Origin of the sequence: Pigmentibacter ruber (assembly GCF_009792895.1) — a bacterium.
Lineage (GTDB): Bacteria > Bdellovibrionota_B > Oligoflexia > Silvanigrellales > Silvanigrellaceae > Silvanigrella > Silvanigrella rubra.
In genome coordinates this window covers 57672-288357 of the sequence record NZ_WSSC01000003.1, presented here as the reverse complement: position 1 = coordinate 288357, position 230686 = coordinate 57672, and the positions used below count along the sequence as shown (strand labels likewise).

Genomic DNA, 230686 nt, shown 5'->3' with positions numbered 1-230686 from the left:
AGTAAAAGTTATTAACGAAAAAATTGAAGAAAAAGCTGATTTCTCATTATTAGTGAAACAATATTCTATGGCTGCCGATGTTGAAAAAACAGGTGGTTTATTACCTCCAAAACCTATCAACGAACTACCAGAGCTTGTAAGGTCTAAACTTTCAAATATCAATATTAATGATGTTATTGGCCCAATTGTGTTAGGTAATTCTGTATTTTACTTTCAATATTTAGGCGTAGAGTTAATAGCAGATAATGAGTTCCAAAAGAATTTTAATACTTGGAAAAATAAATTACAAGATATAAAGTTCAATGAAAGACTTAGTGAATATTTAAAAGCTGAAAGAACTAAACTAAAAGCAAATATAAGACCAATTAAATTTACAAGACTATAAATTTTCAAAACTATCTATAGCTATATTAGCATTTTTTATCTTTTCTTTGTAAAATTTTGTATTTTTTATTTTGCTAATTATTTTTGCAGCTTCTTTTAATTTACCTTGTTTTTTTAAGGCTAAAGAAATATTAAACTGAACTTTATGAATATCACTTTTTGTAAAGAAAAGGGCATTATTATAAAACTCTAAAGCTTTCTTAAAATCTTTCTTCTGTGCAAATGCTACTCCTCTATTATTAAAAAAACTAGCTATTGAATGAAATTCAATAGTACCTGCTACTTTTTCTAAAAATAGATTGGCATTTTCTAATTCTCCCAAGCCAGCATATGCTTGGGCATTTAACAAATTTGCATTTTTATTTTTTGGATCTACTTTTAGCACACTATTAACAATATCAATTGTGGATTTCCAATTTCCCTTTGCTAAATGCACTGAACCTAAATTTATTTTATGATTTAAATTTTTGGGACTTTTTTCAGAAATTTCTTGATATATTTTTAATGCATCATCAAATTCATTGCTTAGACATAATGCTTTAGCTTTGCAATTCAAAATGTTTGAAATTTGGAAATTATTAATATCCCCTTCATTCAAAGTAGCAATTGCTAAGTCCATTTCTTCAACACATTCAGCATATTTTTCAATAAGTATTAAATATTCACCATAGTAATGAATAGTTTCTATAGAGTTCATTACTATTTTTGAGAAATTTTTACTTTCTAGAAGCTCTTTACATATAGTAATATCTTTTGCTAAAACTGCTTGACAAAATTTCCCTAACTCTTCTTTAAACAACAAGTTTTTATTTTTTTCTTCATAACCTTTTTCAATTAAATTTATAATTTCTTGTGCATCAAAATCTTGATTAAAAATTTTTGCTACTGAAAACTCTCCTAATAAAAATTCAGTTTCTTTATCTAAATTATCGGAAATTACAATAATAGTTGATAATAAAGATGAAGGATGATTTTTAAGAATTGTCAAAGCTGTACATAATATTGATTCATTAGATTGGCTATTTAAAATAACAAAATGAATTTCATCTATTTTACTAGCATTTATTACCATTTGTGTTTCTTGAATATTTTCAGCAGTTATAAAATTATATTTGCTGGTTAAATTAGAAAAAAACATTGAAAAGTAGCTTCTATTTTCAGAGTTTCCATCTATTAAAAGAATGCTGAGTTTTTCTAATTCATTCATTAAACAGCACCAATATTTGTAGAATTTATAAATTGATTTACCTTATCATAATCAATTTTATTTTCAAAAATAAGTTCACCTTCATAGATAAACTTATCTTGATTTTTTTTTACTTGTAGAACTTTTATTTTAAATTCACAATTAACACCAATTGTATCATAAATTGATCTTGAATAAAATTTTAATACACTTTCAAAATTATACTTAATATCAGATAAAAACTCAACTTTCATTGGAAATATTTTAGTTATAACTATTTTACTATAAAAAGATGAGTTTTCTAAGAAACAAAAAATTTGACAATTTCTATATCTATTATCAGATTCATTGGAATATTCTCTTTTAAATAAAGTTATATTATCAATTGTTCTTATAAATTTCTCTTCCTCTATTGGTTTCGTCAAAAAATTTATTTCACTAAATTCACTTCGATTTACTAAATCTGTTTTTGCACTAACAATAATTTTTTTTAATTTTTTTAAATTTTTATTTGAATTTAAATACTTTATTATATCTAAGCCATTTATTTCTGGCATTGATAAGTCAACTATTATTAAATCTGGTTTAATAACTTTATTTTCTAACTCATAAAATAATTCAGTAGGATCTTTGAAGAGAATACATAAATATCCATTATTCTCAAGTATTTTTTTTAAATACAAAGAATATTCTTCATTATCATCTATTATATATATAAATTTATCAGTGTTCACTAATTATCCTTATGTTTTAACATTTTTTATTGCAAATGATCTTATTCTTTGCGCAACAAATTCCGGCATACTTACAAATACTGTTGTTACTTCATATATATTGTCTTTTTTTAATGTCGATTTCATAACTTTTATTTTGTAATCATCTTTTGGCATATTTGCTATCTTATGTAATTCACTGCATGTAAAAGAAAGAATAGATTGCTCTTTAAAATTAACAGGACTTTCAATAATAGCCCCTTCTTCTGATAAGCCAATTAAGGAAAATTCTATGACAGCTGGTAAGTTTAAAGTTTTACATTTGAAATTTACTGCTGCAAAAGCAAAAGTTATTATTGAAGACTTATCTATTCCTATCAAATTTCTAATTCTATTGATTAATATATCTCTGTCAAATGGCTTTGATATGTAATCATCAATTTTTAATTCAATAGCTTTATCAATTATTTTTTGTTCTTTATGTCCACTTATAACACAAACTTTAAACTTTTGTTTTACTTTATATTCAGGAATTAGTTTTAATATTTCTAACCCATTCATTTCTGGCATAGATAAATCTAAAAAGATGAGATCCTTTGAAAGATTTTCATTTTTTATAACATCTATCAATTCCTTACCTGTTGCACAACAAACAGAAGTTAAACCCATTTCTTCGACTATATCCTTAAGATAATCTCGAATATCTGGAACATCATCTGCTATAACAACCGTTTTAAAATCACTCATAAGTTTTACTCACTAATTAATTTATCAGCAAGATTTGAAAGTTCCTGCCAATCTAGCGGCTTTTTTAAAAAAGCGTAACATCCATTTTTTAAAGCTTCATCTTTTGATATCTCTGCAAAACCTGTCATTAAAATTATTTTTGGTTTTTTTTCTTTCAAACTATTAATGTTCTTTAGTAACTCTACTCCATCTCCATCCGGCATTCTTATATCCGAAATGACAAAATCAATTTCATTTTTTTTGACTATTTCAAATGCATCTTTCCCATTACTTGTTGTGAATATTTTTACATTTTTTTCCATTAATTCTTCTTTAATGACATCAATAATATCTTTACTATCATCAACTATTAATACCTGTTTCATGAATCACCTCAAGCTGATTCTTTTTTCTCTAAGTATTTAGGTAATTTAATGACAAATGTTGTTTCTTTTATATTTTTGTCTAAGTAAAATTCACCTTTATGTTTTTCAATAATTCCTCTACTAACTGATAAACCTAAACCAGTTCCTTCTCCAATTTTTTTGGTAGTAAAAAAAGGTTGCATTATTTTTTCTTTTACATCTTCTGGAATTGGTGGACCGCAATCTGATATACGGAAAAAAATATTATTATTGTCTTCAGTAACATCTAATTTAATCCATTTATTATTTAAATTTTTAATAGCATCAAAAGCATTATTTAGAAGATTAAGTAAAACTTGAGAAATTTGAATTCCACTACAATATAATGAATTACTTTGACAGTTTTTTGCGATTATTAATTCTACACCATTATTTTTAAATTTCTCATTACAAAGTATAGTTGCTTGATCAATTATTTTATCAATATCTTCAAAATCTAGATGATCTTCTTCAGATTCTCTTGAATATGTTAGTAATCCAAGTGTTATTTTTGATATATGTTTTACAATGTTTTCTATTGCTATAGCATTTTCTTCTACTATATTTAAATCTAGTTGATTTTTTTTAGCCATTCTAACTAATTTATAAGCTTTGCCACTTATTACCGTCAAGGGATTATTAATTTCATGGGCAACACCACCAGCCATTTCTCCTAAAGCGGCAAATTTGGCAGATTGTATTAATTGCATTTGGGTATTTTTTAAATCAATATTTGATTGAAGAACATTTTTTGTTTGCTCAAATAAACTTATCAAAAAAAGAAGAATTAATGAAATTAAGATTGAAAAAATTATACCAGATAATAAAAGCAGTGAAGCAAAACTGCTTTTAGTTAATTCTTCAAACGTTTCAGTAGATGTAAATTCAACTGTCCAAGTATGATTATTAATATCTTCAATAAAAACTCTATTAAATTCTGATTTAGGATTAAAATCGTCAGCCAAATTTGAGAATAATAAATTATTTTTTTCTTTGGAATTACCGTCATAAATTTTTAAATTAAAGTTTTCAAATTTTTCGCTAAAAATTCCTTGAATTAAGTCATTCATTCTAAATACTGCAGATACTAAACCATAAATTAATTCTTTTCTTTGTTCTTTTGTCTTAGGTATTTCATATGTTTTAAAAAGCGGTAGAAATACCAGAAATCCATTTTGTACATCTTTAGACGTTTCTTGAACTAAAGTTATTTTTCCTGTTGCATGCGCTTGACCTGTTTCAATTGCTTTCTGTATTGCTTCTCTTCTAATTGATTCAGAAAAAACATCAAATCCAAAAGCTCTTATGTTCCTATTTATAAATGGTTCTATGAATATTACTGGAAAGTATTCTTCTCTTTCTCCAGGTGGTCTAATATTATATTCGTTAAAACCAGAATTTCTTATTTCATTTATGTGTTTTTGTTTTTCTATTTTAGTTACATATTTATTTATTCCAATCCCTTGAATTCCTGGATAACTTTTACTTAAATCTAAATTATCAATATACCTATTCCACTGATCTCTTGTGACAATATTTTTATTTGTATAAATAAAACTTTTTGCTCCTATTAAAACTTGAGTGTATCCAAGCATTTGGCTAATTAATGCTAAATTTGCTTTTTCGGCAATTCCATCAAATTGGATTGAAGAATTTTTATAACTATTATTTTTTGCCTCATTCCAAGAATACAAAGTAATAAAAAGTAATATGATGAAAACAGAAAAAGGAATTAAAAGAAATTTTTTTTTAATATTCTTTAAATATTTAATAAATTCAAAAATCACTTTGAACCTCTATAAATATAGAATTAACTTACTTTTCTTTCAATATACATTTTTTCTAAATCAATAGGACTATTTTCTGCATGAATTTTAAGAATATTATCTTCATCAATTAAGGATTCTTTATGAGTATTAATATTATTTAAAATTTTGAGACTATGTATTTCTTTCTCAGCTTCAGACGAATTTAAATTTAGTGATTTAGCAATAGAAATAGCTTTGTTTAAATGTCTATAAGAAGTTTCATAAAGATTATGATCGTATTCACTTTCGATGATATACTTAATTGATTTTCCAAGTAATAAATGGTAGTCAAAATCATTATCTAGAAATAAATATTCTTTTAAAGTTAAAAGACTTAATGATTTTATAAATTCACCTTTTTCAAGATAACAATCTGCCATGGCTAGAATTGCATTGGTATTTTTGGGATTATCTCGTAAAATTTGTCCTAATATTCTCAAAGATTCATTCCAGTCTTTTTCATACATTGATATTAATACAGCTACCAAATATGGTTCTTGGGCAAAAGGAAATTTATCATGAATTAAATTATATGACTCACTCATTTTTTCAATTAAATTATTCTCAGAAAGTTTTCTTAGATAATTTCTCCAAGTAAAGTAACTTGATTTTTTATCTTGACAAACTTTTTCTATTATACTTATCCCTTTTTTAACATTTTCTTTATTTTTGGAGGATGATAATAATATTCCACAGGCTTCAAAAGCAAACCTATTTTCTACTCCCTTTGATTTTTTTAAATACTTAAAAATTTTTAAACTTATTTTATTACAAGAAGCAAACTGAAACGCTAGAAGAGCAAGTGACAAAAATACAGGATGATAATTACGCATTTTTAATAAATGTTTTCCAAGGGATACCAGAGCTCCATGATCAAAAGTTTCTTTTAATGCACAAATCCATATGTGATAAAAATCTGCTCTATCGTAAAATTTTGTCAAATGAAGAACCGCTCTAGATGAAAGGTTGATAATTTTTTCCCATTCTTCATGTGAAGCATAAATTTCAAGTAATTTAATAAGTGAAATACAAGACTTTGCTGAAGGATTAATTTCTCTCCAGAATGAATTCGATGCATTCTCTAAGAACTTTACATCAAATGATTGAATATCTTTTTGCATGTTAACTCCTAAAGCAAAGGTTTGCTCCTTTTTGAAATTCGGCTAATAAAAAAAATAATTTATTTTGAAAATGTTATATTATTTGGGGAAAATTTTTTCTAAGAAAAAAATGCAAGGGTAAGAATTAAAATTCTATTATATGTTGCGAAAACGGAAGAAATTCTTCTCTATTTTCAATTAATATAAAGGAGGCTCCTTTTAATGCCATAACTTTCATTAAATTACCCAAAATTTCAATATCAGGGGCGTGTAAACCTGTGCTAGGATGGGTTAAAATAAACCAAGCACCCTGCAAATTAGTCCTTTTTAAATGAAGTGTTAGATTTAAGCGTTGTACTTCACCTCCACTTAATGTTTCCATACCTTGGCCTAATCTTACGTAACCTAATCCAAATTGACATGCTTTATAGATTCTAGAAGAGATTAATTTGTTGTTTTCAAATATATTTAAAGCTTGTTCTAAACTTAAATTCATAATATCGGCCAAATTTAATCCCTTAAACCTTGGTAATAAACTTCTTGGATTTAGTTTTGCTCCTAAACAGTTTTCACATTCGATTCTTACTGGTTCAGAGTATCTTTGAGGTAATTCCTTAAAACCTTTACCTTCACAATATTCACATCTGCCTAATTTCGAATTCCAAGAAAAGTGACTTTCAGTTAAGCCCATTACTTGGCTGGATGGAATTTTAGCAAATAAATCTCTTATCGGCTTAATAACATCTAAAGCAGAAGCGACAGAGCGTTTAGAACTTCTGGTAATGCTTCCCGGCTTGACATAACTTACTATATTAACAAATATTTCCCCTTCATTTTTAACTTTGCAAAAAAGTTTGGATGAAATATTAGGAAAGTCATCTTCATCTAAATTTATTTCACCAAGCGAAAGCAAATATGGAATTAGACAAAGCTGGACAAAGGATGTCTTGCCTTTTCCTGATTTGCCACGTATGACATTTATAACACCTTGTTTAATAAGAATTTTTTCTTGTCTTAAATTTCTAACAGCTATTTCCGAAAAATGAATAGAAGAAGATTCACCAGAGGATTTAATTGATGAAGAATCAACATCATTATTTGAAATTCTCCCCTTGGATTTCCTTAGTAATAACTCCGTACCTTGCTCTTGAAGTTGAAATTTGGATAAATTTTTTCCATAATTATGTGTTAAATATGTATCATTTAACCCCTCAAGGGCAGTGGTTTTGGACACAACTTGTCCACCATGCACACCTGCGCCCGGGCCCATTAAAAAAATTTTCTCACAAAAAGACAAAAATACGGGGTGGTGCTCGACAGATATTATGCTTGCGCCATCTTTTACAAGTTCTTGCAGCACAGAAACTAGCTGCTTAACTTCATCAGCGGTTAAACCCTGACAAGGCTCATCTATAGCATAAAGAACACCTTTTAAACGATTTGAAATCATTGATGCTAATCGTAATCTTTGTAAATCTCCTGGAGATAATGAATTTCCTGAACGGTTTAGTACTAAATGATCTAACGCAAGTAATTGCATACTTTTTAAAAGTCTCTCAATTTCTAGATAAACTTTTAATTTAGCCTTATCATTTACTGCATTTTCTTTTAATTTAGTTGAAACAAATTTTAATAAATCAGAAAAACTTTTCATATGCAGTTGTGGGAATGTTGTTTCACAAACTCTCACTATGGGTATTGTAGGATCCAATCGACTACCATTACAAACTTTGCATGAAAATAAATCTGAAGGTAATCCAATTTTGTCTGAACCTTCTCCATCACAATTTTTGCATTTGCCTAGAGAGGAATGACTAAAGTAACGAGGATCTAATTTTGGTGCACTTTCACCACATTGTGGGCAACTTGATTTTGTATTAAATTTATATTGCTGACCTTGGTATTCTATTTTTAATATTCCTTTTCCGTGCTCCAAGGCCTGATAAATACTGCGTTCTATTCTAGATTTTTTTTCCAATGAAACATTAACATAATCAATAATAACATCAATAGTATTTAACTTTTTAGCGTCTATTTTAAACTTCTTTTGATCATCTTGTAAATCATAAATATCTCCATTAATTCTTAATTTAGAATATCCCAAATCTTTAAAGGACTCAATTTCTTTTGCAAAAGCTCCTTTTCTTTTTTCACAAATTGGAGCAATAAAATAAATTTTTTGGTTTAAAAAATCACTAAATATTTTATTTATTAATTCATTAAATGATATAGATTTTAAAGGAATATCACAATTATGACAAAATATATCCCCAAAAGCTGCAAAATAAACACGAAATAGATCAGAAACACCAATTATAGTTCCAACTGTTGATAATTTCCCTGCTACCCCTTGCCTCTGCGATAATCCAAGCGCTGGAGGAAGACCCTTTATTGAACTAAATTTAGCTCTAACTGATTTCTTCCAATTAACACCCCCAAGCATATAAACAGGTGCTTGAGTTGAGTCCACAAATCTTCTAAAAGCTTCAGCATAAATAGTGTCAAAAACTAAACTACTTTTACCTGAACCACTGACTCCAGTAAAAGCTATTAAAGCATTTTTAGGAATATCAACATCAATATTTTTAAGATTATGTTCTTGTGCTCCTCGAACTGAAATAAATGACACTACATATCCTTTCATCAGGAATTCTTGCGCAAGGGTTGACGAAATACACACCTATATAACACAATTAAAAGAAGAGATCACTTTCTTTAATTATTAGGTTATCTCCATTCTTAAAATTAAAATTTAAGGAAAAATAATGTCAGGAACTTTCACACTTCCATTAGAATCGGAACAGCTTATGCTTAGAATTCAAGACTTTAAAATTATAAATTCCGATCAAATACATTCAAACCATGAACCAGTTCTTATATTAATTGCTGGAGATGCTAGTGATAGAAAGTTTTTTCGACTTCTAGGCAAAGAAATTAGCGCAATTTGTATGCAATTTCCAAAATGGGAAGGTGGTTATGGAGGAGATCCTATTAGCTGGATTGGAATGCATAACGCACTATCAAAAATGGGTCTGCCTGTGCCAAAAGTTATTGAAATTGATGAAACAAATTCATGCATTTGGACAGAGGATCTTGGTGATATATTTCTAACTTCAATTTTAAGTGAAGAGAAATTAGACATTGATAATCCTAATTGTAATGAACCAATAAATTATTACAAAAAAGCATTAGATCTACTTATCAAGGCTCAATATCCAGATATTAAAATTGATCATCCTGCTATAAATAGATTTTTTGACTTCGAAAAATTATATTATGAATTAAACTTTTTTATCACACATTTTCTTAATGGTTTTTTAAATTTAAATATTTCAGAAGACAATCCAGATTACAATAATTTTTATCAAGATTTAAAATTATTATGCAAAAAACTAGATTCATGTGAAAGAGTACTTTGCCATAGAGACTACCACGTTAGAAATATAATGCTAAAAGATAATGAATTATTTTGGATCGATTTTCAAGATGCAAGAATGGGTCCACATTCATATGACGTTGTAAGTTTAGTCAGAGATAGTTATGTCAAAATAACTTGGAAAACTAGACAATATTTTTATGACTATTATATTGAAAATCTTAATAAAGTTAGAGAAAAAAACAATTTAAACCATATATCTGCTTTAAGTTTCAATCTTGAGTTACTTTTAATGGGTTTACAAAGAAATATCAAAGCAATTGGGAGTTTTGGATATTTAGCTACCAAAAAAAACAAGCCTAATTACTTAAAGTATATTCATCAAACGCTAAGCATATTATGCTCAAAAGAAGCTCAAATTCACGAAGAAACAGATATTAAAGCTATGCTGCCCAACTTATTTAAACTCCTTTATGATCTTCATGAAGGATCATTAAAAGAAAAATTAAATGATAAAATTATAAATTTCAAATAATAATAAATTGGAAAAGTATGTTTAATAATATTGATGTTGAAAAATATATACCAATAGTTCTTTGCGCAGGTTTTGGAACAAGACTAAAACCTTTAACAAATTATTTTCCAAAAGTATCTTGCCCCATAATTGACAAACCAGTAGCCTTCATGTCCATAGAACTTTTTTTGAAGGCAGGCTTTAAAGAAGTTCACTGCAACACTCATTACCTTTCTGAACAAGTCAAAGAAGAATTTATAAAATCGGCAGAATATCATGGATATAATTCAAACTTGATAAAATTTTGGCATGAAAATGAGCTACTTGATACGGGGGGTGGTATTGCAAGAATTTTTAAAGAAGTAACTAAAAATAGTAAATTAAAAAAAGATGTTATTGTTGTTTCTGGTGATATTGCTGCAAATGTTCCATTAGAAGAAATGATATTGGAATGGGAAAGAAAAAGAAACGACAGTTTAGCTTTAATGGCCACAAAAAAACTTAATTATGTCAGAAAAGATGCTACATGGTTAGATATAACAGGTAGTTATGTTTTAGGATTTGGTGAAAATTATGCTCATAAAAATAACTGTATTTCTTCAGTTTTTACAACCCATCAAATCATTTCAAGTGAAATATTAGAAAGCACGCCAATTGAAAAATCTTCTAGTATTAATTTAATTTACAGAAAGATTCTTGATAAGAATATGAAAATTTCGAATTTTAATTATCCTGAAAATAATTTTTGGTTTGATATTGGAACACCTCAGGACTATTTAAAATGTATAAATTTCTTTTCAAAAATAAGTGAAAATTCAAAATATTTAATTGAAAATAAAACCATAAATATTATACATTCATCAATAAATGAAAATTTAAAAGATAATTTAATAAAAATAACTGAAAAAAATTTGGAAGATAAAATTATTTTTAAATTTTTATGCTCAAAAAATAATGATTTATATACATTTAAAAACATAATCAATACTCCAGAAGAAAGTTATTTCTATTTTATTTTATAGGAAATGTAAGGACTAAATATGCGACTCATATTTATCTCAGGAGATGGTCATGGTGCCGGTAAAACTTATTTAGCAAAAAAAATAGCTAGTGGTATGCACCAAATTTTTTCTATTGCCAATATGATAAGACAAGAGCTTGAAAAAGAATTCCCAAAATATGATTGGTATAATAAAGAACCTCGATACAAGACATTCACCATGGTTCATGAAACTAATAAATCTGTCCACGAAATGTTGATTGAAAGAGGTACTGAAAGAAAGAAAAAAAATTCCACATATTGGGCAAAAGAACTTATAGATGTTCTAAATTACCATAAATCTCACAGTAACTTAGAGTTTGCAGTAATTGATGATATCCGATTTGTAGATGAATATGATTATATCAAAAGATTTTTCAGTGACGCTCATATTACGCATTTTCATGTCATTAACCCTCATGCCAAAGAAGAAATTCAATTTGAAAATGATAAATTGAGAGAATTAGCAGATTATTTAATAATATCTAAAAGAGTCTTAAACTTTAGAAATTTACTTCTGACAAAAAAAGATGAAAATGAATAACATTATAAATTTATAATTATTCTTTCTCTGAATCATAAATTTTTTCTAATGCATTTTTCACTTTTATAATTACTTTATCATCTGTATTTTTATTAAAAGCAATATAGCGATTTGGATCTATTCCTTTAATTTCAACTAATTTTTCCACATCATTTATTGACATATTGATTTGCTTTAATTGATAACTTAACGATAATTCATTAGCTGCAAATAAATCTGTTCTATTTCCAATAAATTTCTTAAAATTTAGTTCTTGTGAATTTGCTATGTCTAAATTTGTAAACCCTGATTCTTCGAGAATTTTATGTTTAATATCATCACGCACTACACCAATACTATATTTCTTTGCATCAGAATAATCTTTAATTTTGATATCTTTTCTAGATTTTAATTTAAATAAATACTGCCTCGCTTTAAAAACAACACAACAAAATTTGAAAATATTTTCTCTTTCTTTAGTCTTAGCTAATGCAAATAACATTGTCCCATCTTTTTTAGATGTATTTTGTAGGGCTCTTGCCCATGGTAATAATTCTATTTTATTTTTTATTTTTAATTTTTCTCTTAATTTATTAACACGTTCAATTAGTATACCTTTCATATTTCCATTTTCATCTAAATATGAAAGAGGAGGTAATACCTCTGTAACTATTTCAATATCTTCTACATTTAATGCTAGTATTTTAGAATTTGTGAAAAAAATCAGCAATAAAATAATTACTTTTTTCATTAATATTATTCCTGAATTTACTCATCTTCTCTTTCTTTAGCAGAATCATCAGGATGGACAAAATTTTCCGAATTTCCAGAATTTATTGCCTTAATCTCATCTTCGCTTAAATTATTTTTCTTATTTAATTCCTCTTGACTTTTATCCAAATTTTTATCGTTAATTTTATCTTTTGTGTTTTCTTTGTCTATTTCTTTTACTGACACAGTACTTTCTTTTTTATCACTAGAACCCGCTTGCTCACTCGTTTTCGGCTTTTGATCAGGTATTCCATAACCCTTAATATCGGCTGTCAAAGCTTTTGGTCTGAAATAAACCGCTACACCTTCTTTAATTCTATCAGGATTCACTATATGCGGATTTTCTTTCCAAAGAACACGCCAATCCTTTGCTTTTCCAAAAACAGCTCTAGAAATACTAGTTAATGTGTCTCCTCTTTTCACAATAATTTTAGCTTTTGGAGCACTTTCATACTTTTCAGCAAACATCTTTGATTCATTACTTAGTTGGTAATAAATAACATCTCCGGCATAAATTCTATTTGCATCTGTCAACTTATTTAATTCAGCTATTTTTTTCCAACTAGAAGCCTTACCATATATTTTCTTTGATATTTTTGCTAAATTGTCACCAGCTTGTACGTAGTATGGTAATAGAATATTTTGATTTGCTGGCGGTAAAAGGCCTTCAGCAAAATCAGGATTATCTTTGCTATCTAGTATATCTGGTTTGGCATCATTTACATTTTGATCATCAATTTGACCAGATCTTGTCATGCAACTAAAAACAGAAAGTGATAAAATAACTAAAGAAATTAGAAAAACTAATCTCTTACTTTTTTCACCCATTTTTTGCATAAATCTTATAATCATGGCAATTTTCTTTCTATAACCGTTGATCTCTTTTTCACGATCATTATCGGTCTTAAGAATTTGAAGTTAAATGATTTAGGCACGAATGACTGTGCCACACTTTTGACTAAATGTTAAAGATTATACGGTTTTTTTTGCATTCTATTAAAGAGGCTTCAATGAATTCTACATTTAAACATTTTTCTGTTCTTAAGAATGAAACAATTATAAACATCCTACCAACAGAATCACTTTTGCACTACTTTAAAAAAAATTCTTTAGAAACAATAAATTTTGTAGATGCTACTCTTGGAGGTGGAGGACACGCAGAAGAATTACTAAAAAAAATCATTAGTAACCCTGAACTTAAAAATTTCAAAAAAAACTTTATTTTTTTTGACCAAGATATCAATGCAATTGATCATGCCAGTAAAAAGTTAAAAAATTACAGTTTAGAGAATGAAAATTTGAATATATTTTATGAAAATTCAAACTTTCGCAAATTAAAAGAAATTCTCAATTCTAAATTTAAGGGTGAAAAAATTCATTCATTATATGCTGATTTTGGAGTTAGCTCGCCCCAATTAGACATTGGTCAGCGCGGATTCTCAATAATGCACTCAGGGCCTTTAGATATGCGTATGGATGTCAGCTCAGAATTAACAGCAAAAAAAATACTACAACTTTATTCAGAAGAAGAGCTTACTAAAATATTTTTTGATTATGGTGAGGAACCAAAAGCTAGGAAACTAGCAAAAGCTATCGTAACTGACAGAAAAAAAGATTTACTTCCTTTAGAAAACACGACTCAATTTGCTGACTATGTAAAGAGGGTACTGTCCTACCCAAATAGTCGCGTTCATCCTGCTACTCGGACATTTCAAGCTCTAAGGATAGAAGTTAATCAAGAACTAGAGTCAATTCAAAATCTTCTTGCAGATATTCCAAAAATTGTGAGTTCATATGCAAAAGTAGGTTTTATATCCTTTCATTCATTGGAAGATCGACTAGTCAAACATGCTATGCGAAATTGGCAAAAAGGAAAAAATGCTGATGAAAAAATGAATACTCAAAAAGAATTTCATCTCCCCTTGCATATGCAGCTTCTTATAGAAGAAAATAATAACAAAGGATTTGGTAAAGAAATTCCAAGAGGAGGTATAACGGCTTCAAATGAAGAATGTAATGAAAATTCTCGTTCTCGATCAGCAAGATTAAGATGTTTTGAATTTTCTAATATTAAAGAGGATTAGAAAATGTTAAAATTTTTAAAAGGGTTCGATGCCATTATTGCAATTATTTTTTTAACCATTATTGTTGGTATAATAGTTATTACAATGAGATCAAAAACTTATTCAGTAGGATACGAAATAGCAAGTCTGAAGGCGAAGGAAAAATTGCTAAGACAGCGGCAAGTTGAACTTCAATCTGAACTCGCTGCTACAGAAAAAAATGTTAGAGATAATTTGCTTTCGCAAAAAGATATAAATGGTAAATCTAAGTATATTTTACCTGATCCTAAGCGTGTTTTACGAGCCGAATAGTTTTTTTTGTTTTAGAAGGTAATAAAACATGACAATAAAAACATTATTAGGACTTTCTAAATTTTTACTTGGCTTTCAAAAATCAGATAATAAACGTATAGTTAACTATAAAGTAAGAGCATATGTAATGAGTCTCATTTATTGCTCTTTTTTAATTATTATTTTAACCAGATATGCGTGGATAACACTCTTTCCAACTCCATTAAGAAACAAACTAATCAGTACTGGTTCAAAACAATTTGAAACAAATCTCATGATAGCTCCACCAAGAGCTTCTATTACTGATAGAAATGGACGGATATTAGCAGTAAGTATTTCAAGACCTAGTATTTATTTACTAACAAAAAAAATGCCTAATGATGTTAAAATACTTGCTAAAGTTGCTGAACAAATCAATATTCCTCTTCAAGATTTACTGAAGTTTTCAACAGAAAAAAGAAATTTTATATGGTTAAAAAGGCAAATTAGTTTTAACGAATTTCACAAAATGGGGTCATTAAAAAAATGGCAAGATTTTATTGGTATTATTGATGAATCTAAAAGGTTTTATCCTGAAAAAGATTTAGCTGCACAGCTCATTGGTTTTGTTGGCTCTGAAGGAAATGGCTTAGAAGGAATTGAAAAAATTTATAATTCTAGGCTTAACTTAAAACCCTTAAAATCTGAAGTTATGAAAGATGCTCGAGGACGTTTAGTCATGTCAGTGCCAAATGATGCCTCTAAACCAGAACAAATTGCCCCAAACTTAAAATTATCAATAGATCTTTCCATTCAAGAATTCACACAAAATGCACTGAAAGAAGGAGTAGTCAAAGCTAAAGCTAAAGGAGGTAGTGCAATTGTTATGGATGTAAAGACTGGTGAGCTTTTATCTATCGCGAGCTATCCAAGCTATGACTTAAATAATCCACCAGAAAACGATCCATCTGCAAGAAGATTCAGACCAGTAATGGATGCCATTGAATTAGGATCCGTTGTAAAACCAATGTGGATAGCTAAAGCTTTAGATATGAAAGTGATTAATCAAGAAACTAAAGTTTATGCAGAAAATGGCCAAATGTCTCTTCCTGGTGGAATCATTCATGACACACATCCACATGGTTGGATTACTCCTGAAGAAGTTTTAAAAGTGAGTAGTAATATTGGAGCGTATAAAGTTGTTCAAAAAATAGGGCGTGAAACATTTTTTGATTCTTTAATGAAGATTGGCTTTGGGCGTGCTCCAGGAACCGGATTACCTGGTGAGTGGAGTGGTAGAATCAAAAATTTAAATTCTTGGAGAGAAATGAACTTTGCAAATATGGCTTTTGGGCAAGGTTTTGCAATTTCTCCATTACAGTTAGCACATGCATTATCAATTATTGTCGGAGATGGGACGGATCATGGAGTAAATCTTATTTCGCTTAGTCAAAGTAAAAATATGGATTTCACAGGCCCCCCTTTAAAGTATATCTCAAATGATACAAGTAAAAAAATAGCAAAGATGATGGAATCCGTTGTAGAAGAAGAAGGAGGAACCGGTTCTCCAGCACGCATTCCTGGTCTTTTAGTTGCAGGTAAAACAGGTACAGCTCAAATTTGGTCGCAAAAAGATCATTCTTATTCAGGAAGAACTGCTGTTTTTGAAGGAGTGATACCCTCTGATAATCCAAAATTAGCGATTGTTGTAGTAATCGACGAAGCAGGAGTAAGACCAGCTTATGGAGGCCCATTAGCTGGTCCTGTATTTGCTGAAATAGGAAAAAAAACTGTGCAATACTTAAATTCAAAGGGAATATTTAATGTTATTCCATATGAAAATGCATATTTAAGGAGTAAGTCCAGACCTACTAATGAAGCTCAACCAAAATTGCAAAAATCTGCTTTAGTGCCCATTCATTTGGAAAGAAATTCTCGTCAGGAACATTAAAATGCTAAATTCAATAAATTTAAAAATTCCGCAATGCTCTCCAGAAGATCTGAATAGAATAACAAATAAAAAAATAGTTAACTTAAAAGAATGTAAGCTCGAAATTGTTATAAATTCAAAAGAACTACATAAATACAAAAGAAATACAAATACATATATAGAAAACTCTTTTGTTTACTTTGCAAGAGTAGGAAATAAGTTCGATGGTAATTCTTTAATAGAAGAAATATTGAATTCAAATAACTATATAGCAAGCACCAAAAAAAATTTATTACTATTTGCTACAAAAAATAAAATGAGTGAAGAAACTATAAATAATATTTTATCGCATGAATATTTTTTATTAGTTGATAATATAGAGGAAAGTATTAATAAAATATTAGAAATTGTTTTCAAAATTGATTCTAATAAATTTAATACTATTGCTGTAACTGGAACAAATGGAAAAACTTCTACTGTTCAAATTTGTTCGCAAATTTACGAAAATATAACTCAGAAAGATTCATTAAGAATTGGTACATTAGGTTTGCAAATAAAAGATAAAGTTATAGAATCCTCACATGTAACAACACCTGATTATCCAACATTTCTTCAAATTCTAAACTACTGTAATTACTCTGATATTAATCAGATTATTATGGAAACAACCTCACATGGACTGAGTGAAAATAGAATAGGAAAGTGGTTGGTTGATATTGCAATATTTACTAATTTAACTCAAGATCATTTAGATTATCATGGAACTATGGAATCTTATAGAAATGCAAAATTAAAGCTTTTTAAATCACATTTAAAGCAAAATGGTTGTGCCATTTTTTGTTTAAATAATTCAGAATGGGATTTCTTTTGTGAGGCTGCAAAATCACCCAGTAGAACTGCAATTGGAATTGGAGAAGCAAATCAAGGCTTAGTTTTTTTTAATAAATATTCAAGTCAGTATAAAAATATATTTTTTATTGAAATAAAAGAATCTAAATCTAATTTACTTGGAAATTTTGCTTCTATTATTTTTAAAAATCCTCAAACAATAATAAAAGAATTTGAAGTCAAAACCCCTCTCATTGGCCAATTTCAGCTTTACAATATATTATGTTCAGTAGCTGCTATGATTTATCAAGAGTTTGAAATTAAAACTATTTGCGAATGCCTGTTTAATTTAAAAAATATACCAGGTAGATTAGAAGTAGTAAAAAATTCTGAAAAAGAAACTCACAAACAACCTACTGTCATAATAGATTATGCTCATTCTCCAGATGCTTTAGAAAAAGCTATTCAAGTTTGTTCACAAATCTTAAGAGCAGAAGGAAGGGGAAATCTTGTTACTGTTTTTGGATGCGGAGGAGATCGTGATAAAAGCAAAAGACCATTAATGGGCCATATAGCTGCAGAATTGTCTGATAGAGTTATTGTAACATCCGACAACCCTCGTAATGAAGATCCAGATAGTATTATTGATGAAATTTTTTCTGGAATAAATACTAATACAGAAAATTGTATTCGTGAGAAAGATCGCAGAAAAGCAATTGAGCTCGCGATTAACTCTAGCACAGAATTTGATATTGTTTTAGTTGCAGGCAAAGGACATGAGGATTATCAAATTATAGGTGACAAGAAGTTTCCATTCTCTGATCCTCAAATAGCATTATCAATTTTAAAAAAGGAGAAGTGTTAAGAAATGCTTTATTTACTAATAATCAAATTAATTATGATTAATCCTAAACTTTCAGGATTAAAAGCATTCTCTTATCTTTCAAGTAGAACTATTCTTGCTCTTATCACAAGTATAATAGTTTCAATGTTGCTATATCCCAAAGCAATACGTTTGCTACGATCCCTTAAAGCGGGTCAACCAATTCGTGAACTTGGACTAGAAGAACAAATGCAAAAAAAAGGAACTCCAACTATGGGAGGAGTTGTTATTATTTTTGCAACATTATTTAGTTCTTTTCTTTGGATGGATATAACAAATAGACATTTTACTACACTGCTTATTGTAACTATTGGTTATGGATTTATTGGATTTTTGGATGATTATCTTAAAATATCTAAAAAAAATACAGATGGTCTATCAAGTAAAAAGAAAATGCTTGGTTTATTATTTTTTGGGACCATTGCAGTTACTTGGCATTTGTGGTCATCTTTACAAATAACTAATCCTTCAGCTTATGTTTTAAATCCAACTTCTGTAAATATTCCATTTTTTAAAAATTTAGTTATAAATTTAGGAATTTTTTATGCTCCTTTTGCAATATTAGTAATAGTTGGATCAAGTAATGCTGTTAATTTAACTGATGGATTAGATGGACTTGCAATTGGACCTGTCATAACCTGTGCATTAACATTAACAATTTTAAGCTACGTAACAGGTAACATTGTCATATCAAAATATCTTCTTTATCATTCAATACCTGGTTCAGGAGAAATTAGTGTCTTTTTATCTGCTCTTATTGGAGCCTCTATTGGATTTCTTTGGTATAATACATTTCCTGCCCAAATCTTTATGGGAGATTCAGGTGCTTTAGCACTTGGCGGCATATTAGGGGCTGTAGCAATTATTACTGGTCATGAAATATTATTAGTTCTCATGGGAGGAATATTTGTTGCAGAAGCGCTTAGTGTTATTATACAAGTCGCATCTTTTAAAACAAGAGGTAAGAGAGTTTTTAGAATGGCACCAGTTCATCACCACTACCAAAAAAAGGGTTGGCCTGAACAAAAAATCACAGTAAGAATATGGATTATTAGTTTTATTCTTGCCTTGCTGAGTATTTTAACTCTTAAATTAAGGTAATTTAATGGCTTTAGAAGATTTACATAATTTAAATTTTTATATTGCTGGCGCTGGAATTAGCGGCATAGCAATAGCAAAATTATTAAAAAAAAACAACATAAATGTATTTTTAATTGAAGATAAAATAATATCAGAAAGCACTAAAAAACAACTTCAAGAATTAAATATTTCCTTCGAAGATTCTTTTCAAGATACAACCAAATTAATTAAAAATTGTCACATTTTAATTATTTCTCCCGGAATATTATTAAGCAATCCTTTAATTTTAGCGTGCAAATCCAATAATATTCCTGTAATCAGTGAAATCGAAGCTGCATCATGGTTTATATCAAAAGAATGTAATATTTTAGGTATCACTGGAACAAATGGAAAAAGTACGACAACAAATTATTTATCCCAACTTTTACAAAAAAAATTTAAACCTATAGCATGTGGAAATATTGGTTTATCTTTATCTGAAGCTATTTTAAACAACAGCAATACAGATACCTATGTTATAGAATTAAGTAGCTATCAACTTGAAACAACTCTAACATTAAATCCAATATGTAGTATTTTTTTAAATATTCAGAATGATCATTTACAAAGATACGAAACAATATACGAGTATTTAAAAGCTAAATGGAGACTAGTTTTATTAACAAGCGATAATGGATTTGTTATTATTGAGAAAACAGTTTTAAAATTAGCTCTTTTTTATGGTTTATCTTTACCTAAAGCTAAAATAATAGTTATAGATGAAGAAAAAAATCAAAATTTTGATAAAAACAAATTAAATATAAATTATTCAAGATTTTATTCATCCAAAATTCTTCCTATCTCTATATATAAAGAATTAAAAAATTTAGATATTTATTCTTTATTATTACCTGATCAATATTTTACAGTTTATTCAAAATATTGTGATAATAATTCTTCACAAATTGAATATTATTTTGAAAATCAAAAAATATCATGGTCCATTAAAAAAGCCTGTTTGCCAGGAAAACACAACATGTATAACATCCTTGCAGCTAGTTTATGCGCTTTTTTTCTAGGATTATCAGAAAATGATATAGTTAAACAATGGGAAGAGTCTTTAACCAATTATCAACATTTACCACATCGACTAGAAAAAATTAATGCAAATTTTAGCTTTTATAATGATGAAAATAATAATTCTAAAAATTTATTAATAATTAATGATTCAAAAGCAACAAATGTTGAAAGTACTTTAGTCGCTTTAAAATCTTTTAATAGCCCAATTAGACTTTTAATTGGTGGAGAACCTAAAGGCGATTCTTATCTTCCCTTGACTGAATTTTTAGGCAATAATGTAGTTAAAATATATCCTTTTGGACAAGCTGCATCTAAGATAGTTTCTGAATTAAAAGATTATAAAAAATATATAGCAAATACTTCTGATAAATTAATAATAGCCGCCAATTTAGCTTTGAAAGAAGCTTTAGATGAGGAAATAATACTATTATCTCCCGCTTGTAGTAGTTTTGATGAATTCAAAAATTTTGAGCAAAGAGGTAATTTTTTTAGGAATTGGGCGTTATCACATTTAAGAGGATGAGACTTTGAATAACATTAATGAAAATAAGTACACAGAAAAAGAATCTGATTCTAATAATTTAGAATCGCAAAAAATAAGTACTTGGATTACATATGGAGGTAATGTTTTATGGGTGCCTGTTATTGCATTAACTGGTTTTGGAATATTATTTGTTTATAGTTCTTCTTCAGTATACTCGTCTCAACATTTTGGAACAGAGTTTTATTATGCTAAAAGACAAGCTATATATTTAATCCCAGCAACAATAGCGGCAATTATTGGAGCTAAAGTTCCATTTGAAAAATATTATAAATACATCAGGCATTTATTTTTTACATTTGTGTTATTAACTTTTGCTACACATTTACCATTTATCGGTAAAACTGTAAGTGGTGCCTCGAGATGGATAGCTTTAGGACCATTACCAGCAATTCAGCCATCAGAATTTTTAAAAATATTTACAATTATGTTACTTACTTGGATTTTCACATCCTCTCCAGGAAATTATCTTAAAAACGAGCCAACAAGATTTTCAAATTTAATTGAACTTTTATTATTATTTATAGCACCTATTGCAATTATTTCCCAAAAAGATTTTGGTTCAACAGTTGTTGTAATTTCTGGAATTGTTGCTATTTTATTTATGAATGGTTTGCCTAAAAGATATTTTGCTGGAATTTTTGCTTTTATTGTTACAGGACTAACTACTGCAATTCTAATTGAACCATACAGAATTTCACGAATAATGACATTTCTAGATCCCTTTAAAGACCCCCTAGGATCTGGTTTTCAAGTTATTCAAAGTTTTGTGGCTGTAGCAAACGGCGGACTTTTTGGAAGAGGTATCGGTGAAAGCCAACAAAAACTTTTCTTTTTACCAGAAGCTCATACTGATTTTATTTTAGCAGTTATTACTGAAGAAATGGGATTTATTGGTATTTTAGTTTTAGCTATTCTCTATTCAGTTCTGTATTATGCAATTTTAAGACTTGTCATATATGGAAAAAATCATAGAGATAGATTACTTGCAACTGGTGCTTTTGCCATGTTGGTAACTACTACTGTAATTAATATGGGAGTAGTGGCTGGCGCACTCCCAAACAAAGGTCTACCACTTCCATTTATTTCTAATGGTGGAACAGCGCTAGTCGCAAATTTTTTTATAATTGGACTTTTATCACAAATTTCTAGAAGAATTTATACTGAAAATAATTAATTAATGAAAGAAAATGACATGTTTAATGCAATAAAAAGAGTTCATTTTGTCGGAATAGGAGGAAGCGGAATGTCTGGTATAGCAGAAGTTTTGCTAAATTCTAATTATGAAGTTTCTGGAAGTGATATTAAAAAATCACAAATTACTGAAAAATTAGAAAAGATGGGTGCAAAAATTTTTATTGGCCACAACTCAAGCAATGTCAAAAACGCTCAAGTGCTCGTTGTTAGTAGTGCAATAAATAAACATAATCCAGAAATTATAGAAGCACAAAATAGCAGGATACCAATAATACATAGAAGTGAAATGCTAAGTGAATTAATGCGGATGAAATATGGGATCATTGTAGCAGGTACCCATGGTAAAACAACAACTACTAGCATATTAGCTTCTGCTCTGCATGATATAGGACTAGATCCTACTGTTGTAATAGGTGGAAAAATAAATTCATTTGAAAGCAATGCAAAATTAGGAAAAGGTGACTTATTTGTTGCTGAAGCTGATGAAAGTGATGGTAGTTTTTTACGATTAACACCAACAATAGCTGTAATAACTAATGTTGATAGGGATCATTTAGATCATTATGAAAATCTTGAAGATATAGTTAAAGCATTTGAAAAATTTATTGATAAAGTTCCTTTTTATGGTGCTGTTTGTGCCTGCATTGATGACCCGATTGTTCAATTAATATTACCTAAAATAAGAAGAAAGCTTATCACTTACGGCTTAAGACAGGATGCTGATATTACAGTAACACAGAAAAAAACACTTGGTTTAAGTACAACTTTTACTCCAAAAATTTTTGGTAAAGAATATCCCACCGTTTCATTAAAGATGCCTGGATATTATAATTTAACAAATTCTTTAGCTACTTATGCAGTAGCAGCCGTTTTAGATTTAAATATAAATCAAATATCTGAATCTATTTCTAAGTTTGAAGGAGTTCAACATAGATTTACTGTCCTTGGTGAAAAAAACAATATTGTTATTGTTGATGATTATGCACACAATCCCAAAAAAATTGAAACAGTACTAAAAGGTACTAAAGAGAGTTTTCCGGATAAAGATATCATAGCTGTTTTTCAGCCACATCGGTACTCAAGAGTTAAAAATCAATTAGAAGAATTCGCAAATTGTTTTAAAGACGCTGATTTTTTAGTTGTTACTCCAATTTATGCTGCAGGCGAAAATGAAATCCCAGGAATTACAACTACTAGTCTATGCCATCAAATTAAGTTAAATAGCTTTAATAATTCTCCCAATTCAACATATATAGCAGAAAATTTAAATGACGCTGTTCACAAAGTTCAATCTATTTTAAAATATGTAGATCCTAGTAAAGGAGCAATTGTTCTTACTTTAGGTGCCGGAGATGTTAGACAGGTTGGTTACACTCTAATGGAGAAATTAAATCTTGAATGTGAATAACAAGAAGCAGAAAAAAGTTAATTTATTAGCCTCACAAAAAATTGACTTAAGAAGTCGCAAAGGAGTAAAAAAAAATAAAAAAATAAGTAATAATAGCAATTGGTATACTTTATTATTTTTGTTTGTAACGAAAATAATAAGAAATGTTATTCTATTTATTTATAAAGCAATAAAAAATAGACCTAAGTTAACTTATGTTTTATCAATTATATTTATAACTTTAATTTGCTTTAAAATAAGTTTATACTTTGTTGACATTTATAGTGAAAAAATTTTACCAACACAGGTACAAGTAGATACTGATAATAAATTAGTTACTTTCGAATTATATCGGCTGATTTATATTGAAATTGAAAAAGCAAAAATGCAGAAAGAAAAAAGATCTGTCTTTCTAAACCATATAAACGAAATTTTGAATTCTATTGATACTATTGATCAATATTGGATAAGACTAGGATTAGATGGAAAATTGCAGGTTAGTGCTATCATGCAAATTCCTATTATGCTAATTGAAGCAAAAAATAATGAGAGATATGTAATTAGCAATAATATGAAAATAATTGCAAAAAATCCAAATCCAAACCAATATAATTCATTAATTAAACTTGATGCCCCAGAGCTAAAGATAAATTGGAAACCTAAAAATCATATTGGAAAAAACAAAAAAATTCTTAACGAAGATTCATCAAATAAGCAATCAAATGTTAATACACCTGTGAATTTTACTTGGTTATTATCTCAAACTAAATTTATAAATTCAGAAATATTGAAATTAGGTACTGGATACACTCTTAGTAAAATATCTTGGGATTCAAATTTAGGTTTTACATTAAAAATTATTAGAAATAATCAACTATTAAATAACAAAAATCAAGAAAAAAGAAAAGATGAAGAAATATCTTCTCAATCAACAATACAACAAGATACCGACTATTTAGTGGCATTGATTGGAGAAAATAATTTAAAAGAAAAACTAGATCGACTTAGGACACTTTTAAAAGAATTAGGAAATAAAAAAATTTATCCTAATAAAATCGATCTTGACTTTACTGACAAAGCAAGCTTTAAGACTCAAGGCTTAAACTCAAAATCTTCTTTATAGGGATTTTTAATACTTGCTAATGACTTTTATTTTTTGTTTGTGTAAGTTTAAAGAGAGCGCGTTCACAAAATGCTATTTAAACATTTTGCATGCAAAGTTAAATTGACATGAAAACATCTCTTAATAAAAATATTTGTATTTCTCTTTCACTAGGCTCTACACATACTGGGCTCATTGCGGCTAGTTATGAAAGTAAATATGCATTCAATTCGCAAAATTCGGATGCTCTTATGCCTGGAGAAAGAGAGCTGCCTCGCATACAAATTTTGGGAGCTGCAAGATTAAATAACAATGGTGCTATAAAAAAAGGCGTAGTTTCAAGTATTGAAGCTTTAACATCTTCTATCCTTGAAGCAATTGATGAAGTTGAAAGACAATCAGGAATAGAAATTGATTCTGTCCGAGTTTGCATCGCAGGAAGCGCTGCACAGTTTGATAATCATATCGAAACTTGCCAAATTAAAGGCGATGAAATTAAAGCTGCAGATTTAGAAAGAGTTTCAGCTGCAGTGCGAAATCAAAAACCACCCATGGGCTATGAATTTATTCATATGATCCCAAGTTCTTATTCGGTTGATGGAAAACATGGAATTCAAAATCCAATTGGAATGCAAGGAACGCAACTCTCAATAATGCATCATCGAGTATTTTATCCACAAGCAGATTTACATAACATTGTTAGATCATGTAATAACGCAGGAATAAGAGTACAAAGTTTTGCTTTTGAGCCGTTAGCGGCAGCTGAAGGTGTGCTTACAAAAGATGAAAAAGAATTCGGCTGTATTTCTCTTTCAATTGGTGCACATTTAACACATGCCTGTGTGTATCTTGGAAATATTCCAGTGTATTCTAAAGAATATCCAATTGGTTCACATCATATCACAAAAGACTTATCTATAGGATTAAGAACCACGCAAGCAGAAGCGGAAAGAGTAAAAAAAGAATTAGGAAAAGCAATTGAATTTTCTGCTAAAGATAAAAATGAAAAAATTGAAATTTGTAGCATTGATGGCAACCATACACGTTATGTAACAAGAAAAGAAATCAATCAAATAATCGAACCTAGAGTTAGAGAAATTTTAAATACAATTTATTTTGATTTAAAAAGATCAAAGTTAATAACTAAAACTTCAAAAGGTATCGTTTTATCTGGAGGTGGAGCATTGCTAAGCGGCATGGCTTTAGCTACTGAAGAAGTTTTTTCGTTACACGCCAGAGTAGGTTTACCAGTTAATATTACAGGTGTCGTTGAAGGTTTAAAATCTCCTATTTGGGCATCTGGTGTTGGTACTTTATCACCTCTTTTTGCTTCAATTCATGGAGAACAAAATTCATTTCAAATTGAAGAGACAAAAAAAATAGGATCCTTTGCAACAAAAATATGGCATAAATTAAAGGAACCTTTTGCTTCAAGATAATATACAATAATTAAAATAAAAGAAAATGGAGGATTTTAAAAATGAGTGAAAGAGCGGAGAAGAATAATAAATACTCATCTAACGCTATCATAAAAGTTATCGGTGTTGGCGGTGGTGGAGGTAACGCTCTCAATACGATGATTGAATCTGGACTTAGTGGAGTAGAATTTATAGCTGCAAATACTGATGTACAGGCGCTTCAATCGAATCTTGCTCCGATTAAAATCCAATTAGGTAGAGAACTTACAAAAGGATTAGGTGCAGGTGCAAACCCTGAAGTAGGAAGAAATGCAGCTCTTGAAGACAAAGCCATTTTACAAGAAGTGCTAAGTGGAGCTGATATGGTCTTTGTTACTGGCGGTATGGGTGGAGGTACTGGTACTGGTGCTGCTCCAATTATTGCACAAGTAGCAAGAGAGTTAGGAGCCCTTACTGTCGGAGTTGTTACAAAACCTTTTTCTTTTGAAGGTAAAAGAAGAAAACAGCAATCAGAACATGGTATTCAATCTTTACGCCAATCAGTTGATACTTTGATCACAATACCTAATCAAAGACTACTCAGTATCGCACCTCCTGAGATGTCAATGTTGGAAGGATTTAAACTAGCAGATGAAGTTTTACTAAATGCTGTAAAAGGTATTTCAGACATCATAAATATTCCAGGTAGAGTAAATGTTGACTTTGCAGATGTGAAAACAATTATGTCTGAAATGGGTATGGCATTAATGGGAATTGGTACTGCGACTGGTCCAAACCGTGCAGCTGAGGCAGCAAGAGCAGCTATTAATTCTCCTCTTCTTGAAGATATTGATATAGAAGGAGCTACTGGTATTTTAATTAATATTACTGGTACTAGCTCAATGACATTGCATGAAATAAGTGAGGCTTCTACGCTTATTCAAGAAGCTGCACATGAAGAAGCAAATATTATCTTTGGTGCTGTTATTGATGAAAATATGGGCGATACTATCAGAGTTACTGTAATAGCGACAGGTTTTGATCAAGCAAGAGTTTCATTTCCTGAAAATGCTCATGGTTTTAATGCATTGCAAGCCAATAATCAACAACCATATCTTCAGCAAAATGTGCCTAATCAACAGCCATCACAACAAAACTTTGTGAATATGAATACGCAACGTACACAACAAGGTTTTGGCCAAAATATTCCTGCAGTTAATCCTTACGAAGTAAGAAATTCAGGGCAATTAAATTCTCAAGTTCATCAAAATCCTGCTTTTAATCAAATGAATAATGCACAGCAGCCAAGCCTATTCAATCGCAATCAATATGGAAGAGATATGTCTCAACAAAATCCATATTCTCAAAATATAAATCCTACACCTCAAGCGCCACGCATGAGCAACACTTCAACTAATGAAATTAATAATTCTTCACATTCAAATTTAAATTCAAATATATTTCGTTCGCCTGTAAACAATATTGATCAACGAAATTCAAATGTAAATTCGCATCATAGTAGCCCAACAATCCAAACTAAAACTCACGAAAGCCATGCTACTCAACCCCCAGCATGGTCAAATCAACAATCATCAAGAGTTGAAAATACCTCTAGTGATTTAGAAGAATTGACTAAATGGACTTTTGATATGGCTAACCAACAACATGTTTCAAAAGATCAGAAAGTAATGGGTGCATCTTCTGCAGTAAAAAATCACGATGAACAAAATTCTGAAGATGCTGCTGAAACAGCTCTAAAGCTGGCAAAAGAGTTATCTGATATTGAAATTGATGATACCGATTTCGAGACCCCAGCGTTCATGAGAAGAAAAGAAGATTCACATAAAGTTACTTGAAAACAATTCTAGAGATGAGTTTTCCTCTTTAGAATTGTTCATATTATTTTCTTGAAAATTATTTTTTTCATAAATCCCCAAAAACAATAACCAAGATAAAAACTTTGAATCTTCTTTATGTTTAAAATGAAAAACATGCTCTAAAGAAGAATTAATTAAAAACCCTTTCATTTTCTTCTTTTTCAAATCCTTTTTTTCATTTGGATTTACAAGATCAGCAATAACTTCATTATTGAATAGCAAATCTAAATCTTTTTTATTCTTAGCACTTTGCATTAAGCTTGAAATATACTCAATTTTATTTTCAATACTTTGAGTTAATTTGCTAGTTGAAACAAATATTGATGAAAATTCATATAAAAAAGAAGGTAATAGATTAAAAAAGCCAACTTTTTTAATAGAAAAAATATCATCATTACAAATGCTATTTAAAAAATTAATATGTGGAGAATGAGACAAAATCATAATTGGACTAGAACAATTTAAGGCTAAATTATAAAAGTCTGAAGTATTTCGAAAAAAATCGAAGTTTTTTTCTATCAAACCTAATAATTTTTTATTGTCATCAAAAAAAATTGGCTCATGAATATTTCTAGGGCACGACAAAATAAACTGAAATGGTTCATTTAAAATATCTTTTAATATTGTTAATTTTTCTTGAAAGTTTTTTTTATTAATTAAACACCAAATATTTAAATTAACAATAATATTTTTTTTGTGGTTTTTAGAAAGCCATTTATATAAAATACCCAGATCTTCGGATTCAGATCGAATAATTTCTTCTGGAAAAAGATCTATTAACGAAATAGTTTTCTCTGAGTGCGAAATTTGAATGTAAAATTCTTTTATTTCATGTTTTTCTTTCACAATCTTTGAACATTTAGAAATAAAATCTAGATCATTAAATCCCCAAAATAAAACACCAATCTTCATGATTGAATAATCCTATTTAAATTGTTTTTGATTCAATATTTGAGGCTATACTAATGGTCTTTTTGTTAATTTTACTTACCATACCCATATCACTAAGTAACCAGTCTAAAAGGGATACAGCTGATTCATTCCACTCAAAACTTTTACCATTAGCTTTATCAACAATGAATTGTCGAGTAGATTTAGCCTTATTAAGATCTTTATAAAATTCAGAATCATTTTTATCTTGTAATATTTTTTCAATCTGCTTAGCCCAAATTGCAGAGTATCCATTATCTAAACCACACCAAAAATTAGTAGGAAGAATACCCATATCAAAATGCTGATCGACTGCAGTTGATGTTCTATAAATTACAGGGGTTCCACTTAAAGCAGACTCTAAAGGTGGCAATCCAAATCCTTCAGCTACAGAAGGATGCACTAACAAGTTTGAAAATCTATAAATATCAGCAAGTTCAAAGTCGGAAAGAGTAGGCAATACAATTGTTCTCAAATTGTCAAAAAATTTTATCCTTCCAATTTCTTTCATAGGACATCTTTTTAAAAAACTTGAAATTTCTTTTGGATCTGAACCAATTCTTATGAACCAAATATTTAATGCACTATTTTCCGAAGCAACTTTTGAAACTGCCTGTAAGGCTACATCCCAGCATTTGTACTTTTGATTTCTTCCAACTCCAAGTATCCATTTGCCCTGAATTATTTTCTCAATAAAAGAATTAAATTTTTCTGGATCCTTTTCTAATGAAACATCCTCAAGAAACTTTTTCCTTAGGATTGTTAATTGATTTTTATCTGTAACTTTTGCTTGGCTTCCAAAATGAAGATCAACAGCATCGCCAATTACATACAAAGGAGAAGTTCTTTTTTTTACTAAACTTTGAAGAATTTTAGCAGAATGATTTGAAACAGTTGAAACATAAGGAAGACGAGATAATGCTCTTTTAACTAAAAAACGAAATTGTCTTTTGAATATAAATCCAACTCCCTTCACGGGCATAAAAGGGATACTGTCATGAACAACTTGAATTACTCTTGATGACATATTATTTCTTGAAATAAAAAGAGGTCTATCAAAATTAGCAGGAGCAAGCCAAATAACATGATTTGATGTCAATTTTTGAATTCTTTTCAGAGCAAACGTTGGCCAAAGCCAAATTGGTTTGTCATAAGATTTTTGAAGTGCACCAGGTCCACCACTCCAAAATGACACCGTATCAGGATACCTATGAATTAAGTCTATGATCCATTGTGAAGGCTCAGATTTAGATACTATTAGAATTTTTAGTCTTTTTTTATTTTTCTGAAGAGACACATTTCTTTTATTTAACTCTAGTGCTAAAGCTCTAGTTAATCCAATAACGAATCTTGATATCCCAGAAACAATTCCTGACTGAGCAGATCTTGAATCAATAGCAAGCCATACAATATCAGAATTTTCTTTAATATTAGCTTCGTCTTGCAAAGTCGACAAATTCGTCATCGTATGTTCACCGTAAAATTATCATAGAATAAAAAAGGAAGAGCTCAAAAAAACCCTTCCTCATAATTGTAGCATAATTTTGAATCTAAAATTATACTTAAATCTGCAAACACAATCAAAAAAATAACTTAAAAAGATAGTCAACAAATTTAATCACTTTTATTTTGTTTGCACTGATTTTCCTGAATGGAGTTCAACAGCCTCTATTCTAGCTAATGCACGAGCGCGTGCAGCTTCAGCTCTTTTCATATCGATTGAATCTGAAGCCTTAGCAGCTAAACGATTTTGCGCTCTTTCTAAAGCATTTTTTGCCCTATCGAGATCAATTGTAGATGCATCTTCACCTACATCAACTAATAAAGTAACAGAGGAACCTGATATTTCAGCAACTCCCCCAGATACCTTATAAAATCCTGCTACTTCATTCTGAGTATAAACAACAACACCTGTACCAACAGCAGAAACCATAGGTGCATGTCCAGGCAATACACCTATTGTTCCATGATCGATTGGAAAATAGATCTCGGTCACACCAGAAAGATCAAGGAGACGTTTATAAGGAGTCAAGATAACAACTCGCATATTGCCTTTTGCTTCAACCATAAATACACAATCCCCAGTCTTTTAATTAAACGGTGACGCCCATCTTTCTAGCCTTTTCTACCGCTTCTTCAATACTTCCAACCATATAAAATGCTGATTCTGGAAGATGATCCCATTTGCCTTCGCAAACTTCTTTAAAGCTGCGCACTGTATCTGCAACTTTTACATATCTTCCAGGGTTTCCAGTAAATACTTCTGCAACGTGGAAAGGTTGTGATAAAAAGCGTTCGATACGACGAGCTCTTGCAACAACTAATTTGTCTTCTTCAGATAGTTCGTCCATACCTAAAATTGCAATGATATCTTGTAATTCTTTGTATCTTTGCAAGATTTGTTGAACTTTACGTGCAGTATTATAATGTTCATCTCCAACAATTTGCGGATCCAAAATTCTACTAGTTGAATTTAAAGGATGAACAGCTGGATAAATTCCTTTTTCAGTTAAGGAACGATCTAGATTTGTCGTAGCATCTAAGTGTGCAAATGTAGTTGCAGGCGCTGGGTCAGTATAGTCGTCTGCTGGTACATATATAGCTTGTACAGAAGTAATTGACCCAGTGTTTGTAGAAGTAATTCTTTCCTGTAAATCACCCATTTCAGTAGCCAAGTTAGGCTGATAACCCACAGCAGAAGGAATACGTCCAAGTAGCGCAGAAATTTCCGCACCAGCTTGAGTAAAACGGAAAATATTATCTACGAAAAACAACACGTCCTGATTTTGTTCATCTCTGAAGTACTCAGCAACTGACAAACCAGAAAGAGCAACGCGCGCACGCGCTCCCGGTGGTTCATTCATTTGTCCGTAAACCAATGCAACTTTATCAAGAACTCCTGAGTCCTTCATTTCATGATAAAGGTCATTACCTTCACGCGTTCTTTCACCAACACCAGCAAAAACAGAGTATCCACCGTGTTGTTTTGCTATGTTATTAATTAACTCCATAATCAAAACAGTTTTACCAACTCCAGCACCACCAAATAAACCAATTTTTCCGCCTTTTTGGTAAGGAGCTAACAAGTCAACAACTTTAATACCAGTTTCTAGCATCTCTAGTTTTGTACTTTGGCGAGTAAAATCAGGTGCTTTACGATGAATTTGATATTCTTTTGAATACTCAACAGCACCCTTTCCATCAATTGGATCGCCAATAACATTTAAAATACGTCCTAATACGTTATTGCCAACAGGAACTGAAATTTGCTTACCTGTGTTACGAACTGCAACACCACGGCTTAAACCTTCAGTAGAATCCATTGCAATTGCTCTAACTGTATTTTCGCCTAAATGTTGAGCAACTTCTAATACAAGATTTTCTTTATCATTGTTTATAGATGTATTTGTTGTTCTTAAGGCATGATAAATTTCTGGTAAGTTACCGTGTTCAAATTGAACATCAACAACCGGTCCCATAACTTGAATAATTTTTCCTGATCCAGACATATAAACTCCAAAATTTTTAAAATTACAATGCCTCAGCACCGCTTATAATTTCAATAAGTTCTTTAGTAATTGCTGCTTGACGCGCTCTTTGATAAGTAATTTGTAACTTACGTTCCATTTCCTTAGCATTCCGAGTTGCGTTATCCATTGCAGTCATTCGAGCTCCATGTTCACTTGCTATAGCTTCGAGTAAAGTTTGGAACATTCTTGATGCCATATACCGAGGTATAACAAATGACAGAAGTTCATCCACTTCAGGCTCAAATATTGGTTCAGCTTGCATAGATGAAACGCCAATATGAAGAGGCAAAACAACATCAGCGGTGGGAGTTTGCGACATAGCAGATTGGAATTTATTATAAACAACCACAAATTTTCCAATTTTACCGTCTGAATAAAGCTTGCCAAATGCATCAGATAAACGTGTTGCATTTGCATTTGTAGGTTTATCGAAAGGCGCAGTGATAGAAACTAAACCGCTATTATCAATCAATACATCTGGATTTACACAATAATCATTTTCAGATGCGAAAAGTGCGTCCTCTTTGATTTTTAGTTGTAATTTCCTTCTTCTGTTCAATGCTTGAAATGCTTTTTTACCAATACAAGTTGTTACTACTTTATACCCTTCAGCTTCTAGCTCAGATATAGTTTTAATTGCCTGTTTTGTAACGTTAGCATTGTAGCCGCCACATAAACCTCTTTCAGAAGAAATAACTAAAACAGCAGCTATTTTTGAAGCCGACTCATTCATCAATGGATGAGTACAGCCGCCGCTTACGACACCTGCTAATTTAGATGTCAATTGTGCTAAGGAATGCGCATATGGTCTAGAGTTTACAACATTATGTTGAGCTCTTCCAAATTTAGCAGCAGACACCAACTTCATTGCTTTTGTAATTTGTTGAGTACCCTTAACACTTTTTATTTTACTGCGAAGATCCTTAAGACTTGCTGGCATTTGGTTCAAACCTCTTTGCAAAATCATCAAGAGCTTTTTTAATTTCAGCTTGTAGTTCACTACTCATTTTCTTACCAGTAGCTATTTCATCTAAAATATTTTTATGTGTAGCTTCAAAATAGTTCAGCATTTGGCGCTCAAAAGTACCAACATAACGAACTTCAATATTATCTAAATAACCATTAATAGCAGCAAATATAGTTAATACTTGTTTTTCCATAGGTAATGGTGAGTATTGAGCTTGTTTTAATAGTTCAGTTAAGCGTTGTCCACGATTTATTTGTTTACGTGTTGCTGCATCTAAATCAGAACCAAACTGCGCAAAGGCTGCAAGCTCTCTGTATTGAGCTAATTCAAGACGTAAGTTTCCAGCAACTTGTTTCATAGAGCCAGTTTGAGCAGCACCACCAACACGGGATACAGAAAGTCCGGCATTTACTGCTGGACGCATACCTGCATTGAAGAGATCTGCTTCAAGAAATATTTGTCCATCAGTAATTGAAATAACGTTTGTTGGGATATAAGCGGAAATATCATTCGCTTGTGTTTCAATAATTGGGAATGCAGTTAAACTTCCAGCTCCAAGATCATCACTTAATTTACAAGCTCTTTCCAATAAACGACTATGCAAATAGAAAACATCTCCAGGATACGCTTCACGCCCAGGTGGTCTTCTAAGTAGAAGAGACAATTCACGATATGCTTGTGCATGCTTAGTCAAATCATCATAAAAAATAACCGCATGCTCGCCACGATCTCTAAAATATTCTCCAATTGTACAACCAGTATATGGCGCCATAAATTGCAATGTAGCGGCTTCAGAAGCACCTGCAACAACTATAGTTGTATATTCTAATGCTCCTGCTCTACGAAGCTTTTCCACAACTTGAGCAATTGTCGAATATTTTTGTCCAATTGCAACATAAATACATTTTACACCACTACCTTTTTGGTTGATGATGGTATCAATAGCAATTGCTGTTTTTCCTGTTTGTCGATCCCCAATAATCAACTCACGTTGGCCACGACCAATTGGTATCATTGAGTCAATTGATTTAATCCCTGTTTGTAGAGGTTCGTGTACACTTTTACGAGCCATAATACCAGGCGCTTTAATTTCAACTGGAGAATGATCTTGAGTATTAAGTTCCCCTAAACCATCAATAGGTTCACCAAGTGCATTTACAACTCTTCCTAAAAGCTGAGGTCCAACTGGAATACTATTAACTTTCCCAGTTCTACGAACTTGCATTCCTTCCCGAATGGTTTCTGAACCAGAAAATACCGCTACTCCAACATTGTCCTCTTCTAAGTTAAGGACAATTCCTTTAACACCATTTTCAAATTGTATAAGTTCACTAATTAAAGCTTTTTCTAGACCATAAATGCGTGCCATTCCATCTGCAATCGATACAACCGTACCAGTCTCAGATACTTCCGCCTTTTGTCCAAAAGCTTGAATTTTTTGTTTTAATAACTGGCTTATTTCATCAACCCGGATATGCTCCATGAATATAACTCCTAACTCAAAGACTCTTTAAGATTCAAAAGACGAGAACGCAGACTTGCATCTACATTTGTATTTCCAACTTTAATAACAAAACCTGAACGCAAAGATTCATCAATCTTAGATTCAAGAATAATTTTTTTATTTAAAACAGATTCCAAAACAGCTGAAAATTCAGCTTGACCGCTTTCACTTAGTTTTGTGGCAGAAGAAATTGTAGCTCTTGCTACCCCTATGTGCTCATCAGCGCGTAACAGAAAATTTTTCAAAACTGGCTGGATTTCAGAAAATCTATGGTTTTCTAGCATTAACTTAAGAAATTCTTTTAATTCTAAAGGAATTTCTCTACCTGCAAGAATTTTTTCTAATACCGTATCTAATAATATTAATTTCTCTTCCAAAGAAAGAGTTGGATTAACAAAAAATCCTGTCATTTTTCTTGTAAAAATTGACGCTAAAACTCTTGTTATTTCAACAAATTCGTTAAACGAAGTACCTTTTTTAACTGCGTCTAACCCGCATTCAAAAAGAGCTGTCCCATACCTTCTGGCAAGAGGACCTGAAAATTTATTCATAAATTACAAACTCCACATAAGTAGAAATTAAAAAAAAATGAATTAATTGAGAGACCTAATGCCTTCAATTGTTTCCGACTTTAGCTTTGCATCTAAAGAATGTAATTGCTCAGCAGTTAATGATTTTTCAACTTCATTTAAAGCTAAACTAAACAACTCATGTTTAATTTCTTCTTTTGTCCTAGTAATCATTTCATTTGCAGCTCTTTGAGCATCTTTCAAAATTGATTCAGATAATTTTGTTGCGTCATTTAAAATCTTTTCACGCTCAATTTTAGCATCAAATAGACTTTGTTCTTTCAATTTAGATATTTCTTCTTCCAAAGATGCTATTTGTGCTTCATATTCTTTAACTTTTCTCTCAGCTAATAAACTAGCTTCTTTTGCTTCAGAAAGTTTAGCTCTAAGCTCAGTGCGATTTTTGTCCAACATGTTAGCAATAGGTTTTTTAGCAAAAAATATAATGGCAGCTAGATAAATTACAAATTGAAAATATGGCCAGAAAACACCATACCAAAAAGATGGAGTTGAGCCGTCACCTGGGGTAGCAAAAGCCTTATTTGAATTAAGAAGTTCATATCCAAGAATAAAGCTTAAACATGCAACCCCAATTTTTTTGTAAATAGTTGACACTAATTCTTTAACTTGATTTGGAAGATCACTTTTAGCTTTAGTTCTTTCTGCTTCTAACCTTGCTTTTACATCATCCAAATAAGCTTCTGCTTTAGTTTGATTTTCTGTTATTATTTCAGTAGCAATTTTTTGTGCAGCATTAATTTGTTCAGCTTTCAAGCGTTTAGCTTCTTCAGCACCTTTTTTAAGCTCTTCAAGGTACTGCATTTCTAACTTTCTTGCCCGATCATTTTCCAATCGAGAAGCTTCTGTTGCTCCGATTGTTCTCCGTCTGCGTTCGTTATGAAGTTTTACCGCAGGTTGTATTATGAGCCTTTGCGCTATATATACTCCCACTAAGAAAATACCTACTTGAATACCAAATCTTATGGCACCTTCTGTATCATGAAACGGATAAATATCTAGAGAGCCTGCCATTTACTCCACCTCAAGGCATGTTCAGCCATTTTAAGCTGAATTTTCAAAAGAAAATAAAAAATATCTAAAACAAAAACGGTGTTGTTTAGGTTCGGCAACCCAAGCAGCACCCGCTCGTTCCTGTATCTGGCCTTGTTATTACTGTGAACTTTGAGTTTCTGCAAGCCCTCGCTCACATAATTTGCAATAATATTTTTCAATTAAAGTGTTTTTTGCCTATATCCTTCAAAAAAATTAGATACCCCAAGTTTTTCTGCCAACTTAAGATGTTCTTGTAATGTAGTTCGAGATATTTGGAGCAATTGACTCGCTTTTGTAATAGTAAACCCCTTCTTTTTTACTGTATAAAAACTCAAAGCAGCTTTTATAAAGCCATGGGCATCATGACTTTGTAACAATGTATAAGAAAATAAATTTTCTGCACATTTTTCAAGCGAAATCTGACTATTGCTATATATTTCATCAAAATTTATAAGAATATGATCTAGATACTCTGTTGCGCTTGGGTAAGAACCTTTAAAACCGCCCAAATAAGCTGTTTGAACCACAGCATCTATAAAAAAATTTAATCCCAGATGTTTTGCTACTAACTTTAGCTTTCGAAAGATTTCACTATCAAATACATCTAAATAAATATCGAGACCAAAATGTTCTAGAATCTTCTCAATAGCACTTGCTGGTGAAGAAATAAGAAGTTCAGGAGACGAAACTTTATAAATAATAAATCCTAAACCATATTTTATTGTATCTGGATGAATTAATACTGTTGGAATGATAGTCGATTGTTTACTTATAACCGTTACATATTTTTCATCCAATTCCTGTGGATTCGTAATGATATTAAAGCATAGAAATTGATTCTTTTGTTCTAATTCAAGAAAATCAAGGACTATTTCTTGAATATCCTGTGACTCAACTTTAATATGTACATCAAATCCACTTTTAATTATTTCAAGAATATGGATTACATCTTCTTCAATTCTTTTTTTTACAAGTTCCTTAATAAGTTTAATTTTCGACTTTTGCATAAAATATCCTTTCAATATACGACAAGCCGAAAATTAAACTTATTTATATTGCTTAAAAAAGCATACTTATCAGAAATCAGATGATTAAAATATTTTTATAAATTCATAGACTTTAAACTTTCCTAAAAATAAATTTAACATACCCCATCAATAGGTTTATTATTCTATTACGTTAAAACTCAGATTAGGGTCTCTAAAAAAATGTTTCACGTGAAACATTCTGTTGATTTCAATAATGATAATATGTATTTATCTGCTACTATGCTAAATTAAGAATTGAATTTTACTTTTTAAATAGACTCTAAGGCAATTATGAAACTACTATTGATCAAAATATCTCTATGTATTTTAGTAACTAATATGCAGTCATATGCATTTGAAAATGAAAAAAAAGTAATTGAATTGGGACAAATTGTGAATATACCTCATCAGAAAATATGTGCAGGTATTTTAAATATCATCTACAATAAAGCTAATATTCCTTTTCATATCAATGTTCTTCCCGGTTGGAGATCAATTTTTGAAACCTTTAAAGGAAATCTTGATGGTGAAGTATGCAGATATACTAAATTTGCAGATGATCATGCACAGCTGATAAAAATTGTTCCTTCAATTTACTTTATATCACCTACAATTTTTTCTACAAAAGAATTAAATTTTAGAGAAATTACCAAAGATTCTTTTAAAAATTATAGAGTAGGAATAATTAAAGGTTTGCCTGGATTTGAAGACTACCTCAGTAAAGTAAAAACTCTTGAATCTGTTAACTCTATAGAACAGCTTATTCAAATGCTTTTACTTGACAGAATCGATTTATTTATTACATCACGCATTAATGCTAATATTGTAATGAAAAAAATGGGAAATACCACAAAAATAAAGTATTCATACTCTCCTGAGAACTTTCAAACTCCTTTATATCATTTTCTTTCTAATAAATTTCAATCACAGGTTAGTATATTGCAAAAAATACTTAGCGATATGGAGCAGTCAGGAGAATTAAAAGCATTACAGAGAAGACTCGAGTTAAATGAAATTAATCAAGTCAAAAAAGAATAGCGACATTTTTCAAATCTTGTTAAAATTATCGATTACGACTTAAAATAGATTCAATAGAAAATATTTAAAAATGTTTCACGTGAAACATTTTTATTTAATATAATGAATCTACTAAGAAAATAAGAAAAAACTCATTTTCTCTTGAAAAAAAAGTTTTCAGATTTAAGGTCTCTATTCACTGTAGGAGAATGAAATGCCTCTCAATAGCAATGACTTATTAAAACTAGATAAAAATAAACCTGTTACATTCAACCATAAATTCCATGGTACCTCAAAAAACTATTATCAAAATCAAGTAATTGAATATATACCTATAAACAATATAGAACCCTTAGAAGAACAACCAAGAACTTATTTTGATCCTGAAAGCTTAGATGAATTAGCACAAAGTATAAGAACTTATGGAATATTGCAGCCAGTTATCGTATCGTTAGATGAAAACGAAAAAATTAAAATTATTGCTGGTGAAAGACGCTGGAAAGCAGCGCAAATTGCAGGCTTAGATAAAATACCGTGTATTGTAAGAGACTTAAATGATCATTCTTCTTTAGAACTAGCGCTTATTGAAAATATTCAAAGAGAAGCCTTATCTGCGGTTGAAGAAGCACAAACATATAAAAAACTTTTAGACGAACACAATTATACACAAGAAACCTTAGCATCCAGAATAGGTAAAAATAGAGCGACAATATCAAATACTATAAGACTACTGTCTCTTCCTGATAAAATTTTAGATGATCTTAATTTAAAGATTATTACTGCAGGTCACGCAAGAGCGTTATGTGCTATTGACAACTCCAAGCTGCAACTAAAAGCTCACTCAATTATAGTCAAAAAAAAGTTGTCAGTTAGACAAGCTGAAGAATTAATTAAATCATTAAAGCTAGACAAACCTCATAAAACACTTACTGATTCTATTTCCCCAGATCTTCGTTATATTTGTGATCAATACAAAGGACATTTGGGGACAAAAGTTAAAATCACAGGTGATACCAACAAAGGAAAAATTGAAATAAGTTATTATACTTTAGATGATTTAGAAAGAATTTCTGAGCTTATTCTTGGGAGTATTATCCCTCCCCCAAAAAACAGTTAGCAAAAAAATTTAATATTTTATTATAATAAATTAGCAGCAATTGTAGCCAAAGCAGATCTTTCCCCTTTGACTAAAGTAACATGACCTGCTATAGCTTCTTGTTTCATTCTCTCTACAACATAAGTTAAACCATTACTTGCTGCGTCAACATAAGGATTATCAATTTGATAAGGATCGCCTGTTAGGATAATTTTTGTATTTTCTCCAGCACGAGTCAAAATAGTTTTAATTTCATGTGGAGTTAAATTTTGTGCTTCATCAACAATAAAGTATTGATTTGGTATGGAACGTCCACGAATATAAGTAAGTGGTTCTACCTCTAATATACCTTGATTAATTAATTCATGATAACTTTGAGAAAGTCTTTTTTGTCTTCCTTGAGAAACACCACCAAGTAAAAGTTCTAAATTATCAAATATTGGTTGCATCCAAGGATTTAGTTTTTCTTCTAAAGTACCAGGCAAATAGCCTACATCTCTACCTAAAGGGAAAATAGGTCTACTAACTAGTAATTTTTGGTATTTTGATTCATCAGTTGTTTTTTCTAATCCTGCTGCAATGGCTAGTAAAGTTTTACCAGTTCCTGCAGTACCAACTAAAGTAACAAGCTTAACATCATCGTCTAATAGTAAATCTAAAGCAAAACTTTGTTCTAAATTCCTTGGATAAATACCCCAAACAAAATCTTTTCCACCTAAATTTAAATTTTTTAAATTACCCGTAACATGATCATATTTTCCATAAACAAACTGCAATGGATCTTTTGCATCTCTTAAAATAACATACTGATTAGGCATGAGTTCATATTCTTCTAACGAAACTGAACCAGATGATAAATATTTTTTAAGTACTTCTGATTCAACTTCAAATTCTACTATTCCTGTGTAAAGCTCCTCTATGTTAACTTTATCAGCTTCAAAGTCTGAAACACTAACACCTAATGCATCAGCTTTAATCCGCAGGTTAGAGTCCTTAGTTATTAAAATTACTGGCATATTTGCTGCTTGTTTTTTTAATATCAATGCAACGCTTAGTATTAAATTATCAGGTTTTCTTTCAAAATGAGTAGGCAATAGAGCCATATCTGACTCTAAAACAACATAAACTTTACCACTATCTCTTTTGTCTCCAAATAAAGGTATACCATTGCTTAAAGATCCTCTCTCTCGAAGATCATCAAGAATTCTTGAAAAATGACGAGCATTCCTTCCCGTTTCACTCAAACCCTTTTTAAAAGTGTCTAGTTCCTCAATTACTGATATTGGAATGTACACATCATTATCTTCAAAAGAGAAAATGGCACTTGGATTAGATAGCAACACATTTGTGTCTATTACAAATTTCTTTTTCAACCCTTTACCCCTTTCGACAAATAATTCGATCCAAAGAGGGATCGCGCTCTTACAAGAAATCAATTCTTCCTCTATCATTCCATGAGAATGATTAGAGGTTAACAGAAAGAAGCATTTTTTTTTAGTTCAAAGTAGGAGAAAAAAGAAATGATACCATCTCACTCCAAAGACCTGCTTAATAGTGTTTCAGAAAGTGTTAAAAGAGAATTTAAAGAGCAAAAATATATTCTTTCATATGATGAATTTCTAGAGGTATTTATAAAAGAACCAAGAAAATTAATAAGAAATTCTGCGGAATATATGTTAGATATGTTCAAATATTTTGGTGTAAGTGATGTTAAATATGCTCATAATATTACTAAAAGACATTTTAAATTATTTGAAAGAATTCGTGGGAAAAATAAACCAGCAATTACAGGTCAAGAAGAAGCTCATGAAAGTATTTATAGAGTTTTAGAACAATTTGTGCGCCAAGGGAAAGTTGATAAACTTATTTTACTCCACGGTCCAAATGGTTCAAGTAAATCCTCTACCGCTGAAGCTATAGCTAACGCTTTAGAAGAATATTCTAAAACAGAGCATGGAGTTGTATATAAATTTAATTGGATTTTTCCTTCAGATAAAATTGGTTATGACGGTTTAGGTGATAATTTTAATAAACATATTGGATTTGGCGACGAGCCTCCAACAAAAAATGGAAATAAGACGTTTGCACATTTAGAAGATGACGAAATTATGTGCAAAATAGTGAGTGAAATGAAAGAAAATCCTATCTTTATTTTACCTAAAAAAGAACGCATTGAATTATTCAAAAAAATATCAATTAATAATATGTATCCTGAAGATACACCCATTTATCTTGAAGAAGGCGCGTTAGGGGCAAAGAGTAAAAAAATATTTGATTCTCTTCTTGTTGCCTACAAAGGAGATTTAGATAAAGTACTAAGACACGTGCAAGTCGAAAGATTTTTTTATAGCGGTCGTTATAGAGTAGGAATTGCGTCAGTCGAACCACAAATGGCTATTGATGCTCAAGATAGACAAATTACTATGGAAAGAAATATTCAAAATATTCCCCCTGCCCTTCAAAATATAAGAATATTTGAACCGCAAGGAGAATTGATTGATGCAAATAGAGGATTTATTGAATTCGCAGATCTTCTAAAACGACCTTTAGAAGCCTTTAAATATCTGTTAACAACTATTGAAAAAATGAGTATTAATCTCCCAAGCGGAATAGCTGATTTGGATCTAATTATGATGGCAAGTACAAATGAAAAACATCTAGATGCCTTTAAAAATTCACCTGATTGGCCTTCATTTAAAGGAAGATTTGAATTAGTGAGAGTTCCTTACTTACTTTCAGCTAAATTAGAGCAAAAAATATATGAAGAAGATATAAAAATTATTGAAAAAACAAAAAAAATTGGTCCTCACTCCTTATCATTACTTGCAAAATGGGCTGTCTTAACAAGGTTACGACAACCAGATCCTGATTATTATGATCCAGGAATTAGAAATATCATCGCTAGACTAGATCCTTATGATAAACAAGCATTATATGATGGAAATGAACCATCAAACACATTTACAGAAACAGAAAAAGGTCTATTGAAGAAAAATGTCGAAGAAATACTGAAAGAAAGCCAAAGTTCTGTTGCTTATGAAGGTAGATTTGGTGCAAGTCCTAGAGAAATGAAAATGTTACTTTATTTTGCAGCACAAAATGAAAGGCATGATTCCCTTTCAGCAATTGCACTTTTCGATGAAATTGAAAAATTGACTAGAGATAGAACGATTTATGATTATCTGCAATTTGAGCCGCGGGGAGGATATCATGACTATCGTGAATTTATTAAGCATATAAAAATACAATATAGTCAACAATTTCACAAAGAGTTTTTATCTGCTTTAAATTTTTATGACGAAGAACAGTACATAAATGCTCTTCAAAAATATATGCGTAACGTGACTGCATTTATTAAAAAAGAAAAAATACAGAATGATATAACTGGAAGAAATGAAGAAGCTAATGAGAATATAATGGAAGAAATGGAATCTCTTATGGGTGCTACAGGTAATAAAAGAGAGATAAGAGAAAGATTGGTTGCAAAACTTGCATCATGGAGAGTTGAAAGACCAAACGATGAATTAAATTTTTCAAAAGTTTTTGAAGCAGAATTAACTACAATTTCAAAAAGAATTTATGAAAGTAAAGAAGATGAAATTAAAAAAATTAAAAACTCGATGATGATGCACGGTAGTGAAGATTATAATAAATTGCCAAAAGAAGTTTATAATCTCTGTGAAAATACATTTAATAATTTAGAAAAATATTTCAACTATACAAGAAAAAACGCTTGGGAAAGCTTAATATTTCTAAATAATATAAAAAAACAGTAAAGAGCAATATATGTATAGAAAAATAAATTATATCTTCACAATATTAGCTTTAATTTTTCTTCAATATAAATCATTTTCATTTGATGAAATTAAAATTTATACTGAAGAAAAACCACCAAATAATTTTGAAGGGCCAAATAATAAAGTAACAGGAATATCTACCGAAATTGTTGAGGAAATATTTAAAAATGCTCATATTAATTATTCCATAGAAATTCTTCCTTGGGCTAGAGCTTTGGATACAGCTTCAAAAAATAAAGATATAGGTTTATATTCGCTAGCAAGAACTCCTGATAGAGAAAATTCTTTTTACTGGATTGGTCCTTTAATAAAAAATGATTGGAGTTTTTTTACTAGAAAAAATTCCAAAATAAAAATTCATAAATTAGATGATGCAAAAAAATACTTAGTAGGAGTTTATAAACAAAGTGCTCTTTCTAACTATCTATTAGAAAATGGTTTCAAAGCAGATAAAAATTTAGATTTTGTAAATGAAGAAAAGTATAATCCAACAAAATTAGAAAGAAATAGAATTGATATTTGGGCAACGGGGTTATTAGTAGGTTTGTTTCATGCAAAAGAACATAAAACAACATTCGTTCCTATATATACAATAAAAGAAGTTGGTTTATATTTAGCTTTTAACAAAAGTACAGATAAAAATTTAATATCTACATTGGAAAAATCTTTTGATAAAATAAAAAATAGCGAAAAGATTAAAAGTATTCAAAAAAAGTATGGATATAAAAAGTAAATTATAATTTCTAAATAAAATTATTTTTAAGATTGACATATTTTAGAAATGAAATGTAATATCTTTTTTAAAATAATAGGAGAAATTATGAAAATCAAAAAAAGTTTATTTTTTTTAAGTTCATTAGTTATTTTTTCTTGTTCTAATAAAGAAAGCAAACAGGATTTTGAAAAACAAAATATTCAATCTAAATCAATTTCTAAATCAAGTGATTGGGCTTTACCAAATTTAACTAATGAGGAAAAAGATAATTTAATATTTGCGGTGAAAACTGTTTTCAATGATTTTTACGTGAATAGATTGCAAAAAATAACGGACTATAAATACGATGCATTAAAAGAGGCAAATAAACTGAATAACCAAATGAGTTCAGAAGTTTTACTTTCAGAATCTATGAAAATATTTAGGAATATAAGAGATTTGCATACTGGATTTATTTATCCTATACCAGCACGTTGTAATAGTTCTTCTTTTCCATTAAGTACAAAGCTTATTTATGATGAATACGGTGAAAATGAAAAATTAATAATCACACAAAAATATGATAAAGCAACATTTGAAAATGAAACATTAAATAATAACTATAACAAATTAAATATAGGTGATGAAATATTATCTATCAAGAATATCGGACTAGAAGGAATATCATCTTCCAAAAAATATTCAACAAAATCCGCAATATTAGAAATTGGTGCTTTTTATCGTGGAGCAAATGAAGATGCTTTTAGAACTAGAGCTGTGCAGAATTTTTTTAATAGAAATGGCTCCTATATGCAGCCAGCAGAAGGAAATTTCACAATAGAGGTTAGAAGTAAAAAAGATAATCAAATTTATGAATTTACATTCCCTTGGATACAAACGAAAGCAAATACTCCTATTTGTAACAATCGGAATATAAATACTTTAAGTATTACAAATGCAACTAATTTAATTAAGTATTCAAAATCAGTAGATAGTAATGAAGTGATAAATAATAGAAATAATGGAAAAGAAAATGTTACAATTACACAAATTCAAAGAAATGGAAAAAACTTTGCGCTCATACATTTGAATTATTTCATACCTAGTGCTGAATATGACTTTTATAATTATCTTGAAGCAAGAGAAAAGATTAATGCGGAAGTAAATTTTATAAGAAAATATATTAGAGATAATAAAGATAATATAGAAGGAGTTATTTTTGATATCAGAGGAAATGGCGGTGGTTATGGCAGCTATCCTCAATTATTAGCAAATATGTTTACTACACAATTTGTTTCAAATATGTTGGTAAAGCCTCTAGTTTCAGAAACTAACAAAGAAACATTTTATAATTTAGAAATGTCAAGATATATTTCCAGAAAAAACACTATTGATCCTCTTACCAGTCCTATACTTGATACAGTATATTCAATGGAAAAATTAATTAATGGAAAATTTACAAAAGAATTAGTGATTAAAAGAGAATTACTTTTAAAAGAAGGCGATAGGTATGATGGTGATGAGAATGATTCACTTCCTTCATATTACAATAAAGAAACAACAGAAATTTTAAAACCAATTTTAACTACAAAACCTATTGCCGTCTTGACAAATAGCAATTGTTATTCTGCTTGTGATATATTTGCCGCACTTTTCAAGGATTTTAAAATAGCTAGAATTTATGGTGAAACAGCTCATACTGGCGGTGGTGGTGCAAACGTTATTGAATGGAATGACTTTTTAACTCCTGTTGTAATTGATGAACAAGGTCATTCAACAACTATGATTCCAAATGCAAAACCTCTACCAAAAGGTGCTGAAATTCGCTTCGCTTGGAATAAAATTAAACGATACAATAATAGTAAATATGAACAATATATTGAAGGTATTGGAATTCTAGCTGATTATGTTTATAAACCAACAGAAGAAGATGCTTTAAATAATGGATCAAGAATATTAAATAATATTATGGATGACATGCTGGATCCGAGTAATTCGAAAAAATTCTATTTAAATAGATAAAAAAATTATTTTTCTATCTAAATAAAAATACTAGACACTTCTTCCTTTATAGCCAGAAAAATCAGTGATGTGTCTTTTATATGAGTTAGAAAAAAATGGTGAACTTATTAGAAAATCTGCTGAAGCTTTATTACAGGCTAAGGGAACATTCCAAACAACAGCCACTCTAAGTAAAGCTCGAACATCTGGATCATGTGGCTGAGCTGCTAATGGATCCCAAAAGAAAAGTACCATATCTAATTTTCCTTCAGAAATATAAGCGCCAGCCTGCATATCTCCTCCTAAAGGTCCACTTTCAAAACATGTAACTTTAAACCCAGTTTCTCTTTCTAATAACTTTCCTGTTGTACCAGTTGCAAATAATTCATGATCAGCCAATTTATTACTATGTTCTACAGCCCAATCTAGTAATTCTTTTTTCTTATTATCATGAGCAATTAATACAATTCTTTTTTTTTCAGGTACAATAATTTCTTTATACTTAGTTTTATTCATACTTAACTTTCAATTATAAATAGTATTATTCTACAGTAACACTTTTAGCTAAATTTCTTGGTTGATCTACATCATTTCCTCTTCTAACAGCTATCCAATAAGCAAATAAATGCATTGGAACTGTAGTTAAAAAAGGTAACGCAATATGAGAGCATTTTGTTACAGGAATAAAATCATCAGAAATAGCTTGTAAAGAAGTATCACCTTCCGTTCCAATTGAAAGAATTTTTCCTCCTCTTGCCCTTATTTCTTCAATATTACTAATTGTTTTTTCATAATATTGATCTTTCGGAGCCAAACAAACTACGCTCATATTTTCATCAATTAAAGCAATAGGACCATGCTTTAACTCTCCTGCTGCATAGCCTTCTGCATGAATATATGAGAGTTCCTTTAATTTTAATGCACCTTCCAATGCTACCGGCCACTGCTGACCTCTACCAATAAATAAAAGATTATCCATATGCTGGTATTTTAAAGTAATTTCTTTAATTGGCTTTGATAGCGCAAGTGTTTTTTCTATTAAACTTGGGACTTTTGATAAATCTTCTAAGCAATTAGCGATATAGTTTTTATCTTTTTTGTTTTTCTCTTGCGCCATACCCAAGGCTAATAGAAGTAATGAAGATAATTGAGCTGATAAAGCTTTAGTACTTGCTACTCCAATCTCTGGGCCTGCGTAAATTAAACTTTCATCGTCACAGACATGAGCAATGCTGCTTCCAGGTGCGTTTACTATAGCAAGTGTTTTAGCCTTATTTTCTTTTGCAAATTTTATTGCTTGAAGAGTATCAATGGTTTCTCCACTCTGAGAAACTGCAATACATAGCGTATTTTCATTTACTGTAGATGATCTATAGCGATATTCACTTGCAAGATCAACTTCTACAGGAATTCGGGTAAATTCCTCAAAATAGTACTTTGCCAAACAACTCACATAAAAACTTGTTCCGCAAGCAATTATTTGAATTCTATCAATTTGTTTTAAATTTATTTTATGAATTCCATAAGCTTTTAAATCTACAGTACCTTGATTTCTATCTATGCGCCCATTAATTGTTTGAGCTACTGCTTGTGGCTGCTCGTGTATTTCTTTTAACATGAAATGATCATATCCATTTTTATCGAGCATATTGGATGACCAATTCACTGTTATAGGCTCTCTAGTTATTTCATTTCCAGAAAAATTCACAATTTTTATTGAATCTTTTTTCAAAAAAGCAATTTCATTATCTTCTAAAATAATTATTTCACGAGTATGATCTACTAATGCTGCAATTCCTGAAGCCATATAATTTTCATTTTCACCAATTCCTAATACAATTGGTGAACCATACTTAACTACATACAAAGTATCTGGTTCGTCAGTACATATTATTCCAAAAGCAAATGCTCCTCGAATTTGTTTTACTAATGAGAAAATTGCTTTTTTCATATTATCTTCGACAGAGTTACTATTATTCAATTTTTTCAATTCATAATTTAATAAATGAGCAGCTACTTCAGTATCTGTCTCACTTTGAAAGACATAATTTTTAGTTAATAAAAACTCTTTTAATTCTTTATAATTTTCAATAATTCCATTATGCAATAAAATAATATTATCTGATCTATGCGGATGAGCATTTTGTTCTGTAGGTTTTCCATGAGTTGCCCAACGTGTGTGACCTATTCCTAGATGTGCTGATTTTGGTAAATTGCTCAGTTTTTTTTGGAGATTTGTAAGTTTTCCTTCTGCTCTTTCAATATAAATTTTGTTAGCTTCAAGCATAGCAATGCCTGCAGAATCATAGCCTCGATATTCTAATCTTTTTAATCCATTATAAAAAAATTCGGGGGTGACTCCTGTTCCAATATAACCAATTACTCCACACATAGAAACCTCTTCATGATTTTCAAAGTTATTTTTCTTTAAATTTCTTTTCCATTTCAGCTAATTGCTCTTGAGAATTAATTCCTAAAAATTCTGTTTCATCTATTCCAATTAAATAGCCAACTTTTTTTCCTGATTGTTTTGCAATTACAGGTAAATCAGTTAGATAATATTCTTTTGCTGCATTATTATTTTTTAATAATGGAAAGTATTCTTTCATAGCCAAATAGTTTGCACATTGAAATCCAGAATTACATAATTTTATTTTCTTTTGTTCTTCTGTACAATCTTTTTCCTCACAAATTGCTAAAAAATTATTTTGCTCATCAGTGAGAATGCGACCATACCCTGTAGGATTATTAGTTTCAAATGCCAATACAGTAAAAATATTATTTTCATTTTTATGCGTTTTAATAAATTCTTTAAATGTTTCAGGTTTTACTGCAGGAGTATCACCATATGCGATTAAAATATTTATTTCGTTATTTTTATTATTATTTAAATAATAGTTTTCTACTTCTCTAATGCCACACTCAGCAGCATGACCTGTTCCTAAAGGGGTATTCTGATATGCAAAATTTATTTGGATATTACTTGGAAAATTATATTCTAAAATAATCTCTTCAACAATTTTTTGGGTTGGAGAAATAACAACTATAATTTTATTAATACCTGCATTCACTAATGACTCGATAGCCCAAATAACTAAAGATTTTCCTAATAATTTATGCGCTACTTTAGGTAGTGAAGAATTCATTCTTTTGCCCATACCAGCGGCTAAAACTACTCCTATTGTTTCTGCTTTAAATAATTCATTAGCAACCACAGAATATTTCTCCAAATAATAAAAGATCTTAGAAGATATAAAAAAAATACCTTCCTCATGATTAAAATTCAATATACTAAAATTTTATTATTTATTCCTACGAAGCTTAAAAAATGATTTTAACAGCAATGAGCTCTCTTCTGCATAAATTCCAGTTGTCACATCACAAGAATGATTTAATCTAGAATCATTTAAAAGATTAGTTAAACTCCCTACTGCACCTGCTTTAGGATCATGGGTTGCAAAAACAACTCTCGGAATTCGCGCCAAAATAATCGCTCCAGCACACATAAAACAGGGTTCTAACGTTACATATAATGTACAACTAGTTAATCGCCAACGTGCTAAATTTTGACAAGCATTTGAAATTGCTATTAATTCCGCATGAGCAGTCGCATTATTGTGAGTTTCTCTCAAATTATAAGCTTCTGCTATAATACTATTGTTGCTATGATCAACAACGATAGCACCTACAGGAACTTCTTGCTGCTGAAAAGCTTTCTGTGCGAGATCAAGACATTTTAGCATATAGAATGAATCAATATTTTTTTGTTCTGGATCGGATTGCTTATTAGACAAGAACACACCTATGAAAGAAGGTGGCGGAGCGAGAGGGATTCGAACCCTCGGAAGAGTCTCCCCTTCGCGCCCTTAGCAAGGGCGTGGTTTAAGCCAACTCACCCATCGCTCCCAAGGGATAACATATTGTAATAATGGCGCGCGGTAAGCGATTCGAACGCCTGACCGCCAGATTCGTAGTCTGGTGCTCTATCCAGCTGAGCTAACCGCGCTAATGTCTTAGCAAAATGAACTACGCAAGCGCAACTCATAATTCTCAGAGTGTTTGATGGTGTACAAAATCAAGTATCATTAGTCAACATACATTCTAACTTTTTTCTCTTCTAAAAAAAATTTTGGTGCTAGCTATTCTCTTTTTGCTACTTCTTATACAAAAAAATCGTAGAAAGATTTGATTCATTTGTGCTATGCCTTTTCAGATTCTTGCCCAAGTGGCTAAGTAATTCATTTCATCAAGAAACTTAAAAATCCGAAAGGAATCCCCGTGTTCTCTCACCGCGTGATTAAAAAAACAGGAAAAATGATTCCAGTTATCCTAAGTTTGAGTGTCATCTCCTCAATTTATGCTTCCGAAGAAACTGCAAAACCACCTAAAATATGTATGGTTCTTGATAAAGGTGGGAAGGACGATCATTCCTTTAATGAATCTGCTGTGAATGGCTTCAACAGGGCTCTCAAAGAATTAAAGATAAGTAAAGATAGTAAATTTGTTGAACCAAGAAATGATAGTCAAATAGTTCAATTTTTTAGAAATTTTACAACCCAAGCTAACTGCGATCTTATTATAGGTATTGGGTTTAATCCTTCCGAATTTATTCCAGATTTGGCCTCGAAAAATCCAAACAAAAAATTTCTGTCTATTGATGTTAACATTGACGACAAAAATAAAGCTAAAAATATCCGTTCAGTTACCTTCCAAGAACATGATGGTTCATTTTTAGTAGGTGCTATTGCAGCAATGAAATCTTCCACAGGAAAAATTGGTTTTATTGGCGGTATGGATATTCCACTTATTCATCGTTTTGAAACAGGCTATACAGCTGGTGCTAAATATATTAATCCAAATATTAAAATTACAACGTCGTATGTTGGCATCACTCCTGATGCATGGAATAACCCATCAAAAGCAAAAGAACTAGCTCATGCTCAATACAATGAAGGCATAGATGTCATTTATCAAGTTGCAGCTAATTCAGGTCTAGGTGTGTTTGATTCAGCTGAACAAATGAATAAAAAATCTAATAATAAAAGACAACATTATGCTATCGGTGTGGATTCAAATCAAAACTGGCTTAAACCAAATGTGGTCATTACTAGTATGGTAAAACGAGTAGATAATGCAGTTTATTCAACTATAAAAGACATCATAGAAAATAAATTTACTGCAACACATACTGCATTTAGTTTAAAAGATGGTGGAGTGGATTGGGCTTACGATGAACATAATAAAAAATTCTACACAAGCTCGCAAATTAAAGAAATAAATAGTATTAAAGAAAAAATAATTAGTGGAAAAATAAAGGTACCAGACTACTATGAATTGGAAAAAATAAAAAATTCTAAATAATTAAGGACTACGATAATGAAAAAATTTTTTGTTTCATGTGTTCTAACTTCTATAGTACCAGTAGCAATGGCTGAAACAAATCCCAAAATATGTATGATCCTTGATAAAGCTGGGAAAGATGACCAGTCTTTTAATCAGGAGGCTTACAATGGATTTCAAAAAGCGCTTAAAACCCTTCCAATCTCAAAAGACAGTAAAGTTATTGAAGCTAAAGAAGAATCACATTTGAAACAAATTATTAGAACATTTGTAAATAACAAATGTTCTATTATTTTTTCTGTTGGAATTAATAATGCTGACGCAATTAAAAATTTAGCTCCAAGCTTTCCTAAACAAAAGTTTGCAGTTATTGATACCAAAGTAACTCATGAAAATGTCCGCTCCATTGTTTTTCAAGATGAACAAGGAGCTTTTTTAATGGGCGCAATTGCTGCAATAAAAACAAAAACTGGAAAAATAGGAATAATTGGTGGGATGAATATTCCACTGATCCAAAAATTTGAAAAAGCTTATATTGCTGGTGCTAAAAAAATTAATCCTAAAATTGAAGTAATGACTGGTTATGTTGGTGTCTCTGTTGAAGCTTGGAATAATCCTACAAAAGCACAAGAATTAGCTCTAAATCAATACGCTCAAGGTGTAGATATCATATTTCATGCTGCTGGAGGTTCTGGCTTAGGTGTTTTTAATGCAGCTGAACAAGCAAGCATTAAAAAAACTAAAAAATACGCAATTGGGTGTGATTCAAATCAAAACTGGATTAAACCAGGAATTATATTAACAAGTTTAATTAAAGATATAGATAAATCTGTTATGGATACAATTCATAGTATTTTAGATAATAATTTTACAACTGGTGTCTATACATATAATTTAGAAAATAAAGGAATAAACTGGGCTTATGATAAATATAACGAAAGTTTATTTACTAAAGAAGAAATTCAAAAAATTAATCTCATAAAAAAAGAAATAATTGAATTAAAACAAGAAACAATAAATTAAAGGTTTGTAGCTAATATGATTAAAAGAAATATTAAATCCATTTTCTCTATTTTTTCTAAATCACTTTTCTTATTTAGTTGTATTAATTTAAATATTTTTGCATTGGAGTCTAAAGAATTACCAAAAATATGTCTAATATTAGATAAAGGTGGTAAGGATGATAAATCTTTTAACCAATTAGCTTATGAAGGCTTTTCAAGGGCTCAAAAAGAATTAAATGTATCCAAGGAAAGTAAATATGTTACTGTCCGTGATGATGCAAATTCTATAAATTTTATACGTTCTTTTTCTAGCGGAGAATGTGGGCTTATTATTGCAGTTGGTTTTAATAACGCAGAAAATGTAGGAAAAATTGCTAAAAAATATCCAAAACAAAAATATGTATTAGTAGACTCATCAATAGATGAACCAAATATTAGATCCATTTCTTTCCAAGAACATGAAGGTAGCTTTTTGGTAGGCGCAATAGCTGCTATGAAATCTAAAACCAACCAAATAGGATTTATTGGTGGTATGGAAATACCTCTCATCAAAAGATTTTATTATGGATTTGAAGCTGGTGCTAAATTTATTAATCCAAAAATTAAAGTTACAGAAACTTTTGTAGGTATAACGTCTTCAGCTTGGAATAATCCTACCAAAGCAAAAGAAATTGCATTAGCAATGTATAATAAAGGTGCGGATGTTATATTTGTTGCAGCAGGTGCATCTTCATTAGGTGCTTTTGATGCTGTTGAAGAAGCAAATAAAAAACTATCTAATAAGTTCATAATTGGTGTTGATTCAAATCAAAACCACTTAGCACCAGGGCTTGTTTTAACGAGTATGGAAAAGAAAGTAGATTCAAAAGTTTTTGAATCAATTAAAGACTATACTGAAAATAAATTATCTACTGGAGTGATTAGATACGGTTTTTCTGAAGGCGGTGTTGATTGGTCTTTTGATAATAACAATAGAAAACTTTTTAAAGATAATGAAATTAAAGAAATTAATAAAATTAAAAAAGAAATTATCGAAAAGAAAATAATTGTACCTGACTATTATAAAATAAATAAATAATTTATTACTTTTTTTTAATTTCACCTTCAATTTAGAATGCTTAAAATGGAACACTTTAAAGATAAAAAAATTGCTATAGAATTCAAAAATGTAACAAAATCTTTTGGTAAAGTAATTGCAAATAATAATATAAGTTTTTCAGTAGAAAAAGGAACTATTCAAGCCTTAATTGGTGAAAATGGTGCTGGAAAATCTACTGCAATGAAAATATTATTTGGCTTGTATAAAGAAGATGATGGTGAAATTTTAGTTAATGGTAAGCCTCAACATTGGCAATCACCCAAAGACGCTATTAAAAATGGAATAGGGATGGTTCATCAACACTTTATGCTTGCTGAAACTGCTACTGGTCTTGATAATATAATACTAGGTGACGAAGAACACACTCTTAAATTGCCATTTTTACCAACTTCGTTTAATATTATTGATAGAAAAAAAGCTCGACTAGAAATTGATGAAATTGCCAAAAAATATGGACTAACTGTACCTTTAAATACTAAAATTTCTAAACTAGCTGTAGGAATGCAACAAAGAATTGAAATTTTAAAATTATTGTATAGAAACGCAGAAATACTTATTCTTGACGAACCTACTGCTGTTTTAACTCCTTTGGAAGTTGACGAACTTTTTGAAAATTTAAAGAAACTAAAGAATGAAGGTAAAACAATAATAATTGTTACTCATAAACTTAGAGAAGTTTTAAATTTTACAGATAATATTGTAGTATTTCGAGCAGGAAGCGTTGTTGGATCATTAAAAACATCAGAAGCATCTGAAGAAAAAATAGCCTCATTAATGGTTGGCAGAAATGTTAATTTAAGACCAAATATTCCATTAGGAAAAAAAACTAGTAATAATGTATTAGATTTAAAAAATGTAACTTTAAGAAATTTTTCTAACAAAGACTCACAAAAAAATTTATTAAATAATATAAATCTATCAATTAACGGTGGTGAAATAGTTGGAATTGCTGGAGTTGAAGGCAATGGTCAATCAGAATTAATTGATATTATTTTTCATCCTCAAAAATTCTTTGGAAAAAAAATATCTCCACATCACCCTGCTTCAGGTAAAATAACTTTATTAAATAAAGATATTACACATAAAAAAAGTTCTGAAATGCAAGATCTTATTGTGGGTTTTATACCTGAAGATCGTCATAAGAATGGCCTACTTTTGAACATGACAGCTGAAGAAAATTATATTTTAGGAAGACATTGGGAAAAGAAATTTCGCTTTGGAATATTTCAAAAAATATCAGAAATTCAGAAGACGGTAAAAAGTGAAATGGAAAAATACGATGTACGCCCAAAAAATCCTAAGTTAAATGTTTCAGGATTTTCAGGCGGCAACCAACAAAAAATAATTATCGCCAGAGAATTTGGAAAAGAGCCGCAATTTATAGTAGCTGCAAATCCTACTAGAGGTGTTGACATTGGTGCAATAGAGTATATTCATAACCAATTAGTTGCTGAAAGAGATAAAGGTGTAGGTGTACTTCTTATTTCATCAGAATTAGATGAAATTTTGACTTTAGCCGACAGAGTCCTCGTTATGTATGGCGGAAGTATTGCTGCTGAATTCAAAAGAAATGAAACTGACGAACATATGATTGGACTTGCAATGTGTGGTGGATTATTAAATGGAGATATTAAGAGATGAATATTTTACGCCCCATTATTGCAACAATTATTGCTCTTATTATTGGGCTACTTGTAACTAGTATTGCTGGTGAAAATCCCTTAAATGTTTTTTATATTTTTGCTAAATCAGGTTTTGGTACAGCTTACGATTTTGGTATGACTTTAACTTATAGTATGCCACTTATTCTAACTGGTCTTTCTGTCGCAATGGCTTTTAAAGCTAAAATGTTTAATATTGGGGCTGAAGGTCAATTAACAATGGGTGCTTTAGCTGCAGCAACTGTAGGCGCTTTGTTTCCAAATATCCCACCTTTTTTTGCAATCATTTTTGCTGCTCTTGCTGCTGCTGTATTAGGTGGTTTTTGGGGTGGAATTGCTGGTTATTTAAAAGCAAAACGTGGAGCTCACGAAGTTATCACGACAATTATGTTAAATTTCATAGCTGCTGGAATTGCAAGTTATATAACTGTTTACATTTTAAAAGATGTAAATTCACAAAATCCTCAGACAATACCAATTTCTAAAAATTATGTATTAGAATCCTATTCATTTTTCGATGGTGCACCAGTATCATCAGCAATATTTCTTTCTATTTTTGTAGCAATTCTTCTCTGGTTATTTTTATATCGAACTCCTTATGGTTATGAAATAAGGAGTGTTGGTGAAAATGAGGCTGCTTCTTCAACAGCAGGAATAAGTATTTCTAAAACTCAAATGAAAACAATGTTTATTGCAGGTGCTTTAGCAGGACTTGTTGGAGTGGGAGAAATATTAGGCCGTTCAGAATGCTTTAAACTTGATTTTTCTCCAGGATATGGTTTCACAGGTATTGCAGTGGCCTTTCTAGCAAAAGGGAACCCTCTGGCAATTATATTTTCTGGATTATTATTTGGAGCTCTTCAAAAAGGTGCTAGTGATTTAGAAATCTTCACCCACAACGTTACATCTGACCTTGCATTAGTGCTGCAAGCATTAATCATTTTAGCTGTATCAGCTGATGGGCTCTGGGAAAAAATTAAATTTTCAAAAAAGGCAAATTGATATGGAATGGATTAACCTCTTATCTTCAATTAGTGGCGCGACCATTCGAATGTCTGCTCCTTTAATATTTGCAGCTTTAGGTGGATTATTTAGTGAGCGTAGTGGAATAATAAATATAGCTCTAGAAGGAAAAATGTTAGCTGGAGCTTTTACTGCTGCAGCAGTTACAGCTTTAACACATTCGCCTTTTTTAGGATTTTTATGTGGGGGATTAGCAGGGCTTGTCATGTCAGCAATTTATGGTCTTTTTGTAATTAATTTCAAATCAAATCAAATTGTTACAGGAACTGCAATTACAATTTTAGCTGCCGGAACAGTGCCCTTTGCTTCTCAAATTCTCTTTCAAAATACCGGTTCAACCCCAGAAATATCTATGCATAACAGATTTATTTACGAACCAATTATAGCTGTTTGGATTATAGTTGCCTTAGTTTGGCTTTGGTTCAAGTTTTCGCCATACGGTTTATGGCATAAATTTGCTGGAGAACATCCAGATGCTCTTCAAACATCAGGTATTGATGTTATTCGTACTAGATGGAGCGGGGTTTTATTATCTGGATTTTTAGCAGGACTAGGGGGCGCAACCTTATCAATTTGCCTTTCCAGTAGTTACACTAGAAATATGACCGCAGGGAGAGGTTATATGGCTTTAGCAGCATTAATTGTTGGCGGCTGGAGACCAATAGCAGCAACATTAGCTTGCCTAGCATTTGGTTTTTTTGATGCATTGGGAATCATGTTGCAAGGCGTGAAAATACCTAAGCCTGATTTCGATGTTGAATTTTTAAATCCAATTTGGAACTTTATTATCTCACCGCAATTTGTTCAAATAATTCCTTATTTATTAACTGTTATAATTGTTGCTGGATTTGTTGGCAAAAGTAAACCTCCTAAAGCTTTAGGACAACCTTATTTAAGAAATCGATAATTCGAAAATTAGTTTATCCTTGAAAAATTAAAAGTTATAATAATTTTTTAACTTATTTTCTTAGGATTTATTATGCGGATTGTTAAAGTATACACCAAAACAGGTGATAAAGGCACAACTGGATTAGCAGATGGGAGCAGAGTTCCAAAAGATGATCTTAGAATTGAATGTTACGGAACGATTGATGAATTAAATAGCATATTAGGAATATGTCGACAAAATCTAGAAGAAATGCCTAAAAAAGAAAAAACCATTTTAGACTCTTGGATTTATTCAATTCAAAATGATCTTTTTAATTTAGGAGCAGATTTGGCAACGCCGTTATCTTCTAGATGGAAAAATATGATAGTTTTAAATGAAGTGGATACAAGTCAATTAGAAAAAATGATTGATTATTGCCAAAATATTTTAGAACCACTCCAAGAATTCGTCTTACCTGGGGGAACCAATTTAAATTCTTATTTTCATTTGGCGAGAACGGTTTGTAGAAGAGCAGAACGCTTAATTGTTTCTTTCTCGATGGAAAAAGAAATTAATCCGAATATTCTTCCTTATATAAATAGATTGTCAGATTTGTTTTTTGTTTTATCTCGCTGGGTTCAAAAGTTAGCAAAAAGTAACGAAGTTACATGGGATAAAAATTCAGGAGTCAGAACAATTGAATTTTAATTAAAATCTAAAGTAATTCTAGAATTAACTTTTCATGTTCATATTCTTCATCAAGTTTTTTATTTACAATAAAATGCTTTATAAAATCTATTTCATTACAAAAATTAAAATTTAAACATTGTTGGTGCTCATATAAAAAAGAATGCATCTTGTTAACATTTATAGTATTTTCCAAGAAAAAAAATCCTGAATTATTCATATTATAACTTAATGGTAAGTTACTTAGACTAAAAAAAATGATATAAAAAATGTTTTTTATCATCTTTCATCCTTAATCAGAAAATTCAAATTAATTATCAGAAAAATAAAAAAACGTAATTGCATTTTAATAAAATATGTTTTTTTAGTCAAATTAAATATAAATTTTTAATTACATTAATTGGTTATCTTGTAGATTTTATTTTAGTTCCAAATGACGGAATATCTTATTGCACCAAAACTAAGCACACCTCGTTGTCCAGAGACTACAGGACCAACTCCTGCTGGAGTTCCTGTAAAAATTAAATCTCCAGCAACTAAAGGAAAAAATTTACTAATATATGATACACATTCTATAGGTGAGAGAAGCATATTTTTACCATATCCTTCTTGCTTCACTTTATCATCTAAAGAAAAAGTAAACTTTTCTTCTAAGTAATTAGGAAACTCTGAAATTCTTAACCACGGTCCTACTACAGCACTATCGGGAAAAACCTTACTAGTTGTCCAAGGATGACCATCCTTTTTTTGTTTTGCTTGCATATCTCGCAAAGTCATATCCAGTCCAACAGATACAGCCCCAATAGCTTTTTCTGCTTCTTTGAGGTCCATCTGATATCCACCTTTATCAAGCCGCAGAACAAGCTCTGCCTCAAAATGCAGGGAGCTAGATGATTGCGGAACGATCAAAGATAACTCTTCATGATCAACTGCAGCTCTTAAAATACTTTTCGGTTTTAGAAAAATGACGGGTTTTTCAGGTACCGCATCACCTAATTCTTTTGCATGTTCCAAGTAATTCTTGCCAACACAAACAATTTTATCCATAACTAAATCTCCAAGGGACAAGAAGCCCTTTTACAAAAAGCACATCAAATTTTTATGACCGTGTGCTATTTTGTAATGTAAAGAAAGCTTTTCACAATGTCCATATGCGCAAAAAAAGAGTTTTACCCTTTTTAAAAAAAGCATATAAATAGCTTGGTTTTGTGATGCCTGTTATAAAATTTGTTTTGGAGAATAAAAGTATGACATATAAAAGCAATAACAAGAATACCTATCGTCCAAAACCCCCTAAAGGACCTATTCGTCTAGCTTTCGGTATCATGAATGAAAAAAAAGATGATGCTAAACCAATATTAATAGAACAACCCAAATTTGAAAAACAAGATATTATAGGAACTTTAACATTAAAAAAAGTTAAAATTAATTTAGCACCACCTTTACAAGAAAAGCTTGTGGATAGAATTCACAAAAATTTAGCAAAGATAAATGAAGAAGGAAAATATATTAATTCAAACACCATTGTTGATTTAGATGAACAAGGACATCTACAAATTTCTTTTAATTATAATCAAAATACAATTGATAGAATAAAAGGTCTTGATAGAAATGAAAGACAATGGGATCCTGACAATAGAGTTTGGCGACTTTTTATCGGTACTTTTGATGATTTGTTTGATATTCTAGGTAAAGGATTTAAGTTAACAGATAATGCATATAATGCTATATTAGAATTCACTAAAACTAAGTATTATGCTAATATAGCACCCAGCAAATTAGGTAAGCTTATATTAAGAGAAAGTTGGTTTGAAGAATTTGATTTATCTGGTGAAGTAAATACGAGTCTTGGTAGCGAAGCTATGATTGGTTCAACAAGCTCAAAAAATATTTCACCTGAACAATTAGAAAATCTTCAAAAAATAAGACAACAAATTTCTTCGTTTCCTTTTAAAAGAAAACCTTATTCCCATCAAATTACAGGTATTGAATTTCTTATTCAAAACCCAGCATGCGCTTTATTAGATGAAATGGGTTGTGGAAAAAGCTTTCAAATAGCTTCCTCAGTAGCTATGATGCTGCAAAATAAATCTATAGACAGATGTTTAATAGTAGCTCCAAAATCTCTTGTGAAAACTTGGCAAGATGAAATAAAATTAGCAACCAGCATACCTTATACAGTAATTGAAGGTTCACCAGCTCAAAGAACAAAGTTAATCCAAAGCAGTAATCCTATATTTATTATACATTATGAAGGTATTAGACTTGAAAAAGATGCATTATCTGAATGGATACAAGCTGGCGAAGGAATGATAATTTTTGATGAAAGTCAAAGAATCAAAAACCTTTCCGCTCAAACAACTATTAGTGCAAAATTTATTAGAAATGGTGCAAAACGCTGTGTTATTGCCACAGGTACTCCTATTGCAAATAGACCAATAGATTTATTTGCGCAATATTATGTTATGGATAATGGTTTAACATTTGGTTCAAGTTTTCCTGCTTTTAAAAATACTTTTTGCTATATTGATATCCTTGAAGTAAATCAAGGGAGAAGAAAAATCAAAATTGAAAAATTTGTTGGTGTTAGAAATGGAGAAGAATTAAGAAAAAGAATTCAAGCTACAAGTCTAAGAAGATTAAAAAATGAAGTTCTAGATTTACCACCAATTATTTACAAAGATTATAACATTGAATTAAAAGCGGAACAAAAGACGATTTATGCAAAAATGCGTGATTCAGTTAGAAATGAAATTGAAAATATGAGTCCTGAAGAATATGCAATGCAAGCAAATAATATTGTAGTAAGGTTACTAAGACTTTCACAAATTGCATCTAATCCCATGTTAATAGACCCTAATTATACAGGCTCAAATGCAAAAATTGATGAACTAAATGAAATGCTGTCTGATATATTTTCTGATGATACAAAAAAAATTATTCTATGGAGTCACTTTGTTGGAAACGTTGATTTCTTAACAGAAACTTATAAAGAAACTTGGGGAGCAGTAGCACATACTGGCGATATGTCTGTTCATGAACGAGGAAGAAGTGTCGAAGAGTTCCAAAATAATCCAGATTGCAGATTATTTATCGCCACTCCCCAATCTGCCAAAGAAGGTCTTACTTTGTTACCAAAAGATGGGAAAATGAAAGCAGATACCATGATCTATATGGATTTAAATTTTGATGGAGGAAGCTATGTTCAGTCACAAGCGCGTTTCCACAGAATTGGTCAAAACTCTGAAAAATGTTTAGTAATTCATTTAATCGGTCAAGAAACTGTTGATGAATACATTAAAAAATCTCTAATAGATAAAATACAAACTGCAACTCAAATATTAGATAACTCAACAAATGCTCAATTAAATCAAATTAAAAATGAAAAATTTACTTTAAATAAAGAAGAAGTTCTTAAAATACTATAAATATGTTAACAAAATTTTTCTTAATTTTACACCTGATAAATCTATTTTTTCTCTATATTGAGTTCCTCTAGATTTATCATATGAATGATAACAATTTATCCATTTTGTTCCGCAAGTACTTACATAATTCTTTAAAATATTATTAGATAAAAAATTAACAGAAAAATCGCCATTTAAAAAATTAATAGGTTCAAATTTAAATTTTGAACCATTTGCCCGCCAATTAATTTGTAGAGGTCCAATATCAATGTTCGAATTTTTTGAAATACCATTCATTAAATACTTTTTTGCTTGATCGCCAGTTAAAGTTTTTTTCCCAGCAATATTTACAATTCGAATTTTAAATGCTGATTCAACATGTGCAATTTGCCATAAAATATCAGGATTTTGAGTTTTACAGGCAGCTTTAGCAAAATTTAACATTAGCAGCCTTTCATCTGCTGGAAGATTATTTGACGTTACTTTACCCGCCGCTGCTAGAAAAAGAACGTGGCAAGGTATTTCTCTTTTTTTTGCTACATAATGAAATGCTTGTCCTTCTGGAACAGAAGAAAAATATTCAGGAACAAATACCACGTGAAGCCTCAAAAACTAAGTTAACTAAATAGAGCTAAAAAAACACCGAACACATATAGCAAAATTTTTTATAAAAGTGGAGAAAATATTGCTTAAAATCAGCGCTAAAGTAAAATTTTTTTTCTTTTTCTTTGTAATAGTTCATTCAAGTTTTGGCTATCCAAGTAATAGTAACTCTCCTGTAATCATTCCAGCAATACCTAACTATCTATCCAGTCGTTCATTAGGAATGGGGGGGGCTAATGTAGGTGTTGCTGATGATGAAAATTCAATTTTTGATAATCCTGCTGGTTTAGGTACCATAAACTCTATGCAGAAAGGTGTTGTAAAAATAACTTCATTGCCAAATATTTCATATTCCACCAACTCATATACTTATGGTTTAACAAATCAAAATTACAATTACTACCAATATCCTTATAGTTTAATTGATAATTCAGTGAAAGATGGAACTAAAAATAACATCATTTTTACTAGAGCCAGTATTTTTCCAACTATTGTTATCGGCTATTTTCAATTTGGAATTTTAGCTGATTCCTATGAAAGCGGATATACTTCTTTTTTGTCTTCACCTCAAACTAGTGCATTTTCTAATGGGATGACTTATGACAGAACGTTTTCTGAATTTAGAAGGGATCAAGAAGGTCTCGTTACTGGCTTTAGTCTTCCTTTGGCTAAATCTTTTCTGTTTGGTGTGTCTTCCAGGGTTATGCAAAGAGAAACCAGAACAAACATCATTGAAGCCAATCAAAATGGATTAATTCCCCAAGCAAAAACACAAGCTGATAGAAATATCAACAGCACAAATGGGGCAGCTTTTGATCTAGGAATTATTATGCCTTTTAAATCCCAATTATCCCCTAAAATTGGGTTATCTGTTCTAGATGTGGGGGATACAACCTATCAAGCTAGTAATTCATCTTCTCATGATGAAATTGAAAAAATGAATATTAAGGCTGGTTTTAGTCTTAATCCTAGTTTTAGCAAATTTGTCGGTGCCATATTTTCGGTTGAAGAAGAAAGAATTAATGATCAAAGAGTAAATGACCGAGATAAAATACATGGCGGGTTTGAATTGAGTTTTGGAGCTCAATCAAGTGTAAACGCTCCATTTTCGGTTCGCTTGGGTTATGGAAATCAAAACTTTACTGCTGGATTTTCGATTTTCATCATTTTTGCCAGATTGGAGTTTGCTACTTATGCTGAAAATGTTTCTGTTAATGGTGATACTGTAAACGACAGAAGGTACATTGGTAGGCTTACTGTAGATTTAATTAAGTAAGTTATGTTTATGTCTCGGGAGGTTACACGTGGATGTTCAATTAAAAGACGGCATATACTATGTGTCTGGCGACATCACCGAAGCATGTAATCTTGGAGATTTTGGACTTCCTACTGGTGTAGTTAAATTTGATTTAGGTAATATTCGTACTATAAACAGCTGTGGAGTCCGTGAATGGATAGTTTGGATTAATAAATTAAAAATTTCACCTGTTTATTTTAATTGTCCTCAAGCAGTTGTAATGCAATTTAATATGGTTAAAGAATTTCTTTCAAATAATGCTAAAATAGAAAGTTTTCAAATACCTGCTTACTGTGAAAATTGCGGTGAACAAAAGGTATTTTTAATGCAAAATGGTAAAGATTTTAATCTAGGAAAAAAATTAGAATATGAGTTACCAAAATGCGATAAAGAAGGTTGCAGCATAGAATCTGATGTAGATTTTGAATCGTATTTTTACTTTATTGAAAATTCAAAATAAACAAGGGCTTATATGATAGACAGTGATAACATAAATCTAGATGCAATAGTTGATGTTGAAAGCGAGCTCTATCGAAGCGAGTTGGTAGCACTTTTTAGAAGTTGTGCAATCACTCCTATTATTGCAACCAAAAATGATACGGTTGTCGAAATTAAAAAATTAGCCGAAAGCGGCTGTAAACAAACTATGTACATAACTGATCATATAGACGAAAAAAAACTCAAAGAACAAGAACTGATTCCATCGATAAGAATTGAAAATTTACTTTTAGTTGATGAGGAAACTAAAGATAAAGTAATTGATAGTGATGGGTTAATGTTATTTGGACATGTTTTATCTTGCAATCAAGAGCATGTTCCACATCTGCAACTTATGAGTACTATTAGAAAAATAAGAGAAAAAAAATATTTTGGAGTGGATAAATGTGTATCTTATGGAGCCTACGTCCATAGATATGTTTTATCTCACTCAGATCAAAGACAATGGTTTAGAGATGCTCTCTTTGAATTTATCAAAGGCCTTTCTCAGGTGTTAGGCAGACCTACGGACGCCTACGCTCAGTTTGGTGTAGAGGTTCAAGAAGAGTTGCTTATGAATGCAATTTGGGATGCAAACCCTAAATTACAAGACGTAGATAGAAGAGTTCCAATAGCACTTCTTCCGCAAGAAACTGTCCAAATTGAATGGAGCTTCGATGGGACTTATCTTGCCATTGGAGTAAGAGATTCTTTTGGGACATTTAGCAAACAAACCGTTTATAAATATCTAAAATTCTTATTTGCAAGCGATAGAAAAGCAATGATTCGTTTACAACAAGAAGCTGCTGGTGCCGGTCTTGGGTTATTTATGGTATTAGAGCGATTAAGTTCTTTAATTATAACCGTTTCACCTAATAAAACCACAGAAGTGATTGCTATTCTAAATTTAACAACTAGCCCTAAAGCATTCACCAAAAAACAAAGATCTTTCCAATTTTTCAGCATTTAAAATTTTTTTTAAGATTTCTTATCAAACCAGTTGAACTCTTGAAAAAACTCAGCTACAGAAGAGTTTCAAGCGGATGTGGTGAAATTGGTAGACACGCTGGTCTTAGAAGCCAGTGCCCTAGGCGTGAGAGTTCGAGTCTCTCCGTCCGCACCATTTTAATAATTCATTAGATATGTACATTATGAACATTCAGCAAAAAATTGAATTGAAATTAAAAGAAAATATTCAAAGTATATCTATTAATGTAATAAATGAAAGCTATAAGCATAGTGTTCCAAAAGGTTCAGAAACTCATTTTAAAATTGAAATTGTATCTAACGAGTTTGAAAATAAATCTCTATTAAATCGTCACAGAATGATAAATGAGTTATTAAAAGAAGAGTTTACCTTAATTAAAGCTTGTTCTTTACACACTTTAACAGAAGCTGAATGGAAGAAAAAGAATAATAGGACAAATAATTCTCCAAATTGTGTTGGTCATTAAAAATCTAATATCTTTTCTTCAAATTTTATTCAAACCGCATTGGCGCGATTTCAAAATGTTCAATATGGTAATCTACAAAAGACTTCACTACAATTTTCTTGCTATATTTTACTTTTAATTCATCTAAAAATATTTTGTCTTCTTCTAGTAATCTATCAGCAACTTGAGCATGAGCTTTAACAACAAACCCTTCATTATTTGAGCGTGAAAACTCTCTTAATAATTCTCTTATAACTTCACAGGAAATAGTTGCAGGACTTTTAACATGACCATTTCCATCACAATATGGACAATCAACAGTCATTTTTTGTAACAAGCTTTCCTCAGTACGTTTTCTTGTCATCTGTACTAAACCCATTTCAGAGATTCTTAGTACTGTAGTTTTAGCTTTATCTTTTTTTAATTCTTCAATTAATGCCAAAAAAACCTTATCTCTATCATCACTTCTATCCATATCAATAAAATCAAGTATTATAATTCCACCAATATTTCTTAATCGCAATTGTTGAACTATTTCTTTTACTGCTTCAAGATTTGTTTTAACTATTGTGTCACCTAAAGATTTATTCCCTACATATCTTCCCGTATTTACATCAATAGCAGTTAAAGCTTCTGTTTGCTCGATGATTAAATACCCACCTGATTTTAACCAGACTTTTGAGCCAAGGGCTCTAGATACTTCTTGTTCTATACCAAAAGCGTCAAATATTTGGGTATCGCCTTGGTATAACTGAACTTGAGCTCCTAATTTTACACTAAATCTATTTAAAAATCTGACCAGATCTTCATATCTTTTTTTATCATCAATAACAATTCTATCTAAATCACGGGAAATTAAATCTCTAGTTGCACGAAAAACTAAATCAAGATCTTCATGAACTAAACAAGGCGATTTAGATTTTAAACTTTTAGTCTTTAAAGAATCCCAAAGCTTAACAAGAAAATCTATATCAGCAATTATTTTTTCATCTGGTACATTTTCACTTGCAGTTCTTACTATAATTCCTGCGCCTTCGGGTTTTATTTTTTGAACAATTGTCCGCAATCTTGTTCGCTCATCTTCACTTTGGATTCTCCTACTTACACCAATATGGTTAATACTAGGCATGAGTACAACATATCTACCAGGTAAACTTAGATAAGTTGTAACACGAGCGCCTTTTGTACTTATGGCATCTTTAGCAACTTGCACTAATATTTCCTGACCTTCTTTAACAAGATCAGAAATTTTATAATTTTTTGCTATAGTTTTTTGAAAGCTAGCTTCTGAGTTTTCGTCTTCTTCACTCTGTGAATGAAGACCTTTTCCCTCTTCATCAAAACCTTCTGGTAGCTCATAGGAGCCTTCAGGCTTAATATCTCCGCCATATAAAAACGCAGCCCTTTCAAGGCCAATATCAACAAAACAGCTTTGCATACCAGGTAAAACTCTTATGATTTTACCCTTATAAATTCCTCCTACAATTCCCCTATCTCGACTTCTTTCTATGTAATATTCCGATACTTGACCTCCTTCTATCAGCGCAACGCGCGTTTCGTAAGAGGTGCTATTTATAACTAGTTGCTTAGCGACCATAACTCATATTCTTTTTTCAAAAAGGTTCAAAATCCAAACACAAGTGGAATTACCTAGCGATTTCTCTTTTCACCTCCTTGTAGCAGAAGGGCATTCAAGATAATTTCACTTGTATCAGGAATACTCTTAAATAACTCTATCGTCTTTGTTCTGGTCAGGTTAAGACGAATACTTGGATGCGAGGTTGAGTCACTCCCCCTCTCCTTCAAACTAACCCACTGAACAAGAAATTGAAACATCTCATTTGGGTTTTGGAAAGAAATAGCTGCTTCAGAATTAACCAAATCAGCAGCTTCTCTAGCTCGATGAAAAGAATTTCCTAGTAATACTGGTGTGGCGTGCGCTGCTGCTTCTAGGACATTATGTATTTGCCCATCAAATCCCCCTCCAATGATAGCAGCATCAGCTATTTCATAAATTTCAGCTAAATATCCAATTTTATCAAAAATAATCACTTCAAATTGGTTAAGATATTCTGCTAAAAAGTGTGCATTATATTTCAAATTATAAACATTATAGTTTTTATTAATTTGGTAATTTTTATCTATTTCAAGATTATATTTAATATCAATATTTGTTTTAGTCTCATCAATTAAATTATTCCTGAGTGTTTTAATAATATCAGAATATAAAACGACTCTACTATTTTTATTTTCAAATTCTTTTTTAATTTTCAAACAATTTTCTTCTTTAACATCATGTGGAACATAAATTATAAAATAATCTTTTGAGAAATTACAAAGTGAAATTGCTATCAAGTGTTCATCCTTATGTGGAGAACCAAAAACAACGCATTTTTTTTGCATAAACTTTTTTTGATCTAAGCAAAATGAAATAAAACATGAAAAATCTTTTTCTAATTTTTTTTCAGATAAAGTTTTAGCTCTCTCAAATGCTCTAGCCCATTTAGCATCACCAGCTAAAAAAATTTTACTTTTAGTATTTTGTTTAGAAAAATAGTTAAAATCTTCTTTTGAAACTGCGAAAATATTATCCATATTTTTATAATATCTTTTATTCCATTCTGTGCTAATAAAACCCATAATTCCATTTTTTGTCTTTTTTTCAGAAGCAGATAATAAATTAATTTGAAGACTATTCTTTTTACAAACATCGTACAAAGATGGCCATATATCATAGCGAACAAAAAATATTTTTTTTATTTGCAATTTATTTATTACGTATTGATAATTTTTTCGAACATCAATTGGCAGGCCAATTGCTAATAAAATCTCTGGAAAATTCTTCAAAAATGGTTCTGCACTCGGTGAATAATACGTTACAAAAAACTTCACCTTTAAATCTGTTGACAACCTTCTTGCTACAGGAATAGCTTGTTCCATTTCGCCAGCACTTGCAACATGAAACCAATAAATATCTTGATTATGGTTAAATTTTAATTCCGATATTTTTTTTTGGAAAACTTTTGAATCCCTTAAATAAACAAATCTTTTAAATTTTTTATCTTTAATAAATAAACATAAAAAATTAAGAAAATGAAAGATTATTTTTTGACATAATTCATAAATAAAAAACACTGCAACTCCATTTAGTTATTTAAATTTTTTTATCTTTGTTCTATAGGAATATAAGGAATATTAATTTCACCATTATAATTAGAAAGCGGACTATAAACTCTATTATTTTGCCTTAATTCTAATATATGTGAGCACCAACCAACCATTCTAGCAGCTGCAAATATTGCAGAATACAATACAGGATGTATACCTAGTTTTTTATAAACAGAACCACTCCAAAAATCTACATTAACATATATTGGTAACATTTTTTCTTTAAAATATTTTCTAGCTTCTTCTTCAATTTGATTTAAAATTTTCAAGTCACTAGTTTTTTCTTCTTTAGCTGTTAATTGGGTTAAGAGATCTTTAAATATGATAGCTCTAGGATCAACTGTTTTATACACTCTATGTCCCATACCCATAATTTTTCCGCCAGATTGAAGCAGATTTTGAACAAAAACTGAAACATTTCCACTTTGTTTAGCTTTTTCTAGCATTTCTAATGTTAAAACACTAGCACCACCATGCAGAGATCCACTTAAAGCCCCTACAGCAGCACTAGTTGCTGAATAGAAATTTGCCAAAGTAGAGGCGACCGTTCTTGCTGTAAAAGTTGAAGGGTTAAAACCATGATCCATTTGAATTATTAATGCTATTTCCATGCATCTTGTCTGATTTTTAGTAGGAATTTTACCAAATAACATATAAATAAAATTTTCAATAAAAGGTAAATCTGAACGAGGTTCTAATAAAGGAACACCTAAATAATGTCTATAAGCTGCAGATAGAATAACAGGAGTCTGAGATATAATTCTCATTACTTTTTCAATATAATTCTCTTCTTCAAAATATTCATCTTCTCTATCAATACAAGCAAGGGAAGCTAAACAGGTTTGAAGAACAAGCAAAGGATTAGAATATTGAGGAAATTCTTCTATAATTCTTATAACTTTTTCTTGTGAATGGGACATGTTACTTAGACCCCATTGAAAACTATCTAATCTACTTTTTGTTGGTAATTTTCCAGTTAATAAAAGCCAAGCTGTTTCTTCAAATGTAGCATGCGCCGCTAGTTCAGCAATATTAATGCCCCGATAAAATAATCTTCCATTGATACCATCAACCCAACTAACACTAGTTGAATCTACCACCATATCTCGCATATTATATTTTAAATCGTCGTTTTGCTTTGTAGGCTCTTGATGACTCATAGCAAACTACCTCAGTTTTTTTGACCATTTCACTCAATTTTGCTACCAACTTTAACATTGCTCGAAGTTAGTTTTGAGCTGTACTCGTTGTGACATAACAGCACTTTAAGAGGATTAAAACAAAATGGATATTTTGCAACTTGAAAAACCCCTCCAAGAACTTTACAATAGAATATCTGAACTTCGAATTGCAGCTCAACAATCCTCAATTTTACTTAATAAAACAGATGATACCAAAGAACTAAATGAAGAAATTTGTATTCTTGAGAATAAATTTGAACTTCTTGCTAAAGAAATTTATTCTAATTTGACTCCATACCAAATCACTCAACTCTCTAGACATCCAAATAGACCATATACTTTGGATATAGTGAATCAATTATGTACAGATTTTATTGAACTCCATGGAGACAGAAACTTTGCAGATGATCAGGCTATTGTTGCCGGAATCGGATTATTTAGAAATAAAAGAGTAGTTATTATTGGTCATCAAAAAGGGCGTGGTACCAAAGAAAATATGAAAAGAAACTTTGGAATGCCAAAACCAGAAGGCTATAGAAAGGCTTTGCGGATTATGAATCTTGCCGAGAGATTCAATTTACCCATAATCACTTTTATAGACACTCCAGGTGCTTATCCTGGTATGGATGCTGAAGAAAGAGGTCAAAGTGAAGCTATCGCTAAGAATATTATGGTTATGAGCAGGTTATCAGTGCCCATTATCTCTGTTGTACTCGGAGAAGGCGGGAGTGGAGGAGCTCTCGCAATTGGTGTAGCTAATAAAGTTTTCATGATGGAATATTCAACTTATAGCGTCATTTCTCCCGAAGGTTGTGCCTCAATTTTATGGAAAGATGGCAGTCAGGCTGATAGAGCAGCAAATTTATTAGGATTAACAGCTGATGTAGCATTAAAAAATAAAATTATTGATGGTATTATTAAAGAACCTCTTGGTGGATCTCATTGGAAAGCTAAAGAAACTATAGAAACTATTGCTGATACTCTTGAAAAAAATTTAAATCTTTTACAAAAAATGTCAAAAGAAGATTTAAAAGCAGATAGAGTCAGAAAATACATGCAGATAGGTTCATTTGAAAATGCTGCACCAATTTCAAAAATAGGAACAGAAAAGCCAATAACGAAATTATGGGATGAACCTTGGGAAGAGGTTGAATCCTCACTAGGGCTTTAAACGAGGATATCATGTTAGATTTGGAAAATAATTTTAGCGAAAATAAACTAAAAGTAATAACGATAGATGGCCCCGCAGGTTCTGGAAAAAGTTCTGTAGCAAAAATTGTAGCACACAAGTTGGGCTGGATTTATGTTACGACTGGAGCAATTTATAGAACACTAGCATTACTATTTCATGAATCTAACATGAAAATTACTGATGTGGAGCATATTGAACGTTTTATTTCTTTTATTTCTGAAAGATATAGACAAGAATCCTCCACGGGAAGAGTATTTATTGGAGAAAGAGAAATTTCGCATGAAATAAAGTCTCCTTTTGTTTCTGAACTTTCAAGCATTCTCGCACAAGAAGACTTTATAAGAAAAAGACTTCTTCCAATCCAACGAAAAGTAGTCTTAAATAATAGTGGTGCTGTTGTAGATGGAAGAGACATGGGAACTGTTGTATTTCCCGATGCTCCTCTAAAAATATTTTTAACCGCTTCTGCAGAAGAAAGAGCAGAACGGAGAAAAAAAGAACTTTCTCAAAATGGTCAAAATGCTGACATTAAAGAAATTTTAAGAGAAATTCATGAAAGAGATGAGAGAGATTTAAATAGAACACTTTCTCCATTAAAACCAGCAGTAGATGCTTTTTCTCTCGATTCAACATGTTTTTCACAAGAAGATATTGCTAATAAAATATTGCAATTAGCTGTTCAAAAAGATTTAATCATTTCTCGTGAATTTTAATTAATTTCGGAAGGCAATTTAATGGATAACGCATTAACTTCAACTAAAATAGATTGGCTATCAATCATTATGAATGGTGGTCCAGTAGGACTTGCCGTAATGCTTTTATTAGCCATTATGAGTGTTTGGGCATGGGCAGTTATAATAGGTAAAATGAAATCTTTGAGTAGCATGCACAGTTTATCTGAAAGATTTTTAACAAGTTTTTGGGAAGCCAAAAGCTTATCAGAATTAAATCTTAAAGTTAAAGATATGGATTATAGTCCTGCAAGAGAAGTATTTCGTTCTGGTTTTAATGAAATGATTCGAGTTTTACAGACGCGTGAAAAGAGAAATGCCAGCGGACCAATCTCATTCGATACAGTTAAAAGAACGCTATCAAGACAAAAAATGCTTGAAGAAGCTAACTTGTCTACTAATTTAAGTATTCTTGCAGTTTGTTCTTCGGCGGGACCATTTATTGGATTATTTGGAACTGTTGTTGGTATTATTAGAGCTTTTCATGATATAGGAGCCAGTGGAGCTTCTAGTTTGGCGTCGGTTGCGCCTGGAATTTCTGAAGCTTTAATAGCTACTGCGCTTGGGTTATTTGTAGCAATACCAGCTGTTATTTTTTATAATATACTTTTAAATAGAATAAGAAAACACTTAGTTCTATTAGATGGATTTTCTTCTGACTTCATTAATATTTTAGAAAGACATTATACAATTAAATCTGATAATGAAAGTACTTAATAAGGACTAAATGATATGTCTTTTCAAATTGATAATGATACTAGTTCATCTGAAAATAGAAGGAAAAGTCATTTTATTTCAGAAATTAACATGACTCCTTTCGTTGATGTTTGTTTAGTTTTATTAATTATTTTTATGGTAACAGCTCCATTTGCTATATCTGGTGTTAATGTACAATTGCCAAAAACATCACAATCAAAGCCATTATCCATGTCTAGCGAAAGCTTAATTTTGTCCATAAATAAAAATGGCGATTACTACATAGGTAAAGAGTTTATAAAAGATGTAAATCTTGTTACAGTATTAAAGAATTCTACAAAAGATAAAGAACATCCTTCTATTTTTATTCGTGCTGATAACGGTGTTCCTTATGGAAAAGTTATGGCAGCAATGACCGCAGCTCAAAAAGCTGGCATTGAAAGAATTGGAATGGTTGGCGAAAATAAACGTGATAAAAAATGAATGATTATAAAAATTTACATTTAGATTTAAAATCTTATCGTTTTCCTGAAGTCGATGAAAAAAACATGATCAAATTTAACAAATCGACTTATTCAGCAAAGGCTAATATATATTTTTCAAATCCTGATAAAGCACCTTTTATTGATCATTCCTTTTCTGGTCCAAGATACATAAAAATAAATGAATTACCTTTGAATAAAAGAATAAAACAACCTTTAATTGATATTAAATCAAATTCATTTAAAATACCTTTTTTATCTCAGCTTGAAATTAGTGGATATTATAAAACAGGACAATTTTATTTTTTAATTGCCCTTGTAGTTCATATTCTTTTTGTTGCATCATTCTTTATAACAGCGTATGTTTCAAAAATAACAGAAGAAAAACCTGAAATAGTTGAAGTAACATTTGGCTTAAATGAAAATGCAGCCCAAACTGTGCAAAATACTAATGACAAAAATGAAGGTGAAACTGAAGCAACAAAAACAATCAGGGAATTGCAACAATTAACAAAAAACATCGCTCCTGATACTTCCCCAAATGCTGAAGAAAAAAATGAGGCCATAGATAATCCAAATAGTGATTTAGTTTATAGAGAAAATGAGCGAAAAAAAGTTGCTGAAAAAAAAGATCCTAAAGAAAAAATGGATAAAGACAAACCTCTAGGCCCCCTACCCGACCAAGATAAACAAAAGGTAAAACTAGATGATTTTTTAAAAAGAAAAGAGCTTGATACTCGTAAAGAAAGTACAAAAAAAGCTGATGGTATTCGCGAAAAAAATTTAGCAAAACCTGAAGGTTCTAAAATTGAAAAAAATAGTATTCCTAAATCCCCTTTTGCATCACCAAGTGACATACCTGATAGTCCATTTGCAGAAGCTCCATCAGGGGTTCTAGAAGGTAAGGTAAGTAGTATTAGCTACAATAGTTATAAAGCTTACATTGGAAGACAATTAAAGCAAAACTGGAGCGTTTCTGAAGGTAGCAATTTCAATCCTGCTTTAAAAGCCAGAATTGAGTTTACAGTCAATCCATATGGCCATCTTATTGGAAAACCAAAAGTCGTAAAATCAAGTGGAAATAAAGAATTTGATCAATTGGCATTAAGTGCTGTTGAAAGTACTTTTCCGTTATCTCAGCCACCTCCCAAAGATATAAATCCACCTAAAAGCTTTGAAGCAATGTATACTCCTAAAGACGTTCGCTAGAAGGATTTACTATGACCAAAAAAATTTCTCATAAATTTTTCTATTTTATTTGTGCTTTAAGTACAATTCAAATGCCCTTAATTGCTTATTCCCAAACAGATTCTTCTTTTAATATAAAAGGAAAATCAAGTTCTTTTGAATCAATTCAAAAAGAATCTAGTAATAAAAATTCTCCTAAAAATACTAAAAGAAATTTAGAAGGAGAAGATCTTGTTTCTGAAGGTAAATTAGACAATACAATTGATGTAGGTGCGCCTAGCGTTAAAAAAATAAGAATAGCAATTCCTTATTTTCAAAGTACAGACAAGGCTGTTCCTATTTCCAAAAATGATTTAAACAATTTCACTAAACGCATGAATTCTATTCTTGGATTCACTAATTGGTTTGAATTTATTCCTTTAGAATCCTTTCCAAAAACTGCAAATATTGCTTTACAACCTTTTCAAGCAGCTCAGTGGAAATTATTAAAAGCTGAATATGTCATTATTGGTAAATTTACACCAGCATCAAGTTTAAATAAATTTAATATTGAATTTAGACTATTTGATGTTAAATCTCAAAATCAATTAGTTGGTAAATTATATACTAATTTAAATATGAAAACAGCTGATATCGCATTAAAAAGATTTGGTGATGTCCTTGTAGGAGCATTAACAGGAACTCCAGGGCCATTTATGTCACAAATTGTTTTTGTTGGAAAAAAACAATCCTCTGGATATGGACAAATTTTTATTGCTGATTTTGATGGTGGTAATCTTAAACAAATTACAAATAACGGAGCTGTAAATATTAGCCCAACTTGGGCAAAAGATGGTACAAAAATAACATATACTTCTTATAAATCTGGAAAACCAGAAATATATAATTATGACTTAATATCAAAACAAGAAAGTAAACTTGTAAGTAACATTCAAAATAGTTCCGGAGCATCGTGGTCTCCAGATGGAAACACCATTGCTTTTTCTGCAAGTACACCTGCAGGAGCCACACATATTTTCACTATGAATAAATTTGGAGGTAACAAAAAATTACTTTTAGATACAAGTCAAATTGAAGTGGAACCTGCATTTTCTCCTAATGGAAAACTATTGGCTTATACAAGTACAAAATTTGGGAAACCAATGATTTTTATAAAAGATCTTGTATCGAATGAAACAAAACGTATCACCTATGCAGGTTGGTACAATGCTTCGGCCAGCTGGACTCCTGATAGTAAGTCAATTGCATTTGCAAGTTATGATAGAGATATTGATCGTTGGGATTTATTTAAAATTGATGCTGATGGCAACAAAATAGAACGCTTAACTTTAAATCAAGGTGACAATGAAAAACCATCTTGGTCTCCAGATGGCAGATTTATTATTTTTCAATCTGATAGAACATTAAAAGGGGCAAGAAATGGTCCAAAAAAGTTGTATGTTATGAATAAAGATGGAGCATTTCAAAAAGCATTAGACATCCCATTAATTGAAGCAAAACAACCTTCTTGGGGACCATCCTTAACAGAATTTGAAGAAGAATAATTTCTTTATTATTTTCTTTTTTTTCATATTGAGAAAATGCCTTTATTTCGTTTCTTTTATTTGAGCAAATCTAAATTTTTTGTACAAGATGTTAATGCTTCATTAAATTCAATAGTAAGATCTTCAATCAATTTTGCTACTGATTTTACCTGTTTGATTTTCCACACACTTTGTCCACACCAGAGTGATAAATATTCATCTAAATTATTTTTATTTGCATATGCCCGTAATTCTTTTGTAAAAAAATTCTGTACAGGAAATTTAAATTTAGCGCCTTTTTTTATTTCTAATTCATTAATTAAAATATTTTTTTTACCTCTTGCTTTTTTCCCCGAAACTTTATCTGTTAAAACTGTTTCATGCGCGTGACAATTTAACAGGGCTTCTTTATATTTTAAAGAAATTCCACTTTCTTCTGTAAGTAAAAAGGCTGTTCCTATCTGAAAAGCTTTAGCTCCTAATATTTTTGCAGCCAACATGGACTTACCACTAACTATTCCACCAGAAGCAATAATTGGTAATTTTAAAAGCTCTGAACACTCTTCAAGTAATGATAATAATCCTATTTCATCATTCATATCATGATTTAAAAAGGAACCTCTGTGCCCACCAGCTTCTACTCCTTGCACAACGATAGCGTCTAGTTCTGCATTTTCAATAATTTTGGCTTCGATAATATTAGTTGCTGTTCCAATTAAATATATTGAATTATGATGAAGTAAATTTAGATACTTTTTATCTGGTAATCCAAAAGTAAAACTTACAAATTGAATATTATGCTTAATAATTATATCTATTTTTTTTTCTATTTCTTCATCTAGAATAACTTCTTGGTATAAACTATTTTTATAAATTCCTAATTCTTTTTCAATATTAATTATATTTAAAGGTTTTTTTAATTTAAGTAACTTTTCTCTTTCTATAATAAATAAATTTATTCCAAATGGTTTTTTTGTTAGTTTCTTCGTTTCTAATATTTGTTTTTCTAAATCATCAGCAGATAAATAACCAGCTGCTAAAAAACCAAGTGCACCATTATTTCCGACAGCTGAAACAAGTTTTGGACTAGATCCTCCTCCAGCCATTGGCGCTTGAATAATTGGAAATTTTATACCAAATTTATAATAAAATTCATCGCTAAAAATTTTTGGTTTATTTATTTTCCCCATAGGATTTATTTAAAGCCTCCATAGCAAAAGCTCTGTGACTAATTGTATTTTTATCTTCTAATGTTATACTTGCAAATGAAAGATTTTTATATGCATTTGAATAAAATTGAGAGTCATAACCATGACCAGCACCAGGAATGAGATTTTGCTCTCGATTTGAAACTTCCCCACAGCAATAACCAAAATAAATATCTACTAAATTTTCTTTAGGAAAAGTTGGGTGAAAAGAATTAAAACTTAAATTCAAATGTTTATAGTTTCCTACATTTAACAAATTCACAGAATCTAACAATTTTTTCTCAAACATTTCTAATTCAGCATTTACAAATTGCGAAGCTTGAATAAAGGAACTATTTTTAATGAAAGAAAATTTTTCTATATCATGTATTTTGATTTCAAATAAAAAACAAACAAAAAAAGCTTGCAATCTATGTTCTATTTCTCTTGATAAATTAAAATTTTTATTTATTTCATTAGCAAGTTTTTCTCTATTATTAGCATCACTGCGCGGTAAACCACCATAAGTAGCTGAATGCACCCCTGGCAGAAAACCTAATTTAGGTACACATAATCCAGAATCATCAACTATAACTGATTTAATATCACGAACAATATTATGATCTTTATTACAATAAATAAATTCTAATGCTTTATAAAGCTTAATAAATGCATTTGTACTAAATAAATCTGAATTTTCATTTGCTTCTGGCAACTTTTGTTCAGTAACTTTTGCTAACTCTGTTAATCCTATAATTGCATCTTTCGATGCAATCTTATTTTTAAATTCAGAAAGTTTTCCTGAATTTCCTGTATATATTAAAATAGTCATGATTATTATTTATCTTATTTACACAATATTTTTTTGACCAGATTTTTCCCAATCTTCTAAAAATTGTGATAAACCTTTTTCAGTTAAAGGATGTTTATATAATTGTAAAAGAACTTTATATGGAATAGTAGCAATATCTGCCCCTGCAATAATCGCGTCTGTTACGTGCCTTGGATTTCTAATACTAGCTGCTAATATTTTTGTTTCAACTTTATGAGCAGAATAAAGCTCTTTTATTTCTGATATCAAACGAATTCCTTCTTCACCAATATCATCTAATCTACCTATAAAAGGAGAAACATAAGTTGCGCCTGCTTTTGCAGCTAAAAGAGCTTGTCCAACGCTAAAGCATAACGTTACATTAGTTTTAATCCCTTTTCCTGTTAAGGCTTTACATGCTTTTAAGCCTTCCTGTGTTAAGGGTAATTTAATCACTATACTATTTGCAATTTTAGCAAGTTCTTCAGCCTCTTTTAGCATTCCCTTGGCATCAGCTGAAATGACTTCAGCTGAAACAGGGCCTGGAATAATATTAATTATTTCTAAAAGAATACTTTTAAAATCATGCCCAGATTTGGCAATTAATGTAGGGTTAGTTGTAACTCCATCACAAACCCCTAGTTCAGCAACCGCTTTAATCTCATTAATATCAGCAGAATCAATAAATATTTTCATAATATCTTCCAATTTAATTAATATGAAGTAAATACTGGATCACTTTGGCTAACACTAAATTTAGAAAGATCAGAAGTCAAAAAATTTGCACAAAAAACTTTTGGTGTATTTGTTGTAGGATTTAACTCAACACAAGATTGAGAACCAGAACCAGGTTTAAAAGAATAAACAGAAAGTTTTGTAGGATCGACAGACTGAAGTAGGTTCGGGAAAATGTTGTAATATCTACTTGCTGAAGTAAATGAGAATGGATTTGCGGTTAACCAAGAAGTTTCGCGTCCCATTGCTCCCACCATATTCGTCGATCTAGCCCAATATGGTCGACAAGTATTTCCTCCAAAATTTAGAACTCCCAAATTTAAAATACCTGAAGGCGTAGAATCAAAAAGATTATTCCCAGCAGCATTTTGTGCATTTGTTGTTCGTGAATAGATAAATGGAGAGAGAGGGCCTTTATTTTGTAAATTTGAACCTTGCTGATTAATCCATTTTGAAGTTGAAATAAATGATTGTGCTTTTGAATTATTTAAGTCAATTACTTGATAATTAACTATGGTTTTAAAATCGGATTCACCACCATTAGAACTTGTTTTAATTGCTTTTATATCTGTAATATTCGACAGTAAAATATCCAATCCACTTATACCTATAACTTCATTTCCTAAACCTCCTTTTCCACCATCAGCAGAAAGGTCATTTGCTCCATTTGAACCATTTTTTACAACCAATAATGTGTTATCACCTAAAATACTATTCTGGTTACTAACTGCAGTAGGAGTAGTAGTGTAACAGGCAGTAAATCCACTTCCATTATTCACTGTATTTGCCCAAAAGGAACTCCAAAAACCGGTTTGAAAGGCAAAAGAATTTAAGTCAGAATCACTCGCATTGTTTGGCGCTTGAATTATTTTTCCATTTGTATATGAGTTATAAGGCATAATATTTTGATTCCATGCTAAAGGAACAAAATAGGTTGAATTATTTACACCAACACCAGCTAATAGATCTTTCATATAAACTACAGCCATTGAAACCGTACGTAAGTCTGAAGTTGTAGTGCAGGGAGATCCATTACAGGTCGCTGTAGTATTACCCTTAGCTGAAAAATAAGTTAAAGGATCTGGCAGATAAGGAAATGTATTACTACCGCTACTATAACCGCCCATAGATCCAGTTGGAAAGGCTACAAATAAATCTAAATTACTTCCAACATAAGTAGGAGCAGAATACCCAAATGTATATTGTACGCCATTATTTCCATTATTAGTCAACAGGGAATCTGATTTTGGTGCTAAAGATAATCTATCATTTACTCCATAGGAAAGCATAATTAACAAATTAGCATTAGAATAATTTTGATCAATTTGTGCTAAAAATGTTCTAGCAGGAATATTTCCATTTGTACCATCATCATTGGTAAATGAATTTATTGTGCCATATATATAATGATTATTATCACTATTTCTTTGAAAGAAATTTAAATTTTTTACCGATTGTTTTCCACCAGCATTGTCTAAAGATAAATTTAAATTACTTATTGCAGTTGGATTATTCAGGTTACTATAATTATAAAATAGAATATTTGTTGTTTTGTAGGTACCATCAAATGATACTGCTACTAACTTTCCATCTTTCGATACAGCAATATCTGAAGCATGTGTAGGGATAGACAACGAATTCATTAAGGTATAAGCACCTGCAGAATTTACGGAATACAACTGTATACTTCCATCCCTATATGCATTATTAGCAACAGTGTTTAGCAACAAGAAATGCGTAGAGTCTAAAGCAACCAACTTTCCAGGAAAGGAAATATTGTCACCTATTTTTGGAGCAAGAGGTCTTTTACTACAAGCTAAAAAAGAAAATATGACTAAAACATTTATTATACAAAAAAAATTTCTAAAAGTTTTTTTATTTTTCATTTTACTCGACTTCTTCAGAAGAATCTAATTGCGTTACAGGAGTTTCATCAAATTCACTAGGAGTTGATACGGAAACTATTTTTTCTCCCTCTAAAATACGCATTAAACATACGCCTTGAGTAACTCTACCCATAATTCTTAAAGAAGAAACAGCTATTCTTAAAACTCTACCAGTATTTGTGGTTAACATAATGTCTGAATCTTCGGCAACAGGCATCATGCTAATCACTTTTCCGTTACGTTCACTTATTTTGATAGTCTTAACGCCTTTTGCGCCTCTGCTTGTCTTGCGATATTCATCTAGCTTACTCCGTTTCCCATAACCATTTTCTGTAACGACTAATAGGCATTTTTCAGGTTGAACAACTTCAGCAGCAACAACATAATCCTTTTCATCTTCGTCGAGAGTAATGCCTTTTACACCTTTTGCAGTTCTTCCCATTGAGCGCACATCATCTTCATCAAAGCGAACTGCTTGACCATTTGCGGTAGCAATTATGATTTCATTTGTTCCTGAAGTAATTTTAACTGAAACAAGAGTATCACCATCTTCTAACGTAACAGCCCTTAAACCACCTGCACGGATATTTGAAAAAGATGATAATTCAGTTTTCTTGATTGTTCCTTGTTTAGTCACCATCAAAATATGTCTATTTTCAACAAATTCTTTTACAGGTAACATTGCGGTAATTTGTTCATTGCTAGACATAGTCAATATTTGATTGATTGATTTCCCGCGAGCAGTTGCAGATGCTTCTGGTAATTCATAAACTTTGAAGCTATAAACTTTACCAAGATTTGAGAACATTAAAACATAGTCATGTGTATGTGCGTGGAATGTAAATTTAACGGCATCATTTTCTTTTAATGCAGCGCCTGTTTTTCCTTTTCCTGCTCTATTTTGTGTTCTAAATTCGTCTTGATTTACTCTTTTTATATAGCCAGAACTGGAGAAAGTAATAAATACATCTGCTGGTGGGATAAGACTAGCAATGTCAACATCTCCGGCTTCAGTTACAATTTCAGTTCTCCGTTTATCACTATGCAAACTCTTTAAATTTAAAAATTCTTCTTTAACAATAGCTCTTACTCTTTCAGGCTTACTCAAAATATCTTTCAAATCAGCTATAATTTCTAAGGTTTCTTGATGTTCGGCGATAATTTTTGAACGTTCTAAGCCCGTTAATTGAACTAAACGCATGTCTAGAATTGCAGTGACTTGTTTTTCTGAAAGTGAGTATGAAGAGATTAATTTTTCTTTTGCATCTTCTCGGCTTTCAGCACCACGTATAACAGCAACAACTCGATCAATATTATCAACTGCTATTTTTAAACCTTCTAAAATATGCAAACGATCTTCGGCTTTGCGTAAGCGATAATTTGTTCTACGCGTAATCACTTCAAGGCGATGTTCTAAAAAGCATTCTAAAGTGTCTTTAATATTTAGTAACTTAGGCACGCCTCTGACTATGCAAACCATATTCACGCCAAAGGAGTCTTGTAAACGAGTTCTTTTGTATAAGTGATTCAGGATAACTTCAGCGTTTTCACCTTTTTTAACTTCAATGACTACTCGAATTCCCTCTTTGCTACTTTCATCACGGATATCTGAAATACCTTGAATTTCCTCTTCCTTGACTAATTCAGCAATTTTCTCAATCCAAGTAAGCTTATTCACCTGATAAGGCAATTCAGTAACAATAATTTGCTCTTTACCGCCTTTTGTCGCTTCTACAACAGCTTTACCACGCACAACTATGCTGCCGCGTCCAGTTCTATATGCATCTTGAATCCCTTTTAAACCACAAATCATTCCATAAGTTGGAAAGTCAGGGCCTTTTATATAATGCATGAGCTGTTCAATTGTCGCCTTTGGTTTTTCAAGTAAATGCAATAATGCATCAAGGACTTCACCAAGATTGTGTGGTGGAATATTTGTAGCCATACCTACTGCAATACCACTTTGTCCATTAATCAATAATTGAGGTAACACAGTAGGAAGAACGAGCGGCTGAACTTCACTATTATCATAGTTAGGACCGAAATCTACAGTATCTTCCTCAATATCTGCCATTAAAGCTTCGGATATTTTTGCGAGACGAATTTCTGTATAACGCATTGCCGCAGCAGAATCGCCGTCGATAGAACCAAAGTTTCCTTGGCCATCAATTAAAGGATAGCGCATAGAAAAGTCTTGAGTTAAACGCACCAAAGCACCATAAACAGCTGAATCGCCGTGGGGATGATACTTACCCAGAACGTCACCGACTATACGAGCCGATTTTTTAAATGGTTTATTATATACGTTATTTTGTTCATACATGGCATATAAAACTCTTCTATGAACAGGTTTCATACCATCACGTACATCTGGCAAAGCGCGACTTACAATCACACTCATAGCGTAATCTAAGTAAGCATTTTTCATTTCATCATTAATATTAGCAGAAAGCACACTTGTTTTTTCTAGTGACATATTTTTTTCCAACTTTTTCAATTTAGGTATCTAGATTTCTAACATTTAAGGCATTAGCTTCAATAAATTCTTTTCTTGGGGGAACATCATCACCCATTAGCATAGAAAATATATTGTCTGCTTCCATTGCATCTTCAATGGTGACCTGCAGAAATTGTCTGGTTGAGGGCTGCATAGTTGTTTCCCACAACTGTTCAGCATTCATTTCTCCTAAACCTTTATAGCGTTGTATATATGCACCACTTCTACCTTCAGCAAGAAGAAACTCTCTTAATTCAATCCATGAAGTAACAGATTTAGTCTTTTTATCATGAGAATATTTTAGAGGTAGTTGAAAAGTTGTTTCTAATTGTTTAGAAAGTCTTTTTAATTCCTCAAATTCAGAAGAACTTATGAAGTCAAAATCAAATTTAAAATGATATGATTTACCAGATAGTTGTAAATCAATTGTTGCAAAATATCTGTTATGCTCACTATCAAAATCAATTCTTGTATGAACATGTCCATATTTTAAACAATGCAAATTAATTTCTTCAACAAATTTTTCGAACCCATTTTTATTATAAAATGTTTCAGGTGAAATAGAATTATGATTACTTAAAAAATTAATAAATACATTACTTCTTCTGCGAGAGAGAATACTTGATATTCTATTTCTTCTTTCAACACATGATAACATATTTTTCACAACTGAAATTTCAATTGTTTGATCTTTTCCATCAAGGATAAAAGCGTCTTGCATAGCTATTTCAACTAAAAATTTCTCAAGAGCGACATCATCTTTTAAGTAACGTTCAACTTTTTGCTTTTTGTATCGATACAAAGGTGGTTGAGCAATATATAAATGTCCTCTTTTAATTACTTCCTGCATTTGTCTATAAAAGAAAGTTAAAAAGAGAGTTCTAATGTGGGCTCCATCAACATCGGCATCTGTCATGATGACAATTTTATGATAACGAAGTTTAGAAATATCAACATCATTATCGTGACGACCAATGCCAGTTCCTAAAGCTTGAACTAATAAACGAATTTCTTGATTTGAAAGCATTTTATCAGTTGTAGCTTTTTCGACATTTAATATTTTACCTTTTAATGGCAATACAGCTTGAGTTCTTCTGTCTCTTCCTTGTTTTGCTGAACCACCAGCAGAATCACCTTCCACTATGAATAATTCACAGTTAGCAGGGTCTCTGTCTTGGCAATCAGCTATTTTTCCAGGTAAACCACCTAAATCTAGAGCGCTTTTTCTTCTAGTTAATTCTTTTGCTTTACGCGCAGCAATTCTAGCTCTAGCTGCATCCACTATTTTTGATACAATTTTCTTTGCTATATCAGGATTTTCATGAAAATAATCAGTTAATTTTTCATTTAAAGAGCTTTCAACCAAAGTTCTAATTCTAGAGTTGGCAAGTTTATTTTTAGTTTGCCCTTCAAACTGAGGATCTCTAAGTTTTACATGAACAACACCAGTAAGTCCTTCACGAATATCGTCGGGAGATAAACCCTCTTTCAAATTTTGTGCATTTTTATCTGCAGATGCTAATTGATTTACAACTCTTGTAAGAGCACCTCTTAATCCTGTTAAATGCGCACCGCCCTCAATAGTATTAATATTGTTTGCATAGGAATAAACATTTTCAGAGTATCCATCATTCCATTGTAACGCTATTTCCACAACAGTTTCATCTTTATCAACTAACATATAAATAGGTTTTGTATGAATTACGACTTTGCTTCTATTTAAATATTCGACAAAGCTAACTAATCCACCTTCATATTTAAATTCTTGGGACTTATCTTTTACTTCATCAACAAGTTTTATACATATACCTTTGTTTAAGAAGGACAGTTCTCTTAATCTAGAAGATAAATAATCAAAACTAAATTCAGTTGTTTCTTGAAAAATTGTGGGATCTGGTTTGAAAGTTGTACAAGTACCATGAGCATTGGTATCCCCTATCCTTCTTACTTCAAATTGAGGAATACCGCATTTATATTCTTGCTCATAAACGCCACCATTCTTTTTGACTTCAACCCTACAATAACTAGATAAAGCATTTACAACAGAAGCTCCAACACCATGTAAACCACCAGATGTTTTATAAATTTCATTATCGAATTTTCCACCTGCATGGAGAATAGTCATAACAACTTCTAATGCACTTTTACCTGAAGGATGTTTATCTACAGGAATTCCTCTTGCATTATCAGCTATGGTAACACTTCCGTCTAAATGCAAAGTAATATCAATTTGCGAACCATGTCCGGCTAAATATTCGTCGATTGAATTGTCCACAATCTCATATATTAAATGATGAAGACCAACAGATCCTGTATTTCCGATATACATGCCTGGTCTTTTTCTTACAGCTTCTAGACCTTCTAAAACTGTAATGTTTGAAGAACCATACCCATCATCATTCTTCTGACTATTATTTGGATCATAAACAATTGCTTTATTTTTATTAAACATAGCTCATTTCTTTAAAAAAAATTGAAAACTTAAAAACGTGCAGGAACCAAAAGGTAGAATACTTCCAATCCCCTTTGACTTTCGCCAGTAATTTTAACAGGTCTATTCATGTTTTCCCAAGCAAAATTGACTCTTGAGCCCGATAAAACACCTAAAATACCTATAATCAGATGACCGTTATAGTTTACTTCAAACGGAGATGCTATAGAAGAACTCATCTCAATAACTTCTTCACCTTCTTTTTGACCGGGAGTTGAACTAGCCATCGTAAGAAGAGAGTTTTCAAAATGAAATTTCATGACTTTATTTTTATCAGCAAATAATAATGATCTTTTCACACTATCTTGAATAGATTTAAGATCTAATTGAATTTCAGTATTAATTTGTTGAGGGATTGCAGCTTCATATGGTGGATATTGACCAGCAATACACTTTGCAAACATTGTATAATCATCGGCTTCGACTGAAAAAAATAATTCTTTTTCATGCCATTTTAAAATAAAATCTGTCTCTGGCATTATATTTGCTACTCTTTTTAATTCATCCAAAGCTTTTTTTGGGACTAAAACTTGGCTGCTATCTAAATTTAAGATTTGAATTCCCTCAGTTAAAGAGGCCTTAGCCAATCGAAGAGCATCACTGGCAACTGCGTGTAAACCCCCCTCAGAATTTCTTTCTGCCCAAATCAATGCTCCATTTGCATAGAAACGATTATCATCAACAGAAACAAAATCTTTAAAACTAGAAACCCAACGTTCTATAAAATTACCTTTAATTTTAACCGTTGTTCCAGCATCTGGAATGTCAATTTTACTTTGTGACTGATCATGTACTAATTGAATTTTTGCAGAACTTCTTCCGCATTTTAAATGTATTCTTGATGGTAATTCTGCTTTTAAAAATACTTTGGTAGATGGTAATTGTTTCACATAATCAGAAAACTGTTTACCTGAAACTTTAATTACACCTTGTCCTGAATACGGAGCTTCAATTTCACATTTAATTGCTAAATTATGACTTATAGAGGAAATAATAACTTTTTTTCCACCAGAAAAAGATAATTGAACCCATCCGATATCAGGGTCTATTTGCGCAGCACTTACTGACAATAACGCACTCGCCAATTTGTCCCTGTCAAACTCAGCTGATATTTCAGGGCTTATGCTTTGGACGTCGGATGAAAAAAAACGTTTGCTCTTTTTAAACATATGTCCACCTTTAAAAAAATTTACCTGTACGTGACTTGCTTAACCCATTGTCTACAGCTGTTCAAGCATGATTGATTGGGGAACTCTTCTTATACACTTAATTAAAAAATTAAAAACAAAATATTAGAAGTAGTAGTAGGTGAGTGTGTTTTATGTGGATAACTTGAGTTGCAAGAAGTTTTTTCCTTATTAATTCATGAACTAAAGTGTTATTTTTTGCATGAAATTCGTGTGGATAACGTGTGGAAAACCTGTGGATAGAATGTGGAGAACTCAATTTTAGTGTGGATAAGTTGATGCTAAAAAATTAATCAATAATACTTGTCCACATGTTGTCCACACGTTGTCCACATGTTATCCACATACCCAAAAGTGGTCGTAGAAATTCCCGTTAGTGATGTTATATAATATTTTTTAGTTTGAGGTTATGTGGATAACTTCGGTTTTTAATGTGGATAACTTTTTCGAAAAACATTGAAAATCATTCTAAAATATGGAAAAAATGCGAACATCCTGTGGATAGATGATCTATGTGGATAACATGTGGATAAGTCTTTTAAGAACTCGAAATGAATAAAAATTTGGAGATGAATGTGGCAAAAATTGTAACTGCTTTAAAACCTGAGTCACTTGAAGAATGCTCCCAGTTTCTACAATCAGGAGAACTAGTCGCCTTTCCAACTGAAACCGTTTATGGACTGGGTGCAAATGCACTAGATGAAAAAGCCCTTGAAAAGATTTTTCTTGCAAAGGGTAGACCAAAATCAGATCCTCTTATTGTTCACTTAAGTGGAATGGTTCAAGCAGAAAGCTTAACAGAAATGACTGCTTTTCAAAGACAATGTTTTGACATATTGGGGAACCAATTTTGGCCTGGTCCTTTAACAATCATAGTTAAAGCTTCCAGATATTTGCCAAAAATAGTGACAGCTGGAGGTGATTCTGTCGCTTTAAGAATTCCTAATGGAGAAACAGCATTAAAGCTACTGAGTTTGTCTAAATTACCTATAGCTGCTCCAAGTGCGAATAAATTTGGCCACGTTAGCCCAACAAAGGCTCAACATGTAATGGATGATTTAGGCAATGAAGAAAAATTAATTATTTTAGAACAAGATCATGATTGTAAAATTGGAATTGAATCAACAATTATTAAAATTATGGAAGATTATGAAATTCATTTATTAAGACCAGGATTCATTAGTACATTACAAATTTCATCAATTTTACAGAAAAGTAACATATCATTCAGCTTAAAAAGAGTAAAAAAAACAATTGTTTCTAATTACTCTGAAGATGAAAAATTAGATTCTCCGGGGCAATTATTAACACATTATTCACCTAATATTGAATCCTTTATCTTAGCTGATAAAAATAAAAAAAATAATATTAGTGCTGATATATTTTTAAAGTCATTACTTAGAAAAACAATTTTAATTGATTTTAATATGAAAAATATAGAATACTCTGAACAGGTTTTAAAATACTATGATCTTTCTAAAAGTGGAAATAATTTGGAAGCAAGTAAAAACTTGTTTAGTTTTTTAAGACAAAGCGAGATTGAACAAAATGCAGAGTATATTTTATTACCAGATTTTTCAGAAGAAAATGATGAAGAATTAAGCGCTATATTTGATAGAATATATAGAGCCGCGTCAGGTAAATATGTAGCAATTAATTAGATTGCATTAAGGCTTCAATTTTTCTTTTTATTTGTAAGAAATTACTTCTAAATTCATCATCTTTATCTAATAATTCTTTAACTTTTGACATAGCATGCAAAACAGTAGTGTGATCTTTTTTACTAAAAGCATTGGCTATAGCTACAATTTGCAAACCTAAAAGCTCTTTGGCTAAAAACATAGCAATATGTCTAGCTACAACAAATTTTTGTTGGCGACTTTGACCCATTAAATCAGACATTTTAATTTGGAAATGATTAGCAACAACTTTTTGAATTGCAGTTGTGTCAATTGTAGATTCCATTGAGCCTGTTGGAAATCTGCGTTTTAAAATTATAGTAACAGATTCAATTGTAGGACTTCTTCCCGTCATATGTTGATTCATTAATAAATCTTTCAATAGTCCTTGAATCTCTCTTACGTTTGTTTTTGCATGTGTTGCTATTAAAAATGAAATTTCTTGATTTATTTTTAAACCTAACAAATTAGCTTTTGTTTCAATAATAGCAACTCTATCTTCAAATCCTGGTGGTTCAATATCAACTAATAAACCTTGTAAAAATCTACTTTTTAATCTTTCTTCTATGTTAGGAATGTCTTTAGGAAATTTGTCACTGGTGATAACAATCTGTTTCCGTTTTTGATAGAGTTCATTGAATGTATGAAAAAATTCTATCTGACAAGCATCTTTTTTCTCTAAAAACTGAATGTCGTCTACAAGTAGAACATCACAAGCACTATATTTTGAACGAACTTCATCCATTTTACCTACTCGAATTCCTCGATGAATAACATCATTAACAAAATCTTCACTAGTAATATAAAGAATTTTTGCATCTGGTATTTTTTGTAAAATTTCATTACCTACTGAGTGTAAAAGATGCGTTTTACCAAGACCTGTCGCTCCATAAATAAACAAAGGATTTGAAAGATTTCCTGGATTTTTTGCAACAGCTTCACAGGCAGAATATGCAACTAAGTTGCTTTCACAACGAATAAAAGTACCAAAGTTTTGAGTAGCATCTAAAGTTCTTGGTTTTTCTGATGAAACTATTGATAAAACTTTTTCATCTGTAACTTTATTCTCACTATTTACTTCAATATTTAATGAGTTATTTACATTTTTATCAAGATTAATTGTTTTATTTTTAAGTTTTTTTCTTTTTTCTGTAATGTAATTGTTATCATCAGGAAATAGTGTTATTGTGTTTTCATTTTGATCTTTTTTAAAATTAGTTTTTATAATTTTTGCATCATTTAAAGGAAAGTCTTCTATTTTAAATGAAAATTCAGCTCCCCAACATTCTCTTGCAATTTTTTCAATTTCATCAAGTTTAGGAGAAATGATATGGTCTTTATAAAAAGGTTCAGAACAGTATGAAATAATAGTCTTTCCATCAACCTTTACAGGGGTAACTAATTTGGTTATTTTTGCAGCAGTTTGTTTAGATAATCCAAGCTCAACAAATCTTGAGCGTAATTTATCTATAAAAACTTGATTTGAATCTTTATCTATCATGTTAGAAACCTCTTTGCGGGTTTAGGAGCCAGGAAGACTTTCGGCCCAAACATATCCAATGATTCTTACGATCGACAAACGTGAGGTCAAGTGTTTTGCTTAATTTTTGGTAAATAATTTATGAACGCTGAATTAAAAACAATAGCACTTTTGATTGGACAATTTACATCGACAGTCATCTTTATCATTGTTATATGGGTTTTTGCTGATACTGAATTTGGGAAGAATCTATTTGCAATTGTTCCAATACAACCACTATATATCAAATCTTTCTTGACCATAGTTTGTTTGGTTTCAAGTTTTTTCGGTATTTTTAGAAGCATTCGACTTTTGATGAACAGGGCAGAAGAGGATAATAAAAATGAGTAAATTAATTATGATTAGTCTTTTTTGTCTTGCAGCCATCCTCATTATGTCAGGAGTGTACATAAAGACAAAGTCCACTCTTCTAACTAATGGTAAAAATAGCAAAATTTTTAATAATTTTTGGGCTATGCTCACAAAATTTTCAGGATTTACTCTTCTTGCTTATTTAGTCTATACTTGCCCTGCTCAAAATATTATTTTTTACTTGTGTTTTTTTATTGCAACATATTTTGTCAGCTTTTTGCTCTACCTACTTGCAAGAAAAGCTTCCTTAAGGTAATTGGCTTTTGTTTGCTTTGATATTTTACGAAGGGATCCTCTATCTACATTATGAAACGTAAAATTATTAGTATATTAGCGTTGTTTCCAATAGTTGTTGCACAAGCAGCCTATGCAGAGTCTTCAGGAGTGCATGTTGTGAATTGGTATCATGAAATTTTAGAAAAGTTTTTTGTGTTTTTTAATCCAGATATGCCAGCTACACTAGCAAGCTTAAAAGCTGAACAATGGTCCCCAGTTTTTGCTTCCGCTTTTGCTGTTTTTTTAGTCGCAGCGATTGCAGTATTCTCAGGTTTTTCAAGCATGAAACCTGAAGAAATGTCCGATGAGGAGCTATTACCTCCTAAAAAATTTGGTTTGAAAGCATTTCTTGAATTGTGTTGGTCTGTAGTATCTTCAACTTTAGAATCTACTATTGGTGAAAAAAATTGGATTCGTTTTGTTGGAGTTTTAGGTGGTACTTTTTTTGTACTAATAATATCAAACTTATCTGGTGTAATGCCTGGATTTTCTCCTGCTACAGCAAGTATGTCTTTTACTTTTGCTGCTGCAATAGCTATTTTTGTTTACTTTAACTACTATGGGTTAAAAGAAGCTGGATTTTCATATATAAAACACTTGGCTGGTCCAGTTTTATGGATGGCTCCATTAATGTTTTTGATTGAATTTATAAGTTTACTTTCTAGACCAGTATCATTATCTTTGCGTATTTTTGGAAATATATCCGGAGATCACTTTGTCTTTGCAATATTCTCTGGACTAATGAAAGATCTTTATATTCCGTTTATGCCAATACCTGCAATTTTTCTTGGTTTTGGAACATTTGTTGCTTGTCTACAAGCATTTATTTTCATGACCCTTAGCGCGGTCTATATTAAGTTAGCTCTTGAATCCAAAGAACATCACTAATGTGTTGTTCCGAAGGTTTTTGAAAATTAAAGGATTGTTGCTTCAAATTGTTCTTAACTGTTCGGAATATAATTTGAATTAATAATTTCCATACTCTGCAAAGAGTGATTCAATTTTAATTGAATCTTTACATGAGAACTAGAATTCTGCATGTAAACAAAAGAATAGTGTGTAAAATAAATTTTTTTGTTTTTAGGAGAAAGATATGAAAAGAAAATTAGCATTAATTTCAACTTCAGCAGCAACTGCCCTTTTGATAAGCATGCCTGCATTAGCAAATGAAGCTGCTACAGCTGCTGCTGATGGAATGTCTATAGGAACAGGTCTAAAATTAATTGGTGCTGGTTTAGCTATTGGACTAGCAGTTGTTGGTGCTGGTCAAGGACAAGGTCATGCTGCTAAAGGAGCTTTAGAAAGTATTGGTCGTAATCCACAAGCTTACAACAAAATTTTTACTCCATTCTTGTTAGCAATGGCATTGATTGAATTCCAAGCAATTTTGGGGTTAATTATTGCTTTCTTAATTTTAGGTAAATAATAATTTATTTTTGATTCATTTAAAAGCTCAAAGCCTAATTAGGATTTGAGCTTTTTTCTATTCTAAATCTTGACTTAAAGATGTATCTTAGATAACAAAAGAAAAACATATGGAGGGTTAGCTCAGTTGGTAGAGCAAGAGACTCTTAATCTCTTGGTCCAGGGTTCGAGTCCCTGACCCTTCACCATCTCATTATGACTATAAATACTCCCTACATTGGCAGATTTGCACCCTCTCCTACTGGAGATCTTCATTTTGGATCTTTAGTCACTGCATTAGCAAGCTATATACGAGCAAAATCTTTTTCAGGTAAATGGTTACTTAGGATAGAAGATGTTGATATTTATAGAAATCAAAAAGGGTCTGATCTTTCTATTATAAATTCTTTGTTACAGCATGGTTTTCAATGGGATGATGAGATTGTATATCAATCTAATAGATCTCATATTTATAAAGAATATTTAAATAAACTATCTTTAGAAAATAAAGTGTATATCTGTAATTGCTCAAGAAAAGATCTCCAAAAAAGTGTAAAAAACATTGAAACTGGTGAGTATTTGTATCAACGAACTTGCTTCAGAAAAAATATTCAATTTTCGAGTAATCAATCATATAGAGTAAAAACAGAGCCATCAAATATTTCATTTTATGATCACTTACAGGGCTTTTTTACACAGAATATTGAAAGAGATGTAGGTGATTTTATAATCTGGCGCAAAGAAAACTTTGCTTCATATCAATTAGCAGTAGTAATAGATGATGAACTTCAAAATATTACTGAAGTTGTCAGGGGTTATGATTTATTTGTGCAGACACCAAGACAAATATATCTCCAAAATTTATTAAACTTTAGAAGAACAGAATATTTTCATATACCTTTAGTTATTGATATGTTTGGGAATAAGTTATCTAAACAAAACAAAGCGAAACCATTAAATCTTCAAACTCCCGAAAAAAATTTAATTCAAGCTTTAGATTTTCTAGGTTTAGAAGAGAATGCTTTGAGGCATTTAAGAAAAAACTCCTATAATTGTAAAGAGATAATTAATTATGCCATTAAAAACCTCAACTTAAATCTGATGTTTCAAACTAAATCAAAAGAATTGAACTCTACATTATAATATAACAATTAAATATCATTGAAGATAATAGATTAGAAAAGATAAATATTTATATAATATAATATTATTAGATACTTATAAACAATTTTGATTTAAATTAATTCATTTTTAATTACCATGTAATCAAGTTTTTCTTAAACTGAATGATAATTCTTTGTTATATAATATCATATAACAAATTCATTTGGTGCTAAATGAAGAGTAATAGATTTAAAAGATTTTTAGCTATCTTTTGTATTATTTTAACCTCTTTTCTTCAATTTCAATCTTACATATATGCATTAAGTATATCAAAAGCCACTGAAATAATTTATGGAAATGATTCACTGGGAAGTAGAACTAAATTTAAAGCTATGGCTCAGAATCAAGGCTCAGTACAAACTTCTGCTTCTTCTTCAGAAAACTTTTCAAATATAAACAATCTAAGCGATGCAAATAATTTTAAAGATTTAACAAAAAATGTAGATCCTAGAACTGGAGCTTTAAATATTAGTTATAATATAGGCAATATTTCTGGGTCAGGGTATGAATCCCCTTCAATTGATTTAAAATTAGTATATTCTTCTCTAGCGAATAATAGTGATAGGTTTGGTTTAGGAAAAGGTTGGTTTTGGAACTTAACTTATTTTGATTCAAAGACAAGTATGCTATATTTATCGAATGGAAGTTCGTATAAATTAGATTTAGGAAAATCTGTTTTAAAATATTATAAATTAAAAGATTTAATAGTATCAGTGAATCAAAATAATATTATTTTAAAATATAAAGATGGAAAAACGGAAGTTATAGATAGATTGTATGGTAATCTTCAATCTATTACCAATTTAGAAGGGTTTATTGCTAATTTTTCTTATACTAACTTAAATAATTTAGAAAGAATTTATTATAAAAATAATGGATCAAACATTGAATTGAATTCATTGGAAGTTTCATACGTTGGTAATGCTTATGTTGAAATAAAAGTAAATAATGGTAATACCTCTGCAATAACAAAATTAGCAAAATCTTCTAGTAAAAATTTACTTACTTCTATAACTAATCCTATAAAACAATCAATGTCTTTTTTATATAATGCTGACAAAGAAGATGACTTTCCAACTGACTATTTAATTACAAGGATAAGTTACCCAACAGGTACATCAGTATTAATAAATTACTTAAAAGGCGGATTGAATTCGTCTAAAAAAGGAATTTCATTTCCTGCTGTTTCAAAAATTCATACTACATTTTTATCAATTGCCAAAAATATAGATGGAATTTCAACTTTAAATGATACTATTTCTTATGAGTATAACCAAAATATATCTAATTATTTAGGAAAAGGTTTTAATGGTTATAAAGAAGGAGAAGATTCTTTATTTCAAACACCAAACACATATACTTATTCAACAATTGAAATTAAAAATGCTCCAAATCATGAAAAATTAAGGACAATTAGAAATTATAATCATTATCATCAAATTTTATCAGAAACTATAAAACAAAATGAAGATATTGTAAAAATTAAGGAATACAAGTATCAAGATTGGGAAAACAAAAATTTTGATAATTTAAATTCAAATTATAATTTCCCAATAGAAATAAGAACTACTTTTAAAAATAATTCGGGTAATCGGATAGAAAGTTATAAATATCAATATGATGATTATGGAAATATTTTACAAGTAGTCGAACCGACGGGATTAATTAAAAGTTATCAATATTTATCCAAAGAAAAGTTTAATAATGATTTTGTTTTTTTACTTGAAAGAGAAGTTATTTCTTCAAATAGTGATAAAAGATCTATTATAACTGAATATTCATATGAAAATTATTTAAATAATATTGGATTAAATAAACAAAGATTAAAGGCAAAAGTTACAAGATCTAGTGATATTATTTGTAAAATTAATGAAGCTGAATGTGGAAAAGTTATAAAGACTGAATTAATGAGTTATACTAAAAATATAGGTAATATAAGTAGTCTAGTAAAACCATTTTCTCTTCCATTATATGTTAAAACATTTGCTGGAAGTAATGGGAAATGTAAAGTAAGTATAAAAAATACTAATTATAACGTGCAAAGTTATTATACTATTACTGATAACTCATACTATAATAATGCAGGACAATTACTTGCTAAAGAATCATCTAAAGTTAACACATTTAGCAAAAAAGAATTTGAAAAAACTGATTTAAATGGTATTAATGTTAAATATCAATATGACGATTTAGGAAGAATGATAAAAGAAGAAATTAAGCCTAATTCGAACGAAAATTCATTAATTACTTATTTTTCGTATTTTCTAAATGATAGTAATTATGGGTTAGGTTATGGTTCTTCTGTAGTAATGTTCAAAAATCCTAATGGATATAGCGGCTATACAGTATATGACTCTTTAGGAAAAGAAATTCAACTATTCAATTTATCAAATACCTCAGGAAATTTTTTGTTGGTTAAAGCAAATACATATTCTGAAGAAGGATTTAAGGATAGTGAAACAATCTATGAAAATGATCTAAGTGGAAATATTTCTAGCCTAAAAAAACAATTTTATTATGATTTTTTTGGTAGAGAAAAAAATATTATTCTTCCATCAGGTGAAACTCAAGTTTCTGCAATTGATGATGTATTAAATACAAGAGAAACTTATGTTATTGCTAAAAATGGTGAAAATTCACCTATAAAAGTTGAATATTTAGATGATAACTACAAACCTATTAAGACCGAAATATTAGATGGAAATAGAAGATTATTTAGTACAAGCTCAAATAAATACGATGACTTTGGGAATTTAGTTCAAAGTATTGATGTAAATGGAAATTCAGTTCAATATATTTACAATTCTTTTAATCAAAAAATTAAAGAAATATATAAAGATCGCCGCGCTTTAATTTACAATTATGATCCTCTATTTACTGATAAAGTATTAGCTATATCGGTTCAATCAAGTGATGGAAAAGTATTTAATTTAGGAAGTAGAGAATTTGACTCTATTGGCATGTTAATATCTGAGAAAGATGCATTTGATAAAGAAATAAAGTATTCATATGATATTTACGGTAATTTAGTTACAAAAACAAATAAATCAGGAAATATTATTAAGTATTCTTATAATGGCTTTAATAAAGTAGTTAAAACCGAAGTAATTGGAAGTGAAAGTAAATATAATTCAACTTTTACATACGATATTTATACACAAAAATTAATTAAAATGCAGGACTATAATGGGGAAACAAACTATTCTTATTATTTGGACGGAAAATTAAAACAAGTTAATTATAGCAATAATAAAAATATTTCTTATAAATATAGTCAAACAGGTCTATTATTAAGCATAAAAGATATAAATGGCTTAGTTTCAAATTATTACTATGATTCATTATCTAATAAGTTAAATAAAGCAGAATTTATTAGCTCTAATGGATATTCAGAAAACGAAGAATTTTACTATGATAATTTTGGAAGACTAAAAACAAAAATAATGGCTAATAATATTCAAATTGATTATACATATAATTCTATGTCTTTATTAAGTAATATGAAGTATTCTAATTCAAATGAGTTAATTTTAAGTTATGACTATCAGTATACAATAAATCTAAATATTTCCTCAAGAGTGAGGAAAAGTAATAATATAGAAAAATTTGATGCTAATGAGCAATATTCATATGATTTTATGAATAATTTATCAAATTACAATTGCGATGGGGCATTATGTCCAAAAGATCAAAGTGGAAATCAGATAAGTTCAGAAGAATATACTTTTGATTCTTTAAATAATATTAAGGCTGTAGAAATTAAATATCAAAATAAAGAAAAGAATTTAATTTCTTATGAATATAATAAAAAAGATGGTGTGAGATTAGAATCTTTAAAAATTTCTGGAAGTAGAAGTTATACTGGAAATTTTGAGTATGATGTAGATGGAAATATGATAAAAGATGCTGATGGAAATGTCATGAAATATTCACCTTATCAGCGTTTAATTACTTTTATAGATAAAATCGGAAATTCAACTTCCTATAATTATAATGGATTAGGTGAAATTTATTCACAAGTAGATCCATCTGGTAATAAAAGTTTTTATTATTTTAATGGGAATAGATTAATAAATGAAAATAAAAATGGTATTATTACAAGTTACCTTCATATAAATGGCCATATAGTTGGAAAAAATATAGATTCTAAATTTCAATTTTATCTTTTAGATCAAGCAAGAAGTGTAATTAAAATATTTGAAAATGGAAAACTCTTAAATGACAATTATGTATATACGCCATACGGGGAAAGATCAAACCTTTCAACATCAAATCAAAAACAACTTGAAACAATTGGCTTTAATGGTGAAACCACGGATCAAAATTCTGGATATCAATTTTTAGGAAAAGGTTACAGAGCTTACAATCCTTCTTTAGGAAGATTTATGCAATACGATATAAATTCTCCTTATGGCAAAGGCGGATTTAACGGGTATATTTTCGCTGAAAATAACCCAATAATGAAATTTGACCCAACTGGTGAAAGCTCTTCAAATATAGTTTTTGGTTTAGGAATAGGATTTTCAATATTAGGTATCATTTTTTCGATAGTGACTCTTGGAACTACTTTAGCTCCCGCTATAGCTGGTACAGCCGCCTTAACTGCAACTGATATAGCTGTTTCAGCCGCTTCTGTTGCAGGTTTGGCTTCAAGTGCGATTGGAATGACTGGGCAAATTTATGGACGTAAATCGGCAAATGCCGCAGAAGCTGGAAATAAAGCTGATGCAGATCATTACGATAACATTGCTCATATATTGGGATGGACTGGATTTGCACTAGGGATGGCTGCTTCCATTACGGGAGTTGGTATAGATATTGCTGCACTAAGGGCAGGATCTACAGCAGCAACAGATGGTGTAGTAAGTCTAACTGCAAAAGCAAAATTGCCGAGCAATTATCTTCCTGAAATGTACAATGTCTTTAAACCAATTGTTAATAGTTCAGTTTTAACAGGGGTTAAAAAAATTTCAGGTTACGTTAGTGATTTAGCATGGGCTGGTGGAAAAAGTTTTGGAGAGGTATCTAGAAATTATTCTCGGGATGGTAATAAAGAAAAAGCTGATTACTATGGAAAAATATCTTCAGAAATATTTTGGCTTTCTATGGGGGCTGGTGGTGTTTCAACCGCAGTTACAATATTAAGGAAACCAGGAGATACTATGGATTACTTAAATAAAATGAGAAATAATGAAAGTGCAAAATAACACCATAACCCATAAAGATGTTTTCTAAAATTAATATTAATTTTATTTGACTTATAAGATAAACTTAAATATAAATGCTAAACCAATTCAAATAAATAAAACTATATATTCTTTAAAATTATTTGAAATGGCCTAATATAATAAAGGAAATTACTATGAAAAATAAAATAATTTTAGTTGTATTTATGATTTTTTATTCAATGAATATTTATGCTTCAAATTATTTTTATGATGAAGGTTTTAGACTGAATGAAATTTTAAAATACTCAAGTAAAGGAAAGAAAAATATGATGTGTACCCTAAAAGGTGACTGTTAAGTAAAAGAAAATTAAATTTTTCAATTGTAACAAATTTCTTCCCAAAAAATTGCTTTCAACCTCATTAATCATCTAAACTGAAGAATATATTATTTTTTAGCTATGGATGAATTATGTTGAAATATATATTAATTATAATTACATTAACCTCTTCCATTGCTTTTGGAATAAATGAAAATAATGAAAAAAAAAGTTTAGAAGACATTAGTATTTGGGATGGCGAATGGTATTTTTCTTGGGGATATAACAGAGATTATTGGTATCCAAGTGATATTCACGTCTCTCAACCTTCCTTAGGTAACGACTTTGTTGTGCATAACGTAAGAGCGGAAGATTTCCCGGAATGGACTGATGGTATTTGGAATAAAGACATTTCTGAACCACAATATAGTTTAAGAATTGGACACTTTTTTAATTCAGATCGATCTTGGGGGGTGGAGTTCAATTATGATCATACTAAGTATTCATCCTATAATGAACAGTATGCCAGAGTATCTGGGATGATAAACGGCTCTTATGTTGATTCAACCCAATTATTAACTACAAGTTATTTTAGATATCATCTTCATAATGGTGCCAATCATGTCATGCTTAATTTAGTAAAAAGAATTCCATTATTATTTGATATTAATGAAACAAACAGCATAGCATTTTTAGTTAAAATTGGAGGAGGCATTATGCTTCCGCACTCTGAAAATACTATTTTAGGACAAGATAATAAAGTCGGTTCAAAAGAAGTAACAAATTATGTTGGAACTAACAAAGGATGGTGGCAGTTAAATGGATGGACTATTGGTATAGAAATTGCTTTACGTTATGTTTTTTATAAACCATTTTACTTAGAATTTAGTAATAAAGAAGCTTATTCTAAATTATATAATATTCCAGTTTATAAAGGAACAGCAGAGCAATCTCTATGGATGAATGAATTTATATTAAGTCTTGGATATACATATGATAGTTTTAATTAATTTAATCTACCATTAGTATCAGGACATATTTCAATATTAGGATTGCATTCTTCCCATGGATGAGGAATTTGTGGCGCATTATTTACTGGAGGCCTAGAACTAAAAAAATCATGTTTACCATCAACAGTAATGTTACATTCGCCATTTATATAATTTATTGCAATATCTAAGTGAGGAAATGAATTATTTCCAAACAATCTAGTATTCTCACTTGATGTACTATCTTCTAGTTCAACATCAAGAATTTCTGGTATGAAGTATTTATGAAATTTTTCATTTTGATTGATATTTACTTCATTAATTATTAATTTACATTCATCAACTTTTTTTAAATTAAAATTTAATATTTTGTTTATTTCATTTTTTGTATTAACTTTCAATTCAAAATATTTTACATTTGCTTGACATTGATCTGTAAATTGTCCTTTTAGGACAAGATTGTAATTTTGATTAGCAATATATTGTGAATGAGAATATGTTATCTTCATATTATCTTTGTTATTATTATTATCTTTTTTTCCACAAGAAAATAAAATAAAAGGAGCTAAAACTAATGTAAATTTATGTAATAATTTCATAGGGTATCCATAAACGCAAAAATGTAAGATAGATATTGAGTAATATAGTAATTTAATAATTACTATATTACATTTTTAGTAATTTATGTCTTGCGCTGCTTTAGCATTTACATCAGCTGCAGGAGCAGAATTGGCTCCAATTATTTCAATAGAGTAAACATCTATTTTTTCTTTTTCACAGCCTTTTTGGAAAGTGAATTCTTTATCAAATTTACCGCTTACTCTAACTTTTCTATTTTTAATTGTGTTAAGAACTTCAGGGTTAAAAACTCTAATATTACCATTAATTGTAATATGATCATCGTAATCTATTTCAAGACAGATTCTTCCAGTATTATCTTTAAATAAATACTTATCATCATATAAATGTCTTTCAATATTACCAACTAAAGTTACATGTTCATCATCCCATGCTTTTTTCTTTACAGCTTCAACAGTTCTTTTAGATACAGGAACATCGAATTCATCTAATGCGCTTGCTGCTTGAATGTTCAATAAAGCTAAGCCTAAAAGGGAGGAATAAACTAATTTTTTCATTAAAATCCTTTCATTTAAAATTATGTTTTAACTAATAAAAAATTATTATTTTATTAGTTTTTTAGGTTAAATTAAATAACCTAAAAAAATATAAATATTATATTGAAATTGAAATCAAATTATAAAATTTAAAAAAAAATTATTAAAATATTAAAAATTATAAATTGTTAAAAAATTTATTGAATTTTTATTAGGAAATTTAGATATTTATATTTAAAAGTGTTTATTAAGTTATTTTTTATAAATATTGACAAATTTAAATTTTAATAAAAAAATATTAACTAAATGAAATAATAAAAAACATTTATAATTTTAAATTTTTTAGCTTAGTAAAAATAATAGCAATCCATAGTTTGGATATAAAATTTGAATTTTATTTTATAATCAAAAATGATTTAAAACATTTTTGATTATATTATAAAATATTATAAAGGATATTTAATTAATATAAAGGTAATCATTAAAATCTTAGGTTTATTTCATTTTTTTAAAATAAAAATTTTAATTTTATCATAATGTTGAATAATTAATTCTTTTCTCATAATTGGAGATTCCACATTTTAGCATAAGATCCATTTTTTATTTTTAATAGAAGTGAATTATGATATCCTGATTCAATAATTATTCATGATTGTAAAACAAAAATTTTATTCACATGTCTAATTGTTGATAGCCGATGAGCAACAATGCTATTAGTTCTAGCAACAAAGATCTTTTTTAATGATTTTTGGATTGTAAGTTCTGTCGCATTATCTAAAGCAAATATTGCTTCATTTAAAAGTATTATTGGCGGGTTTTTTAAATAGTTCTTACAATTGCAATACGCTGTCTTTGTTCTCCAGATAACTTTTGAACTCGTTTGTCAATATGGCTTTTTCCAAATATCTGTTTTATTATTAATTCTGAAATGATTTCTTTGTTCAAGCGTGTAATTTTCCATTAATTAAACGAACTTGAAAACAATTCTTATTAAATTTAATTTTTCTATTGATTTATTCACTAGCATTTTGCTGAAGATTAGGAAAGAAGAATGGCGGAGAGAGAGGGATTCGAACCCCCGGTAGGCTCGCACCTACAACGGTTTTCAAGACCGCCGCCTTAAGCCACTCGGCCATCTCTCCGTTTTTTAATAAAGAAATTACTTCTTTAAACCAGTCTTTTTAGAAGCAGCTTTACCTGCTACTATTTTAGCTCTTACACGTGCTTTTTTAGCAGCTTGAGCTTTTTTTCTTTTCATTTTAAACGTACGACGATTATCTTTCTTACCCATTTTAAACTCCTCATTTAGTTTGAGAAGAATGAAACTTCTCTAATACAGAAGGTGACCTGTAACATTTGTGTAGAAGCTACGCAAGCGCTTTTTAAAAAATTTACTGTTAGCAGAGAGAATCCACTCTTTCCCTCATTTCCTGTCTATTTTCAGATACTTGTTGTTTTTCAATACTATCAAACAGAGCTTTAAAGTTTCCTTCTCCAAAGCTTTCATCCCCTTCTCTTTGAATTATTTCATAGAAGAAAGGTCCAGCTTCTTTTTTCTGCAATTGAATCGATTGTTCTTTCATAAAAATTTGTAATAAATACTTACCGTTAGATCCATCAAGTAAAATGTTATTTTCTTTAATAATATTAAATGGTTCCTTTATTTTATCGAGTTTCATGGCAGACATTCTTGCTGGAAGTTGCTCGTAATATTTATCAGAAGCTTCTAAAAAAACGGCCCCTTTATTTTTTATTTTACTCACAGTATCAATGATGTTTTTTGTGCCAAACGCGATATGTTGGATTCCGGAGCCTCTATTATCTTCAACATATATTTGGATTTGAGAATTATTAAAATATGGGGCTAATGGTTGGTTTGTCGCAAATTTAATACCACTCTCTTTATCCCACATAACAATACTTTCTAACCCAGAACCTGTACCTAAATCTGGCTTGTGATGGGTAGTATGAAATTCTATACCCCAATACTGTTCAAAACCTAAACAATGGCGATAAAATTCAGTAATTGCATGCATTGAGCGTCCATTGCAAGTAACATGATCAATTCCCAAATCTAATCCAAAAGAGTTAGGTTTAATTTTTTCTTGATTCATCCATTTAAATCCTGGAGCAAATTGATCATAATGTGATTCTTCAATGAATCTAAATCCCACATCATCTAACGCTGTAGCTATAGCTGTTTCATACCAATAGCCATCATTTAGTGATTTATGATTTTCAATTTCATATAAAAAGGCTGCTTTTTTGTCGGCCAAAAACTCAACTGTTTTTTTTAAATTTTTAACTTTAAAATTTAGATAGGCAACACCATCAGGATGTGAAGAAAGATATCTTCCCGCGGTAGAATTTTTTTCAATAGGTTCTGTTATAATCCAGCCTATACCCCCCGAACCTCTAAGCACAACCGAACGCATTCCATGTCGTTTTTCCCAATTCTCACTTGATTGCGCAATTTCTTCAAAACCAAATGTTTTTTTATGCCATTCTACACAGCTTTTTAGGTCACGGCTGAAGTATTGGATAGAATGGTAATTAACTAAACCTAAGGAACGATTTTCATGTTTCATACAGAATCACCTCCCGATCAATTTTAAATGATATTGGATCAGAAAGTTATTCTTGTAAAGCTAAGATATTATATAGTTTTATTTTTTAAAAATTTAATCTTGACGAATAAAAAAAATAAAGTGTAATTAAATTTATGTAAAATATATTTAACTGAAATTTTTGTTCTGTTAATGCTGTTTTTTTAATAATAAATTACACTTTAATTTTCGTAAAAATTCCTTAAATATTTTATAATTAAATGGTTTTCTTTTTGGAGGGTGTAAACATGTTTATCAAATTAAAACAACAAGCTATAAAGGTAAGTAAATTACTTTCGGCTTGGTATATTTTTGTCCTTGGAAATGTGGCTATTGCAAAAGCTCCAGTCGTTCTAATGACTGATTTTGGTTTAACCGATGGAGCTGTGAGTACAATGAAAGGCGTAATTTACACCGTCGATTCCAGTTTAACTGTTTCAGATTTATCGCATAATGTTGAAGCTTTTAATGTTCAAGAAGCTTCATACAGATTATACCAAGTAATGCAATACTATCCTAAAGGTACTGTCTTTGTTTCTGTAGTAGATCCTGGGGTAGGAACCGCTAGAAAATCTATTGTTGCCGAAACTAATAACGGTTACTTTATTGTGACGCCAGACAATGGAACTTTAACAAATATAGCTGCTGTTTACGGAATTAAAGAAATTAGAGAAATTGATGAAACAAAAAATAGATTAGAAAATTCAGAAAAATCTCACACTTTTTATGGTCGGGATGTATTTGCTTATACTGGTGGAAAACTTGCTGCAGAAAAAATAACTTTTGCTGAAGTGGGACCAAATATTTTAAAAGATTATATAAAATTTCCACTTCAAACTTCTCAAGTAAAAAATAATACTATTTATGGTAGTGTTATTATTTTAGATGGTGATTATGGAAATTTATGGACAAATATTAGTCCTGAAAATTTAAAACAAATTGGAGCAGAAGTAGGGAAACAAATTCAAGTTGAAATTTTAGATAAAAAAGATAAGGTTATCTATCGCAAAAAAATTCATTATGGCAATACTTTTGGTGATGTTAAAGTCGGAACAGAAGTATCTTATTTAAATAGCTTGGGCAATTTTGCTATAGCTATTAATCAAAGTAATTTTGCAAAAAAATATAAAATAAAACCTGAATATAAAATCATAGTGAAAATGTAAATATCAAATTGTTTTATCAGATAATTCTTTTGTAAAGTGACAAGATACAAAATGGGGACTACTATGTGTTCCCATATTTTTTAATTCTGGTATTTTTTCTGAGCAAATTTCTTTAGCAAATGGGCATCGTGTGTGAAAACGACATCCTGAAGGTGGATTAATAGGACTTGGTATGTCACCTTGAATGACTTGACGTTTTCTTTTTTCAACAATATCGTGCTTTGGAATACTAGATATTAAAGCCTTTGTATATGGATGTAAAGGTTTACTATACAGATTATCTGAAGATGTATATTCAACTATTTTACCTAAATACATCACAGCTACATCATCTGAAATATGTTCTATAACAGACAAATCGTGTGCTATAAAAATATAAGAAAGATGATATTTATCTCTAAGATCCATCATTAAATTTAATATTTGACTTTGAATTGAAACATCGAGAGCGCTTACTGGTTCATCACAAATTATAATTTTAGGATTTAGTGATATTGCTCTTGCAATTCCTATTCGTTGACGTTGTCCACCAGAAAATTCATGGGGATATCTATCAATAAATTCTGGGTTAAGTCCCACTTCATTTAAAAGAGAAATAATTTTTAACTCTCTTTCATTTTTATTTGTATATAATTTGTGAATTTCAAATGGTTCAGATAATATTTCACGGATTGACATTCTAGGGTTTAAACTTGCAAATGGATCTTGAAAAACTATTTGAAATTCTTTTCTTAAATATCTAAGTTCTTTTTGAGAAAGTTTAGTAATATCTTTACCATTAAATACTATGGTTCCTGATGTGGGTTCAATTAATCTTAAAATAGTTCTTCCTAAAGTACTTTTTCCACATCCAGATTCACCCACTAAACCTAATGTTTTTCCTTTAGCTAATGAAAAAGAAACATCATCAACAGCATGAACTTTTGCAATTTCTTTCCCAATTAATCCTCCGTAAATGGGAAAATATTTAATTAAATTTTTTATCTGCAAAATATAGTCTGCAGTCATAAATCTTTCCTTTGTGAAGCAATTAAATGAAAAACTAAGGCTAAGCTTTAATGCAAGCCACAAACTTATTTTTGGAAATTTCATTTAATTTGGGTTCTGAAATTTTACATTCCTCTGTTGCTAATGAACACCTGTCTTGAAATCTACAACCTTTAGGTAATTTCGTCAGAGAAGGAACAATACCTGGAATAGTATTCAGACGATTTTTCTTTTCACCCAGTCTTGGAATAGAATTTAATAAACCAATTGTATAGGGGTGTTTTGGATTTGTAAATATTTCTTTTGTAGAAGCTTTTTCGACTATTTTTCCAGCATACATTACAACAACATCGTCACATGTTTCAGCAACAACTCCTAAGTCATGTGTAATTAAAATAGTGGACATTCCATTGTCTTGTTGTAAATTATTCATTAATGCTAATATTTGTGCTTGAATTGTAACGTCTAATGCAGTTGTTGGCTCATCAGCTATTAATAAAGCTGGTTTACAAGCTAATGCTATTGCAATCATAACCCTTTGTCGCATACCGCCTGATAATTGGTGAGGATAATCGTGAATTCTTTTTTCAGGAGAGGGTATTCTTACTTGTTTCAACATTTCAATTGATAAATTTTGCGCCTCTTTATAACTTACTTTTTTATGAGTTTGAAAGACTTCTGCTATTTGGTTTCCAATTGTATAAACTGGGTTTAGACTTGTCATGGGCTCTTGAAATATCATAGATATTTTATTTCCACGAATTGAGCGCATTTCTTTTTCATGAAAATCTAATAAATTTTTATTATCAAAAATAATTTTACCAGCCTTTATTTTTCCTGGAGGTGAAGGAATTAAACGCATAATTGATAAACTTGTTACACTTTTTCCGCAACCTGATTCGCCAACAATGCCTAAGGTTTTTCCTTTTTGGACATGAAAGGAACAATCATCCACAGCATTAACTTCTCTACCGGAAACGTTAAAGCTAGTGACTAAATTTTCAACAGTTAGAACGTTCTCTTCTTTCACGTTCAACCTCTCTATTATTATATTAATTTTTGTTTCCTAAACCAATTTCCTTTAACCTTTGTAACAAAAATTCATTGGCTAAGATAGGAGGAAATTTGGCGGGTCTTGATGGGGATAAACAATTTTTAAAGACATTCAATTCGCAATTCTCATAGGGATGAATAAAGAATGGCATTGAATATCTAGACACATTTTTTGCTGACTTAGGATTTACAACTCGATGGGTTGTGGATGGTACTATTTGATTTGTAATACGGGACAACATGTCACCAGAATCAACAACCATTTGACCTTTTTTAGTTTGAATTTCTAACCATTTTCCTTCTCTGGTTAAAATTTCGAGACCGCCTTCTGTGGCTTCGCACAAAATAGTCATTAAGTTAATATCTTCATGTTCACCAGCCCTGACAGCACCAGAGGAAAAATCGTTATTTTTTAGTGGAGGGTAATGTAACACTCTTAAAATAGTATTTCCATCTTTAGCCATTTTTGGTAAAGAGTCTTTTTCAAGACCTAGATACTCTGACATAGCTGATAGTAGAATAAGTGCCATATTATCAAGTTTAGAATAGAGTTCTAAAAATAAATTTTTAAATTGTGGCAATTCATTTGTAGGCCAAATATTTTTTTCAGACATTTGCTCAATAGATTTATTTGCAAAATGTTCTCTACCAATGTGCCAAAACTCTTTTAAATCACCTTTATCACTATTTTTTGCATGTTCGATGCCAAAAGAAACATACCCTCTTTGCCCAAGACCATCTGCAGCCGAATAATTCTTTTTTATTTGCAATGATAAATTAAATAATTTCTTAGCTTGATCGTAACAATCATTTATAAGAGTATTTTCTATTTCATGGTCTTCAACAATAACAAAGCCAAATTCTTGAATGGCTTTTCCAAAACTCCTAACGAAGTTGTTTTTATCTTTGATTGAACCATTTATGTATTCACTAATGCTAGTAATAGGAACCTGTTTCATTTAAATATCCTTAATATTATCAAATACGCTTAATAGTTTTTCTACCTGATCTCGTTTTTTTCTAGCTTTTGGACCTATTAAAACAAAACCTCTTCTTGCGGAGCCAAAAACTTTTTTTGCAATTTTTAAAACTGAATCGGGGGTTATGGATTGAACTATTTTAATTTCATCATCAACAGATAAGTTTGAATTCATAAAATAAGCAGTAGCTTCTCTGTTTAGTAAACGGAAAGGTGTTTCTTTTATTTGTTTTAAATCAAAGTTGTAACGAAATTTTATATGATTAACTTCTGATTCTAATGGTTTTTCTGTTATTATATTTTTTAATTCAACAGAAAGTTTTTCAAGTAATTCATTTAATTTATCTTCTGATACGGTAGCATCAATACTAAAAGTACCTATTTCTTTAAAAAATTGAGTATCACAACTTATATCATAAACTAATCCATATTTTTCTCTAATATTTGCTGGCAGTCTGGTACAAATTCCATCATCAAGTAATCTTTGGAGAAAAGTTATTAATACAATTTCTTCTGTTAATCCACCAGATGTTGGAAAAATAATTTTTATAGCAAATTGATTATCAGGATTATTTTGTAAGCATAAAGCGTTTTGGGGTTTTTTTAGTTGTGACAATTGTGGAATAAAGTTTTCAGCAAGTATTCTATTGGGATTAGAATTATTATTATGCTCCCAAATATTTCCAAAATATTTTTCAACATAATTTGTTACGTCATTTTCAGATTTAGAAGTGCAAATAGTAAGTACGCATCTTTCAGGCGAGTAAAAATCACGTCTTTTAGCTGAGAGTTCTTTTTCTGAGATTTTTTTAACAATATGCTCACTACCAATAATTGGATTACCTAATGGGTGATTAGCAAATAATGTAGACATGGATAATGATTCTGTATCAATACTGTCACCTGCTTCATTAAAATCAGAAGCCATTTCTTGTAAAATAACTGATCTTTCTATTTCAATATCAGCATAATTAGGATGTAAGAAAAAATCAGAAAAACATTCAATAGCTTCTAAAGTTTTTTCTGAGTCTCCCTTTATCCAATACGAAGTGTGCTCAACTCCAGTCATTGCATTTGTTTCGCTACCAAAAGACTCCATAGCTTTTGCCAATTCAAGTGAATTAGGATATTTTTTAGAACCACGAAACATCATGTGTTCTAGAAAATGTGAAACTCCATTTGTTTCTTCAATTTCATCACGAGCGCCAGTGTTTATATGCATTGATATTTCGAAATTAACAGTATCTGGAGTATGGCAATAAAAAAACTGCAGACCATTTTTTAATGTTTTTTTGTGTATTTTATATGTTAACATTTTAATTCTTTCTATTTAAAACAAAATAAGTAATTTGATTTAAAGCGTCTAAGGCTAATTTTTGTTTTTCAGAAAGTTTTAATATTTTAGCTATTTCATTTAGAGCATCTCTTGCTTTTTGTGAATAGAATTCAGCTAAATTGAAGGACTTTTCTAAACCACCACATTCTTTTACATTAAGAAGTAACTTTGATTTATCTTCAGGAGATATTTTACCATTCTCTAAAACTGAAGAAACAATAATATCAAGTTTTTTATTTTCAGATTGGAGAGAATAAATTAAAGGTAAAGTAACTTTTCCTTCTAATAAATCTGTTACAACTGGTTTACCTAATAGTTCTTCATTTCCTTCATAATCAAGACAATCATCAAAAATTTGAAATGCAAATCCTAAAAATTTACCATAATTAGCAAAATGTGTTGATAACTCTTGAGAAGCATTTTTTAAATAGCAAGGAGTTTTTGCACTTGCTTGAAATAGTATAGCTGTTTTTCCTGAAACAACTCTTTCATAATCAGATAGTGAAGTATCCTTTTTCCAAAGTAATTCCAGTTGAAATAGTTCGCTTTCACTCATAAAACGAATACATTCAGCAAAATCATCAATTAATTCTAATGATCTAGTTTTGACCATCAATCTACATGCTGCTGAATAGATTAAATCTCCGGATAATACGGCCGTTTCATCGCCCCAAATGGAATTTACGGTAGGTTTATTTCTTCTTAATGATGAATTATCAATAACATCATCATGCAAAAGGCTTGCGGTATGGATATATTCACATACAGAAGCTATTGGAAACTTAAATTCTCCATCATAATCTATTAATTGAGAACATAATAAAAATATTGCAGGTCTTATTCTTTTGCCACCTGAAGAAAAAATATGTGATAATACTTGGTTAGTAGGTTTGTTAGGTGTGAGAAGATATTCTATCAGCTTAGATTCCAGAATTTCTAAATCATTTTTAATTGTATCATAAAATTTAGGTAACATGTTTTTTATTTAATTCCATCTCTATTTAATTTGCATTAAAGTTTTGTTATTGAAGCTTTTTTAATTTTAAGAATTGCTTCAGTATAATCCTCATAATTAAAAACAGCTCCACCTGCAACAACAATATCTGTTCCTAATTGTCTTAAAAGATAGACATTTTCAGAATTAACTCCTCCGTCAACCATAATATCATACTTTAAATCATTCTCTTTTTTATATTTTGCAAGAGCTGAAATTTTTTTATGCACTAAAGACAAATGCATTTGTCTAGAAAAACCTGGATTTACAGACATGATTGTAATCTGATCAACTACTGGTAGGAGATATTCTATACTGCTCCAATTTGTTCCTGGATTTAAAGCAATACCTGCTTTTTTACCAGTTTCTTTTATTTTCATACAAATACGATGTGCATGTAAAGCAGTTTCTTGGTGAAAAGTTAAAATATCTGCTCCAGCATTTAAGTAGTCTTGAAAGACCTGATCTGGGTTTGTTACCATAATATGCACATCTAATTTCATATTAGTAATTTTTCGCATTTGTTCAATAAATGGGATTCCAATTGTAAGTAAAGGAACAAAGTGACCATCCATTACATCGAAATGTATGCTATCTGCACCGCTTATTTCAAGGCGTTTTACCTCATCTTCTAAGCGCATTAAATTTCCAGCAGCAATTGAGGGTGAAACTTTTATTTCTGATTTCATTTAAAGACCTTTTATTAAATAGGATTAACATAGGTGTGAATTAAAGTTTTTTCACCAACATTATTTTTCTCAAATTTGATTTTTAATCTATATCCTTGCGAACTTTTTTCTATTTCTCTAATTATTCCTTCACCGAAAACTTTATGTGATACGCGCTGCCCTTTTTTCCAAATATGCTCATCATTACCAGGGCCAATTTTTTGTTCATTTAATAGTTCATCACCTTTAAATATTCTTGGTTTATCAATAAATTTATTTGTGTTAGATATTTTACCAAATTCTTTTTTAATATTTGTATTATGATCTAAAATATCGATATATTTTTCCGGTATTTCACTAATAAAACGACTTTCTTGAGCTGGTAAGAAATCCTTATATCTATTTTTCTTGCAATTTGTTATTATTAAATTACTTTTAGCTCTAGTTATTGCAACATACATTAAACGACGTTCTTCTTCAATAGCTTCAGGTGAATCCAAAGAATTTTGATGCGGTAAAACACCTTCTTCCAACCCTGCTAGAATTATATTTTGATACTCTAGACCTTTAGCAGAGTGTATTGTCATGAGGGTGATAGCATTCGCACTTCCTTGTTGAACATTGTAAACAGTTGGTTCTATAGTAAGCATTGCTTGTTCAATAAATAAACTTAATTTTTCAAAACCATTTTTTCCTTCAAGGAATTCTTCATTATTACTATTTTCAAATTCTATGAGAGCATTTTTTAATTCTATGACGTTTAACCAGCGTTCATCAAAATCTTCGGGATGAGTTGATTTTAAATAAATTTCAAAATTTATATCAGATACAATTTGTGCTAAAGTTATTGATGGTTTATTATGATCTAAAATATTATTCTTCCATTTTTGATAATTCATAATAAAATCTTTAACGCCTGATAGAGACCGAGATAAATCATTTTCTAAAGTTCCATAAACAACTTCAGTAAGAGTTTTTAACATACTCTCATTTTGTTGAAGAGAGAGTTCTTTTAACTTTTGAACGGCTTTTTCTCCAAATCCACGGCGCGGTGTATTTATTACTTTAATAAGTGAAGCTTCATCTGTAGGATTAATAATTAATTTTAAATAACCCAATAAAATTTTTATTTCAGCACGTTCATAAAAACGAACTGAACCATAAATAATATAAGGTAACATTCTTCTTCTTAGTTCATCTTCTAAAGAACGGCTTTGTGCGTTTGTTCGATATAAAATACAAAAATTTGAGAATACTTCATTATTTTGAACGGCGGAATATATTTCGTTTGCAATATATTTTGCTTCTGTATATGGGTCTTCACAAGATTTAAATTTAATTTTTTTCCCATTTAAATTATTTGTAAATATTGTTTTATCTGCTCTTTTGAAATTATTTTTTATAACACTAGTTGCAGCTCCTATTATTTTATCAGAACTTCGATAATTTTCTTCAAGTTTAAAAATCTTGGTACTTGCATATTCTTTATCAAAGTTAAGAATAAAAGCAGGTTCAGCTCCTCGCCAAGAATAGATACTTTGGTCATCATCCCCAACTATAAATAAATTATTAGTGTGTGAGCTTAATATTTTTATTAATTTAAATTGAATAGGATTTGTATCTTGAAATTCATCTATTAGAAAATATTTGAAACGATTTTGCATTGATTGTAAAACAGAATTATTGTTTTCTAATAATTTATACATTTCTAACAATAAATCATTAAAATCCATTGCGTTTTGTTTTTTTAAATTTCTTTGATATAAATCATAAACTTTTTGGATAAGTTCAGGATCGTAGTATTCACCAAATTGTTTTAGTTGATACTGATTTTCTTTAGTAATAATATCTGCATTATTTTTTATATCTCTTAAATATTCTTCAGGAGTTAACCCTAAATTTTTTATTTTATCAATTTTGGACTTAACTGTACTTACTGATAATAGTTTATCTGGAATATTTAATTGTTTTAATAAATCTTTTAATAAGCTCTTTTGATCATTATCATCATAGATTGTAAATCCTGGTTGAAATCCAGCTTGTGATGAATATATTCTTAAAAATCTTGCACAAAAAGCATGGAAAGTAGAAATAATTAAATTTTTTGTATTACGCTCTCCAATATATTCATTGATTCTTTCTTTCATTTCTTTAGCGGCTTTATTAGTAAATGTAACTGCCAAAATGGATGCGGACGGGATTTTTTCTTCTGTTATCAACCAACCAATTCTAGAACAAATAACTCTTGTTTTACCACTTCCTGCTCCAGCATAAACTACAGCTGGCCCATCTTTATGAATACAAGCTTGGTATTGCGCTTTATTTAATAATGATAGATCAAGTGAGCCTGTTTCTTTATGCATAGAAGTATCCTATATAAATTGCGAGAAAAATATCATTTCTTTTTTTTAGATTTTTTCTTTTTGCGTTTTGCAGTTTTATTTTTGTTTGGTTCATTTTTACTATTAATATTTTTCCTTTTAAGATTTTTCACGGCTGCGAGCCCTGAGGAACCTATAGCTAGTCTTCTAATTTTTTTCAAATACTGTTCTTCAAGTGCAGCAGCTCTGGATTTATGTAAAAGATCTGAATAAAGAGGATTATTTTCTATATTAGAAGTTAAAAAAACATGTTGGTGTTCTTGATCAAAACCTTTCTTTTTAAAGAATTGGACAGCCCTATTATTACTAGGATCTGTATCAGCCATAATAATTCTAACACCTTCATTTTCAACAAAAGCTTCAACAACCTTATCTATAAGCTTGCTTGCAACACCTTCTCTTTGCCAATTGGGATGCGCACAAAGCCAAACAATATAACCATAACTCCAAGCTGTTCCTGGTTTTGACATCACTGTACCTAAAACAAAACCGACAATCCGCTCGTCTTCAGCATCTATTCCTTTTTGAAAATCATCATTTTCTGCTACCAAACAATAATCGCCGTCGGTATTAAACATGCTTGTAACTTCATATTCATCCCAACCTCTATAGAGCATTGGCCATAAATCAGCTCTAAAGCAAGTTTCACCAAGGTTATAGGCTTCGGCTAGATCTTGGATTTCCATCTCTCGGATAGAAAAACTGCGTTTTGAATCAAGATTTTTCTTTTCTTCTTTTGCCTCTTCTTTTTCCTTTTTTTCTTTTGCAGTCATAAAAACCCTTTATTAACTAAATAATTTTATTTAGCTATTTCATAAGGGGAGCAAAACACAAAATTTGGTCCCATTTCAATCTCAATTTTACCGTCTTTTGAATCTAACAGATCTCCATCTAATGAATAAAGGCTATTTTCATAAGAAGTGATAACTGCTTGTTTAAATTTAACAGAATAGACATGAGAAAAATTGTAGATATCTCCACCCAACAAAGATTTTAGTGCACCTTTAATAAGTTTTTTGCCTTTTTCAGAAATAGCTATCATTTCAGCATATTCATCGCCTAATTGAACTTTTTTGAAAAATTGGTTGGTTAAAGGGAGTTTTTTAACTGTGGAGGCAAAAATAAGACTAAATTCATCAGGGTTTTTTATAGTTGAAGATTTATGTTGCCATATTTTATCTGGGAAGGTTTCAATTGCCATTTTTTGTTGTTTAACTATCTTTTTGAATTCTCCATTAATTTTCCCTTTTAACAAGCCATCAACAATATAACTAGTTATTTTTATTGCAGCTCCTAAAGAATTTGTTTTGTCTTTATAAAACTCTTCTAAAAATGATGTAGCAATCCCATTTGCAAAGATAAATCCAAGTCGCCCATTGACATGTAATGTACTAAGAATAGCTTCATTCAGAACTTGTTTTTTATGGATGATTTTTAATGTATCTTCTAGGCAAGTAAGGGCTTCGGTTTTCATACCCAAGTTTTTAGCAAGAAAATTAATGGTTCCGCCTTTTAGAAGCAGAATTTTTGGTAGAGGATCTGAGCCGTATGCGCTGTAGAGTGCTGATAGAACTAAACTTATGCTCCCATCTCCGCCAACAATCCCAACAAGATTGATCTTTCTGGCATGAAACTCTTGGCACACTTGGTGTAATTGCTCAACAGAGTGAGTAACCTCCATTTGACCATAGTGAGCTAGCGTGTACCAAAGACGAGTATTGTACTCTGGATTTTGTTTTATAATCTTTGCAAAAGGGTTGGAAATAATTCCGACTCTGAGCATTGTGAATTCCTTATCAGGGAGTAGGCCCTATGGCTCGTAAGAAAGAGATTGTTCCAGCTGATGATGAAAAGCAAACAAATGATTCAAATAAAGCGAACAAAAGATCTTTTGTTCGGGTTTCTGGGCATGAAGGTCAGAAGGCAAAAAAATCAAATGTAAAAGCAAATTCCAACTCCAAAAGCAAAACCTCAATTCTTCTCGATGCAGAAGTGATTGATGATGAAAATGATGATAAAGAGAATTTATCAAAAGAAAGACAAGATATAATAGATATTGGTAATTATAAAGACTCTGAAAGTGAAGTTATTTTAGATGACTCAGATATTTTGCCAGCTTTGCAAGATGAAGAAGAAGATGAGGATGATGAAGACTTAGATGACAGCCTAGATATCTCAAATCAAGAAAGCGGTTTGATTACAACCAATGCGCTGCAAAAATATCTGGCGGAACTGCGTAAATACTCTCTTATGACCCGTGAAGAAGAGCGGGAAGTAGCAATCAAAGCCTACGAAGAACATGATATAGAGTCTAGAAATAAATTAGTTACATCAAATTTAAGGCTAGTAGTTAAAATTGCAATGGAGTACAGGAGAGCTTATTCACAGATTTTAGATCTTATTCAAGAAGGAAATGCTGGCCTTGTTCAAGCTGTGAATCGTTTTAATCCCTATAGAGGAGTAAAGCTATCAACCTATAGTGCTTGGTGGATAAGAGCATACATTTTAAAATTTCTTATGGATAATAAAAGTTTGGTAAGAATGGGAACGACCGATGCGCAAAGAAAATTATTTTTTAGGCTTAGAGGCGAAGCTGAGAAATTGTATGCATTAACTCAAAAATTTGATGCAAATTTATTGGCTGAAAAAATAGGAGTACAACCCCAAGATGTTGTTGAAATGCAACAACGACTTACAAAGAATGATGTTTCTTTAGATTCACCAGTTGGTGATGATAGCGATACTAGGCAGGTGGATTTATTGTTTTCTGATTCAGAAGAAGCAGATGTTTCTTATGAAAGAGAGCAATTATTAAAGATTTTAAGAAAAGAAGTTGCGTTCATAGAAAAAGAATTAAATGAGAGAGATGCCTTTATTTTTCATAATAGAATTATGTCTGATGATCCTATTACCCTTCAAGATGTTGGAGATAAATATGGTATTACTCGAGAAAGAGCTCGCCAACTAGAAGCAAGAGTTATTAAAAAAATAAAAGATAGAATAATAGCAGCAGGTATTTTAAAATGAAAAGAAGGTTTTTTTTTTTCATCCTGTTTTTTTTAACAATACAGTCTTGTTATTCCATTGAGAGCAAAAATCTAAAAATAGTTACTTTAGCGCCTAATCTGACAGAAATTATATACGCTCTAGGTGAAGAAAATAAATTAGTTGGAAATACAATTCTGTGTGATTATCCTTTGCAAGCTAAAACTATTTATAAAATAGGAAATTTCAATAATCCTAATGTAGAAAGAATTATTACTAAGGGCGCAAATATTGTTTTTGCAACAGAAGGAAATCCTGATGATAAATTGAAATTTTTAGAAAAAAATAATATAAAAGTTATTAAATTTCAACCTCAAACAGTAAACGAAATTTCAGATATGATTTATACTATTTCTAAAGAGTTAGGTGTAGTTAATAAAGGTAATGAATTAGTTTTTCAGATTAAAAATAGTATTGAAAAATTAAAAAAAATGAGTAAAATTAACAAAAGAAAGTTTGTATTTATACTGCAGTTTGAGCCTATTTATACATTTAGTGAAAATACCTGGATAGGTAGTGTTTTTAAATTAGGTGGTTTTGAAAATATTATTGGGAATAGTTCTATACGATATCCTAAGATTAGTGATGAGTTTTTGTTAAAAAACAAACCCGAAATTTTTTTTATTGGTGGTATTGAAGGGAAGAGTAAAGAAGAATCTATTGAAATATATAACAAAAAACTTGGGAAATTATATGGAAATTTAAAAGAAAAATTTAACATAGTTATTGTTCCTAAAGATATTTTAGTTAGACCAGGACCGCGTATAATAGACGGAATAAAATTTTTAGAAAGTATAAAAATTGAAAAATAAATTATCTTTAAAAGTATTTTTATTATATGTAATCTTTTATATTATTTCGACCATCATAAATATTCTTTTTGGCTCTACCGATCTTTTTGATAAGGAAAATTTTGAGAAAAATTTTAATATTTTTATAAAAATTTTCGAATTGAGAATTAATAATTTTTTTACTGTCTCGTTTATTGGAGCAACTTTAGCTTTTTGTGGAAATATCTTACAAAATATTTTAAAAAATCCTTTAGCTGATCCCTTTATATTGGGTATATCTTCTGGGGGGACATGTATAGTAGCTTTTTTAATGCTTTTTCCAATACCTTCTTCCTTATTATCTTATACTATTAATATAAGTTTTTCTTTTCAAACAATAGCAGCATTCGTAGGTTGTATGTTGTCATTTAACTTTATTTTGATATTACGTAGAAAAATAAAATCAGTAAATGATGAATATGTATATCCAGTAATTGGAATAATTATAAATACTTTTTTATCTTCTATTATATTATTTATTTTTTCCATTCTAAAACCAGAAAAACTTTCTGAAATACATAATTTTTTGATTGGTTCTATACAACCTTTAAGTTTTTATGAAATATTAGTTGTCATAATTATTGCAATTTATCCTGTGAATAAGTTAATTCAACTTAGCAAATATTTTAATATTATTCAGTTTGGTGATGATTTTTCTAAATCTATGGGTATTAAACCAGAAAAAATTAGGAAACAGTGCATATTTTATGTTTGTATTTTAATTTCAATAACGGTTTCTATTGCAGGAATTATTAGTTTTATTGGATTGATTATCCCTCATTTAGTCAGAAAAATACATAGAGTTGATTCAAAAAGTGAACTTTTTATTTGTACTTTTTTGGGTGCAATAGTATTATTAAATGCTGATACATTGTCGAGGGTATTATTAAGTCCAGCACAGCTTCCTGTGGGTATTTTTACCGCTTTAATTGGAGCTCCATTTCTAACAATGATTTTATTAAAAAGATATAAGATATGAAAAAAATTAGTATTTTTGCAAAAGATCTTGCTTACGCAATAAATTCTAGTAACATAATATTCCGAAATGTAAATTTTAACTATCAAGAAGGAGATATTATTTGTCTTCTTGGTAGTAATGGAGCTGGCAAAAGTACTTTACTTAAAGTATGTTCAAACATTCTAGAGCCTACTTTTGGAGTATATGACATAATTGAGGATAATATTGTTTTACAATCAAATGAAACAAAAATTAAAATTGTGAAATGGTTACCTCAGAATTTAGCTAGGCCAGAAAATTTTAAAGTTAATGAGTTTTTAACTTTAGATTTCTCATTGCAGTATAATTCAGTTGAAGAGATAAAAATTGAATGTTTAAAAGATTTAGAAATTTCACATTTATTGTTTACTGATTTAGATAAATTAAGTGGTGGTGAATGGAAAAAAGTTCAACTTACAAGAATTTGGTTAACTAACTCAAGAATTATTTTTATGGATGAACCTGATTCTGATCTAGATGTAAAAAATAAATATTTTCTTAAGGAGTTTTGTTTAGAATATGTCAGAAAAAATAAAGCTATATTATTTATAATTACACATGATCTAAATTTTGCTAAAAGTATAGCAAATAAAATTTGTGCTATTAAAAATGGTTTATGGATCTGGAATTCTGAAGCAGAACATTTTTGGAGTTCTAATCTCAAAGAGAAATTATATGATATTTATTGAAAATAGCTAAGGATATATAAAGTATGAATATTAAAGATAATGAAAAAAATGATATCATAGATGCTGAATTTGTAAATTTATCTGAAGATAAAAGTAAAAAAACTCAAAATATTGAGGATGATATAGGTGCTTATAAAGAATTAGATAAATATAATTTCAATATAAATAGTAATGAAAAATTTAGAGATCAAAGACCAAATAGTTTTAATTCTTATTTCTATTCTTTTCAGAGTAAAGAAAAAATAAAGTTACAAAAAATTTCTCTTTTTAAATTGATTTTATTATTACCCTTTTTACTTCTAGCATTTTCTATATTTATATTCTTTGGTCTTATAGCTTTTGTCATTTTTTTGCCTAAAATTTATAAATTTTTTAGAAAAAAAGGAATTTCTGGTTTAAAAATGGATTATAATTTTATAAGAGGGCTATTTAGTCACTTCAGGGTAAAATGAATTAAGTAATATATTTTTAATAGGTGCGACAATGCCACTACATGCTCCTGAATTTCCTCCTGAACTCAAGTGGGTTAACTCTGACTCTTCCCTAACATTAGAAAAATTTAGAGGTCATCCAATTTTACTGCATTTTTGGACCTTTGGAAGTATTCATGCATTTCAAGTATTATCAGAGTTAAAAAAATTAGAAGATGAATTTAGTAAAAAAGGATTAGTTGTAATTGGAATTCAAAATCCAAAATATTTTCATGAAAGAAATTATGAAAATGTTAAAGAAGCTTGTCACAGATTAAATATAAATCATCCTGTTATTTTAGATGAAGAAATGCTTATATATAAAAAATTTGCAATAAGAACTTTGCCATCATATGTATTAATTGATCCTGAAGGAAATATTATTGTTTCAACTTCTTGTGATAATAGATATGAATATTTAAGAGAAAAGATTTCTTCATTAGTAGTAGGTAAAAATCTTCCAACATTTGATCTTTATAATTGGTCAGCATTTGATGATAAATTTAATTTTCGATACCCAACAAAGGCTGTGGCTGCATTAGTTCAAGATAAATTATACTATTTTATATCTGATACTTTTAATAATAGAATTGTTCAATTAACAGAAGAAGGTCAATTTGTAACTTCTTTTGGGGAAGGAATATTATATTCTCCTCTTGGCTGTTGTATTTGGAAAGATTTTTTAATTGTGTGTGATTCAGGACATCATCGGGTTATTGCATTTGATTTAGAAGGAAAACCTCAAAGAAAATATAAGGTTTTAGCTGGAAAAGGTGAAAAAGGGATTTTTGAATCTCGCTCTGAATATGACGCAAAGTCAGCTCCTTTAAATTTTCCTTCTGATGTTTGTGTTTGGGGAGAGCATTTAGTAATTGCTTGTTCTGGTAGTCATCAAATTGTACAGTACATTTATAAAGACGATTCCATCATACATATTGCAGGTTCTGGAAAAGAAGATCTGCAAGATGGCCCTGCAACTCATGCAGCTTTAGCTGGGCCTTCAGGTATAACTGCTATTTCAGAAAGTGTATTGGCGTTTACTGATAGTGAAACTAATTCAATTAGATTGATTATAAAAAATTGGAATGAAACTGGTAAAACAATGATTGTAAGCCTCGTCGGTGGTGGTTTAGCAGAATTTGGATTTTCTGATGGACTCGGTGCAGAAGCTAAAATGCAGCATCCTTTGAGCTGTGCTTGGAGTCCAAATACACAAAATATTTATGTGATAGACTCTTTTAATAATGCAATGCGTATTTACTCTTTAGGAAAAGATTATTTAGGAACTGTGCCATTGTCTGACGAGTTAAATGAACCAGCTGGAATTAGTTGGTATTCTGGAAACTTAATTATTACAGATACAAATTCGCACAGAATTTTATTAATTAAAGAAACTGATATCATACAAAGAAATAACACAAACTCTATTGAGCCAGCAAAGATAAATAAAATTTTTAAAGGTCCTTTTGCTAAAATAACTGATTATTCGAAAAATAATATCAACCAGAATTTAGTTTAAAATTAACAAAATTAAAAAATGTTTTTTTATTATTATATTTGTTGCCTAAATGTCTTTCATTTAACCTTGATTATATTTAAAATAAAGAATATTTTGTAACTGTTATAGATGGATTTTTTCCTGTTTAATAAAGGAAGACTTATGGCTAGTTACAACAAAGTTTTAATTTGTACCGATTTTTCAGATGCTAGTATAAAATCATTCGAAAAGGCTTTTCCTCTAGCAAAGCTGTTTAATTCTGAAATTCATATTTGTCATGTTGTCACACCAGTAGCCTCAATTCCTGTTCATGGTTATTATTATCCAATGAATATCGATTTAGAAAAAGAAGCTATGGCTGAAGCAGAAGAAAAAATGAAAATGCTCATAGAAAATAGACCAATTAATAAAGAAAATATTCATATCTTTTTTTCTGATCCTAAAGAGGGAATAGTTGCTTTTGCAAAAGAGCTTAATATTGATTTAATAATGATAGCAGGACATCATCATTCATTTATTGGTATGTTAGGATCAACCGCAAATTATGTTGCAAATAAAACCTACTGTGATGTTTTGATTATTAATCAATGAGAAGGTTCTTTCCATTCATTTTTTAAGATTGAGTACATATACAGATCATAAAAACTTTTATCCTTATAGAAGAAATTCCTCCTTGTGCCTTCACGCAACATTCCAATTTTTTCTAATAAAGCCCAACTTTTAAGGTTTTCTGTAACACAGAAAGCCTCTATTCTTTCTAAAGTATAGTTTTCAAAAGCATATTTCATTAGACATTGAACAGATTGTATAGCAATTCCCTTGCCCCACCATTCCTTGCTTAGTACAAAGCCTAATTCATAAGTGTAAGGGGATGAAATATGTTTAGGTAGCAGTCCAACTGTTCCAATTATTGTTTTTCTATTTTTATCTATAACCTCTATTCCTAAGTTACTAATTGGGAATTTTTTTGTAAGTAATATTATCCTTGTTAAATAATCATTAGTATCATGAATATCTTTGTGAGATTCCCAATTTAAATATTTCGATATTTCCGGGTCTTTAGTAAATTGAAAAATATCATTACTATCTTTTTCACATAATGTTCTCAAATTAAATCTATTTGTATTAATACTTATCATATAACGCCTTTTTGATAGTTCTTAATTTTATTTTACTTTTAAAGGAATGTCTAAAATTTTCTGTTTTAATTTTTGTCAAATTTTATTTTATAATTTTTTATCAATTGACAAAAGAAATAAATTTGTATAGATTTAATCGTTATTTTTTGAAAAATTTAAAATTTATTCAGAATAGGAGCTTGTTTTGCGACGTGTTTTTTATTTATTTACTTTATTAATTGTTAATTTTCCATCTTTTGCAAATGAAATTAATTTTGTTTGTGTAAATAATAAGAACCAGTATCAGTTTTTATATCACACTAATCAATTAGAAGGTAATTATGGAAGCTGGAATTATTTATCGAGAAAAATTAATCAAAATTATATCTTGTACATTAGATTATTTAAAATAAATAATAGTATTGATTTAAAAAAACTTCAAGATTCTTGTAAAAACTTGTTTGGAATTGAATACAAATATCTCCAAGCATTTGACCCCGAAGATTGGGAAAATAATATTTATTTAATTTCAAAGGAAAATTCTTCAGTAATTGAAGGATATGGAAAATTTAATATTTATTGTAGAAGTTGCTTAGGTAATAAAAAAATTTCTTACGCACTAGTTGAATTTAAAGATGGATTAAGTGATGCAAAGAAAATTTTTAGTGCAGTAATAAAAAATTAAATTTTATGCTGAATTTTTATCTTTTTTTATAACAAAATTTGATCTCAACTTCCATAAATCATTTGGATTATTTAAACGTCTTTTATTTTCTAAAACATCATATTTCAATTTTTCAATTTCGCTTTTAATTTTTTCAAGCTCAATTTTTAAACTATCTAAATAAATTTCATTATTACCTTTTCTATTTTCAAATGAATTATTTTCTAAGTATTTTCTTAAATTTATAGAAGCAGAAAAAAAATTATTCTCACTATCTAAGTTTTTAATCAGTTCATAGTGAAGAAGATTTTTAATTAAATCATTAAATTCTTCTTCTTTTTTTATAACTTTTTCATTTATTAATTCTGGAATTAAAATTGATACTGAGTTGTTATTAGAAAATTTACTTATTAGAAATTTCGATACTGTATTTACATTTCTAAATTTTCTTCTTCGTAAAAATTGTTCTAAGTTTTTCAAGTTCTTACTTTTCATAAAAACTCCTAAAAATACTAATATTTTTATCGGTTTTATTCTCATTATTCTATACTATATTTGTAAAATATTTTTTAAAATATGAATATAAATAGTATTTTTTAGTCAACTTTTGATTTAATTTTATAATTAAATTGCAGTGGTTACTCTAAACATCTAGAAATGGCTTATCTATTAAAATCAGAAGCAAAAAATGGGGTGACTGAGGGGACTCGAACCCCCGAATGATGGAATCACAATCCATTGTCTTAACCGCTTGACTACAGTCACCATATGAAGTGGAAAAGGAATACTTTACAAAAATATATGTGTCAAGCAAAGAGTAGCAAACTCTTTAGTTAAATAGAACTCTATGTTATTATAGAACAATTTTTCTCAAGTAAGCAACTAATATGAGGAAAGTAAGGAATGGAGCAACTAAAAATTGAAAAAATGCGGAAATTTTATGATACTTTTCCTTACCCCAATCGACCCATTTTTCAGTCTCCAGCTTTATTAATGCAATTGGTAGCGCATGGTGGGTTTGCTCAATCAATATTAGAGGATAATCTTACTTTCCCTAAAAAAATTAGAGATATATATAGATCTTATGCTCATTTTGGAAGGCTAAAGCGAAATCAAGTGCTAAGGCAATCCATGAGATTTTTAGAAGGAAGATTTGGCAAAGAAAAAAGAATACTTTTAGTTGGTTGTGGAACTGATGAGCCTTTACTATTCAGGAAATTGCATCTTGGAAATGAAATTATTGGAATTGATCTTAGTAAAAAAGCTATTCGAAAAGCCAGAACAAAAATATCTTTTCACTCATTTTTGTATAGCATTTTCTGTTTCCGAAAACTCAGAAAAGTAGAGCTATTAGTTGGGAATGCTGAAATGGTTCTAAGAGAAAAGGCTTTAGGGGATTTTGATTACATCCAGTGTTTTGGTGTTTTACATCATCAGCCAGAACCCTATTTTTTGTTAAAATCAATGGTTGATAAGCTAAAGAAAAATGGTTTACTAAGGCTTATGGTTTATAGTTATCATGGTAGAAAATTAGAAAGAAGAATTCAAAAGCGCTATGCAGAAATTTGGGATTTATTTTTACAAAGACGAATATTTCGAACTAAATTATTTACAAGTTTTTTTAAATTAAGATTTTGGCAAACTCTCAATTTTTTTGGAGTATTTTCATCTACCTTTTACCGGTTTCGCTATTTAGGATTTGGCTCTGCATGTATTGCAGATGCATTTATGCATCCAAGTGATCCTGGTATACCTTTAGGTGATATCTATGATATGGCATTATCACTTGGGTTGAAGCTCATTTATTGTGAGGGAAAGCTTGAAAGTGAAGGTTATTTATTTGGATTTGATAACCCTAATGAAATTTGGGAAAAAATTGTTGAAGCTGATAGTAAACAAGATTTGTTAACAAATCCAATTCTGATTTTTAGTAAGGTGTAAATCATTGCTGCAAGATTCCTCGTATTGTCATTTATTTTTAAACTCTAATCCTTGGTTTTCTGCTGTTAGTGATTATAGCCTACAGCTTTGTAATTTTTTATATAAGAAAGAGAAAATACTTTATTGTGCGGAAGTTGGTAGCACACATATGGATAAAAAGTGTGCTGAATTAGGAATTTCATTTGTTCATGTACCTATTCACAATCAAAATGTATATAATTTCATTGTAAGCTTTTTTATTATTATAAATATTTTATTTAAAAATAAAAATACATTAAAATTTATATGGGTTTTTGAAGGGCGAGAACATACTCTATGCTGTATATTGAAATTATTACTTCCTTTCTTATTTAGAAAAATAAAAATAATACGAGTTAGAGGACAAGCACAACGAGTAAAGAATAATATTTTTTCTAAATTTGTTTACAATGTTTTAACTGATAAAATTATTTTAGCTGCTCAATGTGTTAAAGATAGATTTGGTTTTGATCTTAATAATAAAAAAACTATTATTCAGCATTACTGCAAAGATACTATTTTCTCAAAAACTGACAGTAATAGGTATTCTTTTAATGATAATTTTCAAGATATATGTCAAAATAAGTTAGTTTTTATTTTGATTGGGAGATTTGATGAGGTTAAAGGACATAAAAATATATTAAACTCTTTTTTTAATGCAAAATTTAAGACTAATGCACAATTAGTTTTATTGGGATATAAAGCAAATTTAAATCCAAATGAAATATATAAAGATTATTTGGAAAAATTTGGGCAAGGGAAATTTTCAGAAAACATTTATTTTTTAGAGAATAAAGAAAATACTAAACAAGTTTTTTTGATAGAAGATAAAATAAAAGATTTAAATCGTTTGCTTGCTGTTTGTAGTTTTGGTGTAATACCTAGTTTAGAAAGTGAGGTAATATGCCGAGTTGGTGTAGAGTTATTACAGAATTCAGTACCAAGCTTATATTCAAATGCAGGAGCATTATGTGAAGTTTTTAGTGACTTCCCTGAGTTTAGTTTTACTGCTGGCAACGAAATTGAACTAATTAAATTGTTAGAACATTCAGAAGACATTTTTCTAAATAAAAATAAATATATGGATTTAAAAAAGAAGACTTTTAATATTGGTTTTAATAAATATTCATTAAAAGAATTAAAAAATATTTATGAATTTATAAATAGTCAATAATATGCCTTTTTCTCCTTTGATTAATTAGTTTAGAATTAAAAATATTCTAAAATCATGAAAGAAAAATATGTATGTTAATTAAAATTCTTACTTTATTCGTTTGTGTTTCTAGCTTAACAGCATTATCTAAATCACTTTTAAATTTTTGTTATGAAGATCAAGATTCTTATCCATGGGTTTTAAAAAATGGTACTGGTCTCAACATAGAGCATTTAGGATTAGTAGCAAAAAAATTAAAAATTAGTACAAAATTTATACCAATGCCTTGGAATAGATGTCTTGAAGAATTGCGGAAGGGTGAAGTGGATGGAGCCTTTGCTGCAAGTTTTAAAGCAGAAAGAATAGAATTTGGCTACTATCCTACACAAAATCACAAACTTGATGGTAAGATTGATGATTCTAAAAGATTACATACTAATCAGTATTCTTTATATGTGCTAAAAGGAGAAAATAAAGTTAAGTGGGATGGTAAAAATATTTCAGGCTTAAGTACTGTTGGATCATTAACTGGGTATTCTATTAATGAATTTTTTGTAAAAAAGAATATAAGGGTTGATGATGGAACTAGATTGCCTATCAGCATTTTAGAAAAATTACTAAATAAAAGATTTATGGCTGTTGCTTTGCAAGATAATAGAGCTGATTATATAATAAATTCTGATCTTAAGCTTAAAAATAAAGTATTAAAATTAGTTCCTCCACTTGAAAAGAAATCGTATTTTTTAATGATTTCAAAAAAATTTATGGAAGAAGATACTGTTCTGGCAAATAAAATTTGGGATACAATAAAAGAAGTAAGAGAATCTGATGAGTTTCAAAAGAGAAGTAAAGATTTTTTAAAATAAGAAATATGCAATTATATTATTAATATTTTAATTTATATTCTAAATTATTAATGTTTCTATATTCTTTGCTTTTTCTTATTACTAATATTGGAGCAATATATAATACATCTGATTTTAGTATTTTCTCATATCTTTTATTACTTGATTTATTTACTTTAAAATTACCGTCGTAGAGTAAATCAACTATCCCAATTTTTTTTACTGGAATGCTTTTCTCAACAATTATTGCTAGTTGATTTTTCATAAAAGAAATTGAATCTGCTGAATGTGCTACGCCACAAACCCAATCTCCTAAATTTAAAAATGGAGATAAGGAATTATCACTGACAAGATGTTTTATAGTATTATTATAACGCTTTTCGAAGAAATTAATATCTTTTATGGCATTTATAGGATCTTTTTCTTTGGTATTTTCTTCTACCTTAAGAATATCCTCAAGCAAAGGTTTCTCCCCACTGCCCGTAAGAAGCCATTCTAGGTTTAAATTCTTAACGCCTTCGGAAACTAGTGCGTTAAATATAATTTGGATTTTATCTTTACGGCTAGGCTTTGTGTTTGCTTGCTCATAGCGCGAGAAAATTTGGCGATCTATTTCATATTTTTTTTGGAAATATAATTTTGATCTTCCTGTTTGTGTCCTACATGCAAATAAGCGGCCTCCAAAAGTTTCTAAAATTCTATCATCCATTATATAGCCTCAGTTAGTAATATCCTTTTAACCATACCCAAAAAAAGTAGATTACTCATTTTTAACTATTCATCAATTCATTTTTTAAAAATTCATCATCTAATTTTGATGTAAAAAAAAATAATAATGAATATTTTATATAAAATTAATTAAAGTAATAAATGATTATCATCTATATTATTTTTAATAATTCGAAATTATATGAATATATATTAGTTTTTATATTAGGAAAATTGAAAAATGAAATCAACTACTTTTATATTAACAAAAACAAGTCGTGTGTGTGCTTAAAGCTTATTTTAAAAAGAGGTGATATTTAATTACAAAATAAAAATTTTTACTCATTAAATATTTAATTTTATTGCACAAAAAAAATATTGATTTTAGATTGATTTAAAAAAAACAAAAATGTAAAATGCCATGTACGGTTTTTGAATGTATATTTATTATTTAGGAAATAAACAAAAAATTTAAATATTCTAATTAAGTGCAAAAACATGAATAGACTAGTTTTTTTATTTAAAAATTGCTCTGTATTATCTACAATTGTAATGTGTGTCACAATATACGTAATGTAGGGTAGTATAAAGTTAATTGTAGATTGAACATAAATCCTAATTTTATAAGTATTTCATGGCAACTTTGAAAATCGTTTATAGGTCTAAAATTTTAATTTAATTACTTTTCTTAAATGGTATTTTTAACCAATAACTTAAAAGTTAAATACTAAATTATGGAATATATGGTTCTAAATTATATATGGTTCTAAATTTGTTTTAAAAATATTACTTATCATTAAAAGAAGAAAGGAGTTTAAATTGAATTTAGTCAATGAATTTATTGCAAATATAATTTATAAGAAAAATTTAAAAAGTATATTAGATAAAAAATCTATATGTGTGAGAAAAATAATTGTAGGCTCAATGGTTGAAATTTCAAAATATTATGAAGATAAATCTATAAATTTTCTATATAAATTAAATCATAATAACCTTCTTTTTGTTGATGCTAAAAAAATACTAACAGTATTTAATGATATTTTGATATTTTTAATTGATAATTCTTTTTCTGATTCAAGTATATGGTTTTGTACAAATGAAATTCTTTATAAAGGAAAAATTTACATCAAATTTAAAGTTGGTACAAATGGATTTTATATAAGTAAAGAGTATTTAAAGATTTTTTTTAGAGAAAATATTGAGGAAAATTTTCGGATTTTGGATAAAAATATTCAAAATTTTTCTTTAGTTAAAAAAACTATTCAGCTTCATGGAGGTGAAATTAATTGTTCTTCAGAAGTAAATATAGAATATCCTAACGGTATGATTGAATTTCATTTCACCCTACCAACGTCTAATGAATACTTTAGGAATAGAGCAACTTTATTGCCAAAAAATATTTATCAGCTTTTTAAATATAATCATTTTTTTTCTAATGCTAAAAATTAATTCTAAGTTCGGATTCTTTATAGAAGAAGTGTAAACTACTCTGATTTATTGGTTTAATATGGATTACTTTTTCATTATTAATTTTGTAATCGCTAGTCTTTACGATAATGCTTTGATTATTTTCCTTATCTAAAGCATAAATTAATGTCTCATGACCAATACATTCTGTCATTTTAATAATTACTTTTTTTGAAAAAGATTCAGCTTCTTTAAGAATTTTAAAATTTTCTGGTCTTATACCAATTATACAATTTTGAGTAGGCCAAGTAACATCATTTAGAAATATTTTCGCACTATCAAAAGACATGAAATTCATTGGGGGATTTCCAATAAAACCTGCGACAAATATTGAAGAAGGATAATGGTAAAGTTCTAGAGGGGAACCTATTTGCTCAATTTTACCTTTATTTAATAAAATGATTCTATCAGCCAAAGTCATTGCTTCAATTTGATCGTGTGTTACATATATGCTTGTCGTTTTTACATTTGAATGAATGTTTTTAATTTCAAATCGCATTTGAGTTCGTAATTTAGCATCTAAATTACTAAGAGGTTCATCAAATAAAAATACGTTAGGCTCTCTCACTATCGCTCTGCCCATAGCTACACGTTGTCTTTGACCACCACTTAATTGACTTGGTTTTCTATTTAGGAGATCTTTTAATTGCAATAGTTCTGCTGCTTTTTGAACTTTATTCTGTATTTCAATTTTAGGAACTTTGTGAAGTTTTAGCCCATAAGCAATATTATTGTAAACTGTCATGTGTGGATACAAAGCATAATTTTGAAATACCATTGCTATTTTTCTATCTTTAGGCTCTAAATTTGAAACATTCTCACTCCCTATTATTACTTCCCCTTCAGTTAAATTTTCTAGTCCAGCAATTATTCTTAATAATGTGGACTTACCGCATCCGCTAGGACCTAAGATAACAATAAATTCTCCATCTTTTATATCAACACAAATATTATTTAGTATTTTATTATTATGATAGTATTTAGTAATATTATTTAATTTTACATTAGCCATATTTAACCTTTACTTTTATTTTTCTGAGTCAATTAATCCTTTTACAAACCATTTTTGCATTATAATAACAACAGTAAGAGGAGGAGCCATTGAAATAATAGCTACCGCCATTACTTTATTCCATTGAGTTGTTCCATCGTGCGCAATCATTTGAGTTAAAGCTATAATTATTGTATTCATACTTTGTTTAGTTGTTATCAATAGTGGCCATAGATACTGATTCCAACCATAGATAAATAATATTACAAATAATGCAGCGATACTGGTCTTTGATAAGGGTATTAATATATCAAGAAAAAATCTGATTGGACCTGCGCCATCAATTTTGGCAGCTTCACATAATTCGTTTGGTATTGATAAAAATAATTGCCTAAATAAAAATGTAGCAGTTGCTGAAGCAATCAGAGGTATAGAAAGACCTTGATAAGTATCTAAAAGATTTAAATTTGAAGCCATTTGAAATGTTGGAACAATTCTTACTTCAATAGGTAGCATCAACGTTAAAAAAATTAATGAAAAAGCTAACTTTTGGAATTTAAATTTGAAATAGACTATAGCATATGCAGAAATAATAGAAATAAAAATTTTACCAAAAGTTATTAAAAGTGTAACTATAAAACTATTTAGTAACAGTTTCCAGATTGTAATACCTTGTATAATTTCTGGATTTGTAACAAGAATATCTGAATAGTTATAAGCTAAATTACTTTTTGGAAATATTCCAACGTTTCCATGAATAATATTTTGCAAAGTTTCTGTAGAAGTTACAAAGCAAAAATAAATTGGAAATATAATAATAATAGTTCCTAATATTAAAACTAAGTGTGATAAAAAATTATTAATTCTTTGGTTATAATTCATTTAGTAGTGCACCTTTTTTTCGATGAATTTAAAATGAAATATAGTTATTATTGTAACAAAAAGCATTAAAATAACTGATTGAGTGGCTGAGCTTCCTAAATTTAAGTTAACTATTCCATCAACATAAACTTTATAAACTAAATTTGTTGTAGAATATCCTGGTCCACCTTGTGTTGTTGTAAAAATTATACCAAAAGTATCAAAAAAAGTATAAATAATATTCATTATAAAAAGAAAAAATGTAGTTGGAGAAATTAAAGGTATAATAATATCAAAAAATCTTCTTAATGGAGAGGCTCCATCTATTGCTGCAGCTTCAAGAAGTGACTTTGGAATTGCTTGTAAGCTTGCTAGATAAAAGATAAAATTATAACTTATCTGTTTCCATGTTGCAGCAACAATTATTAAAATAATAGCATGATTTTCTTTTAAGTTTGGATCCCAACTAAAGCCATTATTATTTAAAATATTTGCCAAAAATCCTACAGATGGACTAAAAATAAAATACCATAAAACACCAGCTATAGCTGGAGCTACTGCATAAGGACATATTATTAAAGTTTGATAGATATACTTCCCTATTTTTATTCTATTAGCTAGTGATGCTAGTATTAATGAGAGAGATAAACATAGTAACGTAATACTGAAGCTGAGTATGAATGTTGTTATTATTGAATTTGTATAATTACTATCTTTTAAAATATCAATATAATTTTCAAACCAAATAAATTTATAATTTAAGCCAAAAGCGTCTTCTTTTATAAACGACTGCCATATAGCAATTAATGCAGGCCAAAAGAAAAACAAAAAAGAAATAATAATTTGTGGGAATAGAAAAATATAAGGATAAATTTTTGAATTAAAAATTACTTTTTTTTCCATTTAGTCACCAGACTTTAAAATAATAGCATTTCCTTTTGCAACAGCATCATCAAGGGCTTGTTTTGCTGTTATTTTATTTGCCAACATCGATTCAAAATTTGCTTCAACTATATTTCTGATGTTAGGAAGACCAATAACTCTTAGTCCTTTAGAATTATTTGTAGGTGTTTTGTTATTCAATTCTAATATAGCTATATCATAGCCTGGATTTGTGAGATAAAATCCCTTTGATTTTGTTAAATTATAGGAAGATAGAGTAACAGGAAGGTATCCACTTTTTTGATGCCATCCAGCCATGACCTCAGGTGAAGCTAAATATTTAAGAAATTTTGCCACACCTTTTTGTTTTTCTTTTGTAATTCCATTAAATACCCATAAGCTTGCTCCACCGATAATAGTATTTTGTGGAGCTCCAACAGCGGATTGATAATATGGCAAAAACGAAACTGCAAAATCAATTTTTGATTCTTTAACCTCTCCATATGAACCAGTTGAGTCTAATATAATTCCGCATTTTTGTGTAGTAAAAGCCATTTCTGCTTCGGTAGTTCTACCAAAATAGGTAAAGTAACCTTCTTTATTTGCTATTTGAATATTTTCCCAGTGTTTAACTTGCAGATTCCCATTAAATAATAATTTAGGTTTATTATTATCCATACCATTATTATCTGATGCGTAAGCAATATTATGCCAGGAGCTAAAATTTTCTAAGAATATCCATGCTGGCCATGTCGTAGTAAAGCCGCAAACTGCTGAATTAGTAGATTTAATTTTTTTAGCATAATTAAAAAGATCTTCCCAAGTTTTTGGTGGTTTTGCTGGATCTAGTCCGGCTTTTTTAAATATACTTTTATTATAATATAATACAGGTGATGAACTATTTAGAGGAAAAGATAACATCACATTATTATTGCTATAGTAACCTTTAATTACAGGGATAAAGTCATCATAATTAATATGTAAATTATTTTCACTTAATATTTTGCTGACTGGAATTATTGCTTCTTTTGCAGCAAGCATGGTTGCAGTTCCAACTTCATATATTTGTATCATTTCAGGTTGCTTTTTTGCTCGAAATGCAGCAATTCCTGCCATCATTGTTTCTTGATATGTTCCTTTACGAGTTGCAACAACTTTAAATTCTTTTTCGGTTTGATTAAAATGCTTTACTAATTCATTTAGTTCTTCAGCGGTTACACCAGAAAAACCATGCCATAGTTGAAGTTCTGTTTTACTTTGTGCTGTTAAACTAACAAGAGATATTAAAGAAATGGAAATTTTTAAATACCTTTTAAAATTCATTTTATTCCTTCCATGGATAATCAGTAAATACAGCAGAAACACCTAGTTCAAACAAATAATTTGCCCTAGTTTGATCATTTACAGTGTAAGCTAATATTGGATATCCTTCTCCTTGGATTTCCGTTATTAATTCTTTTGTTACAATTTCATGATCTACATGAATAGTTTGTGCTTTTACCTCTTTTGCTATTTTTTTCCAATCAGATGGTAGCTTCTCAAATAAAGCTCCAATAATCAAATTTGGTTCGATTTTTTTTGCGGCTAATAATGATTCCATACTAAAACTAGAGACAATAGGTTGCGGTAGATTTTGTGGCCATTTATTTTTAATTACTTCAGCAACTGCAATTGCAGTTCTAGTCTCTCTACTAGGACAAGGTTTTATTTCTATATTTGCACCTAAATTTAATTGCTTTAGAAGCGAAATAGTTTGATCAAATGTTGGTACTTTTTCATTTTTAAATTCACTATTAAACCAAGTTCCAGCATCTAGATTTTTAATTGCCTCCCATTTTTTTGTAATTACTTTGCCTGAACCATTTGTTGTTCTATCTAATTCATCATCATGCATTATTATTAGGATACCATCTTCAGTTTCTTTAACATCAAATTCTACCCATTTAGCACCAATTTCTTTTGCCTTACGAAAAGAGATTAATGTGTTTTCAGGAGCAAATCCTTTTGCACCTCTATGCCCAATCACTCTAGGAATTTTTGTAGTTGTTAACATTTTTACTCCTTAAATATCTTTGACATGAAAATATAATCTTGCCTATAGTAAAATGATTTTTAGAATTTACAAGATTATTGCTATTTACTATTTTCTTTTGGGACGTTGGTTAAAATGATTACAGATGTAAAATATATTCTTACAGTCTTAAACAAGAAAGAATTTTCATGAAAATATTTTATAGTTCGTTGCAAAAGAAGCATGTTATAAGAAAAGAGGTTTATAATGGAAAAGCTCATTCTTATAATGATAAAGTAAGCAGGATAGATTCTATTTTAAAAGCATTTAAACAAGCTGGAAATTATGAAATAATTGTCCCTGAAATTCTTCCCTTTGAAGCATTAACTTCAGTACATGATGAGGATTATCTAGCTTTTTTAGAGTCATCACAAAATCTAAAAAATGATGAAGTTATTTGTCCTTATGTATTTCCATGTGATTCTAGAATTCCTCGTCATGAGCCATTTATTCCAAAAAGAGCTGGTTATTATTGTTTTGATGCTGGTACTTCTTTAATGAATAATACTTGGAATGCAGCAGTAGCTTCAGCAAGTGCTGCTTATGGAGCAGCATTATTTACTAAGACAACTGGTGAACCGAGTTACGCGTTATGTCGTCCACCAGGTCATCATGCTTCAAAGAATATGTTTGGTGGCTATTGTTATCTTAATAATGCTGCAATAGTTGCTAAGTATTTGTTGCAATCAGGATCAGTAATGATAGTTGATTTTGACTATCATCATGGTAATGGGACACAAAGTATTTTTTATGATTCATCTGAAGTATTTTATTTAAGTATTCATGCACATCCTTTAGTTGAATACCCATATTTTACTGGATTTGAAACTGAAATAGGCATAGATGATGGAGTAAGTTATAATTTAAATGTTCCTTTAATGCCTCTTTCTTCACCAAACGAATATTTTAAAGCCTTATTAAAAGGTTTGGAGAAAGCTTTTAAAGTAATGAATCCTGATTACTTAATACTCTCAGCTGGTTTTGATATCGAAGCTGGAGATCCAATAGGCCATTTTAATATTAGTCCAAATGATTTTTTAAAATTAGGGAAAGAATTTAGATCTTTAAACAAAAAAACAATTATTTTGCAAGAAGGTGGTTATTTAGTGAGTGAATTAGGTAGAAATGTTGAGAGTTTTTTAGCTGGATTTTCAGATAGATAAGTTAACAGCAAGTATAAACTAGAAAATTGTATTACACATAGAAAATTTTTTAAAATTAAATAATTTCGCTTTCCATTGATTGATAATACCAAGTTTGTTTTAAGAGATCCGCCCACATACAATCTCCTAAATCATAGTGCCACCATTCAACATCAAAGTTAGTAAATCCTACTTGCTTTAAAGTATTAAATAAAATTCTCCTGTTTATTCTTATTTCATACCATCTTTTTTCTGTAATACCTGAACTAATTTGGTAATCTTGCTCAAAATAATTAGTATATGACATTGAAGTAACAGCATCAAAATCAGTACCCATATCTAATATTTGATCATCATGCATTAGTGAAATATCTATGGCTCCTCCACTATTGTGGGGTGGAATAGCATACCTAGATATTTCATTTGGATGCACAACAAATTCTCTTGTTTTATTGTATAGAATTTCATGCGATAAGTTAGGATTTAATTCTTTTTGTTGATTATAGATATATTCAAATAACGCGAGTTGTGTTTTTACAGTTCTAAAGGCATCAAATACAACAAATGAAAAATTATTAGGTAAATATTCAAGAGCTTCGTTTAGTTTTAAAATAACAGATTGCCTTGAGAACATAGTACTTAAAGTGCCCGCAAAGTTTTGTTCTTTATAAGAATGTAATACTTTAATTCTAAGATGATTACCTATATCAATTGCTTTTGAATGCTTTTGTAACCAATCAATATCATCTTTTGTTGGAATAATGTAGTTCAAATCTATTGGTTTTTCTATGAATTGATTTAGCATTTTTTCCTCTTAAGTAGTTTTTAAAAACATATTTATTTTTATTAAAAAATATTAATAATATTTTATTTATTTAAGAAATATTAATAAAAAATATTAATTTAGAATTTTTTTTATCTTTAATTCAATCTTTCTTTATTTTATTAAACTGAATTTTAAGTTTTCAATTTTAATAAAATAGCAAACTTAAAATACTTAAATCTTCATTAAAGTCAAATTTTATAAATATAAATTAAATAAATTCCAGAGGAATACAAAATTCATTAAATAAAAGTTAAAAAATTGGTAATTTTCTTTTTTGTTGAAGAACTAATTACTTAATAAACTGTTTTTATTGATAAAATTATATTTTTTTTAATAAATAAAAAAGAATTTTGTTTACAATAAAATTCTTTGATTTGTATTTGATAATTAAAATATCTAATTTATAATTACAAAAAACATTCCCATAAATATTAATAAGGTTATTAATATTTTAATTTCATCGCTATAGGAGAGATAAATGTCACTACGACTTGCATCTTTTGGTCTATTTTCAGTGGTTTTGTTACCAATTCAAGTTTTTGCTGGTGGTCCTACAATTACTAATAAATGCAAATTAGGAACTGTAAATACACCAAATAATTCTGCTGGTTTTTTAATGGATGAAGAATGTAAAAATGCTTATGTTTTACCTCCGAGTGTCGGAAAGGTTTCTGTTAGTTCTGTTCAGCAAAATCAAAATTTAGGTTTTTGTCCAGCTTTGCGTTTAGATCAAGAAGCTATTAAGGAAAGCGCTAAAACAAAATTAGTAATCATTCAGAAAATAAATAAGATGATTAAAGATTATGAACCTATGCAAATGCAAAGAGATAGTCTTTATTCAACATTAGTAGAAAAGAAAGCCAATTTTGATTCGGCAACTCTTATTTATAATAAGGCGACTGCTAAAGAAAAAGATCTTATTGATCAAGTTACTGATACTAAAAAAACATATGATCGTCTTGTTTTATTAGGAGCAAGTCCAGATGATATTAAAGCAGCAAAAGACAAATATGAATCAACTTTAGCAACGTATAAAACTTTTATTGCAGGTGATTTAACAAGTGCAGAGAATAATTATAATTTTGCAAAGAAAGAATATCAACGTTATAATGATGAATATGCATATTATGATTCAAAGTATGTTGAAAGTATCAAACCATTATCAGACTTACAGAAAATGGTTGATGATATTGAAGAATCTGCTTTAAATAGTTATAAAAAGTATGTTCCATTAGAAGGTCTTACAGCTACAATGGTATTTAATATCAATTCAGCTGGACTTGTCAGTGAATTTAGTAATATGAATCGAAATTTAAATTTGAGCTGGCAACAACTACCTATTAAAGATGCTTATTTTATTGCCTCTCTAAAAAATGACTCCGGTATGGCAGATGCAAGTGTAACAACAGTAATTGATTCTTCAATTCCAGGAATAAAATCTCAGACAGTAAATAACATTGATGTTAATTCACCTCTTCCTACATTGCATGATAAGGAAGTAGCAGCACAATTTCCATTTGGAAGCTTATCTGGTAAAGTCAGACTTAATTTAAATGGAGCTTGTGTTTATTATACTAATGTAAATACTCCAGCTCCTGGCGCAGATATTCAAAATATATCTGCAAACATTAGTTTGAATGTTAACTACACTTATCAAGCAAAGCAAACTCGTTCTTTTACAGCAAAATATAATTTTTATAACATGTTTACTAGAATTGAGAAGAAGTCTACTTCAGGTGGATGGTTTTCTACTTCAAGTGTGCATTCTGTTGTTGAAGATAAAAATTCAAGTGACTGGTTTGATTTAAAATTTGATGGTGATTATATATACACAAAAGAAGAACAAGATGATATTAAACGTGAAGAGCGTGCTCTTTTAATTGATAGAGCTTTAAGACAATTTGCTATGATGAATGCTGGCAGTACTCCTCCTGGATTAGTATCTCCTCCAACATCAGGTGTAATGTATGCAGCAAATAGCTTAGGTAAATGCTATCACTATTACTGCCAAATAGGTTCTTTTGTATTAGGAACAGTGGGTTCAATTTTTGGAAGTTCAAATGCTGTTGCTACATTCAAAGGTAAAACAAATATTTGGGTAGAAGATAAAGTAACAGAATTTCAAATTATAGATCGCTCAGGATCATTGACATTTAGCAAATAATTATGGCTCTATTTATAGAGCCTTCTTCTACAAGAGAGATATAATGAAAATATTAAATAAATTTTTTTTACTAAAAATAGTATTTATAAATAGTTTTGCAAATGCTCAGGGGAATTATCAAATTAATATTCCAGAAAGTAGAGAGCCAGTAACTTTTTCTATCGATAATTATAATGCTATTTCATTTATTAGTTATCCAAAAAATCTGACAGGAAATTTTAATTTTAGTAATGCAAGTTTGGGAAATTTTTATCCTGGCGGCGTAAATTCTAGTAATTGTGCAACTGTAGAGTCTAGAGCGAGAAATGCTGTAAATCCAATGTTTCCTGATTCTATGAGAATAGAACAAAAAAATATGGTTCGGAAGTATGGAACAGTTCTGATAAATCTAAATTCTGGAGTTTCTTTTGGTTTAAGCACTTTTCGGAGAAAAGTTTTAGATAAAGCTGCTGAAATTATGCATACAGATATTTCAAAATTTGATATTGATAATAGCTTTCAAATTGAAAAAGTAACATATTCTATAGAATATGATAGAAATGCAATAACAAATATAATTGATAGTAAAGATGAAATAAAACCTCAAACAGATAAATTTTTAAATCAATTATTTTTTATGAATGGTTATACTAGCACAGAAATTGCTGCAAGTGATTTAATTTGTGATTTATTTTCAGGCAAGGCTAAAATTAAGATGGTTTTTTCTGGTAAATATGGGAAGCAATCATTTACTTCTTATTTACTTGAGCGCAATGAAATTGAAGCAGTATATCAAAACATGCTTTTGCATAATAATGATTACTACGATCCATCTTTATATAATGCAAAAAACAAAAATTTGGTTTTGTCAGGAATTTATTTAAAAGAATCTTTGGATAAAATAAATAAATTCGATCTTGACAAAAAAATATTTTTGAGTATTTATGAACAAATAGTATCGCAAGAAACTGGAAAATTAATTCTTAATTTAGATAGTCAGACATTATATAAAAAAATGGAAGTGCAAGACAATAAACCCTATTCATATTTAGGAAATGTGACATTTGACTACAAACCTTAATCTCTAATTTTTAAAAGGTCATATGTATGAGTAAAAAAATTGTTATTATTTTAACATTAGTTGCTTCTTGTTTTTTATTAGGTGCTTTTATTTTGTATAAAGAGATGGCAAAAAATGAATTTGAGGAAAAAAGTAAAGTTCCAGTGAAAAATAAGTTATCAGCTGGTTCCCCTCTCTCTCATACTGCAGATCAAAAATTAGATAATAGTGTAAAAAATAAAAATGAATATCATTTATCTAATAATAGTATTAATAAAAATGAGCCAATTAATATTGAACAAGCTGAAGAAGAAAAAACATTTTGGCTTGAAAAAATTAAGAGAGAAAATGCAATTGAACGACTTAATAAAAATAATTTAACAGAATCTGAAAGACAAGATTATGTTGAAATTTATAATAGATTAAGTCAATTAGATAGTTTTATTTATAAAAAAAAGATGGATGATTTATCAGAAAAAGTGGCTGAAGTTGAATCTCAACATGACCAAAAATTACGAGAGCTAGGTATATCTAAGTAGTTAATTTCAAATTTTATTATTTTTTATGACAGTATTTATCTTTAAAGTTAAAAATATTTTTCTGCTAAATTATTCTTAATTATCGAAAAATTAGCTTAAAATTCTATAATTTCAAAATATTATTAAATTAAATTTGATTCCTTCAATTTTTTGACAGAATTGGGAAAATTATACTCAGTAAATTTTTAATTCTCCGAAAAAAGGTTTTGCTTTTTTTTTAGGAGAAATTATGTATAATGTTAGAATTATAATTGTTTTTTTCTTTTCTTGCTTTAGTTTTTCTTCGTATGCAGACTTTTTTTCTGCTATTAATGATGAACCTACGATTTATTCTTCAAATAGTCTTCAAGAGTTTGTCTCTACTATATCACAATATGAAGCAGATACTCCAGAGAAGTCTATTTTTATACAAAAAACAATTGATTACTATAAGAAAGTACATATTTTAAATTCTATTCAGAAAAATGGCTATATTGTTGATTGTATTCCATTTGCCGAACAACCAGCATTGATAGATTTTCCTAAATTAGCGGAAAGCTTAATAGATGATGTGAAAATGAATTTTTCTCAAAATTTTGCTGAACTAGTAAGAATAGGAAATATTTTTGAAGTTAATTCATCTCTCGAATGCCCTTATGGTAGTGTTGCAATCATTCGTCCAACTAAAATGTTATTAACCTCTAAATACACTAACAAAAAAGATTTTTTTTCTATGAATTCTGACCGAGATATTTTGTTTAATAGTTCTGGTTCTGGCTATACTTGGGAACAAGGTATAAATGCAAATAATCAACTTATTCAAATTAAAACTGAGAAAGCAGAAGCTTTTTTTCAAGGACCACAGTTACAGTCTGTTACTTCATCAAGTTATGCTGATCACTCAATAGCGCAATTTTGGCTAATTAATAGAGATTCAGTAGGAACTTATTCGGTTGAATTTGGTTTAATCGCAAGTGCATATTTTACACCCTCTCCTTCAACAAGTATTTTTATTTTTGCTAGTGTTGATAATTATGGTTCTAAATCTTGTTACAATATGTATTGTTCTAATTTTGTCCAAATGCCTGGTACTCCTGCATTTGGGGTGCCAATCAAAAATAAGAATACTGATTTTATATTTCAAGTAAATCATATTGATAAAAACAACGCACAATCAGGATATTATTTAACACTGGTTAGTGGAAGTTCTTCTGCTCAGATGACAACTTTATCTATGGGTTATTATCCAGATCATGTTTATCCTTCAACTAATGTTTTACCAAATGCATTTAGTGTTGGGGCGGAAGTATATGCAAATAGCCCAAATAATGGAACTGTTATGTATGGGAATTATGTTAATCCTTATCCTGAATACCAAGGTGAAAAGCAAATAAGTATATTTACGCAAAACGGAAATTATTTTCCGTTTTATTCTTCGGTAGGAGCATTTCCTTACAACTTGATTTGGCATTTTGGGCAGAAAAAATAGAATTTAAACATTCCTTAATGCTTTTTAAAAAGGGATGTCGTCATCCATTGGTCTAGAGTTACTACTGAAAGAAGATGAAGAACTATTTCTTGATGAGGGAGTTGCTTCATAATTACTTGGGCCAGAATAGTAATCATTTATATCATTGACGGGTGGGATATCGTTCATATCACGCCCTTGATTGGAATTCATGCTCTCTAAAAATTGCATATTATTTGCAACAATTTCTGTTGTGTATCTTTTTTGGCCTTGTTGATCTTGCCAAGAACGAGTTTGAAGTTTTCCCTCTATGTAAACTAGTCTACCCTTTTTTAAGTACTTATGAGCTAGTTCGGCTTGACGCCCCCATAATACAACTCTGTGCCACTCTGTTCTTTCTTCTTTATTTCCATCTTTCGTCCAAGTTTCACTTGTGGCAATACTTAAAGTACATACTTGTTGCCCACTGGTTGTGCTGCGCATATCTGGTTCTTGTCCCAACCTTCCAACAAGAATAACCTTATTAACTCCGGACATAAGCAATTCTCCTTACTTACAAAAACAAATGATTTATGGGAATAAAAAATGCTCCCTTCCTAGGCTTATAGGCAGGATACTTTTGCGTCAATTGCCTTTTTACAGGCTTAGGTTTTTTACGCAATGTTGAACAGATCCTGGACAAGCTGAATGATTGTAGTCGTCAAAAAGTTTTAAAGGAAATTTTTTATTCCCGTAAAATTCTCCTGTAAAATTAAGTATACTTTCCGATGAGCAGGAGGGTGTGCTAGATGACCGTTTTAACTGTATGAAGAGGCTTGCTAGCAATTTGTTATAGTGCTAATTGTTAGTGCTCATTTTATGTGGTAGATAGTTGTTTATCATATATCACTCATATTTCATATATTTGCTGTTTTCGTGGAGAAGGAATGACGAACTTTCAAAGAACTCTCAAACGTAGCGTATCATTCTCTGGTATTGGAGTTCATTCAGGAAACTTGATATCTGTAGAAATAAGACCTGCTGCCGCAAATACTGGAGTTCTTTTCCAACGTGTTGATCTTCCAGGAAAACCTTATATTAAAGCAGACCCCTTTTCCGTATTTGATACGAGTTTAGCGACTAGAATTGGAACTCAACAAGTTTATGTATCAACTATAGAACATTTAATGGCCGCACTTTATGGTTTTGGTATAGATAATGCAATTATTGAAATTAATAATAGTGAAATGCCAATTTTAGACGGATCTTCAGCTCCTTTCTTAGTCCTGTTAGATGAAGCTGGTGTTCAAGAACTATCTGAACCTAAAAAAGTTATAATTGTTGAAAATACAATAGAAGTGGTGGATGAAAAAAATCCAACCCGCTTTGTGCGAATTGAGCCTTCAAAAAAACCTGTCATCTCGTATGCAATTGATTTTGGTAATGTAGAGGCCATTGGTAGACAATCTATCTCTCTTGATTACACAGCAAAATCATTCTGTGAACTTTTTTCCTTTGCACGCACTTTTGGATTGAAAGAAGAAATTGATTTTCTACATTCAAAAGGGTTAGCAAAAGGAGGATCTCTCGATAATGCTATTGTCGTGTCAAGAACAACTGGTGTGATGAATGCAAAAGGGCTGCGTAGTGCGCAAGAGTTTGTTATGCACAAAGCACTGGACTGCATTGGTGATTTGCATTTGATAGGAATGCCAGTGTTGGGACATGTTATAGCTAATAAAGCTGGGCATGATCTGCACAATAAACTTGCTAGAGCAATTTTAACAAATGCTTCAGCAACGCGTATCTTTGTCCCAAATGCAAAAGATACAAGTCGTTTGAAATCTATTCTAACCTACCCTAAATCTTTAAGTGAATTAAAAACAAATTTAGTAGGTCTTGCAATAGGCTAACTATCCTCTAAAGTTTAAAAAAAATTATAGAAATTTTTAACTACTAATGTTAGTGTTCAATTCACTAATGCGGTTTTTAAATCTTTTTTGTTCTTATATTTCAAGAGTTGTAGACTTTCATATTGAATTATAAATATTATAAAAATAGATTAGACCTTGTTGACTCTTACAGAATCGGGGTTAAGTTCTGACCGCAACTATTTTTTTCTGTCGTAATGCACACAAAAACCCCCGACAGTTTCCTGGAGTATTATTAGATGAGTACAAAACGTAACTATTATGACATTTTACAGGTATCAAAGAATGCTTCTGCGGATGAAATAAAAAAAGCTTACCGTAAACTTGCTGTTCAGTATCATCCTGATCGTAATCCTGGAGACAAGGTAGCAGAAGAAAAATTTAAAGAAGCAGCTGAAGCATATGAAGTTCTCAGTGATCCAGCAAAACGCCAACGATTTGATCAATTTGGACATGCGGGAGTAAATGGGGCTGGCTTTGGCAGCGGTGGTTTTGGCAATGTTGATGACGTTTTTGAACATTTTGGTTCAATATTTGAAGATCTTTTTGGTATGGGCGGCGGACGGAAAAGAGGTGGCGGTAATAGAGCACGGAAAGGAAGTGATCTGCGTTATGATTTAAAAATAACGTTTAAGGAATCTGTGCTGGGAACAGAAAAGAAAATTCAAATTCCTCGCAAATCTGCATGTTCGTCTTGTGAAGGGTCTGGAGCAGCAAAGGGAACAAAACCTGTAACTTGCTCTACCTGCCGTGGACAAGGACAGGTTGCGGTACAACAAGGTTTTTTTACCTACGCTTCGACATGCCCAGATTGTAATGGGAGTGGAAAAAGTATTTCAACTCCATGTAGTGATTGCAAAGGTTCAGGATTTCAAACTAAATCTTCAAATATTAATGTGAAAATACCTGCCGGAATTGACACGGGCATGCGCCTTCGTGTGTCTGGAGAAGGAGAAGGTGGTGCGAATGGAGGACCTGCTGGAGATCTATATGTTTTTATCGAAGTTGAATCCAATCCGTTTTTTAAACGCGAAGAGTTTGATCTCGTGTATTCGTTAAAAATAGGTGTAGCACAAGCTATTTTAGGTACAGACGTAAGTATTGACTGTTTTGAAGAAGAACCGCGCAAAATTGAAATCCCTCCTGGAATACAACCGGGGCAAAGGCTCATAGTTCAGGGAGCAGGTATTCCTAAATTAGAAAAATATGGTAGAGGTAAAGGGGATCTTATAATAGAAGTTAGTGTTGAGATTCCTACGAAAGTAAATAAAGAGGCGGAAGAGCACTTGCGTGCATTTGCTCAAAAAGTTGGGCAAAACGTAAAAAACAATAACGGATTTTTTGACAAAATATTTGGGTAATTCATATGAAAATACATTTTTTTAATACTCTTACAGGCAAAAAAGAACTTTTTAATCCTTTGAGCGCAAGTAAGGTTAAAATGTATTGTTGTGGCGTGACCCCCTATGGAAATACACATATAGGTCATAGTCGCACTTTTTTTTCTTATGATTTACTCTATAGAACTCTTGTAGATCAGGGTTATGAGATAGAATGGGCAAGAAATATTACAGATGTTGATGATAAAATTATCAACAAAGCTAATTCTGAAGGCGTTTCTTGCGGTGATATTGTTTCTCGTTACGTTGCTGAACAAGATGAAATGTTAGAATTATTCAATTTACTTAGACCACAGTACGAGCCTAAAGTAACAGAATCCATTCCGCAAATTATATCACTTATTCAAACATTAATTGATAAAGAATATGCTTATGTTTCTAAATCAGGTGTTTATTATCGGGTTAGAAAATTTAGTGAGTATGGTAAATTAAGTAAAAATAAAATTAATGACTTAAAAAAAGGTGCAAGAATTGAGATAGATGAATCGAAAGAAGATGCCCTAGATTTTGCTCTTTGGAAATTTGTTAAACCTGGGGAAATATTTTGGTCATCTCCTTGGGGAGACGGTCGTCCTGGCTGGCACGTTGAGTGTTCTGCCATGATTCATTCAAAATTTGGAGATTCTATCGATATACATATGGGTGGTAGAGATCTCATTTTTCCGCATCATGAAGCTGAAATCGCACAATCAGAAGGTGCAACCGGGAAGCCTTTTGCAACAAACTGGTTGCATGCAGGAATGGTTACTCTGTATGGCGAAAAAATGAGTAAAAGTACAAATCATTATGTGGCGATTAAAGATTTTTTAGGAAAATATCCGGCCGAAGTTTTAAGACTCGTTTTTCTTTCCGTGTCTTATGGGCAGCCATTAGATTTTACTTTTGAAATGACTACAGAAAATCTAAAAAAATTAGGTAAAATATATCGTTTTGTTTCTTTAGTAAATGAATATTCTCTCCAAAATTCGGATGACTTAACGAAACAATATTCTGAATCAATTTTTCTTGATTTGCCAAACCTAGTATTGAGAATGAAAGAAGCATTAGCTGATGATTTGAATAGTAGTGCTGCATTGGCAATATTCTTTGATTTTATAAGAACTATAAATACAAAAATTAGTAATTTAGAAAAAACTGGAAAAATTTTAACTAAAGAAGATATTGCAGTATTAAAAAGTGATTGGCCAAAATTAAAAACATGGATTAAAAATGTTTTAGGTTTATTAACGAAAGAACCGCAGGAATTTTTTGATGATTTAAAAAAATTTAGTCTTGCTTCAGAAATTTCTGTAAAAGATATAAATGATAAACTAGAAGAAAGAAAGCTTGCTCGTCTTAATAAAGATTGGAAAAAATCTGATACAATACGTGATGAATTACTTGCGCAAGGTGTTCAAATTCAGGATACTCCTTCTGGTACAAAATGGACTATCCTTTTGTAAAAATGGAGAAATAAATATGATTAAGTACGTAATAAGCGCAATTATTACATTAGTTTCTATAAATACATTAGCATGTGAAGGTCATGATCATGCGAAAAATGAGTCAAAAAAAATAGAAAAATGTTCCGATTTACAATGTGTTAGAGAAAAATTTGATCAAATTACTCCTAAACTTGTTGCATTAATAATTGAACGTACAAAGTTACAAGAAGAAGTAGCTGATATAAAATTAGGAAAAAACGTTGGAAAAGCACTTGATGAAAAAAGAGCGAGCGAAGTAGTTCAAAAAGCAAAAGAACTTGCTAGAAAAGATGGAGCTTCTGAAGAAGTTGTTGCTATTGTTGGAGAAGTATTTGAAAAAATGGTAGCAGAATCAGCCAAATACCAACAAAAATATATGGATAATAAAGTTAATAAATAAGTTTAATCATAGTTGAAAATAGCGCATAATATTTTTAAAATTATGCGCTATTTTATATTCAATTTTTCTTTCGCTATAAAAATAGGTCTGCGTTTCGATTCAAAAAAAGTTCTTCCTAAATACTCACCTAAAATTCCTAAGAACATTAATTGAACTCCACCAATAAAAAGAATTGATATTAGCAAAGTAAGAAATCCTTGAATTTTATCTCCAATTATTAAATATTTAATAATATAGCAAAGCATTGTAAATATTGAACTAATAGATAGAAAAAATCCAATGTAGGTAGCAACTTTCAAAGGGATGTCAGTAAAAGAAGTAATACCTTCAAGAGCAAAGTTCCAAAGTTTGATGAAATTGAATTTTGAAGTTCCTGAAACTCTTGCTTCGCGTTTATATTCAAATTTTATTTGGTTAAAACCAACCCAAGCAAAAATTCCCTTCATAAAGCGTTGTGTTTCAACTAATTCATTTATTGCAGCAACAACTTCTTTCTTCATAACCCGAAAATCGCCTGTGTTTCTAGGTATATCTACTATCGATAATTTTCCAATAAATCGATAGAATAGATTTGCAGTTAATTTTTTTAAGAAAGTTTCGCCTAAACGTTCGGTTCTTACTCCATAAACCACGTCACAGTTTTGTTCTAGCAAGTAGTCATACATACTTATCATAATTTCTGGTGGGTCTTGTAAATCACAATCAATAACAGATACAAAGTTTCCAGTTGTATGTAAAAGCCCAGCAGACATGGCTGCTTCTTTGCCAAAATTTCTAGATAGAATAATACATTTAACTTTGGAATCATTTGAAGCTATTTTTTTTAACTCAGAATATGTTTGATCTTTACTACCATCATCGACAAAAATTATTTCGTATGAATTTTTAAATTTTGCTTCAAGTATTGGTGAAATTTTTTTATAACAGTGTTGGAGTGTCTCTGATTCATTATACGCTGGAATTACTACACTAAAAGTTATTTCTGATGCGCTCATATTAATCTAATTTCTCCTCACCTAAGTTTGAATGCAATAGACTAAAGTTATAATATACAAAATATAATAAATGATTCATCTATTCACTTTCTAATTCGGGAAATCTGCTTAAGATTATTTTCTCAATTTCAACAGAATTTTCTTCAAGTGCTTTACCTGTGACATCTAAAACTGGCCATTTTTTATTGCGCTTAAATATTTCTCTACTCCACTCTAATTCTTCAAATATTTTTTCAAGATCAGCATAATCACCTATATCGTTTGAGCCTAAAGCCTCAACTCTAGCTATTCTTATTTCTGCAAGTCTCGAAGGGTCAATTATAAGTCCAATAATTTTATTTTGATCAACTTTAAATAATTCAGGCGGTGGCTCAATACCTGGTACCAAGGGTATATTTGCAACTTTATATCCTTTATGGCCTAAATACATAGAGAGAGGAGTTTTTGAAGTTCTTGATACACCTATCAAGATAATATCTGCTTCAAATAAATCATTAGATATCACACCGTCATCATGTCTTACAGTATACTCTATCGCACTAATTCTTTTAAAATAATCTTCATCCAATTGACGTAGCAAGCCAGGTATAGCGCTTGGTCTTTTTCCAATTAACTCTGAAACGGATTCTAATAATGGAAATAATACATCAACAACCTTAACTCCTAGTTGCATTGAACGTGAAATTAAATAAATTCGTAAAGTCGGATCTACTAGTGTAGCTACAACAATGGCGTTTTTTTCTCTAGCTTGGATAAGCATTTCTTCCAGTAAATCTCTTGTTCTAACTTTATTAAATCTTTGAATATGCATTTCTTCATGTTCGAACTGTACTTTGACAGCTCTTACTATGCTTAAAGCTGTTTCACCAGTACCATCAGAGACAGTAAAAATATTAGGTGTTTGAATATCTTTATCCATATTTTACCTTTAGTTTAAGAGGTCAGAGATATTTTTTTGGGGCTTTTTACAACCATGAACATCGCACAAAGCATACTCGAGATCATGTAATCTATAATTTTTTTCTAAAACATATAAATTTAATTCTGACAAGTTATATTTACTATTGCTTTCGACTGCTACAAAACAATAATCGCTAGTTTTAGTTAATAAAAATTCAAATGCTTTGTGAATATTTTCTAAAGGTATTGAGTTATTGATATTTTTTATTAAAAGAGTTCTCTTATTTTCAAGGAATTTTATTTTTTGTAATAATTGAGCAGAGGCAGTAGGTATTTTTTCAGTGAGTTGAACAGTATTTGATAATGCAATTAGAGCAAGTGAATCAATCATTTTTTGTTGACTTAAGCTGATTTCTTTTAGATTGTTAATTGTAATCCATAAATTTAATTTAGTTAAGCTACCAAAAATAGCAGAATTAGAGCTATAAATTACATTATCTTCTGGTTTAGATGGTCTACAAATAGTATTTTCATTTATTTTACTATAAAAAAGTATACCTTGAGTTGGATCTACATAATAGGAATGAATCTTTTTAATTAAATCTAATATTTCGTTAAGCAAATGCAAAGAGCCAGTAATAAAAAGTGCTTCGCAACATGCTTCTAGTAAAAAACTTAAATCATCAAGAAAAGGTTCAATTTTTAAAGTACCATCAATATATATATGAAAATAACCTTCAGGATTTTTAAATTTATTCATGATACTTATAAGTAAATTTAAACCTTTTTCAAGGAATGATAAATTATTTGAAGTAATTGAGGCTTTAATTAAACCTGTACATAGTAATGAATTCCAAGATAAAATGCATTTCTTATCTAAAGAAGGTCTTTCTCGAGAATTACGAAAATTAAATATTTTTTCTCTTGATTTTTCTATATATTCTAAACAATCCTGATTATTTAAAGAAAATTCATCGCATATCTTTGTTATACTGCTTGGAATTGTTAGAATATTTTTTCCCTCAAAATTTCCATTTTCTGTTACATTGTAATATTTAATTGCAAAATCTTTTAATTTTGAGTTTTCTTTAAAAATATCTAAAAATTCATCATAGTAAAAAGTATAAAAAGTTCCCTCTTCTCCTTCACTATCAGCATCTTCTGCGCTAAAAAATAGGCCAGAATTTTTGCATTTTAAATCTCTTTCAATATATTCAAGAATGTTTTCAGTAACCTTAAAAAAACCAGAAGATAATAATTGATTATTTTTATTCAGAAGAAGCCCAGCTAAGGAAAATAATTTTAGCATTTGAGCATTGTCATATAACATTTTTTCAAAGTGAGGAACAATCCATTTACTATCAACACTATATCTAGAAATTCCTCCACCAATTTGATCTATAATTCCACCACATCTAATAGAATTTAAAGTATAGTAAGCAAAAGATTTTAGATGCATTTCATTAGCATATAATAAAGCTTCTATTTTAGATGGCTGAGGGAATTTAGGTGCATGGCCAAAACCACCATTTTTGTCATCAAAATCATTCTCTAAATTTTGTAATAATTTACTATAAAATGGAATACATATATTAACTAATTTATCAATTGTTAAAGAATTATCCTTTAATAATTCTTCTAATTTTAATAAACTAGTTTGTGCCGTACTTTCTTTTAAATAACTCACAATTTTTTCGGATTTATTTTCAGCATCCTCTATATTTTCTGAATAATATTTTGCTATCGCTTTTAATACATCTTTAAATGCAGGTATATTGTTGCTTGATTCTAAAGGAAAATATGTTCCTCCAAAAAAAGGCTTTAAGCTTGGTGTTAAAAAAACACTTAAAGGCCACCCACCATGTTGGCTAATTAACATAACAGCTTCGAGGTATATTTCATCTAAATCGGGGCGTTCTTCTCTATCTACTTTGATATTAATAAAGAGATCATTCATTATTTGAGCTGTTTCAAAATCTTCAAAACTTTCATGAGACATAACGTGACACCAGTGACAGGTAGAATATCCGATGGACAAAAAAATAGGTTTGTTTTCATCCCTAGCGCGTTGAAAAGCCTCGTTTCCCCATGGATACCAATGAACAGGATTATCTTTATGCTGCAGTAGATAGGGACTGTTTTCATATTTTAATTTGTTTGTACTTGGAAAATTCATTATTAAACCTTTATATTTAATTTGTAAGCATTAATTACTAATGTTGAATATTTTCTCTGAGATATTTTTTTGTACTTCTTTTTCAGAAATATTTGTTAAATTTAAATCATATTTAGAAATATATATTCGTCTAATAAGAAATTCTTCGTCTTCTCTATTAATTAATGAACTATGATTTTCAATAGGTTCTAAGTATCTTAATAAATGAACATCTTTTATTATTACTTTAAGATTATTTTTTGAAGTTAAATATTTACCCTTAGGTGAAAAATTTGTTAAATTTGTACTTGACTCAATTATTTCAGCAGGACAATTAATCGTATTTAAATATTGTATAATTTTTTGACATGTAGTTGACTCTTTATGCAAGGAGTTTTTTGGAATAATTTCTTCAAAAACTCTTTTCCATAATTTTCTTTTAAATATTAAATCTTTTAAAATATTGTTTAAATAATTATTTGCTGAAAATTTATTGCTAATAAAAGAATAAAAACTATGTTCATCTATTTTGAGATATTCTTCAATATCCAGTGGTAAGTGAAAATTATTTGAATTATTGTTTACATGTTCAAGCATTGCTTCACATGCAGTAACAGTTTTATGAAAATAGACTTGCTGATACATACTCCAACGAGCTCTTAAGTAATCTTCATAAGCTGAAATACCACTTCGCCTAATGCATAAGTGGAAAGAATTAGAATTTGCGTTATAATAGAATGCTAGTGAATCTAAAATTCTACCTAAATCAAAGTAACCATAAATAATTCCACACTCACGAGAATCTCTTAATAAATAATCCATTCTATCCGCATCTATTTCGCCACTTATAATCTCATGAAAAAGAGTTTGTAAATTACTTTTAGCTAATATTCCGTTTGAATATGGTGCAATAGAAAGATCTAAAATTGAGCAAATATCTTGAGCCATTTTTTGATTTAAAAACTCATCATTACTATCAAAAATTTTAGCAATAATAAGTAGAGTATAAATTTCATGTCTAATTTTTATTTTTTGAAGTTCATAATTTTTAGCTTCAAGTTTTTCTGCTTTTATTTTTATTCCATCTTTTAGCCATTTTGGTGCTTTTAAAGAGCTAAAGTTCTCTTTTAAGTGCGCCCAAGTCACCATAAATTTTTCGCAGGAATGACTAAAAGGAGCATGTCCAATATCATGAAGTAGAGCTGCAAATCTAAGGCATTGAAGTAAATAAGGTTTTTTTTCAAGACTCTCAATAGCTAATTTCGTATCTCGTATTGAGCCGTGTTTATTTTCACTTTCTCTTAAAAAGTCAATGATATGTTTGGGGGTTTGGATAAGATTCTCACTAAGAGCATCTAAGAGGCGTTTTTGGTTTTGAAAAATGGAATGGATCATTAAATCTGCAACATGCATAACACCAAGGGAATGTTCAAATCTGGAGTGTGAAGCTCCAGGGAAAGCGTATGAGGTAAAAGCGGTTTGAGTAATTCGTCTAAGTCTTTGAAATTCTTCTTTATTAATGATATATTTTTCTGCTTCAGTAAATGGTATCGTATCATGCAAAGAATCCCTTATTTTTCCAGTATATTTCAGTTTTAGTGTTGTTATGTCACTTACAGAGGTTGGTTTTCTAGTTATGTTGGGAACCATTAGATCTCCTTTTCATTACCATTTAACAAAAAAAGTGATTAATGTTAAATAGGTGCGCAATTACTATGCAAAATAAATTGACAAAAAACATTTGTCTATGTAAATTACATGATGCTTTGACTTACAAAAACAGGCTAAAAATGGTCGGTTTTTAAACAGAATAAGTTTCGGTTTTTCTGAAGAAAATGAGAGATTTGTCTAAGTAATTTGTGTTTTTACTCGTATAATAAACATTAGAGTAAAAATCTTTACTGAGACAATTCACTATTATTTTTTTTGAGTTATGTCAAATTGCGAATAATTAAGTTCAAGTCAAATCTTGATCTGACGCAAATAAAAACTTGAAAACTATTGTCAATAGCTTGATTGAATTGAAATTTAAAGTTTGTGTAAACAATCTTGGTAGTTGAGTCCCAAAATTCTATAATCTATGTTATAGTAATTTTAGAAAGAGTTTTAAGCAGATTTTATAAAAAAGCATCTTTACAGCATTAAGGTGCGTTGGAGGTTTTTTTGTTTTTCTTGTCTTACAACTCTTTCAATTTTTCAAGATTAAGACAAGTTGATATTATTAATATTTTATTTTTTTACTAAAAACTTAAGTATTTCTCGTTGTTTTTCTTGATTTTTATAACAAGTTTACAACGGGGTTTCTTTTTTTCGGAGGTTTTGCAGCATGAGTGCTGAAAAGTTCTATGATTTCACTGTTGGTCAAAAAGCTGTTTATCCGTGTCATGGTGTAGGAACAATTGAGAATATTGAAGAATGTAGTATTGGTGGTGCTCAACAGGATTTTTATGTGTTAAAAATTCATTCAACTGGTGCAAAAGTTATGGTTCCTACAAGGGCTGCGAAGACTGTTGGCTTGCGTTCAGTAATTTCTTTGCCAGACGTAGAAAAAGTTTATCAAATTTTACAATCGCCTTCTAAGAAATCCACTGCTACTTGGAATCGTCGTTTCAGAGCTTTAAACGATAAATTAAATACTGGTAATCTTGTAGAAATAGCAGAAGTACTGAGAGATTTATCTTCATTAAGTTCAGACAAAGAACTTTCTTTTGGTGAAAAGAAAATGCTTGAAAGAGCTCGTAACATGCTTGTTTCAGAAATATCTGTTGCTCGTGGTGAAGAAAAAAGCGTTATTGAGCATGAGTTAAATCATATCTTATTCGCTATTTAATTTTGAGTTTTATTAAAAAAGCCCCAGCATTTTTGCTGGGGCTTTTTTTTTAGTCTTCAACATTATTTAAAAAATTTGCTGCATATTCTTTAAAAGTGCCCATTTCAATGTGTTTTCTAGTTGCTTCCATTAAACGCTCATAAAACCAAGTATTGTGATATGAAATTAATTTCCAACCTGTTGGTTCTTCACATTTTGTTAATTGATGCAAGTAAGCTCTTGAAAATCTTTTGCAAACGTAACATTTGCAGTTTTCGTCTATCGGATAAAGATCTGTGGCATAATGTGTTCTTCGTAATTTAATTTTTCCAGAAAAAGTATAAGCCACCCCTTGTCTTGCATGATTTGTAGGAATGATACAATCAAACATGTCTATTCCTGCTAAAATGCTTCTGATAAGATCATGAGGAGTGCCAACTCCCATTAAATATCTAGGTTTATTTTCTGGAAGCAATTGAGTTGTAAACTTCGTAAAATGATCACGTTCTTCATCGGATTCTCCTACAGCTAAGCCCCCAACTGCATACCCATCAAAATTTAGATCCACTATTGCTTGTGCACTTTCTTTTCGTAAATCCTCAAAAATAGCTCCTTGTACTATTCCAAAAAGAGAATTCTCGTCATTCGATTTTGCGAGTTTACATCTTTTAGCCCACCTGTGTGTTCTATGCATTGCTTGAACGCAAATATCGTAAGAGCTTGTTGAAGGCACACAGACATCTAAAGCCATCATAATGTCAGAACCAATGACTTCTTGAAAAGCTATGTCAGACTCAGGAGTAAGTTTTTTATAGCTTTGATCTATATAACTTTTAAAAGTAACGCCTTTTTCACTAATCACTCTTTGATGAGGTAAGGAAAATATTTGAAACCCACCACTATCCGTAAGAATAGGTTTTTTCCAGCTTATTAAATTATGATATCCATTTACTTTTTTTAATATTTCTGGACCAGGGCGAAGATAAAGGTGGTAGGTATTGCCTAAAATGATTTGAACACCAATATCCTCTAATTCTGTATGATCTAACGTTTTAACTGAGCCAAAAGTACCAACAGACATAAAAACTGGGGTTTCAATGGTACCGTGAGTTGTAGTGATTTGTGCTCGACGAGCTTCAGAATGTTTGTCTTTTTTAATGAGATTAAATTGAAGAGCCATTTTTAAGCCTAAAGGAATGAGAAAATACAAACCAAATAATTTTGGTTTCAAATTCTTTACCTAAAGCATTAAAAATAGCAAACTAATATTTTAGGTTTTAATTATTTTCTCGCAAAAAACATTTTATCGAGTGATATTTTTCCAGGACCAACAACTAAAAAAAGTATTGAAAGTAAAAAATAAACAGTAGCTAATTCATAAGAAGGACCACCTTTTTTACCAATGAGCTCAAGTCCAAAGACAAATTTACTGCTATAAACAGCAAAACCCATAGTACAAGCTAATCCAAAAGAACTTAAACGACTTAAAAGTCCTAAAATAATAGCTATGCCACCACCAAATTCAGAAATCGCAGCAAGTGCTTGTAAAAATCCTGGAACAGTAGAATCTTCTCCCATCCATGAAAAAGGGGATAAAATTTTTCCATATCCATGCATAATAAAAGCATAACCAAAAAACAAACGAATTAGCAGGAGCATAAAATCCATTTTAGCTCCGTATGATGACACTGAAAATATTTTTTGTAACATTGTTTCCTCAAATATTGAAATTAAGAAAGTTCTTAATAAATATAAAATTGTTCTATTATGTCAAGGTTGAAATAAGTAAAGAATTTCGGACCATTCATATAATACAAACTTTTTAAAAAATATATTTTATTCTTGTATTGTCAAGATAAAATTTATTCAATTGATTAAATCAAGAGTTTTATTTTATATAAATACAATTCTTATAAGAATCCATAAATTTATTATTGAAAAAATTTTAAATTAAAAGATATACTAATGATTGATATCGGAAATAATTTTATTCGTTTGTTACATGACCTGTAACAATATCTGCAAATTGGTATTTTTTAAACTCAAATTTAATTGCTTTAAATAAACCTGGAGAAAATTCTTTCCAGAATTTTCTTACAAACTTAGGATTACTACTGCTCATTTCTAATGTTATTGTGGGTATTATTCTTTCATTACCAGCATAGTTTCCTAAACTTCCAGGATAAATTCCAATATCTTTTATTTTGTAATTACCAGCGCTTCTAGATAAAATTTCTGCTAAATTTCTCGCCTTTTTTTGTTGATCTGTTAATTTATTTACACTAAGTAATTTTGGAATTTCATAATCTAAATCTAAAAAAGCTAAAGGAGCATGAATTGAAATAACTTTATCAGGATTAAATTTCTCTATAAGATCTGCTTGAAACTTTGTTCCTTGTTCTGAATTAGCAAAGAATCCGGGAAATTTTCTTTTATCTTTTTCTTTAGAATTTTTCCAAACTTGATATGCATATTTTTTCCATGCTGCTGTTGGAAAATTTCTATTTAAATCTACTCCATTTGCATTTGTTCTTTTGGGTGGATTTGCAAAAAAACCATCAGGATTAACTAAAGGAGCAACAATAACGTGTGCATTATTATACAAATATGGATTTTCTAATAATGTTTCAGCAAATTGAAATGCTAAATGGATAGGAGTAAGTTCATCAGGATGAACTCCGCCAAGTACTAAAGTTACATTTTTTTTGGAATCTTCTTCAACTGTATCATTAATAAATTCCCAATAAATCAAAGGTTGTCCATTTTCACTGACATAATCAAATTTCCAAGGTATGTGTATGCATGGACTTTTGCCCCAATTTAATTTTCTGTAAGTTAAATCTACTCTGTTACATAATTCGTTGATTTGTCTTTGAGTTCTTGCCTTATGAACATCCCCTAGAACATGGAAAACTGTTAATGGAATACCACTAATTTGCGCTAGTGAAATTGGGAGTGTGAGGTTATTATCAAATAAAGAACTTTTTGAAGATTCTGCTGAGGTATAGGAAGAATCTATGAAATCGATAGGAAAACTTATTTTAGGAAAAAATAAATTACATAATATTATCAATATGTTAAACTTATATCTGCTCAGAATTTGAGCATAAACCATGAGTTTTCCTTTAGTTGGGCTTGAATTGAAAAAATATTACCTCAACTTTATCATATATTGCAGCATGTTAACATAATCTTTGCAAGGCTTCCGTCATGAACTAAACTATGCTACAATTATTAAGGGTATTAGTTATATGACTAGAAATACTATTTTTTTTCTACCATTTGTTTCCGTAATTTATTTTAGGGTCTAAATAATGCAAAATATTGAACAATACAATGCAATTAAGCTTTTTATTGATGAAAAAATTTCTCCTGGTGTGATGGCTCATGGGGGAGAGGTGAATGTTTTAAGTCTAGAAAATAATATTTTGACTTTAGAGTTATCTGGATCATGTGGTAGCTGCTCAGTTCAAGCTTATACTTCAGAATCAATTTCTAATTATTTATTAGAAGAATTTCCTGATCTTGAAGATGTAATAGTCACTGATTAAGAATAACTGTAAATAAATGAATGCCTTTCTTGAAATTATTGAAAAGCTTATTGATTCTGTTTCAGGCCAATCCTGGCTTGAGCAGAGCAATTTCCCGTTTAAACATTTAAAAAGTCCAGTTGGCAAAGTATTTGATGTTTGTTTATTTGATACCTCAGCGCAAGGTGCTTTGGGTTTTGTTTGGGTTGAGTTTATTAATGTAACTGATTTATTTGTGTTTCCGTTTCGTCTCGCGCGCTATAGTGAAGATGGAGACCTTATCACTATTTCTCCTTGGAGTATTCGTGATGCTTCAAGTGATGGCCAATTTTATGAAGCTTGGAGAATAGCACAAAAACAAAGAAATCCGCTTCCTACATCTATGAAAGGAACTTTTTTTCATAAAAAATGTGGTGGCGAAGCTAGCTTAATTGCTATAGGAATTTGGAGTGACACAAAAAATACATGCGTTAGACTCGATTTTCAAGTTGCATACAAAATTTTTAGAACCATTGAAAAAGAACATCCTCAATCGATAGAGGTAGAGCTTTTAACATATCTAAGTAATCAAAATATTTTTTCAAATTTTGCTAGACTCATTAGTGTATATGAATTTTCTTCAAAAAATATAAAAAAATCTCATACAGCAATTGGGATTAAATATATACAAAATAATGGAACATTATTCCCACATTTTGTTTCTTTATTACATAAGGCAAGATTTCCAAAAAAATTAAATGAATCTTCTTCTGAAGAAGCTTGGTATAAAATATTAGAAATAATTGAATCTCTAGGCCGGATAATGGGTGATTTTCATAAAGCAATGACTTTGGCTCCCAGGGGATCTGACTTATCTCCTGATCAGACATCTGCTGAAAGTAAACTAAAATGGTTAAGTGTTATTTCAGAAAAAATCCAAGAAAGACTTAAAAGAGTTTTAGAATTAAAAGATAATTTTCAAATTTATTCTGGAGTCTTTTATTTGTTACCAAGTTTTGTTGATAAAATGTTAGAAAAAATTAAAGCAGCTGATGATTTAGGATTACGTATAAGAAATCATGGGAATATACATTTAGGGCAATTCTTAATTGGAAAAGATGGATTAGTTTTGTTAGATTATGAATCAGATAATTTTGATGATCCAAGTTATCGAAGATTTAAGCAGCCTTGTTTAAAAGATATTGCTTCATTAGTAGTTAGTCTTAGATTTGCGTGGTACTTTACTGAAAGAAAATATTACTCATCCCTCACAGATGGTAATGATAATTTAGAAGTTAAAGTAATTCCTATTCAATCCAAAAAAATTTCTGAAACTATACAGCCCGAAAAATATAAGCCTTCATTAGCTGAAATTGAGTCTTTATTTTTTAAATTTTACAATCATAGTTTAGAAGAAAATATAGGTTCATCTCATCTAAGGCCAAGGAATATTGAAACAACTAAGTCCTTATTTAATTTTTGTTTTTTAATGCGAATTTTAAAAGAAATAATTCGCGATTCTAATGATGGAAATCCGAGACCTAGAATTTGGTTCCATATATTGCAAGATTTTATAATGAAAGAGTCAGCATAAAGGAATGTTTTCTGATAAGAGCAAAACATTTTTGAAATTTTTCTATTGACAATGAACCCTATTATTAAATAACTTCCGAGAGCGTATTCGCTTTATAAGATATAACCTACTAAAATAAGGGAATAAAAATGGAAAGAACATTTTCAATCATCAAGCCAGATGGTGTAAAAAGAAACTTAATTGGCAAAATTTTAGCTAAAATGGAAAATGCTGACTTAAAAATTGTTTCAACTAAAATGATACACATGTCTAGACGCGAAGCAGAACAATTTTATTCTGTGCATTCCGCTCGTCCTTTTTTTGGTGAATTATGTGACTATATGACTTCTGGTCCAGTTGTTGTTTCAGTCTTAGAAGGTAAAAATGCTGTTGCTGCATATAGAGAACTTATGGGTGCGACAGACCCAGCTAAAGCTGCTAAAGGAACAATTCGTTCTGAATTTGGTGTAAGTATTGGTGAAAATACAGTACATGGCTCCGATTCTCTTGAAAATGCAAATATTGAAATTTCCTACTTCTTTTCAGGAACTGAGCTTGTAAATATTGCTAAGTAATTAATTTATTTAAATAAATTGTTAATTAAAAAACCGCATAAGCGGTTTTTTTTGTTAAAAAAAAGTGTATAGTATGCCCTGCGCGTTATACTTTCCTTTGGGGAAGTCCCTTTGTTCTCCTGACTTTAATTATTGCGAGTAACTATTATGGCTAAAAAAGAAATGAACATCTCTCAAGAAATGATCACTGATATTTCTAATGATTTAAATATTCCTAAAAATCAGGTGGAAAATACTCTCAATCTTATCCTTGATGATTGCACCATTCCATTTATTGCGCGTTACCGTAAAGAAGTAACTGGAGGTTTAGATGAAGTTCAAATTCGAAATATCATGGATAAGTACGAATATATTTATTCATTGAATGAAAGAAAAGAAGCAATAATTCGTTCAATTACTGAACAAAATAAAATGACACCAGTGCTACAAGCCAAAATTATTGCATGCAAAATTAAGACAGAATTAGAAGATTTATATCTTCCATTTAAACCAAAGAAAAGAACAAGAGGTCAAATTGCTGCAGAGCGCGGGTTAGCTCCCCTAGCAATGCAAATTTTGGAACAAGACTCTAATTTGGTAGATCTAATACCTGTTTTTAGTGAATATATTGGGAAACATGATGATTTAAAAAATTTAGAAATAGTTATTCAAGGTGCAAAAGACTATATTGCAGAATGTATATCTGAAATTGCTGAAGTAAGAAAAGAAATTCGTCTTTGGATGTTTGAAAATGCAAAATTTAAATCTGAAGTGCGTGATGATTTTAAAGATAAAAAAACTAAATACAATAATTATTATGAATTTAATGAGCCAGTAAAAACAATAGCTCCCCATAGATTAATGGCGCTGAGAAGAGGCGAAAAAGAAGAAATATTAAAAGTTACTTTAGATTATGATGAGCAAATTCCTCTTTCCATTATCTCTAGTTATGTTGTTAAAAATACAGCAACTGAAGTAGTAAAAACATTTTTAACTGAATGCATTAATGAAAGTTATAATAGATTAATTTCAACGAGTATTGAAACTGAGTTAAGATTAGAAACAAAAACAGCTGCTGAAGAAGAGGCAATTAGTGTATTTGGTAAAAATTTAAGAAATTTATTGTTGTTACCTCCTATACCTAAGAGAGTAGTGATGGGGGTTGATCCTGGTTTGAGAACAGGTAGTAAATTAGTCATAGTGGATCAAACTGGAAAGTTGCTGGACTTTGCTACAATTTATCCACATCATGATGAAGATATGTCGCATCATAAAAATAAATCTGCTTCAGAAATTATTTTAAATTTCATCAATAAACATAAAGTAGAATTAATTTCAATTGGGAATGGTACTGCTGGGCGAGAAACTGAAGATTTTTTTGAAAAAGTTCTTGCTGCTTGTTCTTTGGGAAGTAAACCAAGAATTGTGATAGTAAATGAAGCTGGAGCTAGTGTTTACTCAGCAAGTGATCTTGCTAGAGAAGAATTTCCTGATTTAGATATCACTTTCAGGGGAGCGATAAGTATTGCGCGCAGACTTCAAGATCCTCTTGCAGAACTAGTAAAAATTGATCCAAAAAGTATTGGTGTTGGACAATATCAACATGATGTGAATCAAAGTCGACTAAAGAAACAGCTTGGCGAAATTGTTGAAAGCTGTGTGAACTATGTGGGAGTTAATTTAAATACAGCCAGTCCAAGTTTACTATCATATGTTGCTGGTATTGGTCCAAGTTTGGCGAAAGGAATTGTTCGTCATAGAGAATCTTTTGGTGAATTTAAAGACAGAAGAAATTTATTTGATGTTATGGGTTTTGGAGCTAAAATATTTGAGCAATCAGCCGGATTTTTAAAAATTCCTGAAAGTGCAAATCCTTTAGATAATACATCTGTTCACCCAGAATCGTACGGGATTGTAGAAAAAATAGCTTCTGATTTAACTATTTCAATTAGTGAATTAATTGGGAATAAAGAAAATATTCACAAAGTAAAATTAGAAAATTATGTAACTGAAGAAGTAGGTTTGCCAACATTACAAGATATAATTAAAGAACTATTGAAACCAGGAAGGGATCCTCGTGAAGAAGGATCCAAACAAACTTATAACAGAGAAGTTCGTGATTTTAATCACTTAAAAGAGGGGCAAGTGATTACAGGAACTGTTACAAACGTCACTAATTTTGGTGCATTTGTTGATATTGGAGTTCATCAAGATGGACTTATTCATATATCAGAATTATCAAATCAGTTCATTAAAGATCTATCTCAAGCAATAAGCGTCGGACAACAGGTAAAAGTAAAAGTAATAGGTTTAGATAAAGAAAGAAAAAGAATATCTCTATCTAAAAAAGCTTGTGAAGAGGTAACGACTACCAGTCACAATACTGCACCAACTCAAGGAACAGTTGGTCGTTCTGGTGCTGTGAGTGCTCAACCAAATAAATTTAGAAAAAATTATTCTGATTCATCTCAAGTGCGAGCAAATTCAAGTGATTCTTCTATGAGCTATTCTAAAAAGTCTTCGCAAAGAAGTAATAAAAATAACGACGGAAAGGAACAAGATAAACATGCAAGCTTGTCCGATCTATTGAACAAATTTAATTCAAATAGAGTGTAATATGAAAGTTGAAATGTTATCTGTTTTAGAAGATAATTTTATTTTTATTTTAATAGATGAAATAAAAAGAGAAGCTGCAGTTGTTGATCCTGCTGTAGCAACACCAGTTATTTCATTTTTAAATAAAAATAATTTAACTTTGACAAAAATTTTTAATACTCATCATCATTTTGATCATGTTGGTGGAAATAAGGAATTAAAACAATTATTTCCTAACATCGAAATTTATGGTAGTATTCAAGATAGAAACCGTATACCATTTCAAACTCATTTTTTAGAACATAAAGATAAAATAAATTTTGGAGGAGAATGTGCTGAAGTATTTTTTGTACCTGGGCATACTTTAGGGCATATTTGCTACTTTTTTTCTTTAAAAAATGGTGAAAATCATTTGTTTATTGGTGATACAATCTTTGGTGGAGGATGTGGTAAATTATTTGAAGGAAGTCTTGAACAAATGTTTAATTCATTACTTTTTCTTCGTAATACGCTTCCAGGGAATACTTTGATATGGACAGCTCACGAATATACATTAGAAAATTATTTAATACTTGAAAAACTAGAACCAGATAATTTACTCATTAAAGAAAAAATTCAAAAGGTAATTAGCACACTAAAAAATGGTTTAAATACTGTTCCTTTTCTGCTTTCTGAAGAAAAAGCAGTAAGTAGTTTTTTGCGTTGGGATGACATTACGTTACAAAAAATAACAAATACAAATAATTCTTTTGATACTTTCTGTTCTGTTCGAAAATTTAGAGATAATCCACCAAAAATAGTAAAACCTTTTTAATTATTGGAGTTTTTAAATGTACCAATTTATTTTACCAAATGGAGTTACTCTGTATAAGTGGCCTCATAAAGTTGATCCAACAGAACAAACAATGAAAAACGAATTAGAAAAACTTGGTTTTAAAGCTTATGACTTGCAAACATGTGAGCCTTGGTTTGAAAGAAGCAGGCATGGACATGATTATGAGGAAATCAGAGCTGCTGTTTCTGGTTGTATTACTTTTCATTTTGACGGTCTTCCTATTACTATCGAAGCAGGAGATATTTTAGTAATACCTCCAGGTATTCCTCACCATGTTATTATTCATAACTCTAGACCTTTTACAGCTTTCAAAGGCAGTAGATCTGGAGAAAGAAAGGTAACAGAGTTTGGAGATGCTAAAGGTAGTGTAGAAGATATAATAGCAAAAAAAGGCAACATGTAATGAATTTCTTTTTTTTTGATTTAGATGGAACCTTAGAAGATTCTTCTGAAGATATGATTGATGCAGTCCACGGTACTAGAAATCTTTTAAAATTACCAAAAAAATTATCAAGCGAAATAAAGCCTTTTGTTAATAAAGGGATGACTGAGTTATATTTAAATTGTTTTGATGATTATATTGAAAAACGCAATATAAATTCTAATCAATTTAATGAAGTTAAAGATTTATATGAAAAATATTATTTTGAAAATATTTGTATTAAGTCGCATTTGTACGAAGGAATAGTCGATGTTTTAAATGATTTATTAGCTAATAAAGAAAATAAAGTATTTGTTATAACCAATAAACCAGAAAGACATTCTAGAGAACTCTTGAGAAAACTTGGAATTGATAAATTTTTTACTGATTTAATGGGTGGAGATAGTTGCTCAGAAATGAAGCCGAGTTCTTTGCCATTAAAAATTATCGCTGAAAAATATTCCTTTAATTTTGATACTGATAAAGCTTATATGATTGGCGATAGCGAAGGTGATATAAAATGTGGCAAAAATTTTGGAGCTACAACAATTTGGTGTGGATGGGGTTACAATCAAACTCATGGCACAGAAATTCCAAATTTTTCAGCGAGACATCCCAAAGAAATCTTATCGTACATTTAAACATTTAAAATAATCAAACACAAAATTAAATATAACTCTGCTTGAAGCTGGATATTGTTTATTGAATAAGCTAAATCGATTTATGATGAGAAAAATATAAACTCAATTCTCATTTTGAAATGAGTGCTTTATTAACATTATTTAGGATGATTTAGAATGCAAAATGAAGAAGTAGGTAGCTTTAGACGCAAAGGAGATTTGGGAATTCCTTTTGTTTTTGCTTTATTTGCACTTTCAACAATCATTGGCTGGGTTGTTTTTCAGAATTATGAACATTCTGTAAAGGAAATTACACATTCGTTAGCTAAAATACAAGCTGAATCAGCACAATTATCCTTAGAAGGGTGTGCTGATAAAACTATGGAGTGGTTCAATCAATGCGATGCTATGACTCAATTGTGTGATTCAACTGTACCTAGAATGATAAAAGTTTGTTTAGCAAACTCGGATAAGTCATTAGGTTGCAAAAAATATGGTGATGAAATCTATGGATATAATTTCGGTGTTAAACAATGTACATCATATATGCAGGGTAGTAAGATGAAAAGACATAAAAAAGCCTGTGGAGATGTATGGCAAGTAATAGCCGAATATTGTAAGTCAGCTGCTAAACAAACTGCAGTTAAATAATTGTTTATTGGAAATATGAAAAAAGATGCTAAATAAAAACATGATTTATCGCCATTATATTGAATTAGCAAAACCTCGTATTGCTTTCTTTTGTATACTAATGACTGCTGGAGGTATTGTCCTCGCTCCTGGGAATATTGTAATAAAAAGTTTTATTTTTGCATTACTTGGAACTGCATTATCAGTAGCTTCAGCAAATGCATTTAATATGATTTATGAAAGAAATACCGATAAGCTAATGCGTCGTACAAAGTTTAGACCGCTACCAATGGGAAAGATATCTGTCTCCCAGGCATGTATATTTGCAATAATTCTTTGTTGTATTAGCATTTTTTTGTTAATTTATTATGTTAATTTATTAACTGGTTTATTATCTTTATTAGCAATTCTTGCCTATAGTTTGGTTTATACACCTTTAAAATATAAAACCCCCTTGGCTCTTGTTATTGGAGCTATTCCAGGTGCTATCCCACCTCTTCTTGGGTGGACCGCAGTTGCAAACAAAATTGATGCTGCTGGATTAGCTTTGTTTGGAGTTCTATTTGCATGGCAAATGCCACATTTTATTGCTATTGCTATTTATCACCAAGAAGACTATGCAAAAGCTGGTATAAAAGTTGTTTCTTTAATTAGAGGTGAAAGAATTGCCAAGATACAAGCCTTTGCTTGGTCTCTGGTTTTAGTTTTTTTTACGATATCTTTATATTTATTAGAAGTTGGCGGAAAATTTTATTTAGCTACTGCAATTATTCTTGGTTTTTGGTTTGTAAGACTTAGTATTCTTGGGTTAAAAAAAGAAATGTTGCCAAATTGGCCAAGAAAATTTTTTCTAGCATCTCTTGTTTACTTACCTCTTTTAGTCATTGGTTTGGTTGCTGATCGTTTTTTTGAAATATTTATTATAAAATATTTTTAGTTAAAAACTTTTTTTAATGAGAATAATTCTCATTTGTGTTTCGCCACTCTTTTGAATATGAGCTTGACAAGCGATCAAGTGATCGAGAAAATTTTAATTTGCTGAGAGATTATGAGTTTGAAAAATGTTTTTGATGATCTAGGATTAAGGGTCTTGCTCGTCAAGTCATGATCCGTTAGAACACTCCCGCAACATAACATTGCACTGAGTTTGATTTCATGGTTGGAAGCATCAGGTTTGTTTGTTGTTACGTTAAAGAAGCGTGTATAGTTTTTTTTATTTATTTTTCAGCTTTTGCTTAATTTAGGTGGTGCCGTGGAACCGATATTTCCAAAATGGACGAACCGAATTCCTTTATTCCTAGGCGTTGGCATTCCAGTGCTATTAGTGTCAATAATTGTTGGAATTTGGTACTATTTTTCGCCAAAATTCTTGGCGGTAGGTTATGAACCCGAACAACCGATAGCTTTCAGTCATCAGCTACATGCTGGACAAATGGGGATAGACTGTCGATACTGTCATAGTGGAGTTGAAAAAACTTCATTCGCTCCATTGCCTCCAACAGAAACCTGTATGGGATGTCATAATAAAGTTAAAAAAGATAGTCCTAGATTAAAGGTTTTACATGAAAGTTATAAAAATAAAACTCCTATTCCTTGGGTGCATGTCTATTCACTGCCTAGATACTCACATTTTGATCATAGCGCACATTTAACTGCAGGAGTTGGTTGTGTTACTTGCCACAGTCGTGTCGATAAAATGGAAGTGATCAGTTTAGCAAGTCCATTAAGTATGGGCTGGTGCTTGGAATGTCATAGAGACCCTGTTCCAAATATTCGGCCACAAAATCAATTGACAAACATGCTTTATGATCCTCATGCTTTTGGCTATATTCCAAGCAATGATCCTGATTATAAAGATAAGTTAATTCAACCACCGCAAGCATGTGGTGCTTGCCACTATTAAAAATGAAAGCAATTAAGGGTTACCTTAGTTGTAAAGTAACAAATTTTGATTGGAAAGTTTGCACCATGACACAGTTCAATTCCAATGATGAACAAAAGAAACAAACACATTGGCGCAGCGTAGATGATTTAGAAAACTCGCCTGAGTTTTTAAGTAAATTGCAACGTGAGTTTCCTCATGGAGCAAGTGAATTAGAAATGCGACCAGGAGTGCACAGAAGAAAATTTTTAGGGATGATTGGTGCCTCAATGGCACTCGCAGGAGTTGTTACTTCTGGCTGTATCCGTAGACCTAAAGGCCATATTTATCCAGAAAATCATAGAGCTGAAGATTCATTGCCTGGGGTTCCAAAACATTTTGCAACATCTGTGCAAATTGCAGGCGGTGTTTTGGGGATGCTTGTTACTAGCACAGATGGAAGGCCAACAAAAATTGATGGTAATTCTAACCATCCAATGAGCAATCCTATTTCATCAAGCAAAATTGGCTCGTCTAATGGATTTGCCCAAGCTGAAATATTAAATATGTATGACCCTGATAGAGGGCAAAACTGTTTATTCCAAAATAAAAAAATTGCTAAAAAAGATATCTATTCTGCATTAAAAAGTTGTTTAGAAAATTCTCTTAAAACAGATGGCAGTGATACAGCATTAATTTATTCTACTAACTCATCATTGTCTTTTGGCAATTTATTGGAAGAATTTAAACAAAAATATCCAAAAGCTATTTTGGTAGAAAATGACTTAAAATATTCATCAAATCGTAAAAGTGCATTATCGCAAATTACAAATACATATGCAGTTGACCAAGTTTATGATCTGTTAAATGCAAATACTATCCTTGCTGTTGATTCTGATTTTATGGGAGTTGAAGGCGATTCAGTAAAAAATGCAAGGGAATTTGCCGAAAAAAGAAGAGTTGTAGACAAAGGTTCTGTTATGAATCGTTTGTATGCAATTGAGTCAAATATTAGTACAACAGGTTCAATAGCAGATCACCATTATTCGTTAAGAAGTGGAAAAATGGGTGATTTTCTTTTAGGAATTGCTGCTGAATTGAATCGTTTAGGAATTGCGTTTCCTATTGAAGTTTCAGATGCAATTCGAAATAAAAGAGTTTTTTCTGATTCATTACAAAAGTGGATTAGAGTTTGTGCAAAAGATTTATATAATGACCGTGGATCTAGTTTGATTATTGCTGGTGAAAGACAGCCAGTATGGGTGCATATATTAACGCACGCTATCAACGTTTCTTTAAATAATGTTGGAAAAACTGTTTCTCTTATTTCTGATTCTACTAAACCTAAAGGATTAGATAATTACCAAACTTTAATACAATCATTGCAAAAAGACACTATCAAAAATTTAATAATAGTGGGTGGAAACCCAGTATATACAGCACCTATTGATTATAATTTTGCTAATCTTTTTAAGAAAGTCAAAAATAGTTTTTATTTAGGCTTAACTTATGATGAAACAGCTGAAGTTTGTAATTATTATTTACCAAAAACTCATTTTCTAGAAACTTGGGGAGATACGCGTTCTTCTAATGGAGTATTTGCTATTACTCAACCATTAATTGCACCACTCTTTGATGATGCTGTTGATGAGTATTCTTTAGTATATTTTTTAAATAAGTTAACAGAACTTGATTCAAGTTATAAATATATTAAAAACTATTGGCAGTCAAAATTAAGTAACTCAATTAATTTTGAAAATATTTGGAGAGAATCTTTAAGTAAAGGAGTTTTGCTTGATTTTAACAAAGAAACAAAACTCACTCCAAGTTACTCTTATACAGCTTTTTCTTCCTCTTACGCTAAATCAGTTAAACTTTCTGAGCCAAATAAAGATGCTTTAGAAATTGATTTTGCTTTAGATAAAACATTATATGATGGTACTTATTCAAATAATGCTTGGATGCAAGAATTACCAGATCCTATTTCCAAATTGGTCTGGGATAATGCTTTGTATATGAGCCCAAAAACAGCCGCAGCATTAGGTTTAAAGGGCAAACCAAAACCAGGTACTTCTGATGTTGATGTAGTGAAAGTAACATATCAAAATAAATCAGTAGAAGTTGCAGTTTGGGAATTACCTGGAGTTGCAGATTTCTCCTGTGTTTTACATTTGGGTTATGGTAGAAAATTTGGAAAAGTTGCTACTGGATGTGGTTTTAATGCAAACTTAATTAGGACTTCTGAATCTTGGTTTGGAGGCGATGTTAAAATTCAAAAAACAGGTAAGAAATATTCTTTAGTTTCGACTCAAGAACATTCATCTATGAGCGGAACTCCCGGTGTAAAAGAAGACAGACCTCCTGTTGTAAGAGAAGCAACTTTAGATCATTTCAAAGCAAAACCAGATTTTGTAGCTGAACATGAGCTTTTGCCAGTTGAAAAACATAAAAGTAATTTATTTAAATTTCCTGAAGATCCTGCACAGAAAAAATGGGCAAGACAGCAATGGGGAATGGCAATTGATTTAAATACTTGTATTGGTTGCAACGCATGTACTGTTGCCTGCCAGGCAGAGAATAATATTTCAGTTGTAGGAAAAGAAGAAGTATTTAAAAATCGTGAAATGAACTGGATCAGAGTTGATCGTTACTTTACTGGCAGTGTTGATGATCCTGAAATAAGAACAGTATTTCAACCTGTTAATTGTCAGCACTGTGAAAATGCTCCTTGTGAAGCTGTTTGCCCTGTAGCTGCAACTGTTCACAGCCCTGATGGTCTTAATGATATGGCTTATAATAGATGTGTTGGTACGCGCTATTGTGCAAATAACTGTCCTTATAAAGTTCGTCGTTATAACTTTTTCAATTATAGTAAAGCAGATGATGAAAGAAATCCTCTTTACGCTATGCAAAAAAACCCTAACGTAACAGTTCGTTTCCGTGGCGTTATGGAGAAATGCTCTTATTGTGTTCAGAAAATTAATAAAGCGCGCTCTAAGTTTAAAAAATCATCTGATGGATTAATTCCAGATGGAGCGGTTGTTACGGCGTGCCAAAATGTATGTCCAACAAACGCAATTACATTTGGTGATGTGGCTGATCCTCTGACCATGGTTTCAAAATTAAAAGCACAAAGTAGAAACTATGCAATTCTTGGTGAACTTAACACAAAACCAAGAACGACTTATTTAGCAAAACTTCGCAACGCAAATACGGAATTAGGTTAAATGGTTATGAACTGCGTTGTGTTGGTGGAGGAATTATGTCTACATTAAGTAAAAAACAAATTTATGGAATATTAGCTCAATTTGAAACTGCAGCTGAAGTCTATCAAGCTTGTGAAAAAGTGAGAGATAGAGGCTTTTTAAAGTGGGATGCTTATTCACCATTCCCAGTTCACGGTTTAGATAAAGCCATGGGTATCCCACAAAGTAAACTATCTTGGATTGTTGGAGCAACTTCAGCAATTTGTGGAATAGGCGGATTTTTAACATGGGTATGGATGAATGGAGTTGATTATAAATATGTGATAGCTGGTAAGCCTTTTCTTGGTTTTGCTGGTTACTTTCTACCAGGTTTTGAGTGTGCCGTTCTATCAGCTGCAATAGCGTGTTTAATTGGAATGTTAGCTCTTAATAAATTACCACAATGGTATCATTCATTATTTCGTTCAGAAAGTTTTAAAAGAGTAACAGATGATAAATTTTTTATTGCAATTGAAGCTTCCGATCCAAAATTTGATCCAGAAAAAACTATGGTTTTTTTAAAGGAATTGGGTGCATCAAATGTAGAATTTGTGGAGCAGTAACATTATGATTAATTTTAATATCTTTAAAAATATATTGTTACCAATAACAAGTTCTATTTTAGTTTCACTAATTGTGTCTGGTTGTAGAGGACAAAAATCAGAGAAAGAACCAATTCTTCCTATTCAAAATATGGTGGAACAAACTTCTTACGGTCCACAATCAAAAAACGAGTTTTACAAAGATAAAATGGCAATGCGCCCACCTTTGGCGGGTACTGTCGCTCAAGGTGAAGAGAAAACAAATAAGCCACTTTATGTTGGACAAGAGCAGTCTTCTACAGAACAAAATCCTATGTGGGTTAAAAATATTCCTATCAAGCTTGATATGCAGATTATGAAAAAAGGGCAAACCAATTTCAATATTTATTGTGCACCTTGTCATGGAGCTGCTGGTAATTCTGACGGATTAGTAACTCAAAGAGCTGGAGGGTCAATCCGGCCTACAAATATTCATGATCAAGATAAAATCAATTTACCTGTAGGTAAAATTTATGATGCTGTTCGGAATGGGGTTAATAATTGGAATATGCCAGGATTTGCTGCACAAATGAATGTGGAAGATCGCTGGGCAGTAGTTGCATATGTAAGAGCATTACAGCGCTCAAAAACTGCGAAAATTGAAGATATTCCAGAAGATATTCAAGCTAAAAATGGTTGGAGCAAAAAATGAGTAGCCATCATCACAATATAACAGTTTCAAAAGAGAGTGCTTCTCTACCTCAGAATCATATCTTTGCAAAATTACCTCTCTCTGGGACTGCCATAGGTTTAATTTCATTATTGATAGCATGCATGTTGGGTAGAGGAGATATAGAATATTTTTTCTTTTCTTTTCATGTTTCGTGGTTGTTTTTTTTAAGTATTGCAATTGGCGCAGTATTTTTTGTTCTTATTCAATTTGCAACTAAAGCTGGTTGGAGTGTGGTTGTTCGTCGTATAGCGGAAAATATATCAGCAACAATGCCTTTATTCTTTGCATTCTTAATAGTCATGGTTTTAGGCACAAATACTTTATATCATCACTGGCATGGTCATGAAGCTCTACAAGATAAAGTAATTCAATCAAAAGCTTGGTATCTTAACGTACCATTTTTTTATATCAGAGCAGTTTTTTACATGATTATGTTCACGTGGGCAGCGCATTTTTTTGCAAAACATTCAGCAAAACAAGACGAAACTGGAAATCATGCAATTACTTATAAATTACAAAATGCAAGTTATCCTTTTTTAATTGTTTTAGGTTTTTGTGTCACTTTTGCTGCATTTGATTGGATTATGTCCTTAGATCCTCATTGGTATTCAACTATTTTTGGACTCTACTTTTTTGCTAGCTGTTATATGGTATTTTTTGCTACTTTAATTATTGCTACAAGAATGCTACAAAATGTAAAAAATTTAAAAGATGTTATTACTATTGAACATTATCATGATTTAGGAAAACTTATTTTTGGGCATACTTGTTTTTGGGCATATGCTGCTTTTGTTCAGTACCTTCTTATTTGGTATGGAAATATTCCTGAAGAAACAATTTGGTATAGCATCAGACAAAGCCATGGTTGGTTTTATATTTTAATGGCTCTCTGTATAGGACATTTTTTTGTTCCTTTCTTCTTTTTAATGGCACGTAAAGCAAAACGCTCAAGAAAAATGTTAGTAGGTGTTTCTATTTGGATGTTAATCATGCATTTCTTAGATCTTTATTGGTTAGTTATGCCCGCTAAATATGAAGAAGGTCCGCAATTTGGATTGATAGACATTTTTTGCTTTTTGGGTATTGGTGGATTATTTATAGCATTTTTCGCAGCTATTACTAAAAGAAAAGCTTTAGTTGCTGTTAAAGATCCTAGATTACCAGAGTCTTTAACATATGAAAATGTATAGGATGGCAAAATTATGTTAAAAAATTTAAAGCAAAACCATTTATTTTCTAGTGAACATTCAGGTAAAAATGTAATTGAAGATGAACCAGATAAACCACCAGTTCTTACAACTGCAGTTATCGTTCTTATTTCCTTTGCTTCTTTAATTATAGTTGCAATATTTTCGTATACTTTTTTATGGAAAACAACCGAATCAGAATTCGATAGAGTGAATAATGGTATGGGTAACGAAACTAAAGTAAATTATGATAAATCACAAGAAAAAATACTTTCATCATATGAAAAATTAGAAAATGGTAATTATCAAATACCTATTGAAAAAGCTATGGAATTAGTTATCAAAGAGCAACACTAAACTTTATATTGGGGTAAATTTTGAAACTACGTATTACATTTTTATTATTAGCTATAATTTGTACCTTTATTACAAGGAACAGCCTAGCTTTTGATGAAAGAATGCGTATGCCTAGTCAAAAAAGAGAATTAAAACCTAATTCTATGCCTGTGAATGAAGTTCCTAAAGTAATGCAAGGTGTTGCTATTAAAGAAAATCTAGGCAAAGCTGTTGATTTAAATCTTTCTTTTACCGATCAAAATAATAAAGTAACAACTATCTCAGAAATGTTAGCAGATGGAAAACCAATAATTTTAACTTTAAATTATTATAGATGCTCAACATTATGCTCTATTCAACTAATTAATTTTGCAAAAAGTTTGAAAGAATTAGGTTGGAGAATTGGGAAAGATTTTAAAGTTGCTACTATAAGTTTTGATCCTACAGATAAAACTACAGATGCACTTAAAAAACAACAAGAGTACTTAAATTTAGCTGATCAAGAAAATGGTAATTGGAATTTTTATGTTGGAAATGAAGATAATATTAAAGCATTAACTCAACAAATTGGTTTTTATTATAATTATGATCCAGTTAGTAAAGAATTCGCACATGCAGCGGCAATATTTTTTATTACACCAGGAGCAAAAATATCAAGTTATTTGTATGGTATTTCATATAAGCCGAGAGATATTAAGTTTTCACTAATGGATGCATCACTCGATAAAATAGGATCTCCAACAGATCAAATATTGTTAACTTGTTTTCATTATAACCCAACAACAGGTAAATATGATGCATTTGCTATGGGTATGATGCGTATTGCTGCATTAATAACAGTTTTTTTCTTATTTATCATTCTAGGAATCTTTTTTTGGCGTGAAAAACGCAAGAAGGCAATTTAGGGAGTACATAACGTGTCAACAACACCAGGGCCAGAAACAACTACTTGGCAAGGATCATTCTGGTTACCAGAAAATGTTTCACCAATGACTGGTGGTCAGGATGGTTTATTTTATTTTATCTATGCGCTTTCCATCTTCTTTTTTATTGTGGTTGTGGGCTTCATGGTATATTTTGCATGGAAATACCGGAAGAAAAAAGAAGGTGAAAAAACTTTAGATATTCATGGTAACACCAAATTAGAAATTATTTGGAGCGTTATACCAGGAATTTTGTTTTTAATCATTTTTGTATGGGGTTTTCGTGATTGGGTTAAACTAAACGTTCCGCCACAAGATTCTTTAGAAGTTAGAGTAACAGGACGTAAGTGGGACTGGTCTTTCATGGATGTTAAGACTGGAGCTGAAACTTCAGATCTTATTGTACCTATAAATAAACCAGTTAAATTAACAATGTCGTCAGCGGATGTTATCCATGGTTTTTATGTTCCTCAATTTCGTATAAATAGAGATGTTCTACCTAATCAATATACAGTTCTTTGGTTTAAAGCTGAACAAATAGGGAGTTATCCCATTTTATGTACCCAATATTGCGGAACTAAACATTCCCAAATGGTACGTTATGTAAGAGTTCTTCCAGAAGCTGAATATGAAAAAGCTATGATTGCAGCACAAGGAGCTGGTTTAACACCTGCTCAACTTGGTAAAAAAATATTTGAAGGAAAAGGGGCTTGTGCTTCTTGTCATGACGTTTCAAAAGCAAAAGTAAGATCTGTTGGTCCTCCTCTATACGGCCTGTATGGAAAAACCCAACATGAAATTATTTTGTCAAATGGTAAAAAAGAAACAGTTACTTTTGATGATAATTATATACGTGAATCAATTGTAAATCCAAATTATCGTGTTGTGCCTGGCTATCCTTCTGTGATGCCATCTTATCAAGGTCAATTAAATGATAAAGATCTAAATGCATTAGCTGAGTATATTAAATCATTAAAAGACTAAGAAAATTAAAAGATTATTTGGATATTTAGGAGTTCGTTCTATGCAAAATCGAGAGTTACTCAAACCGGTATTATTTTCGGATATGCTGTCTTCTCATCATGATTCTGGTTTGAATTATTTAAATGCAAAAAAAGGATTTTTGTCCTGGCTTTTTACTGTAGATCACAAAAGAATTGGGGTAATGTATTTTATATCAATATCTATATTCTTTTTAGTCGCAGGTCTTTTTGCATTACTTTTACGTACTGAACTTATGCAAGTACGTATTCCTAATGCGACTGCAAATTCATATATGATTACAGCAGATCATTACAATGAAGCGTTTACTTTTCATGGCGCTATAATGGTGTTTCTTGTCATTATTCCTTCAGTACCTGCAACATTAGGAAACTTTTTATTACCACTTATGATTGGTGCTAAAGATGTTGCTTTCCCAAAATTGAATTTAATAAGTTATCATTTGTATATAGTTGGAGCTCTATTTCTTGTCTACACTATTGCTTTTGGTGGACTAGATACAGGTTGGACATTTTATACTCCTTATAGTACGCAGACATCTACATCAGTAATTGCTGCAGTATTTGGCGCATTTATTTTAGGTATGGCTTCTATCTTAACCGGTGTTAACTTTATTGTTACGGTACACAAAATGCGAGCCCCTGGAATGACATGGGTAAGAATGCCACTATTTGTTTGGGCAATTTATGCTACGAGTGTTATTCAGGTTTTAGCCACTCCAGTAGTTGGTGTTACTTTAATATTAGTTGCCATTGAAAGATTATTGGGAATTGGTATATTTGATTCAAATTTAGGTGGAGATCCAATTCTTTTTCAAAACTTTTTCTGGTTCTATTCACACCCTGCTGTGTATATTATGATTCTACCAGCTTTTGGAATAATGAGTGAATTAATAACAATTCATTCTAGAAAAAGTATTTTTGGTTATAAAGCTGTTGCCATTTCAAGTATTGGTATTGCTGTAATTGGATTCTTTGTCTGGGGACACCACATGTTTACAAGTGGTCAATCAGCTTTAGCAACAGTATTTTTTTCTATTTTAACTTACGGGGTTGCAGTTCCAACTGCTATTAAAGTTTTCAGTTGGGTAGCTACTTTATATAAAGGATCAATCTCTTTTACTACTCCGATGTGTTATGCATTTGTATTTTTGTTCTTGTTTCTAATAGGTGGATTAACTGGAATTTTCCTAGGCTCTCTTTCAACTGATGTCCATTTACATAATACTTATTTTGTTGTTGCGCATTTTCATTATGTTATGATGGGTGGAACAATAATTGCATGGATTGGTGGAGTTTATCACTGGTGGCCTAAAATAACAGGTAAAAAATTTAGTCAAACTTGGGGTAATATCAGTGCTGTAGTAGTATTTATTGGCTTTAATTTAACATTTTTCCCACAATTTATTATGGGTTCACGTGGTATGCCAAGGCGTTATTACGATTATTTGCCAGAATATTATACATTTCATGTTCTATCAACGATAGGCTCATACGTTTTATCGATAGGATTATTTATAGTGTTGTTTAATTGGATTCATTCTATCTTTTATGGAGAAAATGAAACTAAAACGAATCCATGGAAAGGAAAATCTATGGAATGGACTGAGACAGCTGTTGTTCCAATTGAGCATAACTTTGAACAACAACCAATTTCTAAGCATGGTCCGTATGAATTTGATGAACTTGTGAAGCCAGCTAAGGCAGGAGGACACTAATTTATGACTGACCATCATGCTGATCATCCAAAGTATCATGCCCACCATTTTAAAACGATGGAACAACAAACCGCAGCTGGTAAGTTGGGCATGTGGGTATTTATGGCACAAGAACTTCTATTCTTTTCTGGATTATTTTGTGCTTTTGGCTTTGTTAGATATATGTATCCTGAAATGGTTGCAGAAGCTCAAACTTCTATGGATTGGAAACTAGGAACTATTAATAGTATTATACTTTTAGTGAGTTCTTTAACTATGAGTTTATGCGTGAGATCTGCACGTTCTAACAACAGAAGTGGTACTATTAAATTTTTAGTAGCCACAATGATTTGTGGCTTGATGTTCTTAATTATTAAAATGACTGAATGGGGTATGCACTTCCATGAAGGTTATTATCCAGGAAAATATTTTCATCCTATTGCAGAAGCTGAGATACAAAATCCTCTCGCGCATATCTTTTTTGGTTTATACTATGTAATGACTGGTATGCATGGCTTGCATATTGTTGTTGGATTAGGATTAATGACCTGGATGCTTATTAGAGCTGCTAGAGGTGAATTTAACTCTGAGAATTATGTTTCTTTAGAAAATACTAGTTTATTTTGGCACCTTGTTGATATTGTCTGGATATTTTTATTTCCATTACTTTATCTTGCGAAGTAAGAAATCAGGAGTTAATAATGTTTAAAAACCAAAATCATTTTACTTCAAAGAGTAATTCAGAAAATAATTCAGGGAGTAACAATGGGGGGCATGGTTTATTGCCAGTTAAACTATATTTGGCAATCTTTACCCTTTTGTTGATTATGATCTTTGTTAATGTTGGGATATCTTTTCTACCTATTCCAAGTATTTGGAAATTAGTAATTATTTTAATTGTTGCCCTATCACAATCTGTTTTAGTTGCAGTATTTTTTATGGAACTCATTCATGAAGATAAATTTTATTCTTTTGTTTTTGGTTCCGCAGTACTTTTCATGATTCTGTTTTTTGCCATTACTTTAACAGAATTAAGCGGAAGAGATTTTTTCCATAAGAATGAAGGCATTAAGATAATGAGAGAAGTAGATCAAAATGGAAATTTTGCTCCAGGTGGTCCAAAATTAGAACAAAAGCACGAGAAAAAATAATTCTAAAATATCTTCTTGTTTATTTGACTATGCAATTTCAGCCCTGCAATTTTTTTCACCTCAAGTTTCCTTAAATATCCGATAATAAAATAAATATAATACTAAGCAGGGTAAATGACGTATGCTTAAGACGGTGACAAAAGGGATTTTTAAACCAAATAGCAAGGATTCTTCAGATTTTACTGAACGTATTATAAAGGCCTACTATAATACACAAAAAAATACTGATAGTGAAAATACTGAACAAGTTCCTAATGAACATTTTGCAAACAAAAGTCATAGTGATAAAAAATATTTAAATATGAATGATGGAAATGCTAGTTTAAATTCTTCCATTTCCTCAGATAGAGTATCAAAACAGGGACAAAAAAAATCTTCAGCACCGCAAATTATATCGATTGGTGGTGGTAAAGGTGGAATTGGAAAAAGTTTTTTATCTGCAAATATTTGCGTTCGTTTAGCTTCCCTTGGTTATAAAGTGTCTGTTGTTGATCTAGATCTTGGAGCAGCAAATCTGCATACATGTTTAGGAGTCCCAACACCACAAAAAGGAATTTCAGATTTTATTCATGGAAATGTTTCGTCATTAGAAGAAACGGGAATTTCATGTTGTTTGCCAAATTTGACTTTATATGGAGGGGGGCAAGAATTTTGGCAACAAATAAAGCCACAAAGTTCACAAAAAATAAAATTGATATCTAAATTACAAGAGCTTGAAGCAGATTTTGTATTTTTAGATTTAGGAGCAGGAACACACATTCATACGCTAGATTTTTTTATATTTTCACATGGAGGTATTTTAGTAGTTGCTCCAGAGCCAACTAGTATTGAAAATGCTTATGTGTTTATGAAGAGTGTTCTGTATAGAAAAATTCAAAGTATATGTAAAGCATTCGAAATTGAAGAAGAAGTTGAGTCAGAATTATTAAGAAAAATTTCAAACCCTAAATCAACAGAAACTCCTTTTTCCCAAATTATAAATTTTGCTCAGAAGAATAAAGAAGTAGGAAAACAAATTAAAGATATGATTGAAGCTACAAATATTGGTATTATAATGAACCAGGTAAGAACAAAAGAAGATCGAGATCTAGGTGAGTCAATGTCAGTTATTTGTAACAGATACTTTGGATTTTCTGCCCAATTTTTAGGCTCAACAAGATATGATGATGCCGTATGGAAATCAGTGCGAGTAAGGAGACCTCTTATAATAGATTATCCTTTATCCACAATAGCTGTTAACATTAATCATATAACAGATAGGATAATAAAAATGTTTGCTGATAACCAAGGTAAAGAAAAAGAAGAAAAAGTTGGTTAACTTATGGAAATACAATTTAAAAGAAAGAATCCTTTTGAAGTACTTGGATTACCAGAAGGAGAAGTTTCACTATTAAAAATTGAAGAAGCATATAGAAATAAAAGAAAACAACTTGCTGATTCAGAAAAAAATAATCAAAATAATAAATTATTAATTGATGAAGTGGAAAAAGCGTTTCAAGAACTAGTTAATTATTTAGATGATGATAATTCTTTAGATCAAGAAGAAGTAGTTATTTCTGCTACATTCTTTCCTAAAAAAGCAAATCAGACGTTGCGAAATATAAATCTTCCTAAAAGTGATTCTCCTGAATTTGACGATGATTATGCTCCAATTTATAACCAAATAATCGAGAAAAAATCTTCCATAGTTAATAAATCACATGCTATTAAACCTGTTGAAAGTATTTTTAATGCTAAAATTCCTATTCATTCAAAAAATATTAGAGCTGAAGCAACAAAAAACCATTTATTGTTAAATAATATTCAAGAAATGTTAAAAAGTAAAAATAATATTAATGGCTCATTTTTAAAGTCAATTAGAGAAAAGATGGATGTTTCAATTGATGAAATGTCTTTAAAAATTAAAGTTAGTAAAAATTATTTAGAGGCAATTGAAACAGATCATTTTGAAAACCTACCGGCAGAAGTCTATGCTAAGGGTTTTTTTAGCTCTTATCTTAATTACTTAGGAATTGAGAAAAAAGAGCTTGTTGAAGCCTTAATAGATATATATAGAGATAAAAAAAGGTTGATGAAAAAGAAGTAATTTCTTGGTCAACCTTAACAAATAGGTTGGCTTATATTATGCAAGAAAAAACTTTGGTTGCCATTGAAGTACCTGATGAATTTGATAATCAACGTTTAGATATTTTTATAACCCGCATGATAGATGTAATACCTAGCCGATCGTTTGCGACAAAATTAATTGATAGTAAAAAAGTTAAAATTGACAAAAAATTTACAAAAGCCTCTTATAAAGTGAAGAAAAGCCAAATTATTGAGGTTGATTTGTCTTTTCAAAATGAGTTGAGTGAAGAACCTATAGGAGAAGAGATTCCATTAAATATTCTTTATGAAGATGCTGATTTATTAGTAATTAATAAATCAGCTGGGATGGTTGTCCACCCTGGTGCTGGTGTTCACTCAGGGACATTGGTTAATGCTGTATTAGCTTATACAGGAATGACTTTGCCTTCTTTAGGAGGTCCTATAAGAGCTGGTATTGTTCATCGCCTTGATAGAGATACTAGTGGAGTGATGGTTGTAGCAAAATCACAGTTAGCTTTAACGCACCTTTCCAAACAATTTGCTGAGCATTCTCAAATACGAATTTATCATGCTATAGTATATGGAAAATTACCTAGTTCAGAGGGAGAAATTGTAACTTGGCACGGCAGAGATTTAAAAAATCGCTTAAAATACTCTGTCCAAGCGGAAGGTGTTGGTAAAAAAGCTATTCTGAAGTACAAACTCTTAAAAGAGTTTGGTAATTTGGATTTTTCTTTGGTTTCTTGCTCATTATACACTGGAAGAACACATCAAATTAGGGTTCAAATGGCATATTTAGGAAATGGAATAGTAGGAGACTCTCTATATTCTAAAATTCCAGATAAATTAAAAAATAAAAAAGAGCTTTTTGCGCAAGTTACAAAAAATTCACCAAGACAAATGTTACACGCTTTGCATTTGGAATTTGTACATCCTCGACATGGAAAGCAAATGAAGTTTATAGCTCCTTATCCAGCAGATTTTCAAAACTTATACAATTTATTACAAATTAAATCTAATTAACTATGCTATTCAGGGAATTAAATGGAATTATTTAATTTAGAAGAATTTTTAAAATCAGGTATTTTTTTCTCTTCATCAATTGAAAATAAAATTTGGTGTATGTATGGAGCCTTAGAAGAATATCAATCAAATGAAAATTTAGAATATCCTTACTTCTATTTTAGTGATTTTTATTTCAAAAATAAAAATACTTTTTATAAGGGAAAAAAATTCTTTGAATTTACTTTTGATGGATTTCAAACTATTTTAAAAAATTCTGTAGGAAATGTTCCTGATATTAAATGGGAAAAATTTGATAATTTATATTATCAAAAGCAATTTGATTTTATTATGAAAAATATAAAAAGTAAGGAGATTAAAAAAGGTGTACCTTTTTCTTTTTTATCAGGTAAATCAAAAATAGATTCAGAAAATAAGCTATTTTTTATTCAGAATGTAGTAAAAAATATTAAAAATAATAAATGCTATTTATATGGATTTTGGAAAAATAATGAAGGTATTATTGGAACAAGTCCGGAGCTTATTTTTTCTCAGGAAAATAATAATATATATACAATTGCTCTTGCAGGAACAATAAAAAATGAAATAAATGTTGATAAAGACAATTTCATAAACGATCCGAAAATAAAAAATGAACATAGTTTTGTAATAGAAGGTATAAAAAAAGCAATAAAACATTTTGGCAATGTAGATATTGGGCAAACTAGACTATTTGAATTACCTTATCTCCTACATTTGAAAACGGATATTTTTCTTAATTTTAAAACTGAATTTAATTATTTAAAGTTAGTTCATACATTACATCCAACTCCTGCTGTTGGTATTTATCCAAAAAATGATCAATTTTGGCTAGAAGAATCATTATTAAACACTTGCAAACGGAAAAATTTTGCAGCTCCTTTTGGTTTATTGTTAAATAAAAATAAGTCATTTTGTATTTGTCTTATTCGAGGCCTACAGTGGGATGAGTTTGATAAAGTACAAATTACTGCGGGAGGAGGAGTAATAGAAGAAAGTAACTATCAAGATGAATTGAATGAAATAAAATTTAAAATACATTCTATCATAAAAAATTTAGGGCTAAATTATGAATTCTGAATTTTCCTCCAAAATTATTAAAAATCTTATGCAATGGGGTGTTAAAGAATTTTATGTGTGCGCAGGCGCAAGAAATGTACCTTTGATAGATCTATTATTGAATTCAAAAAATATTAAAATTTATAGTCATTTCGATGAAAGAAGTCTTGCATTTTACGCTATTGGAAGAATAAAAAGTTTAAAAGCTCCAGTAGCAGTAATTGTTACCTCTGGAACAGCAGTTGCCGAGTTATTTCCTGCTGTCATTGAAGCATATTATTCAGATTTACCGTTGGTTGTAGTAACAGCTGATAGACCTAGAAAACAAAGGGGAACGGGTTCCCCTCAAACTATTGAACAAAAAAATATATTTGGAATGTATGTAGCAGCATGTATTGATATTGAAGCAAATGAAGAATTTAGTATAGCTTGTTATAAAAGAAATAAACCTATTCATATTAATCCATGCTTTGATGTACCGTTGCAAACTAAAGAAAATAAAGAATATAATTTAGAAAACATAATACCAATTGAATTTATAAAAGAAACTTATAATTATTCAAAAGAATTTGATGTTTGCAAAAGATTTTTTTCTATAAGTAAAAACTTATTAGTAATTGTTTCAAAAAATAATATTGAAAATAAATCAATTTTAATTGATTTTTTAAGATTTCTAAATAGACCAGTTTATTTAGAATCAATTTCAAATTTTCGTGAATGTGTTGAACTACAAGATATTAAAATTTTATATGCAAATAATTTATGGGAAAGAGCAAAGCTATTAAATATTGAATTTGATAGTGTTTTAAAAATTGGAAATACTCCCACACATAAAATTTGGAGAGAAATTGATGAAAGCAGTTTAAATTTAAATGTTCTTTCAATTTCTGAATCATATTTTAGTGGTTCATGTAATGCTGAACATTTGCAAGTAAATTATGAGACTTTCTTTCCTCAATTAAAAAAATTTTTATTATCAAGTAATAACTTTAATAAAAGTGAAATGAAAAACTTAATCGATCAATCAACTACTAAGTTTTACAAAGCCATAAAACTACTAAATGAATTTTCTAATTCTGAATATGCTTTTATTCATAAATTGTCTTTAAAGATACCGGAATCTAGTTTTATTTATTTAGGAAATAGTTTGCCAATAAGAACATGGGATATGATTGCAACATTTGAAAGTAAAAATTTTCAAATAGAAGCATCTAGAGGCGCTAATGGAATAGATGGTCAAATTTCAACATTTTTGGGATGTGCATTAGAAAATAAAATTAACATTGGCATATTTGGTGACTTAACTACTTTATATGATTTACAAAGCTTATGGGTTAAGCAATATCATGAAAAATTGTCATTTATTATAATTATTATTAATAATTCTGGGGGGCAGATATTTAATAGTGTTTTAGGGGGTAAAACTGTAGATTTTTGTAAAAATGAGCATTCTTTACAATTTAAATCATGGGCTGAAATGTGGGATATTAAATATCAATTAATTGAAAATATAAATCAATTAATTGACAATAGTTTTTTTCTTGATAAATATAGCAGACAAATAATAGAAATAAAGCCTTGTAATGTTGAAACTGAAAATTTTGTTAAAAAACTAGCATTAATTTAATTGAATTCTGGTTTATATATTAAGTGATTATTTTTTAAATTTTTTTCAATTAATTCTTGTTCTTTTCGGTTAAAATTTTTAGAAAGAACAAAATAAACCGAAACACTACTTTCCGGTATTTTAATAAATTTTAGTTGATTTAAAGTATTACTTTTCTTGGCTTCATAAAATAATGAATCTGGTAAATATGTATAAGCAGCAGAAATTCTTTTAAATAATAATTTATTGATCAATACAATATTGTAATTTTCTGCTGATGATTCTTCGAAAGTGAGTTGCTCTCTATTTTTTTCTAAGAAGTCACAAAGAGCAGCATGTTGCCCAATTCCAATGGTCTCGTTTTTAATATCTTCAATACTTTTGATATAATTTATAGGTGAGTTTTTTAAGAATGTAATAAAACTATTTGATGTGTATATAGGTGTTTTTGTATAATTAAAATTCTTTTCCCTTTCTTTTGTTTTAGCTAGAAATGCAATGGCATCAATTTTATTTAAACTTAATTCTGTTAATACTCTAGACAAAGGATATTGTTGAAATAAGACTTTTTTATTTCTGAATGTAAGGATTTTCTCTTTTAAAAACTCTAGAATAATTCCGGTATCTTTTCTTTTTTTTTCATCATAGTATGAAAAGGGTTTAATGTCGAAATATCCAATTTTTAAAACATTATTTTCTTGACCAAAGGCTTTTAAAGACGATATAAATAAGAAAATAAAATAAAATTTATTCATTGAATTAATGCCCTTCAGTTTTTATTATTTTTATTTTTCTTACATTATAAAATAATATAGTTAATAGAATTAATACTCCCAAAGGCATTAAAGAGTATTTTTTTATAAACATAGAAATAATTTGAATATCTCCAAAATTAAGACCTATTAGAGAAATAGCAATGATATAAAGTATAATAAGTAATTTATTTTTTTCTTTAAAATTTAATGATACAAGGAAAATTAAAGGAAATGAAAATATATAGATACTTCTTCCATTTGAGGCTAGTAAAGGTATTAAACTTAAAAGAAAAGAAAAATTATAAAATGAGCATAAATTTTTATCCATCCTTTTTTTAGATTCAAGTAAAAATAAATAAGTAAATATTCCAGTAAAAGTTAAAGTAATAATATGAGATATTTCTTTTTTTAGATTTAAGATATTAATAAAAAAATTATCAAAAAAAGTAAATATTGAAATATTTCCAAAACTAATTTCATTTCTTTCTCTTAAAATTTCAATTTTAATTTCATTAAACCATAATAGATAGTTTTCTATGAAAGAATTAAAATTAAAAAATATAAATGGAATAGTTGAAATTATAAATATAGATAAAAATAAATATAGAAGGTATTTAAATTCTTTTTGGAAAATATAATAAATTATGAATAAAATAAAATATGGTTTAATTATTCCAGAATATGCTAGAAAAAAAGCTGAAAGAAAACGATTCTTTTCTTGGGTGTAAAGAGATAATAAAGAAAAAAATAGAATTATTATATTAGCTTGCCCAAGATGCAATTCTCTAGTAAAGTTATTTGCAATTCCAAGCATGATAAAGCTATATGCAAATATTTTAATTTTATTATTTTGAAAATAATTTTTATCAATTTTTGACATTTTATATGATATTTTTATTATTAGATATATGAGGAAACTTAGAAAAAAAGTATATGAAATCTTTGCAAACTCAAATGGTAGTATAGTGAATGGTGTATAAAGAATAGCTGCTGCAGGAGAATATTTATATCTATAAAAATTATCTTCCACAATTCTATACAAATTTTCTGAATTTAGCATTCGTAAAGCAGCTTTATAATATACTTCAAAATCACTTTGCCAATATCTTCCATTCTTTAATTCAATTAAAATAAATATTCCTGTGAAGATTAAAATAAAAAATAGCAAAAAATTTTTAAAAATAATATTTTTTTCAAAGACATTTTGAGGGTTTTGCATAGATATTTACCAAATTTAAATTCAACTAGTATTGTAAGTTACAATTATCATATCTTGCAAAAATAAAAATGCCAATTAATATCGAAATAATAATTGGCATTTTTTTAATTAACCACCGGTAGTAGAAATTAGAGACCTAAAGCTTTTTTCAATGTGATGCCCATGTCTGCTGGACTCATAGCAACATGTAATCCGCAAGATTTCATAGCGTCTATTTTTTCTTCAGCTGTCCCTTTTCCGCCACTAATAATAGCTCCGGCATGTCCCATTCTTTTGCCTTTTGGTGCAGTTTGTCCAGCAATAAAGCCAACAACAGGTTTTTTCATATTTCTTTTAATCCAGTCAGAAGCCTCTATTTCTAAGGTTCCACCTATCTCACCAATCATGATAACAGCATCAGTATCTGGATCTTTTTGGAACATTTCAAGAACATCGATAAAGCTAGTACCATTAATTGGATCTCCACCTATTCCAACGCACGTTGATTGTCCAATTCCTAGAGCGGAAGTTTGCCCAACTGCTTCATAAGTTAGTGTCCCAGATTTACTAATGATGCCAATACGCCCAGGCAGATGGATATGTCCAGGCATAATTCCTATTTTACATTTATCACCTGGTGTAATGACTCCTGGGCAGTTTGGTCCAATTAATCTTGTTTTGCCACCTGCATTAAGTAACGCTTTTTTTACTCTCAACATATCCAACACTGGTATACCTTCAGTGATCGCAACTATTAATTCGATACCAGCATCTATTGCTTCTAAGATAGAATCAGCTGCAAAAGGTGGTGGTACAAAAACCATAGATGCATTTGCACCTGTTTTGTGCATGGCTTCTGCTACAGTATTAAATACTGGTTTATCAAGAACTGTTGATCCACCTTTACCTGGCACAACTCCACCAACTAAATTAGTCCCATATTCTGCGCATTTTTCTGAATGAAATTTTCCTGCACTACCAGAAATTCCTTGGCAAATTAATTTTGTTTGTTTACCTACAAGAATAGACATAATTATTTTCCTTTAAGATTTTGTTACTTTACAGCTTGAACTATTTTTTGTGCGCCATCAGCCATGGAAGATGCACTGAGAATATTTAGTCCTGATTCAGTTAATATTTTTTTTCCTAGCTCAACATTTGTACCTTCAAGTCTAACTACTAATGGTACCTTTAACCCTAGTTCCTTTGCTGCAGCAACAATACCATTTGCAATGACATCGCATTTCATAATACCACCAAAAATATTTACAAAAATACCTTTAACAGCTTTGTCACGGAGAATAATTCTAAATGCTTGTGTTACTGTTTCTTGACTAGCTCCTCCTCCAACATCCAAAAAGTTAGAAGGCTGACCACCAGTTTGTTTAATTATATCCATGGTCGCCATTGCTAATCCAGCGCCATTAACTAAACAACCAATGTTACCTTCAAGAGAAACATAGCTTAATCCATATTTTGATGCTTCTAATTCACGAGGATCATCTTCTTCATAGTCTCTTAAATCAGCAATATCAGGATGTCTAAACATTGCGTTTTCATCAAAACTCATTTTGCAGTCTAGAATAGCTAATGAGCCTTTTTTTGTGAGTACAAGTGGATTGATTTCAACCATTGAGCAATCGTAAGCAAGAAAAGCTTGGTAAAGACCTTTCAAAGTTTTGGCAAAGTCTTTTGCTAGAGGTGTTCCAAGTCCAAAACCTAAACCTAAACTTAATTTACGAACAGTAAAGTCTTGTAGTCCAACAGTAGGATCAATGTCTGCTGTAATTATTTTTTCAGGATGTTTTTCGGCAACTTCTTCAATATCCATACCGCCTTCAGTAGAAGCCATAACTCCTATTGTTGCAGTCTCTCTGTTCACAACAAGAGCAAAGTAATATTCTTTTTCGATATCACAGCCTTCAGCGATAAGTAATTTATTAACCTTTTTACCTTGTGGGCCGGTTTGGTTTGTTACAAGAGTCATCCCAAGCATTTTTTCAGCAGCAGCAAAAGCTTCTTCTGGTGTTTTTGCAAGTTTCACACCACCAGCTTTACCTCTTCCTCCTGAATGAACTTGAGCTTTTACAACTGCAATTCGTCCATCTTTTCCACAGCCTAAATTACGGGCAGCCCATTCAGCTTCAGTAGCTGTGTATGCTAATTTACCTTGTGGAATACTAAGTCCAAAACGGGAAAGTAAATCCTTAGCTTGATACTCATGAATGTTCATGAAACTCTCCAAAATTAAAATATCAAAAAAAAACGGGTACCTAACCCTATGCCTGCTCAAAAACAAATGCATAAACAGTGTTGCGACATTACAATGATTTTAATTGGAGAGAAAGGGGGGGGATTTTTTGAATATTAGATATAATAAGACTGAGTAAATCTTCTTTACAATTTGCTAGTTTTTTATTGAGGTGCAATTATTGCTCAAAGTTTTCAGGCTTTAATGAGTGAATGTTTTCACCTAATTCTTTTAAATTGATAGCAAGGGAACTCGTTTGTTTTTGAAGTTCTAAAAGCTGTTCGCGCATCAATCTTTGAATAACTGACATGCGATTCGCTTGATTGCCAGCTTTGGCCAATTCTGAATCTATAAGCTCTTGAAATTTAAATGCTTCTTCTCTTTTTTCTACGGAAAGAGAATCAAAGTAAGCTTTTCTATTAGCAAGGGCTTTTAACAGCGCGTTATTATGTAAATTTATAAAATTATTATCTTTTTTCAATGATTTCTCCTATATCTACTAAGTTCCTTAGAATGTAGGTTATTTAATTATGCACTAAATTTAAGCATTGATCTAGATAAAATTTTAGAATTTTAAAAATTATTTAGAATTATTACAGTATTATTAAAATAATAGAATAATAGTTTGTTCTGAAATGAAATGTATTTCAATTCAAAGAAATAAATGGAATGTTTATTTATATTATTAATCTGAAAATATTAATAAAGTTACTTTAGAAGTAATTGCAAAATTAAAATAACATACCAAAAATAATTATTTAAAATTATTGACAAAATATAAAAATATAATAACATCACTTTGATTTTAGTTATAAATAGATATAAAAAATTTAATAATTATTAATTTTTTTCTATTCATATTAAGATCGTTCTTATTCTTCAATTTTTGTTTAAAATAATTCAAATAAAATAGGATTCAATATGAAAAAAATTTCTTTCATATCTTGTTTTTCTCTGACCAATATTTTACTAATCAATCTTAATGCTTTTTCATCTGAATCTCACGATTTTGTTTCTCAAATTGTTGATCAGAATATAATTAAACAATACGTTCAACAATTTAAACCAGATCAAGATAATATCAATCAAAGTTGCAAAATTGCGAGTTCACAATCAAAAGAATTTTTGCAAGGAATAAAATTACAAAATTCGAAGTTCAAGATTACAAAAGAAGAAGAAGCATGTTTAGATAAGAAATATTTTTTTACAAAATGGGGAAGGGAAAATGTAGTTGCTTATTGTGATGTAAAAGCAAAAAGAGAGTTTTTTTCTGAATGTTTCTTAAACTTAAAGTCTGGAAGCGAGTTTGTCTTTTATGCTCAATTAATTCTTGATTCAAGAGATAGAAAAGCTCATTTTTTTGGGGATGAAATAGATATTAATTCTTTTGAAATAACAAATAAATATGTATTTGAAAGAAATAATATGAAAGTAAGTTACAATATGAAATATTCAATCAACGAAAGTGGAGGCTTAGAATTACATTTATATGATAGAAATACGGATAACTTCCTTTATACTCAAACTTTCAAGCAGATGAAATAATTATTTTTTCCTTCTATATTGAAAACCACTTAGCATAGATTGCGCAATTGGAATTTTATCTTTTACTTCAGTATAAATTAGCATAAAAATGTGAATAATAATAAAAATTATTAAAATATAGTAGATAATTTCATGACTCTTTTTCATAACTTTGTCGAGAAGCGATTTTTCATTGGTAAACGTTAAAAAGTTCAACAATGGACCTATACTTAAAACTTTAGCTGCTAAGTATAATCCAGTTACTGCTTGAATAAGTAAAAGTAAATAAATCTTTAAATAGGCCAGACTTCCGAGTATATCATGTCCCCACTCTTCCCTTTTTAAAAGTTTAATATTTTTTGTTTTTATAACTTTAAGGTATAACTTTGGATGAAACATATTAAAAAATCTTGCATGTTTTGAGCCAATAATTCCCCATATAATTCTTAAAATAATACCAAATATTAATGAATATCCAATATATGTATGAAAACTATACAATACTTCTTTCCAATTATCTATTGGTTTAAGTAATGGTTTAAACCAAATTGTTAGCATTAAGCAAAATATGGACAAAGCATTCCACCAATGCAGAAATATTAAAACATAGTCATAAATTTTTCGTCTTTCATATTTTTCTAGTTCTAAGCTTCTTTTTAAATTTTCTGACATAATTTCACTCCTTAAAATATATTAATTTAATATTCTTCAGTTACTGTTATCTTTGTCAAATTATCTATGTCATTATTTTTCTTTTAATATTAATTCGCTTCTAGCATGCTAGTTTATTGTTTTATTTGTAATTAAACTTGATTTTTTTTATTTTCCAGTATTTAAAAGAAAAATTCATTGAAAATAAATTTTAGTGAATAATTGACAAAATATTCTTTGGTACAATATAAAACTAATATTCTGGTGTTGTTATGAAAAAAACAAAATTGAAAATCATTGAAGCTGCAACAAATCTTTTCATTCAAAAAGGATTTTCAGGCGCTTCAATTAGTGAAATTGCTAAAGAAGCAGGAGTCAACCAAAGTTTAATTTATCATCATGTAGGAAATAAACTTGAACTATGGAAAACAGTAAAAAAACACCTTATAAATGTAAACCTAGATAATTCAGTTAAAAATAATTTTAAAATTAATTCACTGATTGATTTTGTGAGTATAATTGTTATTAATAGAATCAATTTTTATAATAAAGACCCTAGGATCAAAAGACTAATACAATGGCAACAGTTAGAAGAAAATCAAGAAATATTTTTAATAGAAAGTAATATGTCACCACATTTATGGATTAAAGCAATAGCTAAACTGCAAGATATTGGTGAAATTTCATCTAAATATTCTGCCGAATTTTATGGCTTTATTATTTATAGTTTAGTTAATTCATTAATTTTTGATAGTTACAATGTTATAAAGAAAGATATAAAAAAGAATAACGATTACATTAACAATATAATTGAAGTAATTATTCAAATTTTAAGATCTAAGTAGAGTTTGATTTTTTTACATACAATGTTTTTTCAACTTTTGTAACAAGTTCACCAACTTCATCAAAAATAAATATTTCTTTGTTAAAAATATATTTTTTCTTAAGGTCACAATTATACTTTATTTCATCAATTTCATCTTTTGTGAACTCAAAATGAGCTTTCACCTTTCCTTTAGCTGGCTTAATAAACTCAATCTTAGCTGATTTATCCCAAATTATATAATTAGTGCCTAAGTTTTTAATTAACATTAGCATATAAAAAGGATCTGTCATTGCAAAAAGAGACCCACCAAAATGAGTGCCTACAAAATTCTTATTGTACCAGGTAAGATCCATTTCGACTTCAAGTTTTAATATGTCTGTACTGACATTTGTAACTTTAATGCCAGCTCCTAAATATGGAGGCCAAAAACGGAGTAGTTTAAATAATTTTTCGGGAGGTATTTTTTCTTTAAGTAAATCAATAATGCTCAATTTTTTTTCCTTTATATCATGGAGTTGAATTTTACTATACCATGCTAATCGTTTTTAGTGTAAGAAGAAAGAGAGGTACTGATTTTTTTAAATTATTTTGTATTTGAAAAAATTTGACTATTTTTTGGTAATATATTTATTTGTTTTAGGAGAGATATGAAAAAAATAATTTTTCTTTTATCTTTAAGTTATTCTTCTATTTTTGCAGCTGATTTGACAAAATACTGTGAGAATTCAACTGTAAATAAGTGTGTCACACCTTATGGAGAAAAACTAGGATCTAATAATGGTGTTAGTGCATTTTCAAATTGTCGGTCTGAATGTGTAAAACCAATACCTAATTCCTTAAAAAAAGAAAATGATAAAGAGGTATACACAGGAATTAAATGGCAATGCGTTGAGTATGCAAGGCGATGGTGGATAACCCAAAAAAATATTACTTTTGGATCAGTAGATACTGCAAATGAAATTTTTGATCTTACATCAGCAGAAAATTTAAAGACAGGAAAGAAAGTTAAACTCATTAAAACTCAAAATGGCGAAAGTCTAGTTCCAAAAGAAGGTGATTTATTAATTTATAAAAAATCTGTAAAAGATGAAACTCTTCCCTATGGACACGTAGCAGTTATAGTAAATGTTAATGTTTCTGACGGTTATGTTGATATAGCTGAAGCTAATTATTCTAATTCTGTTTGGGAAGAAAAAGAAAAGTATTCAAGAAGATTAGCTTTAGTTTCTAAAGATAATAAATACGTTATTTATGATGTAAATTATAAGGATTACAAACAAGAAGATACAAGCAATAAAAATAGTATGATATTAGGTTGGGTTAGAGCTGATTTCTAAATCTAATGGAATAATAAAGATAAATTCGACATATTGATTTTCATTGCTAATTTTTTTAGATTCACACCATATTTTACCATTATGAAGTTCTATAATATTTTTTGAAATATAGAGTCCTAAGCCATTTCCTTCTCTTTTATTACTGGTATAGTATAAATCAAATATTTTACTAATTATATCTTCTTTAATATAGCTATTTTCATTTTTTATTCTGAATTCAATAAAATTTTTATTATTGATAAAGATTTTATCAATTAGTATATTTATTGTACCTGAACCTTTCATTGCTTCAATGGCATTATGTATAATATTTCTAATTACTCTTATAATTCTATATTTATCTATATTTATTTTCTCAGAAAAATTGCATATGGGAATAAAATTTATATTTTTGTGGTTGAGTGTACATTTAATTTCTTCAACAACAATATTCATAATTTCTATTGGATCTTCTTTAGTTAATTCAAGAGTAATTTTTTTTCCAAGATCTAATGTATCATTTATTAATGACTCTACAGATATAATTGCTTCTTTTATTATTGGCATAGTCTCTAAAAATATTTTCTGCTTTGTGTTATTATCAATTTCAGATGTTAATATTTGATTTAGATTTTTCAGTAAAGAAAATGGTTTGCGTACATCATGGGCAAAAATTTTTGAAGTATTAGATAAATATTTAGATATTTTCAATTCGTTTGCGTAGTTATTGTTTTTTTCTATAATTTTTGTTATTTCTTTTGTAGTCTTGAATAAATAATCATATATTATATTTATTTCATAAATTTTATAGCTTTTCTTGTTCAAAAAATTGTGAAAGACTATATTGTTATTCTTATCAATTTTGATTTGAGTTACTATATCTTCTAAAGGTTTTTTAATATTCTTAGTTATTATGATAATTATGACTAAAAACAGTATGATTATTATGAAAGAGCTTAAAGCTATTGTAAGCAGAATTTTCTTACTTAATACATTATTACCTTTTATGTATATATTTGATGCTGGACTTATCATTTCTGTATTTGTATTGATACATGATATTTCATAAAATTTACATTTTATGAATTCCTTACTTACTATTATATTTTCTAAATTATAAAGCTTAATTATTTTTTTTATAGTAAAATCAAGACTCTTTTTATTTCCAAGAAGAATTTCATTAGATAAAACTCTTATAATTCTGGGTGATATTGCTTCAATTTTTTCCTTTTCAATTTGAATTAGGTGAGAAACAACTATAATTAAAGAATTTATAAAAATTATTAATGATATTATTAACACTATTGTAACTAAACTTTTTATTTTCATTAATTCTTAATTAGTTCTTTAAAAGTTATTTTTCTGTTATAGAGCTCAAATAATCCATAACCTACTTGCGTTTGGAAATAATTTCTATTAAGATTCTTAGTTAAATTATTAAACTCAATTTTATTTTTCGGCTTTTTGAGGCATAGAAAATTCTTTATTTTTTCCATAGAATTCTTAAAATAAATTGCTTCATCAGGTGGGTATAATGTTTTTCTATTCCAATCTAATTCCAAATTTGACATGTTAAATATTTTTAACGTATCCTTTTTTTCTGGGCCTAGTCTAATAAAAGATACTTTTTGGTTTTCTGAAATTGGATAATGGGGGCCAAGATTTAGAGCATCGCCAAATCCGTCATTTGCTATAAATTTTATTGAATTAAACTCTGTTTTACTTAGTGAAGAAACTATTTTTCCTCCTAAAGCTGAGTAAGTAGATAATAAAATACTTTTAATTTGTTTTGTTTTTAATAATTCTACTAAGTAATTTTGCTTAAATAAAATTTCGTCAGTTTCGTATTCAAACTCAGGCTTGCCGGCAAATTTTTCGTAATTAGTTTTAAAATCTCGACAATAGGTGCATGTTATATCAGTAATTATAGCATACTTACCTTTGAATTCTGGATTTAGTCCAATAGTTTTATATGTTACTTCTGCTAATTTTGAGGCGGCTGGATACATAGTAAAATATGGCCAAGATAATTCAAATACATCTTTAGAGTTAGCCATCCCACTCAGCATTAGAGTAGCTTTTATAACTGATGAAGCATTTAAAAATTGATCACTTTTACTTGGCCCCAGGATAATCCAAACATCATCGTTCGAAATATTTTTAGCCTCTTTTTTCAAACTTGTTACATCTTCATGTGCAAAATAGTTAAAGCTTATTTTTGGATTATAGCCACATCTATTTAGTTCATTAGAAAATTGTCCTAAAATATAGAATAACGTAACTTCAAAACTGTTCTTATAAATACTTGAATCTTGCATATCCTCTGTTTGAAAAGGTTGTAATGCAGCAATTTTAAATTCAATTTTTTCTTTACCATATACTAAATTATTAAAAAGTATTACCACTAACATTTTTGTAATTTGAGATATAATTTTGCTCTTCATTTAATAAACTTCTTAACGTGTTGATAAAAATTTCTGGTTCCTCAAAGTGAGGATAATGTGATGATGCGTAACATCTAATAATATTATTTTTAATTTCAGGAAAAGTTGTTGTTCCATTCATTAATACATCATGAAAACCTATGATATATTTTCCTATTTGGCTTAGGTGAATAGGGTCATAATTTCCTAAATTAAACTTTTCATCATGTAATGATTCAACAATTTTAAAATAAACCTCATCATCATCCTGAACTTTACTATTACTATTTATTTTGTTCCACCATGTTTGCACTTTAGGATTAGCCCAATAAAAATCTTGTCTAGCTATCTGTCTGCTACTCAGGCAATTAAAAAATTTTCTTATTTTTGGAGATAGTAAATAAGGTTCTGTCTCATTATTAGAGATTAATTTTAATGCAGCCTCATATTCTTTAGGTTGTGTATTTTTAAGGATTTGCAAGTCTAGAAAAAGAGAAGTATTAAAGGCATCATTAGGGTATAAATTTGTACCAACTAGTAAATAAAATACTTTAATCGAAGGATTTTTCCAAAGAGTATCATAAACTAAACGGGCGCCATAGCTATGTCCAAATACAACATCAATTTTTTCTAGATTAAAAATTTTTGGTAAATCTAGAATCAGATGTATTAAATCGTCTATGTTTTTAGAGTGTGAAAGTTCTTTTAAATCTTGCGAGCTGTTCTCGGAACGGCCTGAGCCCCTTTGATCATAGGTAATAAAAGCAAACATAGAATTTTTTAATTGGGGAAAATGTTGAATTCCACATTCAAAATCATATGAATGACTACCAGGGCCTCCATGAACATACAATACTGTTTTTCCATTCCAGAATTCAGGGATATGCAAACAAACATATAGCCCATTGTACTTTGTTACTTTTGTCTTCAATTTAAAAACTTCCTTGATTGTAAATTAACGACATATATTTTATGAATTTGTTATTGGTAGACTACTGCTAGCAAATAAAAGTCACTATATCTCTACAAGAAAAATTAATATTGTTCAAGTTTTGTATTGTTTATTTATAAAAGTTACCAAAATTTAATATTTAATAAAAATCATCATTAATGTTTATTTTATGATTTTATTTTTCTTAAGATTTTTTTTAGTTTGAATTTAAGTGAAAATTTTTAAGTACTTCTTTTAATTTATTAATTTCACGAATTGTTAATACAATTTCATTATTTTCAACTGTTCCACCGCAGGCGAGAGAAGTTTTAAGTTTTGAGCAAAGTAGTTTTAGACTTTCCGGATTACTAGCTTCAGGATCGCTGAAGTTAAATAATATGGCTACTGGTTTTCCAGCCCTCCCTTTTGTTTCAGTTCTTATCTTTAGTTTACCTTGAATAGAATTGGGCTGTTTTTTTTCTTCTTTGATTTCACATTTCTTTAAATTTACTGGTGACTCCTGCCCTACAGAAGCGATGTTTCCGCTCCATTCCAATTTGATAGGTTTGGTCTTCTTTTTTTCTGTCATAAAATTAACCTTTTTTAATTTGTTCTAACTTAAAGCATTCATTTTTCTTTTCAAAAGTGCTATCTGCATGTACAACAGACCATCTTCTTTATCGCTCTTCCCTTAAAGCACTTTTGGGACAGAATGATAAACTATTTTATAAACATTTTGGAGTTAAAATATGTCAGTTAATCCTTGGCACCCATGGCATTCTGTCAGCGTTGGTGAAAAAGTCCCTTCAATTGTTACAGCAATTATTGAAATTCCTCGTGGGTCAAAAAATAAGTATGAAATTGATGCTGATTCTGGTCTTTTGTTTCTAGACAGAGTTCTTTCAAGTCCAATGTTTTACCCTATTAATTATGGTTTTATTCCTCAAACATACTGTGACGACGGAGATCCTCTTGATGTCATGGTAGTTGGCCAAGATCCTGTACACCCTCTTAGCATGATGGATGCTCGAGTAATCGGCTGTTTAAAAATGATTGATGGTGGTGATGCTGATGATAAAATTCTTGCCGTTCACGCCGATGACCCTCAATTTAAACACATCACAGATATCAAGCAGTTGGAAGAAATCAATCCACATTATTTAAAAGAAATAGAACAATTCTTTAAAACTTATAAATTACTTGAAAATAAAAAAGTTGAAATTGTAGGATGGCAAGGTAAAGAAGAAGCTGAAAAGGTTATCAAAGAATCTATAGATTTTTATAATAGAAATAAAGATATGTTAAAGAAATAATTTTTTTAAAAATTCTTAGCAGATCCTCTATATTTTAAAAAATCTTTGTAATAAGTATATTACAAAGATTTTTTCCTTTTTGTTGACTAATAACTTTCATGTCAAGATGATACGTTTCAGAAATTTAACCTTAAACCGAGGGTAACTAAATGACATCTGAAGAAAAGTTAAAATTAACTCCACTTTATGAAGAGCACATAGCTCTTGGTGCAAGAATGGTTCCATTCGCTGGTTGGTCTATGCCAGTGCAATATTCTGGATTAGTAGATGAGCATAAATGCGTCAGAAATGCTGTTGGTCTTTTTGATGTAAGTCATATGGGAGAGATCAACGTTATTGGAAGAGGTGCATTAGATTTTCTCCAGTTTATTACATTAAATGATTTGTCGCAATTAAAGATAGGACAAGCTCAATATAATGCTTTTTGTACTGAAAATGGAACCGTCATTGATGATATCATTATTTATAAAAGAGGACTTGATTCTTATTTTATCTGTGTCAACGCGAGTAATATTGAAAAAGATTTTGGTTGGTTAAAAGAAAATTGCCCCAAACAGGGGGTATTAATAGAAAATTTGAGTGATGATTATGCACAAATCGCTGTGCAAGGGCCAAAAAGTAGAGAATTAATTGCTAAAGTTGTAGACGTAAAAATACATGATTTAGCTTATTATCATTTTGCAGAAGGAAAAGTTTTAGGTGTTCCCTCAATTATTGCAAGAACAGGATACACAGGTGAATTAGGATATGAATTATATGTTCCAGCTGCATCAGCAGCTAAAGTATGGAAAGCATTGCTACAAGTAGGGAGTGAATTTGGCGTAAAACCATGTGGCCTTGGAGCAAGAGATACGCTTCGTTTAGAATGCGGATATCTACTCTATGGAAATGATATGGATCAAACAAAAACAGCATTGGAATGTGGTTTGAGTTGGATCACAAAATTTGATAAACCAGAGTTTATCGGAAAAAAAACTTTACTAATGCAGAAAGAATCCGGAACTAAAGTCAAGTTAGTTGCATTTGAAATGCAAGATAAAGCAGTCGGAAGACATGGCTATAAAGTATTTTCAGCTGCTGAGAATGGTACTGAAATAGGTTTAATTACAAGCGGTAGTCCTTCACCAACGTTATCTAAAAATATTGGAATGGCATATGTAAACTCTGAATATGCAAAAATTGGAAGCAATATTTGGATCGAAGTACGAGGAGATAAAAAGCCAGCTATCGTGGTAAAAAAACCATTTTATGTGCATGGAAGTGCACAAGGTTAATTAAATTTACTTTTTGAAAGGAATACGTATGTCTTATCCTGAAGAACTAAAATATACTAAAGAACATGAATGGATCAAAATTGAAGGTAATAAAGCTTCGATTGGAGTTACAAAATTTGCAATTGAGCAATTAGGTGATGTTGTTTATTTGGAGTTACCTAAAGTTGGAGCAACGTTTAATGCAAATGATGCATTTGGAACAATTGAGTCCACAAAAACAGTAAGTGAACTTTATACTCCAACTTCTTGCACAGTAACAGAAATAAATTCACAAATTGTGGATAAACCTGAAAGTTTAGCAACAGATGCTTACAATAATGGTTGGTTAATTAAAGTTGAAATAAAAAATCCTCCAACTAATTTATTAAGTGCAAAAGAATATGAAAAATATATATCTGGAAAAGATTAAAAATTAAAATACAAATGGCGGGTTTTAAGACCCGTCTTTTTTTTTCACAAGGATGAAATATGTTAAAGCATCGTTTACTTCCAACAACAGAAAATGATAGAAATAATATTTTAAAAATTTGTGGAGTGGATAATTTTGAAGACTTACTCAAAGGGATACCTAAAGATATTCAATTCAAAAATAAATTAAATATTGGAGATGGATTATCTGAATTAGAATTAAAAAGACAATTATCAAAGATATTGAGCTCCTCGCGCGAAAAATTAAATGGTTTAAGTTTTTTAGGAGCAGGTGTTTACGACCACTTCATTCCTGCGGTTGTTAATCAATTAACGTTACGAGGAGAATTTTTAACTTCGTATACACCCTATCAACCCGAATTTTCGCAAGGAACTTTGCAAGCTTTATTTGAATATCAAAGCATGGTTGCAGAAATTTTTGGTATGGAAATATCAAATGCCTCGCATTATGATGGGGCAACAAGTATGGCTGAAGCAGCTTTAATGGCCTTAAGAATTAAAGCAGATAGAAAAAGAATTTTAGTTTCAGCTGGAGTGCACCCAGAATATATTGAAGTTTTAAAAACATATTTAACAAATTTAAGTGTTGAAGTTTCTATTGTACCTTTGAATGATGATGGTAAAACATCAACACAAGCTTTAGATTCTCTTTTAGGAGAAGATGTTGCTTTGTTTATTGCGCAAAGTCCTAATTTTTTTGGTTGCATTGAAGATATGGAATTATTATCCGAAAAAACGCAAGCAAAAAAAGCATTATTTTCCGCTAATGTAACAGAGCCATTAAGTCTAGCCCTACTTAAAATCCCTGGTGAGTATCATGCGGATATTGCAACAGGTGAAGGACAAAGTTTTGGATTGCCCCAAAGTTTTGGAGGGCCTTATGTGGGCTTATTTACAACTAAACTAGAGCATGTGAGACAAATGCCCGGTCGACTTTGTGGTGAAACTGTAGATAGTCAAGGTAGAAAAAGTTTTACTTTAACTTTAAGTACACGTGAACAACATATCAGAAGAGAAAAAGCAACTTCAAATATTTGTACAAATCAAAATTTATGCGCTTTATGGGCTACTATCTGGTTGTCATTAGTAGGTAAAGAAGGTTTTATTGAAATAGCTGAACAAAATCTTTCTAAAGCAGAATATGCAAAATCAGAAATATTAAAAACAAATAAGGCAAAGTTAAAATATCAAAAATCAAGTACCTTCAATGAATTTACAATTGAATTAAAAACGAATACTTTAGATTTTATACAAAAATGCATGCAGAGTAATATTGCACCAGGAATTCCATTGCAAAGATTTTTCAAAGAAGATAAAAACTCATTATTAATTGCTATTACCGAGAAAAAAACAAAAGATGATATAGATCAGCTTGTTGATTTAATCAAAAAATATGGATGAGGATAATATTCAAAATGAATTATTTACAAAAAACTACAGGACATAATATAGTTTTAGAAGAAGAAGTGATTTTTGAAAAATCTCGTAAAGGTGGATATGGCATTGGTTTGCCTAAATTAGATGTTCCAAAAATAGATTATAAATCCTTATACAATAAAGTAACAAGAAAAAATAAAGCGAGACTTCCTGAATTGTCTGAACCTGAAATTGTGCGGCATTTTACTCGTTTATCAACTTGGAATTATGCAATTGATTTAGGAATATATCCTTTAGGTTCTTGTACAATGAAGCATAATCCAAGATTAAATGAAGAGGTAGCAAGAAGCGCATCTATATGTGAACTGCATCCTTATGATCCTATTGAATGGTCACAGGGGCATCTGCAAATTATGCATGAATTACAGGAAGATTTAAAAGAAATAACAGGAATGCCAGCTGTATCTCTACAGCCAAGTGCAGGTGCGCAAGGTGAATTTACAGGATTATTATTAATTTCTGCTTACCATCGAAATAAGGGAAAACACAAGAAAACAATAATTACAGCTGATACTTCGCATGGAACAAATCCTGCTAGTGCTGCATTAGCTGGTTATAATATTGTCCAAATTCAGACCGGAAGTGATGGATCTGTTTCTTTAGATTCCGTACAAGCTGTCTTAAATGATGACGTAGCCGCAATGATGATTACAAATCCAAATACGTTAGGAATATTTGAAAAAAATATAAAAGATATCGCAAAAATTTTGCATGATAGAGATGCGTTACTTTATATCGATGGCGCAAATATGAATGCTGTTCTTGGTTTAAGTCGACCGGGAGATTACGGGGCAGATGTTATTCAATTTAATTTACATAAGACCTTTACAACTCCGCATGGAGGTGGTGGTCCAGGGAGTGGTCCAATTGCAGTAAGTGCAAAACTAGAGCCTTTTTTACCAATTCCAAGAGTCGAATTGCAGGATGGAAGTTATAATCTAAATTATAATTTTTCAAAAACGATTGGCAGAGTAAAAGCATTTTATGGAAATTATGGAATGTTTATCAGAGCTTGGTGCTATATCAAAGCGTTAGGTTGGGAAGGGTTAAAAAATGTTAGCGAGAATGCTATTCTTAATGCTAATTATATTAAATCAAAATTAAAAGATGTACTAAATATTCCTGTAGATGGAAATCATTTACATGAAATTGTTTTTAATGATAAAAATCAAAAGGAAGCTGGTTGGGATACAACAAAAATAGCAAAAGCTTTAATAGACTATGGCATGCATCCACCAACAGTGCATTTCCCACTATGTGTAAAAAATGCTCTCATGGTTGAACCAACTGAAACAGAAAGTATTGATGAGTTAGATAGATTTATTTATGCAATTAAAGAAGTAGTTTCTCTGCAAGATTCTTCACAAACATATCCAAAAAAAGCTTTTCGTGAAAAAGTTGATGAAGTCAAAGCTGCACGCGAATTAAAATTAACTTATAAGTTTAAAGAGTAAAAATATATGTTAAATTTCGAACTATTTAATCCAGTAAAAATTATTTTTGGCAAAGATACCATTGGTAATTTACCTTCTTTATTACAAAATAAAGAAAAAATATTATTTGCATATGGTGGTGGTTCAATAAAAAAAAATGGTGTATACGATCAAATTAAACAAGCCTTAATTCATAAAGATGTATATGAATTTTCTGGAATTGAAGTAAATCCTGAATATGAAACACTGATGAAAGCTGTTGAGTTATGTAAAAAATGTAGAATAGATTTTATCTTAGCAGTTGGTGGAGGTTCTGTAATAGATGGTTGCAAGTTTATTGCAAATGCAGCAAAATATAAAAAAAATGATCCTTGGGAGTTAGTAATAGGAGCACAAAGTGAAAAGGCTATCCCCCTAGGTTGCGTGTTAACTTTACCAGCAACCGGTTCAGAGATGAATGGTTTTAGTGTTATTTCAAGAAGAAGTATGAACGCTAAAAAAGGTTTTTTCTCACCACATTCTTACCCAGAATTTTCTATACTTGATCCTTCTGTTACCTTTTCTTTGCCAGATAGACAAATTATTAATGGAATAATTGATCCTTTTGTCCATGTAACAGAGCAGTATTTAACTTATAAAATAAATTCTCCATTACAAAACAGACAAAGTGAAGCTATATTAAAAACATTGATTGAAGAAGGTCCAAAAGCAATAAAAAGAAAAGAAGATTATAATAATAGAGCTAATATTATGTGGTGTGCAACACAAGCTCTAAATGGAACAATCGGAAAGGGTGTACCACAAGATTGGGCAACGCATGAAATAGGGCATGAAATAACAGCTTTATATGGATTGGATCATGCACAGACTCTTGCCGTTATACTGCCTGCTTTATTGCAAAATGAATATGACTACAAAAAAGAAAAATTAATTGATTTTGGGAAAAATGTATTCTCACTAAACTATAACTCTGAAGCAAAAATAGCAAAAACAGCAATTAATAAAACAGAGAAATTTTTTAGGTCATTAGGTGCAAAAACTAGACTTTCTGAATACAAAATTCCTAAAAAAGAATTAAAACATATTGCAAAAAAAGTTATGGAAACAAGTAAAGGCGTAAAATTGGGTGAAAATTCAAGAATTGGTGAAAATGAAATACTAGAAATTCTTGAGATTGCTTGGCCTAGCTATAAGTAATTCATATAGGAAATATATTATATAAAAAAAGTTATATAACTTGGAAATATAACTTTTTTAAGTTAAATAACCTGTTTGATTTTAAAAACACTTGTTGAAGGAGTCAGAAGTGAATCAAAACATTTGGCATAAAATGCAAGATTTTGAAGATATTAAATTAGAGAGAACTGAAGATGGTATTGCAAAAATAACAATTAATCGTCCACATGTGCGGAATGCATTTAGACCAGAAACAGTAAATGAATTATTAAAAGCTTTTGAAGTATGTAGAGATCATCCAAAAATTGGAGTGGTTATTTTAACTGGTGAAGGGAAAGAGGCATTTTGTTCAGGTGGAGATCAAAAAGTTCGTGGCCATGGAGGTTATGTCGGTCAAGATGGTTTACCAAGATTAAACATTTTGGATGTGCAAAAATCAATTCGATCAATGCCTAAACCAGTTGTAGCTATGGTTGCTGGTTATGCGATAGGTGGAGGGCACGTCCTTCATGTTGTTTGTGATCTAACTATTGCAGGAGATAACGCAAGATTTGGGCAAACAGGTCCAAAAGTTGGCTCGTTTGATGGTGGATTGGGTAGTAGTTATTTGGCTAGGATTGTAGGGCAAAAAAAAGCCCGCGAAATTTGGTATCTTTGTCGTCAATATAATGCACAACAAGCGTTAGAAATGGGTCTTGTAAATCATGTTGTGCCTGTAGATGAATTAGAAGAAGAGACTTTAAAATGGTGTAGAGAAATGATGCAACATTCTCCACTTGCTTTACGTTGTCTAAAAGCAGCATTAAATGCTGATTGTGACGGGCAAATTGGACTACTTGATTTTGCAGGAAATGCAACACTATTATATTATCTTAGTGAAGAAGCAAAAGAAGGAAAAAATGCCTTTATAGAAAAACGTAAACCTAATTTTGATAAATTTGATAGATTTCCTTGAGGTATCATGTCTGAAGCTTTGATTACAAAACAAGGAGTTTATCCTTGGCTGCTTGCTGCTCGTCCTAAAACATTATCAGCGGCAGTTACTCCTATTCTAATTTCAACAATATTATCTTATCATTATTCTCTAATAGGGAATTATAAAAATATTATTTTTCTAAGTTTGTTAGCTTTATTTTCTGCTATATTCATTCAAATTGGAACTAACTTAATTAACGATGCTTTGGATTTTAAAAAAGGCGCTGATAATGAAAACAGGTTAGGTCCTAAGCGGGTCACTCAAAGTGGATTATTGACAGCTAAGCAAGTCATGATGGGCGGATTTTTAAGTTTTTTAATTTCTGTTTTAATTGCTATTCCTTTGGTTATGCATTCTGGTTTGCCAATAATTATCATTGGATTTGTTTCGTTATTATTTGGCTATTTATACACAGGTGGACCTTATCCTCTTGCGTATAAAGGATTAGGTGAAATATTCGTTATTTTCTTTTTTGGATTAGTTGCTGTAGGTGGAGTATTTTATTTACAAACAGGATTTTTAAATACTGCTGCTTTGATAGCAGGTTTAGAAGTAGGTTTACTTGCAACTGTTCTTATCTCTATTAATAATTATCGAGATTATTTAGAAGATAGAAAAGTTAGCAAAATGACTTTAGCTGCAAGATTTGGTGCTCGCTTTGCAAAATATGAAATATTATTTTTGTATATCTCTACTTATACTATTCATCTTTATTGGTTTATGGAAATAAATTTTTGGACTGCTTTTTTACCTTTTCTTACTTTACCTTTAGCTATTAAAATTGTTAAAGAGGTATTTCAGCAAGAACCATCAAGTATATTTAATAAATATTTAGGAATGTCTGCATTATTGCAATTAATATTTGGAATATTATTTAGCATAGGCATTTTAATAGGGTAGATTTTTGTGTGCACTCTCTTTCTATTTATAAATCATTTTGAGTCTTTTCCTATTTTATTGATTTCAAATAGAGATGAATATCGTAAGCGGAAAGCAAGAATGATTAATGGATGGAACCAAACTATGACTGTATATGGAAATACTGTCTTTGGTCCTAGGGATGATTCAAAAGGAGGCACATGGTTTGCTTGTCAAAATATAGCTAAGCCAAGATGGGCAATAATAACAAATATTAGAGATTTAAGTTCCTTTAAAGATAATCTCCAATCGAGAGGGGAAATAATACCTCATTTTTTGAATTCAACGTTAAATTGTGTAGAATATGTTAATTATTTAAAGGATAAGAAAAGTAATTATAATTATTTTAATCTTATTTTTTCTGATTCAGAAACAATTTACTATTATAATAGCAAAGAAAATTCAGCAAAAAAAATAGGAGATATTGCTGATAAAGAAAAATATATTTATGGCTTAAGTAATGGCAGTCTTGATGAAAAGTGGCCTAAAGTAGAAGAAAATAAAGCAAAATTTTTCTCTTATACCAACTCTTTTCAGAAGAATAAAAAATCTATTGAAGAGCTTTGGAATTATTTTAAGAATGAAATGATGAATTCAAAAAAGTATGATATAAAATTATTACCCAAAACGGGTGTTTCGCAAGAAAAAGAAATCTTTCTTTCATCTTTATTTATTCCTGGTAGTGAATATGGCACAAGAACAACTATTTTATTTGCAATTTCTCAGGATCAAGGTTTAAATTTTTGTGAACAAACTTATAACTATAATGCTCAAGTAGACGAAGAAAAAATAATCACAGCAAAGTTTTATAGATAATCTATTATGAATATTTTAAGTAAAGTAAATAAAATATATTTTTCTGAATATCATTTGGCTCCATTAAAAAAGCTAAATAGTAAAGCTGATTTAACTTTAAAAAAAGGATATTTATTAAAAATAAATTTTAAAAATTTAGGTCATGGCTATTGTGATTTATTTACTTGGCCAGAACTTGGAGATTTGCTACCAACAGAGCAACTTGAAAATTTAAAAGCAAGAAATTTAAATGATCAATTAATGAAATGTCTTTATTTTTCCCATTTAGATGCTCAATTTAGAAGGAAAAATGAAAATATTTTTAAAAAGACATTATTTCCTAAAAATCATTTAACTGTAGTTAATTTTACAGATTTAAATGAAGAAATGATAAATGAAATTAAGCGACAGGGATTTACAAAAGTAAAAATAAAACTCGGCTTAAATGTCATAGAAATGCAACAGAAATTAAACACTATATTCGAAATATTATTTGCAAATAAAATTAATATAAGAATTGATTTCAATAATTCATTGAATAATGAATTATTTGTGAAATTTCTTGAAAAAATATATCAATTTATAAATATAATTGATTTTATAGAAGATCCTTATCCATATTTCTATAAAGATTATTCTGCTATTAAAAAAAGATTTCCAACTATTAATATAGCTTTAGATAGATTTAGTGAAAATCAATTTTTTAGTATTAAAGAAGTGAAAGCTGATTTCTTGATAATAAAACCAGTTATCCAAAATTTCAGTTATAACGAATTTAGTTCAAAATTAGTTTTTACAAGTTATATGGATCATCCTTTAGGGCAGCTCTGTGCAATTTATGAAGCAGCTAATTTCTTTGTTCAGCATAATAAATTTGTAGAATCAGAATGTGGTTTTTTAACTCATACATTATATGAAAAAAATAAATACTCAGAAACCTTTTCTATACAGGAGACGAGGCTTATACCGACAATTGAAGGAACAGGCTTTGGTTTTGACGAATACCTAAGTAATGAAAATTGGAAGGAGCTGATTTGAAAAATATAGACTGGCTCTCTGAAACTTCACATATATTTTTAAATCCAAAAGCTTTGCCAAATTTTGCAGTTAATTTAGAAAAAAATTTAGAAAAATTTAATTTATCAAAGCATATTTTTTTAGCTACCTCTGGTTCTACGGCAATATCACCTGAAGATATAAAGTTGGTTGCTTTAAGTAAGATAGCAATTTTAAATAATGCTAAGTCAGTAAATAAACATCTGCATATTACGCAAAACGATATAATATTAAATCCTCTTCCTATTTTTCATATTGGTGGATTAGCAACTTATGCAAGAGCATTCTTAAGTGGTGCAAAGCATATAGACCTTTCTAATTATTCTAATAAATGGAATCCTACTCATTTTGTAGAATTCCTAACAGATAAAAAGGTAACTGTAACTTCCTTAGTTCCAACTCAATTATATGATATTGTTTCATTGAATCTACTTTGTCCAAAGTTTTTAAAGGCAGTTGTCATAGGTGGTGGTGCAATATCTTATTCCATTTATATAGCAGCAAAAAAGTTAAATTGGCCAATTTTGTTAAGTTATGGCATGTCAGAAGTTTGTTCACAAATAGCGACAAGTGATTTAGATGATTATTGGTCCGATCAACATGAATATCCGAAATTAAAAATTTTAGATCACTTGAGCATTTTTTTAGATGAGGCTAATTGCATAGCAATTTATGGTGATTCTTTATTGACTGGATATATTCGATTTAATTTTGAAAAACATGAATTTATCAATCCATTAAATGAAGTAAATTATAATAACAAAAAAATTAATTGTTTGAAAACCTCTGATGTGGGTGTATTAAGTAGTAATTATCTATCTATAGTTGGTAGAAAAGATGATGTTATAAAAATTAGCGGTGAAAGTGTTTCACTAAATAGATTAGATTTTATTATGAAAAATATACTAATTGAAAAAAAATTAATATTTGATTCTGCTATTATAGTTGAAACAGATAATAGATTACAGAATAAAATTTCTGTAGTATTTGCAAAGAATGGAAAAGACGTTCTTCCATTAAAAATAGAGCAAGTTATAGAAATATTTAATAAGCAAGTCTTTCCTTTTGAAAAAATAAATAATCAATATTTTATTGACAAATTACCAAGAACTCCATTAGGAAAATTACAAAGAAATCTACTTATGAAGTTATTAGATAATTATAATTCAGATCCAATTAAGGAATCGAATAAATGAAAACAAATCCTAATTTTATAATTTTTATTTTAGCTTTGGGTTATATGATTGATTTTTTTGATTTGACAATCTTTGCTGTAGTAAGAATTCCTGTCTTAGTTTCATTAGGTGTCCCTGAGCATGAATATTTAAAAGTAAGCTCTTTAATGTTTAATGCTCAGGCGCTTGGAGTCGTTGTTGGTGGAGTCTTGAGTGGTATTTGGGGTGATAAATTTGGACGAATGTCAGCTGTTAGGTTAGGTATCTTTGTTTATTCTGTTGCAATTATTTTAAACACGTTTGTAACTTCAGTCCCCCTCTTTGCTTTTATGCGCTTTATCGCAGGAGTTGGCTTAGCAGGAGAATTTGCCGCATCAATTACTTTATTAAGTGAAATTCTTGATACGAAAGAAAGAGGAAGAGCTTCAGGAATTATTTATTCGTCTGGAGTCATTGGCGGAATGCTAGCTGCATTTATTGGAACTTTTTTTGCCTGGAAAACCTTGTTTATCGTTGGTGGTATTGCTGGACTTATTTTGTTAGTTGTTAGAATTTCTGTAGCTGATTCTATTATTTTTCAAAATTTAAAAAATAAACAGCATATTTTACGTGGAAGTTTAAAATTATTACTATTAAATAGAAATTCATTGACCAAATTAATTGCCTTTTTATTATCAATAGTACCGTTCTGGTTTATGGCATTTTTTGTGAATTTTGCTCCTGAAGTTGCAAAATCAGTTGGTATTAAAGAAACAATAAATCAAGGGCTTTCACTAGCTATTTATTTTATTGGTTCATTTATTGGAGCCTACTTTTTTCCTTATATTGCAAAATTAACAGCCAGTAGAAAGAAATCTATATTTAGCGCTCTTTTTATTATGCTTCTTGCTATTACTTTATTTTCCTTAGGAAACTTACTTACTATTCAATTATATTATACTATTCTGCTGTTAATTGGACTTGCTAGTGGATATTCTGGAATATTTATGGTTTTTGCAGCAGAAAGTTTTGGGACAAATCAAAGAAATATTGCTTCATCTGTAATATCAAATTTAGCTCGTTGCTCCTTAATTGTCATGAATGCTTTTGTTCCATGGATGGCAAGTCAATTTCATCAAATTTGGGTAGGCTTAGTTTTATCTGCAACTATTATTTTTACTTTAGGTGTCATTGCTTTATTTAGCTTAAAAGAAACTAGTTATAAAAGTTTAGACTTTCATGAAGGTGAAGTTTCTTGATTATTATGAAACTGATGTTGCACAATTGGTTAAAATGCTCAAATCAGATTTAAATGAAGATGACTTTATTTCTAAAAAGTCTAATATAGTATGATAAATATTATCATGAGAAAATGAATTTTTTAGTCTATCTTTTAAACACTTTTCATCTAGTTTTTTTCTTTGCTTCATTGAATCAGAAAGCCATATGATAAATGGGATATGTTTTTGGTCAACTGGTGCTACAAAATAAGGTTCTCCATGCATATATAAACCATATTCACCAAGAGACTCACCGTGATCAGAAGTATACAGCATTGTAGTTTGATAAGATTCATTACCTAATTCTTTTAAATAAGAAATTGTATAGTTAATGATATAATCTGTATATAAAATTGAATTATCATAGCTATTAATGATTGATTCAGTGGAGCAAGATTTTAATGTAACATTGTTACATACAGGCAAAAATTTTTGAAATTCTTTCGGATAGCGGTTGTTATAATCTGGTCCATGACTTCCTCTTTGATGCAAAACAATAAATAAATCTTTTTTTTCGCTCTCTAATTTTTGTTTTGATGGCAATGCTTTCAATAAGACATCATCATAGTTTGAGGAATAAAAATCTCCCAAAATAGTTTCTTTTACATTTCTTGTTACCCCTTGACTTCCCATTCCATTATCATACCATTCAACTTTAAAGTCATTTTTTGCAACTGTTTCTAGTAAGTTTTCAGTATTGTCATATTTATCTAAAGAATATTCTTTTCTACTGTAGCTAGAAAACATACAAGGCAATGAAATATTTGTAATTGTTCCACATGAATAAAAATTATTAAAGTTAAATATGTTTTGTGTTTTTAAAAGTGGGTTTGTTTCTCTACTATAACCATTGAGAGAAAAATTTTTTGCTCTTGCAGATTCCCCTAAAATGAAAATAAAAATTGTTTTTTTATTTTCATTTTTTAATAAATTAGTTCTGCTCGAAATATAAGTAATAAAATTTTCTTTATTATTTTTTTTAATAGAGGTTTTTATTAGTCTTTTTAGTCCATGCAAATAATTTAGAGGAATAAAATTTTTAGCTATCATATCAGAAGTTTTTGTTTGTGCAGCAAAAGATGCGTAAATTTGATGATTTAATAATGTAATTAGAGAAAAACAAATTATAATAATACATAAAATAATTTTTTGGAGAATAAAATGATTTATTTTAGGATAAATAATTTTAAAAGAAATAACAAATATTGAAGGAATAATGAAAGTCAATAAAAATGTTATAAAAATTTTCAATGTGAGGAAGGAGGATGCTTCTACAAATGTTGTAGAAAAAAAACCTCTTAGCAAATCTGCATTGTTTAAATCAACATTATAATTACTGATTGCATAATAACTCAATGATGATAGAAAAAGTAAAATAATTAAAATAGTTTTTGTCAAATAAGGAAAAAATATCAAGTATAATGCTAAAAATATTACTAAAAAAATATTAAATAATACTAATATAAATTCTAAGTAGTCTTTAATATGTATTAATTTCTCTATTTCTAAGTATCCAGTGATTAGTGGAAAATTTAGAACGAAAAGAAAATAGAAAGCAAATAGAATGCAAAACTTAAGAATTGATATTTTCATATTTAGCTCTCATAAAATAATTGCATCAATTATTTTTGTTATTAATAGGGGTACTGTAGTAAATAAATGAAGCATTTTACTGCAATATAAAAGATGAACTTTTTTATTTTGTCTACTTTAGTACCCACTATCAGTGGTTTTAATTAATTTATATTATTAAATAAAATTAGAAATATCAACAGTGCTATCTAAAAAAAATGATTTTGAAATCAATTGGATAGTAAAATTTTTTTATTTAGATAACTTAAAATATATTATGGATAAAAAATGGTGAGCTATTGTTGGAATTGAATTATTTTTAATGCCCTAAATTTTAAATGTAATAAAATAGATTGCATTTTTTTTATTTTTAATCTCTAAATTAAAAATTACGATTAGGAGTAAAGAAGATTGCAGGTAAAATTAAATAAATATAATGTTGTTTATTTGAATTTGAGAAAATAGAAGAATTTTAAAGGAAATTAGATTCATTTATATTTAATAATTGAATTACTTTAGAGTACTTAAGACTTATATTGATATTTCAGAATATTTTTATTTTTGGGTTTAAATAGTATCAAGATCATTTACTATGTTGATGCTCAGGTGCAAGAACTATTGGTTAAATTCAGCTCAAGTCTTATTTTAGGTCGATATTCATTTATTTTCCAATTCCTTACGATAATGGATATGAGCGAAGAAATATTTTTTTAAAAAATCGATGTAAAAAATTAGAAAATTAAAATTCCTATTAATATAATTAATGATCCAATAAATCCTAAAATATTTCCTACAATCAATGGAGTATTTTTGATATATATGCCATAAGATAACCATAACGTGATAGTAACAAAACTAATTAAATAAGATAAAAATGAAAGAGAAGAAGCATCTTTGTAATAATAAGTTTTAAAAGCTTGAACATAAAATGCAAAATTACCAATAATACTTATCAAAATCATGAATTTTTCAAAATTTTTTTTATTCAATATTTTACAACCAGAAGTGATGATTTATGAGATTTATTATATAATTGATAAATAATCCTATATTTATTTATCAATTATAATATACAAATATTTTATACAGTTTGTAAACAGAGTTTTCCAAATTTGAAATGTTGTTGAGCACCATCTTACTTTAGTAAATCAACGACATTTGCTTAAATACACAATCATTCCAAGGCTATCTATTTTGATTATCAATTAAAATTATATGTAGTATTTTAAAACACTTTATCTAAACCTAAAAAAACATTTAATTAACAATATTTTTGACATTCATTTAATTGTAAATACTCAAGTACTTATTTTTTTAAGTTAAATTGATTAAAAAATCCTGATTAATGAGAAAATTATTTAGTTTCAAGAAATTTTTGAAAAAAATAGAAAATTCATTAGAAATACAAATTAAAAATCGCATTATTTTTCCAGAATTTTTTATCTTTACTTAAAGAATATAGAAAATAAAAGTAACTTTTATTTAATAATGAAGTCAAGTACTATTATAAATAAAAAAGAGAGTTTTTGTTATTTATAAAATTTTTCCTGAATTTTGAGATATAGAATCTGTTTTATCAGAAATGAAAACAAAGCCCCGACGTCCAAAGTCGAAAATAGAAGTGAGCTGAAAAAAACGTGGCACCAAACGATGCAAAATTGAATTGCAAACCTCACAAGGCGAGTAAACTCAACAAGAAGCACTTAAAAATAAGTATGTTAAGTTAATACATAATAATAAATCAGATGAAAAATTTCTGTTCCGTATTTTATTTCATCTTAAGAAATTGCTGGATTAGTTGTGGAAAGTTTGAAAGAACTGGGGCTCTATTCTCAAGCACTTCAGACTATTTCTTAAGAGTATTTAACACATAGGGAGCAATTTCAAAAATTATTGCGTTGGCGTTGGAAAATCTTTAGGATTGATAACAGTTAAAGCAACAGCAATTAAAATTCATAATGGAAAAATATCCTATAATAAGAATGAATTTTATTTTTTGGAATTCAAGAGTAATGCCAGAAGACGCAAAAATAAAAATAAATTTAATTTGTCAAAATAAGAGTGGTCATTGGTATTTAAATATTGTATTTGCCATTGAATTAATTCGAATTTAAAGGGATGAATGTAAATAAATTGGCTTAGATATTGGGATTAAAACTCTTACAACATATTTAGATTGTGAAAATAGTAACAGACTCGACTAAAAAAATGCTATAAAAAAAACTTCGATATTTAAAAAGATGCTAAAATTTTGCACAAAAATGCAAAAAACTAGTAAAAATATCATTCGTTGCCAAAAAAGCCGTTAGAGCTGCTTCATTATACACAGAAATTTCAGAAATTAATCTTACTCGGATGAGGTCAAACTATAGTGAAATACTACCGCGGATTGAGCTTGCAGGAAGAACATGAACATATAAAAGATGCAATGCGATCCATGATCGTGTTGTAAATGAGAATATGAACATATTCAATGGATATTAGAACATGCTCCCTATCGTGCACGATAAGTCAACGCGTGCGAAGAAAAATTCTAGCAAGTTTTTCTTCTGCATCTAGGGCATTCCCATCCTTAAAAAATCTACGTCAGGAAATTTTTTAAGGATGGGGGGCTGTCAATATTATACTTAATCTTATTTTATATTTAATCTTATATTACTCTATCTATTTTGTACTAATATTATTATTTTTAATTAATAACTTTCATTGAATAAAAAAGTGTTATATAAATTTTAATTATTATTATACTTTTCTTGTTACAATAACATTTAAATTAGAATATTTATTTATATTTATATGATTGTAAAAGTATTGTAAAATTGTTTTAAAATATGCTCATTCTGAATGCAAGTAATAATTATAAGATTTAACAGCCAACATAGAAATACCTCCTAAAAAATTTCTGGTACCTTATACTAATATTAATTTTCTCACTAGAAGCATCTTAAGTGAAGCTACTTTTAGTATTAATATTAATAAATTCAAAGTTTTAAATTTAGGTAACAAATTTTATGATAAATGTTTGTTAAAATTTTAATTTTATGATAAAGAAACTTGAATGATAGGATAATCTATCTAAAGTAGTGATATTTATGGCGCTATTAATCATGAGGCAATATTTCTAAAGTAAAAACTGGTTATTTTATGGATCAAATATATTTCTTATACTATTTCTGAATTAACATAAAGAATTAAAAAAATAAATAACTCTAAATATATATTTAGATAAATAAGCATTTCAACAAAAAACATATATATAAATAATTAACATTAATTTAAAATTAGTTAATTAAGTTTGCTATCGTAAAGAGAGATTAGTTTATGAGTATCGTTATTAAAAGTAATTATGAATATTATGAAAAACTAGAAGTTAATTTGACTAATAAATTTCAATCAGATTCAGTATTAATAGGTATAAATTTAGAGGAAGCCAAAATAATATTTGCATCTGAAAATTATTATGATTTATTCGGATATGATATTTTTAATAATGATATAGAGAACGTTTTTAGTCAACGATCAATAAAAAAAATATCAAATTTTTCCTATAATTTTAAACCATATAATATTAAGTCAAGGATTCTTGCAAATTTAGAAATTTTTTTAAAAAATTATTTGGTGAATGTACCCTCTTTTATGTTTTTTTCAGGAGCGACTTTATGTGTTGAATTCCAAATTAATTTTGATAAAATAAATTATTATTTTGATGAAATAAATTACCAACAAATCCTTCATTACTTAACTGAATCTAAAGATAGTATAAATATTTTAAGCAGTAATTTGTGCAAGTATATTTCAGAATTGACAGGATTTGAAAGGACATATTTTTGTGAATTTTTACAAAATAACAATGGTGTAATAAAGGCAAATTATTTTTCAAATGGTCTAGAAAGTATTTTGAATCATTATTATCCTGCCACTATTCTTCCTGATTCAGTTAGAGAACTATATGTAAAAAATACTTTTAGAATAATTAATAATGTTGATTATATTCCAACACCAATTAAAGGTTGTAGCAGTAAAATCGATCTTACATATTCTGTTTTTAGAGATGTATCTTCTATACATTTAGATTATTTAAGAAATATGAGTCTAAAATCAGCGATTTCATTTTCAATTGTTATTGATGGAAAGCTAAAAGGATTAATTGGAGGGCATTCTAGAAATAAAAATTATACTCCAATTGAAATATTACCTAAAATTCAAACTTTAGTTGATGTTATTTCTATTAAAATAAAACAACTTAGAAATAATATTATAAAAAAAGTACAAGTAGAATATAAGTCAACTATCGATGATTTTGTTTTTTCATATGAAAAATCTCAATGTAATTTTGAAAAAATGCCTAATAAAAGTTTTGAAATATTAAAAGAAATTTTTAACTCACATTTATTATTCTATAGATTTAATAATAAAACTGAGACTAATTCTATGATTCCAGATGAATTTGTGGAGGAATTATTGAAAAAATTAAAGGAATATAAAATAAGAAAAATATACGTATTTGATAGATTAGTTACATTTAACCCTATTTTTTATAAATGGTCAAAGTCAATTGGAGCGGGAGTTCTTGTTATAAATTTAAGTAATGATTTATCAAATTTTATAGTTTTAATACGAAAAGAAGAATGTCAGACTATTAAGTGGAATACAAACCCCGATGAGCTAGACCTTTTCTCTTACGAAGAAAAGATATTAAAATCTAGAAAATCATTTAATACATGGTTACAAGATGTAAGACATAAATGTAAACAGTGGACAATGAAGGATTATGAAACTGCTCTCCAACTTCATAATCAACTAATTTTATCTCGTTCCAATTTTCTAAATCATGTTCAAATGAATAAAGAAGTTAAATTTTATGAAATTATAAATTAAACTAATGTTAAATATAATGAATTTAAAAAAGAGTGGCTATTATAAATATTAAGAATGAATAATTGTTTATTTATTAAAAAGTATTAATAATGTTTTGGAACAAGGTTTTAAAAAAAATCGTTAAATGTATTTAATTAAATAAAATTTTATAATTAAGATTTTTTTAGCATGACTTTTTGAAGTACTAAAAGATATTTGCCAAAATGTAGCATTTAATATCCCATATTATCTAAATCTAATTCTTTTAGGGCAGTAAGAACTGCTAGTTCATCTAACATCCATTCTTTTAATTCGGGAGAAAGCTTTTTTCCTTTTATGCTAGGTATAGAAGAAAATTTTTGGTTTAGTAATGCTATTATTATTGATTGTTGATTTGATTGGGTAGGAGAAGTAATTTTTAGCTGTTCAGTTTCTTTTCCAATAACTTGTAAAACGCGATTTTCAATGGTTGCCAAAACTTTTGATTGCGTATCACTTAGCCAATCTTCTTTATTAAAAATTTTATTGGAAAATAAACGCGCAGCAGCTAAGCGAGTATCTATAATAAATTTAGGTTTTGGAACAGTAATTTCTTTTCCTTCTATACTTCCATTTAAATTACCATTAACATCAGTGATAATTTGTTCTGAAATCTTTTCTAATGCGCTTTTCCATTCTTCTTTTACAATATTATCAGCGTAAAAAACATCATCTTTTTTAGGAGTAAATAGAAATGAAGGGTTGCTATCTGGTTGTTTAAACTTTTTTTTGTAGTTTTCGAAGGGAGGTTTAACTCCAGTAAGAGAAAGTAAAAGATCGCGTAAATAAGTTTCTTCTAGTTTTACAGCTAGCATAGGCACATATTTTTTTAGATCATTAATTTCTTCATCACTAAGATCATAATTTAAACCATTTATTGTTCTTCCTTTTCTAATTGACTCAGTATTTAACTTATCATGAATATTCTTTACTAACCATCCTTTTTGAATGTTCCATGAATAATCCAGCCCATAGGAAGACATTAATATTCCGGGTATTCCATTTACTTCATCAAGTGCTGTTGACATTAACTGTTGAGTTTTAGTTTTATATAAATCTTCATTTAACCAATTTAATTCTCCTAAATCTTTATCTACATCTAAAGATCGACCTTCATTGCTTAATAATTTGAAAATCTCTTGTGCAGGCTTAGTAAGAAAGTTTGATATTGAGTTGGGATTTAAAGATATAACAGCTTCTTTGACTGATAATTTATCTTTCTGATTATCTGGTCTAATAGAGAGGATAATACTATCTATAATTTCTTGTGCAAGTTCCAAACGGTGCAAAGACATTTCTTGAACCCAACCAGCAAAAGGATTTTTTCCAGAATCATCATCCTTACATCCTAAAGTGTTTGTATACATTCGTTTGATATCAGTGCAAAATAAAGGGGTAGATTGAGTATTTTTTGTTGTCGTATTATTTAAATATCCCCAAGCAATTGCTGCTTGATCATATGCTAAAGTTCTTTTTAGAATTGCAGCTCCCGATAAAAAATTATCTTTATACATTAAATAATCCATAACTGTAGAAGAAACAACTGCTCCTGGATGGTTGATATCGCCTAAATATTCTTTCCATTTAACGTGATGATCTGTAACAGAATTCAATTCTGAAGCTACACTCCCAGCAAAATTATGTCTTAAACCTAAGGTGTGTCCTACCTCATGCGCAACGATATTTCGAATATAATCTTTTCTAGCTTTTAATATAATTTCAGGATCATCTTTTATCGCATATGAAAGGTTAGTACTAAAATCAAGTGAAACAGGATGATCACATAGTGAAGAGAACTTAAACCCAGATGGAAAAATGTTAAAATAATTTTGTGCTTTTGTTGTTTGGCGCTGAAGATTTTTTCTAACTAAAACAGGACTCTGAAAAGCAAAAGTATCTGGTAAAAAAATGGAGCCGCCTTTTATTTCACCAGTAATAGGATCGGGCTGAATAGAAGCTGAGGCAAAATTCGCATATTTCCATGGAATCCAATAAATTAATAATTCCCTTGGGCGTGGTTTTTTTAAGGGGTCAGCTCCTGTTTCAACTTTAATCACTTCCCTACCGAAGTACTTATTCCAGTATAATACACCCTCTGTAATGGCTTGTATTAATTCTGCGGGGGCATTTTTGGTAATTGAATAGGTAAGAAAGCCAGCTTCCTGTGAGATATCCCATCGAGAAGCAAGAATATCCATTCCCCCTTCATTTTTTCTTGTCTGTGCAATTTCAAAAAATCCGATACCATCTTTCAAAGCACTGTTGCGAGAAGTAAAATTTGAATTTGGTCGATAAGGAGTGAGAGTCGCTCGTAATTGGACAGTGATATGGTTATCAGTGTTTCCGGTATAAGAGTCACTAATGCCATTAGTTGCCGAATGAGAAGGAGTTCGTACTCGAGAGATTTGTTCCAATTCAAGACGGTCTTCTACAAAAATAGCACTTTTCAAAAATGTAGCCACTGTTGGAAGTACTATTTCCTCTTCTGATATTAATTGCTCTAGGGAAGATGGCAGATCAGAAATCCAAATACTCCCTTTGCTCGGAATTGTGCTAAGACCCTGATCCCAACTAAAAGTAATAGAGTCTTCGTTATTTTGTTTTATTTTAAATGTTTGTAATAATTTTGTGCTTGGAAGCTCATTATATAGCGCATAGGTATTCAACTCAAAAAGAGCAAGATCTTCACCATTCATTTCAAAAGAAACAACTTTGGGAAGTAAATGTTGAAAGATGGGAGCATTTTCTGCAGGTAATAAAACTAAAGAAAGAAAAAAAGCTTTTCCTAGTGCAGACTTTTTTAAGACAATCAAAGAAGTATTATTAACAGAAATAAATTGGTTATCAGAAGAATTTAACAAAGGTAATTTCAGGTTTTGAGCAGATGACTCTGAATTTACCTGTGAAGGGGTGATACTGAATGATGAACGTATATTCTCATCTGCTAAACGAGAATTAGGAATATTTTCTTGCTTTTTTTTATTGCATGCTACAATTGAAACAACAATAAATAAAATGATGGCTAAATATTTTATAACTGATTTAAGCATATTTATGACCTTTATAAATGCTATTATTTTATTTAATTTAATTACTAAAAATTTTCACAAAAAGAATATAAGAGATTAAGCGCTTAAAATTAGATACTAATAAAATTTTATTAAGAACCACTCATAATAATGATCAGTGGTTTCGTCATTTTATAAAATAATTACAAAATAGTCAAAATTTTTTCTGATTAAATAAAAATATTTGTCTAAATACTAATACCATTATGCTAATGAAGAAAATAATTTATCTACTTCGTTTTATAGAAAATATGGGGGTTCATTGTCTCATTCCTCTTAACTCTGTCAATTATTCGTATAGCCAGCACTTATTATGCTTAACTAAGATGTAAATATGGATAGTTAACTATGAGTTATTATGCTATATAAATTTGCAAAATATTTGAAATCGCGGTTTTTAAAATATAATTTTTCCTTTTACAATATAGTCTAGCATATATTCATTAAAATTCCTATGAGTTACGTTTTTTGTATTATATTTAGAGAGTTCATTTTTATTTAAGGTTATATATTTATTTCATATCAATTATAAAATTTATATTCTTATTTACATTTTTTAAAAATTAGGATGATTACTTTTACAAGATTATAAAATAAGAATATATTTAAATATATAGCAAAAAAAGATTAGAAAATTATAAAAAAGAAATAGAAGATCTGATTAATGAATGAAACACAAGATTTTTTGAAAATAGATTTGGTTATCAAGATAATAATGGAGTATTGATTAAAATTGGTAACACCTTTAACAATAAAAAAATCGTTATCACAACTTTTCAACTTATTTATGATGAAAAATTCTTGGGAGCGTAGGAAGAATATAGAAAAGAATTTAAATCTTTAATACAACCAAGATCCCTTTGGATTAATATAAATAAAAGAATCCGATTGATTGTCTACTCTAAAAAGTTTATCAGCTTCAATTCTTTTGTCTTCAATTAATTTATCAATTTGAATTTGATTTAATTTAAATGCACTAAACATATTTAGTTTTTGGTTCACATAACAGGAATGTCCTCCAGTTGCAGGACCATTCCGTTTAATGGAAATTGTTTCGTTTGTAGGAGTGCCTCTACAAATTTCAATACAAATTTTATCTAAGGATTGAAAAATTTTTTCCATACTCTCCCTATCTTTAAAACTTCCTCGACACATCATTTGGTGTGTTTGATAATTTCTATCATAATTACTTCCTGAAGCATTTGAGCCTATTAAACTATCTGATGTATTTAAACAAGAATTTATCCAATCTTCGGAGCATTTTGAAAGTTCTGCATTTGCTATAACTGGAGTAAAAAAAGCAGATAAAAGAGCAGTTGCATTCAATAATTTAAGTTTCATTCATTTCCCTTTATAAGAAAAAATACATATAAGTTTTAAATTTTACTTTTTTAGTAAAGATTATAAGTATTTTTTCATTATGACAATAAATTAAATAGGTTCAATCCAAAAAATATATTGCTTTTACTTTTAAAAAATACTTTCTAAACCTAGAAGCTTTCGACTGATATCACAAAAAATATAATTTTCAAATTAAACACCGTTTTTTAATTATAACACTTGTGTTTAAAAATAAAATATAAAAATATTAATTAAAATAATATAATGTATGAAAATATATATTATTTTATTAAAAATAAAAATAATTAATAAAATTATTTATTCATAAATAATTTTAAAATTAAAAAACAATACAAATTCTTAATTATTTGTTACGATTATTTATCTTTAATATTAACTTTCATTTGGTTTTAGCCCTAAATATCGAAATTTTTAAGAAGTATGATTTTTTTGATTTACTTTCGATATTATCTATGTATTTAAAAGAATAAGCGAAGAAATTAAAAGCTATATTTAAAGCTAAAAATTCTTGTTTTCTGCAATAAATAAATGAATTATTGGTAAATAATGGGGCTTGAAAATTTCCAGCTTTTGTTGTGGAAGGAACATTTTTTGAAATTCCATTTTTCATCGTATAAGGAAACTTATCCGGGGGATCAAGAAGGCAATTGCCAGCTTTACTTCTCATATCGATTCTTTTTTTGCAATTGATCTGAAAAAATTATTTTTAACAAAAAATATTTTTAATAAAATTTAGATAAATAAAAAATAAATAATTACTTTAATTTTATATATAAAACTACACAAAATACGTCAAATTATTGATTCTAACTCATTTGACTATCAAAATGTAAAATTATTAAAATCAGACCTTAATTAAATTATCTTCATATTTATTATGAAAGGAAAATAAATGCTGAGTAAATTAATACTTACAGTGATGTCTGCTTCTGCACTTACAACTGGTTTAGCATCTGCCGTAGATACTATGTATAGTGGCCAAACCCTAAGAGTTGATGAAGAAATTGAATCTGCAAATCAATGTTTTCGTCTAATATTGCAAAGAGATGGAAACCTTGTAATTTATAGAAATAGAGATAATCATCCAACATGGGCAACCAATACAATGCATTCAGGTACTGTCAGAGCCATAATGCAGCATGATGGTAACTTTGTTCTTTACAATCATCATTCCCAAGCAACTTGGGCTAGCGGCACTTCATGGAGTCCTAGCGCATGGCTAATTCTTCAAAATGATGGAAATCTTGTGATTTACAAAGAAGGTACATGGCATCCAATTTGGGCTTCTAATACTGTAACAGATTGTTAATTATAAAACGTTAAAAAGATTATCATTCTCAGATTTTTAATTTAAAAAACAATCATCAGTATTTATAATAATATTGATGATTGTTTTTTATACCTTGTTAGAAAGCAAAAGGTTCTCATGCAAATAGTTGAGAGAAGCAAATTAAGTCGACATTAATTAATTTTTAATTTAAAGGAAAATATACTTGAGAAAGTTAAATAAATGTTTCTCTCCCATTTATTTTTTAAATTTTTCTTTTAGCTAGTGAGTTAAAATTAGCGAATTTCAGTTTTATAACTTAGACTAGAGTAAATTTTATTTAATAAAAAAGAACGTATCCCACTAAATACTTAATTCCCTTAATTATTTTCTATAAAGTAACACCCGCCTTATCAACCCTCAAACCAAATATTACCTTGTAATTTCATTATACTAAATATAAAAATAGAATTCAATCCAAACAACCAAGGAGGGTGTAATGAAAATCAGAATTCCAGCATTTTTTCTATTTGTATTTTTCCAAAATGTTTTATTTGCTAACCAAAATAAGGAATATTTGCCAGAAAATTATAAATTATTTTTTATGAAATATTTAGAAGAAAATAAAGAAAAATATAATACAATTAATGAAGCAGTTATTCACTGTGAAAAAACTGTATGTATTTTAAATTTAAAAAATGATAATCAAACAATTTTTCGCATCAATGCATATTTTCAAGATAACTTTGAAGGTAACAGTGTTGTAATAAATTCTTATTATGATAATGGCAGTTTTTTTGAAAATGAAGTTTACACGATAGAAAAAGCATTAAAAAGAACGAAACGCTGGGATTTATTTAAGCCCTCCATTGATGGCAGTTGGTTAGCAAATGAACGTGCTTTATTGTTAAGAAAGGCCAGAGAAGACACTGCAAAGGCGAAAGGAGAAACAACCAAAAAGAAAGATGAAACTCCAAAAATTAAAGATGAACCTAAAAAAGTAAAAGATGATAGCGTTAAAGTAAAAAATCAACAACCTATAGTTGAAAAGAAGGAAGAGAAAAAAGAAACTGAAACTGTTTACTTTAAGCCCTCCATCGATGGCAGTTGGTTAGCAAATGAACGTGCGGCTCTTTTAAGAATTGCTAGGAAAAAGATGAATGAAGGAAAACCATAAGTTTAATGTTCTGCAAATAATTCTAAAACACTGTAAGTTAAATTAATACTTATGCTTGAAGGAAAAATACTTTCATTTGGCCACCAGCCAATATTACTGAATTGGAAGATTGTGTTTTGGGCATAATCTTTATAAATTGTAATTCTAGCTTTTGGTTTAGTTGTTAATATATTTGTTTTATTAGCGCAAATTGTACCTATTTTTTGATAATTAATATATATTTCAAGTCCCCTACCCTGCTCTTTTGTATGACCTAAAATATTAATCCATGCACATGGAATTTGAATATCTCTGATGTCGACAATGTAATTTTTATAAATAAAATGTTTTGATTTTGGCAATTCTAACATTTCATTTGGATCTAAATTATTTACTTTATAGTATGATTCCTTATCACTTCTAATGTAATCTTTTTTTGTACTAAAAGTTATTGATTCATTAGTTTTATTTTCTATTTCTAAATTTATAGATGCGAAAGATAAATTGCAAAATAAAATTGCTGTTATAATTGAAATATATTTCATGTTTATTCTCTTTTATGAATGTGTTATTTGATTTTTTATAATTTGTCTTATACAATATCAAAACATCAAGCATATGCAAGAAAAATATTTTAGTTTTTTTTGGAGTAATTTATTTCTTAAATTTATTTTAATGAAGATTTCTTTGTGCTTCTTGAACAAGGACTTTTGCTTGTGCAATGCTTTCTGCACTTACTTCCTCGCCAGAAAGAAGGATAGCAATTTCTTTTAATTTTTCTTCTTCACTTGCTTCAAATATTTTTGTAGAAGTTCTATTATTTGTAAATTCTTTAGTAACAACAAAGTGATTTTGTGCAAAACAAGCAACTTGTGGTAAATGGGTTATACAAATAGCTTGTCTGTTCATATTTTCATTACAACCACGACAAAATTCGAGTAACTTTTTTCCAACTTTTGCAGCTATATTTCCACTTATTCCAGTATCAATTTCATCAAAAACAAATACACTCATTGAGTTATTTCCAAATAATATATTTTTAATGGCAAGCATAATGCGAGAAAGTTCGCCACCACTTGCTACTTTATCAATTGGCTGTGCTTCTATACCTACATTAGTAGATAATAAGAATTGTGCTTTTTCAAATCCAAATTTGGAAAGTTGTTGAAATTTAGTAATAAGTTCTTTAAATGTTTGCTTTTCAATAAATGCAAATAATTCTTGAAAATCATTTATTTTATTATTTTCTTTTAATTCACAGATAAATTTAGATTTCTCCATACCTAATTCACTTAATTCTTTTTCTATAGAATGAGTGAGTAATGATAATTTATTTTTCCTATTTTTTGATAAAATTTCAGCAAAATTTATAGATTTTTTAATCGCCTCTTCACATTGAAATATTTCTGCCTCAATTTCTAAATCAATTGTTAGAGTTTTGTTTAAAAAATCTTCGCATTTATTTTTATATATTAAAGCATCTTCAATTGTAGGTCCAAATTTTTGGAGTATTTTATTATAAGTATCCATTCTTTCAATAGCATGATTCAAATTACTTTCTTCAATTGTATATTTTTCTGAAGTTACTTCTAACTTATGTGAAAATTCTTCGACTAAAGAAATGATAGCATCAATCTGTTCTAAGTAGTTTGCAAAATCGTTATTTGAACTGTGTCTATAAATCTTTTCAATTGTTTTTTTAGATATTTTTAAAATATCAATACAGCTTGGATCATTTTGACTTAAATTTGAAATTACTTCATAGCAATTTTTTTTAATTACCGCAGATTTTTTTCCTGTTGCAATAATATCATCAAGTTCTTTGAATTCAGCAGGATTAATATTTGCGTTGTTTATTTGTGACAATTCAAATTCATATAAGTTTTTTTCTCTTTTTAAAAGATTTTGTTCATGGATTAAAGATTTAATAGTTTTAATTTTTTCATGGGCAAGAAGATAAACAGAAAGATAGTTTTTATATACGTCAAGGTTATTGGCAATTTCATCTAAGTAATAGGTATGCGATTCTGTATCTAGAAGTTTTTGATTTTCAAATTGGCTACTTATGTCAATAAGTTCAGCAGCAATATTTTGTAAAATTTTGGAACTTACAAGTGTTTCATTCACAGTTGATTTGTGTTTACCATTGCGCTGAATGTATCTTTTAATAATAATTTCTTCTGGATCGTCTGAAAATAAAGGAATGCCATGCTCTTCTAATAGATTAAATATTGCTAATTTATTTTTTTGTGGAGAAAAAATACCTGTAATTAAAGCACTTTCTTCACCAGTTCGGATAAGATGTGTATCGACTCTAGCACCGCGTAAAAGGCTCATTGCATCGACAAGCAATGATTTTCCAGCACCTGTTTCACCTGTAATAACATTTAAGCTATTCTTGAAGTTAACAGCAATATTTTCAGCAATGGCTAAATTTTGGATATGTAACTGCTTTAACATATGTTTTCCTAGTTTATAAATTATCCCTAAAAGACTAAAAAGCCTAATATTAATATCTAAGATTTCATGTCAGAATATAATTATTTCTTGCGCTTCTAATTAAATTTGCCATGATAAGCTTCCTAGGTTAGGACTTCTAATTCCTAAGTCATGGTTGCTAGAGGAGAGTATAAACATGGCAAAATATTTTAAGACAGTGATGACCCATTTTTCTCGCTATCTTCCCCCGGGAAGAGTTACTAATAATGATTTAAGTAAATTAATGGATACAAACGATGCTTGGATAACTGAGAGATCTGGAATTAAAGAACGTAGATTTGTTGAAGAACCTATTGCGACTTCTGATCTTGCTATAGAAGCCGTTAAAAAAGTTTTAGCAGAATCTAATTTAAAACCCACTGATTTTGATTATATTATAGCTTCGACGTTATCACCAGACTATTATTTTCCTGGAATTGCTCCTATTGTTCAGCACAAACTAGGCTTTCCTACTATTCCTGCCATTGATATCCGAGTTCAATGCAGTGCCTTTGTTTATTCAACGCAACTTGCTGATGCTATGCTAAAAAGCGGTCAGTACAAAAGAATACTCTTAGTTTTCTCAGATGTGCAAAGTAAATTGCTTGATTTGACTACTAATGGACGTAATGTAGCAGTCCTTTTTGGGGATGGTGCAGCGGCTATCATATGTGAAGCAAAAGAATGTTCACAAGAAGAAATTCCTCAGGCTTCAAACCAATCGTCAGGTGTGATTGATACTATATTAGGAAGTGATGGTGTAGGAGCTGAAATGCTTTTATTGAGAACACCTGGTACAGCAACCCGTGGATTTTTAAGTCCTGAAACCTATGAAAATGGTGATTGGCACCCTAAAATGGATGGTCGAGTAGTTTTCAAACATGCTGTTAATAGAATGTGTGAAGTTGCTGAAACTTTAATGGAAAGAAATAAAATTTCCGCAAATGATATTGCTTGTTTAATTCCTCATCAAGCTAATCTTCGAATTAGTGAAATGGTAAGAGAAAAAATGGGTTTATCAGAAGGTAAAGTGTTTAATAATATTCATAAGTATGGAAACACAACATCTGCTACAATTCCTATTTGTATTAATGAAGCTTTAGAAGAAGGCCGAATTAAAAAAGGTGATCTTATTCTTACAGTTGCCTTTGGAGCAGGATTTACTTGGGGTGGAAGTCTTATAAGACTGTAAAAATTATTTTCCTCCACCACTAAAATCACCAAAACTAATTAAAAAGGTGATCATTATACCTGAAATTGTGGCTTGAGAAGGATCTGATAATAAAGTAGCACCATATGTTGTTACTTTGTATGGAAAAGTATAGTGATAACCTCCTCCTAAACTTGCTTTAAAGCTCCTACCTCCAGATACTCCCAACATTAAAAATGGTTCAATAAAAAGGTAATCCACATTTATAATACCACTTTGTGAACTATTAATTGTTGAGTAATTTAAATTCCCAATTCCAAAAAAAGAGCCTAATTTAAAATCGACTATGGATAAATCAATACCATAACCCGATTTCACTCCAAAATTTGTAATTTCATATGTACTGGCTGAAGTACTAACACTGCTCGTTGTTGTGCTGCCATACATTACTCTGCCACCAGTGAAAAAACCCTTACGCATAAAAGTGGCATCACCACCTATAAGCAGCATATTTTGTGGGAAAGGAGGTTGCCCCGCGCCAGTAGCAATCGTCCCAAACTTTCCATAGTTTGGTTCAAATAAAGCAACTAATGCACCAGCGGAAGATTCATTATTAGCAGAAGCATATAGATTTTCTGTTTGAGAAATCAAAAAGAATGATGTGCAATTAAAAATAATAAATTTAAAAGTAAGGAAAATTTTCATTTTTATACCTATTTTTTCTTCTATCGAATAAAAAAAAATATTGTTAAAGAAAATTTTTCCCAGTGTTTATTAAGTATCAGTTTATTTAAATTTAAAAATTAGCACTTAAACTTCCGCCATATCCTTTATCAGTTGATTGAAAAGAGTTATTTGATCCTTGTTGCCATTGCAAAATTTTATTATCTTTCTTTTTCAGACATTTCCATTCAATATTTTTTATATTTGATGGGATATTTGGAAGATAAACATTCCAATTTGGATAATCAACTGGATTTAACTTGATAGCTTTGTCACTGTTCCAATTCCCAAGCTCTGGAATATTGCCAAGAACATAAATTGATTCTCCAATATTTGTTTGAGCATTTAAGCAAGAAAAACTATATTGAGTGTATTTTTCATTTACTTTTGTTGTTGATATGGTTAGCTCAGTTCTATTATTTTTAGGAATGTTACTTAAGAATATTTCGAATGAATTTCTGGAAGACTTTATCCAGCAATTATTTTTATTACTCGTACATGCAGGTACTTTATTATTCGCGAAGAAAACAGAATTTATTTCCTCACTAGGAAGAGCTAGTTCAATATTAATGTTTCTATTTGCAACAAATCCATTATAGCTTCCTTTGGTTGGATTAATAACAATACTAGTTAAATTTGAATTTTTTTTCTGTGAAATTAATGTTTGGGAAAAAATTGATGATTTATAATCAACTGTTTCCCCATCGTCTTCATAAAGAACAAAACTTGTTGGATTTTCACTTGGGAATATTTTCAGAATCAAATCATTATTTTTTGAAAAATCTTTTCTTAATCCTGATATATTCATTGTTTTATCATCGACTAACATCTGAGGGATGATAGCACCTTCTCTTATAAATAAAGGAACTTTATATTTACTATCAATATATGTTGGGAAATTAATAAATGTTTTACCAGTTGCAGTTACTTCATCAAGTGTATGATAGTTTAGCCAGCGCCCAGCTGGTAAATAAATATCTTTTCTAATAGGATCGTTATATTGATAAACAGAACTTGCAAGAAGAAATTTTCCAATCATTTTTTCACTGCTATTTGCTCTGGCCATTAAATCATCTTGAAATTCAGATACTAATGGTGGAATAACGGCTTCTCCATATAAATAAGCCCGGTAAAAAAGAGAATAATAATAAGGTGACAATGAATATCTTTGCAATAGATTTTCTTTATTAGAATTAAAATCACCAATTAAAGAAGGAGTTGTTTCAGAGTTATCAGTTTCACCCATCCATGTATGCGGTCTAATAGGAAAATCAAAGTGAGCAGCATTTGCAAACCACATTGTGTATAGTTTTTGAATATCATTTCCGTCAAAAGCATTTCTATGAAAGCCACCTGTATCTGCTGAATAAAAATCAATTCCACTTAAAGAAACATTCATTTGATTGTTAATATGAGCTTTTATTGCACCTAAATTTGCACCAATATCGCCTGACCACATTCCTGCTCCAAAGCGTTGCATTCCTGGAGCGCCTGCACGTGAAATAAAAATTGGTCTTATTTGGAATTTTGGATCATTCCGATTTCTTAAGTAACCTCTATAAATGCTTTCTATCCATTTAAATGCATATAAATTTGCAACATCTGCATGTCTATTTTTAAGTACCCCATTTATATTTAAACCATAGTAATAAGCATTTGAGTCATACATTTCTGGTTCATTTAAATCCAACCAAAATTGATTGATACCCATTTGAATTAAAGGAACTTCTTTTTTAGCAAACCAATAGTCAGCTGCTTGTGGGTTTGTCCAGTCAATCATTCCACCACTACCCCACCAAGTATCTTTAAAATATACAGGGGTACAATTTGTATTATTTTTTCTAACTAAAAAACATTGGCGTTGTAATTCAGAATAATCTGTCTTATTTTCAGAAGGAGCAAGTGCGCTTTCAGAAATATAAGACTCTTGAATTGGAATAAATTCTACGCCTTGCTCTTTGTATTTTTTTAAATTTTGCGCAGCATTTGGAAATGTATAAGGATCAAAAGAAACAGTTCCCATGCCTTTTGTTCCACCAAACCAATATAAATCTAAAGCAAATCCATCTACTGGAAAATTATTTTTCCGCAAATGATCTAGTTTTGCATTTACTTCATCCCAATTATGATATCCATATTCGCTAATCCATAAACCTAACATTTTTCTTGGTGGTACTAATGGATTACCAGTCAGTGTTAAATATTTCTGTCTAAGTTCTTCCAGGTTTTTTCCTGCAATAATAAAGTAACGAATTTGGTCGCCCCACATTGAGACTTTCCATTGTGATATATTAGTGAAATCCCAACTCATTTTATACTGATTATCTATAAATATTGCATAGTTTTGTTTATCATTTCCTAAAGCGTATAGTATGGGGAATTGAATTTTTGAATTTGCTCCGCCAGCAAAACCAATAAATGAATTTCCAAATTCACCGGGTTCCCATTTTCTTCCTAACCAGTCACCATTTGCATAATTAGGGTCGTAAAAGTATTGTCCCAATCCATAAGCATTTTTATTTTGATCTGATTGAATAAATATATCTTTTGTTGGTTGATCTAAATTTTGCGGACATATATTTGCAAGGGAATAAGAAAATTTCTTATTGTAAAAACTAATACAAAGATCAGAATTAATTTTCATTGCTATATTATTAGTTTCAACACTATTACTTGTTTTTTGGAATTTTTCAGAACCTTTAAAAATATTTGGATTTGAGATCATAGGGGTAGTATATATCGGTAGTTTTATACTATTTTTGTCTCCTTTTCCCATCTCAATATGAATAATATCATCAGAGTAAGCTTCAATAACAAGATAACTATTATTTGAATAAAATTGTGTTGATGAGCTTTCTAAATTTAATTTTTTTCGCGCATATGCAAAATTATAGTTAAAAGAGAGTATAAAAAATGTTAAACTTGTTATTAAGACAAATTTATTGTTATTTATTTTCATAAATAATCCTTTTATAGATATTAATTTTTAAATATACATTTTAAATACCTGAAAAAAAATAAAAAGCAATAATAAATGTCTAATTAATATAAAAATAATTAATTATTATCTATATTTGATAATTTAAATGAAGGTATTATGGATTATAATGAAAAATATATAAAAAATTAAATTTGTTTATATTTCTGGAAATGGTAATTTAAATGAAACATTCCAAATTTAAATATGTTGAAATATTATAAGTACATTTGTTTTGAAATTTAAACGTTTTTCAATAAATCGTCTTATTGCAACTCGCATATCTTCTTGGAGTATTTCAGGAGAAAAATTTCTTTTTTTTGCACATTGATCAAAAACATTATTAAAAATCATAGGAACTTTTTTAGCTAATTCTTTGCTATCAATAGGAACTCCTTTAATAACAACTATTGGATCATTTACCAAATTATAATTATTTGCTTCAAAATTCATTGATACAACAACAATACCACCATGTGCCAAAGCTATTCTGTCTTTATAAATTTGACTATTTTGTGAAAATATTCCTCCCGGACAAACATAATCTCTGCCGCTTGTAACTGTATCTACCACTCCCATTAATTTGGGCCCTACAACAACAACATCACCATTCTCAGCTAAATATGCATTTTGTGGATCAATACCGCAGGATATTGCAATTTCACGATGTTTTTTGAGATGTCTATAAGTTCCATGCACAGGCAAAAAACTATCTGGTTTAACTGTTTCAATACATTTAATTAAATCCTCTTGATATCCATGTCCGCTAACATGAATAGAATTATTTTCTTTTGACGTAACTACTTTACAACCAATACGGGTAAATTGAGTTATTAAACTGTCAATTTGTTTTTCATTTCCTGGTATCATTCTAGATGAAAATATAATTGTATCATGTTCGCTAATTTTGAATTCATGAATATTATTCCAAGCAATACGATGTAACCCAGAAAATGACTCTCCTTGACTGCCAGTACAAATTAAACAAATTTCATTTCGTGGGAAGTTATTAATTTCGCTGATATCAATAAAAACATTATTATGAACATTAAGTAAACCTAATCGTCCTGCAATTTCTGTATTTTTTAATAATGATTTTCCTAAAAATACTACTTTTCTACCTGTCAAGTAAGCAGCTTCTAATATACTTTGCAGTCTCCAAATATTACTTGCAAAAGTAGCTATTAATACAACACCGTTCTCTTTTTCTAAATATTCTATGAATTGAGGTGAGACATCTGCTTCGCTAAGGTCTGTTCCGGTTTGGAAAGAGTTTGTACTGTCACTCATCATTAAAGTTACAGATTTTCCTTCAGTTACTTTTTTAATATTTTCGTGAGTCATTGTTTTTTCAGGAGGGTTTTTATCGATACGAAAATCACCCATGTGCAGCACATTACCTAATTTTGTTTCAATAAAAAATCCAGATGCCTGCGCAATACTATGGTTAACAGGAAAAATGGTCAATTTTATGTTTCTAAAATATACTGGTTCAAAATAATTCCATACATTAAATATGGCATCAAAAATTTCAGCTTCTTCAAATTTAGACTTTATTAATTCGATAGTAAATTCTGTTCCATAAATTGGTGCAGGAAATTTTTTATAAATAAAAGGGAGCGCTCCTATATGATCTTCATGACCATGTGTTATTAACCATGCTTCAGGTTGAATTTGATTTTCTTCTAAAAATTTTGTATCTGGTAGAATTAAGTCAACACCTACATGAGACGGATCTGGAAATAATGCACCACAATCAATAAAATAAAATTTATCTATGACATTTAAAATTGTCATATTCATCCCTATTTCACCACAGCCTCCAAGTGGGATGATTTTAAGAAAGTTAGAATCCATTTAAAATCCAATCATTTGTTCTTCGTAATAATAAACTGAAAAGGATAAGTAACGGTTACAAATCCATTTTTTGGTTTTGGAAAATTCCAGACCAAAAGTCTTGATTCAAGACAAGCTATCAAATTTTTATCAAAAATGCTTGATTCAACTACTGAAACATCGGCCGCTTTTCCTGTTTCAAGTATTTTCCAACTGATAGTCATATTTCCTTGCAAACCAGGATGTTTTCTAATTGCTGAATTGTAACATGATCTTATTTCTTCTTTTTTATTAAAAATAACGAAATCTACCATTTGTGTATCTATTGTTGCTTTAGGAGGAGGTAGTGGAGGAATTTTGAAAATACCAACTGAATAATATGCATTATGCATTAAGTTATTATATTGTAAATCATAATTAATATTATCATTTTTCTTTCTATAGTCAGATGGAATAATAAGACTGCTTTGAGATATCCAAATAATTGAATTCTTATTATTTTTATCCATTTTATACTTCTCTAACATTTTTTTTCTATATTCAGATTCTTCTGCAATAGCAGCCTCTCTTTCAGCATCTTTAAAGTTCTTAAATTCTGTTATAAATGATTTATCAGGTTGTGGTCCAATGACTTGACCAGTAGATGGAGGATCTACTATCCCTAACTTTCTTGCTTTATATTTTTCTGCATAAAACTCTTTAAGTATAGCATGTTCTTCATCTAAGTATTCGATTATTGCTTGGTCAGTTTTTTGTAATTGATCTATTCTTTTAAGCAAGACAGAATATTGTGATCCTCCATTTATTCCCGATACAGAACCTGAAAAAGTAGGATAAGTTTTCAAAAATGAAAAATATCTGTCAGCATCTTTAGCTGTTCTTTGAATTTCTAAATTTTTGTTATTTTCATATATAGATTTTTCCCAATTTTCTATTTTGCTGGAATTATCCACATAATCATGCGCATTTTGCAAAAATGGAATAACTGATTCAGATGTCTTTCCAATTTCAGCATTTTCCCATCTTTTCATCAGTTCAAAAATCCAAAAAATAGCTAATTTTTTATTATCATTTGCATCATATTTCGTTTTGTAAACAAAAGGAAGAAGCCTAATATTTTCTGGTGATATAATTTTTATTGCAATTTCATCAGGTAAATTAATTATTCCGGCATATGGCACAAGAGGTGCTTTTAATAACCAAAAAATCATTGGTAGAAAAGCAAGAGCAGTTGCTAATATACTTATTGGAATTACCTTTCTTTCAATTGGAATATCATATTCTGGCATTTGGAAAATAGTTCTTTCAAGTCCTGGTACTTTTGGAGAATATCTTATTGCATTTTCTTTTTCAATTTTAAAAGTGATATCAAAACCATTAAATAAAATTTTTCCTCTTGATCCATAATCTAATGAGATAACTAATGGATCTTCTATAGAAGTAAGTTGCAGTAACGAGCCTCGTGGTGATGTAAAATCTTTAAAATTTCCAAACTTATTTCCAGTAGATAAAAATCCATCAAGTCTCGGATCTAGTATTATATCAACTTTATTTCTACCTATTTTAAATAATACCATTTCGAGTAAAGTGCGGGCATATGGAATAAATAGATCACATTTTGGTTTGTCTCCAATTTTTATTTTTTTCATAAGTAATGAATCAATTCTTAATTTTTTTTCAACCTGTAACGCTCCAGTTTGAAAAACCTGAAGAAACAAAAATGTGTTTTGATTTAATATTTTTTTCTTGTTGGCTGGCATAAGTTACCTTTCAACAGCAATATCAAAGTCATCATATCCAAATTGAGAAAATACTTTCATTACATATTTAATATCTTGGAAAGATATTGTTCTGTCTGACCAAATTTTAACCCTTGAAATAGAAGGGTCTGGAACTCTAATTAATAATGCAGTTAGCATTATATTTTTTCTTTTATCTTCAAAATAATCAAGAAATTTTTGTCCATCTCTAGGCAAAGTGAATGACTTACCATTTTCAAAAATTATTCTTAAATTATTACTTTCTTGTTCATGGGAAAGATAAATAGTAATTGCAGAGCTTCTTTCACGAAGAAAAAAACCTTTTTGTAGT

202 protein-coding genes, 6 tRNA genes and 1 pseudogene (2 of these 209 only partly in view) are annotated in these 230686 nt (G+C 29.7%); 115 read left to right on the top strand and 94 right to left on the bottom strand.

The window, feature by feature from the left end:
- On the top strand, nt 1-385 hold the 3' end of the coding sequence (locus GOY08_RS10315; protein ID WP_158998826.1) for a peptidylprolyl isomerase. It extends 686 nt beyond the left edge of the window; 385 of the gene's 1071 nt are visible here — the last part of the coding sequence; its start codon lies off the left edge, out of view; the stop codon is at nt 383-385.
- On the opposite strand, the gene GOY08_RS10310 is transcribed toward GOY08_RS10315, so the two are convergent.
- The 7 genes from GOY08_RS10310 to GOY08_RS10280 all read right to left on the bottom strand — a co-directional run bounded on the left by GOY08_RS10310 (nt 380) and on the right by GOY08_RS10280 (nt 8950).
- On the bottom strand, nt 380-1591 hold the full coding sequence (locus GOY08_RS10310) for a tetratricopeptide repeat protein (RefSeq protein WP_158998825.1): 1212 nt from the start codon (nt 1589-1591) through the stop codon (nt 380-382). The genes GOY08_RS10315 and GOY08_RS10310 overlap by 6 nt on opposite strands.
- Entirely contained in the window at nt 1591-2304 is a 714-nt protein-coding gene (locus GOY08_RS10305) for a response regulator (RefSeq protein WP_158998824.1), read from the bottom strand. The genes GOY08_RS10310 and GOY08_RS10305 overlap by 1 nt, the downstream gene beginning before the upstream one ends.
- Nucleotides 2305-2313: 9 nt before the next feature.
- A complete protein-coding gene (locus GOY08_RS10300; protein WP_158998823.1) occupies nt 2314-3030 on the bottom strand; it encodes a response regulator in 717 nt (238 codons plus the stop codon).
- A gap of 5 nt (nt 3031-3035) precedes the next feature.
- Nucleotides 3036-3395 (bottom strand): response regulator, encoded by a 360-nt coding sequence (locus tag GOY08_RS10295; RefSeq protein ID WP_158998822.1) that lies wholly within the window; start codon nt 3393-3395, stop codon nt 3036-3038.
- An 8-nt stretch (nt 3396-3403) separates the two neighbouring features.
- Nucleotides 3404-5200 (bottom strand): CHASE domain-containing protein, encoded by a 1797-nt coding sequence (locus GOY08_RS10290; RefSeq protein WP_158998821.1) that lies wholly within the window; start codon nt 5198-5200, stop codon nt 3404-3406.
- 23 nt (nt 5201-5223) lie between these two features.
- Complete coding sequence (locus GOY08_RS10285; RefSeq protein WP_158998820.1) at nt 5224-6342, bottom strand: tetratricopeptide repeat protein; 1119 nt, start codon at nt 6340-6342, stop codon at nt 5224-5226.
- 124 nt (nt 6343-6466) lie between these two features.
- Entirely contained in the window at nt 6467-8950 is a 2484-nt protein-coding gene (locus GOY08_RS10280) for a hypothetical protein (protein ID WP_158998819.1), read from the bottom strand.
- Nucleotides 8951-9086: 136 nt separating this feature from the next.
- Between GOY08_RS10280 and GOY08_RS10275 the strand changes: the two genes are divergently transcribed.
- The 3 genes from GOY08_RS10275 to GOY08_RS10265 are packed head-to-tail and all read left to right on the top strand — an operon-like array spanning nt 9087 to nt 11794.
- On the top strand, nt 9087-10232 hold the full coding sequence (locus GOY08_RS10275) for an aminoglycoside phosphotransferase family protein (protein WP_158998818.1): 1146 nt from the start codon (nt 9087-9089) through the stop codon (nt 10230-10232).
- A gap of 17 nt (nt 10233-10249) precedes the next feature.
- Nucleotides 10250-11233: a nucleotidyltransferase family protein gene (locus tag GOY08_RS10270; RefSeq protein WP_158998817.1), complete on the top strand. Its 984-nt coding sequence runs from the start codon at nt 10250-10252 to the stop codon at nt 11231-11233.
- A gap of 18 nt (nt 11234-11251) precedes the next feature.
- Nucleotides 11252-11794 carry a zeta toxin family protein gene (locus tag GOY08_RS10265; protein WP_158998816.1) on the top strand — a complete coding sequence of 181 codons (543 nt, stop codon included), beginning with the start codon at nt 11252-11254 and terminating at the stop codon, nt 11792-11794.
- 16 nt (nt 11795-11810) lie between these two features.
- On the opposite strand, the gene GOY08_RS10260 is transcribed toward GOY08_RS10265, so the two are convergent.
- The gene (locus tag GOY08_RS10260) at nt 11811-12524 is read right to left on the bottom strand and encodes a substrate-binding periplasmic protein (RefSeq protein ID WP_158998815.1); all 714 of its coding nucleotides are present in this window, start codon (nt 12522-12524) and stop codon (nt 11811-11813) included.
- A gap of 17 nt (nt 12525-12541) precedes the next feature.
- On the bottom strand, nt 12542-13396 hold the full coding sequence (locus tag GOY08_RS10255; RefSeq protein WP_158998814.1) for a LysM peptidoglycan-binding domain-containing protein: 855 nt from the start codon (nt 13394-13396) through the stop codon (nt 12542-12544).
- Nucleotides 13397-13554: 158 nt separating this feature from the next.
- On the opposite strand from GOY08_RS10255, the gene rsmH reads away from it, so the two are divergent.
- From rsmH to ftsZ, 11 genes and pseudogenes are all read left to right on the top strand, one after another.
- The gene (rsmH, locus tag GOY08_RS10250) at nt 13555-14628 is read left to right on the top strand and encodes a 16S rRNA (cytosine(1402)-N(4))-methyltransferase RsmH (protein WP_158998813.1); all 1074 of its coding nucleotides are present in this window, start codon (nt 13555-13557) and stop codon (nt 14626-14628) included.
- 3 nt (nt 14629-14631) lie between these two features.
- On the top strand, nt 14632-14919 hold the full coding sequence (locus tag GOY08_RS10245) for a hypothetical protein (protein WP_158998812.1): 288 nt from the start codon (nt 14632-14634) through the stop codon (nt 14917-14919).
- 28 nt (nt 14920-14947) lie between these two features.
- Nucleotides 14948-16828: a peptidoglycan D,D-transpeptidase FtsI family protein gene (locus GOY08_RS10240; RefSeq protein ID WP_158998811.1), complete on the top strand. Its 1881-nt coding sequence runs from the start codon at nt 14948-14950 to the stop codon at nt 16826-16828.
- A 1-nt stretch (nt 16829) separates the two neighbouring features.
- The gene (locus GOY08_RS10235) at nt 16830-18500 is read left to right on the top strand and encodes a UDP-N-acetylmuramoyl-L-alanyl-D-glutamate--2,6-diaminopimelate ligase (protein ID WP_158998810.1); all 1671 of its coding nucleotides are present in this window, start codon (nt 16830-16832) and stop codon (nt 18498-18500) included.
- A gap of 3 nt (nt 18501-18503) precedes the next feature.
- The gene (gene mraY, locus GOY08_RS10230; protein ID WP_158998809.1) at nt 18504-19619 is read left to right on the top strand and encodes a phospho-N-acetylmuramoyl-pentapeptide-transferase; all 1116 of its coding nucleotides are present in this window, start codon (nt 18504-18506) and stop codon (nt 19617-19619) included.
- Between the two features lie 4 nt (nt 19620-19623).
- Nucleotides 19624-21180 (top strand): Mur ligase family protein, encoded by a 1557-nt coding sequence (locus GOY08_RS10225; protein ID WP_158998808.1) that lies wholly within the window; start codon nt 19624-19626, stop codon nt 21178-21180.
- Nucleotides 21181-21184: 4 nt separating this feature from the next.
- Complete coding sequence (gene ftsW, locus GOY08_RS10220; protein WP_158998807.1) at nt 21185-22375, top strand: putative lipid II flippase FtsW; 1191 nt, start codon at nt 21185-21187, stop codon at nt 22373-22375.
- 18 nt (nt 22376-22393) lie between these two features.
- Nucleotides 22394-23803: a UDP-N-acetylmuramate--L-alanine ligase gene (gene murC / locus GOY08_RS10215; protein WP_158998806.1), complete on the top strand. Its 1410-nt coding sequence runs from the start codon at nt 22394-22396 to the stop codon at nt 23801-23803.
- Nucleotides 23790-24905, top strand: a complete 1116-nt coding sequence (locus GOY08_RS10210) for a hypothetical protein (protein WP_158998805.1) — start codon at nt 23790-23792, stop codon at nt 24903-24905. The genes murC and GOY08_RS10210 overlap by 14 nt, the downstream gene beginning before the upstream one ends.
- Before the next feature lie 107 nt (nt 24906-25012).
- Nucleotides 25013-26323 carry a cell division protein FtsA gene (gene ftsA, locus GOY08_RS10205; protein ID WP_158998804.1) on the top strand — a complete coding sequence of 437 codons (1311 nt, stop codon included), beginning with the start codon at nt 25013-25015 and terminating at the stop codon, nt 26321-26323.
- 41 nt (nt 26324-26364) lie between these two features.
- A pseudogene (gene ftsZ, locus GOY08_RS15755) lies at nt 26365-27378 on the top strand (cell division protein FtsZ); the annotation flags it as partial.
- 741 nt (nt 27379-28119) lie between these two features.
- Here the strand turns inward: ftsZ and GOY08_RS10195 are convergent.
- The 9 genes from GOY08_RS10195 to GOY08_RS10155 form a co-directional block, all read right to left on the bottom strand.
- Nucleotides 28120-29070 carry a hypothetical protein gene (locus GOY08_RS10195; protein WP_158998802.1) on the bottom strand — a complete coding sequence of 317 codons (951 nt, stop codon included), beginning with the start codon at nt 29068-29070 and terminating at the stop codon, nt 28120-28122.
- Nucleotides 29071-29086: 16 nt separating this feature from the next.
- On the bottom strand, nt 29087-30553 hold the full coding sequence (locus GOY08_RS10190; protein WP_158998801.1) for a glycosyltransferase: 1467 nt from the start codon (nt 30551-30553) through the stop codon (nt 29087-29089).
- A gap of 159 nt (nt 30554-30712) precedes the next feature.
- Nucleotides 30713-31156, bottom strand: coding sequence for an ATP synthase F1 subunit epsilon (gene atpC / locus GOY08_RS10185; protein WP_158998800.1), 444 nt, complete (start codon nt 31154-31156; stop codon nt 30713-30715).
- A 25-nt stretch (nt 31157-31181) separates the two neighbouring features.
- The gene (gene atpD / locus GOY08_RS10180; RefSeq protein ID WP_158998799.1) at nt 31182-32597 is read right to left on the bottom strand and encodes a F0F1 ATP synthase subunit beta; all 1416 of its coding nucleotides are present in this window, start codon (nt 32595-32597) and stop codon (nt 31182-31184) included.
- Nucleotides 32598-32619: 22 nt separating this feature from the next.
- Nucleotides 32620-33558, bottom strand: a complete 939-nt coding sequence (locus tag GOY08_RS10175) for a F0F1 ATP synthase subunit gamma (RefSeq protein WP_158998798.1) — start codon at nt 33556-33558, stop codon at nt 32620-32622.
- Entirely contained in the window at nt 33542-35068 is a 1527-nt protein-coding gene (gene atpA / locus GOY08_RS10170) for a F0F1 ATP synthase subunit alpha (RefSeq protein ID WP_158998797.1), read from the bottom strand. Before atpA ends, GOY08_RS10175 begins: the two co-directional genes overlap by 17 nt.
- A gap of 11 nt (nt 35069-35079) precedes the next feature.
- Nucleotides 35080-35640 (bottom strand): ATP synthase F1 subunit delta, encoded by a 561-nt coding sequence (atpH, locus tag GOY08_RS10165; protein ID WP_158998796.1) that lies wholly within the window; start codon nt 35638-35640, stop codon nt 35080-35082.
- A gap of 42 nt (nt 35641-35682) precedes the next feature.
- A complete protein-coding gene (locus tag GOY08_RS10160) occupies nt 35683-36690 on the bottom strand; it encodes an ATP synthase F0 subunit B (RefSeq protein ID WP_158998795.1) in 1008 nt (335 codons plus the stop codon).
- 200 nt (nt 36691-36890) lie between these two features.
- Complete coding sequence (locus GOY08_RS10155) at nt 36891-37718, bottom strand: hypothetical protein (RefSeq protein ID WP_158998794.1); 828 nt, start codon at nt 37716-37718, stop codon at nt 36891-36893.
- A 312-nt stretch (nt 37719-38030) separates the two neighbouring features.
- Here GOY08_RS10155 and GOY08_RS10150 point away from each other — a divergent pair, with 312 nt between their 5' ends.
- Both GOY08_RS10150 and GOY08_RS10145 read left to right on the top strand, forming a co-directional pair.
- Nucleotides 38031-38777: a substrate-binding periplasmic protein gene (locus tag GOY08_RS10150; protein ID WP_158998793.1), complete on the top strand. Its 747-nt coding sequence runs from the start codon at nt 38031-38033 to the stop codon at nt 38775-38777.
- Nucleotides 38778-38970: 193 nt separating this feature from the next.
- The gene (locus GOY08_RS10145) at nt 38971-39873 is read left to right on the top strand and encodes a ParB/RepB/Spo0J family partition protein (RefSeq protein ID WP_158998792.1); all 903 of its coding nucleotides are present in this window, start codon (nt 38971-38973) and stop codon (nt 39871-39873) included.
- A 20-nt stretch (nt 39874-39893) separates the two neighbouring features.
- Here the strand turns inward: GOY08_RS10145 and GOY08_RS10140 are convergent, their stop codons facing one another.
- Nucleotides 39894-41225, bottom strand: coding sequence for a PhoH family protein (locus tag GOY08_RS10140; protein WP_158998791.1), 1332 nt, complete (start codon nt 41223-41225; stop codon nt 39894-39896).
- Between the two features lie 147 nt (nt 41226-41372).
- On the opposite strand from GOY08_RS10140, the gene GOY08_RS10135 reads away from it, so the two are divergent.
- From GOY08_RS10135 to GOY08_RS10125, 3 genes are all read left to right on the top strand, one after another.
- Entirely contained in the window at nt 41373-43628 is a 2256-nt protein-coding gene (locus GOY08_RS10135; RefSeq protein ID WP_158998790.1) for a hypothetical protein, read from the top strand.
- 10 nt (nt 43629-43638) lie between these two features.
- The gene (locus GOY08_RS10130) at nt 43639-44382 is read left to right on the top strand and encodes a substrate-binding periplasmic protein (protein WP_158998789.1); all 744 of its coding nucleotides are present in this window, start codon (nt 43639-43641) and stop codon (nt 44380-44382) included.
- Nucleotides 44383-44469: 87 nt separating this feature from the next.
- Nucleotides 44470-46365 (top strand): S41 family peptidase, encoded by a 1896-nt coding sequence (locus GOY08_RS10125; protein ID WP_158998788.1) that lies wholly within the window; start codon nt 44470-44472, stop codon nt 46363-46365.
- A 30-nt stretch (nt 46366-46395) separates the two neighbouring features.
- Here GOY08_RS10125 and GOY08_RS10120 read toward each other — a convergent pair whose 3' ends face one another.
- From GOY08_RS10120 to GOY08_RS10095, 6 genes are all read right to left on the bottom strand, one after another.
- Nucleotides 46396-46860 carry a methylglyoxal synthase gene (locus GOY08_RS10120; protein WP_158998787.1) on the bottom strand — a complete coding sequence of 155 codons (465 nt, stop codon included), beginning with the start codon at nt 46858-46860 and terminating at the stop codon, nt 46396-46398.
- A gap of 25 nt (nt 46861-46885) precedes the next feature.
- Nucleotides 46886-48736, bottom strand: a complete 1851-nt coding sequence (glmS, locus tag GOY08_RS10115; RefSeq protein WP_158998786.1) for a glutamine--fructose-6-phosphate transaminase (isomerizing) — start codon at nt 48734-48736, stop codon at nt 46886-46888.
- A gap of 25 nt (nt 48737-48761) precedes the next feature.
- The gene (locus GOY08_RS10110) at nt 48762-49559 is read right to left on the bottom strand and encodes a sugar phosphate nucleotidyltransferase (RefSeq protein ID WP_158998785.1); all 798 of its coding nucleotides are present in this window, start codon (nt 49557-49559) and stop codon (nt 48762-48764) included.
- Between the two features lie 87 nt (nt 49560-49646).
- Nucleotides 49647-50138, bottom strand: a complete 492-nt coding sequence (tadA, locus tag GOY08_RS10105; protein ID WP_235899669.1) for a tRNA adenosine(34) deaminase TadA — start codon at nt 50136-50138, stop codon at nt 49647-49649.
- A gap of 21 nt (nt 50139-50159) precedes the next feature.
- Nucleotides 50160-50250 (bottom strand) — tRNA-Ser (locus GOY08_RS10100).
- 23 nt (nt 50251-50273) lie between these two features.
- A tRNA-Arg gene (locus GOY08_RS10095) sits at nt 50274-50350 on the bottom strand.
- Nucleotides 50351-50622: 272 nt separating this feature from the next.
- On the opposite strand from GOY08_RS10095, the gene GOY08_RS10090 reads away from it, so the two are divergent.
- The 7 genes from GOY08_RS10090 (at nt 50623) to GOY08_RS10060 (ending at nt 58047) form a co-directional block, all read left to right on the top strand.
- Nucleotides 50623-51705, top strand: coding sequence for a BMP family lipoprotein (locus GOY08_RS10090; protein ID WP_158998784.1), 1083 nt, complete (start codon nt 50623-50625; stop codon nt 51703-51705).
- Between the two features lie 15 nt (nt 51706-51720).
- Complete coding sequence (locus tag GOY08_RS10085) at nt 51721-52707, top strand: BMP family lipoprotein (RefSeq protein WP_158998783.1); 987 nt, start codon at nt 51721-51723, stop codon at nt 52705-52707.
- Nucleotides 52708-52722: 15 nt separating this feature from the next.
- The gene (locus GOY08_RS10080) at nt 52723-53766 is read left to right on the top strand and encodes a BMP family lipoprotein (RefSeq protein ID WP_158998782.1); all 1044 of its coding nucleotides are present in this window, start codon (nt 52723-52725) and stop codon (nt 53764-53766) included.
- Nucleotides 53767-53811: 45 nt separating this feature from the next.
- Entirely contained in the window at nt 53812-55428 is a 1617-nt protein-coding gene (locus GOY08_RS10075) for an ABC transporter ATP-binding protein (RefSeq protein ID WP_158998781.1), read from the top strand.
- Nucleotides 55425-56450 (top strand): ABC transporter permease, encoded by a 1026-nt coding sequence (locus GOY08_RS10070; protein ID WP_158998780.1) that lies wholly within the window; start codon nt 55425-55427, stop codon nt 56448-56450. The genes GOY08_RS10075 and GOY08_RS10070 overlap by 4 nt, the downstream gene beginning before the upstream one ends.
- A gap of 1 nt (nt 56451) precedes the next feature.
- Nucleotides 56452-57378 (top strand): ABC transporter permease, encoded by a 927-nt coding sequence (locus tag GOY08_RS10065; protein WP_158998779.1) that lies wholly within the window; start codon nt 56452-56454, stop codon nt 57376-57378.
- Between the two features lie 72 nt (nt 57379-57450).
- Entirely contained in the window at nt 57451-58047 is a 597-nt protein-coding gene (locus GOY08_RS10060) for a cob(I)yrinic acid a,c-diamide adenosyltransferase (RefSeq protein WP_202914052.1), read from the top strand.
- 7 nt (nt 58048-58054) lie between these two features.
- Here GOY08_RS10060 and GOY08_RS10055 read toward each other — a convergent pair whose 3' ends face one another.
- Complete coding sequence (locus GOY08_RS10055) at nt 58055-58309, bottom strand: hypothetical protein (RefSeq protein ID WP_158998778.1); 255 nt, start codon at nt 58307-58309, stop codon at nt 58055-58057.
- Nucleotides 58310-58449: 140 nt separating this feature from the next.
- A complete protein-coding gene (locus tag GOY08_RS10050; RefSeq protein ID WP_158998777.1) occupies nt 58450-59073 on the bottom strand; it encodes a fumarylacetoacetate hydrolase family protein in 624 nt (207 codons plus the stop codon).
- A 200-nt stretch (nt 59074-59273) separates the two neighbouring features.
- Between GOY08_RS10050 and GOY08_RS10045 the strand changes: the two genes are divergently transcribed.
- Nucleotides 59274-61454, top strand: coding sequence for a DEAD/DEAH box helicase (locus GOY08_RS10045; protein ID WP_158998776.1), 2181 nt, complete (start codon nt 59274-59276; stop codon nt 61452-61454).
- Here GOY08_RS10045 and GOY08_RS10040 read toward each other — a convergent pair.
- Nucleotides 61449-62030, bottom strand: coding sequence for a transglycosylase SLT domain-containing protein (locus GOY08_RS10040; protein WP_158998775.1), 582 nt, complete (start codon nt 62028-62030; stop codon nt 61449-61451). The two genes, GOY08_RS10045 and GOY08_RS10040, sit on opposite strands and share 6 nt — an antisense overlap.
- Before the next feature lie 88 nt (nt 62031-62118).
- On the opposite strand from GOY08_RS10040, the gene GOY08_RS10035 reads away from it, so the two are divergent.
- The 5 genes from GOY08_RS10035 to GOY08_RS10015 all read left to right on the top strand — a co-directional run bounded on the left by GOY08_RS10035 (nt 62119) and on the right by GOY08_RS10015 (nt 65264).
- Complete coding sequence (locus GOY08_RS10035) at nt 62119-63312, top strand: hypothetical protein (protein WP_158998774.1); 1194 nt, start codon at nt 62119-62121, stop codon at nt 63310-63312.
- Nucleotides 63313-63340: 28 nt separating this feature from the next.
- Nucleotides 63341-63793 (top strand): hypothetical protein, encoded by a 453-nt coding sequence (locus GOY08_RS10030; protein ID WP_158998773.1) that lies wholly within the window; start codon nt 63341-63343, stop codon nt 63791-63793.
- Nucleotides 63794-63805: 12 nt separating this feature from the next.
- Nucleotides 63806-64780 carry a hypothetical protein gene (locus tag GOY08_RS10025; RefSeq protein ID WP_158998772.1) on the top strand — a complete coding sequence of 325 codons (975 nt, stop codon included), beginning with the start codon at nt 63806-63808 and terminating at the stop codon, nt 64778-64780.
- A 69-nt stretch (nt 64781-64849) separates the two neighbouring features.
- Nucleotides 64850-64933: transfer RNA gene (locus GOY08_RS10020), tRNA-Leu, on the top strand.
- 28 nt (nt 64934-64961) lie between these two features.
- Nucleotides 64962-65264: a BolA family protein gene (locus GOY08_RS10015; RefSeq protein WP_158998771.1), complete on the top strand. Its 303-nt coding sequence runs from the start codon at nt 64962-64964 to the stop codon at nt 65262-65264.
- A 25-nt stretch (nt 65265-65289) separates the two neighbouring features.
- Here GOY08_RS10015 and GOY08_RS10010 read toward each other — a convergent pair whose 3' ends face one another.
- From GOY08_RS10010 to GOY08_RS10000, 3 genes are read right to left on the bottom strand one after another with little or no spacing between them, the layout of a single operon-like run.
- Nucleotides 65290-66840 carry an Rne/Rng family ribonuclease gene (locus GOY08_RS10010; RefSeq protein ID WP_158998770.1) on the bottom strand — a complete coding sequence of 517 codons (1551 nt, stop codon included), beginning with the start codon at nt 66838-66840 and terminating at the stop codon, nt 65290-65292.
- A 53-nt stretch (nt 66841-66893) separates the two neighbouring features.
- Nucleotides 66894-68378 (bottom strand): 3-deoxy-D-manno-octulosonic acid transferase, encoded by a 1485-nt coding sequence (locus GOY08_RS10005; RefSeq protein WP_158998769.1) that lies wholly within the window; start codon nt 68376-68378, stop codon nt 66894-66896.
- A gap of 29 nt (nt 68379-68407) precedes the next feature.
- Nucleotides 68408-69571 (bottom strand): citrate/2-methylcitrate synthase, encoded by a 1164-nt coding sequence (locus GOY08_RS10000; RefSeq protein ID WP_158998768.1) that lies wholly within the window; start codon nt 69569-69571, stop codon nt 68408-68410.
- Between the two features lie 124 nt (nt 69572-69695).
- Between GOY08_RS10000 and GOY08_RS09995 the strand changes: the two genes are divergently transcribed.
- From GOY08_RS09995 to GOY08_RS09970, 6 genes are read left to right on the top strand one after another with little or no spacing between them, the layout of a single operon-like run.
- Nucleotides 69696-70763, top strand: coding sequence for an acetyl-CoA carboxylase carboxyltransferase subunit alpha (locus GOY08_RS09995; RefSeq protein ID WP_158998767.1), 1068 nt, complete (start codon nt 69696-69698; stop codon nt 70761-70763).
- An 11-nt stretch (nt 70764-70774) separates the two neighbouring features.
- The gene (gene cmk, locus GOY08_RS09990) at nt 70775-71497 is read left to right on the top strand and encodes a (d)CMP kinase (RefSeq protein ID WP_158998766.1); all 723 of its coding nucleotides are present in this window, start codon (nt 70775-70777) and stop codon (nt 71495-71497) included.
- Between the two features lie 21 nt (nt 71498-71518).
- Nucleotides 71519-72232 (top strand): MotA/TolQ/ExbB proton channel family protein, encoded by a 714-nt coding sequence (locus GOY08_RS09985; RefSeq protein ID WP_158998765.1) that lies wholly within the window; start codon nt 71519-71521, stop codon nt 72230-72232.
- A gap of 15 nt (nt 72233-72247) precedes the next feature.
- Nucleotides 72248-72694 carry an ExbD/TolR family protein gene (locus GOY08_RS09980; RefSeq protein ID WP_158998764.1) on the top strand — a complete coding sequence of 149 codons (447 nt, stop codon included), beginning with the start codon at nt 72248-72250 and terminating at the stop codon, nt 72692-72694.
- The gene (locus GOY08_RS09975) at nt 72691-73902 is read left to right on the top strand and encodes a cell envelope integrity protein TolA (protein ID WP_158998763.1); all 1212 of its coding nucleotides are present in this window, start codon (nt 72691-72693) and stop codon (nt 73900-73902) included. Before GOY08_RS09980 ends, GOY08_RS09975 begins: the two co-directional genes overlap by 4 nt.
- Nucleotides 73903-73913: 11 nt before the next feature.
- Entirely contained in the window at nt 73914-75425 is a 1512-nt protein-coding gene (locus tag GOY08_RS09970) for a DPP IV N-terminal domain-containing protein (RefSeq protein WP_158998762.1), read from the top strand.
- A gap of 56 nt (nt 75426-75481) precedes the next feature.
- On the opposite strand, the gene GOY08_RS09965 is transcribed toward GOY08_RS09970, so the two are convergent.
- From GOY08_RS09965 to GOY08_RS09935, 7 genes are read right to left on the bottom strand one after another with little or no spacing between them, the layout of a single operon-like run.
- Nucleotides 75482-76594 carry an NAD(P)H-dependent flavin oxidoreductase gene (locus tag GOY08_RS09965; RefSeq protein WP_158998761.1) on the bottom strand — a complete coding sequence of 371 codons (1113 nt, stop codon included), beginning with the start codon at nt 76592-76594 and terminating at the stop codon, nt 75482-75484.
- Nucleotides 76578-77423, bottom strand: a complete 846-nt coding sequence (locus tag GOY08_RS09960; RefSeq protein WP_158998760.1) for a non-canonical purine NTP pyrophosphatase — start codon at nt 77421-77423, stop codon at nt 76578-76580. The genes GOY08_RS09965 and GOY08_RS09960 overlap by 17 nt, the downstream gene beginning before the upstream one ends.
- 18 nt (nt 77424-77441) lie before the next feature.
- Nucleotides 77442-78098 carry a fructose-6-phosphate aldolase gene (fsa, locus tag GOY08_RS09955; RefSeq protein WP_158998759.1) on the bottom strand — a complete coding sequence of 219 codons (657 nt, stop codon included), beginning with the start codon at nt 78096-78098 and terminating at the stop codon, nt 77442-77444.
- A gap of 17 nt (nt 78099-78115) precedes the next feature.
- Nucleotides 78116-80023, bottom strand: a complete 1908-nt coding sequence (locus tag GOY08_RS09950) for a hypothetical protein (protein WP_158998758.1) — start codon at nt 80021-80023, stop codon at nt 78116-78118.
- Between the two features lies 1 nt (nt 80024).
- A complete protein-coding gene (gyrA, locus tag GOY08_RS09945) occupies nt 80025-82499 on the bottom strand; it encodes a DNA gyrase subunit A (protein ID WP_158998757.1) in 2475 nt (824 codons plus the stop codon).
- Between the two features lie 22 nt (nt 82500-82521).
- Nucleotides 82522-84972: a DNA topoisomerase (ATP-hydrolyzing) subunit B gene (gene gyrB / locus GOY08_RS09940; RefSeq protein WP_158998756.1), complete on the bottom strand. Its 2451-nt coding sequence runs from the start codon at nt 84970-84972 to the stop codon at nt 82522-82524.
- A 29-nt stretch (nt 84973-85001) separates the two neighbouring features.
- Nucleotides 85002-86180, bottom strand: coding sequence for a DNA polymerase III subunit beta (locus GOY08_RS09935; RefSeq protein WP_158998755.1), 1179 nt, complete (start codon nt 86178-86180; stop codon nt 85002-85004).
- Between the two features lie 593 nt (nt 86181-86773).
- On the opposite strand from GOY08_RS09935, the gene GOY08_RS09930 reads away from it, so the two are divergent.
- Nucleotides 86774-87859: an L-threonylcarbamoyladenylate synthase gene (locus GOY08_RS09930; RefSeq protein WP_158998754.1), complete on the top strand. Its 1086-nt coding sequence runs from the start codon at nt 86774-86776 to the stop codon at nt 87857-87859.
- On the opposite strand, the gene dnaA is transcribed toward GOY08_RS09930, so the two are convergent.
- The gene (dnaA, locus tag GOY08_RS09925; protein ID WP_158998753.1) at nt 87852-89378 is read right to left on the bottom strand and encodes a chromosomal replication initiator protein DnaA; all 1527 of its coding nucleotides are present in this window, start codon (nt 89376-89378) and stop codon (nt 87852-87854) included. The two genes, GOY08_RS09930 and dnaA, sit on opposite strands and share 8 nt — an antisense overlap.
- Before the next feature lie 120 nt (nt 89379-89498).
- On the opposite strand from dnaA, the gene GOY08_RS09920 reads away from it, so the two are divergent.
- From GOY08_RS09920 to GOY08_RS09885, 8 genes are all read left to right on the top strand, one after another.
- Complete coding sequence (locus GOY08_RS09920) at nt 89499-89747, top strand: hypothetical protein (protein ID WP_158998752.1); 249 nt, start codon at nt 89499-89501, stop codon at nt 89745-89747.
- Nucleotides 89748-90074: 327 nt separating this feature from the next.
- Nucleotides 90075-90932, top strand: a complete 858-nt coding sequence (atpB, locus tag GOY08_RS09915) for a F0F1 ATP synthase subunit A (protein WP_158998751.1) — start codon at nt 90075-90077, stop codon at nt 90930-90932.
- A 205-nt stretch (nt 90933-91137) separates the two neighbouring features.
- Entirely contained in the window at nt 91138-91470 is a 333-nt protein-coding gene (locus GOY08_RS09910; RefSeq protein WP_158998750.1) for an ATP synthase F0 subunit C, read from the top strand.
- Between the two features lie 111 nt (nt 91471-91581).
- Nucleotides 91582-91657, top strand: a tRNA-Lys gene (locus tag GOY08_RS09905).
- Nucleotides 91658-91664: 7 nt separating this feature from the next.
- A complete protein-coding gene (gene gluQRS / locus GOY08_RS09900) occupies nt 91665-92591 on the top strand; it encodes a tRNA glutamyl-Q(34) synthetase GluQRS (protein WP_158998749.1) in 927 nt (308 codons plus the stop codon).
- Nucleotides 92592-92785: 194 nt separating this feature from the next.
- Nucleotides 92786-97819: an RHS repeat-associated core domain-containing protein gene (locus GOY08_RS09895; protein WP_158998748.1), complete on the top strand. Its 5034-nt coding sequence runs from the start codon at nt 92786-92788 to the stop codon at nt 97817-97819.
- Between the two features lie 155 nt (nt 97820-97974).
- Nucleotides 97975-98136 carry a hypothetical protein gene (locus GOY08_RS09890; protein WP_158998747.1) on the top strand — a complete coding sequence of 54 codons (162 nt, stop codon included), beginning with the start codon at nt 97975-97977 and terminating at the stop codon, nt 98134-98136.
- A 113-nt stretch (nt 98137-98249) separates the two neighbouring features.
- Nucleotides 98250-99107, top strand: coding sequence for a hypothetical protein (locus GOY08_RS09885; protein WP_158998746.1), 858 nt, complete (start codon nt 98250-98252; stop codon nt 99105-99107).
- Here GOY08_RS09885 and GOY08_RS09880 read toward each other — a convergent pair.
- The 5 genes from GOY08_RS09880 to GOY08_RS09865 form a co-directional block, all read right to left on the bottom strand.
- On the bottom strand, nt 99104-99685 hold the full coding sequence (locus GOY08_RS09880) for a hypothetical protein (RefSeq protein WP_158998745.1): 582 nt from the start codon (nt 99683-99685) through the stop codon (nt 99104-99106). The genes GOY08_RS09885 and GOY08_RS09880 overlap by 4 nt on opposite strands.
- Before the next feature lie 75 nt (nt 99686-99760).
- Nucleotides 99761-100222, bottom strand: coding sequence for a YgiW/YdeI family stress tolerance OB fold protein (locus tag GOY08_RS09875; protein ID WP_158998744.1), 462 nt, complete (start codon nt 100220-100222; stop codon nt 99761-99763).
- 1031 nt (nt 100223-101253) lie between these two features.
- Nucleotides 101254-101343: transfer RNA gene (locus tag GOY08_RS09870), tRNA-Ser, on the bottom strand.
- Between the two features lie 17 nt (nt 101344-101360).
- Nucleotides 101361-101492, bottom strand: a complete 132-nt coding sequence (locus GOY08_RS15640) for a hypothetical protein (protein ID WP_268892502.1) — start codon at nt 101490-101492, stop codon at nt 101361-101363.
- Nucleotides 101493-101598: 106 nt separating this feature from the next.
- Nucleotides 101599-102789 (bottom strand): 4-hydroxyphenylpyruvate dioxygenase family protein, encoded by a 1191-nt coding sequence (locus GOY08_RS09865; protein WP_158998743.1) that lies wholly within the window; start codon nt 102787-102789, stop codon nt 101599-101601.
- A 266-nt stretch (nt 102790-103055) separates the two neighbouring features.
- Here GOY08_RS09865 and GOY08_RS09860 point away from each other — a divergent pair, with 266 nt between their 5' ends.
- Nucleotides 103056-103973, top strand: coding sequence for an SAM hydrolase/SAM-dependent halogenase family protein (locus tag GOY08_RS09860; protein WP_158998742.1), 918 nt, complete (start codon nt 103056-103058; stop codon nt 103971-103973).
- A gap of 3 nt (nt 103974-103976) precedes the next feature.
- Here GOY08_RS09860 and GOY08_RS09855 read toward each other — a convergent pair whose 3' ends face one another.
- From GOY08_RS09855 to GOY08_RS09815, 9 genes are read right to left on the bottom strand one after another with little or no spacing between them, the layout of a single operon-like run.
- Nucleotides 103977-104981, bottom strand: a complete 1005-nt coding sequence (locus GOY08_RS09855; RefSeq protein WP_158998741.1) for an ABC transporter ATP-binding protein — start codon at nt 104979-104981, stop codon at nt 103977-103979.
- Nucleotides 104982-105021: 40 nt separating this feature from the next.
- Entirely contained in the window at nt 105022-105990 is a 969-nt protein-coding gene (locus GOY08_RS09850; protein ID WP_158998740.1) for an ABC transporter ATP-binding protein, read from the bottom strand.
- 22 nt (nt 105991-106012) lie between these two features.
- On the bottom strand, nt 106013-106972 hold the full coding sequence (locus tag GOY08_RS09845; RefSeq protein WP_158998739.1) for an isopenicillin N synthase family dioxygenase: 960 nt from the start codon (nt 106970-106972) through the stop codon (nt 106013-106015).
- Nucleotides 106973-108307: a M16 family metallopeptidase gene (locus GOY08_RS09840; RefSeq protein ID WP_158998738.1), complete on the bottom strand. Its 1335-nt coding sequence runs from the start codon at nt 108305-108307 to the stop codon at nt 106973-106975.
- A gap of 1 nt (nt 108308) precedes the next feature.
- Nucleotides 108309-109304: a polyprenyl synthetase family protein gene (locus GOY08_RS09835; protein WP_158998737.1), complete on the bottom strand. Its 996-nt coding sequence runs from the start codon at nt 109302-109304 to the stop codon at nt 108309-108311.
- Between the two features lie 35 nt (nt 109305-109339).
- Nucleotides 109340-110011 carry a ribulose-phosphate 3-epimerase gene (gene rpe / locus GOY08_RS09830; protein ID WP_158998736.1) on the bottom strand — a complete coding sequence of 224 codons (672 nt, stop codon included), beginning with the start codon at nt 110009-110011 and terminating at the stop codon, nt 109340-109342.
- Between the two features lie 14 nt (nt 110012-110025).
- Nucleotides 110026-112353 carry an ATP-dependent helicase gene (locus GOY08_RS09825; protein WP_158998735.1) on the bottom strand — a complete coding sequence of 776 codons (2328 nt, stop codon included), beginning with the start codon at nt 112351-112353 and terminating at the stop codon, nt 110026-110028.
- Nucleotides 112354-112385: 32 nt separating this feature from the next.
- Nucleotides 112386-113144: a GNAT family N-acetyltransferase gene (locus GOY08_RS09820; protein ID WP_158998734.1), complete on the bottom strand. Its 759-nt coding sequence runs from the start codon at nt 113142-113144 to the stop codon at nt 112386-112388.
- 26 nt (nt 113145-113170) lie between these two features.
- Entirely contained in the window at nt 113171-114154 is a 984-nt protein-coding gene (locus tag GOY08_RS09815; RefSeq protein WP_158998733.1) for a diacylglycerol/lipid kinase family protein, read from the bottom strand.
- A gap of 29 nt (nt 114155-114183) precedes the next feature.
- Here GOY08_RS09815 and GOY08_RS09810 point away from each other — a divergent pair, with 29 nt between their 5' ends.
- The 7 genes from GOY08_RS09810 (at nt 114184) to GOY08_RS09780 (ending at nt 120491) form a co-directional block, all read left to right on the top strand.
- Complete coding sequence (locus GOY08_RS09810) at nt 114184-115398, top strand: sigma-70 family RNA polymerase sigma factor (RefSeq protein ID WP_158998732.1); 1215 nt, start codon at nt 114184-114186, stop codon at nt 115396-115398.
- Nucleotides 115395-116228, top strand: coding sequence for an ABC transporter substrate-binding protein (locus GOY08_RS09805; RefSeq protein ID WP_158998731.1), 834 nt, complete (start codon nt 115395-115397; stop codon nt 116226-116228). The genes GOY08_RS09810 and GOY08_RS09805 overlap by 4 nt, the downstream gene beginning before the upstream one ends.
- On the top strand, nt 116218-117225 hold the full coding sequence (locus GOY08_RS09800; RefSeq protein ID WP_158998730.1) for a FecCD family ABC transporter permease: 1008 nt from the start codon (nt 116218-116220) through the stop codon (nt 117223-117225). The genes GOY08_RS09805 and GOY08_RS09800 overlap by 11 nt, the downstream gene beginning before the upstream one ends.
- A complete protein-coding gene (locus tag GOY08_RS09795) occupies nt 117222-117932 on the top strand; it encodes an ATP-binding cassette domain-containing protein (protein ID WP_158998729.1) in 711 nt (236 codons plus the stop codon). Before GOY08_RS09800 ends, GOY08_RS09795 begins: the two co-directional genes overlap by 4 nt.
- 23 nt (nt 117933-117955) lie before the next feature.
- On the top strand, nt 117956-118384 hold the full coding sequence (locus GOY08_RS09790; RefSeq protein ID WP_158998728.1) for a hypothetical protein: 429 nt from the start codon (nt 117956-117958) through the stop codon (nt 118382-118384).
- 31 nt (nt 118385-118415) lie between these two features.
- Nucleotides 118416-119921: a redoxin domain-containing protein gene (locus GOY08_RS09785; protein ID WP_158998727.1), complete on the top strand. Its 1506-nt coding sequence runs from the start codon at nt 118416-118418 to the stop codon at nt 119919-119921.
- 141 nt (nt 119922-120062) lie between these two features.
- Nucleotides 120063-120491: a universal stress protein gene (locus tag GOY08_RS09780; protein WP_158998726.1), complete on the top strand. Its 429-nt coding sequence runs from the start codon at nt 120063-120065 to the stop codon at nt 120489-120491.
- Here the strand turns inward: GOY08_RS09780 and GOY08_RS09775 are convergent.
- Nucleotides 120485-121039 carry a GNAT family N-acetyltransferase gene (locus GOY08_RS09775; protein WP_158998725.1) on the bottom strand — a complete coding sequence of 185 codons (555 nt, stop codon included), beginning with the start codon at nt 121037-121039 and terminating at the stop codon, nt 120485-120487. The two genes, GOY08_RS09780 and GOY08_RS09775, sit on opposite strands and share 7 nt — an antisense overlap.
- Before the next feature lie 184 nt (nt 121040-121223).
- Between GOY08_RS09775 and GOY08_RS09770 the strand changes: the two genes are divergently transcribed.
- Nucleotides 121224-121703 (top strand): hypothetical protein, encoded by a 480-nt coding sequence (locus GOY08_RS09770; RefSeq protein WP_158998724.1) that lies wholly within the window; start codon nt 121224-121226, stop codon nt 121701-121703.
- Nucleotides 121704-121706: 3 nt separating this feature from the next.
- Here the strand turns inward: GOY08_RS09770 and GOY08_RS09765 are convergent, their stop codons facing one another.
- Nucleotides 121707-122177 (bottom strand): hypothetical protein, encoded by a 471-nt coding sequence (locus GOY08_RS09765; RefSeq protein WP_158998723.1) that lies wholly within the window; start codon nt 122175-122177, stop codon nt 121707-121709.
- Between the two features lie 194 nt (nt 122178-122371).
- Nucleotides 122372-122447: transfer RNA gene (locus tag GOY08_RS09760), tRNA-His, on the bottom strand.
- A gap of 138 nt (nt 122448-122585) precedes the next feature.
- On the opposite strand from GOY08_RS09760, the gene GOY08_RS09755 reads away from it, so the two are divergent.
- The 3 genes from GOY08_RS09755 to GOY08_RS09745 all read left to right on the top strand — a co-directional run bounded on the left by GOY08_RS09755 (nt 122586) and on the right by GOY08_RS09745 (nt 125660).
- Complete coding sequence (locus GOY08_RS09755; protein WP_158998722.1) at nt 122586-123623, top strand: class I SAM-dependent methyltransferase; 1038 nt, start codon at nt 122586-122588, stop codon at nt 123621-123623.
- Between the two features lie 4 nt (nt 123624-123627).
- Nucleotides 123628-124815, top strand: a complete 1188-nt coding sequence (locus tag GOY08_RS09750; protein WP_158998721.1) for a glycosyltransferase — start codon at nt 123628-123630, stop codon at nt 124813-124815.
- Nucleotides 124816-124886: 71 nt separating this feature from the next.
- Nucleotides 124887-125660, top strand: a complete 774-nt coding sequence (locus GOY08_RS09745; protein WP_158998720.1) for a substrate-binding periplasmic protein — start codon at nt 124887-124889, stop codon at nt 125658-125660.
- A gap of 19 nt (nt 125661-125679) precedes the next feature.
- On the opposite strand, the gene GOY08_RS09740 is transcribed toward GOY08_RS09745, so the two are convergent.
- Nucleotides 125680-126348 carry a hypothetical protein gene (locus tag GOY08_RS09740; RefSeq protein ID WP_158998719.1) on the bottom strand — a complete coding sequence of 223 codons (669 nt, stop codon included), beginning with the start codon at nt 126346-126348 and terminating at the stop codon, nt 125680-125682.
- Between the two features lie 818 nt (nt 126349-127166).
- Here GOY08_RS09740 and GOY08_RS09735 point away from each other — a divergent pair.
- Nucleotides 127167-127796, top strand: a complete 630-nt coding sequence (locus GOY08_RS09735; protein WP_158998718.1) for an ATP-binding protein — start codon at nt 127167-127169, stop codon at nt 127794-127796.
- On the opposite strand, the gene GOY08_RS09730 is transcribed toward GOY08_RS09735, so the two are convergent.
- Genes GOY08_RS09730 through GOY08_RS09710 form a run of 5 tightly spaced genes read right to left on the bottom strand, consistent with a single transcriptional unit; the run spans nt 127786 to nt 132601 of the window.
- Nucleotides 127786-128826, bottom strand: coding sequence for an ABC transporter ATP-binding protein (locus GOY08_RS09730; RefSeq protein ID WP_158998717.1), 1041 nt, complete (start codon nt 128824-128826; stop codon nt 127786-127788). The two genes, GOY08_RS09735 and GOY08_RS09730, sit on opposite strands and share 11 nt — an antisense overlap.
- Before the next feature lie 15 nt (nt 128827-128841).
- On the bottom strand, nt 128842-129687 hold the full coding sequence (ugpE, locus tag GOY08_RS09725; RefSeq protein WP_158998716.1) for a sn-glycerol-3-phosphate ABC transporter permease UgpE: 846 nt from the start codon (nt 129685-129687) through the stop codon (nt 128842-128844).
- Entirely contained in the window at nt 129688-130569 is an 882-nt protein-coding gene (locus tag GOY08_RS09720) for an ABC transporter permease subunit (protein WP_158998715.1), read from the bottom strand.
- Entirely contained in the window at nt 130570-131871 is a 1302-nt protein-coding gene (gene ugpB, locus GOY08_RS09715) for a sn-glycerol-3-phosphate ABC transporter substrate-binding protein UgpB (RefSeq protein ID WP_158998714.1), read from the bottom strand.
- A 1-nt stretch (nt 131872) separates the two neighbouring features.
- Nucleotides 131873-132601, bottom strand: a complete 729-nt coding sequence (locus tag GOY08_RS09710) for a glycerophosphoryl diester phosphodiesterase (protein WP_158998713.1) — start codon at nt 132599-132601, stop codon at nt 131873-131875.
- 167 nt (nt 132602-132768) lie between these two features.
- On the opposite strand from GOY08_RS09710, the gene GOY08_RS09705 reads away from it, so the two are divergent.
- Nucleotides 132769-133782 (top strand): histone deacetylase family protein, encoded by a 1014-nt coding sequence (locus tag GOY08_RS09705; protein ID WP_158998712.1) that lies wholly within the window; start codon nt 132769-132771, stop codon nt 133780-133782.
- Nucleotides 133783-133837: 55 nt separating this feature from the next.
- Here GOY08_RS09705 and GOY08_RS09700 read toward each other — a convergent pair whose 3' ends face one another.
- Nucleotides 133838-134566 (bottom strand): M15 family metallopeptidase, encoded by a 729-nt coding sequence (locus tag GOY08_RS09700; protein ID WP_158998711.1) that lies wholly within the window; start codon nt 134564-134566, stop codon nt 133838-133840.
- A 499-nt stretch (nt 134567-135065) separates the two neighbouring features.
- Between GOY08_RS09700 and GOY08_RS09695 the strand changes: the two genes are divergently transcribed.
- From GOY08_RS09695 to GOY08_RS09680, 4 genes are all read left to right on the top strand, one after another.
- Complete coding sequence (locus tag GOY08_RS09695; RefSeq protein WP_158998710.1) at nt 135066-136751, top strand: hypothetical protein; 1686 nt, start codon at nt 135066-135068, stop codon at nt 136749-136751.
- Nucleotides 136752-136794: 43 nt separating this feature from the next.
- A complete protein-coding gene (locus GOY08_RS09690; protein WP_158998709.1) occupies nt 136795-137811 on the top strand; it encodes a hypothetical protein in 1017 nt (338 codons plus the stop codon).
- A 26-nt stretch (nt 137812-137837) separates the two neighbouring features.
- The gene (locus GOY08_RS09685; protein WP_158998708.1) at nt 137838-138329 is read left to right on the top strand and encodes a hypothetical protein; all 492 of its coding nucleotides are present in this window, start codon (nt 137838-137840) and stop codon (nt 138327-138329) included.
- A 229-nt stretch (nt 138330-138558) separates the two neighbouring features.
- Entirely contained in the window at nt 138559-139797 is a 1239-nt protein-coding gene (locus GOY08_RS09680) for a neprosin family prolyl endopeptidase (RefSeq protein ID WP_158998707.1), read from the top strand.
- Nucleotides 139798-139821: 24 nt separating this feature from the next.
- On the opposite strand, the gene GOY08_RS09675 is transcribed toward GOY08_RS09680, so the two are convergent.
- Nucleotides 139822-140313, bottom strand: coding sequence for a single-stranded DNA-binding protein (locus tag GOY08_RS09675; protein WP_158998706.1), 492 nt, complete (start codon nt 140311-140313; stop codon nt 139822-139824).
- 389 nt (nt 140314-140702) lie between these two features.
- Here GOY08_RS09675 and lpxC point away from each other — a divergent pair, with 389 nt between their 5' ends.
- The 4 genes from lpxC to GOY08_RS09655 all read left to right on the top strand — a co-directional run bounded on the left by lpxC (nt 140703) and on the right by GOY08_RS09655 (nt 144949).
- The gene (gene lpxC / locus GOY08_RS09670) at nt 140703-141668 is read left to right on the top strand and encodes a UDP-3-O-acyl-N-acetylglucosamine deacetylase (RefSeq protein WP_158998705.1); all 966 of its coding nucleotides are present in this window, start codon (nt 140703-140705) and stop codon (nt 141666-141668) included.
- A gap of 257 nt (nt 141669-141925) precedes the next feature.
- A complete protein-coding gene (dnaJ, locus tag GOY08_RS09665; RefSeq protein ID WP_158998704.1) occupies nt 141926-143047 on the top strand; it encodes a molecular chaperone DnaJ in 1122 nt (373 codons plus the stop codon).
- A 5-nt stretch (nt 143048-143052) separates the two neighbouring features.
- Nucleotides 143053-144528 (top strand): cysteine--tRNA ligase, encoded by a 1476-nt coding sequence (gene cysS, locus GOY08_RS09660; RefSeq protein WP_158998703.1) that lies wholly within the window; start codon nt 143053-143055, stop codon nt 144526-144528.
- A gap of 16 nt (nt 144529-144544) precedes the next feature.
- Nucleotides 144545-144949, top strand: a complete 405-nt coding sequence (locus GOY08_RS09655) for a chorismate mutase (protein WP_158998702.1) — start codon at nt 144545-144547, stop codon at nt 144947-144949.
- A gap of 47 nt (nt 144950-144996) precedes the next feature.
- Here the strand turns inward: GOY08_RS09655 and GOY08_RS09650 are convergent, their stop codons facing one another.
- The 4 genes from GOY08_RS09650 to GOY08_RS09635 form a co-directional block, all read right to left on the bottom strand.
- Nucleotides 144997-145944 (bottom strand): glycosyltransferase family 2 protein, encoded by a 948-nt coding sequence (locus GOY08_RS09650; RefSeq protein ID WP_158998701.1) that lies wholly within the window; start codon nt 145942-145944, stop codon nt 144997-144999.
- 79 nt (nt 145945-146023) lie between these two features.
- Entirely contained in the window at nt 146024-146863 is an 840-nt protein-coding gene (locus GOY08_RS09645) for a pyruvate, water dikinase regulatory protein (protein ID WP_158998700.1), read from the bottom strand.
- 9 nt (nt 146864-146872) lie between these two features.
- Nucleotides 146873-149020, bottom strand: coding sequence for a thioredoxin domain-containing protein (locus GOY08_RS09640; protein ID WP_158998699.1), 2148 nt, complete (start codon nt 149018-149020; stop codon nt 146873-146875).
- A 30-nt stretch (nt 149021-149050) separates the two neighbouring features.
- Entirely contained in the window at nt 149051-150649 is a 1599-nt protein-coding gene (locus GOY08_RS09635; RefSeq protein ID WP_158998698.1) for an HD domain-containing protein, read from the bottom strand.
- Between the two features lie 676 nt (nt 150650-151325).
- Between GOY08_RS09635 and GOY08_RS09630 the strand changes: the two genes are divergently transcribed.
- Nucleotides 151326-151829, top strand: coding sequence for a CarD family transcriptional regulator (locus tag GOY08_RS09630; RefSeq protein ID WP_158998697.1), 504 nt, complete (start codon nt 151326-151328; stop codon nt 151827-151829).
- Between the two features lie 49 nt (nt 151830-151878).
- Here GOY08_RS09630 and tgt read toward each other — a convergent pair whose 3' ends face one another.
- The 3 genes from tgt to GOY08_RS09615 all read right to left on the bottom strand — a co-directional run bounded on the left by tgt (nt 151879) and on the right by GOY08_RS09615 (nt 154923).
- Nucleotides 151879-153039, bottom strand: a complete 1161-nt coding sequence (tgt, locus tag GOY08_RS09625; protein WP_202914050.1) for a tRNA guanosine(34) transglycosylase Tgt — start codon at nt 153037-153039, stop codon at nt 151879-151881.
- A 50-nt stretch (nt 153040-153089) separates the two neighbouring features.
- Entirely contained in the window at nt 153090-153518 is a 429-nt protein-coding gene (locus GOY08_RS09620; RefSeq protein ID WP_158998696.1) for a DoxX family protein, read from the bottom strand.
- A 277-nt stretch (nt 153519-153795) separates the two neighbouring features.
- Complete coding sequence (locus GOY08_RS09615; protein ID WP_158998695.1) at nt 153796-154923, bottom strand: M14 family zinc carboxypeptidase; 1128 nt, start codon at nt 154921-154923, stop codon at nt 153796-153798.
- 199 nt (nt 154924-155122) lie between these two features.
- Between GOY08_RS09615 and GOY08_RS09610 the strand changes: the two genes are divergently transcribed.
- The 25 genes from GOY08_RS09610 to menD all read left to right on the top strand — a co-directional run bounded on the left by GOY08_RS09610 (nt 155123) and on the right by menD (nt 181015).
- On the top strand, nt 155123-155359 hold the full coding sequence (locus GOY08_RS09610) for a NifU family protein (RefSeq protein ID WP_158998694.1): 237 nt from the start codon (nt 155123-155125) through the stop codon (nt 155357-155359).
- Nucleotides 155360-155375: 16 nt separating this feature from the next.
- On the top strand, nt 155376-156911 hold the full coding sequence (locus GOY08_RS09605) for a hypothetical protein (protein ID WP_158998693.1): 1536 nt from the start codon (nt 155376-155378) through the stop codon (nt 156909-156911).
- 122 nt (nt 156912-157033) lie between these two features.
- Complete coding sequence (gene ndk / locus GOY08_RS09600; RefSeq protein ID WP_158999067.1) at nt 157034-157465, top strand: nucleoside-diphosphate kinase; 432 nt, start codon at nt 157034-157036, stop codon at nt 157463-157465.
- A 147-nt stretch (nt 157466-157612) separates the two neighbouring features.
- Complete coding sequence (locus GOY08_RS09595; RefSeq protein ID WP_202914049.1) at nt 157613-160060, top strand: Tex family protein; 2448 nt, start codon at nt 157613-157615, stop codon at nt 160058-160060.
- A 1-nt stretch (nt 160061) separates the two neighbouring features.
- The gene (gene gloB / locus GOY08_RS09590; protein WP_158998692.1) at nt 160062-160853 is read left to right on the top strand and encodes a hydroxyacylglutathione hydrolase; all 792 of its coding nucleotides are present in this window, start codon (nt 160062-160064) and stop codon (nt 160851-160853) included.
- Between the two features lie 16 nt (nt 160854-160869).
- Nucleotides 160870-161277 carry a cupin domain-containing protein gene (locus GOY08_RS09585; protein ID WP_158998691.1) on the top strand — a complete coding sequence of 136 codons (408 nt, stop codon included), beginning with the start codon at nt 160870-160872 and terminating at the stop codon, nt 161275-161277.
- Nucleotides 161277-161936, top strand: a complete 660-nt coding sequence (locus GOY08_RS09580; protein ID WP_158998690.1) for an HAD family hydrolase — start codon at nt 161277-161279, stop codon at nt 161934-161936. The genes GOY08_RS09585 and GOY08_RS09580 overlap by 1 nt, the downstream gene beginning before the upstream one ends.
- Nucleotides 161937-162092: 156 nt before the next feature.
- Nucleotides 162093-162566 (top strand): hypothetical protein, encoded by a 474-nt coding sequence (locus GOY08_RS09575; protein ID WP_158998689.1) that lies wholly within the window; start codon nt 162093-162095, stop codon nt 162564-162566.
- 25 nt (nt 162567-162591) lie between these two features.
- Nucleotides 162592-163482: a heme o synthase gene (gene cyoE / locus GOY08_RS09570; RefSeq protein ID WP_158998688.1), complete on the top strand. Its 891-nt coding sequence runs from the start codon at nt 162592-162594 to the stop codon at nt 163480-163482.
- A 315-nt stretch (nt 163483-163797) separates the two neighbouring features.
- The gene (locus GOY08_RS09565; protein ID WP_158998687.1) at nt 163798-164448 is read left to right on the top strand and encodes a cytochrome c3 family protein; all 651 of its coding nucleotides are present in this window, start codon (nt 163798-163800) and stop codon (nt 164446-164448) included.
- Between the two features lie 65 nt (nt 164449-164513).
- Nucleotides 164514-167633, top strand: a complete 3120-nt coding sequence (locus GOY08_RS09560) for a TAT-variant-translocated molybdopterin oxidoreductase (protein ID WP_158998686.1) — start codon at nt 164514-164516, stop codon at nt 167631-167633.
- Nucleotides 167634-167668: 35 nt separating this feature from the next.
- Nucleotides 167669-168214, top strand: coding sequence for a DUF3341 domain-containing protein (locus GOY08_RS09555; protein WP_158998685.1), 546 nt, complete (start codon nt 167669-167671; stop codon nt 168212-168214).
- A gap of 4 nt (nt 168215-168218) precedes the next feature.
- On the top strand, nt 168219-168884 hold the full coding sequence (locus GOY08_RS09550; RefSeq protein WP_158998684.1) for a c-type cytochrome: 666 nt from the start codon (nt 168219-168221) through the stop codon (nt 168882-168884).
- Nucleotides 168881-170095: a quinol:cytochrome C oxidoreductase gene (locus GOY08_RS09545; protein WP_158998683.1), complete on the top strand. Its 1215-nt coding sequence runs from the start codon at nt 168881-168883 to the stop codon at nt 170093-170095. Before GOY08_RS09550 ends, GOY08_RS09545 begins: the two co-directional genes overlap by 4 nt.
- A 12-nt stretch (nt 170096-170107) precedes the next feature.
- The gene (locus GOY08_RS09540) at nt 170108-170449 is read left to right on the top strand and encodes a hypothetical protein (RefSeq protein ID WP_158998682.1); all 342 of its coding nucleotides are present in this window, start codon (nt 170108-170110) and stop codon (nt 170447-170449) included.
- Nucleotides 170450-170469: 20 nt separating this feature from the next.
- Complete coding sequence (locus tag GOY08_RS09535; protein ID WP_158998681.1) at nt 170470-171333, top strand: SCO family protein; 864 nt, start codon at nt 170470-170472, stop codon at nt 171331-171333.
- Nucleotides 171334-171345: 12 nt separating this feature from the next.
- A complete protein-coding gene (coxB, locus tag GOY08_RS09530; protein WP_158998680.1) occupies nt 171346-172335 on the top strand; it encodes a cytochrome c oxidase subunit II in 990 nt (329 codons plus the stop codon).
- Between the two features lie 40 nt (nt 172336-172375).
- Nucleotides 172376-174070, top strand: coding sequence for a cytochrome c oxidase subunit I (locus GOY08_RS09525; RefSeq protein ID WP_202914048.1), 1695 nt, complete (start codon nt 172376-172378; stop codon nt 174068-174070).
- Between the two features lie 3 nt (nt 174071-174073).
- A complete protein-coding gene (locus tag GOY08_RS09520; protein WP_158998679.1) occupies nt 174074-174733 on the top strand; it encodes a cytochrome c oxidase subunit 3 family protein in 660 nt (219 codons plus the stop codon).
- A gap of 17 nt (nt 174734-174750) precedes the next feature.
- Nucleotides 174751-175200 carry a cytochrome C oxidase subunit IV family protein gene (locus GOY08_RS09515; protein WP_158998678.1) on the top strand — a complete coding sequence of 150 codons (450 nt, stop codon included), beginning with the start codon at nt 174751-174753 and terminating at the stop codon, nt 175198-175200.
- Nucleotides 175201-175321: 121 nt separating this feature from the next.
- Nucleotides 175322-176518, top strand: coding sequence for a nucleotide-binding protein (locus GOY08_RS09510; protein ID WP_158998677.1), 1197 nt, complete (start codon nt 175322-175324; stop codon nt 176516-176518).
- A gap of 3 nt (nt 176519-176521) precedes the next feature.
- On the top strand, nt 176522-177286 hold the full coding sequence (locus tag GOY08_RS09505; protein ID WP_158998676.1) for a helix-turn-helix domain-containing protein: 765 nt from the start codon (nt 176522-176524) through the stop codon (nt 177284-177286).
- Between the two features lie 38 nt (nt 177287-177324).
- The gene (locus GOY08_RS09500) at nt 177325-178311 is read left to right on the top strand and encodes an RluA family pseudouridine synthase (protein ID WP_158998675.1); all 987 of its coding nucleotides are present in this window, start codon (nt 177325-177327) and stop codon (nt 178309-178311) included.
- Between the two features lie 21 nt (nt 178312-178332).
- The gene (locus GOY08_RS09495) at nt 178333-179409 is read left to right on the top strand and encodes a chorismate-binding protein (protein ID WP_158998674.1); all 1077 of its coding nucleotides are present in this window, start codon (nt 178333-178335) and stop codon (nt 179407-179409) included.
- Nucleotides 179399-181015, top strand: coding sequence for a 2-succinyl-5-enolpyruvyl-6-hydroxy-3-cyclohexene-1-carboxylic-acid synthase (gene menD / locus GOY08_RS09490; RefSeq protein ID WP_158998673.1), 1617 nt, complete (start codon nt 179399-179401; stop codon nt 181013-181015). The genes GOY08_RS09495 and menD overlap by 11 nt, the downstream gene beginning before the upstream one ends.
- Here menD and GOY08_RS09485 read toward each other — a convergent pair.
- The 5 genes from GOY08_RS09485 to GOY08_RS09465 form a co-directional block, all read right to left on the bottom strand.
- Complete coding sequence (locus tag GOY08_RS09485; RefSeq protein ID WP_158998672.1) at nt 181012-181749, bottom strand: substrate-binding periplasmic protein; 738 nt, start codon at nt 181747-181749, stop codon at nt 181012-181014. The two genes, menD and GOY08_RS09485, sit on opposite strands and share 4 nt — an antisense overlap.
- A 4-nt stretch (nt 181750-181753) precedes the next feature.
- Nucleotides 181754-182968 carry a glycosyltransferase family 87 protein gene (locus GOY08_RS09480; RefSeq protein ID WP_158998671.1) on the bottom strand — a complete coding sequence of 405 codons (1215 nt, stop codon included), beginning with the start codon at nt 182966-182968 and terminating at the stop codon, nt 181754-181756.
- 128 nt (nt 182969-183096) lie between these two features.
- A complete protein-coding gene (sucD, locus tag GOY08_RS09475; protein WP_158998670.1) occupies nt 183097-183978 on the bottom strand; it encodes a succinate--CoA ligase subunit alpha in 882 nt (293 codons plus the stop codon).
- Nucleotides 183979-184001: 23 nt separating this feature from the next.
- Nucleotides 184002-185180 carry an ADP-forming succinate--CoA ligase subunit beta gene (sucC, locus tag GOY08_RS09470; protein WP_158998669.1) on the bottom strand — a complete coding sequence of 393 codons (1179 nt, stop codon included), beginning with the start codon at nt 185178-185180 and terminating at the stop codon, nt 184002-184004.
- 196 nt (nt 185181-185376) lie between these two features.
- Nucleotides 185377-185679, bottom strand: a complete 303-nt coding sequence (locus tag GOY08_RS09465) for a hypothetical protein (RefSeq protein ID WP_158998668.1) — start codon at nt 185677-185679, stop codon at nt 185377-185379.
- 440 nt (nt 185680-186119) lie between these two features.
- On the opposite strand from GOY08_RS09465, the gene GOY08_RS09460 reads away from it, so the two are divergent.
- Nucleotides 186120-186743, top strand: coding sequence for a hypothetical protein (locus tag GOY08_RS09460; protein WP_158998667.1), 624 nt, complete (start codon nt 186120-186122; stop codon nt 186741-186743).
- Here GOY08_RS09460 and GOY08_RS09455 read toward each other — a convergent pair whose 3' ends face one another.
- Nucleotides 186744-187394, bottom strand: a complete 651-nt coding sequence (locus GOY08_RS09455) for a cytochrome b/b6 domain-containing protein (protein ID WP_158998666.1) — start codon at nt 187392-187394, stop codon at nt 186744-186746.
- Between the two features lie 251 nt (nt 187395-187645).
- On the opposite strand from GOY08_RS09455, the gene GOY08_RS15635 reads away from it, so the two are divergent.
- Entirely contained in the window at nt 187646-188218 is a 573-nt protein-coding gene (locus GOY08_RS15635) for a TetR/AcrR family transcriptional regulator (RefSeq protein WP_158998665.1), read from the top strand.
- On the opposite strand, the gene GOY08_RS09445 is transcribed toward GOY08_RS15635, so the two are convergent.
- Nucleotides 188211-188690, bottom strand: coding sequence for a DUF4442 domain-containing protein (locus GOY08_RS09445; RefSeq protein ID WP_202914047.1), 480 nt, complete (start codon nt 188688-188690; stop codon nt 188211-188213). The genes GOY08_RS15635 and GOY08_RS09445 overlap by 8 nt on opposite strands.
- A 156-nt stretch (nt 188691-188846) precedes the next feature.
- Between GOY08_RS09445 and GOY08_RS09440 the strand changes: the two genes are divergently transcribed.
- On the top strand, nt 188847-189536 hold the full coding sequence (locus GOY08_RS09440) for a CHAP domain-containing protein (RefSeq protein WP_158998664.1): 690 nt from the start codon (nt 188847-188849) through the stop codon (nt 189534-189536).
- Here the strand turns inward: GOY08_RS09440 and GOY08_RS09435 are convergent.
- The 4 genes from GOY08_RS09435 to GOY08_RS09420 form a co-directional block, all read right to left on the bottom strand.
- A complete protein-coding gene (locus tag GOY08_RS09435) occupies nt 189510-190844 on the bottom strand; it encodes a sensor histidine kinase (RefSeq protein WP_158998663.1) in 1335 nt (444 codons plus the stop codon). The genes GOY08_RS09440 and GOY08_RS09435 overlap by 27 nt on opposite strands.
- Entirely contained in the window at nt 190844-191959 is a 1116-nt protein-coding gene (locus GOY08_RS09430) for a type 1 periplasmic-binding domain-containing protein (RefSeq protein ID WP_158998662.1), read from the bottom strand. The genes GOY08_RS09435 and GOY08_RS09430 overlap by 1 nt, the downstream gene beginning before the upstream one ends.
- On the bottom strand, nt 191904-192869 hold the full coding sequence (locus tag GOY08_RS09425; RefSeq protein WP_158998661.1) for an alpha/beta fold hydrolase: 966 nt from the start codon (nt 192867-192869) through the stop codon (nt 191904-191906). The genes GOY08_RS09430 and GOY08_RS09425 overlap by 56 nt, the downstream gene beginning before the upstream one ends.
- Nucleotides 192870-193086: 217 nt before the next feature.
- Nucleotides 193087-193458 (bottom strand): translation initiation factor, encoded by a 372-nt coding sequence (locus GOY08_RS09420; RefSeq protein WP_158998660.1) that lies wholly within the window; start codon nt 193456-193458, stop codon nt 193087-193089.
- A gap of 160 nt (nt 193459-193618) precedes the next feature.
- Here GOY08_RS09420 and GOY08_RS09415 point away from each other — a divergent pair, with 160 nt between their 5' ends.
- The 12 genes from GOY08_RS09415 to GOY08_RS09360 all read left to right on the top strand — a co-directional run bounded on the left by GOY08_RS09415 (nt 193619) and on the right by GOY08_RS09360 (nt 206089).
- Nucleotides 193619-194182, top strand: coding sequence for an inorganic diphosphatase (locus GOY08_RS09415; protein ID WP_158998659.1), 564 nt, complete (start codon nt 193619-193621; stop codon nt 194180-194182).
- Nucleotides 194183-194331: 149 nt separating this feature from the next.
- On the top strand, nt 194332-195456 hold the full coding sequence (gcvT, locus tag GOY08_RS09410; protein ID WP_158998658.1) for a glycine cleavage system aminomethyltransferase GcvT: 1125 nt from the start codon (nt 194332-194334) through the stop codon (nt 195454-195456).
- A 28-nt stretch (nt 195457-195484) separates the two neighbouring features.
- Nucleotides 195485-195865 (top strand): glycine cleavage system protein GcvH, encoded by a 381-nt coding sequence (gcvH, locus tag GOY08_RS09405; RefSeq protein WP_158998657.1) that lies wholly within the window; start codon nt 195485-195487, stop codon nt 195863-195865.
- A gap of 59 nt (nt 195866-195924) precedes the next feature.
- On the top strand, nt 195925-197286 hold the full coding sequence (gene gcvPA, locus GOY08_RS09400; protein ID WP_158998656.1) for an aminomethyl-transferring glycine dehydrogenase subunit GcvPA: 1362 nt from the start codon (nt 195925-195927) through the stop codon (nt 197284-197286).
- A 14-nt stretch (nt 197287-197300) separates the two neighbouring features.
- Entirely contained in the window at nt 197301-198776 is a 1476-nt protein-coding gene (gene gcvPB / locus GOY08_RS09395; RefSeq protein WP_158998655.1) for an aminomethyl-transferring glycine dehydrogenase subunit GcvPB, read from the top strand.
- A gap of 6 nt (nt 198777-198782) precedes the next feature.
- A complete protein-coding gene (locus GOY08_RS09390) occupies nt 198783-199952 on the top strand; it encodes an iron-containing alcohol dehydrogenase (RefSeq protein WP_158998654.1) in 1170 nt (389 codons plus the stop codon).
- A gap of 109 nt (nt 199953-200061) precedes the next feature.
- Nucleotides 200062-200886 carry a 1,4-dihydroxy-2-naphthoyl-CoA synthase gene (gene menB / locus GOY08_RS09385; RefSeq protein WP_235899668.1) on the top strand — a complete coding sequence of 275 codons (825 nt, stop codon included), beginning with the start codon at nt 200062-200064 and terminating at the stop codon, nt 200884-200886.
- Nucleotides 200887-200892: 6 nt separating this feature from the next.
- Entirely contained in the window at nt 200893-201807 is a 915-nt protein-coding gene (gene menA / locus GOY08_RS09380; RefSeq protein WP_158998653.1) for a 1,4-dihydroxy-2-naphthoate octaprenyltransferase, read from the top strand.
- 6 nt (nt 201808-201813) lie between these two features.
- Complete coding sequence (locus GOY08_RS09375) at nt 201814-202641, top strand: NRDE family protein (RefSeq protein WP_158998652.1); 828 nt, start codon at nt 201814-201816, stop codon at nt 202639-202641.
- Between the two features lie 6 nt (nt 202642-202647).
- Complete coding sequence (locus GOY08_RS09370; protein WP_158998651.1) at nt 202648-203658, top strand: beta/alpha barrel domain-containing protein; 1011 nt, start codon at nt 202648-202650, stop codon at nt 203656-203658.
- Nucleotides 203655-204872 carry an AMP-binding protein gene (locus GOY08_RS09365; protein WP_158998650.1) on the top strand — a complete coding sequence of 406 codons (1218 nt, stop codon included), beginning with the start codon at nt 203655-203657 and terminating at the stop codon, nt 204870-204872. The genes GOY08_RS09370 and GOY08_RS09365 overlap by 4 nt, the downstream gene beginning before the upstream one ends.
- Complete coding sequence (locus tag GOY08_RS09360; RefSeq protein WP_158998649.1) at nt 204869-206089, top strand: MFS transporter; 1221 nt, start codon at nt 204869-204871, stop codon at nt 206087-206089. Before GOY08_RS09365 ends, GOY08_RS09360 begins: the two co-directional genes overlap by 4 nt.
- 3 nt (nt 206090-206092) lie before the next feature.
- On the opposite strand, the gene GOY08_RS09355 is transcribed toward GOY08_RS09360, so the two are convergent.
- Nucleotides 206093-207703 carry a phosphoethanolamine transferase gene (locus tag GOY08_RS09355; RefSeq protein WP_158998648.1) on the bottom strand — a complete coding sequence of 537 codons (1611 nt, stop codon included), beginning with the start codon at nt 207701-207703 and terminating at the stop codon, nt 206093-206095.
- Nucleotides 207704-208413: 710 nt separating this feature from the next.
- On the bottom strand, nt 208414-208644 hold the full coding sequence (locus GOY08_RS09350; protein ID WP_158998647.1) for a SemiSWEET family transporter: 231 nt from the start codon (nt 208642-208644) through the stop codon (nt 208414-208416).
- Nucleotides 208645-211003: 2359 nt separating this feature from the next.
- Here GOY08_RS09350 and GOY08_RS09345 point away from each other — a divergent pair.
- Nucleotides 211004-212560 carry a GAF domain-containing protein gene (locus tag GOY08_RS09345; RefSeq protein WP_158998646.1) on the top strand — a complete coding sequence of 519 codons (1557 nt, stop codon included), beginning with the start codon at nt 211004-211006 and terminating at the stop codon, nt 212558-212560.
- Nucleotides 212561-212772: 212 nt separating this feature from the next.
- Here the strand turns inward: GOY08_RS09345 and GOY08_RS09340 are convergent, their stop codons facing one another.
- From GOY08_RS09340 to GOY08_RS09330, 3 genes are all read right to left on the bottom strand, one after another.
- Nucleotides 212773-215628, bottom strand: a complete 2856-nt coding sequence (locus GOY08_RS09340; RefSeq protein WP_158998645.1) for a zinc-dependent metalloprotease — start codon at nt 215626-215628, stop codon at nt 212773-212775.
- 858 nt (nt 215629-216486) lie between these two features.
- Nucleotides 216487-216987 (bottom strand): hypothetical protein, encoded by a 501-nt coding sequence (locus GOY08_RS09335; RefSeq protein ID WP_158998644.1) that lies wholly within the window; start codon nt 216985-216987, stop codon nt 216487-216489.
- A 400-nt stretch (nt 216988-217387) separates the two neighbouring features.
- Nucleotides 217388-217675, bottom strand: a complete 288-nt coding sequence (locus GOY08_RS09330) for a hypothetical protein (RefSeq protein ID WP_158998643.1) — start codon at nt 217673-217675, stop codon at nt 217388-217390.
- 225 nt (nt 217676-217900) lie between these two features.
- On the opposite strand from GOY08_RS09330, the gene GOY08_RS09325 reads away from it, so the two are divergent.
- Nucleotides 217901-218317 carry a hypothetical protein gene (locus GOY08_RS09325; protein ID WP_158998642.1) on the top strand — a complete coding sequence of 139 codons (417 nt, stop codon included), beginning with the start codon at nt 217901-217903 and terminating at the stop codon, nt 218315-218317.
- A 457-nt stretch (nt 218318-218774) separates the two neighbouring features.
- Nucleotides 218775-219452, top strand: a complete 678-nt coding sequence (locus GOY08_RS09320) for a hypothetical protein (RefSeq protein WP_158998641.1) — start codon at nt 218775-218777, stop codon at nt 219450-219452.
- A gap of 2 nt (nt 219453-219454) precedes the next feature.
- On the opposite strand, the gene GOY08_RS09315 is transcribed toward GOY08_RS09320, so the two are convergent.
- Together GOY08_RS09315 and GOY08_RS09310 are read right to left on the bottom strand one after the other, a co-directional pair.
- On the bottom strand, nt 219455-219976 hold the full coding sequence (locus GOY08_RS09315) for a hypothetical protein (protein ID WP_158998640.1): 522 nt from the start codon (nt 219974-219976) through the stop codon (nt 219455-219457).
- A 127-nt stretch (nt 219977-220103) separates the two neighbouring features.
- Nucleotides 220104-221891, bottom strand: coding sequence for a DNA repair protein RecN (locus GOY08_RS09310; RefSeq protein ID WP_158998639.1), 1788 nt, complete (start codon nt 221889-221891; stop codon nt 220104-220106).
- 175 nt (nt 221892-222066) lie between these two features.
- On the opposite strand from GOY08_RS09310, the gene GOY08_RS09305 reads away from it, so the two are divergent.
- Nucleotides 222067-223101: a 3-oxoacyl-ACP synthase III family protein gene (locus tag GOY08_RS09305; RefSeq protein WP_158998638.1), complete on the top strand. Its 1035-nt coding sequence runs from the start codon at nt 222067-222069 to the stop codon at nt 223099-223101.
- Nucleotides 223102-223104: 3 nt separating this feature from the next.
- Here GOY08_RS09305 and GOY08_RS09300 read toward each other — a convergent pair whose 3' ends face one another.
- The 5 genes from GOY08_RS09300 to GOY08_RS09280 all read right to left on the bottom strand — a co-directional run.
- Complete coding sequence (locus tag GOY08_RS09300; protein WP_158998637.1) at nt 223105-223764, bottom strand: hypothetical protein; 660 nt, start codon at nt 223762-223764, stop codon at nt 223105-223107.
- A 91-nt stretch (nt 223765-223855) separates the two neighbouring features.
- Nucleotides 223856-226741, bottom strand: coding sequence for a TIM-barrel domain-containing protein (locus GOY08_RS09295; RefSeq protein ID WP_158998636.1), 2886 nt, complete (start codon nt 226739-226741; stop codon nt 223856-223858).
- A 219-nt stretch (nt 226742-226960) separates the two neighbouring features.
- Entirely contained in the window at nt 226961-228616 is a 1656-nt protein-coding gene (locus GOY08_RS09290; protein ID WP_158998635.1) for a ribonuclease J, read from the bottom strand.
- A gap of 11 nt (nt 228617-228627) precedes the next feature.
- Complete coding sequence (locus GOY08_RS09285; protein ID WP_158998634.1) at nt 228628-230355, bottom strand: AgmX/PglI C-terminal domain-containing protein; 1728 nt, start codon at nt 230353-230355, stop codon at nt 228628-228630.
- 3 nt (nt 230356-230358) lie between these two features.
- Nucleotides 230359-230686, bottom strand: the 3' portion of a protein-coding gene (locus GOY08_RS09280; RefSeq protein WP_158998633.1) for a hypothetical protein. Its footprint extends 218 nt past the window's final position; 328 of the gene's 546 nt are visible here — the last part of the coding sequence; its start codon lies off the right edge, out of view — the gene reads right to left on this strand; its stop codon occupies nt 230359-230361.

What these genes read in the sequence shown, in the direction of transcription:
- GOY08_RS10310 (WP_158998825.1), bottom strand. Translation starts at nt 1,591, where the DNA reads ATGAATGAATTAGAAAAACTCAGCATTCTTTTAATAGATGGAAACTCT.
- GOY08_RS10300 (WP_158998823.1), bottom strand. Translation starts at nt 3,030, where the DNA reads ATGAGTGATTTTAAAACGGTTGTTATAGCAGATGATGTTCCAGATATT.
- GOY08_RS10295 (WP_158998822.1), bottom strand. Translation starts at nt 3,395, where the DNA reads ATGAAACAGGTATTAATAGTTGATGATAGTAAAGATATTATTGATGTC.
- GOY08_RS10285 (WP_158998820.1), bottom strand. Translation starts at nt 6,342, where the DNA reads ATGCAAAAAGATATTCAATCATTTGATGTAAAGTTCTTAGAGAATGCA.
- GOY08_RS10275 (WP_158998818.1), top strand. Translation starts at nt 9,087, where the DNA reads ATGTCAGGAACTTTCACACTTCCATTAGAATCGGAACAGCTTATGCTT.
- GOY08_RS10270 (WP_158998817.1), top strand. Translation starts at nt 10,250, where the DNA reads ATGTTTAATAATATTGATGTTGAAAAATATATACCAATAGTTCTTTGC.
- GOY08_RS10265 (WP_158998816.1), top strand. Translation starts at nt 11,252, where the DNA reads ATGCGACTCATATTTATCTCAGGAGATGGTCATGGTGCCGGTAAAACT.
- GOY08_RS10260 (WP_158998815.1), bottom strand. Translation starts at nt 12,524, where the DNA reads ATGAAAAAAGTAATTATTTTATTGCTGATTTTTTTCACAAATTCTAAA.
- GOY08_RS10255 (WP_158998814.1), bottom strand. Translation starts at nt 13,396, where the DNA reads ATGATTATAAGATTTATGCAAAAAATGGGTGAAAAAAGTAAGAGATTA.
- rsmH (WP_158998813.1), top strand. Translation starts at nt 13,555, where the DNA reads ATGAATTCTACATTTAAACATTTTTCTGTTCTTAAGAATGAAACAATT.
- GOY08_RS10245 (WP_158998812.1), top strand. Translation starts at nt 14,632, where the DNA reads ATGTTAAAATTTTTAAAAGGGTTCGATGCCATTATTGCAATTATTTTT.
- GOY08_RS10240 (WP_158998811.1), top strand. Translation starts at nt 14,948, where the DNA reads ATGACAATAAAAACATTATTAGGACTTTCTAAATTTTTACTTGGCTTT.
- GOY08_RS10235 (WP_158998810.1), top strand. Translation starts at nt 16,830, where the DNA reads ATGCTAAATTCAATAAATTTAAAAATTCCGCAATGCTCTCCAGAAGAT.
- mraY (WP_158998809.1), top strand. Translation starts at nt 18,504, where the DNA reads ATGCTTTATTTACTAATAATCAAATTAATTATGATTAATCCTAAACTT.
- GOY08_RS10225 (WP_158998808.1), top strand. Translation starts at nt 19,624, where the DNA reads ATGGCTTTAGAAGATTTACATAATTTAAATTTTTATATTGCTGGCGCT.
- murC (WP_158998806.1), top strand. Translation starts at nt 22,394, where the DNA reads ATGTTTAATGCAATAAAAAGAGTTCATTTTGTCGGAATAGGAGGAAGC.
- ftsA (WP_158998804.1), top strand. Translation starts at nt 25,013, where the DNA reads ATGAAAACATCTCTTAATAAAAATATTTGTATTTCTCTTTCACTAGGC.
- GOY08_RS10195 (WP_158998802.1), bottom strand. Translation starts at nt 29,070, where the DNA reads ATGAAGATTGGTGTTTTATTTTGGGGATTTAATGATCTAGATTTTATT.
- GOY08_RS10190 (WP_158998801.1), bottom strand. Translation starts at nt 30,553, where the DNA reads ATGACGAATTTGTCGACTTTGCAAGACGAAGCTAATATTAAAGAAAAT.
- atpC (WP_158998800.1), bottom strand. Translation starts at nt 31,156, where the DNA reads ATGGTTGAAGCAAAAGGCAATATGCGAGTTGTTATCTTGACTCCTTAT.
- atpD (WP_158998799.1), bottom strand. Translation starts at nt 32,597, where the DNA reads ATGTCTGGATCAGGAAAAATTATTCAAGTTATGGGACCGGTTGTTGAT.
- GOY08_RS10175 (WP_158998798.1), bottom strand. Translation starts at nt 33,558, where the DNA reads ATGCCAGCAAGTCTTAAGGATCTTCGCAGTAAAATAAAAAGTGTTAAG.
- atpA (WP_158998797.1), bottom strand. Translation starts at nt 35,068, where the DNA reads ATGGAGCATATCCGGGTTGATGAAATAAGCCAGTTATTAAAACAAAAA.
- atpH (WP_158998796.1), bottom strand. Translation starts at nt 35,640, where the DNA reads ATGAATAAATTTTCAGGTCCTCTTGCCAGAAGGTATGGGACAGCTCTT.
- GOY08_RS10160 (WP_158998795.1), bottom strand. Translation starts at nt 36,690, where the DNA reads ATGGCAGGCTCTCTAGATATTTATCCGTTTCATGATACAGAAGGTGCC.
- GOY08_RS10155 (WP_158998794.1), bottom strand. Translation starts at nt 37,718, where the DNA reads ATGCAAAAGTCGAAAATTAAACTTATTAAGGAACTTGTAAAAAAAAGA.
- GOY08_RS10150 (WP_158998793.1), top strand. Translation starts at nt 38,031, where the DNA reads ATGAAACTACTATTGATCAAAATATCTCTATGTATTTTAGTAACTAAT.
- GOY08_RS10145 (WP_158998792.1), top strand. Translation starts at nt 38,971, where the DNA reads ATGCCTCTCAATAGCAATGACTTATTAAAACTAGATAAAAATAAACCT.
- GOY08_RS10135 (WP_158998790.1), top strand. Translation starts at nt 41,373, where the DNA reads ATGATACCATCTCACTCCAAAGACCTGCTTAATAGTGTTTCAGAAAGT.
- GOY08_RS10130 (WP_158998789.1), top strand. Translation starts at nt 43,639, where the DNA reads ATGTATAGAAAAATAAATTATATCTTCACAATATTAGCTTTAATTTTT.
- GOY08_RS10125 (WP_158998788.1), top strand. Translation starts at nt 44,470, where the DNA reads ATGAAAATCAAAAAAAGTTTATTTTTTTTAAGTTCATTAGTTATTTTT.
- GOY08_RS10120 (WP_158998787.1), bottom strand. Translation starts at nt 46,860, where the DNA reads ATGAATAAAACTAAGTATAAAGAAATTATTGTACCTGAAAAAAAAAGA.
- glmS (WP_158998786.1), bottom strand. Translation starts at nt 48,736, where the DNA reads ATGTGTGGAGTAATTGGTTATATTGGAACAGGAGTCACCCCCGAATTT.
- GOY08_RS10085 (WP_158998783.1), top strand. Translation starts at nt 51,721, where the DNA reads ATGAAAAAATTTTTTGTTTCATGTGTTCTAACTTCTATAGTACCAGTA.
- GOY08_RS10080 (WP_158998782.1), top strand. Translation starts at nt 52,723, where the DNA reads ATGATTAAAAGAAATATTAAATCCATTTTCTCTATTTTTTCTAAATCA.
- GOY08_RS10075 (WP_158998781.1), top strand. Translation starts at nt 53,812, where the DNA reads ATGGAACACTTTAAAGATAAAAAAATTGCTATAGAATTCAAAAATGTA.
- GOY08_RS10070 (WP_158998780.1), top strand. Translation starts at nt 55,425, where the DNA reads ATGAATATTTTACGCCCCATTATTGCAACAATTATTGCTCTTATTATT.
- GOY08_RS10065 (WP_158998779.1), top strand. Translation starts at nt 56,452, where the DNA reads ATGGAATGGATTAACCTCTTATCTTCAATTAGTGGCGCGACCATTCGA.
- GOY08_RS10060 (WP_202914052.1), top strand. Translation starts at nt 57,451, where the DNA reads ATGCGGATTGTTAAAGTATACACCAAAACAGGTGATAAAGGCACAACT.
- GOY08_RS10055 (WP_158998778.1), bottom strand. Translation starts at nt 58,309, where the DNA reads ATGATAAAAAACATTTTTTATATCATTTTTTTTAGTCTAAGTAACTTA.
- GOY08_RS10050 (WP_158998777.1), bottom strand. Translation starts at nt 59,073, where the DNA reads ATGGATAAAATTGTTTGTGTTGGCAAGAATTACTTGGAACATGCAAAA.
- GOY08_RS10045 (WP_158998776.1), top strand. Translation starts at nt 59,274, where the DNA reads ATGACATATAAAAGCAATAACAAGAATACCTATCGTCCAAAACCCCCT.
- GOY08_RS10025 (WP_158998772.1), top strand. Translation starts at nt 63,806, where the DNA reads ATGATAGACAGTGATAACATAAATCTAGATGCAATAGTTGATGTTGAA.
- GOY08_RS10015 (WP_158998771.1), top strand. Translation starts at nt 64,962, where the DNA reads ATGAACATTCAGCAAAAAATTGAATTGAAATTAAAAGAAAATATTCAA.
- GOY08_RS10010 (WP_158998770.1), bottom strand. Translation starts at nt 66,840, where the DNA reads ATGGTCGCTAAGCAACTAGTTATAAATAGCACCTCTTACGAAACGCGC.
- GOY08_RS10000 (WP_158998768.1), bottom strand. Translation starts at nt 69,571, where the DNA reads ATGAGTCATCAAGAGCCTACAAAGCAAAACGACGATTTAAAATATAAT.
- GOY08_RS09995 (WP_158998767.1), top strand. Translation starts at nt 69,696, where the DNA reads ATGGATATTTTGCAACTTGAAAAACCCCTCCAAGAACTTTACAATAGA.
- cmk (WP_158998766.1), top strand. Translation starts at nt 70,775, where the DNA reads ATGTTAGATTTGGAAAATAATTTTAGCGAAAATAAACTAAAAGTAATA.
- GOY08_RS09985 (WP_158998765.1), top strand. Translation starts at nt 71,519, where the DNA reads ATGGATAACGCATTAACTTCAACTAAAATAGATTGGCTATCAATCATT.
- GOY08_RS09980 (WP_158998764.1), top strand. Translation starts at nt 72,248, where the DNA reads ATGTCTTTTCAAATTGATAATGATACTAGTTCATCTGAAAATAGAAGG.
- GOY08_RS09975 (WP_158998763.1), top strand. Translation starts at nt 72,691, where the DNA reads ATGAATGATTATAAAAATTTACATTTAGATTTAAAATCTTATCGTTTT.
- GOY08_RS09970 (WP_158998762.1), top strand. Translation starts at nt 73,914, where the DNA reads ATGACCAAAAAAATTTCTCATAAATTTTTCTATTTTATTTGTGCTTTA.
- GOY08_RS09965 (WP_158998761.1), bottom strand. Translation starts at nt 76,594, where the DNA reads ATGGGGAAAATAAATAAACCAAAAATTTTTAGCGATGAATTTTATTAT.
- GOY08_RS09960 (WP_158998760.1), bottom strand. Translation starts at nt 77,423, where the DNA reads ATGACTATTTTAATATATACAGGAAATTCAGGAAAACTTTCTGAATTT.
- fsa (WP_158998759.1), bottom strand. Translation starts at nt 78,098, where the DNA reads ATGAAAATATTTATTGATTCTGCTGATATTAATGAGATTAAAGCGGTT.
- GOY08_RS09950 (WP_158998758.1), bottom strand. Translation starts at nt 80,023, where the DNA reads ATGAAAAATAAAAAAACTTTTAGAAATTTTTTTTGTATAATAAATGTT.
- gyrA (WP_158998757.1), bottom strand. Translation starts at nt 82,499, where the DNA reads ATGTCACTAGAAAAAACAAGTGTGCTTTCTGCTAATATTAATGATGAA.
- gyrB (WP_158998756.1), bottom strand. Translation starts at nt 84,972, where the DNA reads ATGTTTAATAAAAATAAAGCAATTGTTTATGATCCAAATAATAGTCAG.
- GOY08_RS09935 (WP_158998755.1), bottom strand. Translation starts at nt 86,180, where the DNA reads ATGTTTAAAAAGAGCAAACGTTTTTTTTCATCCGACGTCCAAAGCATA.
- dnaA (WP_158998753.1), bottom strand. Translation starts at nt 89,378, where the DNA reads ATGATAGATAAAGATTCAAATCAAGTTTTTATAGATAAATTACGCTCA.
- GOY08_RS09920 (WP_158998752.1), top strand. Translation starts at nt 89,499, where the DNA reads ATGAACGCTGAATTAAAAACAATAGCACTTTTGATTGGACAATTTACA.
- atpB (WP_158998751.1), top strand. Translation starts at nt 90,075, where the DNA reads ATGAAACGTAAAATTATTAGTATATTAGCGTTGTTTCCAATAGTTGTT.
- GOY08_RS09910 (WP_158998750.1), top strand. Translation starts at nt 91,138, where the DNA reads ATGAAAAGAAAATTAGCATTAATTTCAACTTCAGCAGCAACTGCCCTT.
- gluQRS (WP_158998749.1), top strand. Translation starts at nt 91,665, where the DNA reads ATGACTATAAATACTCCCTACATTGGCAGATTTGCACCCTCTCCTACT.
- GOY08_RS09895 (WP_158998748.1), top strand. Translation starts at nt 92,786, where the DNA reads ATGAAGAGTAATAGATTTAAAAGATTTTTAGCTATCTTTTGTATTATT.
- GOY08_RS09890 (WP_158998747.1), top strand. Translation starts at nt 97,975, where the DNA reads ATGAAAAATAAAATAATTTTAGTTGTATTTATGATTTTTTATTCAATG.
- GOY08_RS09885 (WP_158998746.1), top strand. Translation starts at nt 98,250, where the DNA reads ATGTTGAAATATATATTAATTATAATTACATTAACCTCTTCCATTGCT.
- GOY08_RS09880 (WP_158998745.1), bottom strand. Translation starts at nt 99,685, where the DNA reads ATGAAATTATTACATAAATTTACATTAGTTTTAGCTCCTTTTATTTTA.
- GOY08_RS09875 (WP_158998744.1), bottom strand. Translation starts at nt 100,222, where the DNA reads ATGAAAAAATTAGTTTATTCCTCCCTTTTAGGCTTAGCTTTATTGAAC.
- GOY08_RS15640 (WP_268892502.1), bottom strand. Translation starts at nt 101,492, where the DNA reads ATGGGTAAGAAAGATAATCGTCGTACGTTTAAAATGAAAAGAAAAAAA.
- GOY08_RS09865 (WP_158998743.1), bottom strand. Translation starts at nt 102,789, where the DNA reads ATGAAACATGAAAATCGTTCCTTAGGTTTAGTTAATTACCATTCTATC.
- GOY08_RS09860 (WP_158998742.1), top strand. Translation starts at nt 103,056, where the DNA reads ATGTTTATCAAATTAAAACAACAAGCTATAAAGGTAAGTAAATTACTT.
- GOY08_RS09855 (WP_158998741.1), bottom strand. Translation starts at nt 104,981, where the DNA reads ATGACTGCAGACTATATTTTGCAGATAAAAAATTTAATTAAATATTTT.
- GOY08_RS09845 (WP_158998739.1), bottom strand. Translation starts at nt 106,972, where the DNA reads ATGAAACAGGTTCCTATTACTAGCATTAGTGAATACATAAATGGTTCA.
- GOY08_RS09840 (WP_158998738.1), bottom strand. Translation starts at nt 108,307, where the DNA reads ATGTTAACATATAAAATACACAAAAAAACATTAAAAAATGGTCTGCAG.
- GOY08_RS09835 (WP_158998737.1), bottom strand. Translation starts at nt 109,304, where the DNA reads ATGTTACCTAAATTTTATGATACAATTAAAAATGATTTAGAAATTCTG.
- rpe (WP_158998736.1), bottom strand. Translation starts at nt 110,011, where the DNA reads ATGAAATCAGAAATAAAAGTTTCACCCTCAATTGCTGCTGGAAATTTA.
- GOY08_RS09825 (WP_158998735.1), bottom strand. Translation starts at nt 112,353, where the DNA reads ATGCATAAAGAAACAGGCTCACTTGATCTATCATTATTAAATAAAGCG.
- GOY08_RS09820 (WP_158998734.1), bottom strand. Translation starts at nt 113,144, where the DNA reads ATGACTGCAAAAGAAAAAAAGGAAAAAGAAGAGGCAAAAGAAGAAAAG.
- GOY08_RS09815 (WP_158998733.1), bottom strand. Translation starts at nt 114,154, where the DNA reads ATGCTCAGAGTCGGAATTATTTCCAACCCTTTTGCAAAGATTATAAAA.
- GOY08_RS09810 (WP_158998732.1), top strand. Translation starts at nt 114,184, where the DNA reads ATGGCTCGTAAGAAAGAGATTGTTCCAGCTGATGATGAAAAGCAAACA.
- GOY08_RS09805 (WP_158998731.1), top strand. Translation starts at nt 115,395, where the DNA reads ATGAAAAGAAGGTTTTTTTTTTTCATCCTGTTTTTTTTAACAATACAG.
- GOY08_RS09795 (WP_158998729.1), top strand. Translation starts at nt 117,222, where the DNA reads ATGAAAAAAATTAGTATTTTTGCAAAAGATCTTGCTTACGCAATAAAT.
- GOY08_RS09790 (WP_158998728.1), top strand. Translation starts at nt 117,956, where the DNA reads ATGAATATTAAAGATAATGAAAAAAATGATATCATAGATGCTGAATTT.
- GOY08_RS09785 (WP_158998727.1), top strand. Translation starts at nt 118,416, where the DNA reads ATGCCACTACATGCTCCTGAATTTCCTCCTGAACTCAAGTGGGTTAAC.
- GOY08_RS09780 (WP_158998726.1), top strand. Translation starts at nt 120,063, where the DNA reads ATGGCTAGTTACAACAAAGTTTTAATTTGTACCGATTTTTCAGATGCT.
- GOY08_RS09775 (WP_158998725.1), bottom strand. Translation starts at nt 121,039, where the DNA reads ATGATAAGTATTAATACAAATAGATTTAATTTGAGAACATTATGTGAA.
- GOY08_RS09765 (WP_158998723.1), bottom strand. Translation starts at nt 122,177, where the DNA reads ATGAAAAGTAAGAACTTGAAAAACTTAGAACAATTTTTACGAAGAAGA.
- GOY08_RS09755 (WP_158998722.1), top strand. Translation starts at nt 122,586, where the DNA reads ATGGAGCAACTAAAAATTGAAAAAATGCGGAAATTTTATGATACTTTT.
- GOY08_RS09745 (WP_158998720.1), top strand. Translation starts at nt 124,887, where the DNA reads ATGTTAATTAAAATTCTTACTTTATTCGTTTGTGTTTCTAGCTTAACA.
- GOY08_RS09740 (WP_158998719.1), bottom strand. Translation starts at nt 126,348, where the DNA reads ATGGATGATAGAATTTTAGAAACTTTTGGAGGCCGCTTATTTGCATGT.
- GOY08_RS09730 (WP_158998717.1), bottom strand. Translation starts at nt 128,826, where the DNA reads ATGGCTAATGTAAAATTAAATAATATTACTAAATACTATCATAATAAT.
- ugpE (WP_158998716.1), bottom strand. Translation starts at nt 129,687, where the DNA reads ATGAATTATAACCAAAGAATTAATAATTTTTTATCACACTTAGTTTTA.
- GOY08_RS09720 (WP_158998715.1), bottom strand. Translation starts at nt 130,569, where the DNA reads ATGGAAAAAAAAGTAATTTTTAATTCAAAAATTTATCCTTATATTTTT.
- ugpB (WP_158998714.1), bottom strand. Translation starts at nt 131,871, where the DNA reads ATGAATTTTAAAAGGTATTTAAAAATTTCCATTTCTTTAATATCTCTT.
- GOY08_RS09710 (WP_158998713.1), bottom strand. Translation starts at nt 132,601, where the DNA reads ATGTTAACAACTACAAAAATTCCTAGAGTGATTGGGCATAGAGGTGCA.
- GOY08_RS09705 (WP_158998712.1), top strand. Translation starts at nt 132,769, where the DNA reads ATGAAAATATTTTATAGTTCGTTGCAAAAGAAGCATGTTATAAGAAAA.
- GOY08_RS09700 (WP_158998711.1), bottom strand. Translation starts at nt 134,566, where the DNA reads ATGCTAAATCAATTCATAGAAAAACCAATAGATTTGAACTACATTATT.
- GOY08_RS09695 (WP_158998710.1), top strand. Translation starts at nt 135,066, where the DNA reads ATGTCACTACGACTTGCATCTTTTGGTCTATTTTCAGTGGTTTTGTTA.
- GOY08_RS09690 (WP_158998709.1), top strand. Translation starts at nt 136,795, where the DNA reads ATGAAAATATTAAATAAATTTTTTTTACTAAAAATAGTATTTATAAAT.
- GOY08_RS09685 (WP_158998708.1), top strand. Translation starts at nt 137,838, where the DNA reads ATGAGTAAAAAAATTGTTATTATTTTAACATTAGTTGCTTCTTGTTTT.
- GOY08_RS09680 (WP_158998707.1), top strand. Translation starts at nt 138,559, where the DNA reads ATGTATAATGTTAGAATTATAATTGTTTTTTTCTTTTCTTGCTTTAGT.
- GOY08_RS09675 (WP_158998706.1), bottom strand. Translation starts at nt 140,313, where the DNA reads ATGTCCGGAGTTAATAAGGTTATTCTTGTTGGAAGGTTGGGACAAGAA.
- lpxC (WP_158998705.1), top strand. Translation starts at nt 140,703, where the DNA reads ATGACGAACTTTCAAAGAACTCTCAAACGTAGCGTATCATTCTCTGGT.
- dnaJ (WP_158998704.1), top strand. Translation starts at nt 141,926, where the DNA reads ATGAGTACAAAACGTAACTATTATGACATTTTACAGGTATCAAAGAAT.
- cysS (WP_158998703.1), top strand. Translation starts at nt 143,053, where the DNA reads ATGAAAATACATTTTTTTAATACTCTTACAGGCAAAAAAGAACTTTTT.
- GOY08_RS09655 (WP_158998702.1), top strand. Translation starts at nt 144,545, where the DNA reads ATGATTAAGTACGTAATAAGCGCAATTATTACATTAGTTTCTATAAAT.
- GOY08_RS09650 (WP_158998701.1), bottom strand. Translation starts at nt 145,944, where the DNA reads ATGAGCGCATCAGAAATAACTTTTAGTGTAGTAATTCCAGCGTATAAT.
- GOY08_RS09645 (WP_158998700.1), bottom strand. Translation starts at nt 146,863, where the DNA reads ATGGATAAAGATATTCAAACACCTAATATTTTTACTGTCTCTGATGGT.
- GOY08_RS09640 (WP_158998699.1), bottom strand. Translation starts at nt 149,020, where the DNA reads ATGAATTTTCCAAGTACAAACAAATTAAAATATGAAAACAGTCCCTAT.
- GOY08_RS09635 (WP_158998698.1), bottom strand. Translation starts at nt 150,649, where the DNA reads ATGGTTCCCAACATAACTAGAAAACCAACCTCTGTAAGTGACATAACA.
- GOY08_RS09630 (WP_158998697.1), top strand. Translation starts at nt 151,326, where the DNA reads ATGAGTGCTGAAAAGTTCTATGATTTCACTGTTGGTCAAAAAGCTGTT.
- GOY08_RS09620 (WP_158998696.1), bottom strand. Translation starts at nt 153,518, where the DNA reads ATGTTACAAAAAATATTTTCAGTGTCATCATACGGAGCTAAAATGGAT.
- GOY08_RS09615 (WP_158998695.1), bottom strand. Translation starts at nt 154,923, where the DNA reads ATGGTTTATGCTCAAATTCTGAGCAGATATAAGTTTAACATATTGATA.
- GOY08_RS09610 (WP_158998694.1), top strand. Translation starts at nt 155,123, where the DNA reads ATGCAAAATATTGAACAATACAATGCAATTAAGCTTTTTATTGATGAA.
- GOY08_RS09605 (WP_158998693.1), top strand. Translation starts at nt 155,376, where the DNA reads ATGAATGCCTTTCTTGAAATTATTGAAAAGCTTATTGATTCTGTTTCA.
- GOY08_RS09595 (WP_202914049.1), top strand. Translation starts at nt 157,613, where the DNA reads ATGGCTAAAAAAGAAATGAACATCTCTCAAGAAATGATCACTGATATT.
- gloB (WP_158998692.1), top strand. Translation starts at nt 160,062, where the DNA reads ATGAAAGTTGAAATGTTATCTGTTTTAGAAGATAATTTTATTTTTATT.
- GOY08_RS09585 (WP_158998691.1), top strand. Translation starts at nt 160,870, where the DNA reads ATGTACCAATTTATTTTACCAAATGGAGTTACTCTGTATAAGTGGCCT.
- GOY08_RS09580 (WP_158998690.1), top strand. Translation starts at nt 161,277, where the DNA reads ATGAATTTCTTTTTTTTTGATTTAGATGGAACCTTAGAAGATTCTTCT.
- GOY08_RS09575 (WP_158998689.1), top strand. Translation starts at nt 162,093, where the DNA reads ATGCAAAATGAAGAAGTAGGTAGCTTTAGACGCAAAGGAGATTTGGGA.
- cyoE (WP_158998688.1), top strand. Translation starts at nt 162,592, where the DNA reads ATGCTAAATAAAAACATGATTTATCGCCATTATATTGAATTAGCAAAA.
- GOY08_RS09560 (WP_158998686.1), top strand. Translation starts at nt 164,514, where the DNA reads ATGACACAGTTCAATTCCAATGATGAACAAAAGAAACAAACACATTGG.
- GOY08_RS09555 (WP_158998685.1), top strand. Translation starts at nt 167,669, where the DNA reads ATGTCTACATTAAGTAAAAAACAAATTTATGGAATATTAGCTCAATTT.
- GOY08_RS09550 (WP_158998684.1), top strand. Translation starts at nt 168,219, where the DNA reads ATGATTAATTTTAATATCTTTAAAAATATATTGTTACCAATAACAAGT.
- GOY08_RS09545 (WP_158998683.1), top strand. Translation starts at nt 168,881, where the DNA reads ATGAGTAGCCATCATCACAATATAACAGTTTCAAAAGAGAGTGCTTCT.
- GOY08_RS09540 (WP_158998682.1), top strand. Translation starts at nt 170,108, where the DNA reads ATGTTAAAAAATTTAAAGCAAAACCATTTATTTTCTAGTGAACATTCA.
- GOY08_RS09525 (WP_202914048.1), top strand. Translation starts at nt 172,376, where the DNA reads ATGCAAAATCGAGAGTTACTCAAACCGGTATTATTTTCGGATATGCTG.
- GOY08_RS09520 (WP_158998679.1), top strand. Translation starts at nt 174,074, where the DNA reads ATGACTGACCATCATGCTGATCATCCAAAGTATCATGCCCACCATTTT.
- GOY08_RS09515 (WP_158998678.1), top strand. Translation starts at nt 174,751, where the DNA reads ATGTTTAAAAACCAAAATCATTTTACTTCAAAGAGTAATTCAGAAAAT.
- GOY08_RS09510 (WP_158998677.1), top strand. Translation starts at nt 175,322, where the DNA reads ATGCTTAAGACGGTGACAAAAGGGATTTTTAAACCAAATAGCAAGGAT.
- GOY08_RS09505 (WP_158998676.1), top strand. Translation starts at nt 176,522, where the DNA reads ATGGAAATACAATTTAAAAGAAAGAATCCTTTTGAAGTACTTGGATTA.
- GOY08_RS09500 (WP_158998675.1), top strand. Translation starts at nt 177,325, where the DNA reads ATGCAAGAAAAAACTTTGGTTGCCATTGAAGTACCTGATGAATTTGAT.
- GOY08_RS09495 (WP_158998674.1), top strand. Translation starts at nt 178,333, where the DNA reads ATGGAATTATTTAATTTAGAAGAATTTTTAAAATCAGGTATTTTTTTC.
- menD (WP_158998673.1), top strand. Translation starts at nt 179,399, where the DNA reads ATGAATTCTGAATTTTCCTCCAAAATTATTAAAAATCTTATGCAATGG.
- GOY08_RS09485 (WP_158998672.1), bottom strand. Translation starts at nt 181,749, where the DNA reads ATGAATAAATTTTATTTTATTTTCTTATTTATATCGTCTTTAAAAGCC.
- GOY08_RS09480 (WP_158998671.1), bottom strand. Translation starts at nt 182,968, where the DNA reads ATGCAAAACCCTCAAAATGTCTTTGAAAAAAATATTATTTTTAAAAAT.
- sucD (WP_158998670.1), bottom strand. Translation starts at nt 183,978, where the DNA reads ATGTCTATTCTTGTAGGTAAACAAACAAAATTAATTTGCCAAGGAATT.
- sucC (WP_158998669.1), bottom strand. Translation starts at nt 185,180, where the DNA reads ATGAACATTCATGAGTATCAAGCTAAGGATTTACTTTCCCGTTTTGGA.
- GOY08_RS09460 (WP_158998667.1), top strand. Translation starts at nt 186,120, where the DNA reads ATGAAAAAAATTTCTTTCATATCTTGTTTTTCTCTGACCAATATTTTA.
- GOY08_RS09455 (WP_158998666.1), bottom strand. Translation starts at nt 187,394, where the DNA reads ATGTCAGAAAATTTAAAAAGAAGCTTAGAACTAGAAAAATATGAAAGA.
- GOY08_RS15635 (WP_158998665.1), top strand. Translation starts at nt 187,646, where the DNA reads ATGAAAAAAACAAAATTGAAAATCATTGAAGCTGCAACAAATCTTTTC.
- GOY08_RS09440 (WP_158998664.1), top strand. Translation starts at nt 188,847, where the DNA reads ATGAAAAAAATAATTTTTCTTTTATCTTTAAGTTATTCTTCTATTTTT.
- GOY08_RS09435 (WP_158998663.1), bottom strand. Translation starts at nt 190,844, where the DNA reads ATGAAAATAAAAAGTTTAGTTACAATAGTGTTAATAATATCATTAATA.
- GOY08_RS09430 (WP_158998662.1), bottom strand. Translation starts at nt 191,959, where the DNA reads ATGAAGAGCAAAATTATATCTCAAATTACAAAAATGTTAGTGGTAATA.
- GOY08_RS09420 (WP_158998660.1), bottom strand. Translation starts at nt 193,458, where the DNA reads ATGACAGAAAAAAAGAAGACCAAACCTATCAAATTGGAATGGAGCGGA.
- GOY08_RS09415 (WP_158998659.1), top strand. Translation starts at nt 193,619, where the DNA reads ATGTCAGTTAATCCTTGGCACCCATGGCATTCTGTCAGCGTTGGTGAA.
- gcvT (WP_158998658.1), top strand. Translation starts at nt 194,332, where the DNA reads ATGACATCTGAAGAAAAGTTAAAATTAACTCCACTTTATGAAGAGCAC.
- gcvH (WP_158998657.1), top strand. Translation starts at nt 195,485, where the DNA reads ATGTCTTATCCTGAAGAACTAAAATATACTAAAGAACATGAATGGATC.
- gcvPA (WP_158998656.1), top strand. Translation starts at nt 195,925, where the DNA reads ATGTTAAAGCATCGTTTACTTCCAACAACAGAAAATGATAGAAATAAT.
- gcvPB (WP_158998655.1), top strand. Translation starts at nt 197,301, where the DNA reads ATGAATTATTTACAAAAAACTACAGGACATAATATAGTTTTAGAAGAA.
- GOY08_RS09390 (WP_158998654.1), top strand. Translation starts at nt 198,783, where the DNA reads ATGTTAAATTTCGAACTATTTAATCCAGTAAAAATTATTTTTGGCAAA.
- menA (WP_158998653.1), top strand. Translation starts at nt 200,893, where the DNA reads ATGTCTGAAGCTTTGATTACAAAACAAGGAGTTTATCCTTGGCTGCTT.
- GOY08_RS09370 (WP_158998651.1), top strand. Translation starts at nt 202,648, where the DNA reads ATGAATATTTTAAGTAAAGTAAATAAAATATATTTTTCTGAATATCAT.
- GOY08_RS09360 (WP_158998649.1), top strand. Translation starts at nt 204,869, where the DNA reads ATGAAAACAAATCCTAATTTTATAATTTTTATTTTAGCTTTGGGTTAT.
- GOY08_RS09355 (WP_158998648.1), bottom strand. Translation starts at nt 207,703, where the DNA reads ATGAAAATATCAATTCTTAAGTTTTGCATTCTATTTGCTTTCTATTTT.
- GOY08_RS09350 (WP_158998647.1), bottom strand. Translation starts at nt 208,644, where the DNA reads ATGATTTTGATAAGTATTATTGGTAATTTTGCATTTTATGTTCAAGCT.
- GOY08_RS09345 (WP_158998646.1), top strand. Translation starts at nt 211,004, where the DNA reads ATGAGTATCGTTATTAAAAGTAATTATGAATATTATGAAAAACTAGAA.
- GOY08_RS09340 (WP_158998645.1), bottom strand. Translation starts at nt 215,628, where the DNA reads ATGCTTAAATCAGTTATAAAATATTTAGCCATCATTTTATTTATTGTT.
- GOY08_RS09335 (WP_158998644.1), bottom strand. Translation starts at nt 216,987, where the DNA reads ATGAAACTTAAATTATTGAATGCAACTGCTCTTTTATCTGCTTTTTTT.
- GOY08_RS09330 (WP_158998643.1), bottom strand. Translation starts at nt 217,675, where the DNA reads ATGAGAAGTAAAGCTGGCAATTGCCTTCTTGATCCCCCGGATAAGTTT.
- GOY08_RS09325 (WP_158998642.1), top strand. Translation starts at nt 217,901, where the DNA reads ATGCTGAGTAAATTAATACTTACAGTGATGTCTGCTTCTGCACTTACA.
- GOY08_RS09320 (WP_158998641.1), top strand. Translation starts at nt 218,775, where the DNA reads ATGAAAATCAGAATTCCAGCATTTTTTCTATTTGTATTTTTCCAAAAT.
- GOY08_RS09315 (WP_158998640.1), bottom strand. Translation starts at nt 219,976, where the DNA reads ATGAAATATATTTCAATTATAACAGCAATTTTATTTTGCAATTTATCT.
- GOY08_RS09310 (WP_158998639.1), bottom strand. Translation starts at nt 221,891, where the DNA reads ATGTTAAAGCAGTTACATATCCAAAATTTAGCCATTGCTGAAAATATT.
- GOY08_RS09305 (WP_158998638.1), top strand. Translation starts at nt 222,067, where the DNA reads ATGGCAAAATATTTTAAGACAGTGATGACCCATTTTTCTCGCTATCTT.
- GOY08_RS09300 (WP_158998637.1), bottom strand. Translation starts at nt 223,764, where the DNA reads ATGAAAATTTTCCTTACTTTTAAATTTATTATTTTTAATTGCACATCA.
- GOY08_RS09295 (WP_158998636.1), bottom strand. Translation starts at nt 226,741, where the DNA reads ATGAAAATAAATAACAATAAATTTGTCTTAATAACAAGTTTAACATTT.
- GOY08_RS09290 (WP_158998635.1), bottom strand. Translation starts at nt 228,616, where the DNA reads ATGGATTCTAACTTTCTTAAAATCATCCCACTTGGAGGCTGTGGTGAA.
- GOY08_RS09285 (WP_158998634.1), bottom strand. Translation starts at nt 230,355, where the DNA reads ATGCCAGCCAACAAGAAAAAAATATTAAATCAAAACACATTTTTGTTT.